This is a genomic window from Saccharopolyspora hirsuta, from assembly GCF_008630535.1.
In the GTDB taxonomy this organism is placed as follows: domain Bacteria; phylum Actinomycetota; class Actinomycetes; order Mycobacteriales; family Pseudonocardiaceae; genus Saccharopolyspora; species Saccharopolyspora hirsuta.
In genome coordinates this window covers 56,294-256,700 of sequence record NZ_VWPH01000012.1, presented here as the reverse complement: position 1 = coordinate 256,700, position 200,407 = coordinate 56,294, and the positions used below count along the sequence as shown (strand labels likewise).

Genomic DNA, 200,407 nt, shown 5'->3' with positions numbered 1-200,407 from the left:
TGCCCTTCGGGCGCCCCGTGGTGCCCGAGGTGTAGAGGATGAACAACGGATGCTCGGCATCGAAGGCCTCCGGCGCGTGGGTGTCGGGCTGGCCCTCCAGCACCGCATCCCACCACTTGTCCCGCTTCTCATCCCAGGCGACCTCACCACCGGTGCGCTTGACCACCACCACATGCTCAACACTCGGCGTCTCCGCCACCGCGGCATCCACGTTGGCCTTCAACGGCATCGCCTTACCACGCCGGTACTGCCCATCAGAGGTGATCACCACCTTCGCCCGGGCATCGTTGATGCGGGTCCGCAGCGCCTCCGAGGAAAACCCGCCGAACACCACACTGTGCATCGCACCCAACCGGGCGCACGCCAGCATCGCGAACACCGCCTCCGGCAGCATCGGCAGATAGATCGCCACCCGATCACCAGCACCGATCCCCAACGCCGCCAGCGCATTCGCGGTACGCGAGACCTCCCGCTGCAACTCCGCATACGTGATCGTGCGGGAATCCCCGGGCTCACCCTCCCAATGAATCGCGACCCGATCCCCGTTCCCGGCCTCCACATGCCGGTCCACGCAGTTGTAAGCCACGTTCAACCGACCGCCCACGAACCACTTCGCGAACGGCGCACCGGACCAGTCCAAAACCCGGTCCCACTTCCTCTCCCAATGCAGCTCACCAGCCTGCTCGGCCCAGAACGCCTCCCGATCGGCATCCGCCTGGTCGTACAGCGCGGCGGTGGCGTTCGCCTGCGCCGCGAACTCCGCCGAGGGCGGGAACGTCCTGCTCTCCGTCAGCAGGTTGCTGAGCTCGTTGTTCTGCCCGTCGGGCTGGCTCATCGCCGAGAACCTCCGTGGTCGTGGGGTAGCCAGTGCTAACCGCACCGTAATGCGATCGGGCTCACTGCAACAGAGGGTTCGCGCTAATGGTTCAGACCAATCAGGCATACGGTCCGAAATCGCTGCGCTACGCAGGGGTGCTGGCCGGGCCACTGTGGCACACCTCGCATCCTGCCTCGGCGGCGGGGGGACGGCTGGCCGGTAGCGTCTCCGGGCGTGAACGACAAGCCATCGCTGGCGCCGCTGGTCGAGCTGGACGGGGTGGAAGACGCCGTGGCCGCCGCCCGCGCGGCCATCGACGAGGTCCACCGGCACCCGGCCAACCGCCGCGGCTGGCCGACCACCGCCGCGGAGGCGTCGGTGCGCGCCGCCCGCGCGTCCGCGGCCATCGCCGGGGGCGCCGCGGAGATCCCGGAGTCCGGGGAGGTCACCGACCCGCTGCTGGCCGGTTCGCTGCGGATCGCGGAGGCGATGGGCGCGCTGCTGCCGACCTGGCAGCGCGCGCCGCGGCAGGCGCTGGCGCGGATGCACGTGCTCGCCGCCGCGGACCTGGTCGAGGACGAGGAGCAGCTCGGCCGCCCCAAGGCGGACCCGGTGATCGCCGAGCGGCTCGACCTGCTCGCCGAGATCATCACCGACCCGCAGGCGCAGGGCCCGGGGCCGGTGCTGGCCGCCGTCGTGCACGGCGAACTGCTCGCGCTGCAGCCGTTCGGCCTCGTCGACGGCGTGATCGCGCGCGCGGCCGCGCGGCTGAGCGTGATCGGCAGCGGGCTGGACCCGAAGGGCCTGGTCGTGCCGGAGGTGGCGTACTTCCGGCGGCAGGAGGAGTACGCGGAGCTGGCGCTGGGCTTCGCCACCGGCGACCCGGACCAGGTCGCGGCGTGGATCGTGCACTGCTGCAAGGCCCTGGAGGCGGGCGCCCGCGAGGCGAAGTCCATCGCCGACGCGGTGCAGGAGGGCTGACCGCTGCGGTCCGCAGGGGGAGCGCAGTTTCAACTGAAACTGCAGAGCGTCCCCAGGAGTGATCGCAGTTTCAGTTGAAACTGCGGGTGGAGCACGGCCGGAGGAAGAGGACGTGGCGAAGAAGATCCTGATCGACTGCGACCCGGGCATCGACGACGCGCTGGCGCTCGGGCTGGCGCACGGCAGCCCGGAGCTCGACGTGGTCGGCGTGACCACCGTCGGCGGCAACGTGGAGCTGGCGCACACCACCGACAACGCCCTGCGGCTGCGGGACTTCTACGGCATGGACGCGCCGGTGGCGCGCGGTGCCGGGCGCCCGCTGGTGCGCGAGCCGCGGACGGCCGGGGAGGTGCACGGCAACTCCGGGCTCGGCGGTGCGGTGCTGCCGGAGCCGAAGTCGGCGCTCAGCGAGCAGCACGCGGTCGACTTCATCATCGACACCCTGGCCGCCTCGCCCGGCGAGATCAGCCTGACCGCGGTCGGGCCGCTGACCAACATCGCGCTGGCGCTGCGCAAGGAACCGCGTCTCACCGAATGGGTGAAGGAATTCGTCATCATGGGTGGCTCCTACACCCGGGGGAACACGAATCCGGCCGCCGAGTTCAACATCGTCGCCGACCCGGAGGCCGCTGCGGTGGTCTTCAACGCGCCCTGGCGGACGGTCATGATCGGGCTCGACCTCACCCACCAGGCGCGCGCGACCGCCGACGTGCGGTCCGGGTTCGCCGATCTCGGTCGGCTGGACGCGGAGCTGCTCACCCCGTGCCTGGACTTCTACGGCAGCCACGTCAGCTACCAGGAGGAGGGCCCGGCGATCCACGACGCCTGCGCGGTGGCCTACGTGATCGACCCCGGCCTGTTCGAGGCGGTCCCGGCCCGCGTCGACGTGGAGACGCAGGGCCGCTTCACCTCCGGCATGACGGTCACCGACTTCGCGGCCCCGGCCGACCGCCACAACGCGATCGTCCCGACCGCGCTGGACACTGAGCGCTTCTGGAAGCTGGTCACCGACGCCTACCGCAACGTCGCCGCGGGTCTCCCGGACTGACCGGCGGGGCGGGTCCCCTGATCAGCACTGCCGCCGCCCGAGGCGAACGTGAGATCTTTTCAAGATGGTGGACCCGCGGTACATCCGGATGTTCCACGCCGTGGTCCGGGCCGGTTCGTACGCCGGAGCGGCGCGGGAGCTCGGTTACAGCCAGCCCGCGGTCAGCCAGCAGATGCGGGCCCTGGAGCGGGCCGTCGGCACGCCGCTGTTCGCCAGGGCCGGGCGGTCGCTGCGGTTGACCGCGGCTGGTGAGGTGCTGGCCCGGCACGCGGGTTCCGCGCTGCGCGACCTCGCCGCCGCGCAGAACCAGATCACGGCGATCCGGCAGCTGCGCGCCGGGCACATCCGGATCTGCGCGTTCCCCAGCGCCAGCGCCACGATCGTGCCCGCGGCGGCGGCGCGCATCGCCCGCCGCCACCCGGACCTGCGCATCCAGCTCACCGAGGCGGAGCCGCCCGATTCGGTGGAGACCCTGCGGCGCGGCGAGTGCGACGTCGCGCTGGCGTTCACCTACCCGGGAACGGCCGAGCAGCCGGACGACGACCTGATCGAGGTGGCGGTGCTGGACGATCCGGTGGTCGTCGTGCTGCCCAGCGGGCACCGGCTGGCCGAGCGCCGGTCGGTGGAGCTGGTCGATCTCGCCGGTGAGCGGTGGATCGCGGGGTGCAGCCGCTGCCGCGACCACTTCGTGCGGGAGTGCCGCGCGGTCGGTTTCGAGCCGGACATCGCGTTCACCACCGACGACAACCTCGCGGTGCAGGGCCTGGTCGCGGCGGGCACCGGGATCGCGCTGATGCCCGGCCTGGTGCTGTCGTTCCTGCGGCACCCGAAGGTGATCAGCCGCCGCGTGCGCAAGCTCGACGACCGCCGGGTGTCGGCGTACGTGCTGCGCGACCACCACCGCATCCCGGCCACCGCGCTGATGCTGGAGACGTTCCGCCAGGTGGGTGCCGCGACTCGTCCGTGAATCCCCAAGCAGGGCTTGGGGAGTGCCCAAGTTTTCTGCCGTCGACGCGCGGATTCCTTGCGGGGCAAGGTGATTCGCATGACTTCGCAGTTGGTCGAACTGGCCGGAACGATTCGCGAGCAGGTCCGCCGCGGGCTGCCCGCGGCGCAGACCGCGGAACTGGTCGAGGACGCGCTGCGGCCCTTCCTCACCGCGCCCGACCTGCTGAGCCCGGAGCAGCGCGTCGGCGACCCCGACAGCTACCGGCAGCACGTGCTGCACGTGGAGCCGGACGGCAGCTTCTCGATCGTCGCGCTGGTCTGGCTGCCGGGCCAGCGGACGCCGGTGCACGACCACGTCTCCTGGTGCGTCGCCGGAGTGCACGAGGGCGTGGAGCACGAGCAGCGCTACGTCCTGCGCGACGACCGCCTGGTCCCGGCGGAGCAGACCACCAACCACCCCGGCGAGGTGTGCGGTTTCGCGCCGCCGGGAGACATCCACCTGGTCCGCAACGCGGGCTCGGCCAAGGCGATCTCGATCCACGTCTACGGGGCGGACATCGCCGTCCTCGGCTCCAGCGTCCGCCGCTGCTACGAGCTCACTGCGTGAGGGCGCGGAGGGCTTCGCGGACATGGCCGTCGGCGACCGCCAGGGCTGCCGCCGAGCTCTCCACGTCGGCACCGGTCAGCAGGTGGACCAGGGCCGTCTTCAGGTCGCCGTCGGCGGCCGTCAGGGCTGCTTCGCAGATCTCCTCGGAGGCGCTGGTCGCCTCCTGCAGGATGCTGATCGTGCGGCCGCGCAGCTTCGCGTTGGTGGCGAGCATGCTGACCATCAGGTTCGAGTAGGTGCGGCCCATCCGGATCATCACCGCGGTGGAGAACGAGGTGAGCACCAGCTTCTGCGCGGTGCCCGCCTTCATCCGGGTGGAACCGCTGATCGGCTCCGGGCCGGTGTCCACCGCGATCACCACGTCCGCGGGCACCTTCCCGACGTCCGGGTTCGAGGTGACCAGCGCCGTCTTCGCCCCGAGCTGCTGCGCGGCCTCCAGCGCCCCCAGCACGTACGGGGTGCGCCCGGACGCGGCCAGGCCGACCACCAGGTCGTCGGGCGAGGCGCTCTCGCGGATCTCGGCGGCCCCGGAGGCCACGTCGTCCTCGGCGTTCTCCACCGCGCGCACGAACGCCTCGGAACCGCCTGCCTGGTGCGCGACGATCCAGTCCGGGGGGACGTTGAAGGTCGGGATCAGCTCTGCTGCGTCGAGCACCGCGAGCCGACCGGACGTCCCCGCGCCGACGTAGTGCACGCGGCCGCCCGCGCGCAGCGCGGCCACCGCCATGTCGACCGCGCGCGCCAGCTCGGGCAGCACCCGGCCGACCGCCACCGGGACGGTGCGGTCCTCGCCGTTGAGGACGTGGAGGATGTCCAGCGTCGGCAGCAGGTCTATGTCCCGCGTCCGCGGGTTGTTGCGCTCGGTCGGAGCATCCACCCGCACTGCGCGGTCCTGGCTCATCACGCCTCCTTCTGCCGCCGGCGGTCCGGTCGGCTTTCGAGGCGGTGGCCGCCCACCGCTTCGTAGGTGGCCTCCAGCGCTGCCCGGGCCTGGTCCAGGTGGCGCTGCGCGACGCCGATGAACAAGCAGTCGATCACGGTGAGCTGGCCGATCCGGCTGGCCATGGCCCCCGAGCGGTAGGTGGTCTCGCGGACCGCCGTGGTCAGCACGTGGTCGGCGACCTCGGTGATCGGGGAGCGGGCGAAGTTGGTCAGCGCCGCCGTCGTCGCCCCGCGCCGCCGCGCCTCGCGCAGCGCCTCGACGGTCTCGGCGGTCGCGCCGGTGTGCGAGATGCCGATGGCGACGTCGCCCTCGCGCAGCACCGCCGCCGAGGTCAGCGCGTTGTGCGTGTCGGACCAGGCGAAGCAGGTCAGGCCGATGCGGTGCAGCTTCTGCTGGAGGTCGAGCGCGACGAACGCGCTGGCGCCCACGCCGTAGACGTCGATGCGGCGGGCTTGGGCGACGTCCTCGACGAGCGGCTGCAGGACCGCGGCGTCCAGCTGCCCGGCGGTCTCCTCGACGGCTTTGGCGTCCGCGTAGCCGACCTTCTCGATGATCTGGCCGAGGTCGTCGTCCGGCGCGATGTCGCTGCCGAGCTCGCGGTCGCGGGTGGAGGTGCGCGCGGTGTCGGCGGCCAGCGCGATGCGCAGGTCGGGGTACCCGCCCACGCCGATGGCCTTGCAGAACCGGGTGACCGTGGTCTCGCTGGTGCCGGCGGCCTCGGCGACCTCGGTGATGCTGCGCCGCGAGATCGAGGCGGGGTCGGCCAGCACGATGTTGGCCACTCGCTGCTCCGCTCGGGCGAGTCCGGGCAGCAGCGAGCGAATCTTGACGAGGGGGCTCGCCTCGCCCGATTCGCGGGACGTGTCGTCAGTGACCATGTGGGAAACTTACTAACCGTTGCTTCTGGCGGTCAATGGCCCTCTTTCGGGTTTCCGACGGGAGGACGGGGCAACTTCATACCCAGGTTGCATCCCACCCCAACTACTCCGAAAGGGGTAATGGGTGAGTTTTCCCACTTCGGAACGTGATCCGCGCTGAACACCGGGCACACGTCGCCGAAACATCCGTGCCCAACACTCCCGTGCGCACATGCGTTCGGAGGGAGCAGCGGATGGTCGTCCAAACCAGGCGGAGGGATCCGCGGGACCAAGCGGCGCGGGAGACGCTGGAGGACTACACGCTGCGCTTCGCGCCGCGCAGCTACCGGCGCTGGAAGCCCTCGGTGGTGGCCACCACCGCGCTCGGCGGCATCGCCTACCTGGCGGACTTCTCCATCGGCGCCGGGATCGGGCTGGCCCACGGCACGCTGAACGCGCTGGTCGCGATCCTGGTCGCGGCGGTGATCATCTTCGTCACCGGGCTGCCGCTGGCCTACTACGGCGCCCGCTACAACCTCGACCTCGACCTGATCACCCGCGGCGCCGGGTTCGGCTACTACGGCTCGGTGCTGACCAGCGTCATCTTCGGCAGCTTCACGTTCATCTTCTTCGCCACCGAGGGCGCGATCATGGCGCAGGGCCTGCAGGTCGGGCTGGGCGTGCCGCTGTGGCTCGGTTACCTGATCACCACGCTGATCGTGATCCCGCTGGTCGTCTACGGCATGAAGGCGCTGAGCAAGCTTCAGGTGTGGACGACGCCGCTGTGGTTGCTGCTGATGGTCGGCCCGCTCGGCTACCTGGTGGTCGTCGACCCGGGATCGGTGAGCTCCTGGCTGGCGTTCACCGGTGAGAGCGGCGGCGGGCTCAACGCGGCGTCGGTGATGCTCGGCGCGGGCGTGGCGCTGTCGCTGATGGCGCAGATCGGGGAGCAGATCGACTACCTGCGCTTCATGCCGCCGCGCACCGAGCAGAACCGCCGGTCCTGGTGGGCCTCGGTGCTGGTGGCCGGTCCGGGCTGGGTGCTCTTCGGCGCGGTCAAGCAGGCGACCGGGGCGTTCCTGGCGTTCTTCATCATGGGGGTCGCGGGGGCGGCGGCGACCGAACCGGTGCAGCAGTTCACCGGCATCTACGAGCTGTTCCTGCCCGCTTGGCTGGCGATCCCGCTGGCGGTGGTGCTGGTGGTGCTCAGCCAGGTGAAGATCAACGTCACCAACGCCTACTCCGGCTCGCTGGCCTGGACGAACTCCTTCACCCGGATCACCCGGCGGTACCCGGGGCGGATCGTGTTCGTGCTGCTGAACCTGCTGGTGGCGCTGGTGCTGATGGAGGCGAACATGTTCGCCTTCCTCAACTCGGTGCTGAGCTTCTACGCCAACTGCGCGATCGCCTGGGTGGTCGTGGTGGCCACCGACATCGCGGTCAACAAGTACCTGCTGGGGCTGTCGCCGAAGGAACCGGAGTTCCGCCGCGGCATGCTGCACGCGGTGAACCCGGTCGGCGTGGTGGCGTTCCTGGCCTCGGCGGGGATCTCGATCGCGATGTACTTCGGCGCCTTCGGCGCGGTGGTCCAGCCGTACTCGCCGATCGCCGCCGTGCTGATCGCGGCGGTGCTGACGCCGCTGCTGGCGGCGGTCACCCGCGGCCGCTACTACCTGCGCCGCACCGACGACGGCATCGCCGAGCCGCGCTTCGACGCCGACGGCACCCCGGTCGCCACGACCTACCGCTGCGACGTCTGCGAGCAGGACTTCGAGCGCCCGGACGTGCTCGCCTCCGCGGTCCCGGACACGATCATCTGCTCCCTCTGCGTGACCACCGACCGCACCGGCACCCACGTCCTGCCCGCCACCTGACCGTCACCCGGGCTGGCGCCGAAACGCTCGCCCGGGTGACGGCCCCCGTCACTGCTTGGTGGTGTGCTCCGGTTCGACGTAGACGATCACGCGCTCGTCGCCGGGCTGGGGCCACGGGTACTCGTCCTCGTCGAGGTACTTCTTGGCCATCTTGTTGATGAACCGGTTGTCCGGGTCGTCCTCGATCTTGGCCACCCGGCCGCGCACCTCCACGTAGCGGTAGGGCTGGTCCGGGTCGTGCACCGAGACGGAGATGCGCGGTTCCCGCTTGAGGTTGCGGTACTTCTGCCGCGTCTTGGTCTGGCTGAACTTCAGGTACTGGCCGTCCCAGTCGATCCACACCGGGCTGGACTGCGGTTCGCCGTGCGGACCGATGGTGGCCACGTGCCCGAAGGCCCGCTTGCCCAGGATGTCCTCGCGGTCCTGCGGAATCCCCGACATCTCCGACTCCTCTCCGACGGTTGCGGCTGCGCTTCGACCCTGCCCGCCCGCCGCCGAGCTCGCGACTCGGAGGTCAGGGGCGCACGGCGACGGCGTCGACCTCGAAGAGCATCCCCGGCAGCGCCAGCGCGGCCACGCCGGTGAGGGTCTGGGTGGGCGGCTGGTCGCCCCAGATCTCGGCGATGTGCTCGCCGAGGACCGCGAGCTTGTCGGTGTCGTGGTCGACGACGTGGGTCCGCAGCTGCACGACGTGGCTGAGGTCCAGGCCGACCGCGGCGAGCGCGGTGCGCAGGTTTGGCCAGCGACTGCCGGACCTGCTCGGAGAAGTCCGCCGAGGTCACCTCGCCGTTGTCGTCGGAGGCGTACTGGCCGGCGATGAAGACCAGCCCGGTGGAGGTGTCGGCGACGTGGCTGTAGCCGAAGCGGGTCGGGTCGTGCAGCGTCGGCGGGTTGATGATCCGGTGGCCCACGGGAGTCCTTTCCTGGATGCGTTCTTCGATCTCGGGAACGCATCCGGGCCCGCGGCATTCCTCAGCGGGTGGACAGCGCCTGCTGCAGCAGCCGGTGCAGGGTCTGCTGCTCGTCCGCGGTGAGCCCGGACAGCGGGGTGTTCACCGAGAACCGCTCGATGATCTGCGTCCGCTGCCGCGCGCCCTCCTCGGTCAGCGCGATCTCCTTCGCGCGGCGGTCGGTGGGGTGCGGGCGGCGGGTGACCAGCCCCTGCTTCTCCAGGCGGTCGATCAGGAACGTGACGTTCGAGGTGGCGCAGTGCATCCGTGCGGCGAGCTCGCGCATGCTCAGCGGTTCGGCCAGTTCGCGCAGCGCGATGGCCTGCGACGCGGTCAGGTCGCTGTCCGCGACGCAGTGCCGCACGTGGTCCTCGATGGTGTGGGCGAGCTCGCTGACCAGGCTGCAGAGCTCGCGGGTTTCGGCAGACCGGTCCATGCGAACAGCATACCAAGTTAGAGATGTTGCAATTAGAAAAATTATAGTTGTAAGGTTGTCGGCATGATTGCGGAACACCGGTGGAGCGCGGTGGCCGGAGCCCGGTCGATCGAGCTCGGCGACCTGCGGATCAGCTACGTCCCGGACGGCGCGGTCGGCCTCAAGCCGCGCGGCTGGTTCCCGGAGACCTCGGCGGACGACTGGCGCGACCGCGCGCACCACCTCGACGGCGCGGGGCAGCTGGTGGCCAGCATCGGCGGGCTCCTCGTCGAGCGCGGCCCGCGCGCGATGCTGATCGACGCCGGGTTCGGCCCGGTCAGCCGCCCCGACGACCCCGGCAACCCGGCCGTCGGCGCCACCCGCGGCGGCGACCTGCTGGACAACCTGGCGGCGCTGGGGCGCGCTCCCGGAGAGATCGAGGCCGTGGCCATCACCCACCTGCACACCGACCACATCGGCTGGGCGCACCGGGGTGCCTTCCCCGCGGCGCGGATCCTGCTCGCGGAGCCGGAGTGGGAGAGTCGCGAGGAGCACGCCCCGGACGTCACCGACGAGATGCTGACCGCGCTGGGAGCGCAGGTCGAAACCGTCCACGATGGACAAGAGGTGTTCCCCGGCGTGCGGGTGCGGTACACCTCCGGCCACACGCCCGGCCATGCGTCCTACGTGATCACCTCGGGCGACCAGCGCCTCATCGTCATCGGCGACGCGCTGCACAGCGCGGTGCAGATCGCCGAGCCGACCTGGCCGGTCTGGGCCGACGTCGACCGAGCTGAGGCGATCCGAACCCGCCAGGACCTGGTGCGGGAGCTCCAGGAGCCGAGCACGATCGGCTTCGCGGTCCACTTCGCCGACGTCCAGTTCGGCCGCGCGATCACCGACTCCGGCACTCCCCGCTGGCAACCCCTCCCGTGACGGACGAACGCGATTTCAACGGAAATCGGACGTCCGATTTCCATTGAAATCGCGGGAGTCCCGTCAGCGGTCGGTGGAGGTCCAGTCCTCGGGGTGCAGGCGATCGGCCTGGAGCTCGCCGTCCAGGAGGGTCGCGTCGCGGTCGGCGACCAGGATGCCGTCCACGTTCACCCCGCGGCCGGTGTACTGGTCGTTCGGCGCGTACCGCCAGCGCAGGTGCACCTGCTGGCCCGGTTCCGCGGCGACGGAGCCGCGGACCTCCCACCAGCTGCGGTGGCCGGAGCCCGCCAGCTGCTGCTGGGCGTCCTTCGGCGCTCCGGGGCCCTTGGCCCGGACCGGTACCGGCTGCCAATTCGTTCCGTCCACACTGGATTCGAGCAGCAGCGGGTCGGAGCCGTCGGAGTCCCGCTGGGTGTCCACGAAGGCGCTGTAGGACACCTGCACCGGCCCGCTGACCGGGCCGAGCGGGTCGGTGGTCAACGTCCCCGCGCGGTCGGTGAACCACGAGGCCGAGCCGAACTCCGGTCGCACCGCCAGCGCCCGGGCCATGCCCTGCGCCAGCTCCTGCCGGGCCGGGTTGTTCGAGCCCCACTCGCGCGACGGGTGCACCCGGTTGGTGAGCAGGACCGCGACCGTCCGGGACAGCGGGTCGATGACCAGCGACGTTCCGGTGTAGCCGGTGTGACCTGCGGTGTGCGGGGCGCTGAGCCCGGCCATGTACCAGCGCTGGTCGAGCTCGAAGCCCAGGCCGTGCGCGTTGCCCGGGAAGGCGTCGTTGTAGTTGGTCAGCATCTTGGCCACGCCGTCCTCGGACAGGATGCGGCTGCCGTTGTAGACACCGCCGTTGAGCAGCGCCTGGCCCAGCGTCGCCAGGTCGTCGGCGGTGGAGAAGACCCCGGCCTGGCCCGCGACACCGCCCAGCGACCAGGCGTTCTCGTCGTGCACCTGGCCGCGCACCATGCCGCGCGGCGGGTCGGCCTGGAACTCCGTGGCCGCGATCCGGTGCAGCTCGGCGGCGGGCGGGTTGTAGCCGGTGTCGCGCATGCCCAGCGGGCCGGTGATCCGCTCGGCCACCACGCGGTCCAGCCGTTCGCCGGTGACGCGCTGGACCAGCACGCCGAGCGTGATCATGTTCGGGTCGGAGTAGGTGTAGTTGGTGCCGGGCGGGTGCTCCGGGGTCAGCTGCATGATCGACGGGATCCGCTGCTCCGGCGGCAGCTTCCACAGCTGCGCTTCGGCCTGCAGCCCCGAGGTGTGGGTGAGCAGCTGCTCGACGGTGATGCCCTGCTTGCCGTTGACGCCGAACTCCGGCAGGTACTGCGCGACCGGCGCGTCCAGCTCCACCGAGCCGTCGTCGACCAGCTGCAGCGCGGCGATCGAGGTGAACAGCTTGCTGATCGAGGCGACGTCGAAGATCGTGTCGACGCCCATCGGTTCCTGCTGGTCGGCGGGTAACTCGGTGCCCGCGCCGTCGGAGTAGCGCTGCTCTTTCCCGACGGCCTCGCGCCGCACCACCACCCCGTCGTGCACCAGCAGGCTCACCGCGCCCGCGTACATCGGGTGCTCGCGGCCCGGCGTCCGCTCCGTCCACGCCGCGATCTGCTGCAGCGCCGCGTCGATCGGGGTCGGGTCCAGCCCCACTTCCTCGGGGGTGCCGTCGCGCAGCACGGTCTCGCCGGGGGCGAACCCCCGCTGCGGGCGGTCGAAGTGACCGCCCGCGCTGCTGGGCGAGGCCGTCGCAGAACCGGCCAGCGCGGTGACCGACAGCAGCGCCACGGCCGCCAGGATCGTCCTGCCCATCGCGTCCCCCTCCGAGCTCGTCAGCGGTACAGCATGTGCGGTTCGCGTTGCCTTCGGAAGTCCTCGACCTCGTCCTGCCACGAGTCGACGATCTCGGCCGCGTCGGCGCCGCGGTCGACCATCGTGCGCAGCCGGTCGGAACCGGACAGCTTGTCGATCATGTTGTCCGGCCGCCAGCCGAACACCTGCGGGTACAGCCGCCGCGCGGTGACGAGCATGGTCACCGCGGTCCGGATCGCGTCGACCTCGCCGAGCAGGTGCACCTGCACGCCGCCGCAGGTGACGTCGGCGTGTTTGGAGAAGGTCGGCACGAAGTAGGTCTCGCGGAACCGCACCCCGGGCAGCCCGGCGTTGTTCAGCTCCTCCGCCCACCGCCAGTCGATGCCCGGCGCCCCGATGATCTCGAACGGCCGGGTGGTGCCGCGGCCCTCGGAGAGCACGGTGCCCTCGAACAACCCGGTCCCGGGGTACAGCGCGGCGGTGTCCGGGGTCGGCATGTTCGGGCTGGGCGGCACCCAGGGCAGGCCGGTGCTCGCGGTGCGCCCCTTCCACCCCTCCACCCGCACCACGTTGAGCTGCGGCAGCGGTTCCGGCAAGTACACGCGGTCGAACATCCGGGCCAGCTCGCCGACGGTCATCCCGTGCTGCTGCACGATCGGCAGCAGCCCGACGCCGGAGGCGAACCGCGGGTCCAGCCGCGGCCCGGCGACCTGGCTGCCGATCGGGTTCGGCCGGTCCAGCACCAGGAACGACGCCCCGACCTGCTGCGCGGCCTGCATCGCGGTGTACATCGTCCAGATGTAGGTGTAGAAGCGGGCGCCCACGTCGGCGATGTCGAAGACCACCTGCTCGACACCGGCCTTGCGGAGCATCCCGGCCAGCTTCGCGGCGTCGGCCCCGTACGCGTCGTACACCGGCAGCCCGGTGCGCGGGTCGCGGTAGTCGCCCTCCGAGCCGCCCGCCTGGGACGTGCCGCGGAAGCCGTGCTCGGGCCCGAAGACCGCCACGACGTTCACCGAGCCGCTGGCGTGCATGGCGTCGACGACGTGCGTCAACGACGAGAGCACGCCGGTCGGGTTGGTCACCACGCCGATCCGCCGACCCCTGACGTCCTCCCAGTTCCGCCCGGCGAGCACGTCCGCGCCGGTGCGGACCTCGAAGCCGAGGTCGGGGGACTGCGGAGGAGCGGCGCAGGCGGAGCTCGCCGCGACCCCGGCCGCGGGGACGGCCAGCGCGGCCGCGGTGAGAACGCCGCGCCGGGAGATCCGGAACTCAGCCACCGGCCGTCACCAGCCCAGGCCGTGGCCGAAGGGGTAGGCGTCGGTGCCGGGCTTGTTCGGGTCCGGCACCGGGACCGGCAGCTTGCCGACCGGGGCGAGCTCGCCGAAGAGCACCTTGGCCAGCGATTCCATCGCCACCGGCTTGTCCGAGTAGGTGGCGACCCAGGCGGGCAGGTCGACGTGCGCCGCGTCGTAGGGGTCGCGGGTGGCGACCGCGACGACCGGCTTCCCGGTCTGCTGCAGGGCGCGGACCAGGTCGAGCTGCCCGGCGTTGGCCTCGCTCCACGCGGCGCTGGTGAGCACGACCGTGACGTCGTTCTGCTTGGCCTGCTCGACGGCCTGGTCGATCTGCTCCTTCGTCGGCTTCAGGCCGGTGGCCAGCGCCGAGGTCTGCGGGCCGCGCGCACCGATCCGCTCGGCCAGCGCTGCCGTGGCGTCGTCCCCGGCGCCGGTCACGAACATCTTGGCCGGTGGCTTGAGCGGCAGCACGCCGTCGTTGCGCAGCAGCGTGGTGGTGCGATCGGTGATCGCCTGCGCCTCGCCGAGGTGCTCCGCGCCGCCGACGATCTGGTCCACTTTGGACACGTCGACGAACGGGTTGGCCAGCACGCCGCGACCGGACTTCAGCGCCAGGACGCGCTCCACGCTCTGGTCGATGCGCTGCTCGCTGAGCTCGCCGCTGCGCACCGCGTTGAGCACGCCGTCGATGGCGACCTGCAGGTCGTTCGGCATGAGGAGCATGTCGGCACCGGCCTTGAGCGCCAGCACCGGGATCTCGGCGTCCGGGTGCTTCTGCCGCACGCCCTCCATCTGCAGCGAGTCGGTGATGATCACGCCCTTGAAGCCGAGCTCCTCGCGGAGCATCCCGGTGAGCACCTTCGGCGACAGCGTCGAGGGCTCGCCGGAGTCGTCCAGCTTGGGCACCACGATGTGCGCGCTCATCACGGCGTCGGTGCCAGCGGCGATGGCGTCCTTGAACGGCGGGGCGTCCAGCTGCTCCCACTGCTGGCGGTCGTGCTCGATCACCGGCAGCGCGGTGTGGCTGTCCTGGTTGGTGTCGCCGTGCCCGGGGAAGTGCTTGACCGAGGCCGACACCGTCTCGCCGGGACCGGCGGAGTCCTCGTAGCCGCGGATCTGCGCGGCGGTGAGCTGCGCGGCCAGCGCCGGGTCGGAGGAGAAGGAGCGCACCCCGATCACCGGGTTCGCCGGGTTGACGTTGACGTCGCCGCTCGGCGCGAAGTTCTGGTTCAGCCCCATCGCGCGCAGCTCCTGACCGGTGATCGCGGCGGCGCGCTCGGCGTCCTCGGGGCTGCGACCGGCGCCGAGCGCCATGTTCCCGGGGAACTGGGTGGCGGGCTCGTGGATGCGGGTGACCTGGCCCTGCTCCTGGTCGGTGGAGATCAGCAGCGGCACCTTGGCCCCGGAGTTGACCGCGGCGTTCTGCAGCCCGTTGGACAGCTCGGCGATCTGCTTCGGGTCGTGGAGGCTGTCGGTCCACGCGAAGTGGATGACGCCGCCGAGGTGGTACTTCTGCACCACCTGGGCCGGGGTGTCGACGCCGAACTCCTCCTTGTTCTTGGGGTGCGGGGTGTCGGCGGTGCGCCCGTAGGCGTAGGTGACGAAGAGCTGCCCCACCTTCTCCTCGAGCGTCATCTCCTGGAGGAGGTCGGCGGGCTGCTGCGGCTCGGACGCACCGCCGGTGGCGGTGATCGCCACGGCGCCGACGGCGAGGGCGCTGAGCGCGATGGCGGCGCGGCGCGTTCGGGTCTTCGGGGACACGGTCGCCTCCCTGCGGGGCGGATCTTCGCCAGGCGGTAAGAGTTCACCACGAAATCGGACGATTTCGGAAGTTACTCACGCCACCACGGCCGGTCAACGCTGCCGATCGGCGTGGGCGAAAGATGCCACCGCTGGGAGTCCCGTCGCGGGAGGGGGCGGACGTACGGCGGCGCCCGCCGATCCGATCGGCGGGCGCCGCCCCACTGCGCGAGCACTCGGGTTACCAAGCGTGCACTTGTGTCGTAACTTCCGGGCTAGGCGTCCGGCGTCCCGGTACGCAACCCCGTGGAACGACCAGCCTTGTGTGCGGCAACGCGTGGGTGCTCCGGGCCTCGCGCGCGGAGTCTGATCGGGGTGGACGTTACTTCTCCTCCGTAACGTCCCTGGCCAATCAGGGTCCGCACCTCCATTTGTAGACGGTGACGCCCGTCACTGCAAGGGTTCCGGCCGGTGCGGTCGCGACGACTTCGCCAGCTGGCGATCATCGCGCGCTTTGCGCTAAGGGAGCGGGGAAATCGCCGGTCAGCGGCGGCGGCGCCAGGCGCGCAGCCCCCACCACGCGGCACCCGCCGCGGCGACCGCGCCCATCCCGACCCCGGCCGCGGTCACCGCGGCGCGCGACGGCGTGGGGATCCGGGCCCGCAGCGACACCGGGTGGTCGAAGGCCAGCGACGGCCACCCGCGCTGCACCGCTTCCTTGCGCAGAGCCCGGTCCGGGTTGATCACGGTGGGGTGCCCGACGGCTTCCAGCAGCGGCAGGTCGGTGATCGAGTCGGAGTAGGCGTGGCACTCGGACAGGTCGTAGCCCTGCGTCTCGGCCAGCTCGCGGGCGGCGATCGCCTTGTTCTCCGCGGAGCAGTAGAACTCGACCTCGCCGGTGTAGCGGCCGTCGGCGACCACCATCCGGGTGCCCGACCAGTGGTCGGCGCCGAGCAGCTTCGAGATCGGGGCGACGACCTCCTCGCCGGAGGCCGACAGCACCACGATGTCGTGGCCCTGCTCCTGGTGCTCGGCGATCAGCTGGGTGGCCTCCTTGTAGACCAGCGGGTCGACGATGTCGTGCAGGGTCTCCTCGACGATGGCGTTGACCTGCTCGACGTCCCACCCGCTGCACAGCGAGGTGATGTGCGCGCGCATCCGGTCCATCTGGTCGGCGTCGGCCCCGGCCAGCATGAACACGAACTGGGCGTAGGCGCTCTTCAGCACGGCCCGCCGGTTGATCAGCCCCTCCTGGAAGAACGGTCGGCTGAAGGCGAGCGTGCTCGACTTGGCGATGATCGTCTTGTCCAGGTCGAAGAACGCCGCCACCCGGCGTCCGGTGCGGGGCGATGGGTTCGCGGGCTCTGTCACGCCGCACAGCATACGAGCCGCCGCGGGCCGCCCGCGGGCGCGCACGCTCGGTGGCGCGGGCCGCTGATATTTCACGCTGCGTACATTCCAGCTCGGGGATTCCGACTAGTGGGATACATTTCTTGACTCGAATGATTGCTGGCCTCGGATAGGTGGGCACCGAGAGCAATAACGTTCCCTCAAATGGACGGGGGGCATTGCGGGTGATCTGCGGGATACAGTGTGTGGAGTCCGGTGCGACCGGACAGGTTCAGCTCGACCCCCCGGAGCTGAACTGACGACGGCCCCCGCCCCTCCCCCCTGGCGGGGGCCGTCCCATTTCCGGGGTGGGTTGCGCGGCGGAACTCCGGTCGCCCCGGAGCCCGATTCACGGGTGCGCGGCCCCGGTTCGGGATCCCGCGTTCGCCGCGGAGGCGATCCCGTCCCGCCGCAGCCGGGGTGCTGTTCGGCAATGCGCGTGGCGGAAAGCGAATTCGCGCAACGCTTTCGTGTGAGCTGAGTTGTCCACAGTGCCGGGGTTTGTCCACAGATTTCGAAAACCTCCTTGGCAGCGGCCGGAGTTCGGTCCACCTTGGATATCGAGCGGCCCGTTCGGGCTTTTCGCTCCTGGTTCCCGATTCGCCGGAAGGTTTTGCCATGACTGCTGCACGCCCGCTGCTCGTTGCGCGAGATGCCGAACTGGCCGAGGAAACCGCCCGCCTGGCCGCTGCGTCCTGCGGTGAGCTGGTGCGCGCGAGAGAGCTGTCCGCGCCCGCCTGGCGCGCGGCACCGCTGGTGCTGCTCGACGCCGCTGCGGCTGCTGCCGGAGTGGCCGGTGGGTTGCCGCGAAGACGCGGGGTCGTGGTGCTCTGCCGCGATCCGACCCCGGAGCTGTGGCGGGTCGCGTTCGAGATCGGCGCGGACCAGGTGATCGCCCTGCCCGCCGAGGAGACAGCGCTGATCGAGCTGCTGGCCGACACCGCCGACACCCCGGCGCAGGACGGCCGGATCCTCGCGGTGCTGGGCGGCTGCGGCGGCGCTGGAGCGTCCGTGCTGGCCACGGCTGCTGCGGTGCTGGCCGCGCGCGGTGGTTCGCGCGCGCTGCTGGTCGATTGCGACCCGCTGGGCGGTGGCGTCGACCTCGCGGTGGGCGCCGAGGCGGACGACGGTCTGCGCTGGTCGGGGCTGGCCGTCAACGCCGGTCGGCTCGGGGCGAGCGCGCTGCACGAGGCGCTGCCCGAGCGCCGGATCGGGTCCGGCGCGATCACGGTGCTGTCCTGCGACCGCGACGGCCCGTCCAGCGGGCTGACCCCGGAAGGCGTGCGGGCGGTGCTGGCGGCCGGTCGCCGGGCAGGCGACGTCGTGGTGTGCGACCTGCCGCGAGCGCTCCCGGAACCGGCCGTCGCAGCGCTGCGCGAGGCCGATCTCGCGGTGGTCGTCGTCCCCGCCGAGGTCCGCGCGGTGGCTGCGGCCGAGCGGGTGGTGGCGGCGGTCGGGGAGCACGCCGCCGGGCCGATCCGGCTGGTGGTGCGCGGTCCCGCGCCGGGCGGGCTGCGGATGGCCGACGTGGCGCGGGCGGTCGGCGCCGAGGTGCTGACCGGGATGCGCCCGGAGCCGCAGCTTCCGGCGCTCGTCGACTGCGGCGGGCTGGCGGCCCGGTTGCGCCGCCGCGGCCCGGTGGCCAGAGCGGCCCAGCACGTGCTGGCCGAGCTCGACCGGTGCGAAGCGGCTGCCCGCTGAGTCCTGTTTTCCGTTGCGTTGAAAGGAGAGTCATGAGTCGTGTTCTGGAGCCCGTCGACGGTGCGGTGGACGGCGAGCTGCTGGCCCGGGTCCGCAACCGCCTGGTCGGCAGCGGTGCCGCGCTGACCTCCAGCGCCGTCGCCTCGGCGGTCCGGGAGGAATCCGGTGCGCTGGTCGCCGATGCCGACGTGCTGGCCGCACTTCGCCTGGTGCAGCAGGAATTCCGCGGTGCCGGGGTGCTGGAACCGCTGCTGCGCGATCCGGAGGTCTGCGACGTGCTGGTGACCGCGCCGAACAAGGTCTGGGTGGATCGCGGCAACGGCCTCCAGCGGGCGGCGGTGCGCTTCGCCGACGAGGACGCGGTGCGCCGCTTGGCGCAGCGCCTGGCGATGTCCACCGGCCGTCGGCTCGACGACGCCCAGCCCTGGGTCGACGCCTGGTTGCCGCAGGAGAGCGCCTCCGGCGCGGTGCGGTTGCACGCGGTGCTGCCGCCGGTGGCGGGCGAGGGGACCTGCATCTCGCTGCGCATCCTCCGCCCGGCGGCGCACGACCTCGCCGCGCTGCAGGAGTCGGGCGCGTTCGACGGCCCGACGGCCGAGGTGCTGCGCGAGATCGTCGCCGCGCGGCTGGCGTTCCTGGTGGTCGGCGGCACGGCGAGCGGGAAGACCACGCTGCTGGCGGCGATGCTGGGCGAGGTCGCCGAGTCCGAGCGGATCGTCTGCGTCGAGGAGGCCGCGGAGCTGCACCCGAGGCACCCGCACGTGGTCCGGCTGCTCACCCGCCCGCCGAACGTCGAGGGCGCTGGCGAGATCCAGGTCCGCGACCTGGTGCGCCAAGCCCTGCGGATGCGGCCGGACCGGCTGATCGTCGGCGAGGTGCGCGGCGGGGAGGTCCGGGAGCTGCTCTCGGCGTTGAACACCGGCCACGACGGTGGTGGCGGAACCCTGCACGCCAACTCGCCGCAGGAAGTCCCGGCCCGGATGGAAGCCCTGGCGGCTCTGGGCGGCTTGTCGCGCTCAGCGCTGCACAGCCAGCTCGCCGCAGCGGTGCAAGTCGTGCTGCACGTTCGACGAAGCGCGCAGCGGGGCCGGTACTTGGCGGGCATAGGTGTGCTGCGGCGCGACGGCGAGCGGGTCCAGGTCGTTCCGGCGTGGCAGCGCGACGGCGGCTGGACGTCGGGCCGGGAAGACCTGGCGGCGCTGCTCGCCGCGCGAGGAGGTGCCTTGCCGTGCTGATCCTCGCGCTGCTGGCGGCCGCCGCCGCTGCCCTGTGCTGGCCGGAGGTCCACGCCCGCGACCGGCTCCGCCCGAGACCGGTGCGGCCGGCACTCGGACCGGTCCGCCACCTGCGGCTGCTGGTGGTCCTGGCATCGGCGGTCGTCGGGTTCTTCGTCGCTGGTCCGGCAGGCCTGCTCTCCGGAGCCGGGTTGGCGCTGCTCGGCGCGCACCACTGGCGCTCGCTGCGGGGACGGCGGGACAGGCTCGCCCGGGCCGACGAGCTGACGGCGGGTTTGCGGTTGCTGGTGGCTCAGCTGCGCGCGGGCGCGCATCCCGCTTCAGCCGCGGAAGGGGCTGCGGCCGAGGCCGGGGCGGTGATCGCCGGAGTCTTCCGGGACATGGCGACCACGGTCCGGCTCGGCGGTGACGTGGCGACGGTCCTGCGGAACCACGAGCTCGTCGAGCTGCGCGCGCCGCTGGGGCGGATCGCCAGGGCGTGGGCGCTGGCGGAGCGGCACGGTGTCGCGCTGGCCGACCTGCTCGACGCGGTCCGCCGCGATGTCGAGCGGCGCACGGCCTTTCGGCGCGGCGTCGACGCGAAGCTGGCCGGTCCGCGCTCGACGGCGGCCGTGCTCACCGGGCTGCCGGTCTGCGGCCTGCTGTTCGGCGAAGCCATCGGATCGGCTCCGCTCGCGGTGCTCAACGGCGGGCTGCTCGGACAGCTGATGTTGCTGGTCGGAACGGCCCTGCTGGCGGCAGGCGCGAGCTGGACGCTGCGGCTGACCGAGGCGGTGGCGTCGTGATCGAAGCGGTTCCGGCGCTTGTGGCAGCTGCGGTGCTGATCGACCCGACGCCTTCGGGGCGAGCGAGGCTGAGCTCGCTGCGCCCGCGGTCTCGGCCGCGGCAGCGGACGTCCGCCATCGCGTGGGTGCTCCCGCTGGCCGCGGGTTCGGTCGCCGCGCAGATGTTCGGCCTGGTCATTGGCGTGCTGATCGGCTCTGCAGCCGCGATCGCCGCACGCCGGTGGTCAGCGCTGGCGGCTCGAAGGCGCGAGCGGACCGATCCGCTGGTGCTGGCGGCTGGCTGGGACCTGCTGGCCGCGGGAATGCGGGCGGGCCTGCCGGTGCCGGTCGTGGTGCAGGCGGTGGCCGAGGAACTGGCCGGTGCCGCGCGCCGAACCCTGCGCGAGGTCGCCGATCACCTCGCGCTCGGATCGGACGCGGTGACCAGCTGGGAACCAGCGCTGTCCAATCCGGACACCGCCGAGCTCGCCCGCGCCGCGCGGCGGACCGCGCGCACCGGGCAGGGCTTGGCCGAGGTCGCCGCGGAACTGGCCGAGCACGCCCGCGCCACGGTCGCCGAGCAGGCCGAAGCCCGGGCGCAGCGGGTCGCGGTGTGGATCTCCGCGCCGCTCGGCCTGTGCTTCCTGCCCGCGTTCCTGTGCCTCGGCGTGGCACCCGTGGTCGTGGGCACCCTGCACCGGCTGACCTTCCCGGGATAGCGAAAGACCACTGTGGACGAATGGAGGAGAGATGACGAAGGTGGACCTGCCGGTTCGGCGGGCGGCGGGACGGCTCCGCGCGCTGCTGCACGGCGATGGCGGGATGACGACCGCGGAGTACGCGATGGGGACGGTGGCCGCGGTCGCGTTCGCCTCGCTGCTGTTCGAGATCGTCACCGGCGGCACGATCAAGGAGGCGCTCACCGGGCTCATCGAGCGCAGCCTGGAGGGTGGCGGCGTCTGATGGCGGCGCAGGTGGCTCCGGTGCCGCAGGGCGCCGGAGCACCCGACCGCGGCGCGGTGACGGTCGAGGCCGCGCTGGGCATCTGCTCGGTGGTCGCGGTGTTCGCGCTGGCCCTGGTCGGCGCGAACGCGCTGATCGGCCACCTCCGCTGCACTGACGCGGCGGTGGAGGCGGCCAGGCTGGTGGCGCGCGGTGACCGGTCGCGGGCCGACGAAGCCGTGCACCGGGTGGCTCCGGCCGGTGCGGCGCTGGCGGTGCAGGTGGACGGCGACGTCGTCCGCACGGAGGTGAGCATGCCGCTGCCCGCCCAGCTGCCCGGCCGCTGGCTGCACGCGCGCGCGGTCGCCGTGCTGGAACCGGGCGTGGAAGGGCAGGTGGTGCGATGAACGGCGATCGGGGAGCGGCGACGGCGTTGTCCGCGATCCTGGTGCTGGCGCTGCTCTCGCTGCTCGTGCTCGTCCTCCAGCTCGGCGCGGCGACCATCGCCCGGCACCGCGCGGAAGGGGCTGCCGACCTCGCGGCGCTGGCGGCCGCCGCGCACGCGCCGCGCGGGCCGGAAGTGGCCTGTGCGCGGGCCGCGCAGGTGGCCGACGGCATGCGGGCCGCGGTCGTCGAGTGCCGGTTGGCGGGGTGGAACGCCCGCGTGACGGTCGAAGCTGATCTTCCGCCGGTGGTGCCGCTGGCGGGAAAGGCCAGCGCACGGGCGCACGCGGGGCCGGACGGCGGCTGATCGGACCGCCGCGACGAACGGTCGACGAACGGTCGGAAAGGTCCGGGCCAACAGCAGTTCCGGAGCCGTTCACCCCGGTGATCTTTCGGTTGTGGTGTTCCGCCGGGACGCGTTCGTCGCGGCTGAACGACCGGTCGCCGACGCGGGGTGTACTCGACGGGGTGGCATGCCGTTGATTAGTGGTGTGAGCGGGAAGACTCAAGGTTCACGACAACGAGGTCGCGAACCAGGTGGTTCCCCGAGACCGCCGGTCCACCGCCCACTGTGGAGCAAGGAGGCGGAACAGATGCATTGGTCGGCGGAGAGGTGGCAAGGCGCCTTCCGCGGCGTCCCGGCCCACCCGGCCGGGTTGACCAGCAGCCGGATCGAACTGCGCGTGCAGGCAATCGGATTGGCCTCGCGCGGGTGGCCGATGCTTCCCGGAACCTACCCCGAAGGAGATCACTGGATCGGTCGGCACGGCCGTCAGGAGCACGGCCCGATGCCGGTGCACCGCGACTGGCAGACCCGGCTGGGCACCAACCCCGACGACGTCACCGCCTGGTGGGCCGAACGCCCCTACAGCCTGCTGATCGCCACCGGGAGCACGGTCGACGCGCTCGAGGTCGACGCGGAGCTCGGCCGGGCCGGTGCCTCGGTGCTGCGCGCCCTGGGCTTCCCGGTGCCGATCGTGGCGACCCCGCGCGGGCGCTGGTACTTCCTGACGGCCGGTGGCGGCAAACTCGCCGCGGACCTGGCCGACGTGCCCGGAATCCGCTTGCACGGCAAGGGGAGCTGGGTGGCCATGCCCCCGACCGCCTACCCGGGCGGCCAGGTGCACTGGCGGGTCAAGCCGGAGGTCTGCGCCTGGCGGCTGCCCACCCCGGACTTCGTGCAGGACGCCCTCCGCACGGGTCGCGAGCACCTTGACAACAACGCAGACGTGGCGGAACTCCTCGCGGCAGGCAGGTGACGCACCTGCCGACCGTGCCGGCCCCGACCGGATCGGCATCCGCGCCCGGGCTCCCCGACGCGACCGGACCCCGCACCTCCCCGAGCACGCACCAGTTCCCCTGTGCTCAGACCTGTTGCGGACGGTCGTGCAGCCCAGCCGATCCACCGGTGCCGCCTCCGAGCACGGTCGACACCGCATCGAGAACAGCCACCGCCCCCGCCTTGTCCAGCGGTTCGTTGCCGTTCCCGCACTTGGGCGACTGAACGCAGGACGGGCACCCAGCCGGGCAGTCGCAGGAAGCGATCGCTTCCCGCGTCGCGGCCAACCACGGGACCAATGCGGCAAAACCGCGATCGGCGAATCCGGCCCCTCCCGGATGCCCGTCGTGCACGAACACCGTTGCCTCCCCGGTGTCGGCGTGCATCGCGGTGGACACCCCGCCGATGTCCCAACGATCGCAGGTCGCGAACAGCGGTAGCAGGCCGATCGCCGCGTGCTCGGCGGCATGCAGCGCACCGGGGATGCGCGCCGGATCCAGCCCGGCGCCCCCCGGTGCGCTGCTCATCAGCAGCTCGTCGCTGACCGTGTACCAGACCGCGCGGGTCAGCAGGGTCTGCGCCGGGAGGTCCAGCGCGACCTGGTCCAGCACCTCGCCGGACGGTCGTTTCCGCAGGTAGCCGACGACCTGCGAGGTGACCTCTACCTCGCCGAGGCACACCGTCACCCCGCGGCCGGTGTCCCGGCGCTCGATGGTCCGCAGCACCGAGATGTCCACGACGTTGCGCGGCGAGGTCGTCCAGTCCGGGCTCTCCTCGTGCACCAGCGCGATGCCGTTCTCCAGGTCCAGGTCGTCCACCACGAAGGACTCGCCGCGGTGCAGGTACACGGCCCCCGGGTGCACGGTGGAGCAGGCGGAGTCCGGGTCCACGGTGCCCAGCATCCGGCCGGAGTCGCCCTCCACCACGGCGATCGGGTGACCACCGGCGCCGCGCAGCTCCACGTTCCGATGTGGACGTTCGCGGGAGGTCCAGAACCAGCCGTGCGGGCGCTTGCGCAGCACGCCGTCCGCGGTGAGGGCCTGCACCGCGCGTTCGGCGGCCTCGCCGCCGAAGATCTCGAACGAGTCCTCGTCGAGCGGCAGTTCCGCGGCGGCGCAGGCCAGGTGCGGCTCGAGCACGTACGGGTTGGTCGGGTCGAGCACCGTCGCCTCGACCGGCCGGTCGAGCATCGCGGGCGGGTGGTGCACCAGGTAGGTGTCCAGCGGGTCGTCCCGCGCCACGAACACCACCAGTGCGCCCTCGCCGTCCCGCCCGGCGCGACCGGCCTGCTGCCAGAACGAGGCCAGCGTGCCCGGGTACCCGGCGACCACCACGGCGTCGAGCCCGGAGATGTCGACGCCCAGCTCCAGCGCGTTGGTGGTGGCCACCGCGCGCAGCTGACCGGTGAGCAGCGAGCGCTCCAGCTCGCGCCGGTCCTCGGGCAGGTACCCGCCGCGGTAGGAGGCGACCTTGCCGGGCAGCGATTCGTCCACTTCGGACAGCGCGCGCTGCGCGGCGATCGCGGCCAGCTCGACGCCGCGCCGGGACCGGATGAACGCCAGCGTGCGGGCGTCCTCGATGACCAGCTCGGTCATGATCCTCGCGGCCTCGGTGCTCGCGGCCCGGCGCACCGGGGCGCCGTTCTCGCCGATGATCTCCTCCAGCAGCGGCGGTTCCCAGAGCGCGATGGTCCGCGCCCCGCGCGGCGAGCCGTCGTCGGTGATGGCGCGGCAGGGCACCCCGGTGAGCCGCTGGGCCAGCGCATCGGGGTCGGAGACGGTGGCGGAGGCGAGCACGAAGACCGGGTCCGCGCCGTAGTGCTGCGCGACCCGGCGCAGGCGGCGCAGCAGGAGCGCGACGTGCGACCCGAACACCCCGCGGTAGGTGTGGCACTCGTCCACCACGACGTGGGTGAGCTGCCGGAAGAACCGGGCCCACCGGCCGTGCCCGGGCAGGACGCCGTAGTGCAGCATGTCCGGGTTGGTGAAGATCCACCGGCCGTGCGCGCGGATCCAGTCCCGCTCCACCTGCGGGGTGTCCCCGTCGAAGGCGGCCGCGCGGACCTCCTTCAGCCCGAGCTCGTCGACGGTGCGCAGCTGGTCGGCGCCCAGCGCCTTGGTGGGCGCCAGGTAGAGCGCGGTCGCGCGGCGGTCCTCGAGCAGCCGGGACAGCACCGGCAGTTGGTAGACCAGCGACTTGCCCGACGCCGTGCCGGTGGCGACCACGACGTGCTCACCAGCCCGGACGGCCTCCGCGCCCTCGACCTGGTGCACCCACGGCTCGTCGGCGCCGCGCTCGCGGAGGGCGTCGACCAGCCGCGGCGGGACCCACTCCGGCCAGTCGGTGGTGCGGGCCGGGCGGTCCGGCAGCTGCGCGACGTGGCGGATCGGTGATTCGCCGGTCGGCACCCCGGCCAGCACGCGGTCGAGCAACCGCTTCCCTCTGTTCTGCTCCGCTGCGCGCACGTCAGCGAGCCTCGCACAGGGCGGTGCGGGCGCTGCGCACGAGTTCCCGATTCCCGCAGCTGTGTCGGTGTCGCTCGATCGGATGGTTCTGGGCGGACCGCCGGGCGGGCGGCTGACGGCGGCCGGGTCCCGGCGGATTCTGCGAAAGCACGCCCTATACCTCATGTCACCCGATCGGTCCAAATCAAGATCGGCCCGAACGGGTGATCAAGTAGAGCTCTGAATCGATCAATCGGTAACAGATTCCCACGTCGGAGAGAGGTGCGTATCACACCGTGAGGTAAGCCACTCGGGGCCTGAATAGACTCCCGAGCCACGACGTCGCCACGGACGGCCAGCGGACGATCACCGGCCGTACCGGGCGGGGCCGCCTACCGCGCACTGGAGCCGGTCGAGAGTCGGCGGGCCTCCGGTGCTGAACCGAGCACAACCCAGGAGGACGGATGTCCCTGCTCACCCCGGTCCAGCACGGCTGGGCCCAGGGCGCTGCACCACCGAGCTCGCAAACCCGGATGGACCTCGCCCAACAAGCCTCCGGAATCGAACTCGGCGGCGCCGACTACGCAGTGGTCGGAGTGGTGATGGTGATCGCCCTGGCCGCGTTGGCCTTCGGCTACGTCCTGATCAAGGAGGTGCTGTCCGCCGGCCAGGGCACGGCCAAGATGCAGGACATCGCCAAGGGCGTGCAGGAAGGCGCTTCGGCCTACCTGAACCGGCAGTTCCGCACCCTGGCGATCTTCGCGGTGGTCGTGTTCCTGCTGCTGTTCGCGCTGCCCGCGGAGACGGTCGGCGAGCAGATCGGCCGCTCGATCTTCTTCCTGTTCGGCGCCGCGTTCTCCGCCGTCATCGGCTACCTCGGCATGTGGCTGTCCACCCGCGCGAACGTGCGCGTCGCGGCTGCCGCCCGCGAAGCCGGTGAGGGGCGCGAGAAGGCGATGCGCGTCGCGTTCCGCACCGGCGGCGTGGTCGGCATGACCACGGTCGGCCTCGGCCTGTTCGGCGCCGCGCTCGTGGTGCTGGTCTACGCCGGTGGCGCGCCGCGCGTGCTGGAGGGCTTCGGCTTCGGCGCCGCCCTGCTGGCCATGTTCATGCGAGTCGGCGGCGGCATCTTCACCAAGGCCGCCGACGTGGGTGCCGACCTGGTCGGCAAGGTCGAGCAGAACATCCCCGAGGACGACCCGCGCAACGCCGCCACCATCGCCGACAACGTCGGTGACAACGTCGGCGACTGCGCCGGGATGGCGGCCGACCTGTTCGAGTCCTACGCGGTGACCCTGGTCGCCTCGCTGATCCTCGGCACCGCCGCGTTCGGCCTGCACGGCCTGCTGTTCCCGCTGATCGTGCCCGCCATCGGCGTGCTGACCGCGGTGATCGGCGTCTACATCACCAAGGCCCGCAGCGGGGAGAACGCGCTGGTCGCGATCAACCGGTCGTTCTACATCTCGGCGGCGATCTCGGCGGTGCTCTGCGCGGTCGCCGCGCTGCTGTACCTGCCCAGCTCCTTCGCCGACCTCAACGGCGTCTCGCCGGCCCTGCAGCAGGCCAGCGGCAACCCGGCGGTGATCGCGCTCGTCGCGGTGATCATCGGCATCCTGCTCGCGGTGGTCATCCTCAAGCTGACCGGCTACTTCACCGCGACCGAGCACCGCCCGGTGCGCGACGTCGGCAAGTCGTCGCTGACCGGCGCGGCGACGGTGATCCTCTCCGGGCTGTCGGTCGGCTTCGAATCCGCCGTGTACACCGCGCTGATCATCGGCGCGGCGGTGTTCGGCGCGTTCCTGCTGTCCGGTTCGCTGCCGGTGGCGCTGTTCGCCATCGCGCTGGCCGGGTGCGGTCTGCTGACCACCGTCGGCGTGATCGTCGCGATGGACACCTTCGGCCCGGTCAGCGACAACGCGCAGGGCATCGCGGAGATGTCCGGCGACGTCGAGGGTGAGGGCGCGAAGATCCTCACCGAGCTCGACGCGGTCGGCAACACCACCAAGGCGATCACCAAGGGCATCGCGATCGCCACCGCGGTGCTGGCCGCGACCGCGCTGTTCGGCTCCTACACCGATGCGATCGGTGCGGCGCTGGTGGACGTGGGCGGCCAGCTCGGCATCTCGGAGTTCTTCGTCTACGCGCCGAACGTGCTGGTGGGCGTGGTCATCGGTGCCGCCGTGGTGTTCCTGTTCTCCGGGCTGGCGATCAACGCCGTCTCGCGCGCCGCGGGCGCGGTGGTCTACGAGGTGCGCCGCCAGTTCAAGGACAAGCCGGGCATCATGGACGGCTCGGAGCGCCCGGAGTACGGACGGGTGGTCGACATCTGCACCCGCGACTCGCTGCGCGAGCTGGCCACGCCGGGTCTGCTCGCGGTGATGGCGCCGATCGCGGTCGGCTTCGGCCTCGGCGTCGGCCCGCTGGCCGGTTACCTCGCCGGTGCCATCGCCACCGGCACCCTGATGGCCATCTTCCTGGCCAACTCCGGTGGTGCCTGGGACAACTCGAAGAAGCTGGTCGAGGACGGCTACCACGGCGGCAAGGGCTCCGAGGCGCACGCCGCCACGGTCATCGGCGACACCGTCGGCGACCCGTTCAAGGACACCGCGGGCCCGGCGATCAACCCGCTGCTGAAGGTCATGAACCTGGTGTCCGTGCTGATCGCACCGGCCGTGGTGGCCTTCTCCGTCGGTGCTGGCGCGAACCACCCGGTGCGCATCGGCATCGCGGTGGTGGCGGTCGCGGTGATCGTCGTCGCGGTGGTGGTCTCCAAGCGGCGCTCGACGTCGATCGCGGAGTCATCCCCGTCCGACGACAAGGCGATCAACGGCGCACCCTCCTAAGCGCGCCGGTCGGTTCGAAGGGCGTCTTCCCCGCCGGGGGAGGCGCCCTTCGCCGTGCGCTGGGCCTTCGGCGGAGAGCGCACCCCGGGCTCCGGGGCGCGGTCGCGGGTGGGGGAGAGTCTGGGCCGCACGCCGAAGGCAACTGGCGATCTGTGCGAGGAGTGCGCATGAAGCTACGTTCGACGTCGATCGCGGCGCTGGCCGCAGCCCCGCTCGTGCTGGCGGGCTGCGCCGGAGGCCCGGCGGGCGCCCCGCCGCAGGCCCCGCAGCCGCCCGCGCCGAGCGCGGAGGCGGTCGCCTGGACCGGCAAGATGTGCGGCCTGGTCAGCGGCTTCAGCACGGCCCAGAAGAACCTGCCGGAGCTGGACCGGAGCAACACCGCCACGGTGAAGGACTCGGTGATCAAGCGCATCGACACCGCCGCGCAATCCGCTGATGACACGGTGCGCGGTCTGCAGGGCCTCGGCGCCCCGCCGGTCGAAGGCGCCGGGCAGGTCAGCGCCGGGTTCCAGGAGGGCTTCACGCAGGTCCGCGACCTGCTGCGCGGGGCGCGCGAGAAGGCCGAGCAGGCCGACCCGACCGACAAGCAGCGGTTCCAGCAGGGCATGACCGCGGTCCAGCAGGAGCTCGACAAGGGCAGCAAGCTCGACCTGAAGGACAAGTTCGTCCAGCTGGAGCAGAACCAGCAGCTCAACGCGGCGGCCCACCGGGCCCCCGAGTGCCAGCCCTTCTTCACCAAGCCCCAGCAGCAACAACCACCCCGCTGACCGCCGCAACTTCCATTGAAATCAGACCTCCGATTTCAATGGAAGTTGTGGTCTCCGCGCCCGGTGCCGCTGCAGTTTCCAGTGAAACTGCGGTGCCCGCTCGCTCAAATGGGTGGAAACCGTGGCGCAGCTCGAACTGCTGTTCTAGCATGCGGGCCGTGGACCAGCTGTCCTTCTACTCGGCCGAGGCGCGGCAGCCCGTCATCGCTGACCTGGCGGGCATGCTGTGCGGGCCCGGGCAGGCGGTCGGCTTCGGCCGCGGGACCGCAGCCCGGCTGTCGGTCGTGGTCGACGCCGAGTGGCGCGCCCGGTCCCTGGTCGAGGCGTGCGCGCAGCGCGGCGTGGAAGCCGAGCTCGGCCGCTCCGACGAAGGCCGTCCGCTGATCCGCACCGCGTTCCGCGCCGACCTGACCGGCCTCGCCGCGCAGTGGCTGCGCGGCGCGGTGAAGTCCGTCCCCGACGGCTACGTCCCGGACGGCGCCGCCCTGCGCATCTGGGCGCTGACCGCGGGCTCCGCCGAGCCCACCGGCTACCGCCTCGGGCTCGACCCGCACGCCCCCGACACGCACGCGCCGCTGGCCGCGGCGCTGCTCGGCTGCGGCCTCCCGGCCAAGCCGGTCGGTCCGCGCGCCGGTGGCCCGGCGCTGCGCGTCACCGGGCGCCGCCGCCTGGCGCGGCTGGCCGAGCTCGTCGGCCCGACGCCCGATGGTGCGATCGAGCGAACGTGGCCGCTCGTGTCGTGACCGATTTGACGCATATCACGCCAGGTCACGCAACGGAACACGTTCGTCACCCGATACGTTCGTAAGGCAAGACGCCGACGTGCATGGGCGTGTTATGTGCAACCCTGTGCCTTCCCGGGCGGCGTTCGGAACTGCGCACGGGGCACACTGAGGAACTTGTCGGGTAGCAAAGGATGCTTCCGGGAGAAGAGAGCGGGTAAGCGTGGCTGGGTCGACACGGACGAAGAAGGCTGGCGGGACCGGCCGGGCTTCCGGGTCCGCCAACGGGGCGGGCTCCGGTGGTCGGCGCCTGGTGATCGTCGAGTCGCCTGCGAAGGCCAAGAAGATCGCCTCCTACCTGGGCTCGAACTTCATCGTGGAGTCCTCCCGCGGCCACATCCGCGACCTGCCCAAGAACGCCAAGGACGTGCCGGAGAAGTACAAGGGCCAGGCGTGGGCCCGCCTCGGCGTGGACGTCGACAACGACTTCGAACCGCTCTACCTGGTCTCCGCCGACAAGAAGTCCACGGTCACCGAGCTGAAGGACGCGCTCAAGCAGGTCGACGAGCTCTACCTCGCCACTGACGGCGACCGCGAGGGCGAGGCGATCGCCTGGCACCTGCTGGAGACGCTGAAGCCGAAGGTGCCGGTGCGCCGGATGGTGTTCCACGAGATCACCGAGTCGGCGATCCAGGCGGCCGCGGCCAACCCGCGCGACCTGGACCACGACCTGGTGGACGCGCAGGAGACCCGCCGAATCCTGGACCGGCTGTACGGCTACGAGGTCAGCCCGGTGCTGTGGAAGAAGGTCATGCCGAAGCTGTCGGCGGGCCGCGTGCAGTCGGTGGCGACCCGGATCGTGGTGGAGCGCGAGCGCGAGCGGATCAAGTTCGTCCCGGCCGACTACTGGGACATCTCGGCGACGATGGACGCCGGTCCGGACGCCTCGCCGCGCCGCTTCGGTGCCCGCCTGGTCACGGTGGACGGCGCGAAGCTGGCCACCGGCCGCGACTTCGGCCCGGACGGGCAGCTGAAGAACTCCGACACCCGGGTGCTGACCGAGGCCGAGGCCCGCGCGCTGGCCGCGGCGCTGACCGACGTGCAGCTGCACGTCTCCAGCGTCGAGGAGAAGCCGTACACGCGGAAGCCGTACGCGCCGTTCATGACCTCCACGCTGCAGCAGGAGGCCAGCCGCAAGCTGCGCTTCTCGGCGGACCGCACGATGCGCACGGCGCAGCGGCTGTACGAGAACGGTTACATCACCTACATGCGTACCGACTCCACGACGCTGTCGGAGACGGCGATCGCGGCGGCGCGCAACCAGGCCCGCGACCTCTACGGCGAGCAGTACCTGTCGCCGCAGCCGCGCCAGTACACCCGCAAGGTGAAGAACGCGCAGGAGGCGCACGAGGCGATCCGCCCGGCGGGCGAGAGCTTCCGCACCCCCGGCGCGGTCGCCGCCGAGCTGGGCAACGACGTCGACGGCTTCAAGCTGTACGAGCTGATCTGGCAGCGCACCATCGCCTCCCAGATGGCCGACGCCAAGGGCACCACCCTGTCGGTGCGCATCACCGGCACCGCGACCAGCGGCGAGGAGTGCACCTTCGCCGCCTCGGGCCGCACCATCACCTTCGCGGGCTTCCTGAAGGCCTACGTCGAGGCGGTCGACTCGGAGGCCGGTGGGGTCGCCGACGACGCCGAGTCGCGGCTGCCGCAGCTGGTCAAGGACCAGCCGGTCACCGCGCCGGAGCTGTCGCCGGACGGGCACACCACCAACCCGCCGCCGCGCTTCACCGAGGCCAGCCTGGTCAAGACGATGGAAGAGCTGGGCATCGGCCGCCCGTCGACCTACGCCTCGATCATCAGCACCGTGCAGGAGCGCGGCTACGTGTGGAAGAAGGGCTCCGCCCTGGTCCCGTCGTGGATCGCCTTCGCCGTGGTCGGGCTGCTGGAGAAGCACTTCGAGCGCCTGGTGGACTACGACTTCACCGCGGCGCTGGAGGACGAGCTGGACCGCATCGCCGAGGGGCGCGAGCAGCGCACCAGCTGGCTGTCCGGCTTCTACTTCGGCGGCGACGTGGGCCCGGAGGGCTCGATCGGCCGCGCCGGTGGGCTGAAGAAGCTGGTCGGCTCGGGCGTCGAGGAGATCGACCCGCGGGAGATCAACTCGATCCCGATGTTCACCGACGACCACGACCGCACCGTCTACGTGCGCGTCGGCCGCTACGGGCCGTACCTGGAGCGGACCCTGGAGGACGAGTCGTCGCAGCGGGCGAACCTGCCCGACGACCTGCCGCCGGACGAGCTGACCGTGGAGATCGCGGAGAAGCTGTTCTCGACGCCGATGGAGGGCCGCAGCCTGGGCACCGACCCGGAGACGGGCCACGAGGTGGTGGCTAAGGAGGGCCGCTTCGGGCCGTACGTCACCGAGGTCCTGCCGGAGGGCAGCAAGGGCAAGCCGCGCACCGGCAGCCTGTTCAAGTCGATGTCGCTGGACACCGTCACCCTCGACGACGCGCTGAAGCTGCTGTCGCTGCCGCGCGTGGTGGGCAAGGACCCGGAGAGCGGCAACGAGATCACCGCGCAGAACGGCCGCTACGGCCCGTACCTGAAGAAGGGCACGGACTCGCGGTCCCTGGAGACCGAGGAGCAGATCTTCTCGATCACCCTGGAAGAGGCGCTGAAGATCTACGAGCAGCCCAAGCAGCGCGGTCGGCGGGCCGCCGCGGCGCCGCTGCGCGAGCTCGGCGAGGCCCCGGACACCGGGAAGCCGCTGGTGATCAAGGACGGCCGGTTCGGCCCGTACGTCACCGACGGCGAGACCAACGCGTCGCTGCGCAAGGGCGATGACGTGGAGTCGTTGACCATGGACCGCGCGGTGGAGCTGCTCGCGGAGCGGCGGGCCAAGGCCCCGGCCAAGAAGAAGGCCCCGGCGAAGAAGACCACCGCGGCGGCCAAGAAGACGACCACCAAGTCGACCAGCACGGCGAAGAAGACCACGAGCAAGACGACCAGCACGGCGACCAAGAAGCGGGCCAGCTCCTCGAAGTCGTCGTGACGTGCCGTCCGCCCGGACGGCACGCAAGCGTTGCCGCCGGTGCGCGTCTACCCGGATGCCTTGACCGCGCCACGAGCGCGGTGCTGCTGAGCTGAGGCCTCCGTTCGCGGTCGGGGTGGCACCGTAGAGTCGTGAGTGCGGAAGCCGCCTCCAGCCGGTTTTCGCACTCACGACCCACGGGAGGCGACGCGATGCGGACCGACGCTCCGGAGCAGCTGAACACCGGGGTGTGGGCGGAGGTCGTCGGGCAGCCCGACGCGGTGCGGACGCTGCACGCCGCGGTGTCCGCGGCCCGCCGCCAGGTCCGCGGCGAACCGGTCCCGCCCGGCGCCATGACGCACGCCTGGCTGTTCACCGGCCCGCCCGGCTCGGGCCGCTCGATCGCGGCGCGCGCCTTCGCCGCGGCCCTGCAGTGCACGGACTCCGATGTCGTGGGCTGCGGGAGCTGCACGGCGTGCCGGACGGTCATGCACGGCACCCACGCCGACGTGCGCCTGGTGGTGCCGGAGGGCCTGTCGATCTCGGTCGCGGAGATGCGCTCCCTGGTGCAGGCGGCGGCTCGCCGCCCGACCACCGGCCAGTGGCGCGTCGTGCTCATCGAGGACTCCGACCGCCTCACCGAAGGCGCGGCGAACGCGCTGCTCAAAGCGGTGGAAGAGCCGCCCCCGCGCACGGTGTTCCTGCTCTGCGCTCCGTCGGACCACCCGGAAGACGTGTCCGTGACGATCCGCTCCCGGTGCCGCGTGGTGCAGCTGCGCACGCCCCTGGCCAGCGCGATCGCCGAGGTGCTGCACGAGCGCGACGGCGTTGACGCCCAGCTGGCGCAGTGGGCGGCCTCGGTGTGCGGCGGTCACATCGGCCGCGCGCGGCGGCTGGCGACCGACGAGGAGGCGCGCGAGCGGCGCGAGTCGGTGCTGCGCATCCCGCTGGGGCTGCGCAGGTTCTCGGACGTCTTCACCGCCGCGACCGGCCTGGTGAAGCTGGCCGAGACCGAGGCGGTCACGGCCAACGAGGACCGCAACGAGGCGGAGAAGGAAGAGCTGAAGACGGCGATGGGCGCGGGCGGCACCGGCAAGGGCACCGCCGCGGCCACCCGCGGGGCCAACGCGGCGCTGAAGGAGCTGGAGAAGCGCCAGAAGTCCCGCGCCACCCGTTCCCAGCGCGACGCCCTGGACCTGGCCCTGGTGGACCTGGCGGGCTTCTACCGCGACGTCCTGGTGACCCGCGCGGGCTCGTCCGCCCCGCTGAACCACCCGGACTTCGAGCGCTCGATCGCCCAAGCGGCGGCCGAGTGGACGTCGGAGTCGGCCCTCCGCCGCTTGGACGCGGTCCTGGAGTGCCGGGTCGCCCTGACGCAGAACGTCAAGCCGATCATCGCGGTGGAAGCCATGCTCGCCACCCTCCACATGGGCTGATCGCTGCTCAGGCCCGCCTGCGGGGGAGGACGGCGATGATGATCGAGCCCAGGAGCAGCAGACCGGTGCCGGTCCAGAACAGCGGGATCGCGTAGTAGCCGCTGCTGGTGAGCGCCAGGGGCTGGACCGCCTGCGGGTTGGTGCCCGCCGGGTCCGGCGCCGGTGGCACCGGTGCGGTCGTGCAGTCCACGCCACCGGCCGGGGCACCGGCCCGGACGACCTGCTCGCCGAAGGAGACCTGCAGCAGCGAGGTCGGCAGCCCGACCGCGTGCCCCCGCAGGACCTGCAGGTCGAAAAGCCGCGCCGCGGCGCGAACTTCGGTGTCCACGACGTCCTGCTTCAGCTCGCCGACGCTCAGCCGCAGCACCCCGGCGTCGAGCACGCGCCGGTCGAGCCCGGGCGGCGGGACGTCCAGGGCCGGGTGCGCGGCGTCGAGCACGCCGAGCTGCTCACCACCCCGCGAAACCCGCAGCACCGGTGCCTCGTACTCCACAGTGGACGTCGCCGGGGCACCGGTGGCGGTGGCGGTCAGCCGCGGCGTCCCGACCACGTCGACCCGGATCTCCTGCGGGGTCCCGGCGAACAGCCGGACGCTGGCCAGCTGCAGGTTCGAGGTGGACTGGACGGCCTTGCCGACCTGCCCGGGCACGTCGACGAGCTGCACGTTGGAGTGCGCTTCGGCGGAGTTCGGCACGTGCAGAAGCGACCCGGCGCCGTCCTCGGCGGGCTTCCCGCCGTTGAGCAGCCCGCCCAGCGACAGCCCCTCCGGCAGCGCGTTCACGGCCGATGCGCTGCCCATCGAGTACCGGGCGTCGGCGATCGGCGACACGCACGGCCCGGCCTCCTTGTCCCACCGGGCGTGCACGCTGCCGTCCAAGCCGCTGAGCTTGACCAGCTGATCGGCCGGGGAGCTGGGCGGCTGCATGCTCGACCTGATCGGCTCGGCCCGGTCCGGCAGCGCGGCCTGCGCCAACCCGACCGGCAGCTGCGGCGACTTCCCGAACACCGCGACCCCGAACGGCGAGGCCTCGGCGACGGCCCGCTCGTGCGCGAAGTAGGCCGTGGAGTTGGCCTGCGCGACGGCCCGCCCCATGCCCGCCTCGGCGACCGCCTGCTTCGGCAGCTTCTCCTCGAACTCCGGGTCGTCGATGATCGACTCGGTCGGCACGGTGTTCGGCAGCACCCGGACGACCCCGATCAAGGTCCCGGCATCGGCCACGATCGGCCCGGGAGCCGGGGTCGGCACGGAAGCAGGGGGCTGACCGGGATCGACCGGCGACGGGATGGGAGTGGTCGGCGGAGAACTCTGCGCGAAGGCGGCGGGCAGCGAAAGCCCAGCTACGGCCAACGACACGGCGGTGCACACGCCGAACCGGCGAACAGCGCGCATCCGACCCCCTCCAGGTCGAGTGACAAGCATCACTGTGATCTCAACGACGCCCCGGGCCCCGGGTGACGCCCGACTTCGCGCAACCCGGGGCCCGCGCGTGAGCCCGCAGGGGAGCCCGCTACACTTGACCGCGCAATGCCGCCTTAGCTCAGTCGGCCAGAGCGACGCACTCGTAATGCGTAGGTCGAGGGTTCGATTCCCTCAGGCGGCTCCGCCGGGCTCAGCCCGCTGACCTGCGGCGGGAGCCGAGATCGATGATCTCGGCTCCCGCCGCAGAGTCGTTTTCGGGGTTCGTCCAGTTGGTCGTGGATGGTCGGAGTCCGCGCAGGGTTGGCGGTGGTGGTCGGCCCTCCGAACGAGTCCTGCTTGCTCTGCTTGAAACGCAGTAGCCTGAGCTGAGCGCTATCCGTCCGTTGGCTATGTCAAGGGGGTACGCCGTGACCGCTGAGATGATTGCGCCGGCGTGGATGCACGCGCAGGTCACTGCGGAGCAGTACGACTCCTGGTCGGAAGAGCAGTGCGCGGGTATCGAGATCGTGGACGGGATGGTCGTTGTGAGCCCCAGCGCCTCCAAGCGGCACAATCGCATGGCGCGGATTCTGGCGAACGCCCTGGAAGCAGCCGCTGGGCCGGAGTGGAACGCGGATACGGCCTTCGACGTCCGCCTGCAGGATGTCCCGCTGACCAACCGTCGCCCGGATGTGGTCGTTTATCGAGCCGACACCCTCGACATCACGCCGACCCGGCCCGAGCACGTGCTGCTCGTGGTCGAGATCGTCTCGCCCGGTTCGGAGACCACCGACCGGATTGTGAAGGTCGCCCAGTACGCCGAGGCAGGCATCCTCTTCTACTGGCGGGTGGAGCAGAGCGCCACGGGTGTTCCGCTGGTTTACACCTATCTCCTCGATCCGGCCAGCCGCGTCTATCGCGAAGGTGACGTGTTCGCCGGTGTGGTCAGGGCTGTCGCGCCGTTCACGGTCGAGATCGACCTCGGCGCGATCTGATCCTCCGCCGTTCGGTCGTTCGGCATGGAGCCTGAACCCTGCGCGTTCGAGGGGGCTTTCGCTCACTCGGCGGGAGAGGTCAGGTAGGACAGGGCGATTTCCGCTGTCTCGTCGGCCCATTCCGGCCAGGAGAGGTCGTCCGGCCACGACTGGCAGGTGGCTGCGCGGTGCACGCAGGAGCTGATGATGGTTCGGGTCGCCACGCGCAGGGCCAGTTCGGGGTCGGGGCGGCGGATGTCGTCCAGGTGGGGTTTCGCGGCCTCGGTCAGTAATTGCTGGATCGTCGCGAGTGCTTGCAGGCCGCGTTCGACCCCTTCGGCGCGTTGGCCGCTGAGGAGCTCCGGGAAGGTCCGGGTGTGGTGCGAGAACGTGTCCGCCATCGCTCGGGTGAAGGCGCCGATGAGGTCGGCCAGTTCGGGGCGGGCTGAGCCGAGCGCTTCCGCGACGGTGGTTTCCAGCTGCGCCATCAGCTGTTCCTTGACCGCTTGGAGCAGCTTCTCCTTGCCGGTGAACCGCCGGTAGATCGCGCCCACGGACACGCCCGCGTGCTCGGCCACCGCCGCCACGGTGAACTCGTCGATGCCCCCGGTGCTCAGCACGTGCTCGGCGGCGGCCAGCAGCTTGTTCAGCGACTCCGGAGCATGGTGAGCATCGAGGTGCGGGACGCCTGCGTCGACTTCCCGATCTTCGACGCCAAGACGCGGTCGCTGAAGAAGAAGGTGCTGGGCAAGGTCGGCGGCAAGATCGGCACCGGGGCGTGGGTGCCGATCGTCGAGGCGCTGCGGGACATCACCCTGTCGCTGTGCGACGGCGACCGGGTTGCTCTGGTCGGGCACAACGGGGCGGGCAAGTCCACGCTGCTGCGGCTGCTGTCCGGGATCTACGAGCCGACGCGCGGCAGCGCGCGGATCGTCGGGAAGGTCGCGCCGGTCTTCGACCTGGGGGTGGGGATGGACCCGGAGGTCTCCGGCTACGAGAACATCATCATCCGCGGCCTGTTCCTCGGGATGACCCGCAAGCAGATGCAGCGGCGGGTGGCCGACATCGCCGAGTTCACCGAGCTCGGCGACTACCTGGCGATGCCGCTGCGGACCTACTCCGCGGGCATGCGGGTGCGGCTGGCGCTCGGCGTGGTGACCACGATCGACCCGGAGATCTTGATCCTCGACGAGGGCTTGGGCGCGGTCGACGCGGCCTTCGTCGCCAAGGCCCGGCAGCGCCTGGTCGACCTGGTGAACCGCTCGGGCATCCTGATGTTCGCCTCGCACGCCGATGAACTCCTGCTGGAGCTGTGCACCTCGGCGATCTGGATGGACGAGGGCCGGATGCGGATGCAGGGCCCGCTGCGCGAGGTCCTCGCCGCTTACAAGGGGCACGCCCCCTGAGGAATTTCGGTTGCGGGCGGGCCGCGCGCTGGACGAAGGTGGCGTCCGGACCGGCAGGGAGGAAGTCAGCGTGCACGTACCGCCTTCGGCGCGACCGCTCAACGACGACGAGCGCGAACTGGTCGAGCTCGCCCGCCGAACGATCGACGAGAACACCGACGCCGAGCCGGGCGGTGACGGTGTCCACACGATGGGCGCCGCGGTGCGGGCCGATTCCCGCACGTTCACCGGCGTGAACCTCTACCACTTCACCGGTGGCCCGTGCGCCGAGCTGGTCGCGATCGGCTCGGCCCGGGCGCAGGGCGCGCGGCAGCTGGAGTGCATCGTCGCGGTCGGCAACGACGGACGCGGGGTCACCGGCCCGTGCGGGCGGGATCGGCAGGTGTTCGCGGACTACTACCCAGCGATGCGGGTCGTGGTGCCCACGCCGGACGGCTTGCGGTCCGTGGTGGCCGCCGAGCTGCTGCCGCTGTTCCAGCGGTGGACCTTGGAAGCCGGGACGACTCCCTTCGGAGGGGGCGAACCCGAGCGTTGAACCGGCGAGAGCCCCTAGCCTGCGTTGCATGATCAACGTTCTGGCCGGGATCATCGGTGCGTTGCTGGGGTTCTCGGGTGCGCTGCTCGGCGCTTGGATCAAGAGCCGGGCCGAGCACGGGAAGTGGCTCCGCGATCAGAAGCTCTCCGGGGCCGCTGAGATGGTCAGCGCGGGGACGAGCATCTTCGAATTCCGCAGCGGGAGCCATGCGTGGGTCGACTCGTTCGAGCCGAGCGAGCTGCGGGAGTGGCAGGCCCAGCTGCAGCGGGGCCGCGCCGTCGTCCACACGTTGTGCGCGGAGAAGACTCGCGATCACGCGAACGCCTTCGTCAAGGCGTGCTGGCGGGCCGAGGACGAGGACGCGGCGATCCAGGCCCTCCAGGCGTTCACCGCGTCGCTTCGCCGGGAGATCGGCAGCAGCTAGGTGACCCGCTCGGCGGTGGCGGGAACTTTCGCCCGGGTCCGTCGGGCCTGGACCACCGTCATCCTCCTGGCTGCGGTGGTCCGGCCCGCGACCGGACCACCAGCATCAACCCACGCGCTGCTGTTCGGAGCCGAGCTCGTCCGGGGCGACACCGCGCTCGTCACGGCCTTCGTGGAGACCCTCGTCCCCGGGCGACGACGTCAGCGGATCACTTCGTAGACGAGCTTCTGGATTCCGTTGGAGTAGGACTCGCTCTCGACCAGCTTCAGGTTCTGCTTGTCCTTGTCGGTGTCGCTGAACAGCTTCTTGCCCGCGCCGAGGAGGACCGGGAACAGCAGCAGGTGGTAGCGGTCGATCAGGCCTGCGTCGGAGAGGTTGCGGTTCAGCGTGGCGCTGCCGTTGATGATGATCGGGCCGCCTCCGGTCTCCTTCAGCGCGGCGACGTCGTCGAGCGAGCGGAGGATGGTCGTCTCGCCCCAGTTGGTCACCAGGTCCGCGTCCTCGAGCGTGGTCGACACGACGTACTTCGGCATCGCGTTGTAGCCCGCGAAGTCCTCGGTCATCTGCGGCCACACCGGGGCGAACGCCTCGTAGCTGACGCGGCCCATCATCAGCGCGGTGGCCTCCTCCTGCTCGCGCCCCTTGATCTCGAAGGCGGCCGGGTCGAACTCGATGTCGTTGAAGGTCCAGCCGGAGTTGCGGTAACCGGCCTCCCCGCCGGGGGCCTCGACGACGCCGTCGAGCGAGACGAACGCGGTGCTGATCAGGGTGCGCATGTGGTGCTCCTCAGTGGTTCCTGGCTTGCTCTCGTCAGTGCATCGAACGGGGGTAGCCGGGATCGACACCGCTGCCGAAGAAAATTCTGCTGAGCCGATCCTGCCAGGTCGCAGGCGGTTTTCCGGGCCGAACAGCTTCCGCACGGCTTCTTCGCGGGTTCTTGACGAGCGGCCGCGATCATCGGTTCGGGAGGTCGGTGATGAAGGTTTCCACGGCGGCAGCAGGTGCGGTGCTCGCCGCATCGGTGCTGGTCACGAATGCTGTTGCGGCACCGGACGACGTGCGGGTTTCGGCGTACGACCTCGGGGACCAGGCGTTCACGCCTCCGGCTCCGTACGAGGGGAAGTCCGAACTGGCCGCGGTGGTGCGCTATCCCGCGAAGCTCAGCGGGAAGCACCCGGTGATCGTGATGCAGCACGGTTCTTGGACGACCTGCGCGGACGCTCCGGCGCAGCGCAGGTTGGTCGAGGCCAAGGAGGCGCTGGCGGAGGCCGAGCAGACCGGTGACGAGGCCGAGCAGGCCCGGCAGCGGGCGATCATCGATGAGGCGAGCGGGCGGTTGTGGGCTTGGCCGTGCCCGGTGGGCGTGGCGCCGCTGCGCAGCAGCTCCGGCTACGACTACCTGGCCGAGGAGCTCGCGCGGCAGGGGTTCGTCGTGGTGTCCACCGGCGCGAACGGGCTCAACGCGACCGGGTTCGGGCAGGCCGAGACCGTCTACCGGGCGCGTGCCGCGCTCATGAACAAGCACCTGGAGATGCTGCGGCAGCTCGACACGGGCACCGGGCCGCTGGTCGGCGACCTCGCGCGCCTGCGGGGGCACTTGGACCTCCATCGGGTCGGCACCCTCGGCCACTCAATGGGCGGTGGCGGTGCGTTGCAGCAGGTTTCCGACCAGCGGCACGGCGAATGGCCCGCGGGTGTCGAGGTCAAGGCGACGGTGGCGTTCGCCCCGGCCGCGCCGCTGGACGCCGAGCCGGTCACCGAGGTCCCGTTCGCGGTCCTGCGGGGGACGTGCGACCAGGTCAACACCGGGGAGTACTTCAGGTGGAACCGGGACCGCAACCACGTCCCCATCTACAACTTCACGCTGACCGGCGGCAACCACAACTACTTCAACACCCAGTGGTCCCCGAGCAGCGGTCAGGTGGCCTCGGCGGACGACGCGATCCCCGGCGAGCAGCCCGGCCACTGCGTCAGCACGGACGGTGCGAACGAGGAGCACCGCCAGCTCGACGAGGCCACCGAGCGGCGCATCGCGACCGGCTACACCGTCGCGTTCTTCCGCCGCCACCTCCTGGACGACCGCTCCGCGATCCCGCTGCTGACCGGCGGCGAACGGCTGCCGGGTGTGCCGAACGTGGTGCAGGTGGAGTTCGCCGATTCGCACTGAGAGCCGGTCTGCGGGAGTGGTTCGCCACCGTTCAGGTCCACCACCTGCGGAAATGGTGCCCGCGGCGGTGGGCCCCGGTCTGTTCTCCGGGCAGGGCTCAGGCGGTGCGCTCGGCGGCGCTGCGCTCCACGCAGAACTCGTTGCCCTCCGGGTCCAGCAGGGTGACCCAGCCGAGTCCGTCCGGTTTCCGGTGGTCCTCGTGCAGGGTCGCGCCGAGGGCGAGGATGCGCTCCACCTCCTCGTCCCGGGTCCGCTCGGTGGGCATCCAGTCCAGGTGGATGCGGTTCTTGACCCGCTTGCTTTCGGGGACCCGGATGAACAGCAGCCCCGGCTGCGGCTCCGGGGCCACCACCAGGACTTCGGGGTCGCCGGGCTGGTCGCCGTCGAAGAGCGGCCAGCCGGTCACCCCGCTCCAGAACGAGGCCAGCCGGTACGGATCGGCGCAGTCGACGGTCACGTGGCGGAGGAGCATCGGTCCACCGTAGTCGGCGGAAAACCTGTTGTGCGGGCGATTCGAGCAGCACGATGATCGGCGGACGAGCAGAGGAGGAACGTCGTGGAGCGGAATGCACCGCCGGTCGTCGGTGCCGAGCGGGAGATGCTGCGGGGATACCTGGACTTCCACCGCGCAACGCTGGCGATGAAGTGCGAGGGCCTCGGCGACGACGAGCTCCGGCGCGCGGCGAGCCCGCCGTCGACGCTGTCGCTGCTCGGGCTGGTCCGGCACATGGCCGAGGTGGAGCGCACGTGGTTCCGCCGCACCATCAACGCCGAGCACGACCTCCCGCTGGTCTGGTCGGACGACGGCGACTACCAGGCGGCGTACGACCCGAGCGGTTCGACCCGCGAGCAGGCCTTCGCGGCCTGGCAGGAGGAGGTCGAGCACTCCCGGCGGATCGAGCGCGCGGCGGAATCGCTGGACGTGACGGCCTACAACGCCCGCTGGGACAAGGACGTGTCCCTGCGCATGGTGATGCTCCACCTGATCCACGAGTACGCCCGCCACAACGGCCACGCGGACCTCATCCGAGAAGCCATCGACGGCACCGTCGGAGCCTGAGCTTCAGCTGACGAGGCATCGACGTCCCACCACGTCGACCAGCCTCCGAGCGGTCGTGAGTGCGTAACAGTGTTCGAACACTGTTACGCACTCACGACCGAGCGCGAACCACCATTACCGCACGTGGACCGTTACTTCTGCAGGAGGTGACTGGTGAACGAGGCCCACTGCTCGGGGGTGAAGATGAGTGTGCCGCCGTTGCGGTTTTTGGTGTCGCGCACGCCGACCGCATCGGTCGTCACCGCGACCTCGACGCAGTGGGCGTTATCGGCACTGCGGCTCGACTTCCGCCAGCGTGCGTCGGATAAGCAGCTAGATGTGCGGAAAATGCTCATGTTCCAACAGTAGGCCGCGCTCACAGGTTGCTGGAAGCCTTCCTGATCAGCTCGAACGATTCTTCTCGGCTGAGTGAGGCCGACGTCGCGCCAGCGAGTGCGATGGAGTACTCGCGGATCGTGGTTGCGTCTGAGGTGAGCAGGGTGGACGTGATCGATTCTTGCCAGAGGACGCTCGGCAGTTCTTCGTCGGGGAACCCCAGCAGGAAGAAGGCTGAGCCGCCCAACGCGTCATATGCAGCAGCTTCGAACGGGACGATTCGCACCTCGATCGTTTCGGGGCGCTCATCGATGAGCGTCGCCAGGTGCTCGAGCTGCCCTTTCAGAACGTGGGTTCCGCCGATCTGCTGCCGGATCACTGCTTCGCTCATGATCGCGTAGAACCGCACGGGGTCGTCATCTGTCAGGCGGCGCTGCCTGAACAAGCGGCAGCGCAGTCGCCTGTCGGTCTCGGCAAGGCGCAGGTTGGGGCTGCCGGACTCGATGATCGCCCTCGCGTACTCCTCGGTCTGGAGCATTCCCGCGACGATGTTGCAGGCATAGGAGTGGATGCGCTCGGCGCCGTACTCCAGGCCAAAGAGCCGGATCAGGTCCGGGTTGGCGAAGAGTGTCGAGTACTTGGTCCACCAGCCGCGTTCTGTTGCTTGTTCGCGGAATCGGCGGAGTTCTTCTGCTTCTTCGTCGGTGAAGCCGTAGACCTTGATCAGGGCGTCGAGTCGGTCCGCTGCCAGGTTCTTCTTGCCGTGCTCGACCTCGGACAGGTAGGCGCCTGCGATGCCGATCTGCTTCGCGGCCTCACCACCGGTGAGGCCGACGTCCTCCCGCTTCTCGCGCAGCCGCAGGCCGAGTGCCCAGTTGGCGACGGTCGGGGAGCTTGGCGCCATGTCTGATCTCCCTGTGTCGATCACTCTTCAGATTGATTGCGCTAGATAAATATCCCAGGAGCTTCTAGCGTTGCTGCTGTCGGTGACGATAGCAGCACGGTCGGTCACCGTCTGGCGGTGGCTCCGGTGTTTGCCCCCTCCCCGACGGCCGGGGCCACCGCTTTCCCTTCGGCAGTCAGGAGATGCGATGCACGACATGTTCCAGCCAGCGGGTTTGGTCGCGTACTGGCGGCCGGTTGACGGTGTGCGGCACGGGTTGTTGCCGACGGAGCCGCCGTATCCCGGGCAGGAGCGGGAAACCCTGTGCGGCACGACGGTGACCGTCCTCAAGCCGACCGACCTCGACTGGCTCGCCCCGACCTGCGGGCCGTGCTGGGACGAGGCCCGACGCCGCCGCGACGCAGCGGAGGCCGCGAGCGAGGCAGGTGCGCAGTGATGACACCGGTTTTCGCCCTGGTGCAAGCGCCGACCAGTTCGCTGGTCGCGCTCATCGCGATCGCGGTCCTGGTCGCGATCGTCGCCTTGCTGCCGCTGCGCAGCGGAAACGGCCAGCACGCGCATGCCGGCCCGGGAGCGGTGATGGTGTGGCAACTCGTCGACGCGATAGCCGCTGAAGCCCGAAAACCCGAATCGCCACCCCACCAGCCGCCGGAACCCATCGCCTGGCCGCCGGAAGAAGAGGAGGAGTACACGGGTCGCCACCGGCTGCTTTCGGTGTAAGAGCTCCGGGGCGCGTTCTCCTGCGTCAGGCCCGTGAGTGGTTTGCGGGGTTATAGCAACAGAAACCACTCACGGGCCCTGACCTGACCACAACCTGCGGGAACGCGTGCTGGGGCGCTTACGCGATCTCCAGGACGTCACCGAGCGGTCGTGCCTGCCGAAGTCGCCGAACATCGCGCCGTACGGGAAGTGCTCGGCCTCGCCCGCCGAGTGCCCGATCGCGACCAGCGTGCCGCCCACGGCGAGGCGGTCGTGCGCCGCGACCAGCTGCGCGCCGCCGACCATGTCGAGCACGCCGTCCACCTCGTCCGATTCGGACGGATCCGAGACGACGCGGTGCGCACCGAGGGCGCGCAGGCCGTCGCCGTGCGCGGCCGGGTTCCCGGTGGAGGCGGTGACGTGCGCGCCGCCCATCCGGTCGCGATCGCCGCGTTCCACCGCGCGCTGGAGCTGTGGTTGCAGGCGGACCCGCACACCCGCGACGGCCTCGCCGACTGCGTTCGGCAGGTGTTCGACGCCGTTCCCGGGGTGCTGGAGGTCTCGGTACGCCCGGCCTGAGCGCCGATGCCCCGGCGCAAGGCGTCAAGGGCCTTGCTCACCAGGCAGAACGGGGTGCCGAGGTCAGACGGCGCGCAGGGCGCCGGGGTGGCGGCCGTTGAGCCGGTCGAGCGCGCGGGACGTGGATTCGTCGCCCGGTACGTAGACGATCAGGCGCTGGGAGTCGAGCCCGGCCACGTCCATGATCTCGAAGTCCAGCCGCAGCTCGCCGACCTCCGGGTGCACCCACCGCTCGGAACCCGAGCGCAGCGCCGGGGTGGGCGACCTGCGGAACCGGTCGGTGAACTCGGGGCCCACCGCGGACAGCTCCGCGACGAGCTGCGCGGAGTGCGGGTCCTGCTCGTGGGAGCCGAGCTTGAGGTGATTCGCCTGCGCGTCCGCGAGGAGCTCCCAATCCGGGTGCGCCTCGCGGGCGCGGGGGTCGGTGAACAGGTAGCGCGGCAGGTTCGGGGGATCCCCGTCCAGGACACCGAGCGGGCCCGCGAGCCGCAGGTAACCGGCGGTGTGGGCGAGCACGTCGCCGATCCGGTTGACCACCAGCGCCGGGGTCGGCTCGAGCCGGTCGAGGACCGCGCGCACCCCCGCCCGCACCTGCTGCACCGGGGGTTCGGCCACGCTCGGGCACAGCGCGGTCGGCTTGTTGTGGCCGAGGATCACCCACAGCTGCTCGCGGTCGGCCGATGACAGCCGCAGCGCCCCCACCAGGGCGGACACCACTTCCGCCGACGGGTGGCGGTCGCGGCCCTGCTCCAGCCGGGTCAGGTACTCGACGCTGATCCCGGCCAGGGTGGCGAGCTCGGAGCACCGCAGTCCGGGCGTGCGCCGCCGCGACCCGGTGGGCAGGCCCACATCCGCGGGCTGCAGGGCTTCGCGGCGGGCCCGCAGGAAGTCGCCGAACTCGTTCTCGCGCACGCCCCGAATCTAATCCCGGCCGCCGCGCTCAGGGTGGCCCTGGGAGGGCCAGTCTCCGCGCGGCCTCCCCACCGGCGGACGCGGCCAGCAGGGTTGTCGGCATGACCAGTCAGACCAATGCACTCCCGCTCATCGCAGGCCGCTGGGCGCTCGACCCGCTGCACTCCTCGGTCGGGTTCGCCATCCGGCACCTCGGGGTGTCGAAGGTGCGCGGCCGGTTCACCGCGTTCGACGCCGAGCTCGTGGTCGGCGAGACGCTGGCGGACAGCGCGATCACCGCGAAGGTCGAGCTCGCCTCCATCGACACCGGCAACGCCGACCGCGACGCGCACGTGCTCGCCCCCGACCTGCTCGACGTCGAGAAGCGCCCGACCCTGTCCTTCCGCTCCACCGAGATCAGCGGCGGGGGCGAGGACTGGAGCCTGGACGGCGAGCTCACCATCGGCGAGGTGACCCGGCCGATCAGCTTCGCCGTGGAGTTCGGCGGGGTCCAGGACGTCTTCGACGGCAGTCGGCACGCCGGGTTCGAGGCCACCGGGCAGATCCGGCGCAGCGACTTCGGCATCGGGTTCGGCCCCGCTGAGGCCCTGCTCGGCGACGTGGTCAAGATCCAGCTGGACGTGCAGTTCGTCGAGCCGTGACGGTTTCGCGCGGAACCGGCGGTCAGATTCGGGACAGCGCCCGGGTGAAGTCCGCGATCAGGTCCTCGGTGTGCTCGATGCCGACGCTGATGCGCACCAGGTCGTCGGTGATGCCGAGGGCCTCGCGTGCTTCGCGGCTCATGCCCGCGTGCGAGGTCGCGGCCGGGCGCGTGATGAGCGACTCCACGCCGCCGAGACTCGGTGCGTCGTAAGGGATTTCCAGTGCGTCGATCAGCGCTCGGGCCGCCGCCTCGCCGCCTGCGAGCCGCACGCTGAGCATGCCGCCGAAGCCGCTGAACAGCTCGGCGGCGTGCGCGTGGTCCGGGTGCGAGGCCAGGCCGGGGTAGTTCACCTCGCGGATTTCCGGTCGTGCGGCGAGGAATTCGGCCAGTGCCGAGGCGCTCGCGTTCTGCGCCCCGACGCGCAGCGCCAGCGTCTTCAGCCCGCGCGCCAGCAGGAATCCGGCGTGCGGGTCCAGGCTGCCGCCGAAGTGGTTCGCGGTGGTCCGGGCGCGCTCCACGTGCTCGGCGCGGCCGGTGATCGCGCCCGCGACGATGTCGGAGTGGCCGTTGAGGTACTTCGTCGCGCTGTGCAGGACCAGGTCGAAGCCGATCTCGGCCGGGCGGAAGTTCACCGGCGTGGCGAAGGTGTTGTCGATCAGGCTGACCAGCCCGTTGCGCCGCGCGAACTCGGCCACCTCGCGCAGCTTCCCGACCCGCATCAGCGGATTCGCGATGCTCTCCACCAGGATCGCCCGGGTGTTGGGCCGGGCCGCCCAGGTCTCCGGGCGCTGCGGGTCGATGAACGTGACGTCCCAACCGAAATCGGCCGCGTGCTCGGTCAGGAAGTCGTGCGTGCCGCCGTAGAGGCAGTTGCCGACCAGCAGGTGGTCACCGGTGCGCAGCACGCTGTGCAGCGCCGTCGTGATGGCCGCCATGCCCGACGCGGTGGCCAGCGCGGCTTCGGTGCCCTCCAGCGCGGCCAGCTTGTCGTGCAGGTAGGCCTGGGACGGGGTGGAGTTCAGCCGGATGTAGCTGAGGTCGTGGTAGGCGGTGCCGGGCGGTACCGAGTAGACCGTGCTCTGGTAGATCGGGAACACCACGGCGCCGTCCGGCCCCGGGCGCCGCTCGCCGCCGTGCACCGCCACCGTCTCGATCCGCGACTCGCCCACCGCAACCTCCATCCGCTCGGCTGCCGCCACCCTAGGTTCGCGATCACCCGCGCGGTACCCGCCGTGATCGCTCGCGGTAGCGGGAGCCTCCGGATATCGCCCGGTCGAGTGAAAACTGTCGGGTTGAGGGGGCGTGCCGGGGCTGCGGGCCTGTTCTAACTCGATCGGGTGAGATCCGTCGGAGCGGAGGGGTGAATCCGGGGCCGTCCGGCGGGTCGGCACCGTCCGTGAGGAGCGGAACGGTCTTCGGATTCCGCGCCGGTCCGGTTCACCGATAATCGCGACCACTGTGGACTCTCGGTGTTCGCCGCGGTTTCTTGTGGCGGACTTCCGGAGTCGTCCGGTCGAGGCGCGCGGAAATCGCCGCCGCTCATGCCATCGGGCCATTCCGGAATGCATTCCCGGAGCGCCTCGGCTGGAATCTCCCCGGGCCGCCCCGCGCCGAATCGAACGGAATTCGGCGCGCCTGCGCCAATTCAGCCCGGCCACCGCCCGGTGCGGCGGATGGCGGGAGGAGTGGAATCCGATGGCAATTCGAGAGAGGACCGCGCTCGGCGGTCTCGCCGTCCTGTTCGCGGCCAGCATCGCGTGCGCGGCCGCCGACCTGTCCGCCGCCGTCGCGCCACCCGGCGCCGCGGCCCACTTCGCCGCCGAGTTCGCTGCTCCGCGGCCTGCACCGGCCCCGGCACCGGACGAGGAGTGGGTTGCGCCGACCGACGGCGAGATCAGCAGCGGCTTCGGCGAGCGGTGGGGGGAGGTGCACCGCGGCGTCGACGTGGCCAACGACGTGGGCACCCCGATCCGGGCCGCTTCGGCGGGGGTCGTCATCGATTTCGGCCCGGCGAGCGGATACGGCCTGTGGATCAGGATCGCGCACCCGGACGACGTCATTTCCACCTACGGCCACATCGACGCCGGATTCGTGTCGGTCGGGCAATCGGTGCGGGCGGGGGAGGTCATCGCGACGATGGGCGACCGCGGCCAATCCACCGGACCCCACCTGCACTTCCAGATCGACGTCGCCGGGGAACCGGTCGACCCGGTGCAGTTCTACGCGGAGCGGTCCGCCGAACTGGTCGGCTGACCCGGGTGACCACCCCGCCGCGCGCGCTGTCACAGTGGCAGGTCCGGAGCCGGTCGCGCCGCCACCCGCTGTTATCACTGCGGAGTATCGCGCGGCGATCGACCGCCGAACCCAGCGGCGATCACCCGGCGCAGCCGGAAGTGGTCCGGAAGGCCGAGCAGACCATCACCCTCCTGGCCGATTGTCGTGGTGCTCCGGAAGCTACTTCGATCGCACTAACGCGCTGGAAGGATAGTGATGGAGCGAGTGGACACGGCTGGGATCGTCGGTGGCGGAGTGCTCCCCGGGGACCACCGCCCGGCGGACTGGGAACGCCGGATCGCCGAGCGCTCCGAGCAGCTCTACCGAGCCCGGATGGTCCAGCGGCTGCTGCTGCTCTGGGCGGTGCCGGGCAACCTGCTGCTGGTCGTCCTCGGAGCGGTCGCGCTGGCGTTATGGGGGATCGCGGTACCTGCTGCGGTGGTGTTCGTGCTGGCGATCGCCTCGATCGCGGTGGCGGCGAACTTCGTCTACCGGCAGCACTTTAAGGTTCGCGCGGTGGAGTCAGAACTGCGTGCGCTGGAGCACGGCTACCGCGAGCACCTGCTGGAAGAACTGGGGACCGGGGACCTGCTGGCGGCGCACAAGCGCTACCGGGCGCAGCTCCCGGAGCTGGTCGAGCGCTACCGCGGCGAGGCCCGGCGCGACCGGTGGAAGGACAACGCCCTGCAGACGGTGGTGGTGGGCGGCTCGATAGTGGCCGCAGTCGTCACCGCGACCGCGATGTCCGTTGTGGACGTTCGCTGGGTGGCCGCGGCGCTGAGCCTGCTGGTCGCGGTGTGCGCGGCCTTCGCCGGGTACGCGAAGTACCGGGACCGCGCGCAGGCGCTGCAGCAGACCGCGGACGCGCTGGAGCGGGAGTACGAGTCCGTGGAGCTGCGGGTCGGCCGGTACCGCCGGTTCGACGGCGAGCGCGAGGCGTACGCGGAGTTCGCCGATGCGGTGGACGCGCTGCGGGCCGAGCAGGCGCGGCGGTTGCCGTCGGCATCGATCGACGCGCCCGGTCAGTAGTCGCGGCCCCACGGCATCGCTCGAAAGTGGGGCGCAGGACCGGGAATTCAGTGACCGAGCGTGTGCATTTCCCACTTATGTGATCGCTGAATAGTGGAGGGTGATCCTTCCGTAATCTCCGCCGCGGCACAGGAAGTCGGCCTGTGCAGAGAGGAGCATTGCGATGAAGCGCACCCTTACGGCCGCGGCCGCTGTGCTGGTCAGCGGCGCCGGTGCCGTCGGCCTGGCCACCACCGCGAACGCCGCCGAAACCCCGCAGCTGCCCGCCGAACTGCCCACGGACAACGGCCTGGCGCAGACCGCGTACCACACCGCGGCCACCCTGCACTCCGCGCAGAAGACCGTCGGTGACGTGGTCCCGCTGGAGGAGCAGCTCACCGGCCGCAGCGCCGACCCGGTCGGCGACCTCGCGGGTGGCCTCACGGGCGGGCTGCCGACCGGCGACCTGCTCGGTGCGGTGACCGGTGCTGCGGGCGGCAAGTCCCTCGACCCGAGCGCGCTCGGCGGCCTCCCGGTCGACCAGGTCGGCCAGGTCCTCCCGGTCGGGCAGACCCTGCCCGCGGGCAAGAGCGGCACCAACGACCTGCTGCCCCCCGGTGTGGACTCGTCGCTGAACCAGATGCAGCCCAGCGTCCCGCAGACCAAGCCCGCGCCGCTGCCCGCGCAGGACGTCGACCTGGTCGGCGAGACCGTCAACGGCGTCGTGGACAGCACCCCGCTGGGCCGCACCGGCGACCTGCTGGGCGCCGCCGACGGTGCGACCGGCGTGGTCGGCGACCTGACCGGCGGCCTGCCGCAGACCCTCCCGGTCGGCAAGGCGACCCCGGCCGCCCAGGTCCTCCCGCCCGGCGTCGGCGACAAGGTCAACGACCTGGCCTCCCACGGCCTCCTCGGCGGCAACACCCAGCTGGGCGGCTGACCGGACGCCCCACCCGCACCGGAAAGCAGGAAGACCGAGGGAAACCCCGAAACCCGCGCAGTCCCAACAGATGAGCGCGGCGGTCGCACCGGTAGCGCCCCCGAACAAGGACACCCGATGGCCCTCGCGGAACCCGCGAGGGCCATCGGCATGCTTGCCCCCCGGCTCGAACTCCACTGTGGACCAGAACGGCGATTTGCCGGAAATCCCCGAACTCCCGGTGTCCGACTGGGCTGAACGCGTGAACCAGGACTGGGCTGAACGGGTGGAACCGCCTCGTCCGGCATCATGGAACCGGCGCTCGCGCATTCCCTCCGCGACGGGAGGAGGCGCGATGTTGTGGTCGATGGCGGTGGTGGTCGCGGCGGGGTTGGCGCTCGCCGTTCCCGGGGTGCGCAGGTACTTGCGCCGACGTCGGGCGGTGGCCCGCGCGCGGACCGAGCTGGCCTGGTTCTACCAGCAGCGCCCGCCGCGCGAGCGGTTCACGCCGGGCAGCGGCAAGCACGCTTCGACCGTGCCGGTCGTGGTGCTGCGGCGCGCCGACGGCACGACGCTGGGGCGGGTGCCGAGGTGTATTGACCACAAGCGTTGTTGACGGGACCGCGCTGCGCGTGTGCGCTCACCGGCTCCGGAGCTGAGGTGACGGCGCCGGACCTGCTCGGTCGTGGTGCGGTGAGGTTTCCCCTCGGTCTCGTCCCGCTGGGGATTGAGGGTGCGCTGCTGGCCAAGACCTCGCCTTTCGGCGCCCGGGGTGGTGTCCCGGGGGCTCGGGAGTTGTGTCGGTACGTCGGCTCAGCGTCCTGCTCGCCCGCCGTGGGGTGGTAGGCCGAGCAGGGGTAGCCAGACGGTGTCCACGATCTCGACGATCGCCTTGTCCGGCACTGCGCCCATGGTCATCAGCATGTCGTGGCGCACCAGGTCGAAGGGCAGGTTCACCACGCGTTCGGGCCGCGGCACGTCCGCGAGCTCGCCGCGCTCGATGGCGCGGTCGACGAGCGTCGCGAAGGGGGACGTCTGGTCCGCGGGGTGGAGGCGGCTGCGCAGGTCGCTGAAGTTGGTGCCGGTCTCGCGGAAGTAGTCCGCCAGCTGGATGCGCATGAGGATCATCGTGCGGGCCCGCTCGGCGTTCACCGTGCGCAGGAGGGTGAGGGCGTCCTGGCGCAGGTTGCCGGTGTCAGGGATGTCGAGTGGGCGCCAGTGCCGGGCGAGTGTGGCGATGAGGAGGTCCTCGCGCTGCGGCCAGCGCCGGTAGAGCACCGGTTTGCTGGTTCCGGCGCGCACTGCGATGGCCTCGTAGGTGAAGCCGTTGTAGCCCTGCTCGACGAGCACCTCCCAGGCGGCATCGGTGATCGCGTTCTCCAGGGCGGCACCCCTGCGCCGGGTGGGAGTGCCCTCCGCGCGCCGCTCGCTCACCACTGCCCCCAGGGTCCATCTCCGCAGCATTCAGCCGTGCGGTTAGATCCGCTTGCGTATCTTAACCTGCGGCCTTACCCTCGCCATCATAAGATACTAGACCGTTTCTAAAAGGTGTGCGACCAGGTAGGGAAATGCGCATGTCCATGATCAACGCCGCGCTTGTGGAGTCCTTCGACGAGCCGCCGCACTTCCGCTCCATCCCTGCCCCCGAGGCTGGTCCCGGCCAGGAGATGGTGGACGTCCTCGCCGTCGGAGTGCACCCCGCCACCCGCGGCATTGCCGCCGGCAAGCACTACACGAGTCCCGAGGTGCTGCCCGCCCTGGCGGGTGCGGACGCCGTCGTCCGCCGGGCGGACGGCCGCCTCGGCTACGTCATGGTCATGGGCGCCGGCACCCTGGCCGAGCGCATCGTCATCGACCCGGCCGCCGTCATCCCGGTCCCGGACGGAGCTGATCCCGCAACCCTGGCCGCCACCATGAACCCCGCCCTGTCCTCATGGGGTGCGTTGCGCACCCGCGTCCCGTTCCAGGCCGGGCAGTCGGTCCTGGTGCACGGCGCGACCGGCAACGCCGGCTCGATGGCCGTCAAGGTCGCCAAGCACCTCGGCGCGGGGCGAGTGATCGCCGCCGGGCGCAACCGCACCCGCCTCGACGAACTCGTGGACCAGGGCGCGGACGCCGTCGTTCAGCTCGTCCCCGACGAGGCCGCCACCGCGGCCGCGCTCGCCGAGGTCGCCGCAGAGGTCGACGTGGTCCTGGACTACGTGTGGGGGGCGCCCACCGAGCTCGCCATGCGTGCCGTCCTCGGAGCGCGCACCCAGCACACCCGCCTGCTCGACTGGGTGCAGATCGGTGGCATGGGCGGAGACGCGATCACCCTGTCCGGACACGCTCTGCGCTCCAACGCGTTCCGGATCCTGGGCAGCGGCTTCGGCTCGGTGGACATGCAGGTCATGCAGCGGGAGTTCACCGAGCTCGTCGCCGCGATCGCCGCGGGCGGCATGGCCGTGCGCCCGCATCCGTTCCCGCTCGACCAGGTCGAAACGGCCTGGGCCCACCAGGACGCACCCGGCGAGCGCACCGTCATCCTCCTGTGACGCGCGCGCCGGCAGCTGCCCGGCCCGATGCCCGGGCGCTGGCGGGCGTGCTCGACCGCCCACCTGCGGGCCGATGGCCGAGGCCGCGCTGAAGTGGCCCAGCGCACAGGGAACGAAGTTGCCTCGCCGATGTCCGCGGTGGATATTGGTCCCCGGGCACTAGTTGAGTGCTGCAAGCAAATTTCTGGGGATTCCGGGCGCCGCAGCGCCCCAGCCGGACGCGCGCACCGGCTTCGAACGAGGAGAACAGATGTCGGACACGGCTGCGCCGTCCACGCGGACGCCGGGATCCGCGCTCAGCCACCGCCAGATCCTGACCGTGCTCACCGGCCTCCTGCTGGGGATGTTCCTGGGGGCGCTCGACCAGACCATCGTCAGCTCCGCGATCCGGGTGATCGCCGACGAGCTGCACGGCCAGACCGCGCAGGCGTGGGTCACCACCGCGTACCTGATCGCCGCGACCATCACGACCCCGCTGTACGGCAAGCTCTCCGACATCTACGGCCGGAGACCGCTGTACCTGACCGCGATCTCGCTGTTCCTGGCCGGATCGCTGCTGTGCGGCATGGCGAACTCGATCTACGAGCTGGCCGCCTTCCGCGCGGTCCAGGGGCTCGGCGGCGGTGGCCTCATGTCGCTGGCGCTGACGATCATCTCGGACATGGTCCCGCCCCGGCAGCGCAGCCGCTACCAGGGCTACTTCATGGCGACCTTCGGCAGTGCGAGCGTGATCGGCCCGGTGGTCGGCGGGATGTTCGCCGGGATGGACAGCTTCCTGGGCGTCGACGGGTGGCGCTGGGTGTTCCTGGTGAACGTGCCGGTCGGGCTGGTCGCGCTGGCCGTGGTGACGAAGGTGCTCAAGGTCGCCACCGAGCGCGTCCAGCACCGCATCGACTTCCTGGGCGCGGCGGCGCTGGTGGTGCTGCTGGTGCCGCTGCTGACCGTCGCCGAGCAGGGGCGGGAGTGGGGCTGGCTGTCGCCGCTCGCGCTGACCATGTTCGGCATCGGGGCGCTGGGCCTGGTGCTGTTCGTGCTCGCCGAGCGCCGGATGGGGGCGGAGGCGCTGCTGCCGCTGCGGATGTTCCGGCTGCCGTCGTTCCGGATGGGCAACGTCCTGAACTTCCTGGTCGGCATCGGGATGTTCGGCGGGCTGAGCTCGGTGCCGCTGTACCTGCAGATCGTCAAGGGCCTGAACCCGACCGAGGCGGGCCTGATGCTGCTGCCGATGACCGCCGGGATCATGATCTCCAGCGGGCTGGTGGGCAAGCTGATCGCCCGCACCGGCCGGTTGAAGGTGTTCCCGATCGCCGGCTCGGCCCTGATGGCCGCCGCGCTGTTCCTGTTCAGCCTGATCGAGGTGGACACCTCGCTGGTCCAGGTGGGCGCGACGGCGCTGCTGATGGGCGGCGGGCTCGGCATGCTGATGCAGACCCTGACCCTGGTGGTGCAGACCGACGCGACCCCGCGCGACCTGGGGGTGGCGACGGCGTCGGTGAACCTCTTCCGCCAGACCGGCGGCACGGTGGGCGCGGCGGCCTTCCTGTCGATCCTGTTCAGCACGGTCGGCGGCCGCATCGCGGACGCGATGCGCGCGGCGGCGTCGACGCCGGACTTCGCCGCGGCGGCCCAGGACCCGGCGGTGCGGGCGGACCCGGCGAACCGGGCCTTCCTGGAGGCGGTGTCCAGCGGCCGACCGCTGGACCTGAACGACACGTCGTTCCTGCACCACCTGGACCCCCGGCTGGCGCACCCGGTCCTGGAGGGCTTCGCCAGCGCGATGAGCACGGTGTTCTTCACCGGCGGCTGCGTCGTGGTGGTGGCCTTCGCGCTGACCTGGTTCCTCCGCGACGTCCGCCTGGACTGACGGGCTCCACAGAGTTGTCCACAGAACCACCTGGTTGTCCCCAACCCTGTGGACAACTCCGGAGTCCCAGGTCACCAGGGCGTGAAAAAGCCCTCCGCGCGTGGTTGCGGGGAGGGCTCGTTCGGGGAGCGGAAGTTCAGTGACCCTGCTCCTTGGCCCGTTCGTACGAGCGCTTGATCTCCGCTTCGGCCTCCGTGCGGCCGACCCACGTCGCGCCCTCCACGCTCTTGCCCGGCTCCAGATCCTTGTACACCTCGAAGAAGTGCTGGATCTCCAGCTTGTAGAACTCGGCGAGGTGGTGGATGTCGCGGAGGTGCTCCTGCCGCGGGTCGTCGGACGGCACGCAGATGACCTTGTCGTCGCCGCCCTTCTCGTCCCGCATCCGGAACATGCCGATGGCGCGGGACTTGATCAGGCAGCCGGGGAAGGTCGGCTCCTGCACCAGCACCAGCGCGTCCAACGGGTCGCCGTCCTCGCCGAGGGTGTCCTCGATGAACCCGTAGTCGGCCGGGTACTGGGTGGCGGTGAACAGCGTGCGGTCGAGGCGGATCCGCCCCGTCTCGTGGTCCACCTCGTACTTGTTCCGGTTCCCCTTGGGGATCTCGATCGTGACGTCGAAGTCCACGCGGTTCCTCACTCGTCTTGCGTCGGATGCAGCCGCCCGCTCCGGCGCGCGGCCACGTCTAGTGTGGACCACGGCAGCGCACCGAGCCCCACCGCAGTGCGGGAGCTCGCAATCTGGCAGGCTGGCGTTCCGTCGAGGAGGAGCACGTGCCCGAACCCCAGAACAACCGGGGTGAGGTGGCCGAAACCGGCGCTCGGGCGTCGTCGCCGAACAGCGGGAGCTCAGGCCGCACCGTTGCGCCGCCGCCGGACCGACCTGCGGAAGCACCCGCCCCGGAGGCGTCGGACACCACCCCACCAGAGACCGACCGAACCGCGGATGCCGATGCCGTGACCTCGGAGAACGCCGAGCCGACCGCGGAGGCCGCGGACGCGGCCGAGACGAAGCGCACAACCGCGGCGTCGAAGCGCGTGTCGGGCGCGCTGGTCGACCCGAGCACCGACGCCGAGGAGGCGGAGACGGCCCGCCTGGGGACCGTCGAGCGGGAGCCGGAGGAGGCCGAGACCGCGCGGCTGGGGACCGTCGAGCGCGAGGAGCCGGGCAGCGGCACCGAGGCCAGCGCCTCGAAGCGCGTCGCGGGCAACCTCGAGGACGCGCCGGAGGAAGCGCCCGCCGAGCAGGACGGTGCCGATTCGGGCTCCGCTGCCGAGAACGACGACGCGGCCACTGCCGAGCAGGACGACGAGGACTCCACCGCCGAGTCCGAGACGGCCGACGACGCCGAGGCTGAAGCTGGTGAGGACGCATCCGCGACCGGCACCGATGATCCGGAGCAGCCCGCGGCCGACGCCGATCAGGAGGACGGGACCGGCAGCGCCGAGGAGTCCACCACCGTTGAACCGGCGGAGTCCGAGGCGAGCGCTGGCCGAGAAGCTTCTGACGCCGGGAGCAGCGCGGACGAGCCCGAAGCCGAGGTCAGCGCTCCTGCGGGAGGTGCGGCGACCGGGAACTCCGGGCGCGTGACCGGAACCGTCGACCTCGACGAGACCGCCGAGCAGGGCCCGTCCGACGAGCCGGAGGAGCCCGCCGAGCAGCCGGACGACGCGGGTTCCAGCGGCGAAGAGTCCTCGTCCGACGAGCAGGACAGCGCGAGCTCCGCCGAAAGCACCGAGTCCGGCGACGGGGCCTCGGCTGACGTAGACGCGGGCTCCACCGGGAGTTCCGAGGACAGCGAGAGCTCCGGCGCGGATGAGCCGGAGAGCAGCGACGAGCAGGCCGAGGCCAGCGCGGACGACCAGTCGGCAGCTGACGAGGGCGAGGCGGAGCAGCCCGCGGCTGAAGCTGCGGAGGCGTCGACGAAGCCCGAGGCGGACGAGGACCAGGAGGTGTCCTGGCCGTCGGCTGAGGACAAGTCGTCCGACGACGAGCCGGGAGACCCCGATGTCGGGTCGTCCGCGGTCGAGGCCGGTTCGAGCGAGCCGATCGCCACGGACCCGGCCGAGCAGGGGACTCCGGACAACGCGGCAGCACCGGTTGCTCCGGCGACGACTGATCAGGCGGCTTCCGAGGAGTCGACCGGGTCGGCCGAGGCGGCGCCGACGGAGGCTGATCAGGCGGTTGCGGAGGACTCGGCCGGGTCGGCCGGGGCCGCGCCGACGGAGGCTGATCAGGCGGTTGCGGAGGACTCGGCCGGATCGGCCGGGGCCGCGCCGACTGAGATTGAGCAGGCGGTTGCGGAGAAGTCGACCGGGGCTGCACCGACGGAGGCTGATCAGGCGGCTGCGGAGGACTCGGCCGAATCGGCCGGGGCCGCACCGGCCGCGACTGAGCAGGCGGCTTCCGAGGAGTCGACCGGGTCGGGCGAGGCTGCACCGGGTGAGGCTGATCAAGCGGTTGAGGAGGACTCGACCGCCACGGCACCAGCTGAGCCTGAGCAAGCCGTTGAGGATGATTCGACCGGACCTGTCGCTCTGCCGGAGACCGCGGCTGAGCAGGAGGCCGAGGAGGACTCCACCGGGCCGGTCACGCCGCCCGCTGCGGCCGAGCAGCCGGTCGCTCCGGCGCCGACCGCTGTCGAGCAGACCCAGCAGTTCCGGCCGATCACCGACGCGCCGCCGGTCGGCGGCGTCGAGCAGACGCAGCAGATCAGCCGGGTCGAGGCCGCCGAGCTCGGGCGGGGCGACACCGCGCCGGAGATCCCGCGGGTCGAGACCGGGCAGCAGCCGGTCGACGCCACCCAGCAGATCTCGAAGGTGCCCGCCGAGACGGAGGTGGAGCGGACCACCCGGATCGAGCTCTCCGACCTGGCGGACCTGCGCAAACCCGCCGACCAGGGACCGGCGACGCAGCGGATCCCGGTGGTCCCGCCGGTGGAACCGGCCGAGCGGACCCAGCAGTTCGCCCGCCCGGACTTCGACGGACCGCGCCCGGCCTCCGCCGCCGACTTCGCCGGGCTCACCGCCCCCGCGGCGTCCCCGGGGGACTTCGCCGGGCTCACCGCTCCGCACGCCAAGCCGTCGCAGGGGCTGACCCCGCCACCCACCGCCTCACCCGAGGACTTCGCCGGGCTCACCGGCCGGGCGCAGCCCCAGCGCATCGACCCGCCGCCCCCGGCGGACTTCGCCGGTCGGGCGCAGCCGCAGCAGATCCCGCCCACCGACCAGCCCCCGGTCGCCGCGCCCCCGAAGCGGAGCCGCAAGGGGCTCATCGCGGTCGCGGTGGTGGTCGTCGTGCTGCTCGGCGCGGGCATCGGCTTCGGCCCGCAGCTGGTCGACGCGGTGATGAAGGCGCAGATCGCCGACCCGCCGCCGCCCGTCCGGCTCGACCCGTCGATCAAGCCGCTCGCCCAGGACGCGCCGCGCCCCACCAGGTCGGGGCTCGACGCGGCGCTCGCCGGTCCGCTGAGCAACCCCGCGCTGGGCACCCTCGCCGGGCTCGTGACGGACGCGCGGACCGGTGAGGTGCTGTGGGAGCAGGACTCGGCGCACCCGCTGGTCCCGGCCTCGACCGGCAAGCTGCTCGCGATGAGCGCGGCGCTGCTCGTCCTCGACCACGACCAGCGGCTGACCACCAAGGTGGTGCGCGGCAGCGAGCCGGGCAGCGTGGTCCTGGTCGGCGGCGGGGACGTGACGCTGTCCACGCTGCCGCCCGGCGAGGAGTCGGTGTACCCGGGGGCCGCCCGGTTCGACGACCTGGTCCAGCAGGTGCGGGCCGCGACCGGCGGGAACGTGACCTCGGTGCAGGTCGACACCAGCCGGTACGCCGGACCCGACCTCGCGCCGGGCTGGCTGCCGGGGGACGTGCGCGCCGGGATGATGGCGCCGATGGAGCCGGTGATGCTCAACGGCGGCCGGGACGACCCGAAGGTGGACTACAGCCCGCGGACCGAGCAACCGGCGATGCAGGCCGCGCAGCGGCTGGCCGCCGGTCTCGGCGCGACGCAGGTCTCCGAGGGCAGGGCGCCGCAGAACGCGGAGGTCCTCGGCCAGGTGCAGTCGCCGACGGTGCAGGAGATGGTCGACACCGCGATGCTGCACTCGGACAACATGCTCGCCGAGGTCCTCGCGCACGAGGTGGCCGTCGCCACCGGCGGGGAGCCGTCGTTCGCGGGGTCGTGGAAGGCCGTGCACGACGTGCTCGTCAAGCACGGCTTCGACCTCAGCGGCACCTCGATGGCCGACGGCAGCGGGTTGTCGGTGGACGACAAGGCCACCCCCAAGCTGCTCGCCCAGCTGCTGTCCACCGCGACCACCCCGGCCAGCCCGGAGGGCGGGCTGCCCCCGGACTCGGCGAAGCTGCGGGGCCTGCTGTCCGGCCTGCCGGTGGCGGGCGGTTCCGGCAGCCTGCAGAACCGCTACGGCGACAACGACGGCCGCGGCTGGGTGCGGGCGAAGACCGGCACCCTCGACGGGGTGAACAGCCTGGCGGGCACGGTCGTCACGGAGGACGGCAGGCTGCTGGTGTTCGCCCTGATGTCCAACGGCCCGAGCACGCCGGACGAGGGGCGCAAGGCGCTGGACGCGGTGACCGAAGCGCTGCGCACCTGCGGCTGCCGCTGACGCACCGCGCGGGAAGAGGTCGCAGACAGGGCCCCGGGCAGCGGGTACGGTCGGTCGTGTGAACGCCCGACCTTCCACCCTGCCGACCCCGGGTTCGGGCGCGGCCGGGGGGCACCGGCCGCTGGACTGGAACGTCGCCGTCGCCACCGCCGTCCGGCTGATGAAGCCGGGCCCCGAGGTGCCGCGCGAGGACGCCGAGCAGGCGGTCCGCGCGCTGCGGCGGTTCAGCGTCGAAGCCGAGAGCCACGTCCGCGACCTGACCGGGCTCGGCCAGGACCTGCCGATCATCCCGGGCGACGTGGTGGACCGGCCGTCCTGGGTGCGCGGCGCCGCGAACGGCCTGGCCGCCCTGACCGACGCGGCGCTCACGTCGGCCGACGCCCGGATGCAGCGCGTCGACGACCTCTTCGGCGGGTTGAGCGCGCGCAGCGCCGGGGTGCAGGCCGGGCTCGTGCTCGCCTACCTCGGCGGCAAGGTGCTGGGGCAGTTCGACCCGTACGGCGAGTCCGGGGTGGCCGGGCAGCGGGGCCGGTTGCTGCTGGTGGCGCCGAACATCGTCGCTGCGCAGCGCTCCCTCGGCGTCCCGGCCGAGGACTTCTGGATGTGGGTGTGCCTGCACGAGTCCACGCACCGCCTGCAGTTCAACGCGGTGCCGTGGCTGCGCGAGCACTTCACCGAGAGCCTGGGCGTCCTGCTCGCGGAGATGGAGGGCACCACCGGTGAGCTGCTGAGCAGGCTGCCGACGGTCCTGCGGGAGGCCCGCGCGGCCCGCTCCGGCGACTCCAGCCCGGGCATGCTCGGCGTGATCGAGCTGCTGCAAACGCCCCAGCAGCGCCTCGCGCTGGACCGGATCATCGCGATCTCCACCCTGCTGGAGGGCCACGCGGACCACGTGATGGACGCGGTGGGCCCGCGCGTGGTGCCGAGCGTGGCGACGATCCGCCGCCGCTTCACCGAGCGCCGCAAGGGCGGCGGCCTGCTGGACCGCATCCTGCGCAGCCTGCTGGGCGTGGACGCGAAGATCCGCCAGTACGCCCAGGGCGCGGCCTTCACCCGCCACGTGGTCGACGAGGTGGGCATGACCGGCTTCAACGCCGTCTGGACCGCCCCGGACCACCTGCCCACCCGGGCCGAGATCTCCGACCCCGCCGCCTGGATCCGCCGCATCCACGGTTGACGCTGGTCAACGCCCGTGAGCGCTTTGTGGTGCACAAGCGCCGCAAAACGCTCACGCCCCCTGACGACTCACCCGGACGGGTGAAATCGGCTCCGCGCGGCTCCGCCGCACGCCCTCCCGCCGCCGGGCGGGAGAATGGCGGCGTGCCGCCGCCTCCCGCCGTCAGCGCCGTCCGCGGCGCCGTCCGGCGCTTGCTCGGCTCCGCCGAGGCCGCGCCGTTCCGGGGCGCTCCGCTGGTCGTCGCGTGCTCCGGGGGCGCGGACTCGCTGGCGCTCGCCGCTGCCGCCTCGCACGCCGCCCGCCGCGCGGGCGTCGCGCTGCACGGCCTCGTGGTGGACCACGGGCTCCAGGTCGGCTCCGCCGACGTCGCCGCGCGCGCCGCCCAGCAGCTCGCCGAGCTCGGGGCCGTCGCCGAGGTGGTCCGGGTCCAGGTCGGCAGCTCCGGCGGGCCGGAGGCCGCCGCCCGCCGCGCGCGCTACCGGGTGCTGCGCGAGCGCCGTCCGCCCGGTTCGCTGGTGCTGCTCGGGCACACCCTCGACGACCAGGCCGAATCCGTGCTGCTCGGGTTGGGGCGGGGTTCGGGCGCGCGGTCGATCGCGGGGATGCGGCCGCTGGATCCGCCGTGGGCGCGGCCGTTCCTGGGCGTGCGGCGGGAGACCACCGAGGCGGCTTGCCGGGAGCTCGGGCTCGATCCCTGGCGGGATCCGCACAACGCCGATGCCCGGTTCACCCGTGTGCGGTTGCGCACAGAAGTTCTTCCGCTGATGGAAGAAGTCCTGCAAGGTGGTGTTCACGAGGCGTTGGCCCGGACCGCGCAGCAGCTGCGGGAGGACGCCGACGCGCTGGACGCGGTGGCCGCCGCCGAACGCCGTCGGGTCGAGGTCGGGGAGGGGCTGGATGCCTTGGCGCTGAAGGAGATTCCCGCCGCAGTGCGGCGCCGGGTGCTCAAGGCGTGGCTGCTCGACCGCGGCGTGCCGGAGCTGTCCGACGCGCACCTGCGGGCGGCCGACGCGCTGCTCGCGGACTGGCGCGGGCAGGGCGGGCCGAGGTTGCCGGGCGACTTTGTGCTTCGTCGCGCGCATGGCACGCTTCAAGTCGAAGCGGCGGGTCGCAAGCCGCCGAATGGCTGATGGGCGACGCGTTGTCGAGACCGGGGCGTTGCTTGCGCCGGGGGAACTGTCGATCAGACGAAGAGGGGAAGCCGGGCCGTGTACGACGGCGACATTGCTTCTGTGCTCATCAGCGAGCAGCAGATCAAGGACAAGGTCACCGAGCTGGCCAAGCAGGTCGACGAGGACTACCACCAGGCCGGCGGGGACCTGCTGCTGGTGGGCGTGCTCAAGGGCGCGGTGATGTTCATGACCGACTTCGCGCGGGCCCTGCCGCAGCCCGCCCAGCTGGAGTTCATGGCGGTCAGCTCGTACGGCTCGTCGACCTCCTCGTCCGGCGTGGTGCGGATCCTGAAGGACCTGGACCGCGACATCGCCAACCGGCACGTGCTGATCGTCGAGGACATCATCGACTCCGGGCTGACGCTGTCCTGGCTGCTGAAGAACCTGAGCTCGCGCAACCCCGCCTCGCTGGAGGTGTGCACGCTGCTGCGCAAGCCGGACGCGGTCCAGGTCGACGTGCCGGTGAAGTACGTCGGCTTCGACATCCCGAACGAGTTCGTGGTCGGCTACGGCCTGGACTACGCCGAGCGCTACCGTGACCTGCCTTACATCGGCACGCTCGACCCGAAGGTCTACACGACGGGCGTCTGATTCGTTCGAGTTTTTAAGCGGCGTCAGCCGCTTAGCCCACCTGCGCAGCTTGCGCCGCCGCGGGTTCCCAGCGTTCGCCTGGCGAGGACGGCCCAGCCGCCGTGTATTGGGCATACATAAGGCTGGGCACCCACAGCCAGGCGGGCGCTGAGGTTCCGCCACCCGCGCCGCTGAGCAAGGTGAGTCCGGTGGTGTGTTGTTGCGTGTCCGGTTCGACCCTCTTGGCCCACGGCCCCGGGTCGACCGGATACGCTGTTCTACCTGTGTCGGGCGCGGCGTGGTCGGGCCCGCACATCGGCCGGTACGCTGGTCTGAAGGGGTTGACGGCGACGATGAACTGTGTCTGCCGAGCAGCCGTCGCCCGAAGTGACAGTCAGGGAGGGTCGAGGCCGCCCGTCGGCCGCAAGTGAATGGACCGAAAGCGCCTGCTCCGCAACCCGCTGCTGTGGATCCTCATCGCATTTCTGTTGATCTTGTCGTTCAACGTGCTCTTCGACGAGACCCGCGCCTACCGCGAGGTCTCCACGTCGCAGGCGCTCGAGCAGATCGCTCAGGGCAAGGTCAGGGAAGCGACCATCGAGGACAAGGAGCAGCGGGTCCGGCTGACCCTTAATGACGGCCAGAACTTCGATGGCAGCAACCAGCTGATCGCGCAGTACCCGGCGGGGGCCACCGACCAGGTGGTCAACGAGATCCGCAACGCGCACGTGCCCACGTGGAACACCAAGGTCTCCCAGGACTCGTTCTGGGTGCAGATGCTGTTCTACCTGGTGCCCATCGGCCTGCTCGTGCTGCTGCTGATGTGGATGATGAACAACGTCCAGGGCGGCGGCAACCGCGTCCTGAACTTCGGCAAGTCCAAGGCCAAGCAGCTGACCAAGGACATGCCCAAGACGTTGTTCTCCGACGTCGCGGGTGCCGACGAAGCCGTCGAGGAACTGCACGAGATCAAGGACTTCCTGCAGAACCCCGGCCGCTACCAGGCACTCGGCGCGAAGATCCCGAAGGGCGTCCTGCTCTACGGCCCGCCCGGCACCGGTAAGACGCTGCTCGCGCGCGCGGTCGCCGGTGAGGCCGGGGTGCCGTTCTACTCGATCTCCGGCTCCGACTTCGTGGAGATGTTCGTCGGCGTCGGCGCCTCCCGCGTGCGCGATCTGTTCGAGCAGGCCAAGCAGAACGCGCCGTGCATCATCTTCGTCGACGAGATCGACGCGGTCGGCCGCCAGCGGGGCGCCGGCCTCGGCGGTGGCCACGACGAGCGGGAGCAGACCCTCAACCAGCTGCTGGTCGAGATGGACGGCTTCGACTCGCGCGGCGGCATCATCCTGATCGCCGCCACCAACCGCCCGGACATCCTGGACCCGGCGCTGCTGCGCCCGGGCCGCTTCGACCGGCAGATCCCGGTGTCCGCGCCGGACCTGCGCGGTCGCCGCGCGATCCTCGGCGTGCACTCCAAGGGCAAGCCGCTGGCCCAGGACGTCGACATGGAGAGCCTGGCCAAGCGCACCGTCGGCTTCTCCGGTGCCGACCTGGAGAACGTGGTCAACGAGGCCGCGCTGCTCACCGCGCGGGAGAACGGCCAGCTGATCACCGCCGCGGCGATGGAGGAGGCGGTCGACCGGGTGGTCGGCGGTCCGCGCCGCAAGAGCAAGATCGTCTCCGAGCGGGACAAGAAGATCACCGCCTACCACGAGGGCGGCCACGCGCTCGCCGCGTGGGCGATGCCCGACCTGGAGCCGGTCTACAAGCTGACGATCCTGCCGCGCGGTCGCACCGGCGGGCACGCGCTCGTCGTCCCCGAGGACGACAAGGACATGATGACCCGCTCGGAGATGATCGCCCGGCTGGTGTTCGCGCTGGGCGGCCGCTCCGCCGAGGAGCTGGTCTTCCACGAGCCGACCACCGGTGCCTCCAGCGACATCGAGCAGGCCACCAAGATCGCCCGCGCGATGGTCACCGAGTACGGCATGACCGCCCGCCTGGGCGCGGTGAAGTACGGCAAGGAGGAGGGCGACCCGTTCCTCGGGCGCACCGCCGGCCAGCAGCCGAACTACTCGCTGGAGGTCGCGCACGAGATCGACGAGGAGGTGCGGCGCCTCATCGAGGCCGCGCACACCGAGGCGTGGGAGGTGCTCAACACCTACCGCGACGTGCTCGACGACCTCGTGCTGGAGCTGATCGAGAAGGAGACGCTGAACCGCAAGGACCTGGAGCGGATCTTCGCCCGCGTGGAGAAGCGGCCCCGGATCACCGCGTTCAACGACTTCGGCGGTCGCACCCCGTCGGACAAGCCGCCGGTCAAGACGCCCGGTGAGCTGGCCAAGGAGCGCGGCGAGCCGTGGCCCCCGGTCAAGGAGGAGCCGACCCCGGCCCCGACCCCGGCGGGCAACGGCGTCCCGTCCAACTACGGCCAGCCGCAGGAGCCGACCCCGGCCGGTGCCGGGGCGAACCAGGGCACGGTGCAGATCCAGCAGCCGCAGCCCCCGCAGCAGCAGCCCGGCCAGTACGGCCAGGCGCCGCAGGCGGTGCCGCCGAACTACGGCGCCCCGCCCGGCTGGACCCCGGCGACCACGCCGTCGGGCTCGTCCAACTACTCCGGCGGCCAGTACAACTGGACGCCGTCCTGGGAGCGCGGGCCGCAGCAGGCCGAGCACCCGGCGGCGCCGGAGCACGGCGAGCAGCAGCCGCAGGAGGCTCCGCGGCCGGAGGGCTCGGACTCGGCCCAGGACAACGGCAGCGGCAACCAGAGCCGCTGATACTGGCTCGCCGCGAGGCGACTCAGCCAGTGGAGGAACGAAGAATTGACCAGTTCGGTCGACGAGCCGATCGGGACGGGGGGCGACTCCCGTCCCGACGGCTCTTTCCACATGCCCCAGTTCGACCAGGCCCGCGCGGAGGCCGCTGTTCGGGAGCTGCTGCTCGCGACCGGTGAGGACCCGGACCGGGAGGGCCTGCGCGACACGCCCGCCCGCGTCGCCCGCGCCTACCGCGAGCTGTTCGCGGGGCTCTACACCAACCCGGACGAGGTCCTGGACAAGACCTTCGACGAGGCCCACGAGGAACTCGTCCTGGTTCGCGACATCCCGGTGTACTCCAGCTGCGAGCACCACCTGCTGCCGTTCCACGGGTACGCGCACGTGGGGTACATCCCGAACGAGCAGGGGCGGGTGACCGGGCTGTCCAAGCTGGCCCGGCTGGTCGACCTGTACGCCAAGCGGCCGCAGGTGCAGGAGCGGTTGACCTCGCAGATCGCCGACGCGCTGGTCCGCCGGTTGGAGCCGCGCGGGGTGATCGTGGTGATCGACGCCGAGCACCTGTGCATGGGCATGCGCGGGGTGCGCAAGGCCGGCTCCACCACCACGACGTCCGCGGTGCGCGGCCAGTTCCGCAGCTCGGCGTCCTCGCGCTCCGAGGCGCTGTCGCTGATCAGGGGACGCTGATGCACCCGCGGTTGCCGAACCCGCCGCGCTGCGCGGTGATGGGCGTGCTGAACGTGACGCCGGACTCGTTCTCCGACGGCGGGCGCTACCTGGACCGCGACGCGGCCATCGCGCACGGCGTGGAGATGCACCGGATGGGCGCCGACATCATCGACGTCGGCGGGGAGTCCACCCGGCCGGGCTCGGAGCGCGTCGACCCGGCCACCGAGATCGACCGGGTGCTGCCGGTGGTCCGCGAGCTGGTCGCGGCGGGCGTGCCGGTCAGCGTCGACACCACCCGGGCCAAGGTCGCCGCGGCCACCGCGGAGGCCGGGGCGGCGGTGATCAACGACGTGTCCGGCGGGTTGGCCGACCCGGACATGGCGCACGTGGCCGCGGACACCGGGCTGCCGTGGGTGCTGATGCACTGGCGCGGCCACAGCAAGGACATGAACAGCCTGGCGAACTACTCCGACGTGGTCGCCGAGGTCCGCGACGAGCTGCTGCGGCAGGTCGACGTGGCGTTGCGGGCCGGGGTGGCGGAGGAAGCCGTCGTGCTGGACCCGGGGCTGGGCTTCGCGAAGACCGGTCGCCACGACTGGCAGCTGCTGCAGCGGCTGGAGGTCTTCGTCGAGCTCGGCTTCCCGGTGCTGGTCGGGGCCTCGCGCAAGCGGTTCCTGGGGCGGCTGCTGGCCGACGCCGAGGGCACCCCGCGCCCGCCTTCCGGGCGCGAGACGGCGACCGCCGTGGTGTCGGCGCTGGCCGCCGACCGCGGTGCCTGGGGCGTCCGGGTGCACGACGTGCGGCAATCGTTGGACGCCGTCGCGGTGACCGCCGCGTGGCGCAGCGGAGGGGAGTTCGGTGGCTGACCGGATCACGTTGACCGGGCTGAAGGTGCGCGGCAACCACGGCGTCTTCGACCACGAGAAGCGCGACGGGCAGGACTTCTTCGTCGACATCACCGTCTGGATCGACCTCGGCGAGGCCGCGACCAGCGACGATCTGGCGAAGACGCTGCACTACGGGGAGCTGGCCGAGCGCGCGGCGGCGATCGTGGCCGGGCCGCCGAAGGACCTGATCGAGGCGGTGGCGGGCGAGATCGCCGACGACGTGATGACCGACGAGCGGGTGCACGCCGCGGAGGTCACCATCCACAAGCCGAGCGCGCCGATCCCGCTGACCTTCGCGGACGTGGCGGTGACCATCCGCCGCTCCCGCCGGGGCGGCCGCGGCCAAGCCGTCCCGGCCTGACCGGGGGAGGGTGGGATGAGCAGGGCGGTGCTTTCGCTGGGGTCGAACCTCGGGGATCGGCTCGGCTACCTCCGGCTCGCCGTCGAGGGGTTCTCCGACGTGCTGGTCGCGGCCTCCCCGGTGTACGAGACCGCGCCGTGGGGCGTCACCGACCAGCCCGACTTCCTCAACGCGGTGCTCATCGTCGAATCCCCGGAGCTGGACGAGTGGGGCTGGCTGCGGCGCGGCCAGCGGCTGGAGCAGGAGGCGGAGCGGCGGCGCGAGCAGCGCTGGGGGCCGCGCACCCTGGACGTCGACGTGGTCAGCGTGGACGACGTCCGCAGCGAGGACCCGGAACTGCTGCTCCCGCACCCGGGCACCCCGAGCCGGGCGACGGTGCTGATCCCCTGGCTGGCCGTCGCCCCGGACGCCGTGCTGCCCGGTCGCGGTCGGGTGGCCGAGCTCCTGGCGGCCCTGCCCGCCGACGAGATCGCCGACGTCCACCTCCGCTCGGACCTCAGCCTGACCTGACGATCATCCACAGTGGATTCCCTGTCGTCGCGGGAAGTCCTCCGCTGTCCACCGTGGACTGCTGATGCCCGGTCGAGGCGGCCGGTACCCCGGGGCACCGGCCGCCCCGATCACTCGGCGGAGGCGCGGAGGGCGGCGGCGAGCCAGCGGGTCGCCTCGTCGGTCACCGGGTGCCGCGGCCAGTCGTTGATGATCGCCAGCAGCTCCCAGTACCGGGACATCCGGGGGTCGTGCCCCTCGTAGGAGTCGGCCATCTCGCGGCGGAACTCCGGGGTGTCCGGCTTGCCCCAGTCGCCGGTGGCCAGCGCGATCAACCGGTCGGCCAAAGCCCTGCCCTCGGCGCTGTCCGGGGCCGCGCCCGACTCGACGGCGGCCTTGGCCTCGTCGGTGATGGCCCACCACTTGGGCGCCTGCTCCTGCTCGACCATCGGCTCTCCGGCGTCGCGGCGGTCGGAGTGCTCCTGGTAGAGCGCCCGCACCGCGCGCCGGAAGTCCTGGTCCTGCACCAGTTCGGCCAGCTCGATCCAGGCCTCCAGCTGCTCGGTGCTCGGGTCGTCGGGCAGGTTCGGCTTCGCCGAGCGCATCCACTCGGTGAAGCCCGGGGTCACGTTCAGCTCCTCGGCGTCCGCGCTGACCTCGTCCCAGAACTCGTCGATGAGCCGGTTGCGCTCCTCGTCGGGCATCTTGGCCAGTTCCTGCATGATCTTCGCCTCCTCGGTCGTTCGGTCGAGCTTCACGACCGCCCGCAGCACGGCCCGCCTGATCCGCAGCACCCGCATCTGCTCCTCCAGCAGCCCGAGGTGGGCGCTGGCCAGCTGCGCCAGCGTGGTCTCGCGGGCCAGCACCTGCTTGACCTCGTCCAGCCCGGCCCCCAGTTCGCGCAGCGTGCGCACCAGTTCCAGGCGGCTGACGGCGGTCACGTCGTACAGGCGGTAACCGGACGCGGTCCGGTCGGTGGCCGGCACCACGCCGGTGTCGGAGTAGAACCGGATCGTCTTCACGCTCAATCCGGTGCGACGGGCCAGTTCACCGATCGTGTAGCGGGCGGTGTCGTTCACGTCGACCACCTTCGGCCCTCCTGTCGGGGGAGACTCAAGACGATTTTCGCCCGGCCCGTCCCGCGGTCGGATCAGGTGCGATCCTGGAGCCGTGGCACCGCGACAAGCAGAGCACCTCTCGTTCACCAAACCGCACCAGCTGATCATCGGTGGCGTGGCGGCGGCGGTCGTGGTCTACCTGCTGACCCGGCTCGCCTACGGGGACCTGCCGCGGCTGCCGGTCCTGGCCGGGGCGACGCTGCTGCTGATCGCGCTGGTCGACCTGGTGCTGGCGCTGGTCATGCGACCGCGGGTCCAGCGCAAGCCGGGCACCGAGCCGGTCGACGGCCTGACGGCGGCGCGCGCGGTGGCGCTGGCCAAGGCGTCCTCGATGGCGGGCGCGATCATGGCCGGGGCGTGGATCGGCCTCGGCGCCTACCTGGTGCCGCTGGTCCGGACCGTGGAGGCGGCGCAGTCCGACATCGTCGCGGCGGTGATCGGTCTGGTGAGCGCGGGGGCGCTGATCGCGGCGGGCTTGTGGTTGGAGAACTGCCTGCGCAACCCCGACGAGCCGGAAGAGCCCTACGACGACGAGGAGTGAGCGACCTCGGCGGTCGTGATCGCTCCGTCCGCGATGTTCCCGTGAGCACTTTCTGGTGCCATAGCCCCACAAAGTGCTCACGGGCCGGGGACGGCTGAAGCGGCATCCGGGCGGAGCGGCCCAGAACGTTTCCGCCGCCGAGCGGGTGATCGTAGTCACGGCATCGGCCGTTCGGACGCCCGCGAGGTGCTCCACAACGACCAAAGTGGAGTCGCGTTGCTCGCCTTCAGGTCTCGAACTGATAACCGCCCGGTACCGTGGTGGGCATGTCCGACCGCGGCAGTACCGAGACCGAATCCCGCGCAGGCGGCTCGACCGCTCTGTGGGTCGGCGCGCTCGTGCTCGCCGCCGCGGCCACCGCCGTGCTGGTGATCAGCGACGACGCCCGCCTGCTGCGGTTGGGTCTGGTCGCGGCCCTGTGGTCGGCGCTGGTCGGGGCGTTCGCGGTCGCCCGGCTGCGCCACCGGGTCGCGCAGGACGAGAAGCTCGCCGAGGACCGGCAGCGGATCTACGAGCTGGAGCTGGAGCGGGAGATCGCGGCCCGCCGCGAGTTCGAGCTGGAGGCGGAGGTCGAGGCGCGCCGGAAGGCCGCCGAGGAGTCCGACGGCGAGCTGAAGGCGCTGCAGGCGGAGCTGCAGCGGCTGCGGACCAGCCTGGAGCAGGTGCTCGGCGGCGACGTGCTGTTCGAGCGGGTCGCGCTGCGCGCCGAGTCCACCCGGGTCCGCTCGCTGGGCGAGAACGGCAACAAGATCGAAGGTCAGCTCGTCCAGCCGCCGCCGGGCCGGGAGCTGCCCGCCGCCGCGACCCAGAACACCGAGCTGATCAGCAGGTTGTCCGGCGAGCAGCCGCGCGAGGAGCACCGCCCGAAGCCCCGCCCGCGCCTCAAACCGCAGGCGGCGCAGGCGCACCCGCCCCGCCCGGCGCCGGTCCGCCGCCCGGAGAAGGTGCAGCACCACGAACCGCCGAAGCGCGCGCCGGAACCCCCGAAGGCGCCGGTGGAGCAGACTCCCGCCCCCGCGCCGGACCCGGCCGGGGCGCACGCCGAGGGGACCTCGGTGAACGACCTGCTCGCGGCCTACGGCGCCGCCTCCGACACGCAGCGCCGACGGCGGCGACGCGCCTGAGAAGGTGACTGTCCGGGCGACCCCGGATGCCCTTCTCTAGGGTTTTGTCCGTGTCGAGTCCTGATCTCCGGGGGCCCGCCGCCGACCTCTCCGGCGCGCGGAAGCTCCAGACCCGAAAGCACCACGCCGTCGGTTGGCCGGTCGCCGGCCTGATCGTGCTCGGGATCTGCGGACTGGTGATGGCCGGGGTCACCACCTCGCGGGTCGGTCTGCTGCCCGCGCTGGTCGGTGCGCTCGCCGCGCTGCTGCCGGTCGGCGTGGTGTTCGCCGCGATCATCTGGATCGACCGCTGGGAGCCCGAGCCGCCGATGCTGCTGCTCGGCGCGTTCCTGTGGGGCGCGGGCGGGGCGACCGCCTGCTCGCTGCTGCTCAACGACACCGTCATCCAGCTGGCCGACGGACTGTTCGGCACCGGCGACCAGAAGTTCTTCCTGACCGCGGTGATGGGGCCGCTGGTGGAGGAGGCGGCGAAGGCGCTGTTCGTGGTCGCGCTGTGGTTCAAGCGCCGCTCGGAGTTCAACGGGATGGTGGACGGCATCGTCTACGCGGCGCTGACCGCGGCGGGCTTCGCCTTCACCGAGAACATCCTGTACTTCGGCAAGGCGTTCGCGATCGGCGGCGTCGGCGGCCCGGCGGGCGGCGTGGTCGCGGTGTTCATCATGCGCGGCGTGCTGGCGCCGTTCTCCCACCCGCTGTTCAGCTCGATGTTCGGCATCGGCATCGGTCTGGCCTCGCGCACCGACGACAAGCGGCTGCGCTGGGTCTACCTGCTGAGCGGGTTCGCGGCGGCGTTCCTGCTGCACGCGGTGTGGAACGCGGCGACGCTGCTGGGCGGCGCGGAGTTCCTCAACGTCTACTTCCTGATCATGGTGCCGATCTTCATGGGCACCTTCGGCCTGGTGGTGTGGCAGCGCAAGCGCGAGCAGAAGATCGTCATCCAGCAGCTGCCGGTGCTGGAGCGGGCCGGGCTGATCGTGCGCAGCGAGATGGAGATGCTGGCCACCCTGGCCGGTCGGAAGGGCTGGCTGCGCAAGGTGCGCCGCAGCGCGGGCCACGAGGCGGCCAAGGCGGTCCGGGACTACCAGATCGCGGTCACCGAGCTGGCGTTCCTGCAGCACCGGGCGGCCGAGGGCCGCACGACCAGCGCGGCCCGCCGCGCCCGCCGCGAGAAGCTGATCGAGGACCTCAAGCAGGCCCGGCGCTCGGCCGCGGGCACCCAGCAGGCCATCCAAACGGCCCGGATCAAGCTCAACGAACTGACCCAGCACAACATGAAGCGCCCGCTGCCCAAGCCCCCGACCCAGCGCCCCCGCGGCTGACCGCAGTATCGATGAGGTTTTTCCAGCCTCGTTCTGGGTGGCGGTGCGGGTGGCGGAACCTCAGCGCCCGCCTGGACTCCGGGTGCCCTGACTTGTGTATGACCCGATACACGGCGTCAGGGCCGTCCTCGCCGGAAGGAACCCCAGAAGGGTGGGCACCGTGAACCCGCGGCGGTGCGAGTTGCGAGGGTGGGTTATGCGCCTGGCGGCGCATGCGACACCTGCCGACCGGTGCAGTTCGCCCTTCGCAGCTGCGGTCCACGGACAGGATGAAAAAGGCTCAATTGAAACCGTGGTCCGGCGTGGGGGGTGCACAGTTTCAATTGAAACTGTGCACCTCGCGGGCCGGGCGCGGACGTCGGGTCCGGTGCGGAACTCCTGCGATTTCAATGGAAATCGGACCTCCGATTTCCATTGAAATCGCGTGGACCCGGGGTGGCCGCGGCGTGGTTCTCGCCACCTGGGAGGGTTACCGGGCGGTTGGCGGGCTACTCTCGCGCTGCTGTCCGGTACCCGGTGGTTGGGACTGGAACGGTATGGAGGACGACGTGGCGATGTCTGCTGGTCGCACGGGCCCTCGGCTGCGCGTTGGAGTGATCTCCGCGGGCCGGGTGGGCGCCGTGCTGGGCGCGGCGTTGCAGCGAGCGGGGCACCAGGTGGTCGCGGTTTCCGCGGTGTCCGAGGCGTCGCTGCGCCGCGCGGAGGAACTGCTCCCCGAGGTCGCGGTGCTGCCGCCGGACGAGGTCGCCAAGCAGGCCGACCTCGTGCTGCTGGCGGTCCCGGACGACGCGATCACCGGCCTGGTCCGGGGCCTGGTCGCCACCGAATCCCTGCGCTCCGGGCAGATCCTGGTGCACACCTCCGGGGCGCACGGCGTGTCCGCGCTCGCCGCGGCGGCCGAGATCGGCGTGCTCCCGCTGGCGCTGCACCCGGCGATGACCTTCACCGGTCGCGCCGAGGACGTCGAGCGGCTCGGCAACGCCTGCATGGCCGTCACCGCGTCCGCCGCGGACGAGGCGGGCTGGAGCGTGGCGGAGGCGCTGGCCCTGGAGCTGGGGATGGAGCCGGTGCGGGTGCCGGAGGAGTCCCGCCGCCTGTACCACGCGGCGCTCACCCACGGCGCGAACCACCTGATCACCCTGGTCAACGAGTGCGCGGAACTGCTGCGCGGCGCCGGGGTCGACAACGCCGACCGCGTCATGGCGCCGATCCTGTCCGCGTCGCTGGACAACGCGCTGCGCCTCGGCGACCGCGCGATCACCGGACCGGTGATGCGCGGCGACGCGGGCACCGTCCGCGCGCACCTCGCCGCCCTGCGCGAGGCGGACCCGGGCGTGGTCCCGGGCTACCGGGAACTGGCCAGGCGGACCGCCGAACGGGCCGAGCGCGCGGGCATCCTGCGCGCGGACGGCGCGGCCGAGGTCCGCGAAGCACTGGACGAAGAGCCGTCGTGATCACGGCGCGCGGAACACTGGAGTCGTGATGAGCGCAGCTTTCGAGCACGGTGCGCTGACCGTGCACCGCGAGCCCGCCGAGCTGGCGCGGGTCACCCGCGCGCTGCGGGCCACCGGGCGCAAGATCCACCTCGTGCCGACCATGGGCGCGCTGCACCGCGGCCACCTGGAGCTGATCGAGCGGGCCCGCCGCGACATCAACGCGGTGGTGGTCGTGTCGATCTTCGTGAACCCGCTGCAGTTCGGGCCGAACGAGGACTTCGACCGCTACCCGCGCAGCTTCGAGTCCGACCTGCAGCTGTGCCGGGAGGCCGGGGTCGAGCTGGTCTTCGCGCCGTCGGTCCAGCAGATGTACGGCGACGACCCGCAGCTGACCGTCCACTCCGGACCGCTCGGCGAGCAGCTGGAGGGCGCGGCCCGGCCGGGCCACTTCGACGGCGTGCTCACCGTCGTCCTGAAGCTGCTCAACGTCGTGCGCCCGGACCTGGCGTTCTTCGGCGAGAAGGACTACCAGCAGCTGGTGCTGATCCGGCGCATGGCGCGCGAGCTGAACCTGGACGCGCGCATCCAGGGCATCCCCACCGTGCGGGAACCGGACGGCCTGGCGCTGTCCTCCCGCAACGCCTACCTCAGCGACGAGCAGCGCCGCGCCGCGCTGGCGATCTCGGCGGCCCTGACCGCCGGGGCGCACGCCGGACCGGCGGGCGCGGACGCGGTGCTCAAAGCCGCGGGCGAGGTGCTGGCCACCGAGCCGTCGGTGGAGGTCGACTACCTGGAGCTGCGCGATCCGGAGCTCGGGCCGGTCCCGGCCGGGGGCGAGGCGCGGCTGCTGGTGGCGGCCCGCGTCGGCACCACCCGGCTGCTCGACAACGCCAAGGTGCTGCTCGGCGTTCCGGAGCAGCCCTGACCGGGCCGACGGCGCGGGTGCCGGTGGGGGCCACCGCGCACCGCGCGAAGATACGTCGGCGAGAGTTGCGGTATCGGCAGTAGGAGGTCTGCGATGTTCCGCACCATGTTGAAGTCCAAGATCCACCGCGCCACGGTGACCCAGGCCGACCTGCACTACGTCGGCTCGGTCACGGTGGACGCCGACCTGATGGACGCCGCGGACCTGCTCGAGGGCGAGCAGGTGACCATCGTGGACGTCACCAACGGCGCCCGCCTGGAGACCTACGTGATCACCGGCGAGCGCGGCTCCGGCGTGATCGGGATCAACGGGGCCGCCGCGCACCTGATCGAGCCCGGTGACCTCGTCATCCTGATCGCCTACGGCGTGATGGACGAGCTGGAGGCCCGCTCGATCCGGCCGAAGGTGATCTTCGTCGACGCGGACAACAAGATCCTGGAGACCGGCGACCAGCCCGGCGTCGCGCCGGAGGGCTCGGGGCTGACCAGCGCTGGCGTGGTCGTCGACGCACCGGCCGAGACCGACGACGCGGCCAAGCTCGACGCCCTCCTCCAGCAGCCCGAGCACTGATCGACCGGCACAACCCGGGAAGGGGCGGACACGTGCTGCTGGCCATCGACGTCGGAAACACCAACATCTCGCTGGGCCTCTACGACACCGGATCGGACAGCTCCGACCTCGCCGCGACGCTGGTCCACGACTGGCGGATGCGCACCGAGCCGCGGATGACCGCCGACGAGATGGCGCTGACCATGCGCGGTCTGCTCGGGGACCACGCCGAACGGGTCACCGGCATCGCGGCGCTGTCCACGGTGCCCGCCCTGCTGCGCGAACTGCGCGTCATGCTCGGCCGGTACTGGGACGACGTGCCGCGCGTGGTGGTCGAGCCGGGCGTGCGCACCGGGGTCCCGCTGCTGGTGGACAACCCGAAGGAGGTCGGCGCGGACCGGGTGATCAACACCCTCGCCGCCCACCACCTGCACGCCACGAACTGCGTGGTGGTCGACTTCGGCACCTCCACCAACATCGACGTGATCTCGGCCAAGGGCGAGTTCCTGGGCGGCGCGTTCGCGCCCGGCGTGGAGATCTCGCTGGACGCGCTGGCCGCCCGCGCCGCGCAGCTGCGCAAGGTGGAGCTGGTCCGGCCCCGCTCGGTGATCGGCAAGAACACCGTGGAGTGCCTGCAGTCCGGCATCCTCTACGGCTTCGCCGGGCAGGTGGACGGCCTGGTCCGCCGCATCGTGGCGGAGCTGGAGGCCACCCACGGCGGCCCCACCACGGTCCTGGCCACCGGCGGCCTGGCACCCCTGGTGGTGTCGGAGTCGACGACGATCACCCACCACGTCCCCGACCTCACCCTCCTCGGCCTCCGCCTGGTCTACGACCGCAACTTCAAGACCGCCTGAGCGGCGGACGGCCACCGCTGCTCGAACGGACGCCTGCTCGCAGGGCGCGAGGGGCGGAACCGTACCCTTGGTCCCCGTGACTGAGGACCGTTCCATTCCCCCGGCAACCAGCGATGACGGCGTTGACGACCTGCCGGAGCAGATGCGGGTCCGGCGGGAGAAGCGGGAACGCCTGCTCGCGGCCGGAGTCGACCCGTACCCGGTGACCCTGCCCATCACGCACGAGCTCGCCGAGGTCCGCGCCGCCCACCAGGGGCTCGAGCCGGACACCGCCACCGGTGAGCAGGTCGGCGTCGCCGGCCGCGTGATGTTCCTGCGCAACACCGGCAAGCTGTGCTTCGCCACGCTGCGCGCGGGCGACGGCACCGAGCTCCAGGCGATGCTCAGCCTCAAGCAGGTCGGCGAGGACTCGCTGGCCATGTGGAAGAGCGAGGTCGACCTCGGCGACCACGTCTTCGTGCGCGGCGAGGTGATCACCTCCCGCCGCGGCGAGCTGTCCGTGATGGCCGACGAATGGCGAATGGCGGCCAAGTCGCTGCGCCCGCTGCCGGTCATGCACAAGGAACTCGGCGAGGAAATGCGGGTCCGGCAGCGCTATGTCGACCTGATCGTCCGAAAGCAGGCCGCGGACACCGTGCGCACTCGGGCCGCGGTGCAGCGCTCGTTGCGGGAATCGTTCGAGCGGCGCGGTTTCGTCGAGGTGGAAACCCCGATGCTGCAGACGTTGCAGGGCGGTGCTGCGGCGCGGCCGTTCGTGACGCATTCGAACGCCTTCGACATCGATCTGTTCCTGCGGATCGCGCCGGAGTTGTACCTGAAGCGTTGCGTGGTCGGCGGGATCGAGAGGGTTTTCGAGATCAACCGGAACTTCCGCAACGAGGGGAGTGATTCTTCCCACTCGCCGGAGTTCGCCATGTTGGAGTTCTACCAGGCGTACGCCGATTACAACGACATGGCCGCGCTGACCAGGTCCCTGATCCAGGAGGCGGCGGAGAAGGTCGCCGGTTCGCAGGTGGTCACCTGGTACGACGGAACCGAGTACGACCTGTCCGGCGAGTGGACCTCGATCCGGATGTACGACTCGCTGTCCGAAGCGCTGGATTCGGAGATCACCCCGGAAACTCCGGTCGAGGTGCTCCGCAAGCACGCCGACTCGCGGGGATTGCAGACCGATCCGGCGCACGGCCACGGAAAGCTCGTCGAGGAGCTGTGGGAGCACCTGGTCGGCGACCATTTGACCGCTCCGACGTTCGTGCGCGACTTCCCGGTGGAGACCTCGCCGCTGACCCGGCAGCACCGGGAGCGGCCGGGCCTGGCCGAGAAGTGGGACCTGTACATCCGCGGGTTCGAGCTGGCCACCGGTTACTCGGAACTGGTCGACCCGGTGGTGGAGCGCGCCCGGCTGGAGGAGCAGGCCAAGCTCGCGGCGGCCGGGGACGACGAGGCGATGCCGGTCGACGAGGACTTTCTGCGCGCGCTCGAGTACGGAATGCCGCCCAGCGGCGGGGTCGGAATGGGTATCGACCGGTTGTTGATGGCGTTGACCGGTCTCGGTATCCGGGAGACGATCCTGTTCCCGCTGGTCCGCCCCGAATGACCCGATCAGGGACGTCGCGGTGAATTTTCGGGCAGAGGTGAGTGCATTATCGCAGTTACTGCGCTAACCTGAGCTCAGAATGCATCGGTGACGGCTATTGGAGTACTCGCGGGGGAGTTCCCGCTCCCAGCAGTTCGTGCTGTCCCGTTCTGGCACATTTTGCTCTTCCGGGGAGGACTTCGAAGATGGCGCAGAAGGTCACTGTCACCCTTGTCGACGATCTGGACGGCGGCCAGGCCGACGAAACCGTCGAGTTCGGATTGGACGGCGTGTCGTACCAGATCGACCTTTCCGCGGACAATGCGAGCGAGTTGCGGGACGCCCTGGCCAACTACGTCTCCAACGCGCGGCGGGCGGGCGGCCGGAAGAAGCCGGGGCCGCGTCCGGGGTCGGGCGGTGCCCGTTCCGGCGGCGGTTCCACGAGCGCGGACCGCGAGCAGAACCAGGCCATTCGGGAATGGGCGCGCAAGCGGGGCCTGAAGGTGTCGGACCGCGGTCGGATCCCGGCCGACATCGTGGAGCAGTACCACCAGGCGAACTGAACGAGGACTGCAGAGGGGCGTTCGGACGGCGAAGAGCCGGACGAACGCCCCTCGTCGCGTTCGGACGACGCCATTCGGCGGAAAATCGGGAAAAGCGGTGGTGATCGTTCCGCGGCGCGTTTTCGGGCGGGTTCGGCGCCGAGGTGTGACGGTGGACATCCCGCCCCGCTCTGGGCCACGCGCTTAGGTGGGCCTAACCTAAGCACGATCGGGTGATCCGGCAGAGGGAGTGGGACGTGAGTGGCAGCCTGGCCGTCGACGGTCCACGCACAGCCGAGCGGGCCGCGACCGGTGGTACCCGCCTGCGCGAACGCCGTCGCCGACGACTCGTCGGCATCGCCGTCCTGCTGGTGGCGCTGCTGGCCAGCTGCGTGCTCAGCGTCGTGGTCGGGGCCAAGACGATCCCGCTGGGCGAGGTGTGGAGCGGGCTGTTCGCGCCGACCGGCACCGAGAACGACCTGATCATCCGCGAGCTGCGGGTGCCGCGCACCATCGTCGGCGTGCTCGCCGGGGTCGGGCTCGGCCTGGCCGGGGCGCTGATGCAGGGCCACACCCGCAACCCCATCGCCGACCCCGGCATCCTCGGCATCACCCAGGGCGCGGCGCTGGCCGTGGTCCTGGCCATCTACACCTTCGGCGTCACCACGCTGATCGGGTTCATCTGGTTCGGCTTCGCCGGGGCGGTGCTCGGCGCGCTGGCGGTGTTCGCCATCGGCTCGATCGGCCGCGGCGGGCCGACCCCGGTGACCCTGGCGCTGGCGGGGACCGCGATCAGCTTCCTGCTGCAGGCGATCACCTCGGCGCTGGTGCTCACCGACCAGCAGACGATGGACACCTACCGGTTCTGGAAGGTCGGCTCGATCGCGGTCACCGACCCCTCGGTGATCCCGCAGGTGCTGCCGTTCGTGCTGGTCGGCATCGTGCTGGCGCTGACCAACGCCAGCGGGCTGAACGCGCTGTCGCTCGGCGAGGACGTCGCCCGCTCGCTGGGGCACCGGGTGGAGTGGTCGCGCCGGGCCGGGATCGCGGCGATCGCGATCCTGGTCGGCAGCGCGGTCGCGATCTGCGGGCCGATCGGCTTCGTGGGGCTGATCGTGCCGCACGTGGCCCGGTACTTCACCGGTGCCGACTACCGCTGGCTGCTGCCCTTCGCCGGGCTGCTCGGCGCCTCGCTGGTGCTGCTGGCCGACGTGCTCGGGCGCCTCGTGGCGCGCCCGTCCGAAGTCCAGGTCGGGGTGATGCTGGCGATGGTCGGCGCCCCGTTCTTCATCGCGCTCGTGCGCCGCAGGAAGTTGGTGCGGTTGTGACCCAGGTGCTGGAAGGCGGGGTCGCCGGGCGGCGACCGACGCGGCTCGGGCCGTTCTCCGGGGTGCTGCGCTGGCGGCCGCTGCTGGCGCTGCTCGGCGGGCTGGTGCTGCTGCTGGCGGTCTTCGTGCTCGACGTCGGCCTCGGCGAGTACCAGATCAGCCCGCTGGAGGTGCTGCAGACGCTGGTCGGCGGCGGCGACCGGGCTCAGCAGATCATCGTCCTGGAGCTGCGGCTGCCCAGAGCGCTGACCGCGCTGCTGGTCGGCGCCGCGCTCGGCCTGTCCGGCGCGCTCATGCAGACCCTCGCGCGCAACCCGCTGGCCAGCCCGGACATGCTCGGCATCACCTGGGGCGCGGGCACCGCGGCCACCACGGTGATCGTGCTCGGCGGCACCGCGGGCAGCCTGGCCGGGGCGCTGGCCGACTACGGCCTGCCGCTCGTCGCGCTGGTGGGCGGCCTGCTCACCGGGGTGGCCGTCTACGGGCTGGCCTACCGGCGCGGGGTGGACTCCTACCGGCTTGTGCTGGTCGGCGTCGGGGTCAGCGCCCTGGCGGGCAACGCCACCTACTGGCTGCTGACCGTCGGCGACGTCAACGAGGCGGGCCGCGCCCTGGTGTGGCTGACCGGCAGCCTCAACGCGCGCGGCTGGGAGCACGTGGTGCCGACGGCCGTCGCGCTGTGCGTGCTGGTCCCGCTGACCCTGATCGGCTCGCACGTGCTCGGCGCGCTGCAGTTCGACGACGACACCGTGCGCGGCCTGGGCGTCCGCATGGACCTGTCCCGCGGGATGCTGCTGCTGGCCGCGGTGGTGCTGGCGTCCATCGCCACCGCGGCGGCCGGGCCGATCCAGTTCGTCGCGCTGGCCACCCCGCAGATCGCGCTGCGCCTGGCGCGCAGCTCGCGCCCGCCGCTGCTGGCCTCGATGGTGTTCGGCGCCGCGCTGGTGGTCGGCGCGGACGTGATCTCGCGGACCGCGTTCGGCAACCTGGAGCTGCCGGTCGGCATCGTCACCGCCATCTTGGGTGCGCCGTACCTGATCTACCTGCTCGTCCGTCGCTACCGAGAGGTCCGCGCATGACACCCCTTATGCCAACCCCACCTCTGCCCAACAGCACCTCAGGGGACCGTGACGCAACCCAGCCACGAGAAACCCCCAAGACGCGAGTTCCCTCTCGAACGCGACCACCACTGAAAATCGCGGAGAGGCGGGCTGGGGAGAGGCGGGACAGGGCATGACCGCGTCCGCCACGTCCAGCGAGAAGACCGGCGCCGCCGGTGCTCCCCGGCAGCGGCTGCACGCCAGCGACCTGAAGCTGGCCTACGGCGACCGGGTCATCGCCGACGGCTTGGACTTCGACGTCGTGGACGGCACGATCACCGCGGTGATCGGCCCGAACGGCTGCGGCAAGTCGACCCTGCTGCGCGCCCTCGGGCGGCTGCTGCACCCGCAGCGCGGCAGCGTGCTGCTGGACGGCAAGCAGATCCACAAGATGCCGACCAGGGAGGTCGCGAAGGTGCTCGGCGTGCTGCCGCAGTCGCCGGTCGCGCCCGAGGGCCTGACCGTCGCCGACCTGGTCGCGCGCGGGCGGCACCCGCACCAGTCCTGGTACCGGCAGTGGTCCTCCGACGACGAGTCCGCGGTCGCCGAGGCGCTGGGCATGACCGGCATCTCCGACCTCGCCGACCGCACCCTGGACGAGCTCTCCGGCGGCCAGCGGCAGCGCGCCTGGCTGTCCATGGCGCTGGCCCAGGGCACCGACCTGCTGCTGCTCGACGAGCCGACCACCTACCTCGACCTGTCCCACCAGGTGGACGTGCTGGAGCTGGTCGGGCAGCTGCACGACGAGAGCGGCCGCACCGTGGTGATGGTGCTGCACGACCTCAACCTGGCCGCCCGCTACGCCGACCGGCTGGTGGCGATGAAGGACGGCGCCGTGGTCGCGGAGGGCGAGCCGTCCGAGGTGCTCACCGAGCCGCTGCTGGCCGAGGTCTTCGGGCTCAACGCGCGCGTGATTGCTGATCCGGTGGCGGGTACCCCGATGGTGGTGCCGATCGGCGGCCGCGGGGCGGGGAAACCCGATCAGCCCAGCTAGCGGGCCGTGTTCGCGCTCAGCGGACAGGGCCATCCGATCGGTGTAAATCCGGAATCCCGCAGGCCAGCGAGCCGTTGGTCAGGGTGCCGGACAAGAATGTGGGCAGCAGGCCGTAGCGGGCACGGACCGCGACCGGGTGGGGCTACTACAGTGGTCCTCAAGAGTGCTGAACCCGTCGTGGGCATCGGCGATGCAGGAGCCGTGTCCAGCCAACGAGACCGCCGGCGCAGCAGTCAGGGAGTGCGAATGTTCGAGAGGTTCACCGACCGCGCGAGGCGGGTGGTCGTCCTGGCCCAGGAAGAGGCCCGGATGCTCAACCACAACTACATCGGCACCGAGCACATTCTCCTGGGCTTGATCCACGAGGGTGAGGGTGTCGCCGCCAAGGCGCTCGAGTCGTTGGGTATCGCGCTTGAGGGCGTGCGCCAACAGGTCGAGGAGATCATCGGTCAGGGGCAGCAGGCCCCGAGCGGGCACATCCCGTTCACCCCGCGGGCGAAGAAGGTGCTGGAGCTGTCGCTGCGCGAGGCGCTGCAGCTCGGCCACAACTACATCGGCACCGAGCACATCCTGCTCGGGCTGATCCGCGAGGGCGAGGGCGTGGCCGCGCAGGTGCTGGTCAAGCTGGGCGCGGACCTGAACCGGGTGCGCCAGCAGGTCCTGCAGCTGCTCTCCGGCTACCAGGGCAAGGAGCCGGCGGAGGCCGGTGGCCGCGGCGAGGGCACCCCGTCGTCGTCGCTGGTGCTGGACCAGTTCGGCCGCAACCTGACGCAGAGCGCGCGCGAGGGCAAGCTCGACCCGGTGATCGGCCGGGAGAAGGAAATCGAGCGGATCATGCAGGTCCTCTCGCGGCGCACCAAGAACAACCCGGTGCTCATCGGCGAGGCGGGCGTCGGCAAGACGGCCGTGGTGGAGGGCCTGGCCCAGAAGGTCGTCAAGGGCGAGGTGCCCGAGACCCTGAAGGACAAGCAGCTCTACACCCTGGACCTGGGCTCGCTGGTCGCCGGTTCCCGGTACCGCGGTGACTTCGAGGAGCGCCTGAAGAAGGTGCTCAAGGAGATCAAGACCCGCGGCGACATCATCCTGTTCATCGACGAGATCCACACCCTGGTCGGCGCGGGCGCCGCCGAGGGCGCGATCGACGCGGCGAGCATCCTCAAGCCGATGCTGGCCCGCGGTGAGCTGCAGACCATCGGCGCCACCACGCTCGAGGAGTACCGCAAGTACGTCGAGAAGGACCCGGCCCTGGAGCGCCGGTTCCAGCCGATCCAGGTCGGCGAGCCGTCGCTGGAGCACACCGTCGAGATCCTGAAGGGTCTGCGGGACCGCTACGAGGCGCACCACCGGGTGTCGATCACCGACTCCGCGCTGGTGGCCGCGGCCAGCCTGGCCGACCGCTACATCAACGACCGCTTCCTGCCGGACAAGGCGATCGACCTGATCGACGAGGCCGGGGCCCGGATGCGCATCCGCCGGATGACCGCTCCGCCGGACCTGCGCGAGTTCGACGAGAAGATCGCCGACGTCCGCCGCGAGAAGGAGTCCGCGATCGACGCGCAGGACTTCGAGCGGGCCGCCCGCCTGCGGGACGAGGAGAAGCAGCTCCTCGGCCAGAAGGAGGAGCGGGAGAAGCAGTGGAAGGCCGGTGACCTGGACGTGGTCGCCGAGGTCGACGACGAGCAGATCGCCGAGGTGCTGGCGAACTGGACCGGCATCCCGGTCTTCAAGCTCACCGAGGAGGAGACCACCCGCCTGCTCCGCATGGAGGAGGAGCTGCACAAGCGGATCATCGGCCAGGACGACGCGGTGAAGGCCGTGTCCCAGGCGATCCGCCGCACGCGTGCGGGCCTGAAGGACCCGAAGCGCCCGTCCGGTTCGTTCATCTTCGCCGGTCCGTCCGGTGTGGGTAAGACCGAGCTGTCCAAGGCGCTGGCGGAGTTCCTGTTCGGCGACGACGACGCGCTCGTGCAGATCGACATGGGTGAGTTCCACGACCGCTACACCGCCTCGCGGCTGTTCGGCGCCCCGCCCGGGTACGTCGGCTACGAGGAGGGCGGCCAGCTCACCGAGAAGGTCCGCCGCAAGCCGTTCTCCGTGGTCCTGTTCGACGAGATCGAGAAGGCCCACCAGGAGATCTACAACACGCTGCTGCAGGTGTTGGAGGACGGCCGCCTCACCGACGGTCAGGGCCGCACGGTGGACTTCAAGAACACGGTGCTGATCTTCACCTCGAACCTCGGCACGCAGGACATCTCCAAGGCCGTCGGCCTGGGCTTCTCCAGTGGTCAGGGCGCTGAGTCCAACTACGAGCGGATGAAGTCCAAGGTCCACGAGGAGATGAAGAAGCACTTCCGGCCGGAGTTCCTCAACCGCATCGACGACGTGATCGTCTTCCACCAGCTCACCGAGGCCGAGATCATCCAGATGGTCGACCTGCTCTCGGGCCGGGTGGAGAAGGCGCTCAAGGGCAAGGACATGGCCCTGGAGCTGACCGAGAAGGCGAAGAAGCTGCTGGCCAAGCGCGGGTTCGACCCGGTGCTGGGCGCGCGGCCGCTGCGCCGGACGATCCAGCGGGAGATCGAGGACAAGCTGTCCGAGAAGATCCTGTTCGGCGAGATCCAGCCGGGCCAGATCGTGATCGTGGACGTCGAGGGCTGGGACGGCGAAGGCGCCGACGACAAGGCGCACTTCACCTTCCGCGGCGAGGCGAAGCCCTCGCTGGTCCCGGACACCCCGCCGGTCGCGGTCTCGGCGAGCTCCGACGACAAGCAGGAGGGCACGGACCCCGAGTCCGCCTGACCCACCGCAGCGGAAGGCCCCGCCCCCACCGGGAGCGGGGCCTTCCGCATGTCCGGGTCCGGTCGTCGTCCTCGGCCGGGAAGGTCCGGGGCCCGGTGGCCGCAGTTTCAGTTGAAACTGCAAGCCCTGGTCAGGGGCCCGGCGGAGGGGTCCGGTGTCAGCGGAGGCGGCGGAACTCCTCGGTGGGGGCTTCCGCGGAGACCCGGGCGAACTGGACCGTGGGCACGTCGTCGGGCTCGGTGTCGCTGCGGTTGTTGCGGATGCGGACCACCACGAAGGCCACCACGGCGAGGACCGCCACGACCAGCACCGCCTTGGAGAACACCCCGGCGTACTGCTCGACCAGGTACCAGCTCTCGCCCAGCAGGTAGCCCGCGAGCACGAAGACCGTGTTCCAGATCAGGCTGCCGAGGGTGGTGAACAGCGCGAAGGTGCTCACGCGCATGCGCTCGACGCCGGCGGGCAGCGAGATGAAGCTGCGGAACAGCGGGATCATGCGGCCGAAGAACACCGCCTTGACGCCGTGCTTGGCGAACCACGCCTCGGTCTTGTCGATGTCGGCGATCTTGACCAGCGGCAGCTTCGCCGCGATGGCGCGGGTGCGGTCGCGGCCCAGCGTGGCGCCGATGCCGTAGAGCGCGAGGGCGCCGACCAGCGAGCCGAGCGTGGTCCACAGGATCGCGCCGATGACGGTCATGCCGCCCTGGCTGGCGGTGAACCCGGCCAGCGGCAGGATCACCTCGGACGGGATCGGCGGGAACAGGTTCTCCAGGGCGACGATGGCCCCGGCGCCGGGGCCGCCGAGCGCTTCCATCACGGAGATCACCCAGGCGGTGAAGCCGGTCGGTTCGGCGGAGGTGGCGGCTAACGTCGTCAGATCCATTCGAGCGGCTCCGGGTAGGGGTGCTCCGCCGCGGCGGTCGCGGCACAAGCGGAACGTTGATCGGAATAAATGTCCGTTTGTTCCATGATTCCAGCCGTTCGGCGCACTCCAGCCGCACGGGCAGTGATCTATGCCACTGCTACGCCTGCTTTGAGGGTCGGATCACGCCTACGATCGGCCGAACGGATGGAGGTGGAACCGTGGCCAGCTACGCGGCGCGACGCGGCCCCAGGACCGGGGCGACGCTGTGGCGCGTGCTGTCGGACGGGCACAAGCACGTCGTCCCGGACGGCGTGCTGGACCTGATGTGGTTCCAGAACCACCTGGTCGTCGCGGGTGCCGACACCCGGGCCATGTCCTTCGAGAGCGTGCCGGGCGAGGTGGCCTGGGGTCTCCGGCTCGCCCCGGGCGTGGCCCACGCGCTGCTGGGCGTCCCCGCCGACGAGCTGACCGACCGGCGGGTCGCGCTGTCCGAGCTGGTCGCTCTCCCCGCGCGGTCGTTCGAGGTCGGCGCGGCCGATGCCCTCGAGCAGGTCTTCATCGACTTGTGGACCCGCGCCGACCCCGACCGCTCGGCCTTGCGCCTCGCGGCCTCCTTGGACCGCGCGGCCCGCGACGGGCTGAGCGTGCGGGAGACGGCGCAGCTCCACGACCTGTCGGAACGGTCGTTGCGCAGGCTCAGCAACCGGGTCTTCGGCTACGGCCCGAAGTCCCTCGCGCAGATCCACCGCTTCCAGCGCGCGCTCCACCTGGCGAGGTCGGGGTTGCCGCTGGCCGAGGCCGCCGCGACCGCGGGCTACGTCGACCAGGCCCACTTCACCCGCGAGGCCAAGCGGCTCGCGGGGCGGACCCCCGCCGCGCTCATCGGGTAGTGGCCGATTCGTCCAAGCCGGGCCGGGCTCGCGGATGCCAGGGTGCTGGTATGAGCATCGACCTGGGCCGTGCGAGGACGTTCCTGACCTCGCACGCGAGAATCCTCGACCGGCGGCGCTTCGAGGCCCTGACCAGCGGTGGCGAGGCCGCTCGCCAGGCGGTCGTCAGCGCGCTCGACGGCTACCGGAATCCCGACGGCGGCTACGGGTGGGGCCTGGAACCGGACCTCCGAGCGCCGGAGAGCCAGCCCGGTGGCGCGCTGCACGCCTTCGAAGCGCTCGTGGACGCCGAAGCCGCGAACTCCCCGCACACCGCAGCGCTCCTCGACTGGCTGAACACCGCGACGCTCCCCGACGGCGGCCTGCCCTTCGCGCTGCCGGTCAGCGACCCCGCGGCCTGCGCCCCGTTCTGGGTCCAGGCGAACCCCGAGGAGTCGTCGCTGCAGATCACCGCGGCCGTGGTGGCGCAGGCGCACCGCCTCGCGCGCTGGGACGGGTCGGTCCGCGACCACCCGTGGCTGGAGACGGCGACGCGGTACTGCTTCGACGCGATCCGCCGGATCGAGGAGGCCCCCTTCGCCTACGTCCTCTCCTTCGCCCTCCAGCTCGTCGACGCCGCCTCCGACACCCACCCGGAGGCGCGCGACCTGCTCGACCACCTCGGCCAGTTCGTCCCGCGCGACGGCGCGGTCGCCGTCGTCGGCGGAGCCGAGGGCGAAACCCTCCACCTCCTCGACTACGCGCCCGAACCCGACCGCCCGGTCCGCGTCCTGCTCGACCCCGGAGCCGTCTCCGCCGACCTGGACCGGCTGGAGCGCGGGCAGCTCCCGGACGGCGGCTGGGCGGTGGACTTCACCAGCTACTCGGACGCGGCGTCCCTGGAGTGGCGCGGCCACGCCACGGTCGCCGCTGTCTCGGTGCTGCGCCGGAACGGCCGCTGGGGGTCGTGAGTGCGTAACAGTGTTCGAACACTGTTACGCACTCACGACCGCATATTTGCGAGCATCCGGTCCGGGGTTTTTGAGAAGCTGGGCAGGTGCGTGTCGCGCTCCTGGGGCCATTCCGGCTGAACACCCCCGACGGCCGGACGGTCGACGTCGGCGGCCTCCGGGTCCGCACGCTCCTCGCGCGGCTCGCGCTCGAAGCCGGTCGCACCATCGCCACCGAGGTGCTCATCGCCGACCTCTGGGGCTCCGCCCAGCCGACCGGCGCGCTCAACGCGCTCCAGTCGCTCGTCTCCCGCGCGCGCCGCGCGCTCGACGGCGCCCTGGAGCTCCGCTCCGACCCGTCGGGCTACGCCCTCCTGGTCGATCCCGACGACGTCGACACCAACCGCTTCGCGCGGCTCGCGGCCGATGGCCGCCGCCTGCTCCGCGACGGCCAGGTCGACGCGGCTGCCGCCGCGCTCCGCGAGGCGCTGGCGCTGTGGCGCGGCGGCGCGCTCGCGGACTTCCCCGACGCGCCGTTCGCCGAGGCGCAGGTGGCGCGGTTGGACGAGCTGCGGCTCACGGCGCTCGAAGACCGGGTCGAGGCGGATCTGCGCGCTGGTCACCAGGTCGACCTGGTGCCCGAGCTGCAAGGCTTGTGCGCGCGTTATCCGCTGCGCGAGCGGCTCACGTCGTTGCGCATCCGCGCGCTCTACGCGTGCGGGAGGCAGCCGGACGCGCTAGCGGTGTTCGAGGCGTTGCGGCGTCGGCTGGACGACGAGTTCGGCGTGGAGCCGTCGCAGGAGTTGAAGGATCTGCAGCTCGCGATGCTGCGCGGTGATCCCGCGCTCGCGCCGCGCCCCGAACCGCGCCGGGCGTCGAGCCCGGCCGTGCTGCCGACGCGGTTGAGCAGTTTCGTCGGCCGGGAGCGCGAGATCGAGCGCACGCGGGCGGAACTGGCCGATGCTCGGCTGGTCACGCTGTTCGGGCCGGGTGGTGCCGGGAAGACGCGGCTGGCCACCGAGACCGCGGCTGGCATGTCGGACCGCCGGGTGTGGTTCGTGGAGCTCGCGCCGCTGCGCGACGAGCAGGACCTGACGTCGGCGGTGCTGACCGCGCTGGGCGTCCGCGAGAACCGGCTGCTGGAAGCGCCGAAGGCGCACGCCCTGAGCCGGGTGGGGGAGCTGCTCGCGGCGGAACCGACGTTGCTGGTGCTGGACAACTGCGAGCACGTGATCGGCGCAGTCGCCGAGTTCGCGCAGGAGGTCCTGGGCCGCTCGCCGCAGCTCCAGGTGCTCGCGACGAGCCGGGAGCCGCTGGCGGTCGCCGGGGAGCGGCTGCTGCCCGTCGGCCCGCTGGAGCTGCCGGAATCCACCGCCGAGGCAGGGGAATCCGCGGCGGTGCAGCTGTTCGCGGACCGGGCGGCGGCCGCGCGGCCCGGGTTCTCGCTGGACGAGGGCAACATCGGTGACGTCGTGGAGATCTGCCGCCGGTTGGACGGCATGCCGCTGGCCATCGAGCTCGCCGCGGCCCGGCTGCGGGCGATGAGCGCGCGGCAGATCGCCGACCGGCTGGACGACCGGTTCCGCCTGCTCACCAACGGCAACCGCACCTCGATGCCGCGCCACCGGACGCTGCGCGCGGTCGTGGAGTGGAGCTGGGACCTGCTCACCGAGCAGGAGCGGACGCTGGCCCGGCGGCTGTCGGTGTTCGCCGGGAGCGCCACCCCGGAGGCGATCTCCGGGGTCTGCGCCGACGCCGAGCTCACCAGCGGCGACGCGTTCTACGTGCTGCTGTCGCTGGTGGAGAAATCCCTGGTGGAGGCGGTGGATTCGGGCCAGGGCATGCGCTACCGGATGCTGGAGACGGTGCGCGCCTTCTGCGGCGAGCAGCTCGCCGCGGCGGGGGAGGAGGACGTCCTGCGCGCCTCGCACACCGCGTACTACGTCGACTTCGCCGAGCGCGCCGCGCCGCACCTGCACCTGGCCGAGCAGATCGACTGGATGGACCGGCTCGACGCCGACCACGACAACATCATCGCCGCGCTGCACCAGGCGACCTCGTCCGGGGACGCGGACCGCGGGATCCGGCTGGTGGCGGCGCTGTGCTGGTACTGGTCGATGGCCGCGCAGCACGAGGAGCTGACCGGTCGGCTGAGCGCGGTCGCCGCGCTGCCGGGCGCGGCCCCGCCGGAGAGCCGCGCGGTGGTCGAGCTGATGCTGCGGATGGTCGCCGACGAGCCGGACTGGTTCACCCGCCTGCGCGACGCGGTGACCGCGGTCCGCGACACCGGGGCGCGGTCCCGGTACCTGTACGCGGCGATGATGGAGCCGGTGGCCTGGATGCTCTCCGGTGCACCGTCCGAAATGGACAGATGTGTGGAGTCCGCGCTGCAGGACCCGCGCCCGTGGTCGCGCGCCGCCGGGCTGTACTGCCGCGCTTGGGGTTCCGAGCACTCCGGGAACCCCGGTGCGGCGGAGAAGGACCTGCTGGCCGCGCTCGCCGAGTTCCGCGCGATCGGCGACCGGTGGGGAACCGCGAGCACGATCCACATCCTGGCCGAACTGCGCTCCCAGCGCGGCGACCACGAGGGCGCGATCGAGGCGCTGCAGGAATCCGCCGCCACCCTGCGCGAACTGCGCTGCACCGACGACCTGGTGTCGGTGCTGGCCCGGATCGGTGTCGAACGCCTGCGCGCGGGCGACCTGGAGGGCGCGCAGGAACAGCTGCGGCGAGCCGAGGAAACCGGCCGGAACGTCTTCCCGCACCACCGCATTGGTGCCCTGAGCGGACTGGTCGAAGTGGCCCGCCTGACCGGGAACTACGCGGAAGCCCGAGAGCACCTGGCCCGCCTGCGCGAAATCCTCGGCGACGTGACGGTGACCCCGCAGCCCCTCCAGCAGCTCGTGAAGCTCTGCGAAGCCCGCCTGCACACCGCTGAAGGCCGCTTCGACGCCGCACGCGCGGAACTGTCCGAAGCGCTGGTCATCGGCCTGGACCTCCGAAACATGCCGATGACCGCGGCCATCGCGGAGCAGGCGGCGTGCGCGGAATTCGCCCAGAACCGCCCGGAATCAGCGGCACACCTGCTCGGCCTGGCAATAGCCCTGCGCGGCCAGCTCGACGAAGGTGACCCGGACGTCCGCAACCTGCTCCGAACCCTCGGCGAAACCCACGAAGCAGCAAAGGAGAGCGGAGCAACGCTCTCCCGCGAAGCGGCATTCGAAGAGCTCCGCGCAGCGCTGGAGGAGTGAAAGCCCCCCACAACCAGCCCGACCACCCGCAAGCCCCGAAACGACCACGACCGCCCGAGGGTCAGGCAGGACGATCGTCCGAGGGGACCGACTCACGACGGTCGTCCGAGAGACAACGCCCTACGACGGCCGTTGGAGGTGTGGTGACGACTGCAATTTCGATTGAAACTGCAGCACACCCAAGCCGACCACCCACCGCTTTGAGCCCAAACCCAGCCCCGCGCCCAACGGCACTTTCCCCACCAACCCCACCCCGGTACCACCACCGAACCCCAAAGCGGTGATACCCGCGCGCGAAAGGCGGTTCCCCCCACCCCCGACCAAGGGAGGAACCGCCCCACGACTCACACCCGGCGGCGATAAGCCCACATGGCCAGCGGGAAGAACACCGCCACGATGGCCACCATCCAGATCAGGGTTGCCGTCAGCGGCCCCAGGACCGGCCCGCCGATCATCAGCCCCCGGGCGGTGTCCGCGAGCTGGGTGACCGGGTTGATGCCCACCCAGGCCTGCAGCCAGCCCGGCATCGTCTCGGTCGGGACGAACACGTTGCTGCCCATGGTGAGCGGGAACATGAACGCCATCGCCACGCCGGGCACGGCCTGCTGGCTCTTGATCAGCATCCCGAGGAACACCGTGATCCAGCACATCGCCAGCGCGAAGGCGATCACCACCACGATCGCGAGCAGCGCGGACACCGGGTCGGTCTGGATCCGGAAGCCCATGATCCAGGCGAACACCAGCAGGACCGCCAGCGACACCAGGTAGCGCACGATGTCGCCGAGCACCGCCCCGATCAGCGGGGCCGAGCGCGCCACCGGCAGGCTGCGGAACCGGTCGAAGACGCCCTTGTTGATGTCGGTGTTGAGCGCCATCCCGGTGCCGAGGCTGCCGAAGACCATGTTCATCGCCATCACGCCGGGCAGCGTGACCTGCAGGTAGGAGGCGGTGTCCCCGGCGATCGCGCCGCCGAAGAGGTAGACGAACATGACCAGGAACAGGATCGGCTGGATGGTGACGTCGATCAGTCCCTCGGGGGACTTGCGGATCTTCAGCACGCTCCGGCCCGCCAACGTCAACCCGTGCCGCAACGCGCGGATCAGGCCGATGCGCGCAGGCGCAGTTCCGCCTCTCCGCGATTCGCAGTGGTGGTTGCGTTGGAGGGCTATCTCGGGCTTCGGGGTTTCTTGTGGCTGGGTTGCGCCACGTTCCCCTGAGGTGCGGTTCACGCTGCCTCCTCGGTGGGTTTGCCGGTGATGGCGAGGAAGACCTCGTCCAGGCTCGGCAGGCGCAGGGCGAGTTCGTCCGCGGTGATCCCCGCGTCGTCTAGGCGGCGCACCAGGGTGGACAGCAGGACCGGGTCGTCCACCGGGGTGGTGAGCAGCCCGCTCTCGTCGTGCGTGGAAGGTTCCGCGCCGGTCAGCTCGGCGAGGATCCGGCGCACCGCGGGCACGTTCGCCAGGTCGGTCGGGCGCACCTGCAAGGTCTGCCCGCCGGTGCGGCGCTTGAGCTCGTCGGCGCGGCCGTCCGCGACGACCCGGCCGCGGTCGATCACGCTGATCCGGTCGGCCAGCTGATCGGCCTCCTCCAGGTACTGGGTGGTCAGCAGCACCGTGACGCCCTCGCCGGTCAGGTCGCGGACCATGTCCCAGACCTGGTTGCGGCTGCGCGGGTCCAGCCCGGTGGTCGGCTCGTCCAGGTAGAGGATCTCGGGGCGGCCCACCAGGCTGGCCGCCAGGTCCAGGCGGCGGCGCATCCCGCCGGAGTAGGTCTTGATCGCGCGCCCGCCCGCATCGGTGAGCCCGAAGCGCTCCAGCAGCTCGGCGGCGCGCGCCTTCGCGTCGCGTCGCGGCATCTCCAGCAGGCGGCCGATCAGCACCAGGTTCTCCACCCCGGTCAGCTCCTCGTCCACCGAGGCGTACTGGCCGGTCAACCCGATGCGGCTGCGCACCGCGACCGGCTGGCGGAGCACGTCGCAGCCCGCGACGGTGGCGGTCCCGGCGTCCGGTCGCAGCAGGGTGGCCAGGATGCGCACCGCGGTGGTCTTGCCCGCGCCGTTGGGGCCGAGCACGCCGAGGATCGTCCCGGCGGGCACGGCGAGGTCGACCCCGGCCAGCGCGGTGGTGGAGCCGAAGCGTTTGACCAGACCTTCGGCCTGGATCGCGTATGACATGCAACCTCCTCAAGGGCTTGCGCATCCACTGTCCGGAGGGGCGCTGACAGCTCGCGCACAGCGCGCTGACAGGCTTGGTGCGCCGGATGACAGGGGGTCGCGGGTGACTCGGACGTTGGTCGACCAGCCGGAAGAGGAGCTGGAACCGCGCAAGCCGGGCGGGCGGGTGCTGACCGTCCTGCTGGTGCTGCTGAGCCTCGGCTTCCTCGCCTGGGCGGCGCTACCGCTGGGCGGGCTGGAGTTCGACCGCTACACCGTGGCGCTGGTGGCGCTGACGCCGTACGCCGCGCTGGTCGGCGCGGTGCTCGCGCTGCTCGGGCTCCTGCTGCGGCGCTGGCTGACGGCGCTGGTCGTCGGCCTGGTGACGGCGCTGCTGGCGTTCACCGTGGTGCCGCGGGCGATGTCGAGCACCGCGCCGGTGCAGGGCGTTCCGCTGCGCGTGCTGTCGGTCAACGCCTACTTCGGGCAGGCGGACGCGGAGAAGGTCGTGGAGCTGGTGCGGCGGAACCAGGTCGACGTGCTCAGCCTGCAGGAGCTCACCCCGGAGCTGGTCGACCGGCTGGACGCCGCGGGGTTGGCCGCGGAACTGCCGCACCGGGTGTTCGAGGCGGGGCCGAAGGCGGACGGCTCCGGGATCGCGGCGCGCTACCCGCTGCGCGAGCTGGACCTGGTGCCGGGCTCGACGCTCGCCCAGCCGTCGGCGCTGCTGGAGCGGCCGGGCAGCCCGCCGGTGGAGATCGTCGCGGTGCACACGCTGTACCCGATGGGGCGCGACACCTACGACGTGTGGCGGCGCGAGATGGTCGAGCTGGGCCAGCTGCCGCTGGACGGCACGCCCCGCGTGCTGGCGGGCGACTTCAACGCGACGCTCGACCACAGCCGCCTCGGCGACCTGATCGGCCGCGGCTACACCGACGCCGCAGCGGCCACCGGCGCGGGGCTGCGCGCCACCTGGCCGGAGGGCTGGTTCCCGCCGCCGGTGGCGATCGACCACGTCCTCACCACGCCGGAGATCACCCCGCAGTCCTTCGAGGTCTTCCCGATGCCGGGTGCCGACCACCGAGCGGTCCTCGCAACGCTGGCGGTGGGCCGCGGGGGCTCGTGAGTACTTTCCGGTGCTCTGGCACCGCAAAACGCTCACGTGCCGTGAGCAGCGGAAACGGTGGCCCGCACTTCGGGCCGCTCAGGCGACCCGAAGTGCTGACCAGCGGGTCACTTCTCCGGGTAGGACTCCTGGACCAGCTCGAACTCCAGCAGGCTGGAGCCGGAGGCGACCGGGTTCTTCGCCTCACCGGCGTGCGCGGCCTTCGCCGGGCCGGACGCCCAGGCCTGGAACGCCTCCTCGGACTCCCACTTCGTGTAGACGAAGTAGCGGTTGTCGCCCTTCACCGGGCGCAGCAGCTCGAACCCGAGGAAGCCCGGCGCGCTGTCCACCGAACCGTGCCGCGAGGCGAACCGCTTCTCCAGCTCCGGACCAGCGCCTTCGGGAACCTCGATCGCATTGATCTTCACAACAGCCATGTAGCCAGACTACGAGCCCATCGGTGTGATCGGCGACCTCGTCGTGAGCGGCGATGGTGGTCCTTGCGACCATCCCCGCTCACGACCAGCTACAGCTCGATCTGCGGGTGCAGGCGGGCCACCGACCAGGTGCGCTGGCGCTGCACGACCAGCGTGGTCAGCAGCAGGAAGACCACCAGGAACCCGGCCAGCACCACCACGTCCTGCAGCAGGTGCTGCACCTCGCCGCCGGAGATCGTCACCCGCAGCCCGTCCACCAGGTAGCTCATCGGCAGGAACGGGTGCACCGCCTGGAACGGCACCGGCGCGGTCTCCATCGGGTACAGCCCGCCGGAGGCGGTGAGCTGGATGATCAGCAGCACCAGCGACAGCAGGTCGCCGACCGCGCCCAGCGCGGTGCGCAGGAAGTGGTCGATCGCCACGAACGCGAGCGCGGCGAGCGCCACCAGCCCGAGCGTCCACCACAGGTGCACCGGGTCCAGCCCGAGCCCGAAGTCGACCACCGCGTACAGCACGAACCCGCCGAGCGCGCCCAGCGCGGCGGCGGGCAGGAACCCGGCCAGCGCGATCGTCCATGCGCTCACCCGGTCCGCCATCGCCCGCTGGTTCACCGGCTTGAGCAGCAGGTACGCGAACAGGCCGAACACCCACAGCGCGATGGCGAAGAAGAACGGCGCCAGCCCGCGCCCGTAGACGTGCGCCGGGTTGATGTTGTCCACGTGGATCTCGGTCGGCGAGCCCAGCACGTCGGCGGCCCGGGCGACCTCGGTCGGGTTCGTCGGCGGGATCTTGCCCAGCGTGTCGTCGACCAGCCCCTGCAGCGACTTCGCGCCGTCGTTGAGCTGCCCGGCCCCGGTGTGCAGCACGCCGCTGCTCGCGGCCAGCGTGTTCAGCCCGTTCGTGATGCCGTTGCTGCCACCGGCCAGCTCCGCGGTGCCCGCGCGCAGCGCGTCGGCCGGTGCGGTGATCGCGCGGACCTGGTTCTGCAGCGGGCCGAGGTTGTTCTGCAGCGCGAGCGCCTGCCGGTTGGCGTCCTGCGCGGTGGCCAGCGCCTTCTGCGCGTCGCCGTCGGCGGTGGCCGCGGAGTCGGCGATCTTGCGGGAGATGTCCAGCGCGCGCTGGTAGGCGGAGTCCTGCTCGATGTCGGGGTGCTTCTGGCCGAGCTCCTCGACGGCAGCACGCCCCTCGGCGGCCCGCTGGCTGAGGAACCCGGTGGTCGTCTTGATCGCGCTCAGGCTGTTGACCGCGATGTTGCTCGCGTTGACCAGCGCGTTCACCGCGCCGGGCAGCCGCTCCGCGGTGAAGTCGGTGATCGCGGTCAGCTGCTGGTCCAGCTGGGCGCTCGCGTCCGAGACGCTCCGCACGCCGCGGGCGATCTCGCCGGTGCCGTCCCGCACGCCGCCGAGCCCGGTGGTGAGCGCGGCCGTGCCCTGCTTGCTCAGCTCGGTGCCCTCGACCAGCTGCTTGGACGCCTCCGACGCCAGCTGCAGCTTCTCCCGCGCCTGGTCCAGCTCGCCGTAGAGCGCGCGGGCGTAGGTGGCGTGCGCGGCGGCGTTGATCTGGTTCTGCAGCTCGGTCTTCACCGTGTCGGCCATGATCCCGACGATGAAGCCGTTGGCGTCGTTCTTGACGATGTGCAGCGCCGCCCGCTCCGGGTTGCGGTCCGCCGCGGTGGCCAGCCGGGCGCTGAAGTCCGCGGGCACCTCGATGGTGAAGTAGTAGGTGCCCTCCTCCAGCCCGCGCCGGGCGTCGGCGGCGTCCACGAAGTGCCAGTCGAAGGTGTCGGTCGCCTTGATCTGCTGGACGAACTGCTCACCGGCGTTGATGTGCTCGCCGCGGGCGTCCACCGGCAGGTCGGAGTTCACCACCGCGACCGGCACCTGGCCCAACTTGCCGTAGGGGTCCCAGTTCGACCACAGGTACAGCGAGCCGTACAGCAGCGGGACCAGCACCAGCACCAGCGGCACGAGGCGGCGCAGCGGTCCGCGGAAGCGCCGCAGCTCCAGCCAGGCCAGGTTGAACGCTTTCACGGCGTGTCCTCCTCCAGCAGGTCGAACACATCGGTCGGCCAGTCCTGCTCGCGGGCCGGGAGGTGGATCACCTCGACGTCCCCGGAGGGCGCGTCCGCGGCGCTGGCCAGCACCGTCATCCCGGTCCGGGTCACCTCGTGCAGCGCCGCCCACACCCGGGCGCGGGAGGGCAGCGGCAGCCCGACGTCGACGTCGTCGACGAGGATCCCGGCGGGGGAGGGCGCGACCGCCAGCGCCACCGCGAGCAGCAGCTGGTCGGCCGGGTGCAGGTCGCCGACCAGCGCGGACCGGTCGGGCGCCAGGCCGACCAGGGAGAGCGCGGCGTCGATGTCGCGGTCGGAGGCGCCGCTGATCAGGCGGCGCTCCAGGATCGCCTCCTTGACCCGGTGCTTGTCCTCCAGCTCGTAGCCCGGCCGCAGCCGGGCCGGGCGGATCAGCTGCTGCACCGCCTTGGCCTGGGCGGGCAGCACGTGCCCGGAGACGTCCAGGTAGCCGGTGATCAGCGGGAGCCGCCCGGACAGCGCGAGCAGCAGCGAGGTCCGCCCGGTGCCGCCGGGACCGGCCACCACGGCGAGCGCCCCGGCGGAGACCTGCAGGTCGAGGTTGGCGAACACGACGCCTTCCGGCCCCTTGGCGGCGATCCCGCGGGCGAGGATGCTCACGCCGTCGACATCCATGCGTCCTCCTGCCGGGTGCGGGTGCCGATCCAAAAGTGGCGGCAACCCCAGCACTCGGCAACTCGTGATCGCCAACGGCGTCCACTATGGACCGGGAGTCCTGGCTAGGTCCCCGGCCCCTGGACCTCGTGCGCGCCGCGGCGCTGCGGTTCCGCCCGATTTCAATGGAAATCGGAGACCTGATTTCCATTGAACTCGCGGATGTTCTCCGCACTCCCCGGAGCGTCGTGCCCCGACACGCCAGTGGTGTCCCCGCAAAGGGTGAACGAACCGCCCCGCGACTCCGCGGACCGGCGGAACGAAGTCCCGCCCCGCCCCCAGCGGAACCACAGTTTCAATTGAAACCGTGTTCGAGCCTTCGGTGGGACTGCAGTTTCAATTGAAACTGTGCTCGACCCCTCGGAGGACCCACGGTTTCAACTGAAACTGTCGTCGAGCCCTCGGGGGATCTGCGGTTTCAACTGAAACTGTGGTTGGGGCTTCGGGGGGATCGCAGTTTCGATTGAAACTGTGGTGGTCAGCGGGTCAGGACGGTCTCGGTGTCTCCGGTGCGGGTGTCGAGGATGGATACCTCGCTGATCGCCGCGCGGACGGCTTCCGGCGGCTGGAGGGTGCGGAAGCCCGTTGCGAGCTGGTCGTCGGTGATGCCCTGGGCGAGGGTGCAGTGCGGGATCCACGCCCCGGGGAAGTAGTAGGCCGACGGGTTCTGCACCCGGCCCGCCAGCGCGTCGTGCACCGCCGAGTGCACCGCCAAGAGCTCGGCGTCCACCACCGCGCCGAGCAGCAGCGTCCGGTCCTCGCCGGGGAACGTGCCGAGCGTGTGCAGCCACAGGTCCGGGATGGACAGCAGCTCCAGCTCGGTGCGCACCGCCTTGCGCGCGGCGGCCGGGATGCTCCCCGCCGCGGCCAGGGTCACGTGCGGGCGGTGCTTGCCCGCCGGGCTCGGGACCCCTGCGCCGTCCAGCCGCCGCCACAGGCCGCGGATCTCCGACTCGGTGCGGTCGTCGAAGAAGAAGACCAGCGCGTGCGCCATCAGTGCTCCCCGGGCAGCGCGAAGCGGCCGTCGTCGGTCTGCTCGACCAGCCCGTCCACCAGCAGCGAGTCCAGGCAGCGGTCGCGCTGCCCGGCGTCGGACCACACCGCGTCCAGCTGCTCGCGCAGCACCGGGCCCGACGACCCGCGCAGCACGTCGAGCAGCTTGCCGCGCACCTGGCGGTCGGTGCCCGCGAACTTCTGCACCTTCTTCGGGGGGCCCGCGTAGGCCGGTCGCCCGGCGTGCTGCCAAGCGCAGTCGTGCGCGATCGGGCACGACTCGCACAGCGGCGAGCCCACCGTGCACACGACCTGCCCGAGCTCCATCAGCGCCGCGGAGAGCTTCGCCGCCGAGGCGTCGTCGGCCGGGAGCAGGGCGTCGACGTCGGCGAGGTCCCGCTTGGTCGACGGCGGCCCGGCGTCCCCGGCGCCGTGCACGGCGCGCGCCACCACGCGCCGCACGTTCGTGTCGACCACCGGAGCGCGCTTGCCGTAGGCGAAGGCGGCCACGGCGCGCGCGGTGTAGGCGCCCACGCCCGGCAGCGCGAGCAGGGTGTCCACGTCCGACGGGACGACGTCGCCGTGCTCGGCCGCGATGGTCGCGGCGGCCTCGTGCAGGCGCAGCGCGCGGCGCGGGTAGCCGAGCTTGCCCCAGGCGCGCACCACCTCGCCCTGCGGCTCGGCGGCCAGGTCGGAGGGCCGCGGCCACCGCCGCATCCACTCCTCCCAGATCGGCTGGACCCGGTTGACCGGCGTCTGCTGCAACATCGTCTCGCTGACCAGCACGCCCCACCCCGTGGTACCGGGCGCGCGCCACGGCAGCGGTCGAGCGGTGGCGGTGAACCAGTCGATCAGCTCAACCGGGTTCAACGGCGGGGCAACGGGGTTCGCAGCAGAGCTCTTCATGGCACGACCGATCCTGCCAGGCCCCGGATCCGGCGAAAAACCACGCCCGCCCAACCACGCACAGTCACCACCGAAACCAACCCCAGCACACCAAGCCCCACACGCCATCACCGCGATCCCGAACCTCCAACCCCAGGTCCCGCCCCGGAACGACCACGACCATCGGAGGGGTGGTGATGCCTGCAGCAATGAACCTGGCCGCCCGCGCGCTGCGGGGAGACCACGAGGACGGCCGTCGGAGGGGTGGTGACGACTGCAATTTCGATTGAAATTGCCCACCGCACCACTGCAGGTTTCGTCGAGAACGACGCAATTTCGATTGAAATTGCAGCCTCCCCAAGCCGACCCCCCACCGCTTCGAACCCAAACCCAGCCGCGTCCGAAACCGCACCCCTCCGCCCCAACCCGACCCGCTATCGCCACCGATCGCCTGGCGGCAACCCGCCTCCGGCCGTCCGCCCGCTCCGCCGGAGCGGTTCCGGCCCGGTGGGGCGAAATCGCCGAGTTGCACCCGATCAGGTGATCATCGATGGGTCTGTTCGGAGTAGTCGCCGGGTTACTGTCGATCCGTGCTTGATCCGAACGGGCCGTTGCCGCCTGCGGTGTACTGGCGTCGCCGCGTGGTGGCGATCGTCGCGGTCCTGCTCGCGGTCGTCCTGCTCGGCTGGGGAGCGGTGGTGCTCCTGAGCGGATCGGGACCGCAGCCGCAGGCCGCCCCGCCGCCGGGGCCGCCGGTCGCGATCGCCGCGGACGAACCGCCGCAGCAGTGCCCGGACGAGGTGATCCGGGTGGTCGCGGAGGTGCCCCGCCCCGAGTTCCGGGTCGGCGAGCGGGTTCCGATGAGCATCGTGATCACCAACGCGGGCGACCGCCCCTGCGTGCGCGACACCAACCGCACGCTGCGCGAGCTGACCGTGACGTCGCAGTCCGGCAAGCACGTGTGGTCCAGCAACGACTGCTACGCGGAGTCGACCAACGAGCAGCCGCTGCTGCAGCCCGGCCAGTCGGTCCGCAACGACGTCGAGTGGTCCGGCCTGACGTCCACCCCGGACTGCGGCCCCGACCAGACCAAGGCCGCCGAGGGCCAGTACCGGGTGGTGGCCAGGCTCGCGTCCCTGAACAGCTCCCCGGTCGAGTTCCGCCTGGTCCCCTGACCGATCCTCAGGCGAAGGGGTCCACGATGGAGGACTCGGCCAGCCGGGACAGTCCTTCGCGGACCAGGCGGGCCTGGGCCTCGCCGAGCGAGTCCACCTCGCGCAGTTCGTCCACCGTCGCGGCGAGCAGCCGCTGCAGCGAACCGAAGTGCTCCACGATCCGGCGTCGAACCGTCGCGGGCAGCCGCGGGACCCGGGCCAGCAGGCGGTAACCGCGCGGGCTCAGGTGCTGGTCCAGGGCCTCCGGGGTGTCCGGGTAGCCGAAGGCGGCGGCGATCGCGGTCAGGTCCAGCAGCTCGGTCGCGTCGAGCTTGCGCAGCGCCGCGCTCACCTGCTCCGACGTCGGCATCGCACCGCTGGTGGGCAGGTACTCCTGCACGATCAGCTCGCGGTCCAGGTCGATGCCGTCGCGGCCGCGCCGGGCGTCGCGCAGCGGGCCGACCAGCTCGTCGAGCTGCAGCTCGATCAGCCGACCGTCCCCGCCGAGCTCGACCACGTCGCCCTCGATCTCGTCGGCGATCCGCCGCACCATCTCCATCCGCTGCACGACGGTCATCGCGTCGCGCAGCGTCACGTAGTCCTCGATCTCCAGCGCCGACAGCGCCTGCGCGACCTCGGCCAGCCGCGCGGTGTAGCGCTCCAGCGTGGCCAGCGCCTGGTTGGCGCGGGACAGGATCTCGGGCGAGCCGATCAGCACGTGCCGGTGGCCCTGCGTGTAGACGCTGATGATGCTCATCGACTGGCTCACCGACACCACCGGGTAGCCGGTCTGGATCGCGGTGCGCTCCGCCGTGCGGTGCCGGGTGCCGGACTCCTCGGTGGGCGTGCTCGCGTCGGGCACCAGGTGGACGTTCGCCCGCATGATCCGCCGGGCGTCGGTGGACAGCACCACCGCGCCGTCCATCTTGGACAGCTCGCGCAGCCGGGTGGCGCTGAACTCGATGTCCAGGTGGAAACCGCCGTCGCAGAGCGCCTCCACGGCCGGGTCGTAGCCGAGCACGATCAGCCCGCCGGTGCGGCCGCGCAGGATGCGCTCCAGGCCGTCGCGCAGGGCGGTGCCGGGCGCCAGCCGGGCCAGCGTGGCGCGCAGCGCCTCGTGGCTCATGGTCACCTCACGATCTTGAGCGCGTCGCCGATGTTCGACACCACCGTGGCCCGCACGCCCTTCGGCAGCGGACCCGAGTCCGGGGGCACCAGCGCCCGATCGAAGCCCAGCCGCGCGGCCTCCGCCAGCCGGCGGCCGACCCCGTTGACCCGGCGGATCTCGCCCGCCAGGCCCACTTCGCCGACCACGACCAGGTTCGGCGGCAGCGGTTTGCTCTTGCGCGAGGACGCGATGGCCAGCGCGACGGCGAGGTCCGCGGCGGGCTCGCTGACGCGCTGACCGCCGACCGTCGCGGCGAACACGTCGTACTCGCTGGTGGGGATCTTGCCGTGCTTGCCCAGCACGGCCAGCGTCATCGACACGCGCGCCGAGTCCAGCCCGCTGACCGATCGGCGCGGCATCGCCATCTGGGTCTGCATCAGCAGCGCCTGGACCTCGACCAGCAGCGGCCGCTTGCCCTCGACCATGACGGTCACCGCGGTGCCGTCGACCACGGTCTCCTGCCGGTTGATGAACAGCCCGGAGGGGTCGGGGACCTCGGCGATGCCGTCGTCGCGCTGCTCGAAGCAGCCGACCTCGTCGGCGGGGCCGAACCGGTTCTTCACCCCGCGCAGCATCCGCAGCGCCGAGTGCCGGTCGCCCTCGAAGTGCAGCACCACGTCGACCAGGTGCTCCAGCACGCGCGGACCGGCCACCGCGCCGTCCTTCGTGACGTGCCCGACCAGCACCACCGGCAGCCCGCGCTCCTTGGCCAGCGCCACCAGCGCGGTGGTGACCGCCCGGACCTGGGTGACGCCGCCGGGGCTGCCCTCGGCGTCCGGGGACTGCACGGTCTGCACCGAGTCGACGATCAGCAGGCCGGGCCGCACCGCGTCGACGTGCCCCAGCACGGCGGACAGGTCGCTCTCCGCGCCCAGGTAGAGCTGCGGGTGCACCGAATCCGTCCGCTCCGCGCGCAATCGCACCTGACCTGCGGATTCCTCGCCGGTGACGTACAGCGACGGGCCGCGCGCGGAGTTGGTGGCCCAGCGGTGGGCGACCTCCAGCAGCAGTGTGGACTTGCCCACTCCGGGCTCACCGGCCAGCAGCACGACCGCGCCGGGCACGATGCCGCCGCCGAGCACCCGGTCCAGCTCGCCGATGCCGGTGGACACCGCGCGGGCCGAGTCCAGGTCGACCTCGGCGATCGGTCGCGCCGGGGTGGCCGGGGCACCGGCGCTGACCTTGGCCAGCGCGGGGCGGGCCGGAGCGGCCTCCTCGACGGTGCCCCACGCCTGGCAGCTCGGGCAGCGCCCGACCCACTTGGCGACCTCGTGGCCGCAGTCGGCGCAGCGGAAGGCGGGGCGGGCGGCTCGGGCGTTCTTGGGCGGCACTCGGCGAGGCTATCCGCCCGCGGCGACACCTCGCCCACGACGTCCGTCCGGGTGCTGTTTTCGCAGGTCAGGGGTCGTGAGCACATTGTGGTGCGATAGCCCCGGAAACTGCTCACGGGCTGCCACCCGCGGAAACGCAGATCGGGCCGCCCGCTGCTGCGGACGGCCCGATCCGGGAAAGCTGAGGTCAGTGACCGCTCTCGCTGTCGTGCTGCTCCGGGCGCGGCGAGTGGTCGATGCCGACCGGCACCTGGACGGTGACCGGGCCCGCCTTCTCGAACACGAAGGTCACCGGGATGGTCACGCCGGGGGTGATGTCCTGCTTGAACCCGTTCAGCGTGATCTGCACCTGGCGACCGCCGGCGGCCTCGACCTGCGCCTTCTGCTCGGCGGAGGCGCCGGTGGCGTGCAGCGCGGTGCGGCTGGGCAGGGTGGTGTCCCCGCCGATGGTGGCCGGCGCGGTGGTGTAGGTGCTGGTGACCTCGACGAGCTTGTCGTTCTCGCCCTCGTTGGCCAGCACCGCCTCCAGCGGGGCGGAGGAACCGGCCGGGTAGACCGTGCCGGTGGTCGGGAAGGTGAACATGGCGTTGCGGATGGCGATGTCCTGGACATCACCGTTACCGCCGTTCACGGCGGCGACCTGGGTGTCGGTCTCGGTCACCTGACCGGCACTGCACCCAGCGAGGGCGACGACGGCGCCGAGCCCGATTGCGGCCGGGATCAACCGCAGGCGGACGGCCTTGTGGTGCTGAGGGCGGCTCACGGTTGCAGCGTCCTTCCTGATTGCCGGACAACCAGGTGGAGCTTAATCCCCCGCTCGCGCGGGGGTGCTCCAGGGTCTTGCCGACCTACGCATCGGCGGGTGACCGGAGGCGGCGCGCGTTCGCCCGACATTGATGTCCATTGTGGACGATTTCAGTGGGCCGAAAGGTCCCGCCTTGCACGTTCGGGTGCCCTTTGTCAACCCCAGTCCACGGCCTGACCTGCGATTACGGATGGTGGGGCGTCGAGGGCGAGTTGCCCGGCGTGGTAAAGTGGGCATAGCGAAAGGGGCAGAGGACACATGGTTTTCAAGGTCGGAGAGACCGTCGTCTACCCGCATCACGGTGCCGCGCTCATCGAAGCAATCGAGACTCGTGTGATCAAGGGCGAGGAGAAGCAGTACCTCGTCCTCAAGGTCGCGCAGGGCGACCTGACCGTGCGCGTCCCCGCGGACAACGCCGAGATCGTCGGCGTCCGGGACGTGGTCGGCCAGGAGGGTCTCGATCGGGTCTTCGACGTGCTGCGGGCTCCGCACACCGAAGAGCCCACGAACTGGTCTCGACGGTACAAGGCCAACCTGGAGAAGCTCGCCTCCGGCGATGTGAACAAGGTGGCCGAAGTGGTGCGCGACCTCTGGCGACGCGAGAAGGATCGTGGCCTGTCCGCAGGCGAGAAGCGAATGCTGGCGAAAGCCCGTCAGATCCTGGTCAGCGAGTTGGCGCTGGCCGAGGGCACTGACGAGGGCAAAGCGGAAACCCTGCTGGACGAAGTCCTCGCCACCGCGGTTTGATCATCGGGAACGGACGGGCGTGAGCGTAGTCGCGCTGGTCCCCGCGGCTGGTCGCGGGGTGCGCTTGGGGTTGGGGATGCCCAAGGCGCTGGTTCCGGTGAACGGTGAGTCGTTGTTGTTGCGCGCGGTCCGCGGCCTGCTGGCCGCGGGCTGCGTGCAGCACGTCGTCGTGGCGGCCCCGCCCGACCAGGTCGAGCTGGTGGCCGCAGAGCTGGCCGAGCTCCCGGCCGCGCACGTGGTGCCCGGGGGATCGGAGCGGACCGATTCGGTGCGCCTCGCGCTCGACGTCGTCGAGCAGGTCGCGCCGGAGGCGCGGGTCGTGCTGGTGCACGACGCCGCGCGTGCTTTCACCCCGGCGTCGGTGATCCAGGACGTCGTGCGGGCGGTCGAGCAGGGCGCGCCCGCGGTGATCCCGGTGCTGCCGGTCTCGGACACCATCAAGCGGGTCGACGAGGCCGGTGACGTCGTCTCGACAGTGGACCGCGCCGAGCTCCGGGCCGTCCAGACCCCGCAGGGCTTCGCCATCGACGTGCTGCGCGAGGCCTACGCGGCGGCCGGTGACATCGCCACGGACGACGCGGGGCTCGTGGAGCGGATCGGCGGCAAGGTGCACACCGTGGCGGGGCACCCGAACGCCCTGAAGATCACCACCGCGTTCGACCTGGCCATCGCCGAGTCGGTGCTGGCCGCGGGAGCCCCGCAGAGCACTGGAGAACTCGCGTGACCGAACTGCTTCCCCGCGTCGGCCAGGGCGTCGACGTCCACCCGGTCGAACCCGGCCGCGACTGCTGGGTCGCCGGGCTGCACTGGCCGGGCGTGGACGGCTGCGCCGGGCACTCCGACGGCGACGTCGCCTCGCACGCGCTGTGCGACGCGCTGCTGTCGGCGGCCGGGCTGGGCGACCTCGGCGCGGTGTTCGGCACCGACGACGACCGCTGGGCGGGCGCGCACGGGGTGGACTTCCTGGCCGAAGTGCGAGACCGCGTCGCAGCGGCCGGTTTTCGCATCGGCAACGCGACGGTGCAGGTGATCGGCAACGCGCCGCGCATCGGCAAGCGCCGCGAGGAGGCGCAGCAGGCGCTCTCGGCGGCGATCGGGGCGCCGGTGTCGGTGGCCGGCACCACCTCCGACGGCCTCGGCCTCACCGGCCGCGGCGAGGGCATCGCCGCGATCGCCACGGCTCTGGTCCTCCCTGCGTCCTGACCGCTGTCACCCGGGTGAACGTCAGTTCCGCGCGAGATCGGCACCGCCCCGGATGACGGGAGGTCCGCCGAGTTCGGAACCCCGAGTAACGGGTGGGTAGCCGGGCGTGACGGGTTGGCGGAGTCGGGGAAAACTCAGGGGTCGCGATCTGGAATGCCGGGGTCGGTGCGCGCCATGCTCGATGCATGGTGATCGAGCGGAACCGGTGGGTGCGTCGGCTGCTCGTGGTGCAGCCGGTGGTGGTGTGGCCAGTGTCGTTCGTGCTGTGGTCCGGGGGCGGCGGGCTCGGGCTGGCGCTGGCGGTGTTCCTGCTGTGGGTGAGCGCGGCGGTCTGCGTCGCGGGCATCGTCGTCCCGATGCGCGGTCAGGAGACCCGGCGCTGCTGATCGTTGCCGGATTTCCCGTTCCGGCAGAACTGGTGGTGCAACGCGGGTGAGCTTGACCGCATGTCGGTGCTGAGGCGGTCCGGCGCGCTTACCTTGGGCCACGTGACTCTGCGCGCGGTGCTCTTCGACTTCTCCGGCACGCTTTTCCGCCTCGAGGAAGATCCGTCCTGGTACGCCGACCTCACCGACGCCGACGGCGCCCCGTTCGACCTGGCCGCCCAGGCCGAGATCATGCGCCGGATGACCGCGCCCACCGGGCAGGTCGTCCAGCTCGACGCCGAGTACCAGCACGCCTGGGACAACCGGGACCTCGACCCCGAGCTGCACCGCAAGGTCTACGTGGAGGTGCTGCGCAGCTCAGGGGTGCGCGACGGCCAGGCCGAGGGGCTGTACAAGCGGCTGATCGACCCGGACTACTGGACCGAGTACCCGGACGCGGCCGAGGTGCTGCGCCGCCTGCACGAGTCCGGCGTGAAGGTCGGCGTGATCAGCAACATCGCCTTCGACATCCGTCCCGCGTTCGAGCGGATCGGTGTCACCCGGTACGTCGACGAGTTCCTGCTGTCCTACCTCGAAGGCGTGATCAAGCCGGACGCGAAGATCTTCCTGCGCGCCTGCGAGCGGCTCGGCGTGGCGCCGGAGGAGGCGCTGATGGTCGGGGACAGCGAGGAGGCCGACGGCGGGGCCGCCGCGGTCGGCTGCCAGGTCGCGATCGTGGAACCGACGCCCACCAGCCAGCGCCGCGACGGTCTGCTGACCGCCGTGGGCGACCTGCTGCGCTGACCGTCACTGCGCTCTTGACGCGACCGCCCCTGTCGTGATTGGGCCCGGACCGGCCCCCGTACCATCGGGGTTGTGAGCCTGCACCTGCATGACACCGCGACCCGCACGACGCGCGAGTTCCACCCGCGCTGCGACGGAGTGGCGTCGATCTACGTCTGTGGTGCCACCGTGCAGGGCGTCCCCCACGTCGGCCACGTCCGCAGCGGCCTGAACTTCGACGTGCTCCGCCGCTGGTTGCAGCACCACGGCTACGACGCGCGCCTGGTCCGCAACGTGACCGACATCGACGACAAGATCCTCACCAAGGCCGCCGAGGCCGGCCGGCCCTGGTGGGAGTGGGCCGCCACGCACGAGCGCGCCTTCGAGCGCGCCTACGACCAGCTCGGCTGCCTGCCGCCGTCGGCGCTGCCCCGCGCGACCGGGCACGTCACGCAGATGATCGACCTGATCCAGCGCCTGATCGACAAGGGCCACGCCTACGCGGCGGGCGGCGACGTCTACTTCTCGGTCGCCTCCTACGCCGACCACTACGGCAAGCTGTCCGGGCAGCGCCTCGACGAGGTGCAGCAGGGCGAGACGCTGGCCAGCGGCAAGCAGGACCCGCGCGACTTCACGCTGTGGAAGGGCGCCAAGCCGGGCGAGCCGAGCTGGCCGACGCCGTGGGGCAACGGCCGACCGGGCTGGCACCTGGAGTGCTCGGCGATGGCCACCTTCTACCTGGGCGGCGAGTTCGACATCCACGGCGGCGGCCTCGACCTGGTCTTCCCGCACCACGAGAACGAGCTGGCGCAGTCCAACGCGGCCGGGGACGGCTTCGCCCAGTACTGGATGCACAACGCCTGGGTGACGATGAGCGGCGAGAAGATGTCGAAGTCGCTCGGCAACGTGCTGTCCATCCCGGAGGTGCTGAAGCGGGCCCGCGCGGCCGAGCTGCGGTACTACCTGGTCACCCCGCACTACCGGTCCACCATCGAGTTCTCCGAGGCGGGCCTGTCCGAGGCGGTGGCCACCTACCGCCGCATCGAGTCGTTCGTGCGGCGGGTCGGGCAGCGGGCCGGTGCCGTCGAGCACGGCGAGGTGACGGCGGAGTTCGCCGCGGCCATGGACGACGACCTGTCCACGCCGCAGGCGATCGCGGCGGTGCACAACGTGGTCCGCGAGGGCAACGCGGCGCTGGACCGGGGCGACGACGAGTCGGCCCGCAGCGCGGCGGCGTCCGTGCGGGCGATGACCGACGTGCTCGGGCTGGACCCGCTGTCCGAGCAGTGGGCCGAGGACTCCGGCGCGGACGACGCCGCGCAGCGCGCGCTCGGCGACCTGGTGGAGGCCATGCTGGAGCAGCGCAAGCAGGCCCGCGCGGAGCGCGACTTCGCCACCGCGGACCTGCTGCGCGACCGGCTGCAGGCCAGCGGGATTGCCGTCGAGGACACCCCCGACGGTCCGATGTGGACATTGAAAGACGGGTAACACGTGGCTGGCAACGACAAGCGCCGCGGCGGCATGCGCAAGTCCAACAAGAAGGGCATGGTCGTCGGTTCCGGCGGGCAGCGACGCAGGGGCCTGCGCGGCAAGGGCCCGACGCCGAAGGCGGAGGACCGCGTCAGCCACCCCGCGAAGCGGCGCGCGGACGCGCGCGCGAAGGCCGAGCAGCAGCGCGCGAAGCGCCAGGCGGCGGCGGAGTCGCAGCCGGAGCTGGTGTGCGGGCGGAACCCGGTGGTGGAGTGCATCCGAGCGGGTGTGCCCGCGAGCGGGCTGTTCGTCGCGCAGGGCATCGACATCGACGACCGGGTCACCGAAGCGGTCCGGGAGGCGAAGTCGCGCGGCATCTCGGTGGTCGACGTGCCGCGCGTCGAGCTGGACCGGATGACGAACAACGCGATGCACCAGGGCCTCGCGCTCCAGGTGCCGCAGTTCAAGTACGCGCACCCGGAGGACGTGCTGCAGGCGGCGCGGGACTCCGGCCTGCCGCCGCTGATCGTGGCGCTCGACGGGGTCACCGACCCGCGCAACCTCGGTGCGGTGATCCGCTCGGCGGCGGCCTTCGGCGCGCACGGCGTGATCGTGCCGCAGCGCCGCAGCGCCGGGATCACGGCCGTGGCCTGGCGCACCAGCGCGGGCACCGCGGCCAAGCTCCCGGTGGCCAAGGCGGTGAACCTGACCCGGACGCTGAAGGACCTCAAGAGCGAGGGCCTGATGGTGATCGGCCTCGACGCGGACTCCGACGTGACCTCGGACGAGCTGGAGCTGGCCACCGGCCCGCTGGTGGTCGTCGTGGGCTCCGAGGGGCGCGGCCTGTCCCGCCTGGTCCGCGAGACCTGCGACCAGACGGTCTCCATCCCGATGGCGGCGGGGGTCGAGTCCCTCAACGCCTCGGTCGCCGCGGGCGTGGTCCTCTCCGAGGTCGCCCGCCGCCGCCGGATCCGCTGAGCCTCCCGTGAGCACTTTGCGGGGCTATGGCACCGCAAAGTGCTCACGGGCGATGACCTGCCGAAACACTCCCCGGGCCGAAGCAGGGGCGGTGGTCGGCGTCCCTACTGGTGCTGGCTGAAGATGGTGTCGAAGGTCAGGGCCGAGGACAGGACCATGCTCAGCAGGGGGTCCTGGAGCGGGCGGTAGATCTGCAGGACGTAGTTGTCCGCCGTGGTGAAGGCCGCCTTGGCCAGGCCCTGCCAGGTCTTGGTGATCTTGCCGACCTCCTGGTCCGCGTGGTCGAGGACCTTGATGTCCCAGGCGCGCAGGTTCTCCGCCTGCAGGCCGCCGATGCGCTGGCCGCCGATCTCGAAGTCGAAGCGGGCCTTGCCCCAGAAGTTCGCCAGCCGGATGTCGCCGATCGGCGACTGGTCCGGGCGCTGCACGTGGACGGTGCCCTTCCACAGGGTCGCCGGGCGGGTCAGCAGCAGGACCGGGCGGCCGGTGACGTCCCGGATCTCCAGCTTGACCGTCATCAGCGAGTCGAGCTTGGTGAACGCCCGCAGCGCCTTCTGCGCACCGCTCTGGCCGATCTGCACGACCGAGCCGATCTGGCGCCCGTGCTGGTCGTAGATGGCGTACTCGTTCGACATCTCGATCAGCTTCGCCTGCTGGTTGATCACCAGCACCGGCTCGGTGAACAGGGTTCCGCCGCCACCGGCGACCGGGCCGCCGACCGCCGCGCGCTGCTGGACCTGCTGCTGGATCGACGCGGCGTTGCCGGTGCCGCCCACGGACAGCTCCGCGACGGAGGCGTCGCCCTGCGGCGGCGGGGCCGGTGCTTGGGCGGGCTGGACGTGCGGGGTCCACTGGCGGCCGTCCCACCAGCGGACGTAGCGCTGATCTGCCTGGTCCGGGTACCAGCCTGGCGGGGGTGCGTTCATGGGGCCCAGGCTAGGTGATCGGCGCGGCCGCCGTCCGCGGTTCCGCCCAGCGCGCGAACTTGTTTTGCCTGGTCAGGACAAAGAGGACGTTCTGACCCGGTCCGTTTCGGCTCGGTGACGTTCCGGGCTCGGCTAGAGTCCGAGCAGCAATGCTCCCAGGGGAGGCGAGGGCCTCCCGCACCCCGAGGCCCCGATGTCGTTCGCAAGTCCCCTGTTCCTCTGGTACTTCCTGCCGGCCGTGCTGGCGGCGGTGCTGATCGCCCCGCGCACCGGGCGCAACGCCGTGGTCGCGGTGGCCAGCCTGCTGTTCTACGCCAGCGGCGCGGGCGGCACGACGCTGCTGCTGCTGGCGTGCATCGTGGTGAACTACTTCGCCGGGCTGCGGCTGGAACCGGTCGAGTGGGGCTTCGAGCGGACCCGGCGGCGGTGGGTGCTGATCGGCACGGTGTCGTTCAACCTGGCGATCCTGGCGGTGTGGAAGTACGCCGGGTTCGCCACCGAGCAGCTGGCGGTGCTCAGCAGCTGGTTCGGCGGCGACTTCCCGGTGCTGGAGCTGGCGCTGCCGATCGGCATCTCCTTCTACACGTTCCACCACATCTCCTACGTGGTGGACATCTACCGCGGCGAGCGGCCCGCGCTGCGCAACCCGGTCTCGTTCGTCACCTACATCGCGATGTTCCCGCAGCTGGTGGCCGGTCCGATCGTGCGCTACCGGGAGATCGCCGACCAGCTGCCGCAGCAGCGCACGCACCGGCTCGACGACATCGCGGCGGGCTTCCCGCGCTTCGCGTGGGGGCTGACGAAGAAGGTCGTCATCGCCGACACGCTGGCGCCGATGGTGGACGCCTGCTTCGCGACCCCGGACGAGGACATGACGTTCGCGATCGCCTGGCTCGGCGCGATCGGCTACGCGATGCAGCTGTACTTCGACTTCTCCGGCTACTCGGACATGGCGATCGGGCTGGGCCGGATGCTGGGGTTCCGGCTGCCGGAGAACTTCGCCCGGCCGTACTCGTCGGTGACCGTCACGGAGTTCTGGCGCCGCTGGCACATGTCGCTGTCGCGCTGGTTCCGGGACTACGTCTACATCCCGCTCGGCGGCAACCGCGGCGGCCAGGCCCGCACCTACCGGAACCTGGCGATCATCTTCGTGCTGACCGGCTTCTGGCACGGCGCGGCCTGGACGTACCTGGTGTGGGGCCTGTTCCACGGCCTGCTGCTGGTGGTGGAGCGGGCGTTCGGCTGGGCGCACGCCCCGACCGACCGCCGCGCCCGCCTGGCCCGCCGCGCGCTGACGATGCTGCTGGTGGTGATCGGCTGGGTGTTCTTCCGCGCCCCGGACCTGAGCAGCGCGTTCGCGATGCTGGGGCACATGCTGGTCCCGGACCTCGACGGCCTGACCGACATCGTGGCGGCCTCGGTGACCAACCAGCGAGTGGTGTTCCTGCTGCTGGCCCTGGTGGTGGTCTTCCTCCCGGCGAACGCGGGCACCGGCCCCTTCCTGGAGTCGGTCCGCACCCGCCAGGCCTACGCGTTGCGCATCGCGGTCCTGACCGCGGGCCTCGGCTACTCCGGGCTGCTGGTCGCCACCGGCTCGTTCAGCCCCTTCCTGTACTACCAGTTCTGAGGTGTTTGACTTTCTACCCGTGGGAAGGGGCGACGCTCGGGTCGGTGTGATCTGTGCGCTGGGATCGCGGGGCGTGCGAACCCCAGCGGGTCGGTGGCCGTCTTCCGATGGAGCAGTTCAACCGGTCAACCCGACGGAGGGGGTCCGAAGTGACCAGCACGCTTGTCGCCGGCGCCGCAACGCACCAGGGCGGACGGGAGATCAACCAGGACGCCGTGGTCGTCGGCGACGGGTTGTTCGGGCTCGCGGACGGGGTGGGCGGGCTGTCGAGCGGGGAGGTCGCCAGCAAGCTCGCGCTCGACGCGCTGAAGGCGGACTTCGCCACCGACCGCAGCGCCGACGGCCTCGTGCACGCCTGCCAGCAGGCCAACCGGGCGGTGCTGAGACGCGCGGACCGGGAGGAGGTCACGATGGGGACCACGCTGGTCGCCGTGGCGGTGACCTCGGACGCCGGTGTCGTGGCCGCGCACGTGGGCGATTCGCGGCTGTACCGGCTCCGGAACGGGCGCCTGGACGGGCTGACCCGCGATCACACCGTCATCGCGGAGCTGCTGCGCGCGGGAGCGGTCAGCGAGGCGGCAGCCGACGAGCACCCGCACCGGAACGTGCTCACCCGGGCGATCGGGGTCGGTCCGGAGGTCGACGTCGACCGCATCGAGCTGTCCTGCCAGCCGGGGGACCGGCTGCTGCTCTGCTCGGACGGGTTGTTCAAGACGCTGGCCACCGAGGAGATCGAGGAGGTCCTGGGCTCGGAGCCGAATCCCCAGGAGGCCGCGGACCAGCTCGTCGCGGCTGCGGTGGAGCAGCACGCCGACGACAACGTCAGCGCCGTGGTGGTCAACGTCGAGTAGGTCGTGAGTGCGAAAACCGGTTGGAGCCGGTTTTCGCACTCACGACCGTGCAACCCGCTGCAACGGTTGCACCGGGCCTGCGACCGGCGTGTGCTGGGGCCATGCGTGCTGCGGTGTACCGGGGGCGGGAAGAGCTGGTCGTCGAGGACGTGCCGGAGCCGACCTGCGCGGCCGGGCAGATCAAGGTGAAGGTCGGGCACAACGGGATCTGCGGCACCGACCTGCACGAGTACTACGCGGGGCCGATCTTCGTCCCGACCGAGCCGCACCCGCTCACCGGGTACCGGCTGCCGCTCACCGTCGGCCACGAGTTCTCCGGGACCGTCGTGGAGGTGGGCGCGGACGTGTTCGACGTCGCGGTGGGCGAGCACGTCGCGATCGAGCCGGTCTACCGCTGCGGGACGTGCCCGCCGTGCCTGGCCGGGCACTACAACATCTGCCGCCAGATCGGGTTCCACGGGTTGATGGCGCCCGGCGGGATGGCCGAGTACTCGGTGGTGCCGTCGTGGATGGCGCACCGGCTGCCGGAGTCCGTCGGGCCCGAGCTCGGGGCGCTGGTCGAGCCGATGTCGGTGGCCTACCACGCGGTGCGGCTCGGCGAGGTCGGTCCGGGCGGCAGCGCGGTGATCTTCGGCGCGGGGCCGATCGGGATCGGCATCTGGTTCGCGCTGCGCGGCATCGGCGTCGAGGACATCACCGTGGTCGAGCCGTCGGAGACGCGGCGGGCGGCGATCGCCGGGCTCGGCGCGACCGACGTGGTGGATCCGGCGAGGGCGGACCCGGCCACCCACGTCATGCAGCGCACCGGCGGGCGCGGTGCCGACGCCGCTTTCGACGCCGCGGGGGTGGCGGGCAGCGTGGCGGCCGGGATGTCCTGCCTGGGGGCGCGCAAGCGGCTGATCGCGGTGGCGATCTACGAGCACCCGATCGACACCGAGCTGCTCAAGCTGGTGATGAACGAGACCGCGATCCAGGGCTCGCTCTGCTACACCGCGGAGGACTACCGGGCGGTGATCGACCTGATGGCGCGCGGCCACTACGACACCACCGGCTGGGTCGAGCACGTGCCGCTGGAGCAGGTCGTCGAGGAGGGGTTCGCCGCGCTGCGCGCCGGGCGGAAGATGAAGGTGCTGGTCGATCCTTGAGTTTTCGGCCGGTCGCGGTGCGTGGCCGGATAACGTTGGGGTGTGTCGCGGCAGAAGAACCTCCCCCCGGTCCACGAGGCGTGGTTGCCGCGGGAGCACCCGCTGCACCGGCCGCGGCACGGCAGGCGGCAGCTCGCGGCGCTGGTGTGCGCCGTGCTGTTCTTCACCGCGCCCCTGGTCAGCTGGGTCTTCGGGGCTCGTCCGGCGCAGCTGGAGAACCGGCCGCTGGCGGCGTTCCCGAGCGTCACCGACGGCTGGGGGTTCTTCACCGGCCTGAACGCCTGGGCCACCGACCACCTGCCGTTCCGGCGGCAGGCCGTGCAGTCGGTGGACGCGCTCAGCCGCGGGGTCTTCGGCGAGCCCGCGCGGTTGGACGGCGGATCGCACACCTCGCCGGTGGGCGCCGGGCAGGTCGACGAGAAGCCGCAGATCGACGAGAACGTGTTCCCCGCGGTCATCGAGGGCAAGGGCGGCTGGCTCTTCCTGGGGCACGACGTGTCCTACCGGTGCGTGCCGAAGCGCTCGCTGGACGAGGTGATCGCCGGGCTGCGCCGCTGGCGCTCGGTGGTCGAGGCGTCCGGGCGGAAGTTCCAGCTGGTCATCGCACCGGACAAGTCCACTGTGTACCCGGAGAACATGCCGGACGACTACGCGGGCGAGGACTGCTCGACGCGGGCCCGCGAGGAGTTCTGGAAGCGGGTTCCGCGCGAGACGGGCGCTTTGGACATGCGCACCCAGCTGCGCGACGTCGCGGCCCGCAACCAGCGGCCGATCTACCACGACATCGACACGCACTGGACGCACGAGGGCGGCATCACGATGGCCTACCAGCTCGCCGAACGGCTGGCGCCGGGGACGACGAGCACCTGGAAGGTCCGGCCGTCGCGGCAGTACCCGCACAGCGCGGACATCCCGGACCTGCTGGGGCAGGACCGCACCGTGCCGATCCAGGCGTACTCGCTGGCCCCGGACGGCAGCGACGTGGACAACACCCAGTTCAAGCCGAGCGACTTCCACGAGCCGCTGCACCTGGGATCGCCGCCGAAGCCGGGCATGATCACCAAGCCGATGCGGATGGTGGGCGACTCGTTCACCCAGTTCGCCAGCCCGTACCTGGCGGCGACGTTCACCGACCTGACGATCGTGCACCCGGACCAGGTCGCGGTGGACCCGGCGGCGACGGGCCAGCTCCTGGCCGAAGGCGAAGTGGTGACCTTCGAGCTCTCCGAGCGCTTCGTCGCCGGAGGCCGCTACCCGATGCTCGACCCCGCGGTCGCGGACCGGGTCGGCGCGATCCTCGCCGCCCACCCGGTCCGCTGACTAGTCAGGTGCACGCATCATTTCCGCAGGTGGCGGCCCGTGAGCACTTCGTGGCGCTATAGCACCACGAAGTGCGCACGGGACTTGACCAGCGGATCAGCGGGTGACCGGGGTGAAGTCGCGGGAGGCGATGAACTCCGGGCGGGGGCGACTCGCCGCGAACGGTTCGGTCAGGGCGTTCTCCACGCTGTTGAACACGATGAAGATGTTCGAGCGGGGGAACGGCGTGATGTTGTTGCCCGAGCCGTGCATGCAGTTCGAGTCGAACCACAGGGCCGAGCCCGCCGGGCCGGTGAACTGCTCCACACCGTGCTCGTAGGCCAGCCGCGTGATGTCGTCCTCGGCGGGCACCCCGATGCGCTGCTCCTTGAGGGACGACTTGTAGTTGTCCTCCGGCGTCTCGCCCACGCAGGACACGAACGTCCGGTGCGAGCCCGGCATGATCATCAGACCGCCGTTGAACGGGTAGTTGTCCGTCAGGGCGATCGAGACGCTGACCGCGCGCATCGCGGGCATGCCGTCCTCGGCGTGCCAGGTCTCGAAGTCGGAGTGCCAGTAGAAGCCGGTACCCCGGTAGCCGGGCATGTAGTTGATCCGGCTCTGGTGCACGTACACGTCGGAGCCGAGGATCTGCCGGGCCCGGTCGAGCACCCGCGGGTCGCGGGCCAGCTCGGCGATCAGGTCGCTGATCTTGTGCACTTCGAAGATCGAGCGGACCTCGTCCGACGACCGCTCCACGATGGTGCGCTCGTCCGCGCGGACCCGCGGGTCGCTGGTGAGCCGCTCCAGCTCCTGCCAGTAGGTCTGCACCTCAGCCGGGGACAGCAGCCCCTCCACCACGTGGAAACCCTTGGCCTCGTGCGCGCGGAGCTCCTCCGCGCTGGCCGGGCCCGCGTCCACCCCGGGCCACACGGTGGGGTCGGTCCGGTCGATCAGGGCCGACGAAGCGCCCACCCGCGTCGGGTAGCGGTCCTGGGTGCTGAGATCAGCGACGGTCATGGGTTGCGCCTCCTTCGCGAATTCCCGCCGGAGCGGCTGGTGCCAACGGCACCGCCGCCATTTCTCGGTTCCTCGGTTAGAAGCGGCGCACGCGCGGTGCGCCCGCAAGCCCCCGCGTCGCCAGGCGGGGGAGACCAGTGATGCGCGTGGCGGGTAACCATCCAGGGTTACCCGCCACGCGCGCAGAACAAGCCGTCAGACCATCAGTTGGTCGCGGCCGCCTCGTCCTCCTCGACGATCAGCGGGTACACGCCGTTCTCGTCGTGCACCTCACGACCGGTGACCGGGGGGTTGAACACGCAGACGGTCTTCATCTCGGTGCGCGGGCGGACCTGGTGCTTGTCGGCGTTGTTGAGCACGTAGATCGAACCCGGCCGGAGCTGGTGCACCTCACCGGTGGCCTTGTTCTCCACCTCGCCCTCGCCGGAGACGATGAACACGGCCTCGATGTGGTTGGCGTACCAGAAGTCGTTCACCGTGCCGGCGTAGAGCGTGGTCTCGTGCACCGAGAAGCCGAGCTTGTCCTTGGCCAGGATGATCCGCTTGCTGCGCCAGTTCTCCTGCTTGATGTCGGCATCGGTGTCCTCGATTTCCGACAGGTGCCGGACGATCACGTTTCCTCCAAAGAAGTTCTCAGTTCGAATGCGCGCCGGTCACGCCGACCGGCACCGCCGCAGGTTCTCAGAGGCGCCCTCGCCGGGACAGCCCCGGAACGGGTGGTGAGAGCGCCTCCGAGCTCCGCGGCTGGATCAGGCCAGCACCTCGCGGACCGAGTCGCGGATGATCTGCAGCCCCTTCTCGAGCTCGTCGTCCGAGATGGTCAGCGGCGGCATGATCTTCAGGACCTCGCTGGACGGACCGGAGGTCTCCACCAGCAGCTTGCGGTCGAAGGCGGCCTTGGAGACCTTGCCCGCCACGTTGAGGTCGTCGAAGCCGATGCCGCGCGCCAGGCCGCGGCCCTTGGCGATGGCCCAGCCGTGCTCGGCGGCGATCTCCTCCAGCACCGCGCCGACCCGCTCGCCCTTGGCGATGGTCGACTTCTGCAGCGAGTCGTCGGCCCAGTACTGCTTCAGCGCCTCGGTGGCGGTGATGAACGCCGGGCTGTTGCCGCGGAAGGTGCCGTTGTGCTCGCCCGGCTCCCACACGTCGTGCTCCGGCTTGATCAGCGTCAGCGCCATCGGCAGGCCGTAGCCGCCGATCGACTTCGACAGGCAGACGATGTCGGGCTGGATACCGGCCTCTTCGAAGCTGAAGAACGGGCCGGTGCGGCCGCAGCCCATCTGCACGTCGTCGACGATCATCAGCATGCCGTGCTTCTGGCACAGGTCGTAGAGCCCGCGCAGCCACTCCGGCCGGGACGAGTTGATGCCGCCCTCGCCCTGCAGCGTCTCGACGATGACCGCGGCCGGCTCGTTGAGGCCGCTGCCGCTGTCCTCGAGCATCTTCTCGAAGTACAGGAAGTCGGGGACCTGGCCGTCGAAGTAGTCGTCGTAGGGCATCGGCGTGGCGTGCACCAGCGGGATGCCCGCGCCGCCGCGCTTCATCGAGTTGCCGGTGACCGACAGCGAGCCCAGCGTCATGCCGTGGAAGGCGTTGGTGAAGCTGATGATCGACTCGCGGCCGGTGATCTTGCGGACCAGCTTCAGCGCCGACTCCACCGAGTTGGTGCCGGTCGGGCCGGGGAACTGGACCTTGTAGTTCAGCCCGCGCGGCTCGAGGACGTTCTGCTGGAAGGTCCGCAGGAACTCGCCCTTGGCGACGGTGGACTGGTCGAGGGCGTGGGTGACGCCGTCGCGCTCCAGGTAGTCGAGGAGCTTGCGTTTCAGCGCCGGGTTGTTGTGCCCGTAGTTGAGCGCCCCCGCGCCGGCGAAGAAGTCCAGGTAGGCGGTGCCGTCCTGGTCGTAGAGGTAGCTGCCGGAGGCGCGGTCGAACACCGTCGGCCACGTTCGGCAGTAGCTGCGGACTTCGGATTCCAGGGTTGCGAAGATGTCGTTCACGATCCTCCGTTCGTGCCGGGCAGCGCACTGCGGGCGCGCCTCGGCAGCAGGCAAGATTTCGTGCGTCAGCGGTCGGTTGCGGCCGCGACGGCGGGGGCCGCCGCGAACGGTCCGATGCGGTACAGGTCCTCCCCCAGGTGCGCATCCGGGAACAGGTCGGCGGTGAACAGCTCGCTGCGCCGCAGTTCCGCCGAGCGGGTGCGCGCCAGCGCGGTGAACAGCTTGATCGATGCTGCGTTGTCCGGGGTGATCGTCGTCTCCAGGTACCGGATGCCGCGCGGCTGCACGCGGTCCACCAGGTGCCCCAGGAGCCGACTGGCCACGCCACCACCGCGCTGGGAGGCATCGACGGCGATCTGCCACACCACCAGGGTGTCCGGGGCGTCCGGCCGGATGTACCCGGTCACGAAGCCCACGACCGCACCGTCGATGCGCGCCACCGCGGAGGTCTGCGCGAAGTCCCGGCACCACAACAGATATGCGTAGGACGAGTTCACATCGAGCACCCCCGAATCGCAGGTGATCCGGTAGAGCTCAGGGCCGTCCGCGACGACCGGAGCGTCGATCTCCAACCGCCCGGCTGAACCGCTTCCGCCATTCCGCTCGTCGATGTTATGGCTCGGTTTGTCGCCGGTCATGCTTTGTCAACTTAACAGAACATCCGTAACGCGTCAGGCTCGCGATGCGATAACCACTCGTCTACCAGGCGAGACGCGATTTTACACGTGATAAGCACTACAGAAACGTTGATTTCTTATCCGGCGTGGTGCTAATCGCGCGTCGCGCGCATTGTCGATCAATGCATTCGCGCGTGCTCTGACCTGCGGAAACGTTGAATTCCCGACCGTTCGGCGCGGGTCGGGAAGATGATTTTCGATAGCCGAAAAAACTGCTCGCGCGGGGGTGCGGAATCCAAACGCGAGCGGTCCGCCCGGGCGCTGTCGCGCACCCGGGCGGACCGTCGACCGCGCTACCGGATCTACACGCCCGCCACGGACTGGATCCAGTCGCGGTACTCGGTGATGTTGGTGTAGGCCGTGGTGCTCTGCCGGTCGCTGGTGGAGGCCACGCCGACCTGCACGTTCCCGGCGAACATCGGGCCGCCGGAGTCGCCGCCGGCCGGGATGCCGTCGCCGCGGCTCGCGCACACCGCGGTGCCGCCGCGGTAGTCGCTGCAGGCGATGTCGGTGACGTTCACGTCCGCGACCTTGAGGATCTGCGACTGGCACTGGATCTCCGGCCGGTCGGTGCAGGTCGCGCCCCAGCCGTAGGTCTGCACGGTCTGGCCGACCTGGACGTCGCCGACCGAGCCCAGCGGCGAGTACTCGGTCTGCACCGCGTGGTCGATGTTGACCAGGGCGAGGTCGGCGGTGTCGTGGATGACCACGCCGCCCGGCTTGGCGGTGGCCTTCTCGCCCTGCGTCTGGTCGACGTTGCCGATGTTGAAGCTCAGCGCACCGTCACCGGCGCCCTCCACGCAGTGCTGGGCGGTGAGGATCCACTCCGGGGCGATGATGGTGGCCGTGCAGGTCTCCTGGCCGTTGGTGAACAGCCGGGCGGCCCACGGCGCGCTGTCCACCTCCCGGCCGTCGATGATGTAGGGCTGGACGTCCGAGGCCTGGGTCTCGGCGGCCTGGGCCGGGGCGGTGAACGCCGCGGCGGCCAGCACGGCCCCGGCGACGCCTGCGAGGTTTCGAGCGAGCGACACGCTGATCTCCTTCGGTTCGCGAGGAACGCAGCTGATTCGAACCGAAAAGCACTCTTCACTCGTTCGAGTGATTTTGTCCATTTGTTGGACACAACTCGCCACATTAACGGCTACGCCGCGAAAATTGATCAAGGTGTTGACCCGGGAAAACCCCCGGATTCCCGGATTTCCCGCGGGCTGCCGATCGGGTGATCCGAGGATCGCCCGGACGCGCGAGATCGCAATCCCAGCGCAGTCCTAAGAGGACACTTAGGCTTCGCCTGTGATCAGAGCCACCCATTCGATCCTCGCCGCAGTCGCCGCGGCCGCTGCGATGGCCGTGGCCACCACGGGGCCGGTGGCGACCGCTCAGCAGGCCGCGGCCGAGAGCACGTTGCTGCAGCTGAACGTCACCGCCGTCCCGGAGGCGGGCGTCGGCGGCTTCAGCGGCGAGCTCGGTTCGGTGTCCGCGGATCCCGGTGACGAGCTCGGCTCGTGGAACCAGAGCGACCCCGAAGGCGTGCTGAGCCACGTCAACGGCTGGTACGGCGGCCCCACCCCGCCCGGCACCGACACCGCGCGGACTGCGGACAGCGCCGGATCGCGCGAGGCCAGCGCGTCCTGGAGCGGGTTCGGCATCTCCGCGACCGAAGGCGGCCCGAACCTGCTCAGCTTCGGCTCGCTGCACACCTGGGCCCGCTGCACCCAACCGCCGCTGACCAGCACCGAGGAGGCCTACGCGGCGACCGACTCGAACTCGATCTACCTCTTCGACGACGTGACCCGCCCGCTGCCCGCCGGTACCTCGACCGCGGAGACCACCGGCGCGCAGCTGGGGCTGTCCGGCATCGGCGAGGTGACGCTGACGACCGACGTGGCCCGGATCGAGGAGACGTGGGACCACGGCGCGCACGCGGCGATCCAGGTCCAGGTGCACGCGGTCATGCACGACGCGTCGGGCGCGGTCGTCTTCGACGGCGAGCTGATGGACGTGACGGCTGGCGACGTCCGCGTGGAGTGCGAGGCGGGCACCCCGCCGACGACCACGACGGAGCCGACTACGACGACGGAGCCGACCGCGACAACGGAACCGACCACGACAACCTCGGAGCCGCCGACCTCGTCGTCGGAGACCTCGGAGCCGCCGACGTCGACGAGCACCTCGGAGCCGACCTCCGGCGAGCCCACGACGTCCGGGCCGCCGACCTCCAGCACCGGTACCTGCCCGCCGCCGCCGACCTGCGACCAGCGGCCCTGTCCGGAGCCGCCGCCGAACTGCACCGAACCTCCGTGCGAGGAGCGGCCAGAATCGCCGGGTTGCGGCGAGCAGCCGGGGGGTGGGGGCTGGCCCGGCGGCGGTGGTGGCTGGTCCGGCGGTGAGCCGCCCGGCGGCTCCTGGCAGGACGTCGAGCACCTGGCCAAGACCGGTGTGCCGACCGGCGCGCTGAGCATCGCCGGTGCCGCGCTGCTCGCCGCGGGTGCTCTGCTCCTCGTGGTGCTGCGCAGGCGGGCCTAGCGCCCGCGCTCCCCGTCGCCCGACATGCCCCGGCGTGTCGGGCGACGGTCGTTTTTCGCGCCGCCTTCAGCTCCGCTGGCGGCGCAGTTCCAGGTACTCCTTGACGACCAGCACGATGATCGCCACGTCGAGCGCGGCGAGCAGCGGCAGCACGATCGAGCGGGTCTGCACCGCCCGGAGGATCTCGAAGAGCACGAACAGCCCCAGCGCTGCGGCGGCCACCGGGTACATCGGCAGGACCTTGCGCAGCAGCGCGATCACCAGCACGAGCTTGATCACGCCGTGCAGCAGCAGGTAGGCGATCACGAACGTGCGGTTGCCGTCGGCGAAGTGCCGCACCGCTTCCTCGAAGTGCCCGGCCAGCGGTCCGGTGGGCGGACCGACCAGGTCGCGGGTGACGACCGCGTGCGCGAGCCGCGTGACGGCCTCCGGCGGCACGAAGATCAGCAGGATCCCGCCGAGCAGCTGCACCGCTCCGTCGAGCCCCTTGAGCAGGACGGCGCCCAGGAAGAACTTGTCGGTCAGCGTGGTCGGCTCGCGCACCGATCCATCATGCGCGCGCTGATCCGGCTCGGCCGGGCTGCAGCTGCTTGGTCAGGAAGACGCTGTTGGGGTCGGGGCGGTAGTCCGCGAACGGCTCGCAGGGCGTGAACCCGTGCTTGGCGTAGAGGTGGCGGGCGGGGGCGAAGAAGTCGAACGAGCCGGTTTCCAGGCTCAGCCGGGAGAACCCGCGCTGCTGGGCCGCTTCCGTGATGTGCACCAGCAGGCGGGACGCCAGGCCGCGGTTCTGGTGCGCCGGGGCGATCCGCATCGACTTCAGCTCGGCGTGGTCGGCGTCCAGCTCCTTGAGCGCTCCGCAGCCGACCACGGTGCCGCCGTCGCGCATCGACCAGAAGGTGATCTCGGGGCGGCGCAGCGCGTCCAGGTCGAGCGCGTGGGTGCTCTCCGGCGGGGAGACGGACTGGAGCTCCGCGACGTGGGCGGCGAGGAACTCCGCGATCTCCGGGCCGGTCAGGTCGTCGACGATGATCTCCACCAGTGCTCCGTTCGGCTGCGCCTCGGGTGATCGTCCGGGAACCGCGTTTCGGCGGGGAAACCGCGGCGTGACGGTCCCGTTTCCGCTGATCAGGGGTCGCGAGCGCTTTGTGGTGCTATAGCAACGGAAAACACTCACGACGCACCACCTGCGAAAACGGTCCAAAAATTGGTAAATACCACTTCGGTGGAGGTCTTGTATCCGCCTGCGCTGCTTGGCATAAAGGTTCCGATTGGTTTTCGCCGAATTCAATTCGATCCAGGACCAATTCTGCGACTGGTCCGGTCGAGAGGGGAGCAGCGCATGGTTGCTCGGATGAAACGCCTGCTCGGAGCCGGTCTGGCGGTGGCCTTCACCGCCGTGCTGCCGGTGTTCCCGGCTGCCGCGGACACCTCGGGCCCGGCGCCCGAGGCGGCCGCCAGCTGTCCGGTGAAGTCGAAACCGGAGGGCAAGGTCCTGCAGGGCTACTGGGAAAACTGGGACGGCGCGGTGAACGGGGTGCACCCGCCGTTCGGCTGGACGCCGATCACCAACCCGGAGATCGGCCAGCACGGCTACAACGTGCTCAACGCGGCCTTCCCGGTCATCCGCTCCGACGGCACCGTGCTGTGGGAGGACGGCATGGACAGCACCGTCAAGGTGGCCACGCCGGAGGAGATGTGCCAGGCCAAGGCCAACGGGATGACCATCCTGATGTCGATCGGCGGCGCGACGGCGGGCATCGACCTGTCCTCCAGCGCGGTCGCCGACCGGTTCGTCGAGACCATCGTGCCGATCCTCCAGGAGTACAACTTCGACGGCATCGACATCGACATCGAGACCGGCCTGACCAGCAGCGGCAACATCAACGAGCTGTCGCCGTCGCAGGCCAACCTGATCCGCATCATCGACGGCGTGCTGGCCCGGATGCCGGACAACTTCGGCCTGACGATGGCCCCGGAGACGGCGTACGTGACCGGCGGCAGCGTCCAGTACGGCTCGATCTGGGGCGCCTACCTGCCGATCGTGAAGAAGTACGCGGACAACGGCCGCCTCTGGTGGCTGAACATGCAGTACTACAACGGCAGCATGTACGGCTGCTCCGGCGACTCGTACCAGGCGGGCACCGTGGAGGGCTTCACGGTCCAGACGGACTGCCTGAACAACGGCCTGGTCGTCCAGGGCACGACGATCAAGGTCCCGTACGACAAGCAGGTCCCGGGCCTCCCGGCCCAGCCGGGCGCCGGTGGCGGCCACATGCCGCCGAACCTGGTGGCCCAGGCCTGGAACAACTACAACGGCGGCCTGAAGGGCCTGATGACCTGGTCCCTCAACTGGGACGGCTCCAAGAACTGGACCTTCGGCGACAACGTCAAGGCGCTGCAGGGCCGCTGATCCGGCGGTTTCGCGCGAAACCGCCCCGACAGCTCACCGGTCCGCGGTCGGCGTCCCGACCGCGGACCGGTGAGCTGTTCTTCCCGAGGCCGGTGGCGATCGATGTCGGCTGGGCTCGACGTTGTTCGCAGGCCGCCTTCGCGGATCCGGGGACACACCTTCGAGGGGTTCGCCTGCAAGATCGATGCCGTCGCGCCCGACGGCGAGATCACGGTTGCCGTCGCGCACCGACGGGATTCGGCCCGCCGTCGCGGCGTTGGGTGTGCTGCAGCTGACAGGTTGTTGGGGATTCGCCAAAACGCCTGGTCAGGTACCTTTGGAGCCGCTGAGGGGACTCGAACCCCTGACCGTCCGCTTACAAGGTCTCCGGTTCCTAGTTCACGTGAGTGCCTCACCGTGTCTTTGTGCTGGTCAATGCCATCGCTGAAACAGTGGGGGCGGGTGGCACGGGCGCGAACTGAGCCGGAAACTGAGCCGATCACATCGGGCGGCTAGGAGCGCGCGACCGTGCTGCTGGGTCCCGTTGCATAGCCCAGGCCTTTTCGTGACGTCTACGGCGATCTCAGCGCCTCTTGAGCGGGCCTCTGACGCTCAAGCGTCCTGTCGGCCTGAGGAAGATGGGGAACCTGCCGATCGACCGCCTGCGGCCCCGCTGGACCGTACTTGGGCGGGTTCAGGGAGCCACCCCCCACTGTTTCAGCCCCGGATTGAGTCGCTCTGGTGAGGGCGAATACCCGTACTGCGGGGGACACCGACTCCCTCGATGTCCCCGGATCTGCCGGAATTTATGCAGGTCAAAGCCTATGCGGGGACTCCGGGGACAGAAGGGACAACCCCTGTTGGAGCGAGCGAGCAGAAAGGTAGCGTGCCTGTACATGGAGCTAGCGCAGCGAGCAGCCGAGATCGCCGAACACTTCGTTGCGCCGCTCGGGCGAAGGTGGCTGCACGTTCAAGCAGTCGCTGCCCGCGCGGCCGAGCTGAGCCCAGCTGTCCCGCCGCAGGATCGAGACGTTCTCGTCGCAGCCGCGTGGCTGCACGACATTGGCTACTCGCCGGAGATCGGGCACACGCACTTCCACCCGCTCGATGGCGCTCGGTGGCTCCAGAAGCAGGGCTGGTCGGCCGAGGTGGTGAACCTCGTCGCGCACCACTCGGGAGCCCGATTCGAGGCTGCGGAACGGGGCATGTCGCAGGAACTGGCCGAATTCCCGTTCGAGGATTCCCCACTGCTGGATGCGCTTGTCGCGGCAGATCTCACGACGGGGCCGGGAGGCGAGCGGTACAGCTACGCCGAGCGAATCGACGAAATCCTCAGCCGCTACGCCCCCGACGACCCGGTGCACCGGACATGGGTCAAGGCTCGGCCTGTTCTCGCGGAAGCGGTTGACCGAACCGCGAAGCGGCTAGCTGAAGTTCAGCCGAGGTAAGGCGCGCTCCGCGATTCGTCCAGGGCGTGGTCGATCCGGAGACGCATGGACGGGTGGATGTTGAGGCGATCGAGGTCCGTTGGCGAAACCCAGCGGACCTCCTTCGTTTCGTTCCCATCTTCCCGAGGTTGTCCGCCGATCCACCGGCAGGCGAAACAGAGCGAGAATTGCTGCCGCACTTCGCCATCGTCGTATGCCATGACGTGGTTCGGGTTCGTGTAAACGCCGGTGAGGCGGAGGACTTCGACGTCGAGGCCGGTTTCTTCCTTGACCTCGCGAACCACGGTTTCTGTGATGTACTCGCCAGCATCGTGTCCGCCTCCGGGAATTGCCCAGCGGTCGTTGTCAATCTTGTGGATCAGCAGGATTTCGCCAGCGTCGTTGCGGATTGCCGCCGTGACGGACGGGACGACGGAGTTGGCTGCTGGGGCGTTGGGGTCGTTGAAGTAGTCTACGCGGGCCATGAATACTCCTCAGATGGTGTCGGGCGTGGCTTTTTGCCAGACTCGCTCGAATGAATTCATGTAGTGGTCCCACATCTGTCCTTGTGGGACTCGACGCAGATGCATCACCGGATTTTCGCCAGCAAGAGCACCGTACGCGTGGCCGTTGACCAAGAGCTGGTCGTCGAATCGGTAGAGCGAGTTGTAAAGGATGGTGCTGTGTGTGCGGACTTCCACATTCGGCAGATCTGAGACCTTGCTGAGGTAGCGGCGCATCATCTGGATCCGCCCTTCAAGGCCGCCTGTCGTGCCTTCTTCGATCGCGCGTTGAATGACAGTGTCGGAAGTCTCGTCTCCGACGATGAACCGGAATGCGACTCCCTTCTCTGATTTTCTCCTGATGATGGGAAGGATGTTGTGCTGTTCGACGAGGAATTGCCCGCTGAAGACGAGTACCTCCATGTGCTCCTGGACGCCGGAAATCAACTCTTCCCACAGGGCGAATGGTACCGAGGATCGTGAAGGGTAGATGTGAACGATTTCGGTATCTTCGTTCGGTTTCGTGTACAGGTCATTTGCCAGCGAAGGCCAGAGCTGCACTTCGTCAGTCTTGACGAGTTCCGCGACTTTGCGACGTGTGCGACGGTGTGGCACGCGTTCGAGGCTGATCCAGCGCTCGACGGTCTTCGTGTCGACCTCGACTTGCTGTGCGAGCTCCTGGAGCGTGAAACCAGCGGCGCGTAGCGCGGCTCGCAGTCTCTCGTTGGCCATCCCCACCCCCAGGGACGTTTCAAGGACGATTTCGGGACGTTCTCAGGACGATATATAGCGGGAAGGACGTCTTCAAGCGACTCGGGAAGATCCGTTGGAACGTCCGCTGGCCTGCCGTGAACTGGAGTCACGCAGGACGGAGCCCCCGAACTCCGGTGAACGACGCGGAGTGTCGCGGGGCGAACCAACGGAGGGCAGCATGGCGAAGAACTCGTTGCCGATCATGCCGAAGGCTGGCGGCGGAACGTTGTCGAAGGCGCTCTGGACGCTGGTCGTCGTCGCGCTCGTGGTGTTGGTGGTCAAGTACCCGAGCGACGCGGCCACGTTCGTGCAGAACGCAGCCGACCTGATCGGAAGGGCCGTCGAGGGACTCGTGGCGTTCTTCCGGGGCGTAGCGCGGTAACCGGTCATCGAGCTGAGCGGGGTAGCCGCTCCTCGATGGCAGCCAGGCGGGTGTTCACTTCGTCGAGCCGATTCAGGATCTCGGAGAGAACGCCCTGGGTGTCGGACGGATCCATCGTGTCTGCCGCGGGCGCTTCGGGGAGGACCTGTCTGACCCAGGAGCCTTCGCCCTGGCGGCTCGCGATCAGCGATTCGTTTCGCAGCACTCCCAAGGCGCTTTTCACGGTGCCCACTGCCACCCCGTACTCCTCGGCGAGCTCCGCGTGCTTTGGAAGTCGGGCACCTGGGGGGAGAACGCCGTTCCTGATGGCGGCGCGCAAGTCGTCGGCAACTTGCTGGAACGGCGGACGAGGGTCATCTGGATCGACTTTTCCCATGTCAAAGAGGGTACTAGGGGACGCAAGCTAGGCCATATAGGTGACATAGCTTTGACTAGGTTGGCTAGGTTGTCTAACGTTGCCCATGTCCCACCGCTCCCAAGGGAGCCGGGAAGCAAGAAAGCCCCGACCGGTGCGGCAACACCAGCCGGGGCGCACATCGAGGTTGGAGATCCGATGCACATCGAGAGTAACGCGTTCTACCGCGTGAAGGCGGTGGCCGAGATGTTGGACGTCTCGGTGAACACGATCTACCGGGCGATCGACGCCGGGGAGATCAAGGCCCTGAAGTTCGGGAGCACCCTGCGCATCTCCGGCTCCGCGCTGAACGAGTACCTCAAGAGCGCGCAGGCCACCAACGAGATCGAGGGGGTGGCCTGACGATGCGCTCGAACATGTCGCTGGCGTCGGAGCTGGTCCTGGAGTCGGAGTTGTCCGACCTGGAGTTGTTGTCCCAGGCGCTGCAGGAGGCGCAGGACGCCCACGCCCGCGGTCTGATCGGCGGGCCGGGTCTGGACGAGCTGCAGCTGGAGCGGGCGGCCCGGCGGGCCCGCAAGGCCGACACGAAGCGGTTGCTGAACACCCGGATCCCGGCTGAGGGGGCGATCGCGTGAGCGCCCTGGAGCGGATCGAGCGGGGAGACGCGCTCTACCAGTTGCTGACCCAGCTGCCCGCCGGTGGGCACCCGGAGTGCGCCGAGACCGACCCGGAGACCTTCTTCCCGGAGCGCGGCGAGGTGCACAAGGTGGCCGTGGCCAGGGAGATCTGCGCCCGCTGCCCGATCCGGCCGTCGTGCCTGGCGGTGGCGCTCCGCTCTCGCGACAAGGGCATCTGGGGTGGCCTGACCGAGGAGGAGCGGCGGAAGGTCCGCCGTCGTCAGCACCTGGTCGTGGTGCCGGGCACCGACGACGAGGTGGGGCGGGCGGCCGAGCGGGCGCTCGCGGCGATCGAGGACGTGACCGGGGGCCCGGTGCCGGGGTTGCGTCGGCACGTGCAGGACGTCCTGCGGTGGGCCGGGGACAACGGCGACAGCGACGCCGAGAGGGCCCGTGCGGTGCTGGTGGTGCTGCGCCCGGAGCTGGAGCGCATCGGCCTCGACGAGCTCGTCGAGGAGGTGGCGGCGTGATCGCGCACTTCGAGACCGCGGTGACGTTCGCGGCGGTGCTGCCGTCGCTGCCCTGATCACCGCTCTCTGAGCTGCCGTTTCCTGGATTTGAAGGGACTTTTGCTGTGAGCAAGCGTGTTGAGCACCGCGAGCGGGGCATGGTGCAGTTCGAGCTGGACATGGCCGCGGGCGAGGTCACGGTCATCATCGAGGATCGGGAGCGCGCCGAGGTCGTGCTGGAGCCGCTGGTGCCCGGCGACGAGGTCGCCGAGGACCTGATCGCCCGCACCCAGGTCACCGCGCCCCGCTTCCCGGTGATGAACGTCCGCATCCCGCATCCCGCACCCGGATCGGGCACGTACCACGTCGACCAGATGTCGGTCCACGTCACGGCTGGCCTGGTGCAGTGCGTGGTCTCCAGCGGTGACGCGGTCATCGTCAACGGTCAGGTCCTCACTGGAACCCCGGTCATGTGCGGCGGGGTGAAGGTCACCGCCCGGCTGCCGCTGGGCTCGGAGGTGTGGGCGACGACGGTGTCGGCCGACGTGGACGTGCAGGGGTGGGCGGACTACGTCCGGTTCTCCTCGACCTCGGGTGACCTGCACGTCGACGGGGCCACCGATGTGCGGGTCCGCACCGTCTCCGGTGCTGTCGACGCCGAGGCCCTCACCACGTTGGACTTCAACACCACTTCCGGTTCCGTCACCGTCGGCCGGGCCTGGAGCGTCGAGGGCCGCACGATCTCCGGCGACATCGCCATCGACCGGCTCACCGGCGAGTTCGCCTTGCTGCGCTCCGAGTCCGGCACGTTGCGGCTGCACGCCGTCGGCGACTGCAGGGTCACCGCGGTCACGGTCTCCGGCGACATCGCCATCACCGCCCCCGAGGCGGCGCGGGTCGACGCCCGCACCCGCTCGGTGTCCGGCCGGGTCCGCACTCCGCGGAACTGAGGGTGGAGGGCTGCGATGGTTGTGCTGCGACCGGCTTCCGAGTGCTTCTGCGGGGACTGCAAGCACCGCATCCTGACCCACGGGTGGAGGCCTGACCAGAAGTTCCCGCCGGATAACGGCTGCCAGGCGTGCACGGAAACGGTCATGGGTGTTGTCGCGCGCTATCCCGAAGGGATCATCCCGGTCGCCTCGTTGCCGCACAGCGACTCGATCAGCCCCGCCCAGTACCGGGCGATGGTGATCCGTCACGAAGCCGCTCACGCCACCGTTGCGCACCTGCTGGGCATGGACGTCATGCGGATCTACGTCGGTGACACCAGCGTCGAAAACGCCGGGGAAGCCGGGCACGTGGAGTGGGATTACCCCGGCGACAACATCGAGGCCTACGCCGAGATCTCGATGGCGGGGTGGGTCTCCGACCGGAAGTGGTTGGCCGAGAACGGCGTGGACGACGAGGCCAACCTGTTCGCGGCTGCGTCCCACTCGCGCGGGGACATCGGCGCGGTGCTCGGGCAGGGCGCTGGCCGCGCCACGATCGACCTCGGTGTGCAGCGCGTGGAGCAGAACTGGTCGGACTACGCGCCCTATGTCGACGCCGTCGCTGAGGAACTGACCCGCTTCCCGGACCTGTCCCCGGCGGTCATGCGGGCCGCGATCCGCAACGCCGACCGGCCTCGCAGGACACCCGAGCCCTCGACCGATCAGTCCCCGAAGCCACCCACAACTCCGAGCACCAACACCACACCGATTTCAGGAGGAACGACCCCGATGGGTATCGAGGAGATCCGCCAGGCCGTGGCCGCCAGCAACCAGAAGGCCGACTTCGCCCGCGGCGCGTTGCGGGAGGCCCGGCAGCAGTTCGAGGAGATTGTCTCGCAGCTGGCCGCCATCGGCGTGGAGACCAGCAGCCAGGAGGGCCCGAAGCAGGCCCTGGCCACCTACAGCCAGCTCCGCGACCAGCTCGACGGGTTCCAGGAGCAGGTTGGCAATGCGATGGCCTCGCTGGAGCAGTACGCCTACCAGTTCTGACCGGCCGGTCACTGTGGAGGACTTGGCGATGAGCATTCGGCTGGACCAGGACATCACTGCCCCGACCACGGTCACCATGACCACTCCGACCGCTGATGGCCGCTTGTCGATTCACCTGAAGCCCGGTCAGATCAACGCTGATGCGCAGAGCCTGTACGGCTACCACTCCTGCCACTACCTGGCCAGCGCGATCTCGTCCATGACCGGCGGGTGGTTCCTGGTGACCATGACGGCCCGACCTTTTGGTGGCGACCGCGATGTGCACGCCCACACCGGCACGATCACCCCGGCCGGGCGGGTCATCGACGTCTGGCGGGAGTACCCCTCGGTCGACGCCTTCCGCGACTACTGGAAGCAGCGCATTGTCGGCGCGGACTTCCTGAAGGTGCACGCCCCGGTCACACCAGGTCAGGCGATCGAACTCGTTCGTCAGCCCGGCGACACCGGCACCTTCCGCGGCAACCAGTGGTGGACCGAAAACCCGAGCATGAACCCGATCCACCAGCACTTCGCCCGCCTCGTGCTCGAAGAACGCGGGCTGGCTCACCACTTGCTGCCCCAAGCGCGCCCCGCCAGGCAGCAGACCGCCCCGTCACCGGCCCGCGCGGCCTCGGCCACCAACGCCACACCGAGTTCAGGACGAACGAGCTTGATGGGGATCGGCGAGATCCGGCAGGCCGTGGCCATCAGCGGCAAGATGGCGAACTTCGCCCGCACCGCGTTGCGGGAGGCCCGGCAGCAGTTCGAGGAGATTGTCTCGCAGCTGGCCGCCATCGGCGTGGACACCAGCAGCCAGGAGGGCCCGAAGCAGGCCCTGGCCACCTACAGCCAGCTCCGCGACCAGCTCGACGGGTTCCAGGGCCAGATCGACACCGCGATGGACTGGCTGGAGCAGTACACCAACAAATTCTGACCACAGTGGAGGAACCCACGATGAGCAACAGCGACCGCGACGCCGGGTACTGCCTGCCCCGCCCGCGAATCTGCTGGAACTGCACCACCAACGACGCGGCGCAAGCCGCCTGAGGAGGAAGGACACCGAGATGGGTTGGAACAGCAAGAAGCAGGCTGCCGACGAGTACAAGACCGCGCAGGCCGAGCTGGAGAAGGTCAGCCGCCGCGACCGCACGGAGACCGACGAGTACCTGGCCGCCAACGACCGCGTCGCCCGGGCCGCCCAGAACGTCCCGTGGTGGCGGCGCTGAGCCGGAGGGAGACGTCATGAGCAGAGACCTCGTTCACGACGCCCGATCGAGCTGGTGGAACGGCGACATCACCACGCTGTGCGGGTTGGTGTTCAAGGGCGGTAAGGGCTGGAAGGACAAGTTCTTCGCGGTCTCGATCAACTGCCCCACCTGCATCCAGATCCGCAAGCAGCGCAAGTGACCCCGCCCCGGCCCAGCAGCCCATTCCGCCAAGAAGACCTGCTGGGCCGGGCCCGCACCAATCAGCTCTGAGAACTGTTGGAGGAGTTCCGATGCTAGAGCATCACGCGTGTGTGACGGCACGGTGCGACCAGTGCGGCCGGTTCTACGGCGACGACCTCGACACGGGTGCCGCGTACTTCCGCACCGCCGCTGACGCGCTGGAGGTCATCACCATGGCCTTCAGCCGCGACGAGGTGACGTGGGTGGTCAGCCAGGACGGGCGGCTGCGCTGCGCGCAGTGCGAGTCCCAGCGGCTGTGCACCGAGTCCGGGCACAACTGGTCGACCTGGCTGCCCTGCCTGCCCGATGGGGCCGACGAGGTGTGCAGCGACCAGTTCCGCTACTGCAGGCGCTACTGCGACGCCCACGAGGTCAAGCACGGGATCGCGCCGGGTTCTGGGGAGGCGGCATGACCACCGACATCGAGGTGCCCACCGACGCCGAGCTGGCGGAGGCGATGAACGAGGCGCGGTTGGGGCCGGTGAAGAAGGTCCGGACCTACGACAAGGACGGCGTGGTGGTCGTCGAGGTGTGGCTGGCGGACTCGCCGATCAAGGCCCGGGTGCTGCACCGGTGGGTCACCGAGCAGATCGCGCCGGTCGCTGCCGTGATCGGCAAGTACAGCTCCACCGACCCGGTCACGCGGCTGACCGTGCGCGGCACCGACGCCAACGGCCTGATGTTCATCCTGGTCACCCCGTTCCGCGACGCCACCGAGCGTCGTGCGGTGGCCCTGCTCGACGAGCAGATCAGCACCGCCAGCCCGGCCCGGCTGGTGGACCGGCTGGCGCGGCTGGAAGCGGGAGGCCCGGCATGAACTCGACGGACTACGTGCGGGACTACACCGCGCCGCGCGCGGTGCTGGTCGGGGCGATGTTCGTGGTGGCCGTGGTGCTGCGGATGCCCGCGGTGGTGCTGGCGATCGCGGTGCACGCCCTAGACCGGGGTTCGGACCGGCTCATGGCCTGGATCGACCGAATCCCGCCGGTCCCGGCCCGGATGGCCACGGTGGCAACGGATCGGAGGCAGCGGCGATGACGTTCTACGACCACAAGGCCGAGCGGATCGCCGCGGCGGCGCAGGCCGAGGCGGCGCGCGCGGCAGCGGAGATCCAGCGGGCGCAGGCGAAGGCCACGCTGCTGGCCGCCCAGACCCGCGCCAAGGAGGAACGGGCCGATGCGAGGGCCGCGCGGGTCAGCTCGGCGCTGCGGGCAGTGTCGGGGTGGCTGGCCGGGCACGTGGTAGAGCTGGCGCTGAGCGTGATCGTGGTCGTGCCCGCGATCATGGCGTGGTCGGCAATGGCCGCCTACGGCGCAAAAATCTACGGCCCGGTCGGCTGGGGCCTGCCGCTGTTCAGCGAGGCGGCGATGTGGGCGTTCGCGTTCGCCGCCCACGCCGCCCGCAAGAACGGCAATCCGACCGGCTGGCTGCAGGCCGGGGTGTGGACCTTCGCCGCGGTCGCGGCGGTGCTGAACTTCATCCACGGCGCGACCATGCGCGAGGGCGGGCTCGCCGACGGCGTGGTGATGGCGCTGGTGTCGGTCGGCGGGGTGGTCGCCCACCAGCTGATCACCGCCGCCCCCACCCGCTCGCGGCGCAGCCGTGCGGAGCGGCGGGCGGCCCGCACCGAGCGGATCGCGGCCCGGCGGGTGACCCGGATGCAGCGCGCGGCGGTGCGCCGGGCGGTCGGGCAGCTCGCCGCCGACGGCACCGTGCGGCTGCTGCACACCCCCGGGGTGGTGACCCTGCACCGCGGCTGGACCGGACGCCTCCAGCTCGCCCCGTACACGCTGCCGGGCGAGGGTGCCGACGGCCCCGCCAGCGAGCTGGACGGGCTCGACGCCGAGCTGCGCGCCCTGCTGGCCGACGCGGTCGAGTCCACCCCGGTCGAGGCTCGACCCGAGCCCACGTCGACCGCCCCGGATTCGCCGGTTGACCTGCAGGAGTCGAGGGCGCGTCGGGGTTCGATCCCCGAGCCCGCGCGGCGGTCGTTCGACCAGCTTCGCGCCGAGCTGCGCGCGGCGGTCGAGGCCGGGCAGGTCGACCCGACCTCGGCGGAGTCGATCCGCAAGAACCTGCGCTGCGCGGCCCGCACGGCCCGGCAGCTGCGCGACGACTGGACCAACGGCAGCGGTTCGCCGGTCGCCGCCTGACCTGAGAAAGGGATGCGGCCCCGCCTGCCGGGGCGGGGCCGCACACCCCTCAACACCAGTTTGCCCTCTTGGCCGAGAGGTGATCCACATGATGCCCGAGAAGGAGACCACGATGGGAGACCTGCTTCAGTTCCCTCGCGGCCACCAGCCCGACAACCACCCGACCGACGGCACCGCGGTGCGCGCCGTCGCCGAACGCATCGACACCACCGACGTCGACCCCCAGCCCACCGGCACCGAGCCCGAGCCGGAGCGCGCTGCGGGCGCGGAGCTGGAGGTGCGGCCGGACACCCTGCCGGTGCGGCGGGAGCGCGGCCCGCTGGTTCCCGCCGAGCTGCGGGAGAAGGCCCGGGATGTGGGGCAGAGTGCGGCGCGGAGTGCTCGGCGGCACGCGATCATCGTGGCCAAGGGCATCGAATCCGCACGTCAGCAGCGTAAGGCGGAGAAGACGCAGGCCGATCTGAAGGCCGCCCGGTCCGCCGCAGCGGCCGCGGGGGACTACGCGACGGTCAAGGAGATCTCGGCGCGGATGTCTGCCGATCGGCTCTCGGCCATCGAGACCGCCAAGGCCCGCCTGGACCTGTGCTGGGAGATGGTGAAGAAGGCTGCGGTGGCGATCTGCGTGATCACCGGTATCGCGCTGGTGGTCGGGCTGATCAACGGGTTCGGCGGCTGGCTGGGGCAGTGGAACGCCCTGGACGTGCTGTGGCTGTTCGGCATGGTCATCACCGGCCTGTTCCGGGCGGTGCAGTGGTCGGTGCTGAACTGGGCAACGCTGGGACCTGCGGCGATGCTGACCGTGACCGCGGTCTGGCTGTCCCGCCGCTGGCGCGACGGGCGGCGTCTCGGCGAGCAGGTGCTCCCGGCGAACCTGCGCCGCGGCGCGCACGCCTCGGAGGTCCCGTTCGACGAGAACGCGCTGGTCGCGGCGCTGGCGAACATCGGTGTCCCGGCGCTGAGCGCGGCAGCGAAGGAGGGCTGGCCGAATCGGGACAGCGACAACGCGTGGGTTCAGTTCCCGCACAAGGACGGCAACGGCATGGGCGCGAGCCTGCGCCTGCCGATGAACGCGCCGGTGGAGAAGGTGCAGAAGGCGAAGGTGTCGCTGGCGCACAACCTCGGGTGCCTGCCCGCCGAGCTGTGGCTGAGCAAGAACGACGACGACCCGCAGGTGCTGGACCTGTTCCGTCTCGACCGGGGTGAGCTGCGCAAACCGGCCCCGGAGTACCCGCTGCTGCACGGTGGGGAGGCCGACTACTTCAAGGGTTTCCCGGTCGGGATCAGCCCGCGCGGCACCGAGATCACCGGCCACACCTTCGAACGCAACTGGGTGGCCTCCGGGATCATGGGGTCGGGCAAGTCCACGCTGGTCATCGACCTGCTGGCCGGGGCCGCGCTGGACCCGCTGGTGGACATCGACGTGTTCGTCTTCGCCGAGAACGCCGACTACGACCCGCTGCGGCCGGTGCTCAACCGGTTCGTCATGGGCGACACCGAGGAGAACGTCGAGGCCTGCCAGGACCACATCGCCGACCTGCACGCCGATCTGACCAACCGCGGCAAGCTGCTGCAGAAGCACGGGGTGCGGAAGGTCAACCGCGAGGTGGCGGCCAAGGAGCCGGGGCTGCGGCCGCGGATCGTGGTGATCGATGAGTGCCAGTCCTACTTCCGGCAGGACAAGCCCGAGGACCGGCGCGCGGTGGTCAACCAGATGGTGCGGTTCTTCTCCGCCGCCCGGAAGTACGGCATCACCTGCGTGTTCATCACCCCGGTGCCCTCCGACCAGTCGCTGCCGCGCGACCTGGTGGCGGTGACCAGCAACCTGGCGTGCTTCGCCATCGGCGACAAGACCCGCAACAACGTCGTGCTCGGCGACAAGGCCCACGAGAACGGCATTTCCGCGCTCGGGCTCAAACCCGCCAACCCCGAAACCGGCGAGCTCAACGACGTCGGCACCGCCATCACCCGCGGTTTCACCACCGAGGACGGCACCCCGCTGCGCACCTACTACCTCGACAACCAGGCACTGAAGACCGTGGTCGACCGGGCGCTGGAGATCCGGGGCGGCCGGGTTGAACGCGACGAACCGGAGGACAAGCCCGACCTGCTGGCCGACGTGCTGGAGGTCATGGGCACCGCCGAGGAGTCCCGCGGCGCGGAGGTCGCCTCCGCTCTCGGGGCCCGCTGGGCCCGCTACCGCGGCTGGAAGCGCGCCGATCTGGTCGAGGCACTCGCCGATCGGGGCGTCATCGTCCCCTCCACCGGCAACACCTGGCCGGTCAAACGCGACCGCGTGGTGACTGCGCAGAGTGCCGTCCACGACGACGAGCCCAATGAGGACTAGTTAGACCCGCGCACCCGCGCGAACAACCCCAAATCGGCCCCCTGAGGACCGGTTCGCGCGGGCCCTAACTCCCGTAACTCGGCTAACTATCGCAGGTCAGAAGGGTTAACCCGCCGAGTTACAGATCTAACTGCCCTCCCGCGATCTAACCCCAGATCTAACCCGCAGCGCGCCCAACCGCCAGGGCGATGCCCGACCCGACACACCCACCGATGGCTACAGACAGTAGCCGGATTGGAGATGAGATGACCACGACACCCGGCCTCGCCGAGATCGCCAGCGACCTGGCGGCCTGGCTCGCCGACCAGCCGCTGGCCGAGCTGCCGCCCGTTTTCCGGGTCCGGCTGACCAACCCCGTGGGACTGGCCCCGCTGGACGTCGATCTCCAGCTGTGGGGCGACGGTGACGAGCTGGCCGGGCTGGCGGCCTGGGCCGAGCACCTGAACACGACCGTCACCGTCGCCCGCCGCAGCACCTACGTCGAGGCCGTGATCCGCACCCAGACCCTTGGCGGCCACGGCATCGCCCTGTGGGACCACCTCGGCCACGCGGCGCAGAACGCCCTCCTCGGCTGCGACCTCTACCTGCCCGCCGCCAAGGACGACACCCCGGCCGTGCTCACTGCCAGCCAGCTGCGGGACGTGATCGCCCGGAGGGACCGCCGGTGACCCTGCTGCACCTGACCGTGCTCACCGTCGCCGCCGTCGGCGGCTACCTCGGCACCTGCCTGATCTGGCCCTACAAGAACTGCCGGACCTGCCGCGGGCAGGGCAAGCTCCGCGCCTTCATGGGCGTCCGGTACTGCCCGCCCTGCGACGGCACCGGCCTCCGACTGCGAGCCGGACGCCGCTTCCTCGACTCGATCCGCCAGCACCGCCGCTGAAGTCCGCACCGGAGAAGGAGAACCACCATGCACGCGCTGACCACCGCACCGCCCCCGTTCGTCGAGGGCGCTGAGCCGGTGATGCTCACCATCGAGATCGGGCCGTGGCGGCCCCGGCAGCGGATCACCACCGTCGTCGAGACCACCCCGGTGGCCGGGCTGGTCATCGGCCCGGCGGCCCGGTTCGACGACGAGCTCGGGCAGTGGGGGTTCACCGGGACGTGGAACCTGCTGCACGCCGGGTCCGGGCTAGTGGTGCTGAGCCTGCCCGGTATCGGGTTGGCCCGCCTTCGCGAGGTTGCGGTGCTGCTGGGCCAGACCGGGATCGACTGGACCCGCAGCCAGCCGGAGCTGGCGACCGAGGACGTGCGGCTGGCCCGCCACCAGGTCGCGCGCCGAGCCCAGGCCGCGGCGGAGCAGGGCTGCCCGCTGCGGCTGGAGGAGACCAGCTGGCGGCAGGTCCCGCCCTCGTGGGCGGTCACCGTCCTCGACGGCCAGGGCCAGGTCGAGGACTCCTACACCACCGAGACCTCGGACGCGGCCGACGAGCTCGCGCTGCTGCTCGGTGACGAACTGGGGCTGGACGAGACCAGCACCGGGGACATCACGGTCGGGCGCCTGACCGAGCTGGAGTGGCAGCTGCACTGCGCCCGCACCGGCTGCGGCACGGCCCTCACCGGCGACGACTACCTGCTGAGCACCCCCGACCGCAGCTGGCTGATCGACCTCGCCCAGGACGAGCAGTGGCGGCAGCTCGACGACCGCCGCTGGCTCTGCTGGTCCTGCAACCCCCAGTTCCGCGCCACCCGCTGACGAGCACCAGCCGAGTTTCTGGAGGACTGATGTTGACCATCACCGATCTGTTCTGCGGCGCTGGGGGCTCCGCGCTGGGTGCCACTGCGGTGCCCGGTGTCGGGCTGCGGATCGCAGCGAACCACTGGCAGCTGGCCGTGGAGTCCCACGCGGCGAACTTCCCGGAGGCCGACCACGACTGCGCCGACGTTTCCCAGGTCAACGTTCGGCGCTACCCGAGCACGGATCTGCTGTGGGCCAGCCCGGAGTGCACCAACCACTCGATCGTCCAGGGCCGGAAGCGGTTCGAGCAGCCGGACCTGTTCGGCGAGACGCTGCCACCGGAGGCCGCCGAGCGCAGCCGGGCCACCATGTGGGACGTCCCGCGCTTCGCCGAGCACCACCACTACCGCGCGATCGTCGTGGAGAACGTCGTCGACGCGGCGAAGTGGAGCATGTGGCCAGCGTGGCTGCACGCCATGTCCTGCCTCGGCTACCGGCACCAGCTGGTGTTCCTCAACTCCATGCACGCCCCCGCGATCGTCGCGCCCCGCGCGCCGCAATCCCGCGACCGGCTATACATCGTGTTCACCAAGGAGGGCGACCCGACGCCGGACGTGCAGCCCCGGCCGCTGGCCTGGTGCCCGGACTGCGAATGCGACGTGCAGGCCGTGCAGTCCTGGAAGCGCCCCGACAAGCCGTGGGGACGGTACCGGGCGCAGTACGTCTACCGGTGCCCCCGGCAGGAGTGCCGCCACCAGGTCGTCGAGCCCTACGCCCTGCCTGCTGCCGCGGCGATCGACTGGAGCCTGAAGGGCCAGCGCATCGGGGACCGCAAGACCCCGCTCAAGCCCGCCACCGTGCGGCGGATCGAGGCCGGGCTGCGCAAGTTCGCGACCGTGCCGCAGCTCGTTCCGGCCGGGGGCGGGTGGAACGTGTCCACCAGCCCGATCGACCGGCCGATGCGGGCCCGCACCACCCGGGAGACCGAAGGGCTGCTGGTGCCCGTCGAGGGCCGGGACGGCCAGGCCGCCGCGCCGTCCTGGCAGCCGCCGCAGACCCAGAGCACCCGCAACGAGACCGCGCTGGTCGTCCCGTACTACCGCACCGGCACCGCCCGACCGTCCAGCGAGCCACTGCCGACGGTGACCACCCACGACCGGCACGGCCTGGCGCTCATCGCCGAAATCCGCGGCGGCAGCAGCACCGCTCGCTCGGTCCCCCAGCCCCTGGCAACGGTCACCGCCGCCGGACACCACCACGGCCTGGTCGAACCCCACCAGCCCGCCAACCGCTCAAGGGAGACCCCGAGAGTCGAGGACGCCGAGTTCCGGATGCTCACCGACGCCGAGATCCAGGCCGCCATGGCCTTCCGCCCCGACTACCAGGTCCTGGGCACCCGCCGCGAGAAGGTCCGCCAGCTCGGCAACGCCGTCACCCCGCCCGCCGCCGAGTTCCTCCTGACCGCCATCACCCGCGCGCTCGGCCACACCAGCGGCCAGCACGCCGCCTGACCCCAACCACGTAGCCACTCCAGGAAGGACACGTCATGGCTGGACTGCCCGAAATCACCATCGCCGGAACCGTGGTCGCTGACCCCGAGATCCGGTACACCAACTCCGGCGCGGCGGTCGCGAACTTCACCGTCGCGGCCAACGACCGCCGCTTCGACCGCGAGAAGGGCGAGTGGGTCGACGCCGGGGCCACGTTCCTGCGCTGCTCGATTTGGCGTCAGGCCGCCGAGAACGTCGCCGAGACCATCACCAAGGCCACCCGAACCTCCGGTGCGTCGGCGGCCCCGGCTGGGCAGCCGGACCCGTGGGGTTCGGCTGCGCCCACAGCCGCCCCGGCTGGCGGGGGCGGTGGGTTCGTCGAGGAGCCCCCGTTCTGACCCGATCCGGCTCGGCCCGGCGCTCTCCGGGCCGAGCCCCGCCCCCTTTTTGTCCTTGCTGGTGTTGGGAGGTTGTCGTGCCGACTGCGACGACGTTGCTGAAGGCCGCGCTCGACGTGGCCGGGCGCGGGTGGCCGGTGTTCCCGGTCGCGCCGGGTGGGAGGTTCCCCGCCCTGCATTCCGCGGACCGCTGCCCGCGTAGCGGGGTGTGCGCAGGTGGGCACCTGGGGTGGGAGCAGCGCGCCACCACCGACCCGGCCCGGATTCGGATGTGCTGGGGCCACGCCGACTACAACATCGGGCTGGCCACCGGCCCGGCTGGGCTGGTCGTGGTCGATCTCGACGTCGCCAAGCCGGACAAGCCCGTCCCGGCCCGGTGGCGGGAGCTGGGCGCGACCAACGGCATGGCGGTGTTCCTGCTGCTGTGCGCCGAGGCCGGGCAGGAACCGCCGCTGGCGACTTTCACCGTCACCACGCACTCCGGTGGCACGCACCTGTACTTCACTGCCCCGCCCGGCGTGCAGCTGCGCAACACCCAGGGCGAGACCGGCCGCGGGCTCGGGTGGGGCATCGACACCCGCGCGCACGGCGGCTACGTCATTGCCCCCGGCTCGATCCGCGGCGGTCACCGCTACGAGATCACCGACGACACCCCGCCCGCGCCGCTGCCCGGCTGGCTGGTCGAGCGGCTGCGCCCCGCCGAGCTGCCGCCCCGGCGGCCCACCCCGGTCGCCACCGGGCAGGGTCGCCGGGCCCGCTACCTCGACGCCGCCATCGCCGCCGAGGTTCAGCGCGTCGAGACCGCCGCCAGCGGGCAGCGCAACTTCTCCCTGTACTGCGCCGCCACCGCGCTCGGGCAGCTCGTGGCCGGGGGCGCGCTCGACGAGCAGGACGTCACCAACACCCTGCTGGCCGCCGCCCGCCAGCACATCGCCGACGGTGCCTACAGCTGGACCCAAGCCCACAAGACCATCGCCTCCGGATTCCGCGCCGGGGCGGCCCGCCCCCGAAAGGTCGCCGCGTGAGCACCCCGCAGCCCGCGGAGCCGGACAACGTCCACCCGCTCCAGCGCCACCCCTCCGAAGCGCTCGCAGCCCACGCCTGGACGGCTGACGCGCTCATGGCCGCCGAGTTTCCCGACCCCACGTGGGCGGTGCCCGGCGTGATCGCCGAAGGCGTCAACGTGCTCGCCGGGCCGCCGAAGGTCGGCAAGTCCTGGATGTCGCTCGGGCTCGCCCTCGCCGTCGCCGGGGGCGGGCGGGCGTTCGACATGATCGACGTCGAGCCCGGCCCGGTGCTCTACCTCGCCTTGGAGGACACCCCGCGCCGGTTGAAGACCCGCATGGGCAAGCTGCTGGGCAACCAGCCCGCGCCGCCCGACCTGACCCTGGCCACCACCTGCCCGACCCTCCCGGCTGGGGGCGACCAGGCCATCGCCGGGTGGCTGGACGCCCATCCCGGAGCGCGGATGGTCGTGCTCGACGTCTTCGCCAAGATCCGCGGCACCGCACCCCAGGGGATGTCGGCCTACGACGCCGACTACGCCGCGGTCTCCCGCGCGAAGCGCATCGCCGACGACTACGGCATCGCGATGGTCCTGGTCCACCACGTCCGCAAGATGGGCAGCGAGGACTTCCTCGCCGAGGTCTCCGGCACCAACGGCATCGCCGGTGCCGCCGATGCCGTGCTCGTGCTCAAACGCGGACGCAACCAGGCCGATGGCGTCCTCAACGTCACCGGCCGCGACGTCGATGAAGCCGAATACGCCCTGGCCTTCCATGCCGGATCCGGAGCCTGGCAGCTCCTCGACGGCCCCGCCAGCGACCACACCATGCACGACACCAGCGCCGTGATCCTGCGGCACGTGCGTGAAAACCCCGGCCAGGGACCGAAAGCCATCGCCGAGGCGACCGGGCTGCCGCACGAGAACGTCAAGAAGACCTGCCAGCGCCTCGCGAAGGAAGGCCACCTGCACAGCGCCGGTGGCCGATACCGCCTCCCGGCCACCGCTGAGGAACCCAGGGACGCGACCGGGCAGGACGTGTCCCCGCTGTCCCCGCTGTCCCCAGACCTCGCCTGAACAGGGAAAACACTGATTCAAATCGGGGACACCCGCTGCTGGCTGTGTCCCCGGCGTTGAAGGAGAACGCAATGCCCGATATGCAGCACGTCGATCAGCCGCGCCTGTTGCTCACCGTCGAGGAAGCCGGTCGTCGGCTTTCTCTCAGTCGAACCACGATCTTCCGGCTGCTCAGGGAAGGTGCAATTTCTTCCGTCCGGATCGGCAATGCCCGTCGTATTCCGGCAGAGTCCCTCCAATCCTACGTTCGTCGAATGTCTGAGCGGCAGGCTGCCTGACGAAGCCCCGAATTAAGGAGAACGAGAATGACGCGCAAACGCCGCCCAGAAGGCACCCGAGCGCCTAATCGAGCCAGCAGCATTTACTTCAGCAAGACCGACGGCTACTGGCATGGCCGTGTCACGATGGGAATCCGTGACGACGGCAAGCCCGACCGCCGCCACGTGCAGGCCAAGACCGAGGCCGAAGTCACCGAGAAGGTCCGCAAGCTCGAAAGAGATCGCGACAGCGGGAACGTTCGCAAGCCGGGGCGCGGCTGGAAAGTCGACGAATGGCTCACGCATTGGGTGGAGAAAATCGCGGCTCTGTCCGTTCGGTACAAGACGCTCCAGGGCTATCGCACCGCGATCTACCACCACGCGATTCCGCGTATTGGTGCTCACTGGATGGAGCGCATTCAACCGGAGCACTTCGAGAAGCTCTACGTCGGCATGCAGGAATCCGGGGCCAGTGCGGCCACTGCGCACCAAGTGCATCGCACCCTTCGTACGGCCTTCAATGAGTATTTCCGACGTCAGCGCCTCGACGGGAATCCGTTTCAGTTCGTGAAAGCGCCGAAGGTTGAAGAAGAGGAGATCGAGCCGTTTACCCGGGAGGAAGCTCAGCGGATCATCACGGCTGCGCTTAAGCGGCGGAACGGCGTCCGGTACGTGATTGCGCTCGCGCTGGGTTCCCGCCAGGGTGAAACGCTGGCATTCAAATGGGAACGACTCAACCGGGAGGACCAGTTCTATCGCGTTCGGAGGGCGCTTCAGCGGCAGGCCTGGCAGCACGGCTGCGACGACCCGCATGCCTGCGGCGCGCGATTCCACCGGACCGCATGTGCGGAGAACTGCAAGCGGCACCGAAACCGGAAGAATTGCGTGCGCAACGAGAAGGGCCACCCGCGGCCCTGCCCGCCGAACTGCACCAGGCACGCCAGCAGTTGCCCGCAACGGCACGGTGGGGGACTCCGTGAAGTCGAGGTGAAGTCGAAGGCCGGACGCCGGGGGTTCGTTTTCCCGGACGCGATCTTCGATCTGCTCATGCGGCACGAGCAGGTGCAGCAGCACGAGCGGGAGGTCGCCGGAACAGAGTGGGAGGAGGGTGGCTGGATCTTCACTCAGCCCAACGGCAGACCGCTCGACCCTCGGCGCGACTGGGCTGAGTGGAAGGAGATCCTCGCCGAAGCCGGTGTTCGGGACGCTCGTCTGCACGACGCACGCCACACCGCGGCGACGGTGCTCCTGCTGCTGGGTGTGGACCCCCGGCTCGTCATGGAGCTGATGGGCTGGTCGACGGAGGCCATGCGGAAGCGGTACATGCACGTCACCAAGGAGCTCCGCCGTGACGTCGCAGAGCAGCTGAACGGGTACTTCTGGAACGTCAACCGAGACGGAAAGTGAGACGGAACGCGCCTGGTCTACAGCGGGCCAGGCGCGTTTTCGCTGGTACCTTTGGAGCCGCTGAGGGGACTCGAACCCCTGACCGTCCGCTTACAAGGCGGGCGCTCTACCAACTGAGCTACAGCGGCGTGCACATCCGTCGTGCGGGGACATCGTAAGCGTCGATCCCCTCCGGTTGGGAAGCGGCTGGGCCACTGCGGGCGGGGGACGTCCTCCGGTGCTGGCGGGGCGGGCGGCGCGGTAGTGATGGACGCCACGGAATTCAGGTGCAACGGTCGGCTCATGACAGGCGATGCCCGAGGGGAAGATCAGGCACGGCGGACCGCCCGCAAGGTGGGGCGGCAGGAGGGAAGAGCAGCATTGGGAATCACGCAGCGCGCCCGGGGTGTGCTGCGGCGGCGCGACCCGGAGGCCACCATCCCGCCGGGGGCTCGCAACGTCGTCTTCGGGCCTGCCCTGCCCGACGAGTCCACCGTCCACCTCGTGCTCGACCTCGGCCTGCGCATCGGTGAGGTGCAGATGGCCAGCGGCGCCGGTGCCTCCGACGTCACCGCGACGATCATCGCCGTCGTCAACGCCTACGGTCTGCCGCACTGCGAGGTCGACGTGATCTACACGTCGATCACCGTCTCCTGCTACCGGGGGACCGAGCTCCCGCCGATCACCTCGCTGCGGGTGGTCCGCAACCGCTCCATCGACTACACCCGGCTCGCCGACGTCGAGGACCTGCTGCGCCGGATCACCGCCAACGAGCTCTCCGCCGCCGAGGCCTACGCCGAGCTCGACCGGATCACCACCGCGCCGCACCCGTTCCCGCGCTGGGTGGCCACCGTGGCCTGGGCGGGCATGGCCGCCTCGCTGGCCGTGCTGCTCGGCGGCGGTGGCGGCGGCGTCATGCTGCCGGTGACCGCTGCCGCCGCGACCGCGCTGGTGGACCGCATCGGGCGGCTGCTGAACAAGCGGGCCCTGCCGTTCTTCTTCCAGCAGGCCGTCGGCGGTGCCGTCGCCACCAGCATCGCGGTGACCTTCTACGCCCTCGGCTGGCTGGACAACCCGCAGCTCGCGGTGGCCGCGAGCATCATCGTGCTGCTGTCCGGGATGACCGTGGTCGGCTCGATGCAGGACGCCATCACCGGCTACAACGTCACCGCCGCCGGTCGGATGGCCGAGCTCGCGCTGATGTCGGCCGGGCTGATCGCCGGTGTCGTGCTGTCGCTCTACATCGGCGTGCGCATCGGCGGCGACACCATGGCCGGGCTCGACGCCACCGACATCGGGCGCGCGCAAGTCCTCGCCCCGGCGCTGTCGCTGTCCCTGCAGGTGCTCGCGGGCGCGTCCACCTCGGCGTGCTTCGCGCTGGCCAGCTACGCGCCGCCGCGGCCGCTGCTGGTGGCCGGGATCGGCGGTGCCGTCGCCGCCGGGATGCACGCGGTGCTGATGCTGGCCGACGTGCACACCGTGCTGGCCGGGGCGGTGGCGACCACCGTGGTCGGTTTCGTCGGCGGGATCATCGCCCGCCGCCTGCGGATCCCGTCGCTGGTGATCGCGGTGTCCGGCGTCGCGCCGCTGCTGCCCGGTCTGGCGACCTACCGCGGCCTGTACGAGCTGTCCGTGCTCGGCAGCCCGAGCGGGGCGACCACGCTGATGCTGGCCGCGGCCATCGGTCTCGCGCTCGGCGCGGGCGTCGTGCTCGGCGAGTACCTCGCCCAGCCGGTGCGCACCAGGCTCGGTAGGTTGGAGCGCCGCATCTCCGGGCCCCGGCTGTCCGGGCCGCTGCGGCCCACCAAGCGGCGGTTGGACTGATCTTCTCTGGTCCGGAAGGGGCGCGGGGCGTGCCGGGCGGGTTGACCCGCACGCAGCACGCCGCGCCCGGCGGGATTGGCTAGCCTCGCGACAGGTCGTTGAGACGGCGGGAGGAACACCGGTGAGCAAGGGCAGCACGCCCAACCGAGCGGATTTCGTCGTGGTCGCCAACCGGCTGCCGGTCGATCTGGAGCGCCTCGACGACGGCACCCAGCGCTGGAAGCACAGCCCGGGCGGGTTGGTCACCGCGCTGGAGCCGTTCCTGCGGGCCCGGCGCGGGGCGTGGGTCGGCTGGCCAGGGGTGGCCGACATCGAGGTCGAACCCTTCGACGACGACGGCCTGCAGCTGTACCCGGTGCCGCTGTCGGCCGCCGAGTTCGCCGAGTACTACGAGGGGTTCTCCAACGCCACGCTGTGGCCGCTCTACCACGACGTGGTGGTGCCGCCGGTGTTCGACCGCTCCTGGTGGCACGCCTACCAGCGGGTCAACCGGCGGTTCGCGGAGGCCGCCGCCGAGGTGAGCGCCCCGGGCGCGACGGTGTGGGTGCAGGACTACCAGCTGCAGCTGGTGCCCGCGATGCTGCGGGAGCTGCGCCCCGACCTGCGCATCGGGTTCTTCCTGCACATCCCGTTCCCGCCGGTCGAGCTGTTCATGCAGCTGCCGTGGCGGACCGAGATCGTGCGCGGCCTGCTGGGCGCCGACCTGGTCGGCTTCCACCGGCCCGGCGGGGCGCAGAACTTCCTGTGGCTGGCCCGCCGGCTGGCCGGGTTCGAACCCAGCCGCGGCCAGGTCGGGGTGCGCTCGCGGCCGGGCGTGGTGCAGGTCGGCGACCGGACGGTGCGGGTGGGCGCGTTCCCGATCTCCATCGCCTCCGCCGAGCTGGACCGGCTGGCGCGCACCAAGGAGATCCAGCAGCGGGTCAAGACGCTGCGCGCGGAGCTCGGCAACCCGCGCAAGATCATGCTCGGCGTGGACCGCCTCGACTACACCAAGGGCATCGACGTGCGGCTGCACGCGATGCACGAGCTGCTGGCCGAGGGGCAGATCAAGGCCGAGGACGTGACGATGATCCAGATCGCCACGCCCAGCCGGGAGCGCGTCGAGCACTACAAGCAGATGCGCGAGGACATCGAGCGCGAGGTCGGCCGGATCAACGGCGAGTTCGGCCGCGTCGGCCACCCCGCGGTGCACTACCTGCACACCTCGGTGGACCGCAAGGACCTGGTCGCCTTCTACTGCGCCGCCGACGTCATGGTGGTGACGCCGGTCCGCGACGGCATGAACCTGGTCTGCAAGGAGTACGTGGCCTGCCGCTACGACCTGGGCGGGGCGCTGGTGCTCAGCGAGTTCGCCGGGGCCGCGGCCGAGCTGACGAGCTCGTTCCTGGTCAACCCGCACAACCTCGACGGTGTCAAGGACGCGCTGCTCGCCGCCCTCGACATCGACGAGGCCGAAGGACGCCGTAGGATGCGCGCACTGCGTAGGCAAGTGCTCACGCACGATGTCGACCGCTGGGCGCGGTCGTTCCTCGAGGCTCTGGGCACGCCCCTCGCGGATTAGCTGCGAGCAACTGGTCCGCAACACGGATCGCGAAGCGTCAGCGATACTGATTGAACCCGGTCGGTCACCATCGATGACCGCAACCGGATCGATCAACCCCAGACTTGACCACGCCCCCCTGATGAGGAGTATGGCGTTGACCGCCGAAGCCCTGCCTGCGGAGCTGCGCCGCGAGATCGTGCAGCTCGCGCGGACACCCCGACTTCTGGTCGCCTGCGACTACGACGGCACCCTGGCGCCCATCGTGGCGGACCCAACCCAGGCGAAACCGCTGCCGGAGTCGGTGCACGCCCTGCGCTCGCTGGCCGCGCTGCCCGCGACCACGACCGCGGTGATCTCCGGGCGCGCCCTGCGCGACCTGGCCACCCTGTCCCGGCTGCCCGCCGAGGTCTACCTGGTCGGCAGCCACGGGTCGGAGTTCGACGTCGGGTTCGTGCACGAGCTGCAACCCGAGGCCACCCAGCTGCGTACCGAGCTGCAGATCGGCCTGCAGGACATCGTGCGCGGCAAGGACGGCGTGACGCTGGAGGCCAAACCGGCCAGCGTCGCGGTGCACGTGCGCCGCGCCGAGCCCGACGTCGCCGGGGAGGTGCTGGAGACCGTCCGCACCGGTCCCGCGCAGTGGGAAGGCGTGCAGGTGACCGAGGGCAAGGAGGTCATCGAGCTCGCGGTGGTGCAGACCGACAAGGGCAACGCGCTGGACACGCTGCGACACCAGGTCGGCGCGACCGCCGCGGTCTTCCTCGGCGACGACGTCACCGACGAGAAGGCCTTCGCCCGGCTGCACGGCCCCGACCTGGGCATCAAGGTCGGCGACGGGGACACCCTGGCCCGCTACCGGATCGGCGACGCCGCCGACGTCGCCACCGTGCTGGCGTTCCTGATGGAGGAGCGGCGGACCTGGCTCTACGGCGAGCAGGCGCCGCCGATCGAGCGGCTGACCATGCTCTCCAACGAGCGCACCGTCGCCCTGCTCACCCCGGACGCCCGGCTGACCTGGATGTGCCACCCCGGGCCGGACTCGGCGGCGGTGTTCGCCGACCTGCTCGGCGGCCCCGGCGCGGGCCACTTCAGCATCCGCCCGCACGGCGGCAACGGCACCCAGCGCAGCCCGCTGCCGCTGGGCCAGCGCTACGTGCCGAACACCATGACGGTGGAGACCCGCTGGTCGCGGCTGCTGGTCACCGACTACCTGGCGCACGGCACCGACAGCCACCGCACCGACCTGATCCGGGTGATCAGCGGCAGCACCACCGCGGACGTCGAGTTCGCGCCGCGCCCCGAGTTCGGGCAGGTGCCGGTGCGGCTGACCGCCGAGGCTGGCGGCCTGCGGGTGCAGGGCACCTCCGAGCCGATGGTGCTGTACTCGCCGGGCGTGCAGTGGGAGATCACCTCCGACGGCATGCACGAGTCGGCGCACGCGGTGCTGGAGCTGACCGACGGCGACCCGGTCGTCCTGGAGCTGCGCTGCGGCACCGACGACCTGTCCCCGGCGCGGCCGGAGCCGGAGCGCCGCGACGAGGCCGACCGGTACTGGTCGGACTGGATGAAGACGCTGTCGCTGCCCGAGGTGGAGCGCGACCTGGTCGCCCGCTCGGCGCTGACGCTGCGCGGCCTGTGCAACACCGACACCGGCGGCATCATGGCCGCGGCCACCACCTCGCTGCCCGAGGAGATCGGCGGCGTGCGCAACTGGGACTACCGGTACTGCTGGCTGCGCGACGGCGCGATGACCGCGCAGGCGCTGGTCACCCTCGGCTCCACCGAGGAGGCCGAGGCGTTCCTGGACTGGCTGCACCGGGTTCTGGAGACGCTGCCCGGCCCGGAGCGGCTGCACCCGCTGTACACGCTGCAGGGCACCGGGCTCGGCCCGGAGGCCGTGATCGACAGCCTGCCCGGGTACGCCGGTTCCCGGCCGGTCCGCGTCGGCAACCTCGCCGACCAGCAGGTGCAGCTGGACGTGTTCGGGCCCGTGGTGGAGCTGATCGCGCACCTCGCGCAGGCCACCGGCCGGATCCGCGACGTGGACTGGGAGCTGGTCACGGCGATGGCCACCGCGGTCTCGCAGCGCTGGTTCGAACCGGACCACGGCATCTGGGAAGAGCGCGACGTGCCGCGCCACCACGTGTACTCCAAGGTCATGTGCTGGGTGACGCTGGACCGCGCGGTCAAGCTGGCCGCCGCCTACGACCGCGAGGCGGACCCGTCCTGGGCACCGCTGCGCGACCAGATCGCCCAGGACGTGGTGAAGAACGGCTGGCACCCGGACGTGCAGGCGTTCACCACCGCCTACGAGGGCTCGGACCTGGACGCCGCGTCGCTGCACGTCGGGCTGTCCGGGCTGATCGACCCGGCCGACGAGCGGTTCCAGGCCACCGTCACCGCGATCGAGGCCGAGCTGCGCAGCGGGTCCACTGTGTACCGCTACCGCCGCGACGACGGCCTGCCCGGTGACGAGGGCGGCTTCCACCTCTGCGCGGCGTGGCTGATCGAGGCGTACCTGCTGATCGGCCGCCGCACCGAGGCGGAGGAGCTGTTCCAGCAGATCGTGGACACGGCGGGGCCGACGGGCCTGCTGTCCGAGGAGTACGACCCGATCGCGGAGCGCTCCCTGGGCAACCACCCGCAGGCCTACTCCCACCTGGGCCTGATCCGCTGCGCCCAGCTCCTGTCGGCCTGATCCGCAGCGAGGGGCACCCCGCGGCCTGACCGGTCGAGGGGTGCCCCTCGCTCGTGCGCGATTTCAGTGAGGCTTTTCCCACCTCGTTCTGCGTGGCGGTGCGGGTGGCGGAACCTCAGCGCCCGCCTGGACTCCGGAGGCCCTGACTGATGTATGTCCGATACACGGCGTCAGGGCCGTCCTCGCCAGGCGAACGCTGAGAACCCGCGGCGGTGCAAGCTGCGAGGGTGGGCTATGCGCCTGCGGCGCATGCGACACCTGCCGACCGGTGCCGGTCGCCCTTCGCGGCTGCGGTCCACGGGCAGGATGAAAAAGGCTCATTGAAATCGCGGACGGATCTCGGCCGTGCGAGAGCAGTTCCGGGGACGCTGGTCACGATTTGGGGGATTCGTGTCATCCGGTTGGGCCCTCGCTAATACCCTCTGTGCCGGACACTCGCGCTAGGGAAGGGCTGACGGGTGAACGGTCTGGTCACGGCGTTGATCGTCGTCGTCATCGTGCTGATCATCGTCGCGGTGGTCGCCGTGATCATGGGAGTGCGCGCCAAGCGGGCGGCATCGCAGCCGCCGGAGCCGCAGCGCCCCACCGATCCGTTCCACACCGGCGACCAGGACTCGCTGCGCGGCGACCCGCGCGCGCTGAAGGCCGGTGACATCGTGGAGGTGCGCGGCCGGTCGTTCACCGTGCGCGGCACCCTGCGCCTGTCCGAGGGCGGTTGGACCTGGTCGGAGCACCTGCTCGACGACGCCAAGGGCACCCAGGTGTGGCTGGCCGTCGAGGAGGACCCGGACCTGATCCTCTCGCTGTGGACGCCGGTGGCCGACGCCGGTGAGCCGGGCCCGAAGACCATCACCTTCGGCGGGCGGACCTACCACTCCGAGGAGTCCGGCAGCGCCGAGTTCCGCAGCGAGGCCACCACCGGGCTGGCCGAGCGCGGCAGCGTGCGCTACCACGACTACGAGTCGTCGGACGGCGCGCTGCTGGGCTTCGAGTCCTACGGCGACGCCGACTGGGAGGCCAGCACCGGCGAGGCGCTCAGCCGCTACGACGTGCTCATCTACCCGGCTGCGGGCTGACCCGTGAAGCCCAAGTTCTGGTTCGCGATCGCAGGCGCCGCTGCGGTCCTCGCGCTCATCGTCGGCATGGTGACGCTCTTCTCCACCGGCACCGGCCCGCGCGGCTACGTCGCGAACAACTACACCCGGGCGGCGCACCTGGACCTGCCCGGCGACTCCGACAACCGCGCCTACACCAGCCCGCTGCCGCCGACGACGGTCGCCTTCCAGATCAGCTCGAAGTGGCGGCCGCAGTCGCAGTACACCGACTCCTCCGGCATCTACCTGCGGTACTCCGGCGACGCCGTGGTGGTCAAGCCGCACCAGCAGGGATCGGTCATCCACGTGATGGACGCCCACCACGCCTACCGCCGCTACCACTCGCACGTCGGCGGGGTCTGGGGCTGGAGCAGCCCGCACGGCGAGAGCTTCCGCGGCAGAGGTCCGGGGGCGGGCAAATGAGCACCGTCGTGAAACCCGCGCGCCGGTGGGGGATCGTCGCGGTCGTCGTGCTGTTCTTCGCGGCGGTCGGCATCATCAGCACGATCGTCGGGGCGTTCAACGGCGGGGCGCAGACCGAGTTCACCTCCAGCGACACCGTCGTCTACTCCGACAGCGACGTCTACACCGGCACGTCGGTCCAGCGGTTCACCGCCGCCGATGCGCAGCAGCTCGCGCAGGGGCTGGCCGAGGCCGAGAAGCTGCACGGGGTGTGCTTCGGCTGGAAGCTCACCGACGGGTCGACCGAGGAGTCCGACCGGGGGTCCAGCCGGGGTGCGACCGTCCCGGCCGACACCTGTCCGCGCTGGGCCGAGGTCGAGGTGTTCGTGGCGGCGGGCTCCACCGACGACGACCCGGACGCCGCCGACGTCCGGGTGGCGGGCTCGCCGGACCTGCGCCCGCTGCCGGTCCGGGCCGACTTCGTCAAGCTGGGCGTCACCGCGGACTCGCTGGTCGAGGAGCCGGTGACGGTCACCGGGCAGGCGGCGCTGGCGCTTCCGCTGCTGCTGGTGGAGAGCGGTGCGCTGGACGCGCCGCGGATCCCGGACCAGGAGCCGGGCAGCGCCACGACGCCGCTGCCGCCGGGCGACGGCTCGGGGTCGAGCTGGGTGACCTGGGCGTGGCTCGGCGGGCTGGGCTTCGTCGTGGTGGTGGCGCTGGTGCTCGGCTTCGTCGCGCGGGCCAAGCAGAAGTCCACATCGGACGGTCCGGTGCCGGGTCCGCCGCAGGCCTGTCCGCCGCAGCCAGGTCCGGTGCAGGCCGGAACGCCGACGCCCGGCCCGCCGAACGCCGGGGCTGGTTCGCCTGGCCCGCCACCGCCCCCGCCCGGACCACCACCGGGCGGACCGCAACCACCTGGACCGCCGCCGCGCGGCCAGTTCCCCGGTGCTGGCCCGCAGATGCCGCCCGGTCCGCCGCCGTGGCCGCCGCGAGCTCCCGGCCGCTGACCCCGTTCACGACACGAGAAGGACACCACCTTGCTGCAGCAATTGCTCCACGGCTTGCTCGCCGCGGTCGCCTACGGGGTGATCGGCGTGGCGATGATGGCGCTCGGCTACGTGCTCGTCGACCTGGCCACCCCGGGCCGGTTGCGCGACCTGATCTGGGTGCAGCGCAACCCCAACGCGGCGCTGCTGCTGGTCTCCGGTCTGCTCGGCGTCGGGATCATCCTGACCACGGCGATCGCCGCCAGCTCGGACGACCTGGTCGCCGGGCTGGTCGGCACCCTCGCCTACGGCGTCCTCGGGCTGATCCTGATGAGCCTGTCGTTCCTGCTCATCGACCTGATGACCCCGGGCAAGCTCGGTGACGAGCTGTCCACGCCGGACCTGCACCCGGCCACCTGGGTGTCGGCGGGCGCGCACCTGGTGATCGCGGTGATCATCGCCGCGGCGATCTGGTGACGACCACCGCCGAACCGGAGACCGCCCCCGCCGCCAAGCCGCGCGGTCGGCTCGCCCGGACCGCCGTGCTGGTGGCGGTGTTCGTCTGCGCCGCCTGCGGTCTGGTCTACGAGCTCGCGCTGGTCGCGCTGGGCAGCTACCTGATCGGCGACACCGTCGGCCAGGCGTCGATCGTGCTGTCGCTGATGGTCTTCGCGATGGGCGTGGGCGCGCTGGCCGCGAAGCCCCTGCAGCGCTGGGCGGCCGAGGCGTTCGCCGCCATCGAGCTGCTGCTGGCGCTGCTCGGCGGGCTCAGCGTGCTGCTGCTCTACGCGGCCTTCGCGTGGCTGAGCCTCTACACCCCGGCGCTGATCGCGACCGCGCTGGTGCTCGGCGTGCTGATCGGCGCGGAGATCCCGCTGCTGATGGTGCTGCTGCAGCGGATCCGTCGGCAGGACGCGGGTTCGGCGGTCGCGGACCTGTTCGCCGCCGACTACGTCGGTGGTCTGGTCGGCGGCTTGGCGTTCCCGTTCCTGCTGCTGCCGCTGTTCGGCCAGGTGCAGGGCGCGCTGGTGGTCGGGCTGGTGAACGCGGCGGCCGGGATCGGGCTGGTGCTGACGGTGTTCCGCCGCGAGCTGTCCAAGCGCGCGGTGCTGCTGCTGACCGGCGTGTCGGTGCTGGTGGGAGGGCTGTTGGTGGGCGCGTACGTGTTCGCCGACGACTTCGAGGTCACCGCGCGGCAGGCCCTGTACGCCGATCCCGTGGTGCACGCGGAGCGCTCGCCCTACCAGGAGGTCGTGCTCACCGAGTCGGTGTCGTTCGCCGGAACTCCGGACACCCGCATGTACCTCAACGGCGATCTGCAGTTCAGCTCCGCCGACGAGTACCGGTACCACGAGGCGATGGTGCACCCGGCGATGGCGGGACCCCGCGGCCGCGTCCTGGTGCTCGGTGGCGGGGACGGCTTGGTGCTACGGGAGGTGCTGCGCTACCCGGACGTCCGCGAGGCCACGCTGGTCGAGCTGGACCCGGCCGTGCTGGAGCTGGCCCGCACCGACCCCCGGGTGTCCACTTTGAACGGACACGCCTTCGAGGACCCGCGGGTGCGCACGATCGCCTCGGACGCCTTCACCTGGCTGCGCGACAACCGCGACCGCTACGACGTGGTGCTGGTGGACATGCCCGACGCGGACTCCACGGCCACCGCGAAGCTGTACTCGACGGAGTTCTACGGCCTGGTCCGCCACGCGATGGCCGACGACGCGCGCGTGGTGGTGCAGGCGGGCTCGCCGTTCTTCGCGCCGAAGGCGTTCTGGAGCATCGAGGCGTCCATGCGCGCGGCGAACCTGAGCACGGTGCCGTACGCGGTCACGGTGCCCAGCTTCGGCGAGTGGGGCTTCCACCTCGCCGCCGCTGCTCCCGCGCCGCCGGGGGCCGCGAATTCAATGGAGATCGGACCTTCGAATTCAATGGAAATCGAAGCGGTCCGGAGTCCGCTCGCCTCGCCGGGAGCCCCGGAACTCCGCCTCCCGCGCGACGTCCCGCCCCTGCGCTCGCTGGACGAACCGACCCTGCGAGCCGCGGCGACGTTCCCACCGGACCGGACGCGCATCCCGAACATGGAACCGTCGACCCTGATGCACCCGACGATCCTCCAGTACGCCCAGGGCGAGTGGGAGAACTACTGACGGGGCGCCGTTTCCGCAGGCAGAAGCCCGTGAGCACTTTGTGGTGCTATAACGCCACAAAGTACTCACGGGGCCTGAGCAGGGACTACCCGCAGATCGTCACGGGCCGAACCAGCGCTCCTCGGCGGAGCGGGGCGGGGCCGAGGTGGTTCCGGTGATCAGCTGGGTCTCCAGCTGGATGTGGCGGGGGCGGCCCGGCTCGGCGGTCTCCAGCAGGAGCCGACCGGCCGCGCGGCCCTTCTCCAGCCACGGCTGGCGCACCGTGGTCAGGCCCGCCCGCTCCGCGTCCGGGATGCCGTCGAAACCGGTGATCGTCAGGTCCTCCGGCACCCGCAGGCCGCGGTTGCGGGCCTCGCTGAGCGCGCCCAGCGCCAGGATGTCCGAGGTGCACACGATCGCGGTGATGTCCGGGTCGATCTCCAGCAGCTGCGCCGCCGCCGACGCGCCGGACGCCGTGGTGTGGTCGAAGCGCTCCACCACCGGGACCGTCGTCCAGTCCACCCCGGCCTCGCTGAACGCCTCGGCCAGCGCGGTCAGCCGCGCCTTCTGCACGTGGAAGCTGGCGTTCGCCTGCCGCTGCACGGACGCGGGGCCGTCGTTGCGGCCGCGCGCCAGGCGCATGCACAGCACGCCGATGCGGCGGTGGCCGAGCCCGATCAGGTGGTCGGCGACGCTCTTGATGGCCTTGCGGTCGTCCGGGCCGACCCAGTCCACGTTGTCCAGCCGCGGCTGGTCGCAGACCACCACCGGCACCGGGCGCTCCAGCACGGCGGCCAGGTGCGGGTCGTCCTCGGGCACGGAGTAGACGACGAATCCGTCCACCCCGGCGCGGTGCACCGCGGCGACGTCCTCGCGCTCCGGGCTCGCCGGGATGAGGGTCAGGCCCTGCCCGGCGTCCTCGCAGGCGAGCGCCAGCCCTTCGAGGAAGCCGACGGCGCCCGGGTCGCGGAACGCGTAGGAGAGGTTCTCGGTGAGCAGCAGCCCGACCGCACCCGCCTTCCGGGTGCGCAGCGACCGCGCGACCGGGTCCGGACCGGGGTAGCCGAGCCGCCGAGCCGTCTCCAGAACCCGCTTGCGCAGCTCCGGGGAGAGCTGGTCAGGACGGTTGTACGCATTCGAGACCGTGGTCCTGGAGACCCCGAGTTCCGCAGCGAGCGAGGCGAGCGTCGCAGGCCGCCGGGCATTCGTTGACCGCGCCATGGAGGAACCGTAACGGTTCAGTACCCGACGGTGAAGTGAGCATGATGCATATCCCACTCATGTTCGAGCGGCGAACACGGAGCGACTCTGCGTGATTACTCAACGAGTTGGTTCATTCGAGGGGATGACCTTTGGTGGTGAAGCGGTTACCGTTTCGGGACCGGTTCAGTGAAAGGTGCGTCACACATGGCTGAGGTTGCATACGTCAACGCGTCGCGGGTGTACCAGGGGAATCCGCCGGTTCGCGCTGTTGACCAGCTGGAACTGGACATCGCCGATGGGGAGTTCCTGGTGCTGGTCGGCCCGTCCGGGTCGGGCAAGTCGACGGCGCTGCGGATGCTCGCCGGCCTGGAGGACGTCGACGAGGGCGGCATCACGATCGGCGGTACCGATGTCACCCACACGCCGCCGAAGAACCGGGACATCGCGATGGTGTTCCAGTCCTACGCGCTGTACCCGCACATGACGGTGGCCGAGAACATGGGCTTCGCGCTCAAGCTCCGCAAGACGCCCAAGGACGTGATCAAGGACAAGGTCACCGAGGCGGCGCGGATGCTGGACCTGGAGAAGTACCTGGACCGCAAGCCCAAGGCGCTCTCGGGTGGTCAGCGGCAGCGGGTGGCGATGGGGCGCGCGATCGTCCGCGAGCCCAGCGTGTTCCTGATGGACGAGCCGCTGTCGAACCTCGACGCCAAGCTGCGCGTGGAGACCCGCGCGAACATCGCGGCGCTGCAGAAGCGGTTGGGCACCACGACCATCTACGTCACCCACGACCAGGTCGAGGCGATGACGATGGGGCACCGGGTCGCGGTGCTCAAGGACGGTGTGCTGCAGCAGTGCGCCAGCCCGCGCGAGCTGTACGAGAACCCGGCGAACGCGTTCGTGGCGGGCTTCATCGGCTCGCCCGCGATGAACCTCAAGACGGTGCCGCTGAGCAGCGAGGGTGCGGTGCTGGACGGCACCACGATCCCGCTGGACCGCCAGGTGCTGGCCGCCGCCGACGGGTTGAAGGAGGTCACCTTCGGCGTGCGCCCGGAGGCGTTGTCGCTGGTCTCCAGCGCCGACGACGGCCTGGCCATGACCGTGGAGCTGGTCGAGGAGCTGGGTGCGGACGCGCTGATCCACGGCGCCATCGACATCAACGGCTCGCAGGAGCGCTTCGTGGTCCGCGCCGACGGCCGCACCCCGCCGGCCCTGGGGCAGCAGGTCAAGGTGGCGCTGCGCGACCACACCGAGGTGCACCTGTTCCACCCCGAGACCGGAGCTCGCCTGGCCGCCTGACGGCCGGTTCCGGAGGACGCCCCCGCAGGTCCTGGCGGGGGCGTCTTCGCGTTCGCGTGGGGAATAACCCACTCGGTGGAGTGTTGAGATCCGACGTGCTTAGACTGTAGATGACAACGGTTTCCGTTACCGTTCGCAGTAAGCCGTCAGCCTGCTGCGCACAAGTGATCACCTAGGAGTGCGCTCGATGACCTCTCGCAGTCGCTCTGCGTCCACCGCCCTGGCCGGGCTGGCCGCCGCCGCTCTCGCCCTGACCGCCTGCGGAACCGGTGACCAGGCCGCACCCGGAGCCGGGGACAAGATCAAGGTCGTCGCGTCCACCAGCGTCTGGGGCAGCGTCGCGCAGGCCGTCGGCGGGGACGCCGTCGAGGTCGAGTCGATCCTCAACGACCCCAACGCGGACCCGCACTCCCACGAGAGCACCCCGCAGGACGCCGCGAAGGTCACCGACGCCGACCTGGTGGTCTACAACGGCGGCGGCTACGACGAGTTCATCGAGCAGATCCTCGGCAGCGCGCAGAAGCCGACCGTCGCCGCCGTCGAGGACGAGCACGAGGGCGAGCAGGCCGGGCACGAGGAGCACGCCGGGCACGAGCACGGCCACGAGGGGCACGACCACTCGGTGAACGAGCACGTCTGGTACGACCTGCACGTGGTGCACGAGGTCGCCGACCGGATCGCCGACGAGCTCGGCAAGCTCCAGCCGGAGAAGGCCGAGCAGTTCAAGCAGGCCGCCGGGCAGTTCGAGACCGAGGTCGGCGCGCTGGAGACCAAGGTCGGCGAGATCGCCGCCGCGAACCAGGGCAAGCCGGTGATCGTCACCGAGCCGGTCGCGCACTACCTGGTCGAAGCCGCCAAGCTGCAGGACGTGACGCCGCAGTCCTTCGTCAACGCCGTCGAGGCCGAGACCGACCCGTCGGCGGCGGCCGTCGCCGAGATCCAGAACGCGATCAACGGCAAGCAGGCGGTCGCGGTCATCTACAACCCGCAGACCGAGTCCCCGGTCACCCGCAACGTCCGCGCCGCCGCCGAGCAGAACCAGATCCCGGTCGTGGAGATGACCGAGGTCCTCCCGGAGGGCAAGACCTACGTGCAGTGGATGGACGCCCAGATCGCCGCGTTGCAGAACGCCCTGAACCAGAATCGCTGAGGCATGACCGCCAAACCCGAGACCGAACCGACCGTCGCGCCGCCCACCGCACCCGCGGTGCGGCTGCGCGACGCCGCGCTCTCCTACGGCAGCCGAACCCTGTGGTCCGGGCTGGACCTGGAAGTCGCCCCCGGCGAGTTCCTGGCCGTGCTCGGGCCGAACGGCTCCGGCAAGACCAGCCTGCTCAAGGTGCTGCTCGGACTGCAGTCGCTGAGCGCGGGCAGCGTGGAGGTCGCCGGGGAACCGGCTCGCCGCGGCAGCAACCGGATCGGCTACATCCCGCAGCAGCGGGCGCTGGAGGCCACCGTGACCGTGCGCGGCAGCGACCTGGTCGGGTTCGGGTTGGACGGTCACCACTGGGGCGTCGGGTTCCGCAACCGCCGCGAGCGCAAGCGCCGGGTCGCCGCCGCGCTGCGCGCCGTGGAGGCGACCGAGTACGCGCGGATGCCGCTGGGGCTGCTCTCCGGCGGTGAGCAGCAGCGGCTGCGGGTGGCGCAGGCGCTGGTCAGCGACCCGTCGGTGCTGCTGTGCGACGAGCCGCTGCTGTCGCTGGACATCGCGCACCAGCGCAAGGTCAGCCGGTTGATCGCGAACCAGGCGCGGCAGACCGGGGCCGCGGTCCTGTTCGTCACGCACGAGATCAACCCGGTGCTGCCGCTGGTCGACCGGGTGCTCTACCTGGTCGACGGCCGGTTCCGGGTCGGCACCCCGGACGAGGTGATGAACTCGGCGACCCTGTCCGAGCTGTACCGCACCGACGTCGAGGTCGCCCGCGTCGGCGGTCGGCTGGTGGTCGCGGGCGCCGACGACCACGACCACCACGTGCAAGGGGCGGAAGAAGCGTGAACGCGATCACCGAGGCGCTGGGCAAGCTCTTCGACTTCACCACCACGGTGGACCTGCTCGGCTACCCGTTCGTCCAGCAAGCGCTGCTGGCCGCCGCGGCGCTCGGCCTGGTGTCCGGGTGCCTGGCGCCGCTCGTGGTGGCGCGCAAGATGTCCTTCGCGGTGCACGGCACGGCGGAGCTCGCCTTCACCGGTGCCGCCGCGGCGCTGCTGGTCGGCGTCAGCGTGGGCGCCGGTGCGCTGGCCGGTGCCGTGGTCGCGGCGCTGCTGCTGGGGCTGCTGGGCCAGCGCGGCACCGAGCGGGACTCGGTGATCGGCGCGATCCTGTCGTTCGGCCTGGGTGTCGGCGTGCTCCTGCTGTGGCTGAACCCGGAGCGCACCGCGAACAAGTTCAGCCTGCTGGTCGGCCAGATCGTCGGCGTGGACTCCGCCGACGTCCTGCTGCTCACCGCCTGCGCGGTGCTCGTCCTGCTGGTGTTCGCCTTCGTCTACCGGCCGCTGCTGTTCGCCAGCGTCGACCCCGACGTGGCGGCGGCGCGCGGGGTGCCCGCGCGCGTGCTGACCCCGCTGTTCGCGGTGCTGGTCGGCGTGGCGACGGCGCTCGGCGTGAAGACCGTCGGTGCGCTGCTGGTGCTTGCCCTGATGGTGACGCCGGGCGCGGCGGCGGCCCGGGTGACCGCGAGCCCGCTGAAGGCGACCGTGCTGGCCGTGGTGTTCGCCGAGGTGGCGGTCCTGGGCGGCATCGTCCTCTCGCTGGCCCCGGGAGCCCCGGTGAGCGCCTTCGTCACGATCATCTCGTTCGTGATCTACCTGGCCTGCCGGGTGATCGGCAAGCGCCGCCTGTCCCGCCTCACCCGCACCCCCGCCGCCTCCGCGTGAGCGGCGGCCGTCAGCGCTCACGAGAAGCCGGTCGAGTGGTGGTGGGGGCGTTGGTGGCACAACCTGACGGGCGTGGCTCGGCGGACGGTGCTGATCAACCTGGTCGCCACGGTGGGTGCCGTGGCGGTGTGCACCGGCGTCTACTACGCGCTGCCGATCGGCTCGTTCGGGCTCGTCGGCACCCTCGGCTCCGTCGTGGTCTTCGGCGCGGGGTTGGCCGCCGTGTCGGTGCTGATCACGGTCCAGATCCGGCGGTTCCGGTCCGGCGGCGGGCACCGCGGGAGTTCGGTGGCGGGCGTGGTGGCCGCGCTCTACCTGGCCGTGCTGTTCTTCGCCGCCGTCTACTTCGGGACGGAGCACCACGAGCCGGGCGCGATCGCCGAGCTGCGCACCAAGACCGACGCGCTGTACTTCTCCCTGGCGATCACCAGCACCGTCGGCTTCGGTGACGTGCACGCGGTCTCGCAGTTCGCCCGCGCGGTGGCGGCGGTGCACATGGCCTTCAACATCGGCTTCCTGGGCGGGGCGGTGGCAGTCCTGCGCACCAAGGCGACCCGCCCGAAAGCTTCCTGACCGTCAGGCGAGGCCGAGGTAGCGGCGTTCGTTGAACGGCTCGCCCGCGCAGGAGGCGCCCAGGTCGTGACCGATGCGCTCGATCACGTCCGCCAGCTCCAGGCGGGCCAGCCAGTGGCGGGGGAGGACCGCCGTGCCGTGGCGGGCGCCGAGGATGCTGCCGGTGACCGCTGCGGTGGAGTCGCTGTGCCCGGAGTGGTTCACCGCGAGCCGCAGCGCGTCCGCGAACTGGTCCGGCTTCGGCAGGGCCAGCGCGCAGTAGACGCCGATGGCCAGCGCTTCCGGGCCGATCCAGCCCTGCCCCAGCCGCTCGATGTGGCCGACGCTGGCACCGAGCCGGGCCAGCGTGGCGGCCTCCGCCAGCGCGTTCGCGGTCTCGGCGTCCTCGCGCAGCACGCGCCCGGCGGCCTGGTCCACGGCGGCGGGCAGCTTGCGCTCCTGGACCGCGACCAGGTGCACGATCAGCGCCAGCGCTCCGGCCGACGCCCAGCCGCCGACGCCGCCGTGGGTGAGCGCGGCGCACTGGCAGGCCAGCTGGTAGGCCATCTCGGCGGTCGGGGCCAGGCCGAGCGGCGCGCTGCGGTCGACGCCGCCGCAGCCCTTCGAGCTGTTGCGCGGCCGGTCCGGGGTGCCGAGCTCGGGCTCCTGGAGCGCGCGGAGGCTGGTCAGGCCGGGGGCCCGGCTCGCGTACAGCTCGGGCTCGGCGAGCAGCCCGGTGGCGCCGGGCTGCGGTTTGTCCTCCTGCTGGGTGATCAACCACCGTCGGTAAGCGGCTGCGGTCGACTCCACGGGCCGCCACGGGCCGCCGCTGTTGCCGGTCGTCCAGGCGTGCAGGTAGCCCTCGCCGGTGAACAGCGCCATCTGGGTGGCGTCCCCGAGCAGCGCCTGCGGCGGCGGTTCGGACACTCCTGCCTGGCCGAACTCGGCGCGGATGTCGTCCAGCTGCGCGTACTCGACCGGGCTGCCGAGGGCGTCGCCCAGAGCCCCGCCGAGCAGGCAGGCGACTGCGCGATCGACCACTGTGGATGGTTTGCGCACGGGTGGGGCTCTCCTTCCACAGTGTCCTCGTACGGGTGATCGACGGGTTCCGACTTTACTTGGCGTGTTCGCGGGCGGGGAGACGTTCACCGGCTACGGCGGGTCGTCGCGCGCTGCATCCGGGACGAACCGCTCATTCCTCCATTGGAGTGAGTGCGGCTCGGCATTCCGGCCGTGCGCGCCGACCGCTCGTTACGGTGTGTCGGCCCTCCGGCGGGGTTCGCCGGGGGTGTGGACTCGGTGTGGACCTTGGTCGAGACTGTCTGAAGGCTCAACAAAACATGAGCGAGAATCGGATTAGGGGATGATGGCGCCGCACGACAGATCGAGCGGAGCACCGGTCGCGGGCTTCGAGTTCCGCGTGCTCGGTCCGCTGGAAGTGCTCGTGGACGGCGTCGCGCGCCCGGTGGGCAGCAGCCAGGTCCGCGCCCTGCTCACCTGCCTGCTGCTGGAGCCGAACCAGGTCGTGTCCATGGACCGGCTGATCGACACCATCTGGGAGCACGACCCGCCGGCCAGCGCCCGCACCATCATCCAGGGCTACGTCTCCCGGCTGCGCAAGCTCTTCGCCGAGGGCGAGCCCGGCGGCCCCGAGATCGTCACCCGCCCGCCCGGCTACCTGCTGCGCGTCGACGCCGAGCGGATCGACGCGCACCGCGCCCGCGCCCTGATCAACCGCGCGCACGGCCTCGACCCGGCCGAGCGGTCGCGGGTGCTGGCCGAAGCCCTGACCCTCTGGCGCGGCCCGGTGCTCTCCGACATCTCCAGCAGCCGCCTGTACCAGATGGTCGCCCCGAACCTGGACGAGCTGCGGCTGCTCGCGCTGGAGGAGCGCATCGACGCCGACCTGGACCTGGGCCGCCACCACCAGCTGCTGCTGGAGCTGTCCACGCTGGTCGACCGGCACCCGCTGCGGGAGCGGCTGACCGGGCAGCTGATGCTCGCCAGCTACCGAGCCGGGCACCGGGCCGAGGCGCAGGCCCGGTTCCACGAGCTGCGCCGCCGCCTCTCCGACGAGCTCGGCCTCGACCCGGGCCCGGACCTGCGGGACCTCTACGAGCAGGTGCTCCGCGACGACCCGGCGCTGCGCAGCGCGCGCCGACCGGAACCGGCGCTCGGCATCAAGCGCCCCATCCCGGCCGAGCTGCCCCCGGCCCCGGCGGGCTTCGTCGGCCGCCGCCGCGAGCTCGGCGAGCTGGACCGGCTGCTCGCCGAGCGGGAGCGCGGCTCCACCCTGCTCGCGGTGCTCACCGGGATCGCCGGGGTCGGCAAGAGCGCCCTCGCGCTGACCTGGGCGCACCGCGTCGAGCAGGAGTTCCCCGACGGCCAGCTGTACGCCTCGCTGCGCGGCTACCACTCCGAGCGCGAACCGCTGAGCCCCGGCGAGGCGCTGACCAGCATGTTGAAGGCGCTCGGGGTGGCCGCCGACGCGATCCCGGTGGAGCTGGACGACCGCGCCGCGCTGTACCGGTCGCTGCTGGCCAAGCGCCGGGTGCTGGTGCTGCTGGACAACGCGCGCGACTCCGACCAGGTCCGCCCGCTGCTGCCCGGCAGCGCCGAGTCGATGGTGCTGGTGACCAGCCGGCGGCGGCTGGACGGGCTGGTGGTGCGCAGCGGGGCGACGGTGCTGCCGCTGGAGACGCTGCCCACCGAGTCCGCGATCGAGCTGCTGGACCGCGCGGGCGTGCCAGGCAAGTCGGCGTCCGAGCCGGTCGCCGCGGCCGAGCTGGCGGACCTGTGCGGGGGCCTGCCGCTGGCGCTGCGGATCGCCGCCGCGCGGCTGGCCGCGAACCCGGCGCGCGGGGTGTCGGACCTGGTGCACGAGCTCACCGACGAGCGGAACCGGCTGCACGCGCTGGACATCGACGACGACGCGGACACCAGCGTGCGCCGCGCCTTCGACATCTCCTACCGCAGCCTGCACCCGGTGCACGCGGAGACCTTCCGGCTGCTCGGCCTGGTGCCCGGCCACACCTTCACCGCCGACGCGGTCGCGGCGCTGTGCGACACCGATCCGGCCAGCGCGCAGCGCCGGTTGCGGGCGCTGGCGCTGGCGCACCTGGTGGTCGAGCCGGAGCCGGACCGCTTCGGCATGCACGACCTGCTGCGGGTGTACGCGCGGGACCTGCTGGCCGAGTCCGACGACCCCGGTGCGCTGCGGCGACTGCTGAACCACTACCTGGTCATCGCCGACCACGCGCGCCGCTTCCTCCGCCCGACGCGCGACGAGCTGAACTTCGCCGGGGACACCCCGCACCCCGAGATCAACGACCGCGCCCAGGCGCTGGACTGGTTCGACGCCGAGTGGCCGAACCTGGTCGCCGCGGTCCGGGCGGCCAACGCGCGGGGCATGCACGACCTGGCCTGGCAGCTGGCCCGGCTGCAGTTCAACTACCTGATGGTGCGCTGCCCGTGGGAGGACTGGATCCGCGTCTACACCGATGGGCTCGACTCGGCGCGCGCGATCGACGACCCCACCGGCAAGGTGCTGATGTCGGCCGGGCTGGGCGTGGCGCACTCCCGGTCCGGGCAGCTGGACGAGGCGCTGGCGCACTACGACGAGTCCTACCGGGTCGCGGTGGCCAACGACGACGCCTCGCGGCGGGCGATGACGCAGATCAACATGGCCAGCGTGCTGTTCCGGCTGAAGCGCTACGACGAGGCGAAGGCGCACTGCCAGGACGCGCTGCGGGTCTACCGGTCGCTCGGGGACAGGTACTTCGAGGCCGGGGCGCTGAACAACCTCGCCATGGTCGAGCAGGTCAACGGCGAGCGGGAGGAGGCGCTGGCCCACCTGCGCGAGGCCGAAGCGCTCTACCGGGCCGCCGACGACCTGGACACGCTGGCGATGGTGCTGAACAACTGCGGCGAGGTCTGCATCGAGCTCGGGCGGCTCGACGACGGCGAGCGCTACCACCACGAGGCCCTGGACGTCGCGCTGAAGTGCGGTTCGGCGATGCGGCAGGCCTCGGCCCACCTGGGGCTGGGCGATGCGGCCCGCTGCCGCGGCGACCTGGCGGTGACCCGGACCAGGTGGGAGACCGCGCTGGCGATCTTCGAGGCGGAGGGCTCGCCGCGGGCGTCCGAGGCCCGGGAGCGGCTGGAAGGTCTGGCCAAGCCCGCTTGACCGGTCGACCTTTCGCGATCTCCCGCCTAGTCTTGGCGGGAGATCGCGCCCAGGTCGGAGCAGCGTTTAGCGGGCATTTAGCGGCTGTGTAGCCCCCGCTGGGAATTTGTGCTCAGTGCGGATCAAGCCGTGCAAGATTCGCACTAAGGGCGGCTCTGGGGGGAGTCCAAGGGGGGATTGTCGCCCGGCCGCCCCGGTCGTTCCCGCGGGGTCGATCGGGGCGGCCGCTAGGGGGGCGAAAGCATTCGGGACGCCTCCCGGATGGACGATGGGGGTGAGTGCGGGCTTCCGGCCTGACGGGGTGAGCTGGCCGGAGGTCCGCACTTCGTCCTTTCCGCAGGTCACTTCGCGGCGATCAGCTTCTCCAGCTGCGGGCGCTTCGGCTCGCGGCCGTCCCCGCTGGACACCCCGCGCAACCGGCGCCCGATCCACGGCGCCAGGTACTCCCGCGCCCACCGGATGTCCTCGGCGCGCTGGTCCCGCCACGACGCTTCCGGCGCGGCGGGCCACGGTTCGCGCCAGTCCTCGTCCGTCGCCACGCCCAAAGCCTCGCAAGCGCGCAGCGCGACGCGGCGGTGCCCCTCGGCCGACAGGTGCAGCCGGTCGGCGCTCCAGGCCCGCGAGTCCCGCAGCACGTGCATCGACCACAGGTCCAGCACGTAGCAGCCGTGCCGGTCGGCGATGGCGCGCAGGTGCGAGTTGTAGGTGCCGACCTTGCCGCGGACGTGGCGCAGGACGGGCGTCTCGGCGGTGTCGAAGCCGGTGCCGATCAGCACGTCGATGCCCGCGGCGCGCAGCTGGGCGACGGCGCCCTCGAAGATCTGCGCCACCTCGTCCGGGTCGCTGCCGGGGCGGATGATGTTGTTGCCGCCCGCGGTGAACGAGACCAGCGCGGGGCGCAGCGCGATCGCCTTCGGCACCTGGTCGTCGACGATCTGGCGGACGAGCTTGCCGCGCACGGCCAGGTTGGCGTAGCGCAGGTCGGGGTCGTGCGCGGCGAGGTGTTCGGCCAACCGGTCCGCCCAGCCCCGGAACGCGCCGTCGGGCCCCGCGTCCGCCAGACCTTCGGTGAAGCTGTCCCCCAGTGCGACGAAGCTGTCCCAGCGCGCCGGGTCGGCGCTGCGCTGCGGTGCCATGCCAATTCCTTCCTGGTCAATCCCCCCGCTCCGACGCGGTCCGAGAACAACATTGGCGCTCGAATCCCTACCTACGCCACCGTCGGTTCCGCGTTCGTGATTAACGGCACTGACTAGTCTAGTTTTTCTGGGCGATTTGCGCGGTTCGATTTCCCGCAACCCGGGAGTTCGCGGCGGCGGTCCCGCCGGTGGTGTTCGCGCCGGTGCACGGGTGGGGCATTTCCCTTGTCGCGCGGGGCTTTTGGCTGTTCGCGGCAGCAACCGGGTGGCTGTTCCCGGAAACACCAGTACGGGTGAACGTCAGCTGCTACTGTCCTTCGGCGGTAACAGAAGCAACGAGGGGGCCCGCGATGTCGGCATCTACGCAGGTGACAGCCCGGTGTGCACTCGGGGATGCGCACCGCCGCCAGCCTGCGCGCCGCATCGCGGTCGGTTGAGCGGGGAACGACGGAATGCTGCACCGCGTCGGTTCCAGTGCGCCCGCGATCCGGAGTGATCCGCGGCGCTTCGACCGTCCCAAGCACCTGGGGGAATCGTGACGTCACCGCAGAATCCGGCGCCCGCGCCGGGGCCAGCGGGCTTCGACGCGCAACAGGCCGGCCCCGGCAGGCGCCGCTCGGAACCACCGATGCGCGGCTCGCTCGGCGAGGCACCACCGCCCGGCGGAGCCCGGCCCGCACCGCGCCCGATGCGCTTCGACCTGCGCGCCGAGTTCGCGGCCCTGACCGGCGAACCGCACCCGTTCGCGTTCTGGCAGCGGGCCGAACAGCTGCCGGAGCGCTTCGAGCACGACCAGCGCAGGCAGCTGCAGGCGGCCCGCCCGGCCCCGGACCGGCCGAAGCCCCCGGCGGCCGGGGTGTCCGCGCTGTCCGGCGACCTCGGCGGCGCGCCGGAACCGGAGTTCTCCGGCTCCCTGGACGGCGACCTGGCCGAACCGGCCCCGCGTCCCGGCGGCATGAGCGGCTCCCTGGCCGCGGAAGGCCAGCTCGCGGGCTCGCTGCCCCCCGAACCCCCGCTCGGCCCGCCGAGCGGTGCCTTCGCCCCGTTCGACGGCCCGCCGCCGCGCCCGGACGGCCCCGGCGCCGAGCCCGGCCCGCCGCGCCGCGAGGGGCCGCCGAGCGGACCGTTCGCCGCGCCGCCCCGGCCGGACGCCCCGCGCTTCGAGTCCGGGCTGATCGACGGCCCGCCACCGCGCCGCGAGGGCCCGATCGAACCGCTGCCGCAGGTCGGACCGGACGGGCTGGTGCCCCGCCCCGACGTCCCGCAGCCCGACGAACCGCCGCAGGCCGCCGGACCGATGGCCCACGACGGCCCGCCCAGCGGCGCCTTCACGCCGGACGGCCCACCGCCGCGCCCGGACGGCCCGCCGATGGGGCCGCCGAGCGGCGCTTTTGCCCAGGTGGGGCCGGATGGTCCGCCGCCGCGCCCGGACGGCCCGCCGCCGGTGGGTCCGCCCAGCGGTGCCTTTGCCCAGGTGGGGCCGGATGGCCCGCCGCCGCGCCCGGATGGTCCGCCGAGTGGCGCTTTTGCGCAGGTGGGGCCCGACGGTCCGCCGAGTGGTGCCTTTGGGGCGGACGGTCTGCCGCCGCGCCCGGATGGTCCGCCGAGCGGCGCTTTTGCCCAGGTGGGGCCGGATGGTCCGCCGCCGCGCCCCGACGGTCCGCCGAGCGGTGCTTTCGGGGCGGATGGTCCGTCCTCTGGTCCGATCGAGCCGTTGCCGGACGGTCCTGCGCCGGTGGGGCCGCCGAGCGGTGGCTTCGCCCAGGTCGGGCCGGACGGTCCGCCGCCTCGGCACGAGGCCGACCCGCACGCCCAGCCCGCCCCGCCGCCGCGGCGCGAGGCTCCGCTGGACGCTCCGCCGCAGGGCGCGCCCGACGGGCCGCCCCGCCACGACGCCGGGCCGCCGAGCGGCCCGCTCCCCGCGGCTCCGCCGCGGCCCGAAGCGGCTCCGCCGCCGGAGGCTCCGCACGACGGCCCTCCGGGCCGTCCGCTGCCGCCGGAGGCTCCGCCGTCGGCCGGTCCCCGCTTCGCGGGTCCGCCTCCGGCGGAACCGCCGCACGGCCCTGCTCCGCAGGGTCCGCCGTCGCCGCCCGCGGGCGCTCCCGCCCTCGGCGGCCCGCCGCCGCGTCCGCCGGTCGCGACCCCTCCGCCTCCGGCGCCGGAGGGGGCTCGGCAGGAGCCTCCTCGGCAGGAGCCGCCGCGTCCGGTGCCCGCACGGGCGCCGAAGTTCACGCAGCGCGCCGACGGCGGGTTCGGGCCGATGGGGTCGACGGGCGCGCTGGCGGGTTCGTCCGCGCGCGCCGGTTACGGCCGGAAGACCACGTGGTCGGCCGACGACTTCAAGGAGGAGCGCCGGACCGACGACGACCTGCAGGTCGGTTCCGGTTACAAGGCCGGTGAGGACGGGCGCAACGTCGTGCCGCAGTTCCTGATCGAGGCCGACGACCTCTTCGACGAGGACGACGGCGAGGGCCGCCTGGTGGCGCCGCCGGTGCTCGGCGAGTCGTCGTCGAGCTACCGGGACTTCTAGATGATCGGTTCCGTGCTCGGTGCGGGTGGCGGGACCTCGGCGGTTCCCGGTCGGCGGGCGCCCCGGGAGGGGGTGCCCGCGCCGGGGAGCTCCCGGGACCCCGCCGCATCGCGGCTGAAGGAATCAACCGTCCAGCACCGGCCGGTGCACCCGGACCCGAAATGAGCGTGCGATGGTCGAGACGATCAACCTGTCCGTTCCCGCGGTCGACCTGCTCGGCGAGCAGCTGAACCTCACCGTGCGGCAGTACCCGTTCGAGCTGCCCCGGCTCGGTGAGCTGGGGGAGGACCGCAACCGGCTGGTGCAGCAGGTCTGGCAGGAGCTGGAGTCCACCGGGCTGGCCCGCAACGGCCGCCCGGAGCCGGAGGTCGAGGACGCGCTCTACCTGCTGTGCAGCTCCGAGGTGTCGATCGCGGCGGCCGGGCTGCTCGACGTGCGCGCCGGGCACCGGCTGGCGGCGCGGGTGGTGGCGACCGGCGAGGTCGGCGTGGTCGGCGTGCTCGACGGCCGCGGCCTGCGGATGAGCTTCCTGGCCCCGGACGCCCTGCCGCGGGCGTGCGCCGACCTGCTGCCCGACGCCCCGCCGGGGGCGGGCGACGCGGTGCGCGCGGTGGCCGACCGCAGCAACGGGCACCCGGCGGACGCGGACATCGAGGGGCTGCCGGAGCTGCGCGCGATCACCTCGCGCCAGAAGTTCCGGCTCGGCCACTTCGTGGTCAGCGGCGACCGCCGCAGCGGCCCCCGGCTGCCGAACCTGATCTGGTTCGACAACGACCAGGGCCGCTACGCCCTGCAGGGCGAGCGGGCCGAGGGCCAGGACGTGGTCACCTGCCGTCCGGCGGACAAGCGAGCGATCGCGGGCCAGCTGGCCGCCCTCCTCGACCGCACCCGCCAGAGCCGCATCTGACCACTGCGGGGGATTGCCCCGGGACGTCCGACTCCCGGCCTCCGCGCCGCAGTTTCACTGAGGTTTTCCAGCCTCGTTCTGCGTGGCGGTGCAAGTGGTGGAACCTCAGCGCCCGCCTGGCTGTGGGGTCCCTGACCGATGTATGAGCCGATACACGGCGTCAGGGCCGTCCTCGCCGGAAGGAACCCCGGAGGGGTGGGCACCGTGAACCCGCGGCGGTGCCGGTTGCGAGGGTGGGTTATGCGCCTGCGGCACATGCGCCCCTCGCCGATCGGTGCAGTTCGCCCTTCGCGGCTGCGGTCCACGGGCAGGATGAAAAGGTTCAATGGAAACTGCGATCCCCACCCACGTCGTTCCGCAGTTTCAATTGAAACTGCGGTCCCCCGGTGTGTCGGGTGCCTGACGCGCCGGAGGGTGTGGACAGGTCGTCCGGGGTTGTGGGACTGTCCGCGATTTCAATGGAAATCGGAGGTCCGAGTTCCATTGAAATCGCGTCCACCGGGACCGTCGTCGCTGCGCAGGACGGGTTGGGGCGGTGAGTTCGGGAGGTTCGCGCCACGGCTGGGTGCGAGGAAGGCAACCCTTAGGGCAGGCTGGGGGACGTGACGCAGGACCGGCAGGCGGAGATCGTCGAGCACCCGGACGACCGCGATTCGTTCATGCGCTTGCTCGGCGGATGGGGCAGCGCGATCGACGCGATGCTGCCGCCCGTCGCCTTCGGCCTCGGGTGGTACCTCAGCGGCGAGTCGATCGCCGTCGGGGGATTCGTGGCCGTGGTCGTCGGAGCGGTGCTCGCGGGGTGGCGGCTGTCGCAGCGGGCGCGCCCGCTGGCGGTGCTGATCAGCCTGCTGGCCGTCGCGCTCGGCGCGCTCATCGCCCTGTACACCGGCGACGCGGTGGACTTCTTCCTGCCGCGGCTGGTGACCAACGCGCTCAGCGCGCTCGCCTGGATGACCAGCATCGCGATCCGGTGGCCGCTGCTGGGCGTCGTGGTCGGCGCGGCGCTCGGGCAGGCGCGGCGGTGGCGCCAGGACCCGGACCTGCTGCGCGCGTACAGCCGGGCGAGCTGGGTGTGGGTCGGCCAGTACGTGGTGCGGCTGGCGGTGTTCATCCCGCTCTGGCTGCTCGACGCCACCGGCCCGCTGACGGTCTCGCAGGTGGTCCTGACCTGGCCGCTGGTGGCGGTGTGCGTGGCGGGCAGCTGGTGGGTGGTGCGCCGATCGCTGCCCGCGCAGCACCCGGGCCTGCGGCATCCGCGCGTCGCGGTGGAGCAGGGCACCCCGGAGTGACAGCCGGGGGCGGCGCGCGCAGAATGCGCTCATGTCTCTCGGCAGTGTGATCACCGCGATCGTCACCCCGTTCGACGAGCAGCAGCGCGTCGACGAAGCAGCTTTCCTCGCCCTGTTCCGCCATCTCGTCGACCACGGGTCGGACGGGATCGTGGTCTGCGGGACGACCGGCGAGGCGCCCACGCTCACCGCTGACGAGCACCTGCGGCTGATCGAGCTCGCCTGCGCGGAGCGCCCGGCGGGGGTCTCGGTGATCGCCTCGACCGGCTCGAACGACACCGCGCACGCCTGCGCGATGAGCGCTCGGGCGGTCGAGTTCGGCGCCGACGCGGTGCTCTCGGTGACCCCGTACTACAACCGCCCGAACCGGCGGGGCCTCGTCCGCCACTTCACCGAGATCGCGAAGGCCACCGAGAAGCCGGTGGTGCTCTACAACGTGCCGTCGCGGATCGGGCTGGCGCTGGACAACGACCTGCTCGCCGAGCTCGGCCAGGTCGAGCACCTCGACTACGTCAAGCAGGCGGACAACGCCGCGCTCGCCCAGATCGACGGCCTCGGGCTGTACGCGGGCAACGACGACGGCTTCGCGCAGGCGCTCGACCTCGGTGCGTGCGGCGGCATCCTGGTGGCCAGCCACCTGGTCGGCGAGCAGATGCGCCGGATGGTCGACGAGCCGGAGAACCGCGCGGAGATCGACGCCGCGCTCAAGCCGCTGTACGCGGCCCTGTCGGTGACCACGAACCCGATCCCGATCAAGGCGGCGCTGAACCTGGTCGGCCACCGGGTGGGCGGGGTGCGCCTGCCCCTGGTCGAGGCCGACGAGTCGGAGCTGGAGGTCATCCGCAAGGCCCTCGCCGAGGTCGGCCTCCGCTGATCGCCGTCCGGGGGTCGTGAGTGCGTAACAGTGTTCGAACACTGTTACGCACTCACGACCTCAGGCGGGGAACAGGCGGCGGTGGAGCGCGGTCGGGTCCGGGGTGAGGTCGAGGGCCGCCAGCCAGGCCGCGCCCGCCGCGCCGGGGCCCGCGGTGTTCGGCGCGGGGAACCCCCGGGCCGCCAGCTCCGCGCGGAGCGCTTCGCCGACCGGGTTCTCCGGGGCGACCAGACCGCCCGCCAGGACGATCGGGGTCGCGTCGTCCGGGGCGCGGGTCTCCTCGGCGGTGTCGGCGAGCACGCGGGCGGCGCGCTCGACGATCGCCGTGGCCGTCGGGTCGGAGGCCTTGGTGACCAGCGGCGCGAGCTCGGCGAGCCGGATCGGGGGTGCCGCGTTGACCGCGGTGATCAGCTGTTTGCGCCCTGCGTCCGGGACGTCGGGCAGGAGCGCCTCGCGGACAGCCGCGGTGAGGCCGTGCAGCGGCTCGCCCCGGTCCAGCGCGTTGAGCGCGGCGCGGACGGCTTCGCGGCCGAGCCAGTACGCCGAGCCCTCGTCGCCGAGCAGCCAGCCGTAGCCGCCAGCGGTCCTGGCGAGCCGGTGCTGCTCGATGCGCGCCGCGATCGCCCCGGTGCCCGCGATCAGCACCGTGCCGCTCGGCTCCGGGCTCCCGGCCGCGAAGGCCACCTCGCAGTCGCTGATCGGCCGCACCGCGCAGGTCAGGCCCGACCCCGCCCACTCCCGCTCGAACAGCTCGCGGAACTGCGGATCGGCCATCTTGCTGACCCCGGCCATGCCGACCACCGCCGCGCGCACCCGCGCCGGGTCGACCTCGCGCAGGGCGGTCCGGGTGGCGGCGGCGATCTGCCGCACCGCCTCGTCGGCCGGGTGCGAGTTCGGGTTGCCGCCAGCGGCCTCGCCGCGGCCCAGCACGTGGCCGGACAGATCGCTGACCAGTGCGCGGCTGCTGGTGCCGCCGACGTCCAGACCGAGGACGACCGCTGTTGCGTCGGACATGCGCCATTTCTACGCCCCCGGCGGTGGTGCGCACGGCGGAAGACCCGAACATGACTGTTCTCGCCAACCGCTGGATTCCGCGTTCCCGAACGGCTATACATCGAGGCGTTTGCGCGATCAGTCGGGGAGAAGCACCATGGTCGACCTTGCCCAGCCGGAACCGTCCGAAGTGGACGAGGAGGGCCGTTGACGCTCTCGTGGCAACCGGAGTCCTGCTCAACCGCACCTCAGGGGACCGTGATGCAACCCAGCCGCAAGGAACCGCCGAACGTGAGATCGATCCCGGGCGCAACCACCACTGAAAATCGCGGAGAGGCGGAACAGGGAGAGGCGGAACAGTGACCGTCGACACCCACCACCACCTGTGGGATCTCGACGTCCGCGACCAGCCGTGGATCGCCGGGCCCGAGATGGAACCCCTGCGCCGCGACTTCCGGCCCACCGACCTGCAGGCCGCGCTGAAGGGCAGCGGCGTGGACGCCACGGTGCTCGTGCAGACCGTCCCCGACCCGGACGAGACGCCGGAGATGCTGGTGCTGGCCGACTCGGTCGACCGCATCGCGGCGGTCGTCGGCTGGGTCGACCTGACCGCCCGCGACGTGCGCGAGCGCATCGGCCGGTTGCAGACCCACCCGTCCGGCCGCTGGCTGAAGGGCATCCGCCACCAGGTCGAGGACGAACCCGACCCGGACTGGCTGGTCCGGCCCGACGTGCTCAACGGGCTGGCCGCGGTCGAGGACGCGGGCCTGGTCTACGAGCTGCTGGTCCGGGTGGACCAGCTGCCCGCCGCGATCAAGGCGGTCGGCCAGTTCCCGCAGCTGACCTTCGTCCTAGACCACTGCGCGAAGCCCCCGGTGGCCAGCGGCGAGCTGGAGCCCTGGGCGGAACGCGTCCGCGCGCTCGCGGCTCACCCGAACGTGGTGTGCAAGCTGTCCGGCCTGGTCACCGAGGACGACTGGTCGCGGCAACCTGATCCGGTGAGGCTGCGGCCTTATGCGGACGTGGTGCTGGAGGCGTTCGGGCCGCGCCGCCTGATGTTCGGCTCGGACTGGCCGGTGTGCCTGCTCGCCGCCGAGTACGGCCAGGTCATCGACCTGGCGAAACAGCTCACGGCGCACCTGGACGACCGGTCCCGTTCGGCGGTGTTCGACGGGAACGCCCGGGAGGTCTACGACATCTGAGGACTTTCGCCTCTGTCCGGACCCGCGCCCCAACGTGTGCACCCTGCTCCGTTCGGCGTAACCTGGCGATGCCCGCCTTACCCCGCCCCCTCGGTGAGGCGGGCTTCTACTGGTGATCGGCGCGTCCTGCGCGGCAGCACCGCCAGCTGTCACCACCGTCCGCGAAGCGGTGACGACCGCGATTTCGATGGGAATTGCGTCCCGCAAAGCGACCCCCTGCCGCTTTGCACCCGGCGCAACCCCGGCTCGTGAGCGGTTCTGGTCGCCATAGCCACCAAGACCACTCACGACCGCGAGCTCAGCGGGTTCGGGTGACCTTGTTCAGGCCTCGGGGGTTGTCCGGGTCGAAGCCGCGGGCCAGGGCCAGGCCGAGGGCCAGCTGCTGGACCGGGAGGATCTCCAGGACCGGGGCCAGCTCCTCCGCGCAGGCCGGGACCGGGATGCGGTGGGCCGCCGGGACGTCCGCGGCCGCCGATCCGATCGCGCAGATGTCCGCGCCGCGCTCGGCCACCGCTTCCAGCGGTTCGCGCATCGCCGCGCCGCCGCGGCCCTGGCTGGCCAGCGCGAGCACCGCGGTGTCCGCGTCGACCGCCGCGACCGGGCCGTGCAGCAGGTCCGCGCCGCTGTAGGAGCGGGCCGACAGGTAGCTGGTCTCGGCCAGCTTCAGCGCCGCTTCGTGCGCGGTGGCCAGCGAGTAGCCGCGCGCGGTGGTGACCATCCGCTCCAGGAACCGGTAGCGGCCGACCGCCTCGTCCACCGCCCGCTGGCCGGTGGTCAGGGTCGTCTCGGCCAGCTCGGGCAGCTTCGCCGCCTGCTCGCCGGTGCCGCCGCGCACCGCGTCGACCAGCAGGTAGAGCGCGAGCAGGGTGGCGCCGTAGGTCTTGGTCGCGGCGACCGCCCGCTCGCGGCCCGCGCGGACGTCCACCGACAGCTCGGCGGCCGAGTTCAGCGGGGAGTCGGCGGTGTTGGTGACCGCGACGGTCAGCGCGCCCTGCTTGCGGGCGGACTCGGTGACCTCCAGCAGGTCCGGCGATCCGCCGCTCTGGCTCACCGACACCAGCAGCACGTCGGTCAGGTCCGGCTGCGCGCCGAACAGCGTGGTGGTGGACGGCGAGGTCAGCCCGGCGGGCAGCTCCAGCAGGGTCTCGACCAGGTATTTCGCGTAGAGGGCGGCGTGGTCGCTGGAGCCGCGCGCGGCCAGCAGCGCGAAGCGCGGGCGGCGCTGCGCGACGGTGGCCGCGACCTCGGCGATCGCGTCCCTGGTGGCCAGCAGGTCGGCGAAGATCGCGGGCTGCTGGCGGATCTCGTCGGCCATGTGCTGGCCACGGGTGGCGGTCATCGGGTCCATCCCTTCGATTGAGGTCTAGACCAATCGTACTCGGGGATCGCCCCGCACCTCAATCGTCGCGCGGAACGACGACGGCCGCCCCGCCGAACCCGGCGGGGCGGCCGTCCGCGGGGTCAGCCCTTGACCGCGCCCGCGGTGATGCCGGAGACCATCCTCCGCTGCACGATCAGGAAGAACACCAGCACCGGCAGGGTGAACAGGGTGGCCGACGCCATCGTCGCCCCCCAGTCGGTGCCGAACGCCGTCTGGAACGTCTTCAGGAACACCGGCAGCGTCTGCAGGCTCTCGGAGCGCATCAGCACCAGCGCGTACAGGAACTCGTTCCACGCGGTGATGAAGGCGAACACCGAGGTGGCCACCAGCCCCGGGCCCAGCAGCGGCAGGGTGACCCGGCGGAACGCCTCGGCCCGGCTGCAGCCGTCCACCATGGCGGCCTCCTCCAGGTCGATCGGGATCCCGTCGATGAACCCGCGCAGCGACCAGATGGTGAACGGCAGCGTGGTGATCCAGTACACCAGGATCAGCGCGGGCAGCTTGTTCAGCAGCCCCAGGTCCCGCATGAACAGGAACATCGGCACCATCAGCGCCTCGAACGGCACCATCTGCGCGACCAGCACGAGCATCAGGAAGCCCTTGCGCCCGCGGAACCGGAACCGGCTCATCGCCAGCGCCGCCAGGGTGCCCGCGACCAGCGAGCACAACACCGCGGTGAGCGTCACCAGCAGGCTGTTGCCCAGGTAGCGCAGGAAGTCCGAGCCGAACAGCGCGGTCGCGTAGTTCTCCAGCGTGACCGAGCTGGGCACCAGGTCGTAGGAGGTGGACAGCACCTCGCCGCGCGGCTTGATCGAGCTGGTGAACATCCAGTACGTGGGGAAGGCGAACACCAGCGCGATGACCACCGCCAGCGCGGACAGCCCGATTCGGCGGATCGTCACAGCTCCCCCTCCTGAGATCGCAGCAGCAGCCGCAGGTACTGGGCGCAGACCACCACGAGCACGAGCACCATCAGCACGCTGACCGCGGCGGCCACGCCGAAGTGCTTGCCCGCGATGCCCTCCAGGTACTGCAGCACCGGCAGCGTGGTGCTCTCCCCGTTCGGGCCGCCCTCGCGGATCGCCCACACCTGCGAGAACACCTTGAAGTCCCACAGGATCGACAGGAACGTCACGATCATCAGCACCGGCTTCAGGTGCGGCCAGGTGATCGAGGAGAAGGTCTGCCAGCCGTTCGCGCCGTCGATCCCGGCCGACTCGTACAGGTCCTTCGGCACGCTCAGCAGCGCCGCGTAGAGCGTCATCGCCACGAACGGCACGGCCTGCCAGACGATCAGGACGCCGACCACGGTGAGCGTGCTGGTGCCGCTGGCGAACCAGGAGGCGCGCTCGAAGGAGTCGAAGCCCAGCAGCACCAGGGTCTTGTTCAGGATCCCGAACTGCTGGTCGAAGATCCACTGGAACACCGTCGTCGCGGCCAGCTGCGGCATCGCCCACGCCAGCAGCAGGCTGATCTGCAGCAGCACGCGCGGCACCACCGGGATGTGGTGCATCAGCAGCGCCAGCAGCAGCGCGATGACCACCGTGGCGCCGACCATGCAGGCGGTGAACACCACGGTCCGCAGCGCGATGACCCAGAAGTCCGGCCCGGTGAGGATCTGCGCGTAGTTGTCGAAGCCCGCCCAGACCACCTCGCCGCGGGTGAGCTCGCCGAGGTCGAGCTTGCGGAAGCTGGTCACGATCACGTTCACCGCGGGCCAGCCGAGCAGCACGACCAGCGCCAGCACCGCGGGCGCCATCAGCAGGTAGGGCAGCGACACCGATGTCCGGGGGCGGCGCCGAGCGCCGGGCACGGCGGGCGGACCCGCGGTGCCCGGCGCCGGGCGGGTGTGCGTGGCGGTCATGGTCAGTTCTTCGCCGCCAGCAGCTGGTCGATCTTGTCGTTGGCCTCCATCGTGGCGTCCACGATGGACTTCTGGCCGGTCAGCACGGCCGTCATCATGTCCTTCAGCGGGTTCTGCCCGGCCTCGACGGCGGCCCACTGCGGGACGGCGGGCGGCACCTTGCCGGACTTGGACGCGATCGCCATCGCGGCGCTGACCGGGTTGCCCTCCAGCGCGCTGGTGTCCTGCGAAGCACCCGGCACCACGCCGCTCTCGGCGATCTTGGTCTGGTACTTCTGGCTGGTCAGCAGCTTCAGGTAGTCCTTGGCGGCTTCGGCGTCGGCGCTGCCCGCCGGGATCGCCAGGTTGGAGCCGCCGAGGAACACCGGCGCGGTCCTGCCCGGGAACTTCGACGGGATCGGGAAGGCGCCGGAGATCTCGGCGATCCGCGGGTTCTGCTCCGCGGCGGTCTGCACCTCCCAGGGCAGCGCGATCATCATCGCGACCTTGCCCTTGGCGTAGACCTCGGCCTGCTGCGGCTCGGCCTCGTCGGTGTCCGCCGGTGCCAGGGTCCCGGACTCCTTCACCAGCTGCTGGTAGTAGGCGATGCCGTCGCGGGCCTGCTCGGTGTCCAGCGCGCCCTTGTAGTTCGGGCCCTCGGGCACCGCGAGCTCACCGCCGGAGTCCCAGATGAACGACAGCAGCGCGTACCAGGACTGGCCGGGCAGGTACAGCGACTGGAACTCGGGGTCCGCGCCGTGGGTCTGCTCCAGCTTGGCGATGGCGCCCAGCAGCTCCTCGCGGTTCGTCGGCAGCTGGGTGATGCCCGCCTTGTCGAACAGCTCCTTGTTGTAGACCACCACGCGGTTGGCGGCGTAGAACGGCACGCCGTACTGCTTGCCCTCCCAGGCGCCGGACTCGGCCAGCGCCGGGACCCACTGCGGCTTGTTCAGCGCTTCGGCGTCGGCGGTGAGGTCGAGCAGCGTGCCCTCGGCGGAGAACTGCGGGTTCTGGCTGTTCCCGAGCTCGATCACGTCCGGCGGGTCGTCGCTGGCCAGCGCGGTGGTCAGGCGGTCCTGGATGCCGTTCCACTGCTGGACCTGGTAGTCCACCTTCATCCCGGGGTGGCTCTGCTCGAACTCCGCGTTGAGCTCGGCGATCAGCGCGTCCTCCGCGGAGCCGTCCATCAGCCAGACCGTCAGGGTGTTGTCGCTGGCGCCGGGCCCCCCACCGCACCCGGCCAACGTCAACGACAGCGCGGCCGTGGCCGCGAGCGCTCTCCAGGCCTTCAATGTTCGCCCCTTCCTCCGCAGTGGCGCGGAGTTGCAAGCCTTTGGTGTAGACCAATGCGATGAGGATTGTGGTGTTGCACACCCGATGTCAAGAGCGCACGGGGTTACTGTTCACCCACGCATAAGGCTGGCTTGAGCTTCGGGAGTTGATCGCCGTCCGACCCGGATGCCCCGGTGGCGCTCACCGCGCCGTTCGGTTCGGGCATGCTGAAGGTCTGGACGACTTCGGCGAGGCGGCGACCACGGCGCTTCTGGGGTGGCAAGGTTGTGGCGGTAGGAGGAACGATGCTCGAAACGTCCGTGTCCGGCGGGGCGGACTCATCGGGGCGCGCGCAACGCGAACCGAAGTACTGGGGGCTCAAGCAGCACCTGCTGGACATGCTCCGCTCGCTGCCGCCGGGATCGCCGATCCCCACCGAGCGATCGCTGGCCGCCGAGTTCGACGTCTCCCGCACCACCGTGCGCCAGGCGCTCGCCGAGCTGACCGTGGAAGGTCGGCTGCTGCGGGTGCAGGGCAAGGGCACCTTCGCGGCCAAGCCGAAGGTCGCCCAGCGGCTGCAGCTGAGCAGCTACACCGAGGACATGCGGGCGCACGGCAGGCAGCCCACCTCGCGCCTGCTGGAGGTCGTCGAGGAACCGGCCGACCCGGAGCTGGCCACCCTGCTGGACACCAAGCCGAGCGCCACCGTGCTGCGGCTGCGCCGGTTGCGGCTGGCCGACGGCGAGCCGATGGCCATCGAGACCACCCACCTGCCGCTGACCCGGTTCCGCGGCCTGACCGGTCGGCTGGAGTCCGGCGGCTCGCTGTACCAGGTGCTGCGGGAGAACTTCGACGTCGAGCTGGGGCACGCCGAGGAGACCATAGAGACCGCGCTGGCCAGCCCGGAGGAGGCCGAGCTGCTCGGCTCCGAGGTGGGGCTGCCGATGCTGCTGCTGTCCCGGCACTCCTTCGACACCGAGGGCCGCCCGGTGGAGTGGGTGCGCTCGATCTACCGCGGCGACCGGTACAAGTTCGTCGCGCGCCTGAACCCGCCCGGCTGAGCCGCGTTACACGGAGTGGGAGTACTCACGAAACGCGCTGATCAGGAGAAAAGCCGTGCAGTCGGCCGTTTTCCGTTCTGGAGAGAGTGCGTTCGGAGTACGTGGGAGCCATGGTCAGGCAGGAAGAGGATCGGCAGGACGAGAAGGACTCGGACGAGGAGAAGAAGTCCAAGAAGATCGACATCAAACCGGCGCAGGTCGCGGGGGCGGCCACCGCGTCGGTGACGGCGGCCTTCCTGGGGTCCCGGCTCGGGGTCGCCGGCACCGTGATCGGGGCCGGCATGACCAGCGTGATCATCACCGTCGGCGGCGCGCTGTACCAGCGCTCCTTCGAGAACGCCAAGGAGAAGGCGCTGATCGCGGCGGTCAAGGCCAAGCGGGCCACTCGCGCCCACTCCCGCCAGCTGGTGGTGGACGCCGACGAGACCCGCAAGGCGTCGGAGTCGACGCGGCTGGTGTCGTCCGAGGTGACGCGCCAGGTGTCGGGCGACGCGACGCGGCGGATCCACCTCGAACCCGGCATGCACTGGCCGGGCGGTGAGCAGGTCGTCGACGCCGAGGGCACCAAGCGGATCGACAGGTCCGCCGCGGACGCGACCGCGAAGGTGGAATCCCCGGTCAGCCCGCCGGTCGACCGCCGCAAGCGCCGGATGCGCTGGGCGATGGCGGCGGCCAGCTGCGCGGTGGCGTTCGTGCTGAGCATGCTGGTCGTCACCGGCTTCGAGGGGATCACCGGGCGTCCGCTGTCCGGCGGGGAGGGCGGCACCACGCTCGGCCAGGTGCTGCACCGCGAGCCCCGGAAGGAGGTGGCCCCGCCGCAGCAGACGACGGAGGTCGAGAAGCCGACCGGGACGCCGACCCGCGAACCGGCGCCGACCACCGAGGTCCGGCCGACGCAGCAGCCGACCCAGCAGCCGACGCCGGAGAACCCGCAGCCCAGCGAGCAGCCGACGCAGTCGCCGTCGACGGAGCAGACCCCGACCCAGCAGCCGACCCGGACGCAGGAGTCGAACCAACCGGCACCGCCGACGGGTCAGCCCCAGCTGCTCGACTGATCCCCAGGACGTCACCCGGTGTGGGCGCCGATTTCGCGAGAATTCGGCGTTCACCCGGGTGACGTCCCATTTCGGGCGGAATCGGCAGGTTGGCGCGGCACGTTCGACGGGGCTCGTCCACCGCTGAAAGTGGCAGCGCGGACCGCTCGGCGGCGCAATCCGCGGGTGGTGCGAACGGCCGCCGCCCTACCTCGATCAGGCCGTTTTTGTGCGGGATGAGGCAAAAGGTGGATGTGAGTCCGGTGTAGTCCTCTGATACTGGATCGCGCGACGGGGGCCCTGAGATCCAGCTCACAAAGAGGGAGACATCAGATGAAGCGCAGACTCGCGGCCCGGGTGGCCGGGACCGTGCTCCTGGCAGCGGGGACTGTCGCCGCGCTCACGATGCCGGCGACCGCCACCGAGACCGCCCCGCCGGAGACCCCGGTGGTGACCCAGCTCGACGCGATGCAGCGCGACCTCGGCCTGACCAGGGAGCAGGCGTTGCAGCGGCTCGACCAGGAGGCGGAAGCCACCCGCGCCGAGCAGGCGCTGCGCCAGACGCTGGGCAGCTCGTACGGCGGCGCCTACTTCGACCCCCAGCTCGGCAAGCTCGTCGTCCTCGTCACCGACGAGGCGCGCTTCGACGAGGTGCGCGCGGCGGGCGCCGTGCCGAAGAAGGCGGACTTCACCCTCGAGCAGCTCAACGGGGTGATCGAGGGCCTCAACGCGCGCAGCGCGAGCGCCCCGAAGTCGATCTCGGGCTGGTACGCCAAGGCCAGCGAGAACTCGGTCGTCGTCACCACCCGCCCCGGCTCCGAGGCCCAGGCGGCCCAGTTCGTGCAGGCCGCCGGTGTCCTCACCGAGGCCGTGCGCGTCGTCGAATCCCTGGAGAACCCGCGGACCTACGCCGTGGTCGGCGGCAACGCCTACTACATCGGCAGCGGATCCCGCTGCTCGGTCGGGTTCTCCGTCCAGGGCGGGTTCGTGACCGCGGGCCACTGCGGTCAGACCGGCGCCACCACCTCCCAGCCCGCCGGGCGGTTCGAGGGCTCGACCTTCCCCGGCGACGACTACGCCTGGGTGAGCGTCAGCTCCGACACCCCGGAGCCGCTGGTGAACCGCTACGACGGCAGCACCGTCGGCGTCGGCGGCTCGACCGAGGCGAGCGAGGGCGCGTCCATCTGCCGCTCCGGTTCGACCACCGGCTGGCACTGCGGCTCGCTGGAGGCCAAGAACCAGACCGTCCAGTACCCGCAGGGCACCGTGACCGGCCTGACCCGCACCAACGTCTGCGCCGAGCCCGGTGACTCCGGCGGCTCGTTCATCTCCGACAACCAGGCCCAGGGCGTGACCTCGGGCGGCTCGGGCAACTGCAGCTCCGGCGGGACGACCTACTTCCAGCCGGTGAACGAGATCCTGCAGGCCTACGGCCTGACCCTGCTCACCCAGTGATCCGTCTCCCCGACGCGGCCCCCGGTGCTTCCGCCGGGGGCCGCGTCGTGCGTCAGGTGTCCCGCGATTTCATTGAGGTTTTTCCAGCCTCGTTCTGCGTGGCGGTGCAAGTGGCGGAACCTCAGCGCCCGCCTGGACTCCGGGTGCCCTGACTTGTGTATGTCCAATGCACGGCGTCAGGGCCGTCCTCGCCGGAAGGAACCCCGGAGGGGTGGGCACCGTGAACCTGCGGCGGTGCCGGTTGCGAGGGTGGGTTATGCGCCTGCGGCGCATGCGACCCTCGCCGGTCGGTGCCGGTCGCCCTTCGCGGCTGCGGTCCACGGGCAGGATGCGATTTCAATGGAAATCGGAGGTCTGATTTCCATTGAAATCGCGGAGGTCGCACGGACCTCCGGCGTGTCGTGCGTCCGACACGCCGGGGGACCGCAGTTTCAATTGAAACTGCGGATCAGGGGAGGCGGTTGCGGAGTTCGCGGGCCGCTGCGCGGGGGTCCTCGGCTTCGGTGATCGCTCGGACCACCACGATCCGCTCCGCGCCCGCCTTCAGCACGTCGTCGAGGTTGTCCGGGCCGATGCCGCCGATGGCGAACCACGGCCGCCCGTGCCCGCGGTGCTCCGCGGCGTGCTTGACCAGGTCGAGCCCGGCCGCCGGGCGGCCCGGCTTGGTCGGCGTCGTCCACACCGGGCCGGTGCAGAAGTAGTCCACGCCGGGTTCGGCCGCCGCCGCGTCCGCCTGCACCACGTCGTGCGTGGAGCGGCCGATCGCGATGTGCTCGCCGACGATGCGCCGCGCGACGTCCACCGGCAGGTCGTCCTGGCCCAGGTGCAGGATGTCCGCCTCGGCGGCGAGCGCGACGTCCGCGCGGTCGTTGACCGCCAGCAGGGCGCCGTGCCGGATGCACGCCTCGGCCAGCACCTCCAGGGCCGCCAGCTCGTGGCGGGCCTCCAGCGGTGCGCCGCCGGGCTGCTTGTCGCGCAGCTGCACGATGTCCACACCGCCCGCCAGCGCGGCGTCCACGAACTCGGCGAGATCACCTCGCTCGGTGCGCGCGTCGGTGCACAGGTACAGCCTCGCCTCGTTGAGGCGGGCGCGGATGCCGAAGCCGTCCATTCCAGGCATGCCCCACAGGGTAGCTCCAGACGTTCGGTCCCCTCTCGTCTCGCGGGTTCGAACACGGGCTCGGAGTCGGCGTTCTCGCCAGGTACGGTGTAAGCGGTGAGCACGGGAGCCCGGTCGCCGGGCTGAGAGGGGGCGTTGGCCCCGACCGTCGAACCTGATCCGGGTCATGCCGGCGCAGGGAGCGTGGAGTTGTCTGAATTGCGAACCGCACACGTTGTCGTGGTCGGCGGCGGGGTGATCGGGATGTCCGTCGCCTGGCGCGCAGCAGCTGCCGGGCACCGCGTGCAGCTGGTCGATCCGGCACCGGCGTCCGGGGCGTCGCACGTCGCGGGCGGCATGCTGGCGCCGATCGCCGAGGCCTGGCCCGGCGAGGAGGAGCTGCTGGAGCTGGGCAGCGCGTCGCTGGAGCGGTGGCCCGGTTTCGCCGAGGAGCTGAGCCGCGCGTCCGGCCTGCCGTCCGGGCTGCGCCGCGAGGGCACGCTGGTGGTCGGCGTGGACAGCGCGGACCGGGCCGAGCTGGACGACCTGGCCGACTACCTGTCCCGCCAGGGCCGCACCGTGACCAGGCTGTCCGGCCGGGAGGTGCGGCGGCTCGAACCGTCGTTGGGGCCCGCGGTGCGCGGCGGCCTCGAAGTACCGGGGGACCTCGCGGTCGACAACCGCTCGGCGCTGGCCGCGTTGCGCGCGGCGGCGACGGCGGCCGGGGTGGAGTTCGTCGAGGCGACGGCCAAGAACGTCCGCGGCGGGGCGGTGGAGCTCGAGGACTCCACTGTGGACTGCGAGGTGGCGGTGATCGCCGCGGGGGCGCACTCCGGTGCGCTGCACCCCGCGCTGCGCGGCCGGATCCGTCCGGTCAAGGGCGAGATCCTGCGGCTGCGCGCGCGGTCGACCGCGCTGCCACCGCCGAGCCGCACCGTCCGCGGACCGGTGCACGGCCGCCCGGTCTACCTGGTGCCGCGCGACGACGGGGGACTGGTGCTCGGCGCCACCCAGTACGAGGTCGGGTTCGACACCGAGGTCACCCTGGGCGGGGTGCGCGACCTGATCGCCGACGCCGAGCAGGTGATGCCGGGCATCTCGGAGTACGAGCTGGTCGAGGCCGAGGCCGGGCTGCGCCCCAGCACCGACGACAACCTGCCGGTGCTCGGCTGGCTGGAGCCGGGCGTGCTGGCCGCCACCGCGCACCACCGCGGCGGGTTCCTGCTCGCCCCGGTGACCGCCGACGCGGTGCTCGCGCTGCTGCGCGGCGACGAGCCCGACGCGCTGATCAAGGCCACCGATCCGAACCGATGGGGAGGACAGCAGTGAACGTCGTGATCAACGGCGAGCCGCAGCAGGTCGCCGACGGCGCCGATCTCGCCGCCGTGCTGGCCGATTTCGGCGTCCCGGAGCGGGGCGTGGCGGTGGCCGTGGACGGCGCGGTGGTGCCGCGTGCGAGCTGGCCCGGGACCGAACTGCAGCCCGGAGCCACGATCGAGGTCCTCACCGCAGTGCAAGGAGGGTGACATGGACGACCCGTTGGTGATCGCCGGTCGCGAGTTCGGCTCGCGGCTGATCACCGGGACCGGTGGGGCGACGAACCTCGCGGTCCTGGAGCGCGCGCTGATCGCTTCCGGCACCGAGCTGACCACCGTGGCGATGCGCCGCGCGGACGCCGGGGGCGGAACCGGCGTGCTCGACCTGCTGCGCAAGCTCGGCATCGAGGCGCTGCCGAACACGGCGGGCTGCCGCACGGCGGCCGAGGCGGTGCTGACCGCGCAGCTGGCCCGCGAGGCGCTGGGGACGAACTGGGTCAAGCTGGAGGTCGTCGCCGACGAGGACACCCTGCTGCCCGACCCGGTGGAACTGCTGGACGCCGCGGAGCAGCTGGTCGACCAGGGCTTCGTGGTGCTGGCCTACACCAACGACGACCCGGTCCTGGCGCTGAAGCTGGAGGAGGTCGGCTGCGCCGCGGTGATGCCCCTGGGCTCGCCGATCGGAACGGGCCTGGGCATCCGGAACCCGCACAACATCGAGATGATCGTCTCCCGGGCCTCGGTCCCGATCGTCCTCGACGCGGGCATCGGAACGGCCTCCGACGCGGCCCTGGCGATGGAACTGGGCTGCTCGGCGGTCCTGCTGGCCACGGCGGTGACCCGCGCCCAGGACCCGGAGCGGATGGCGGCGGCGATGCGATCGGCGGTCGAAGCGGGCCGCCTGGCGTCCCTGGCGGGCCGGATCCCCAAGCGCTTCTGGGCGGAGGCCTCCAGCCCCGGCCGCCCGATGGGCTGACCCGCGGCGCGTCCTCGCCCGACACGCCGACGGCGCTGGCGAGCTCCGTCGTCGGAGCCGGGGATCTCCCGCGATTTCCCTGGAAATCAGGGATCCGTTTTCCATTGAAGTTGCGGGTCTTCGGCGTGGCGCCCCACGACACGCCGACGGTTGTGGACAACTCACCGCGATTTCAATGGAAGTCGGACGTCCGACTTCCATTGAAATCGCGCTCCTCCGGCGCGTCGGCGACGGACGTGCCGGAGGTCGGGACGACCCACCACCCGGCGGTCAGCCGTGAAGGCCGCGCCACGTCGGCGCGCGGACGTCGAAGCGTCAGCGGATGTGGAGGCGCTCCGGGCGGACGAAGGAGATCGTGTAGCTCTTCCACGGGTTGTCGTAGCCGAAGGTCCGGTCGATCGCGTGGCGCGCGTGCAGCGCGTTCTCCAGCAGCGAGCTGGCCAGCAGTTCCGTCGCCGGGGCGCTGCTCTCCGGCACGTCCGGGATCTTCGCCGTCGGCTTGCCGCCCAGCAGGTCGTCCACCGCGCGCAGCGCCGGGACCGCCACCGCCTGCTCCGCCTCCGGGCGGAACGCCAGCGTCGCGACGTCCTGGCGGAGGGCGTCGAGCGCGACCGCCGCGTCCCGCGTCGCGCGGTCGTCGTCGGTCTCCTCGCCCGTGCCGTCCAGCAGCGCGGGCATGCCCAGCAGGTCCTGGGTCCGCCGCAGCGCCAGCACGTTCGCGGCCTGCAGCGCCGCGGGCAGGTCGACGCCCTGGCCCGCCGCCCGGACGCTGCGCAGCAGTTCGGACACCGCCCACACCGTCGAGCGGACCGCGCCCCGGACGTCCGGGAGGATGCTGCTCGGCAGCACCAGGTAGGCGACGTAGCCGACGATCAGCGCGATGGCCGCGCCGACCGCGGTGTTCGCGGCGAAGCTGATCCCGACGTTCACCAGCGGCCGGTCCAGCCGCATCGCCTGGTCCACGACGGTGATCACGATCAGGCAGCCCAGCAGCGTCTGGTACTCGCTGCGCAGCCGCGGCATGCTCAGCAGCATCCCGCCGATCACCAGCGGCACCAGCAGGAACGCGCCGGGCAGCAGGGTGATCAGCAGGGCCAGCGCGGTCACGCCCAGCACCGCGCCACCGGTGCGCTCCAGCGCGCCGGTCATGCTGTCGCGGGCCGCGGGCTGCAGCACCACGTACAGCGCGAGCAGCAGGCTCGACGCGGACGGATCGCGCAGCAGCAGCACGATCACCATGCCGAAGGCGACCGCGAGCGTGCAGCGGATCGCGTGCCGGAACAGCGACGACCGGAACGACAGGTGCGCGCGCACCGCGCCGATCACGCGCTCCCGGCGCGCGCCGGGAGCCTGCGGCGGCAGCGGGGTCTCGACGCGGCGCACCACGGTCGCCCGGATCCGGTCGAGGCCCTGGTTGATGCCCCGCACCGCCTCCGGCAGGTCCTGCCGCCCACCGCGGGCCAGGACCGCCTCCGCCGGGTCGCGGCGGGCCGCGTACGGGAGGCCGGTGCAGGCGCGGGAGCGCACCGCGCGGGCCAGTTCGGCGGCGACCTGATCGGCTTCGGCGACGATCCGCTGCAGCCGGTCGGCCTCGATCCGGTCGCTCTGCTGGGCCTGCGCGAGCAGCGTCTCGCGGGCGGCGCGGAAGCGCGCGGCACCGGCCAGCACCTCGCCGAGCCAGGTGCTGGAGCCGTCCGCCCGCCACGCGGCGGCAGCCGACTCCACCACGCCGGGGCCGGGTTCGAGCAGCGTCCGCGCGACCGCCACGCGGGTGGCCCGGCCGGGGTCGCTCAGCCCGATGATCACCCGCAGCACCAGCGCGAAGGCCGCGCCGGACGCGGAAGCGGCGAGCAGCATCCAGGCCGGTTGGTCGTTGCCGAGGCCGGTCGTGGTGGACACCAGGGTCGCCGCGGCGAAGGTCTGCCCGCCGATCCGGTAGTGCTCGCCGAGCGCGGGCAGCATGCCGGTGCCGAAGACGACGACCGCCACCACCAGCCCGGCCAGCACCGGGATGTTCGCCAGCAGCGGGCCGATCGTCATCACCAGCACCAGGGCCGGGGTGAACCAGACGAACCGGCGCAGGTCCGAGCGCAGCGACTGGCCGCCGGTGGCGACCAGCGTCAGCACCGCGGTCAGCCCGGCCAGCAGTGCGGGGGTCTGCAGGTCGAACAGCCACCCCACCGCGCTTCCCGCGACCACCGCGACCAGCACCAGCACGGCGTACTGGCGCTGCCGGGGGTCCGGTGCCCCCGCCTCGGTGGCCAGCAGCTGCCGGGCCCGGGAGGCCAACGCCGACTTAGCAGTCCTGACCGATTTAGCCACGCTGTCGAAAACCCCTGTCATCGTCGTTCGCGCAGCGCGCAGCGGACCGCGCGCAGCAGAGGCGTGCGGTCCTGGGAATTACGCGCTTCTCGACCAGTTTGTCGATGAGGCACACCATTCGGGTTACAGATCCGGGATGGAAATCACTCTATTAGGGGTCTGGTTGGGGAGTGTCGGCGGCTCAGAACGAGCGCGGGCTGACCCGCCAGAAGGTCGACACCGGCCCGACCCCGGCACCGAGCGGGTAGGCGTGCGCCACGCTGCGCGTGACGAACCGCTTGCCGCTGCGCACCGCGTCCGGCATCGACGCGCCCTTGGCGAGCGCCGCCGTGATCGCCGAGGCGAAGACGTCCCCGGCGCCGTGCGTGTGCACCGTGGCGTAGCGCGGACCGGCCAGCGGGATCGCCTCGGAGCCGTCGAAGAGCAGGTCGATGCACTCCGGGTCGTCGGGCAGGTGGCCGCTCTTGATCAGCACCCACTCCGGGCCGAAGTCGTAGATCGCCTTGGCCGCGTCCAGCAGGTCGGCGCGGGTGCGCGCGTCGATGCCGGTCAGCAGCCGCACCTCGTCGAGGTTCGGGGTCACCAGCGAGGCGCGCGGGAAGGCCTCGTTGCGCAGCGCGTCCAGGGCGTCGTTCCGGAGCAGCGGCTCACCGCTGCGGGAGGCGGCGACCGGGTCCACCACGAACGGCGTGCGCCCGCCGCGCCCGATGCCGTGCGCGTCGCAGACCTCCAGCACCGCTTCGATGGTCGCCGCGGAGGCGAGCACCCCGGTCTTGGCGGCGTCCACGCCGATGTCGGAGGCCACCGCGTCGACCTGCGCGGCGACGGTCTCCGGCGGGATCTCCACCAGCCCGGTGACGCCGACGGTGTTCTGCACGGTGACCGCGGTGACGGCGGTCATCCCGTGCACCCCGCAGGCGAAGAAGGCGCGCAGGTCGGCGTGCATCCCGGCGCTGCCCCCGGAATCCGATCCGGCGATGGTCAGCGCGGTCGGTGGGGCGGTGTCGTTCGCGGGCCGTGCTTCGTGCTCCGCCGAGATCTCGTGCATCCAGTCCATGCTACGGCCCCGCTCCTGCCGATCTTCCCGGGTGCGTGCGCGCATTTCCGCAGGTCAGGTTCCGCGAGTACTGTGCCGGGCGATAGCACCGCACAGTACTCGCGGTCGCTGACCAGGGGATTCAGTCCGCCAGCGGCAGGTAGACCTTGCCTCCGGCGCCCGCGAACTCCTCGGACTTCTCCCGCATCCCGGCCTCGATCGCCTCGACGCTGGTCAGCCCGCGCTCCTCGGCGAACTTGCGGACGTCCTGGGTGATCTTCATCGAGCAGAACTTCGGCCCGCACATGGAGCAGAAGTGCGCCGTCTTGGCCGGTTCGGCGGGCAGCGTCTCGTCGTGGAACGCCCGCGCGGTGTCCGGGTCCAGGGACAGGTTGAACTGGTCGGTCCAGCGGAACTCGAACCGCGCCTTGGACAGCGCGTCGTCCCGCTCCTGCGCCCGCGGGTGGCCCTTGGCCAGGTCGGCGGCGTGCGCGGCGATCTTGTAGGTGATCACGCCGGTCTTGACGTCGTCCCGGTTGGGCAGGCCCAGGTGCTCCTTGGGCGTGACGTAGCAGAGCATCGCGGTGCCCGCCTGGGCGATCATCGCCGCCCCGATGCCGGAGGTGATGTGGTCGTAGGCGGGCGCGATGTCGGTGGTCAGCGGGCCGAGCGTGTAGAACGGCGCCTCACCGCACAGCTCCTCCTCCAGCCGCACGTTCTCGGCGATCTTGTGCATCGGCACGTGGCCGGGGCCCTCGATCATCACCTGCACGTCGTGCTCGCGGGCGATGTGCGTGAGCTCGCCGAGGGTCTCCAGCTCGGCGAACTGCGCGCGGTCGTTGGCGTCGGCGATGGAGCCGGGGCGCAGGCCGTCGCCGAGCGAGAAGGTGACGTCGTAGTCGCGCAGGATCTCGCACAGCTCGCTGAAGTGCGTGTACAGGAAGCTCTCCCGGTGGTGCGCCAGGCACCAGGCGGCCATGATCGACCCGCCGCGGGAGACGATCCCGGTGACCCGCTGGGCGGTCAGCGGCACGTAGCGCAGCAGCACCCCGGCGTGCACGGTCATGTAGTCCACGCCCTGCTCGCACTGCTCGATCACGGTGTCCCGGTAGATCTCCCAGGTCAGCGCGGCCGGATCCCCGTTGACCTTCTCCAGCGCCTGGTAGATCGGCACGGTGCCGATCGGCACCGGCGAGTTGCGCAGGATCCGCTCGCGGGTCTCGTGGATGCGCTTGCCGGTGGACAGGTCCATGACGGTGTCGGCGCCCCAGCGGGTGGCCCACACCATCTTCTCCACCTCCTCCTCGACCGAGGAGGTCACCGCGGAGTTGCCGATGTTGGCGTTGACCTTCACCAGGAAGTTCTTCCCGATGATCATCGGTTCGCTCTCCGGGTGGCACCGGTTGGCCGGGATCACCGCCCGGCCGCTGGCCACCTCGTCCCGGACGAACTCGGGGGAGACGCCCTCGCGGGTCGCGATGAACTCCATCTCCCGCGTGACGACACCGGCCCTGGCCCAGCCCAGCTGGGTCCGGTGCTCCCGCCCGTCGGTCCACCCCGCTCGCATCCGGTGGAGTCCGCTGTGGACGTCCACGGTGGCGCTCTCGTCGGTGTACGGCCCGGAGGTGTCGTACACGTCGAGGTGCTCGCCGTTGGTCAGCTCGATGCGGCGGAATGGCACTTGCAGGCCGGATTCGGTGCTGCGGAACACCTTTCGCGAGCCGCTGATGGCCCCGGTGGTGATCTCGCCGCGGTTCTCGGACGCGTTCGGACGCACGTCGGCCACTGCCAATCCACTCCCTACGCCGGCATTACCCGGTCAGGTTCATGCGGTCGGCGGCCCCGGAGTTCTCCAGCCGCCCTCTCAGCCCGCTGTTGGTGCGAGCTCCCGCGGTCTTCGTTTGTCGCTGCCCGAGGCTAGCCGCACCCCCGCGCACTGCCAACCCCCGTTCACCCCGATGACGGCGAGGTGGTTTGCCGTTAGGCTCGTGACCAGGGCGATCACAACTTGTCAGGGGTGGTGAGCACGGTGGGTGACGGTATCGATACAGGAGGTGACCGCGCCATGACTGCTGCCCCGGTGTTCTCTCCTTCGACGTGGGATGAACTGGTTCAGGTCTGGCAGAACGTGGATTTGCCTAACAAGGCTTGGCGCGCGGAGATCATCGAGGGGAGCATCGTCATGACCCCGCCGCCGGGATATGGCCACAACGTGATCGCTGACCGGGTGCATCGCGTCCTCGCCCGGACGATTCCGCAGAGCTGGGGAATTTTTCAGACCGCTGCCGTTGAGGTCCCGCTGCGGAGCAACCTCTTCATTCCTGATCTGGTCGTCATCCCCTTGGAAGCACTACCGGCGGACGATGACCCCGTTCCGGTGCCTGCGGGGCAAGCACTGCTTGCCGTCGAGATCACATCAAAGTCCAATGCGAACAGGGATCGGAACGAGAAGCTCTGGGGCTACGCGCATGGCGGTGTTCCGCTGTACTTGCTGATCGACCGATTCGCGAAGGACGAACCTTCGGTGACGCTGTACTCCGGCCCGGCTGGTGGCAGATACAGGCGTCAGCGCAAGGTGCCGTTCGGGGAGCCCATCGAGATTCCCGAACCGTTCGGCTTCACCTTGGACACCAAGGACTTCTGATCAGTCCTCGTCGTCGGCGAAGGGGTCGCCGTGCTCGGCCGGGTCCCAGGTCAGCCCGGGCACGCCCCAGCCGTTGCGCTTGATCATCTTCTTCGAGGCGCGCTTGTGCCTGCCGACCAGGCGGTCCAGGTAGACGTAGCCGTCCAGGTGGTCGGTCTCGTGCTGCAGGCAGCGGGCGAAGAACCCGGTGCCCTCGACCTCGATCGGCTTGCCGTCCACATCGGACCCGGTGACCTTCGCCCAGCTCGCCCGGCCGGTCGGGTAGGACTCGCCGGGCACCGACAGGCAGCCCTCCCAGTCCTCGTCCGGGTCCGGCATCCCCTCCGGGATCTCCGAGGTGGTCAGCTCCGGGTTCACCACCACGCCGCGGTGCTGGACGCCCTCGTCGTCCGGGCAGTCGTAGACGAACAGCCGCAGGTCCACGCCGATCTGGTTGGCCGCCAGCCCGACGCCGTTCGCGGCGGCCATCGTCTCGAACATGTCCTCGACGAGGGTGCGCAGCTCCTCGTCGAAGTGCTCCACCGGGCGCGTGGGGTGGTGCAGCACCGGCTCGCCGTAGACGCAGATCGGGTGAACAGCCATGACGGCGACCTTATCGGCAACGCCGCAGGCCGGTCCGGGGGTGCTCTTTTCCGGTACCCGCCGGTGTGATCGCCGCCGCCGCGATCGGCGGGCATGGTGTAATCGGGAGCGGAATCACAGCCGTGTGATTCCGCGAACGCGCCGAAGGCCCGGATCGCGAGGCGAGGAGTCGGATGGACGCCGCCCAAATGCTGACCGCGCAGGAGATCGCTCGCCAGTGCGAGCAGCTCGCGCGCGTGCAGGAGCAGCAGCGATCGCCGGAGGGGCGGCGGTTGCGGCTCGCCGAGCCGGTGGCCGAACCCGTCGCCGAGCCGGTCGCGGAGCCCGAGCCCGAACCGGCGCCGCTGCCGTCCGGGGCGCTCACCGACCGGGAGCTCGGGGTGCTGGCGTTCGAGGCGCAGTGGTGGAAGCGGTCCGGCGCGAAGGAGCAGGCGATCCGCGAGCTGTTCGACATGTCGCCGTCGCGGTACTACCAGGTGCTGAACGCGCTGCTGGACAGTCCTGCAGCTTTTCGCGCGGACCCTATGCTGATCAAACGGCTGCGCAAGGCACGGGCGGCTCGGCAGCGCGCACGGGCCGCTCAACGACTGGGAATCGAGTTGCACTGATGACTTCAGGGGAATCCACCGGACCCGCCAAGGCCAAGCTCATCGGCTTCGGGCTGATCGGGGCCGGTGTGATCGCGGGCGCCATCGGCATCGCCACGCTGGTCTCCGGCGGCGACACGTCGAACTCCGCCCAACCGCTGCCCCCCGAACCGGGGAACTACCCGGCGAAGTCCTCGCTGGTGCAACCGCCCCCGCCGCCCGTCGCCTCCGAACCGGCGCAGCAGCCCGAGGCCCCGCCGCCGCCCGCGCCGCTGCCGCCCGCGGGGGACCAGGACGGCCAGCAGCAGCCGGTGCCCCCGCCGGGCCAGCACCAGCAGCGGCCCGACGCGCCGAACGGCTCCGGCGAGCAGGCCGAAGCGGTCACGGTGCGGGTCTACAACAACAGCACGATCAGCGGCCTGGCGCACCGCGCCGCGGAGGACTTCCGCCGTGCCGGTTACGACGTCCCGGAGGTGGGCAACTACTCGGCGGGGCTGATCCCGACGACGACGGTCTACTTCCGCCCGGGCACCCCGGAGGAGAGCCAGGCGAAGGACCTGGCGGCCCGCTTCGGCGCCCGCGTCGAGCCCCGCTTCGACGGCATCCAGGACGCCACGCCGGGCCTGATCGCCATCATCACCAACGACTACAAGGGCCCCTCCGCCGCCAAGTGACCCGGGCGGACGCCGCGTGTTGACCGCCATCCGGGCAACGTCGTCCTCGGGCTGTGCGCCAGTTCTGCCGCGCCCGGCCTCGCGTCACCCGGGTGGTGGTCAGGGGCGGTGGGACTGGGCGTAGGACTCCAGGGATGCGAGCTGGGCCGGGTCCAGGGAGGGGCGGACCGCCTTGCGGGCGGTGGCGAGGTGGGCGGCTGAGACCTCGGCCGCCGCGAGGGATTCGCGCATCGCGGTGAGGGCCGCCTCGCGGATCAGGGCCGCGCAGTCCGCCGCCGAGTAGCCGTCCAGCTCGGCCGCCAGCGCCGGGATGTCCACATCGGACGCCAGCGGGGTGTTCTTCGCCGCGGCGCGCAGGATCGCCTCGCGCGCGTCCGCGTCCGGCGGCGGCACGTAGACGAGGCGCTCCAGGCGGCCGGGGCGCAGCAAGGCCGGGTCGACCAGCTCCGGGCGGTTCGTCGCGCCGAGCACCACCACGTCGCGCATCGGTTCCACGCCGTCGAGCTCGGTCAGCAGCGCGGCCACCACGCGGTCGGCCACCCCGGAGTCCGAGGACTGGCCGCGGCGCGGCGCCAGGGCGTCCACCTCGTCCAGGAACACCAGCGCCGGGGCGGCGTTGGCGGCGCGCAGGAACAGCTCGCGGACCGCGCGCTCGGACTCGCCGACCCACTTGTCCATCAGCTCCGCGCCCTTGACCGCCAGCACGTTCAGCCGCCCGCTGCCCGCCAGCGCCCGGACCAGGAACGTCTTGCCGCAGCCAGGTGGCCCGTACAGCAGCACGCCGCGCGGCGGCTCCACGCCGAGCCGGGTGAACGAGTCCGGGTACTGCAGCGGCCAGAGGACCGTCTCGGTGAGGGACTGCTTCACCTCGGTCATGTCGCCCACGTCGTCCAGCGTCAGCCCGCCGGTCTGCAGGTTGTCCGATGTGGACATCGAGATCGGGCGGACCGAGGCCAGCGCGTCCAGCAGGTCCTGCTGGCGGATGCGCGGGTCGGCCGAGTCGTCCTGGTGGCGCAGGGCCGCGCCGACCGCGGCCTCCCGGCACAGCGCGACCAGGTCCGCGACGACGAAGCCCGGGGCGCGCTCGGCGACCTCGGACAGCTGCACGTCGTCGGCCAGCGGCGCGTTGCGCAGCAGCACCCGCAGCAGGTCCGTGCGGGTGGCGTCGTCCGGGAGCCCGAGCGTCAGCTCCCGGTCGACCAGGCCGGGTTCGCGCAGCCTGGGGTCGATGGACTGCGGCTGGGAGCTGGTGACGACCACGGCCAGCCCGTCGGTGCCGATCGCGCCGCGGATCGCGTCCAGCGCCACGGTGGCCAGCGGCGGCGGTTCGGTGCCCGGCAGCAGGCTCTCCACGTCGGTCAGCAGCAGCACGCGCTTGCCCGCGGCGCTGGTGGCGCGGTTGATCGCGTCCTGCAGGCGCTGCGCGGCGGCACCCGGTTCGAGCGCCGCGACGCTCGGAGCGGCCAGCTCGACCAGCTCGGCGCCGATGTCGGCGGTGACCGCGCGGGCCAGCGTCGCCTTGCCGACCCCGGACGGTCCGCTGAGCAGCACGCCGAGGTGCGGTTCGGCGCCGAGGCGGCGCAGCAGCTCGGGCTGCTCGAAGGCCAGGCGCAGCCACTCGCCGAGCCGCTTGGCGGTGTCGCGCGAGCCGACCAGGTCGGCGACCGGCACCGCCGGTTCTCGCTCCACGGGCGTGGGCGGGGCCGGTGCCGCGACCGGCGCGGCGGTCTGCGGGCTGCTCGCGTCGCGCCACTCGACCACTGTGGACGGCTGGACGGCGACCGCCCCGGCCGGTTCGGTGGCGGCGATGGTGATCAGCTCGTTGGTCCAGGTCAGGCCGATGGCGTTGGACAGCTTGCGGCGCACCTCGCCCGCGTTGGCGGTGGTGGCCGGGGCGACGTCCTGCGGCAGCAGCGAGACGGTGTCGCCGGTGCCGAAGACCTTTCCGGTCAGCGCCAGCCGCAACGTCTCCGGCGCGACGGTGGCCCGAGCGATCCGCGAACCGGCGATGACCACCCGCTTCGCCGCGCTGACCTGCACCGGGGCCACGCCGACCTCGGCGCCTTCGGCGAGCCCGAGGTTCATCAGCGCGACGTCGTCCAGCAGCACCACGCCGGTGGGGCTGCTGGCCTCGGCAGCGGCGGCGAGCGCCACGGTCACCCGCGCACCGGTGAGCTGCACGGCGTTCCACGCCCGCAGCCCCAGCGCATCGAGCACTTCGGGGTGCAACCGCACCACCCCGCGCCGAGCGTCCTTGGCGGAGGGTGAAACCCGAGCGGTCAGCGTTATCGACGACACGCCGCGAGCTTAACCGCGCCCCCGCCGCGGACCCCGAGTTCCCGCCGTCCGACCCGCAGTTTCAATTGAAACTGTGATCCCCACCCACGTCGTTCCGCAGTTTCAATTGAAACTGCGGTCCCCCGGTGTGTCGGGTGCCCGACGCGCCGGGGCAGGTCGTCCGGGTTGTGGCGGACTCTCCGCGATTTCAATGGAAATCGGAGGTCCGAGTTCCATTGAAATCGCGGTACCCCGGGGCGGTCAGCGGTTCGTGTCGTTGCGGTCGCGGCGGAGCTCCAGGCGGCGCCAGCTGCGGCGGGGGCCGTTCGGGTGGCTGTAGCGGCGGCGCACGCGGCGCGCCGCGCCCGCCACGCTGCGGCGCAGGGGCGGGCGGAGGCCCATGCGCTGGGTGCGGCGGCGGATCGCGCGGCGCTCGCGCGGCGGCGCCTCCCAGGCCTCCGGGTGCTTGGCCAGCCAGTTGTGCCGGTAGACCGCGTACGGGATGTGCAGCAGGTAGACCACCATCGCGATGGCCAGCGAGATCAGCGGGAACACGATGATCCCGGCCGCCAGCATCGCCACCAGCACCAGCAGCGGCGCGACCAGCCTCGGCGGCACCTTGACGGTCTTCAGCGACAGCGTGGGGACCCGGCTGACGGCGAGCGCGGCGATCAGCACCATCCAGACCATGACCACGCCCTGGTCCGCCCACCACCCGGCGTGGTCGAAGTGCGCGGTGAGGATCAGCGGCAGCAGCGCGAGCAGCCCGGCCGCCGGGGCGGGCACCCCGACGAAGAACTCCTTGGCGTACGGGGGCTGGTCGGCGTCCTCCAGCAGCGTGTTGAACCGCGCCAGGCGCAGCACCATGCACACCGCGAAGACCAGCGCCGCCACCCAGCCGACCCGGTTGTCCTGCAGCTGCCAGGCGTAGAGCGTCAGCGCCGGGGCGACGCCGAAGGACATCGCGTCGGACAGCGAATCCAGCTCGGCACCCATCTTCGAGGTGGCGTCGAGCAGGCGGGCGATCCGCCCGTCGAGGCCGTCGAGCACCGCCGCGACCGCGATGGACGCGATGGCGCCGTTGAGGTTGCCGTTGAGCGCGAACTGGACCGCGGACAGCCCGGCGCACATCGCCAACACGGTGATCGCGTTGGGCAGCAGCCGGACGCCGGGAGTGGTTCGCATGCTCATGAGTTGCCCTGGGGGAGTTCGGCGAGCACCGTCTCGCCGCCGATGGTGCGCTGGCCGGGCTCCACCAGGACCCGGCTGTCGGCGGGCACGTAGAGGTCCACCCGGGAGCCGAACCGGATCAGCCCGTAGGTGCTCCCCGCGGCCACCTCGTCGCCCTCGTTCACCGAGCAGACGATGCGCCGGGCCACCAGCCCGGCGATCTGCACCACGGCCACCCGGGTGCCGTCCGCGCCGCGGATGACCATCGAGTTGCGCTCGTTGTCCTCGCTGGCCTTGTCCAGGTCGGCGGAGAGGAACTTGCCCGGCCGGTAGGCGATGGTCTCGATCCGCCCGGCGAGCGGGATGCGCTGGACGTGCACGTCGAAGATGGTCAGGAACGCGCTGATCCGGACCATCGGCTCGTCGCCGAGACCGAGCTCGGCGGGCGGCACCGCGGGCTCGACGTGCGAGATCGTGCCGTCGGCGGGGGCCACCGCGAGGCCTGCGCGGCCGGGCGTGGTGCGCGCCGGTTCGCGGAAGAACCACGCGCACCAGGCGGTCAGCACGCCGCCGAGCACGCCGGCGGGGCGCCAGATGCGGCGCAGCAGGAGGGTTGCGGCGGCGGCGCCGAGGACGAACGGACGCCCGGCCGGGTGCATCGGCGGGATGGTGTCGCGGGCCAGCCCGGCGAGGTGGGCCAGCGGGTTCTTCTTCGGTTCTTTCGCGGTGCTCATCGAGGTGCTACGCCCCTGCGTCGGCGGGTCCTTGGTGCGGCCGCGCGGTCGCCGGTCCCGCAGGTGTTCGGGGCCGGTGGCCGGTGCCGTGGTCGGTACAGCATCTCGGACGCCCCGGGCCAACCGACGCCAGGGGGCGCAGTTGATCAAGAACAGCCTAGCTGACCTGCGCATACAGCGCGCTGAGATGGTACCGCTGAGGCGATTCGGGAGTCACCCGACGGGGTGAGAACGAGAAGCAGGGACCGTTCGGCGGCTCCCCGTAGCCGCCGAACGGCCCCTGATGTGCGGGTCCGTGCGCCCCCCGACGGCGCACGGCCCTCGAAGTGTCCGCTCCACCGGCAAGCAGTAGTGGATTTCGCGGACGTCTGTGAGATGCACCTGGACGACTGTTCGTTACGCGGGTTTCAGTGTAATTGAGGTCACACGAAGTCCGTAGCCGCTTTTGGAGGACAATTCCGGGCCGTTGCATGACGCGGAGTGATCAAGATGCCGCCTGAACTCACTCGATAGCGGCAAGTGGCTCCTCGACGTTCATTCGGGCGCCCATCAGCTCCCCGAGCCCCCGGTACGGGTCCCCGTGCTCCACGCCGTCGGCGCTGCTGCGCAGCACCAGCTCGGCCGCGCCGTCGGCGTCACCGCGCACCAGGCCGTCGTCCAGCTCGGACACCGCGTACTCGTCGAGGTAGAGCTCCAGCGACAGCGACCAGCCGGTGCGGTCCTGGTCGAGCCGGGCGCTGGCCACGTCGCGGCTGTCCACCCACTGCGCGCCGGTCCGCTCGCGCAGCTCGCCGACCGGCGTCGCGGCCAGCTCGCCGAGCTGCTCCAGCTCCGCCTCGCGGAACCGGGCCAGGGTGCCCGCCAGCAGCCGCTTGGTGGTGCTCGCCGAGCTGGGCAGCAGCACCAGGCCGCGGTCGGTGACCAGCAGGTCGTAGCTGCTGCCCGCGCACTGCACCGGGCTGACGATCCCGGCCAGCTCCGGCTCCGGCTCGGGCGCCGGGCGGCGCGCGTGGTTCAGCGGCACCCCGAGGTTGACCAGCGCCCGGTGCAGCCCGGGGATCAACCGGGGGTCGACCACCGCGGGGCGCACCAGCCGGTCGGCGTCCAGCGGTTGGCCGTTGCCGAGCCGGACCGGCGACGGGCCGCCCCAGTCCAGCTCGTGGTGCGCGCGGCGCGCGCAGACCAGCGCGTCCACCACGGTGCAGCCGAGCAGCTCGACCAGGGTGTCCTCGGCGGCCTGGTCGACGAGCTCCGGGTTCAGGCCGGGGTTGAGCACCGGGTTGATCAGGTCGCGGCCCTGGCCGCGGTGGATGGCGGCCAGCACCCCGGCGATGGACGGCTGCACCGGCAGCCCGCTCTGCTCGACCGCGGCGCTCAGCACCGCGGCCTGCTCGGCGACGTGCGCGGCACCGGCCCGCTGCGCCAGCTCCGGCCACGGCAACCGGGGGCCGAGGCCGTCGACCATCAGCCGGTCCTCCAGGTCCGGCACGCTCTTGCGCGGGTTGCGCAGCACCGCGAACGCGGGGCGCTCGTCGGGCTCGCGGTCGCCGGTCTTGATCCGCTTCATCGCGTCGATGCGGCGGCGGGTGCGGCCGTCCGGCTCCTCGGCGATGGTCTGCTTGGCGCGCTCGGCCAGCCGCGGCTTGCGCGCCGGGTGGGCCATGAAGTTGCGGAAGCCCAGCAGCACGTCCGGGGCGTGGCCGATCGAGGTGGCCATGCTCAGGTAGTCGTCGGCGTACTCCCGCCAGCCGATCTCCACGGCCACCGACTTGCGCAGGGCCAGCACCGCGGTGCGGGTGCCCGCCTCCCGGACGGCGACCGCGTCGGCGGCCTGCTCCAGGTCCTGCGCGGTGGTGGCGGCGACCGCCATGAACGCCCGCGCGTACCCGGCGAACAGCCACTTGGTCGGCCCGCCGGTGAGCCCGGCCGCGGTGCGCTCGACGCTGGCCGACGTGCGGTGGGCGAGCACGGTGAGCTTGTTGCGGCCGGTCAGGCGGCCGATCTCGCGGGCCATCGCGGCCCGCAGCTCGCCGACGTTGAGCGCTGCCAGCAGCGGCAGCCCGAGCTCCAGGTAGCGGGTCCGGGTGCGCAGCCCGAGCAGCGCGGTGTCCTCGCGGACCGCCACCACCGGCTCCGAGGTGATGCGGATCTCGTCGGGCTTCGGCGCCTCCGCGGTGGCGGCGATGGACTCGGCCATCCGCCACAGCTGGGGTTGCTCCGCTCGGTCCACCAGGACCCCGCGGGCTCGCACCCGCGAGCGCAGCACGGCGCGCAGGCCGACCGCGAACAAGGTGCCGACGACCAGCGCCGCGGCAGCGGCCTTGAGCCCGCTGGTCTGGTCGTAGCGGAAGGTGACGGCGGCGATCGAGAGCAGGCCGAGGACCAGCGCGATCGGCGCGACGAAGAAGGCGATGTGCAGCGCCAGTGCCAGGGCGGCGCGCCAGGGGCCACGCACGTGCAGAACTCCGGAGGGGTGGACGGGGACGGTGGTGCAGTCTTCGCGACCGGGCGGGATCCGTCAATCCAGCAACATCACGTCCACTGTGGACCCGGCGGCGAGTTCGGTGACGTCCTCGGGGATCTCCAGCAGGCAGTTCGCCTTCGCCAGCCCGGCGAGCAGGTGCGAACCGGGCGCGCCCTGCAGGCTCACGGTCCCGGTGGCCGGGTCGAACCGGCCGCGCCGGTACTGCCGCTTGCCGGCGGGCGCGGTGAGCGGTTCGGCCAGCGCCGCCCGGCGCACCGGCCGCTGCGTGGTCCGGTGCCCGGCCGCGGCGCGCAGCGCGGGGCGCACGAAGACCTCGAACGACACCATCGAGCTGACCGGGTTGCCGGGCAGCGTCACCACGGCCGGTCCGCCCCGGTAGCGGCCGCAGCCCTGCGGCATGCCGGGCTGCATCGCGACCTTGGTGAACTCGACGCCGTTGCCGGTGAGCGCGTCCTTGACCACCTCGTACGCGCCCGCGCTCACCCCGCCGGAGGTGATCAGCAGGTCGGTGCTCTCCAGGTGCGGGGCGAGCGCCCGGTGGAAGGCGTCGACGTCGTCCGGCACGAAGCGCAGCAGCGTCGCCTCGCCACCGGCCTCGCGCACCGCGGCGGACAGCATCAGGCCGTTGGACTCGTAGATCTGACCGGGCTGCAGCGGCGTGCCGGGCTCGATCAGCTCCGAGCCGGTGGACAGCACGAGCACCCGCACCGGGCGGTGCACCGGCAGCTGCGCCGCGCCGACCGCTGCGGCCACGCCGAGCTGCGAGGGGGCGAGCGTCGTGCCCGCGGTGAGCACCGTCGCGCCCGCCGCGACGTCCTCGCCCGCGCGGCGCACGTGCTGCCCCGGCTGCACCGAGCTGAACGCCTGCACGTGGTCGGTGCCGCGGTCGGTGCGCTCCACCGGGATCACCGCGTCGGCCCCCGGCGGCATCTGGGCGCCGGTCATGATCCGGTGCGCGGTGCCGGGCTGCAGCGGCGGCACGTCCACCCGACCGGCCGGGACGTCCTCGAGTACCGGCAGCTTCACCGGCTGGTCGGGACCGGCGTCGACCAGGTCCACCGAGCGCACCGCGTAGCCGTCCATCGCCGAGTTGTCGAACGGCGGCAGCGAGATCGGCGCGACCAGGTCCTCGGCCAGCGCGCGCCCCAGGCACTCCGCCAGCGGCTCGACCAGCACCGGGGTCGGCTGCAGCAGTGCCGCGACCGCCGCCTGGTGATCGGCGACCGCGGTCAGGTCAGGTGTTCCGGTTCCGTTCGACACGCCCCGATCATCGGCCATCGGCACCCCCGCTGTCGCCACCGGCGTGTGAATCGACACCGGATCTCGCCGTGGCACACTCGTTCGAGACCGTCCGGGCCGACCTCGCAGGTGGCCGCCGCGCGCTGAAACCGCTGGTCGGGCCGAGCGGTGCGGAGACAGGAGGTGCTCGTGCAGGTTCGGACCCGCCACACGCCGTCGTTCGGGGTGGCCAGGTTGATGCTGGCGCCGGGCGAGCCGGTGCAGGTCGAGAGCGGTGCGATGCTGGCCAGCAGCTACGGGGTGACCGTGGAGGCCCGCGCCCAGGGCGGTTTCCTGAAGTCGCTGGCGCGCGCCGCGCTGGGGGGCGAGTCGTTCTTCGTGTCCACCTACACCGCGCCGCAGCAGGGCGGCTGGGTGGACGTGGCGCCGAACCTGCCCGGCGACCTCAACGTGCTGGAGCTGGACGGCCGGGTCGGCTGGTGCGTCACCAGGGGCTGCTGGCTCGCCTCGGCGAGCACGGTCCAGCTGGAGATGCAGTGGGGCGGGTTCAAGAACCTCTTCGGCGGCGAGGGCGGTTTCATGACCCACGCCACCGGCCAGGGCCCGCTGGTGGTCTCCTGCTACGGCGCGCTGGACGTGGTGACGCTCCAGCCCGGCGAGTACGTGACGATCGACACCGGTCACGTGGTGGCATATGCCGACACGGTGCAGAGCCGTTTGCGCCAGATGAGCCAGGGCGCGGTGCAGTCGCTCAAGAGCGGTGAAGGCCTGGTCTTCGATTTCGCCGGTCCCGGTCAGATCCTGACCCAAACTCGCAATCCGCGAGGTCTCGTCACCTGGCTGCAGGCGAATGGGCTGGGCGCCCGGTCCTGATCGAACTCGAAGGGCGATCCGACGTTCGCCGCAAGCGGCTGTTCGAGTGACGACGAAAGTCAACGCGGAAAGCGGGATCCGGCTTCGCGATCTCTTTTGGCGGCTAAACGCGCTCGCGGCCCGGTCGGACGGTCCGCGCCGGTGCCGCTCAACGCGGCTTTCGCTCTGGGCGGAATGGATTGGTGCCGTTGGGGGAACATTCCGCTGCGATGACGGACGGTGGCCGGAAACGGCACCCGTTCGGCCCAGCGTTTAACGGGAAAGTTGCATTGCCGAACCCGCGACGGGGCCCGAATTCGGGGGTAGTGTGGCCGTTGCTCCAGCGGCGCTCGCGCCGTGCATCACTTTTCATGAGGAGGACGCCGTGGCGGTCGGCACGGTCAAATGGTTCAACTCGGAGAAGGGCTACGGATTCAT

At 71.3% G+C, this 200,407-nt stretch carries 193 protein-coding genes, 2 tRNA genes and 1 riboswitch (1 of these 196 only partly in view); of the genes, 131 read left to right on the top strand and 64 right to left on the bottom strand.

Features of this window, described 5'->3' with window-relative positions; genetic code table 11:
- Positions 1-835, bottom strand: an 835-nt coding sequence (locus F1721_RS25550; RefSeq protein ID WP_150069308.1) for an AMP-binding protein, incomplete at its 3' end; no start/stop codon positions are given.
- A gap of 216 nt (positions 836-1,051) precedes the next feature.
- Here F1721_RS25550 and F1721_RS25545 point away from each other — a divergent pair.
- The 4 genes from F1721_RS25545 (at position 1,052) to F1721_RS25530 (ending at position 4,401) form a co-directional block, all read left to right on the top strand.
- A complete protein-coding gene (locus F1721_RS25545; protein ID WP_150069307.1) occupies positions 1,052-1,798 on the top strand; it encodes a Fic family protein in 747 nt (248 codons plus the stop codon).
- A 112-nt stretch (positions 1,799-1,910) separates the two neighbouring features.
- The gene (locus F1721_RS25540; protein ID WP_150069306.1) at positions 1,911-2,846 is read left to right on the top strand and encodes a nucleoside hydrolase; all 936 of its coding nucleotides are present in this window, start codon (positions 1,911-1,913) and stop codon (positions 2,844-2,846) included.
- 64 nt (positions 2,847-2,910) lie between these two features.
- Complete coding sequence (locus F1721_RS25535) at positions 2,911-3,813, top strand: LysR family transcriptional regulator (protein WP_150069305.1); 903 nt, start codon at positions 2,911-2,913, stop codon at positions 3,811-3,813.
- Between the two features lie 78 nt (positions 3,814-3,891).
- Complete coding sequence (locus tag F1721_RS25530; RefSeq protein WP_150069304.1) at positions 3,892-4,401, top strand: cysteine dioxygenase family protein; 510 nt, start codon at positions 3,892-3,894, stop codon at positions 4,399-4,401.
- Here F1721_RS25530 and murQ read toward each other — a convergent pair.
- Together murQ and F1721_RS25520 are read right to left on the bottom strand one after the other, a co-directional pair.
- The gene (murQ, locus tag F1721_RS25525; RefSeq protein ID WP_195141817.1) at positions 4,391-5,302 is read right to left on the bottom strand and encodes an N-acetylmuramic acid 6-phosphate etherase; all 912 of its coding nucleotides are present in this window, start codon (positions 5,300-5,302) and stop codon (positions 4,391-4,393) included. The two genes, F1721_RS25530 and murQ, sit on opposite strands and share 11 nt — an antisense overlap.
- The gene (locus F1721_RS25520; protein ID WP_150069302.1) at positions 5,302-6,222 is read right to left on the bottom strand and encodes a MurR/RpiR family transcriptional regulator; all 921 of its coding nucleotides are present in this window, start codon (positions 6,220-6,222) and stop codon (positions 5,302-5,304) included. The genes murQ and F1721_RS25520 overlap by 1 nt, the downstream gene beginning before the upstream one ends.
- A gap of 233 nt (positions 6,223-6,455) precedes the next feature.
- Between F1721_RS25520 and F1721_RS25515 the strand changes: the two genes are divergently transcribed.
- The gene (locus F1721_RS25515; protein ID WP_150069301.1) at positions 6,456-8,075 is read left to right on the top strand and encodes a purine-cytosine permease family protein; all 1,620 of its coding nucleotides are present in this window, start codon (positions 6,456-6,458) and stop codon (positions 8,073-8,075) included.
- A 48-nt stretch (positions 8,076-8,123) separates the two neighbouring features.
- Here the strand turns inward: F1721_RS25515 and F1721_RS25510 are convergent, their stop codons facing one another.
- Positions 8,124-8,516, bottom strand: a complete 393-nt coding sequence (locus F1721_RS25510) for a PPOX class F420-dependent oxidoreductase (protein WP_150069300.1) — start codon at positions 8,514-8,516, stop codon at positions 8,124-8,126.
- Between the two features lie 73 nt (positions 8,517-8,589).
- Entirely contained in the window at positions 8,590-8,763 is a 174-nt protein-coding gene (locus F1721_RS35180) for a RidA family protein (protein ID WP_246155294.1), read from the bottom strand.
- Positions 8,764-8,810: 47 nt separating this feature from the next.
- On the opposite strand from F1721_RS35180, the gene F1721_RS35415 reads away from it, so the two are divergent.
- Positions 8,811-8,933, top strand: coding sequence for a hypothetical protein (locus tag F1721_RS35415; RefSeq protein WP_281288816.1), 123 nt, complete (start codon positions 8,811-8,813; stop codon positions 8,931-8,933).
- Between the two features lie 114 nt (positions 8,934-9,047).
- On the opposite strand, the gene F1721_RS25500 is transcribed toward F1721_RS35415, so the two are convergent.
- Positions 9,048-9,461, bottom strand: coding sequence for a MarR family winged helix-turn-helix transcriptional regulator (locus tag F1721_RS25500; RefSeq protein WP_150069299.1), 414 nt, complete (start codon positions 9,459-9,461; stop codon positions 9,048-9,050).
- Between the two features lie 63 nt (positions 9,462-9,524).
- On the opposite strand from F1721_RS25500, the gene F1721_RS25495 reads away from it, so the two are divergent.
- Positions 9,525-10,376 (top strand): MBL fold metallo-hydrolase, encoded by an 852-nt coding sequence (locus F1721_RS25495; protein ID WP_211840618.1) that lies wholly within the window; start codon positions 9,525-9,527, stop codon positions 10,374-10,376.
- 63 nt (positions 10,377-10,439) lie between these two features.
- Here the strand turns inward: F1721_RS25495 and F1721_RS25490 are convergent, their stop codons facing one another.
- The 4 genes from F1721_RS25490 to F1721_RS25475 all read right to left on the bottom strand — a co-directional run bounded on the left by F1721_RS25490 (position 10,440) and on the right by F1721_RS25475 (position 16,597).
- Positions 10,440-12,176: a serine hydrolase domain-containing protein gene (locus F1721_RS25490; RefSeq protein ID WP_150069298.1), complete on the bottom strand. Its 1,737-nt coding sequence runs from the start codon at positions 12,174-12,176 to the stop codon at positions 10,440-10,442.
- Positions 12,177-12,196: 20 nt separating this feature from the next.
- Positions 12,197-13,441, bottom strand: coding sequence for an exo-beta-N-acetylmuramidase NamZ family protein (locus tag F1721_RS25485; protein WP_150069337.1), 1,245 nt, complete (start codon positions 13,439-13,441; stop codon positions 12,197-12,199).
- A 21-nt stretch (positions 13,442-13,462) separates the two neighbouring features.
- Entirely contained in the window at positions 13,463-15,235 is a 1,773-nt protein-coding gene (locus tag F1721_RS25480) for a glycoside hydrolase family 3 protein (protein WP_150069297.1), read from the bottom strand.
- A 522-nt stretch (positions 15,236-15,757) separates the two neighbouring features.
- Positions 15,758-16,597: an HAD family hydrolase gene (locus tag F1721_RS25475; RefSeq protein ID WP_150069336.1), complete on the bottom strand. Its 840-nt coding sequence runs from the start codon at positions 16,595-16,597 to the stop codon at positions 15,758-15,760.
- A 624-nt stretch (positions 16,598-17,221) separates the two neighbouring features.
- On the opposite strand from F1721_RS25475, the gene ssd reads away from it, so the two are divergent.
- The 8 genes from ssd to F1721_RS25435 all read left to right on the top strand — a co-directional run bounded on the left by ssd (position 17,222) and on the right by F1721_RS25435 (position 22,948).
- Positions 17,222-18,304 carry a septum site-determining protein Ssd gene (gene ssd / locus F1721_RS25470; protein ID WP_150069296.1) on the top strand — a complete coding sequence of 361 codons (1,083 nt, stop codon included), beginning with the start codon at positions 17,222-17,224 and terminating at the stop codon, positions 18,302-18,304.
- Between the two features lie 32 nt (positions 18,305-18,336).
- Positions 18,337-19,539, top strand: coding sequence for a TadA family conjugal transfer-associated ATPase (locus tag F1721_RS25465; protein WP_150069295.1), 1,203 nt, complete (start codon positions 18,337-18,339; stop codon positions 19,537-19,539).
- The gene (locus tag F1721_RS25460; protein WP_150069294.1) at positions 19,533-20,324 is read left to right on the top strand and encodes a type II secretion system F family protein; all 792 of its coding nucleotides are present in this window, start codon (positions 19,533-19,535) and stop codon (positions 20,322-20,324) included. Before F1721_RS25465 ends, F1721_RS25460 begins: the two co-directional genes overlap by 7 nt.
- Positions 20,321-21,022 carry a type II secretion system F family protein gene (locus F1721_RS35175; protein ID WP_246155293.1) on the top strand — a complete coding sequence of 234 codons (702 nt, stop codon included), beginning with the start codon at positions 20,321-20,323 and terminating at the stop codon, positions 21,020-21,022. Before F1721_RS25460 ends, F1721_RS35175 begins: the two co-directional genes overlap by 4 nt.
- A gap of 31 nt (positions 21,023-21,053) precedes the next feature.
- Positions 21,054-21,266, top strand: coding sequence for a DUF4244 domain-containing protein (locus F1721_RS25450; protein ID WP_150069293.1), 213 nt, complete (start codon positions 21,054-21,056; stop codon positions 21,264-21,266).
- On the top strand, positions 21,266-21,652 hold the full coding sequence (locus F1721_RS25445) for a TadE family type IV pilus minor pilin (RefSeq protein ID WP_150069292.1): 387 nt from the start codon (positions 21,266-21,268) through the stop codon (positions 21,650-21,652). The genes F1721_RS25450 and F1721_RS25445 overlap by 1 nt, the downstream gene beginning before the upstream one ends.
- Complete coding sequence (locus F1721_RS25440) at positions 21,649-21,996, top strand: Rv3654c family TadE-like protein (RefSeq protein WP_150069291.1); 348 nt, start codon at positions 21,649-21,651, stop codon at positions 21,994-21,996. The genes F1721_RS25445 and F1721_RS25440 overlap by 4 nt, the downstream gene beginning before the upstream one ends.
- Before the next feature lie 412 nt (positions 21,997-22,408).
- Positions 22,409-22,948 (top strand): bifunctional DNA primase/polymerase, encoded by a 540-nt coding sequence (locus F1721_RS25435; protein WP_246155292.1) that lies wholly within the window; start codon positions 22,409-22,411, stop codon positions 22,946-22,948.
- Positions 22,949-23,054: 106 nt separating this feature from the next.
- On the opposite strand, the gene F1721_RS25430 is transcribed toward F1721_RS25435, so the two are convergent.
- Positions 23,055-25,433 carry a DEAD/DEAH box helicase gene (locus F1721_RS25430; RefSeq protein WP_150069289.1) on the bottom strand — a complete coding sequence of 793 codons (2,379 nt, stop codon included), beginning with the start codon at positions 25,431-25,433 and terminating at the stop codon, positions 23,055-23,057.
- 443 nt (positions 25,434-25,876) lie between these two features.
- Between F1721_RS25430 and F1721_RS25425 the strand changes: the two genes are divergently transcribed.
- The 5 genes from F1721_RS25425 to F1721_RS25405 all read left to right on the top strand — a co-directional run bounded on the left by F1721_RS25425 (position 25,877) and on the right by F1721_RS25405 (position 34,217).
- A complete protein-coding gene (locus tag F1721_RS25425) occupies positions 25,877-28,255 on the top strand; it encodes a sodium-translocating pyrophosphatase (protein ID WP_150069288.1) in 2,379 nt (792 codons plus the stop codon).
- A gap of 167 nt (positions 28,256-28,422) precedes the next feature.
- On the top strand, positions 28,423-29,022 hold the full coding sequence (locus F1721_RS25420; protein WP_150069287.1) for a hypothetical protein: 600 nt from the start codon (positions 28,423-28,425) through the stop codon (positions 29,020-29,022).
- 149 nt (positions 29,023-29,171) lie between these two features.
- Entirely contained in the window at positions 29,172-29,765 is a 594-nt protein-coding gene (locus F1721_RS25415; protein ID WP_211840617.1) for a hypothetical protein, read from the top strand.
- A 202-nt stretch (positions 29,766-29,967) separates the two neighbouring features.
- On the top strand, positions 29,968-32,802 hold the full coding sequence (topA, locus tag F1721_RS25410) for a type I DNA topoisomerase (protein WP_387513184.1): 2,835 nt from the start codon (positions 29,968-29,970) through the stop codon (positions 32,800-32,802).
- Positions 32,803-32,993: 191 nt separating this feature from the next.
- Positions 32,994-34,217: a DNA polymerase III subunit delta' gene (locus F1721_RS25405; RefSeq protein WP_150069285.1), complete on the top strand. Its 1,224-nt coding sequence runs from the start codon at positions 32,994-32,996 to the stop codon at positions 34,215-34,217.
- Between the two features lie 7 nt (positions 34,218-34,224).
- Here F1721_RS25405 and F1721_RS25400 read toward each other — a convergent pair whose 3' ends face one another.
- A complete protein-coding gene (locus F1721_RS25400; RefSeq protein ID WP_246155291.1) occupies positions 34,225-35,463 on the bottom strand; it encodes a hypothetical protein in 1,239 nt (412 codons plus the stop codon).
- Positions 35,464-35,744: 281 nt separating this feature from the next.
- On the opposite strand from F1721_RS25400, the gene F1721_RS25395 reads away from it, so the two are divergent.
- Both F1721_RS25395 and F1721_RS25390 read left to right on the top strand, forming a co-directional pair.
- Positions 35,745-35,818 (top strand) — tRNA-Thr (locus F1721_RS25395).
- Positions 35,819-36,044: 226 nt separating this feature from the next.
- Positions 36,045-36,611 carry a Uma2 family endonuclease gene (locus F1721_RS25390; protein ID WP_150069283.1) on the top strand — a complete coding sequence of 189 codons (567 nt, stop codon included), beginning with the start codon at positions 36,045-36,047 and terminating at the stop codon, positions 36,609-36,611.
- A gap of 62 nt (positions 36,612-36,673) precedes the next feature.
- Here F1721_RS25390 and F1721_RS25385 read toward each other — a convergent pair whose 3' ends face one another.
- Positions 36,674-37,210: a TetR/AcrR family transcriptional regulator gene (locus tag F1721_RS25385; protein WP_246155290.1), complete on the bottom strand. Its 537-nt coding sequence runs from the start codon at positions 37,208-37,210 to the stop codon at positions 36,674-36,676.
- Between the two features lie 42 nt (positions 37,211-37,252).
- Here F1721_RS25385 and wzt point away from each other — a divergent pair, with 42 nt between their 5' ends.
- The 3 genes from wzt (at position 37,253) to F1721_RS25370 (ending at position 38,955) form a co-directional block, all read left to right on the top strand.
- The gene (gene wzt / locus F1721_RS25380) at positions 37,253-37,996 is read left to right on the top strand and encodes a galactan export ABC transporter ATP-binding subunit Wzt/RfbE (protein ID WP_150069282.1); all 744 of its coding nucleotides are present in this window, start codon (positions 37,253-37,255) and stop codon (positions 37,994-37,996) included.
- 70 nt (positions 37,997-38,066) lie between these two features.
- On the top strand, positions 38,067-38,531 hold the full coding sequence (locus F1721_RS25375) for a cytidine deaminase family protein (protein WP_211840616.1): 465 nt from the start codon (positions 38,067-38,069) through the stop codon (positions 38,529-38,531).
- A gap of 28 nt (positions 38,532-38,559) precedes the next feature.
- A complete protein-coding gene (locus F1721_RS25370; RefSeq protein ID WP_150069281.1) occupies positions 38,560-38,955 on the top strand; it encodes a hypothetical protein in 396 nt (131 codons plus the stop codon).
- Positions 38,956-39,155: 200 nt separating this feature from the next.
- Here F1721_RS25370 and F1721_RS25360 read toward each other — a convergent pair whose 3' ends face one another.
- Positions 39,156-39,731 (bottom strand): dihydrofolate reductase family protein, encoded by a 576-nt coding sequence (locus F1721_RS25360; RefSeq protein WP_150069279.1) that lies wholly within the window; start codon positions 39,729-39,731, stop codon positions 39,156-39,158.
- 200 nt (positions 39,732-39,931) lie between these two features.
- On the opposite strand from F1721_RS25360, the gene F1721_RS25355 reads away from it, so the two are divergent.
- Complete coding sequence (locus F1721_RS25355) at positions 39,932-41,122, top strand: alpha/beta hydrolase family protein (RefSeq protein WP_150069278.1); 1,191 nt, start codon at positions 39,932-39,934, stop codon at positions 41,120-41,122.
- A 97-nt stretch (positions 41,123-41,219) separates the two neighbouring features.
- Here the strand turns inward: F1721_RS25355 and F1721_RS25350 are convergent, their stop codons facing one another.
- Positions 41,220-41,594 carry a VOC family protein gene (locus F1721_RS25350; RefSeq protein WP_150069277.1) on the bottom strand — a complete coding sequence of 125 codons (375 nt, stop codon included), beginning with the start codon at positions 41,592-41,594 and terminating at the stop codon, positions 41,220-41,222.
- Between the two features lie 126 nt (positions 41,595-41,720).
- Between F1721_RS25350 and F1721_RS25345 the strand changes: the two genes are divergently transcribed.
- The gene (locus F1721_RS25345; protein WP_150069332.1) at positions 41,721-42,182 is read left to right on the top strand and encodes a DinB family protein; all 462 of its coding nucleotides are present in this window, start codon (positions 41,721-41,723) and stop codon (positions 42,180-42,182) included.
- A 131-nt stretch (positions 42,183-42,313) separates the two neighbouring features.
- Here F1721_RS25345 and F1721_RS25340 read toward each other — a convergent pair whose 3' ends face one another.
- Together F1721_RS25340 and F1721_RS25335 are read right to left on the bottom strand one after the other, a co-directional pair.
- Entirely contained in the window at positions 42,314-42,517 is a 204-nt protein-coding gene (locus tag F1721_RS25340) for a DUF397 domain-containing protein (protein WP_150069276.1), read from the bottom strand.
- A gap of 20 nt (positions 42,518-42,537) precedes the next feature.
- Entirely contained in the window at positions 42,538-43,401 is an 864-nt protein-coding gene (locus F1721_RS25335; protein ID WP_150069275.1) for a helix-turn-helix domain-containing protein, read from the bottom strand.
- Positions 43,402-43,588: 187 nt separating this feature from the next.
- Between F1721_RS25335 and F1721_RS25330 the strand changes: the two genes are divergently transcribed.
- Positions 43,589-43,837, top strand: coding sequence for an HC3 family zinc finger protein (locus F1721_RS25330; RefSeq protein WP_211840615.1), 249 nt, complete (start codon positions 43,589-43,591; stop codon positions 43,835-43,837).
- Positions 43,837-44,121 carry a hypothetical protein gene (locus F1721_RS25325; protein ID WP_150069274.1) on the top strand — a complete coding sequence of 95 codons (285 nt, stop codon included), beginning with the start codon at positions 43,837-43,839 and terminating at the stop codon, positions 44,119-44,121. The genes F1721_RS25330 and F1721_RS25325 overlap by 1 nt, the downstream gene beginning before the upstream one ends.
- 69 nt (positions 44,122-44,190) lie before the next feature.
- Here the strand turns inward: F1721_RS25325 and F1721_RS25320 are convergent, their stop codons facing one another.
- A complete protein-coding gene (locus tag F1721_RS25320) occupies positions 44,191-44,535 on the bottom strand; it encodes an MDR/zinc-dependent alcohol dehydrogenase-like family protein (protein WP_150069273.1) in 345 nt (114 codons plus the stop codon).
- On the opposite strand from F1721_RS25320, the gene F1721_RS34545 reads away from it, so the two are divergent.
- On the top strand, positions 44,521-44,679 hold the full coding sequence (locus tag F1721_RS34545; RefSeq protein WP_170301597.1) for a hypothetical protein: 159 nt from the start codon (positions 44,521-44,523) through the stop codon (positions 44,677-44,679). The two genes, F1721_RS25320 and F1721_RS34545, sit on opposite strands and share 15 nt — an antisense overlap.
- 63 nt (positions 44,680-44,742) lie before the next feature.
- On the opposite strand, the gene F1721_RS25315 is transcribed toward F1721_RS34545, so the two are convergent.
- A complete protein-coding gene (locus F1721_RS25315; RefSeq protein WP_150069272.1) occupies positions 44,743-45,591 on the bottom strand; it encodes a helix-turn-helix transcriptional regulator in 849 nt (282 codons plus the stop codon).
- 101 nt (positions 45,592-45,692) lie between these two features.
- Between F1721_RS25315 and F1721_RS25310 the strand changes: the two genes are divergently transcribed.
- Positions 45,693-46,232: a YceI family protein gene (locus F1721_RS25310; RefSeq protein WP_150069271.1), complete on the top strand. Its 540-nt coding sequence runs from the start codon at positions 45,693-45,695 to the stop codon at positions 46,230-46,232.
- Positions 46,233-46,254: 22 nt separating this feature from the next.
- On the opposite strand, the gene F1721_RS25305 is transcribed toward F1721_RS25310, so the two are convergent.
- The gene (locus F1721_RS25305) at positions 46,255-47,403 is read right to left on the bottom strand and encodes a trans-sulfuration enzyme family protein (protein WP_211840614.1); all 1,149 of its coding nucleotides are present in this window, start codon (positions 47,401-47,403) and stop codon (positions 46,255-46,257) included.
- Between the two features lie 526 nt (positions 47,404-47,929).
- Between F1721_RS25305 and F1721_RS25300 the strand changes: the two genes are divergently transcribed.
- From F1721_RS25300 to F1721_RS25285, 4 genes are all read left to right on the top strand, one after another.
- Positions 47,930-48,487 carry a M23 family metallopeptidase gene (locus F1721_RS25300; RefSeq protein WP_150069269.1) on the top strand — a complete coding sequence of 186 codons (558 nt, stop codon included), beginning with the start codon at positions 47,930-47,932 and terminating at the stop codon, positions 48,485-48,487.
- Positions 48,488-48,724: 237 nt separating this feature from the next.
- The gene (locus F1721_RS25295; RefSeq protein WP_150069268.1) at positions 48,725-49,537 is read left to right on the top strand and encodes a DUF4231 domain-containing protein; all 813 of its coding nucleotides are present in this window, start codon (positions 48,725-48,727) and stop codon (positions 49,535-49,537) included.
- A gap of 163 nt (positions 49,538-49,700) precedes the next feature.
- Positions 49,701-50,456, top strand: coding sequence for a hypothetical protein (locus tag F1721_RS34850; RefSeq protein ID WP_195141848.1), 756 nt, complete (start codon positions 49,701-49,703; stop codon positions 50,454-50,456).
- A 334-nt stretch (positions 50,457-50,790) separates the two neighbouring features.
- The gene (locus tag F1721_RS25285) at positions 50,791-51,051 is read left to right on the top strand and encodes a hypothetical protein (protein WP_150069267.1); all 261 of its coding nucleotides are present in this window, start codon (positions 50,791-50,793) and stop codon (positions 51,049-51,051) included.
- A 197-nt stretch (positions 51,052-51,248) separates the two neighbouring features.
- Here the strand turns inward: F1721_RS25285 and F1721_RS25280 are convergent, their stop codons facing one another.
- Entirely contained in the window at positions 51,249-51,869 is a 621-nt protein-coding gene (locus tag F1721_RS25280; RefSeq protein WP_246155299.1) for a TetR/AcrR family transcriptional regulator, read from the bottom strand.
- A gap of 140 nt (positions 51,870-52,009) precedes the next feature.
- Between F1721_RS25280 and F1721_RS25275 the strand changes: the two genes are divergently transcribed.
- Together F1721_RS25275 and F1721_RS25270 are read left to right on the top strand one after the other, a co-directional pair.
- Positions 52,010-52,969, top strand: coding sequence for a quinone oxidoreductase family protein (locus F1721_RS25275; protein ID WP_150069265.1), 960 nt, complete (start codon positions 52,010-52,012; stop codon positions 52,967-52,969).
- A 250-nt stretch (positions 52,970-53,219) separates the two neighbouring features.
- Complete coding sequence (locus F1721_RS25270; protein WP_150069264.1) at positions 53,220-54,833, top strand: MDR family MFS transporter; 1,614 nt, start codon at positions 53,220-53,222, stop codon at positions 54,831-54,833.
- Positions 54,834-54,969: 136 nt separating this feature from the next.
- Here F1721_RS25270 and F1721_RS25265 read toward each other — a convergent pair whose 3' ends face one another.
- Positions 54,970-55,458 (bottom strand): inorganic diphosphatase, encoded by a 489-nt coding sequence (locus F1721_RS25265; RefSeq protein ID WP_150069263.1) that lies wholly within the window; start codon positions 55,456-55,458, stop codon positions 54,970-54,972.
- 329 nt (positions 55,459-55,787) lie between these two features.
- On the opposite strand from F1721_RS25265, the gene dacB reads away from it, so the two are divergent.
- From dacB to folK, 9 genes are all read left to right on the top strand, one after another.
- On the top strand, positions 55,788-59,456 hold the full coding sequence (gene dacB / locus F1721_RS25260; protein ID WP_150069262.1) for a D-alanyl-D-alanine carboxypeptidase/D-alanyl-D-alanine endopeptidase: 3,669 nt from the start codon (positions 55,788-55,790) through the stop codon (positions 59,454-59,456).
- A 58-nt stretch (positions 59,457-59,514) separates the two neighbouring features.
- The gene (locus F1721_RS25255; protein ID WP_150069261.1) at positions 59,515-60,633 is read left to right on the top strand and encodes a zinc-dependent metalloprotease; all 1,119 of its coding nucleotides are present in this window, start codon (positions 59,515-59,517) and stop codon (positions 60,631-60,633) included.
- Positions 60,634-60,776: 143 nt separating this feature from the next.
- Positions 60,777-61,763: a tRNA lysidine(34) synthetase TilS gene (gene tilS, locus F1721_RS25250; protein WP_150069260.1), complete on the top strand. Its 987-nt coding sequence runs from the start codon at positions 60,777-60,779 to the stop codon at positions 61,761-61,763.
- Between the two features lie 78 nt (positions 61,764-61,841).
- On the top strand, positions 61,842-62,396 hold the full coding sequence (gene hpt / locus F1721_RS25245; protein WP_150069259.1) for a hypoxanthine phosphoribosyltransferase: 555 nt from the start codon (positions 61,842-61,844) through the stop codon (positions 62,394-62,396).
- A gap of 410 nt (positions 62,397-62,806) precedes the next feature.
- Positions 62,807-65,152 carry an ATP-dependent zinc metalloprotease FtsH gene (gene ftsH / locus F1721_RS25240; protein ID WP_150069258.1) on the top strand — a complete coding sequence of 782 codons (2,346 nt, stop codon included), beginning with the start codon at positions 62,807-62,809 and terminating at the stop codon, positions 65,150-65,152.
- Positions 65,153-65,263: 111 nt separating this feature from the next.
- Positions 65,264-65,836 (top strand): GTP cyclohydrolase I FolE, encoded by a 573-nt coding sequence (gene folE, locus F1721_RS25235; protein ID WP_150069330.1) that lies wholly within the window; start codon positions 65,264-65,266, stop codon positions 65,834-65,836.
- Positions 65,836-66,684 (top strand): dihydropteroate synthase, encoded by an 849-nt coding sequence (gene folP / locus F1721_RS25230; RefSeq protein WP_150069257.1) that lies wholly within the window; start codon positions 65,836-65,838, stop codon positions 66,682-66,684. The genes folE and folP overlap by 1 nt, the downstream gene beginning before the upstream one ends.
- Positions 66,677-67,066 (top strand): dihydroneopterin aldolase, encoded by a 390-nt coding sequence (folB, locus tag F1721_RS25225; protein ID WP_150069256.1) that lies wholly within the window; start codon positions 66,677-66,679, stop codon positions 67,064-67,066. Before folP ends, folB begins: the two co-directional genes overlap by 8 nt.
- A gap of 15 nt (positions 67,067-67,081) precedes the next feature.
- Positions 67,082-67,576 (top strand): 2-amino-4-hydroxy-6-hydroxymethyldihydropteridine diphosphokinase, encoded by a 495-nt coding sequence (gene folK / locus F1721_RS25220; RefSeq protein WP_150069255.1) that lies wholly within the window; start codon positions 67,082-67,084, stop codon positions 67,574-67,576.
- Between the two features lie 110 nt (positions 67,577-67,686).
- Here the strand turns inward: folK and F1721_RS25215 are convergent, their stop codons facing one another.
- Positions 67,687-68,634 carry a MerR family transcriptional regulator gene (locus F1721_RS25215; RefSeq protein ID WP_150069329.1) on the bottom strand — a complete coding sequence of 316 codons (948 nt, stop codon included), beginning with the start codon at positions 68,632-68,634 and terminating at the stop codon, positions 67,687-67,689.
- A gap of 91 nt (positions 68,635-68,725) precedes the next feature.
- Between F1721_RS25215 and F1721_RS25210 the strand changes: the two genes are divergently transcribed.
- From F1721_RS25210 to F1721_RS25150, 13 genes are all read left to right on the top strand, one after another.
- The gene (locus F1721_RS25210) at positions 68,726-69,214 is read left to right on the top strand and encodes a DUF3180 domain-containing protein (protein WP_150069254.1); all 489 of its coding nucleotides are present in this window, start codon (positions 68,726-68,728) and stop codon (positions 69,212-69,214) included.
- A gap of 266 nt (positions 69,215-69,480) precedes the next feature.
- On the top strand, positions 69,481-70,338 hold the full coding sequence (locus F1721_RS25205) for a DUF6779 domain-containing protein (RefSeq protein WP_246155289.1): 858 nt from the start codon (positions 69,481-69,483) through the stop codon (positions 70,336-70,338).
- Between the two features lie 50 nt (positions 70,339-70,388).
- Complete coding sequence (locus tag F1721_RS25200; RefSeq protein WP_246155288.1) at positions 70,389-71,657, top strand: PrsW family glutamic-type intramembrane protease; 1,269 nt, start codon at positions 70,389-70,391, stop codon at positions 71,655-71,657.
- A 554-nt stretch (positions 71,658-72,211) separates the two neighbouring features.
- Positions 72,212-73,111, top strand: coding sequence for a Rossmann-like and DUF2520 domain-containing protein (locus F1721_RS25195; protein WP_150069251.1), 900 nt, complete (start codon positions 72,212-72,214; stop codon positions 73,109-73,111).
- A 28-nt stretch (positions 73,112-73,139) separates the two neighbouring features.
- Complete coding sequence (panC, locus tag F1721_RS25190; RefSeq protein ID WP_150069250.1) at positions 73,140-74,018, top strand: pantoate--beta-alanine ligase; 879 nt, start codon at positions 73,140-73,142, stop codon at positions 74,016-74,018.
- A gap of 93 nt (positions 74,019-74,111) precedes the next feature.
- Positions 74,112-74,588, top strand: coding sequence for an aspartate 1-decarboxylase (panD, locus tag F1721_RS25185; RefSeq protein WP_150069249.1), 477 nt, complete (start codon positions 74,112-74,114; stop codon positions 74,586-74,588).
- Between the two features lie 32 nt (positions 74,589-74,620).
- Complete coding sequence (locus F1721_RS25180) at positions 74,621-75,424, top strand: type III pantothenate kinase (RefSeq protein ID WP_150069248.1); 804 nt, start codon at positions 74,621-74,623, stop codon at positions 75,422-75,424.
- 142 nt (positions 75,425-75,566) lie between these two features.
- Positions 75,567-77,021 (top strand): lysine--tRNA ligase, encoded by a 1,455-nt coding sequence (gene lysS / locus F1721_RS25175; RefSeq protein WP_387512669.1) that lies wholly within the window; start codon positions 75,567-75,569, stop codon positions 77,019-77,021.
- A gap of 185 nt (positions 77,022-77,206) precedes the next feature.
- Positions 77,207-77,563 (top strand): histone-like nucleoid-structuring protein Lsr2, encoded by a 357-nt coding sequence (locus tag F1721_RS25170; protein WP_150069246.1) that lies wholly within the window; start codon positions 77,207-77,209, stop codon positions 77,561-77,563.
- A gap of 236 nt (positions 77,564-77,799) precedes the next feature.
- Complete coding sequence (locus tag F1721_RS25165) at positions 77,800-78,870, top strand: FecCD family ABC transporter permease (RefSeq protein WP_150069245.1); 1,071 nt, start codon at positions 77,800-77,802, stop codon at positions 78,868-78,870.
- The gene (locus tag F1721_RS25160) at positions 78,867-79,949 is read left to right on the top strand and encodes a FecCD family ABC transporter permease (protein ID WP_150069244.1); all 1,083 of its coding nucleotides are present in this window, start codon (positions 78,867-78,869) and stop codon (positions 79,947-79,949) included. Before F1721_RS25165 ends, F1721_RS25160 begins: the two co-directional genes overlap by 4 nt.
- A 154-nt stretch (positions 79,950-80,103) precedes the next feature.
- On the top strand, positions 80,104-80,964 hold the full coding sequence (locus F1721_RS25155; RefSeq protein ID WP_150069243.1) for an ABC transporter ATP-binding protein: 861 nt from the start codon (positions 80,104-80,106) through the stop codon (positions 80,962-80,964).
- A 246-nt stretch (positions 80,965-81,210) separates the two neighbouring features.
- On the top strand, positions 81,211-83,763 hold the full coding sequence (locus F1721_RS25150; RefSeq protein ID WP_150069242.1) for an ATP-dependent Clp protease ATP-binding subunit: 2,553 nt from the start codon (positions 81,211-81,213) through the stop codon (positions 83,761-83,763).
- A 157-nt stretch (positions 83,764-83,920) separates the two neighbouring features.
- Here the strand turns inward: F1721_RS25150 and F1721_RS25145 are convergent, their stop codons facing one another.
- Positions 83,921-84,646, bottom strand: coding sequence for a DedA family protein (locus F1721_RS25145; RefSeq protein WP_150069241.1), 726 nt, complete (start codon positions 84,644-84,646; stop codon positions 83,921-83,923).
- A 200-nt stretch (positions 84,647-84,846) separates the two neighbouring features.
- On the opposite strand from F1721_RS25145, the gene F1721_RS25140 reads away from it, so the two are divergent.
- From F1721_RS25140 to F1721_RS25130, 3 genes are all read left to right on the top strand, one after another.
- Positions 84,847-85,518 (top strand): helix-turn-helix domain-containing protein, encoded by a 672-nt coding sequence (locus tag F1721_RS25140; RefSeq protein WP_150069240.1) that lies wholly within the window; start codon positions 84,847-84,849, stop codon positions 85,516-85,518.
- Between the two features lie 50 nt (positions 85,519-85,568).
- The gene (locus F1721_RS25135; protein WP_150069239.1) at positions 85,569-86,468 is read left to right on the top strand and encodes a hypothetical protein; all 900 of its coding nucleotides are present in this window, start codon (positions 85,569-85,571) and stop codon (positions 86,466-86,468) included.
- A gap of 86 nt (positions 86,469-86,554) precedes the next feature.
- Positions 86,555-89,698: an ATP-binding protein gene (locus tag F1721_RS25130; protein ID WP_150069238.1), complete on the top strand. Its 3,144-nt coding sequence runs from the start codon at positions 86,555-86,557 to the stop codon at positions 89,696-89,698.
- 344 nt (positions 89,699-90,042) lie between these two features.
- Here the strand turns inward: F1721_RS25130 and F1721_RS25125 are convergent, their stop codons facing one another.
- Both F1721_RS25125 and F1721_RS25120 read right to left on the bottom strand, forming a co-directional pair.
- The gene (locus F1721_RS25125) at positions 90,043-90,807 is read right to left on the bottom strand and encodes an ABC transporter permease (protein WP_246155298.1); all 765 of its coding nucleotides are present in this window, start codon (positions 90,805-90,807) and stop codon (positions 90,043-90,045) included.
- Positions 90,808-90,923: 116 nt separating this feature from the next.
- Positions 90,924-91,871, bottom strand: coding sequence for an ATP-binding cassette domain-containing protein (locus F1721_RS25120; protein ID WP_150069237.1), 948 nt, complete (start codon positions 91,869-91,871; stop codon positions 90,924-90,926).
- A gap of 103 nt (positions 91,872-91,974) precedes the next feature.
- Here F1721_RS25120 and F1721_RS25115 point away from each other — a divergent pair, with 103 nt between their 5' ends.
- Complete coding sequence (locus F1721_RS25115; RefSeq protein ID WP_150069236.1) at positions 91,975-92,976, top strand: endonuclease/exonuclease/phosphatase family protein; 1,002 nt, start codon at positions 91,975-91,977, stop codon at positions 92,974-92,976.
- 107 nt (positions 92,977-93,083) lie between these two features.
- Here F1721_RS25115 and F1721_RS25110 read toward each other — a convergent pair whose 3' ends face one another.
- From F1721_RS25110 to F1721_RS25090, 5 genes are all read right to left on the bottom strand, one after another.
- Complete coding sequence (locus F1721_RS25110) at positions 93,084-93,392, bottom strand: antibiotic biosynthesis monooxygenase family protein (RefSeq protein WP_093156509.1); 309 nt, start codon at positions 93,390-93,392, stop codon at positions 93,084-93,086.
- 89 nt (positions 93,393-93,481) lie between these two features.
- The gene (locus F1721_RS25105; protein ID WP_150069235.1) at positions 93,482-95,422 is read right to left on the bottom strand and encodes a YhgE/Pip domain-containing protein; all 1,941 of its coding nucleotides are present in this window, start codon (positions 95,420-95,422) and stop codon (positions 93,482-93,484) included.
- Entirely contained in the window at positions 95,419-96,099 is a 681-nt protein-coding gene (locus F1721_RS25100) for an ATP-binding cassette domain-containing protein (protein ID WP_150069234.1), read from the bottom strand. The genes F1721_RS25105 and F1721_RS25100 overlap by 4 nt, the downstream gene beginning before the upstream one ends.
- Positions 96,100-96,616: 517 nt before the next feature.
- Complete coding sequence (locus F1721_RS25095; protein ID WP_150069233.1) at positions 96,617-97,132, bottom strand: 2'-5' RNA ligase family protein; 516 nt, start codon at positions 97,130-97,132, stop codon at positions 96,617-96,619.
- Entirely contained in the window at positions 97,132-98,037 is a 906-nt protein-coding gene (locus tag F1721_RS25090) for an HhH-GPD family protein (RefSeq protein WP_150069232.1), read from the bottom strand. Before F1721_RS25090 ends, F1721_RS25095 begins: the two co-directional genes overlap by 1 nt.
- A gap of 569 nt (positions 98,038-98,606) precedes the next feature.
- Here F1721_RS25090 and F1721_RS25085 point away from each other — a divergent pair.
- On the top strand, positions 98,607-99,191 hold the full coding sequence (locus F1721_RS25085) for a hypothetical protein (protein WP_150069231.1): 585 nt from the start codon (positions 98,607-98,609) through the stop codon (positions 99,189-99,191).
- A gap of 7 nt (positions 99,192-99,198) precedes the next feature.
- Here F1721_RS25085 and disA read toward each other — a convergent pair whose 3' ends face one another.
- The 3 genes from disA to F1721_RS25070 all read right to left on the bottom strand — a co-directional run bounded on the left by disA (position 99,199) and on the right by F1721_RS25070 (position 102,432).
- Positions 99,199-100,296 (bottom strand): DNA integrity scanning diadenylate cyclase DisA, encoded by a 1,098-nt coding sequence (disA, locus tag F1721_RS25080; protein ID WP_150069327.1) that lies wholly within the window; start codon positions 100,294-100,296, stop codon positions 99,199-99,201.
- Between the two features lie 2 nt (positions 100,297-100,298).
- Positions 100,299-101,669 carry a DNA repair protein RadA gene (gene radA / locus F1721_RS25075; RefSeq protein WP_150069230.1) on the bottom strand — a complete coding sequence of 457 codons (1,371 nt, stop codon included), beginning with the start codon at positions 101,667-101,669 and terminating at the stop codon, positions 100,299-100,301.
- 187 nt (positions 101,670-101,856) lie between these two features.
- Positions 101,857-102,432 (bottom strand): copper chaperone PCu(A)C domain-containing protein, encoded by a 576-nt coding sequence (locus F1721_RS25070; protein ID WP_246155287.1) that lies wholly within the window; start codon positions 102,430-102,432, stop codon positions 101,857-101,859.
- A gap of 300 nt (positions 102,433-102,732) precedes the next feature.
- Between F1721_RS25070 and F1721_RS25065 the strand changes: the two genes are divergently transcribed.
- The 7 genes from F1721_RS25065 to rlmB all read left to right on the top strand — a co-directional run bounded on the left by F1721_RS25065 (position 102,733) and on the right by rlmB (position 108,020).
- On the top strand, positions 102,733-103,221 hold the full coding sequence (locus F1721_RS25065) for a CarD family transcriptional regulator (protein WP_009947449.1): 489 nt from the start codon (positions 102,733-102,735) through the stop codon (positions 103,219-103,221).
- Between the two features lie 19 nt (positions 103,222-103,240).
- Positions 103,241-103,945 carry a 2-C-methyl-D-erythritol 4-phosphate cytidylyltransferase gene (gene ispD / locus F1721_RS25060; RefSeq protein ID WP_150069229.1) on the top strand — a complete coding sequence of 235 codons (705 nt, stop codon included), beginning with the start codon at positions 103,241-103,243 and terminating at the stop codon, positions 103,943-103,945.
- Complete coding sequence (gene ispF, locus F1721_RS25055) at positions 103,942-104,424, top strand: 2-C-methyl-D-erythritol 2,4-cyclodiphosphate synthase (protein ID WP_211840613.1); 483 nt, start codon at positions 103,942-103,944, stop codon at positions 104,422-104,424. The genes ispD and ispF overlap by 4 nt, the downstream gene beginning before the upstream one ends.
- Before the next feature lie 185 nt (positions 104,425-104,609).
- A complete protein-coding gene (locus F1721_RS25050) occupies positions 104,610-104,810 on the top strand; it encodes a hypothetical protein (RefSeq protein ID WP_150069228.1) in 201 nt (66 codons plus the stop codon).
- Between the two features lie 102 nt (positions 104,811-104,912).
- Entirely contained in the window at positions 104,913-105,593 is a 681-nt protein-coding gene (locus F1721_RS25045) for an HAD family hydrolase (RefSeq protein WP_150069227.1), read from the top strand.
- Between the two features lie 72 nt (positions 105,594-105,665).
- Positions 105,666-107,060 carry a cysteine--tRNA ligase gene (gene cysS, locus F1721_RS25040; RefSeq protein ID WP_150069226.1) on the top strand — a complete coding sequence of 465 codons (1,395 nt, stop codon included), beginning with the start codon at positions 105,666-105,668 and terminating at the stop codon, positions 107,058-107,060.
- Between the two features lie 3 nt (positions 107,061-107,063).
- The gene (gene rlmB / locus F1721_RS25035; protein ID WP_150069225.1) at positions 107,064-108,020 is read left to right on the top strand and encodes a 23S rRNA (guanosine(2251)-2'-O)-methyltransferase RlmB; all 957 of its coding nucleotides are present in this window, start codon (positions 107,064-107,066) and stop codon (positions 108,018-108,020) included.
- A 104-nt stretch (positions 108,021-108,124) separates the two neighbouring features.
- On the opposite strand, the gene F1721_RS25030 is transcribed toward rlmB, so the two are convergent.
- Positions 108,125-108,946 (bottom strand): phospholipid scramblase-related protein, encoded by an 822-nt coding sequence (locus tag F1721_RS25030; protein WP_150069224.1) that lies wholly within the window; start codon positions 108,944-108,946, stop codon positions 108,125-108,127.
- A 193-nt stretch (positions 108,947-109,139) separates the two neighbouring features.
- Between F1721_RS25030 and F1721_RS25025 the strand changes: the two genes are divergently transcribed.
- The 4 genes from F1721_RS25025 (at position 109,140) to F1721_RS25010 (ending at position 113,889) form a co-directional block, all read left to right on the top strand.
- Positions 109,140-110,573: an MBOAT family O-acyltransferase gene (locus tag F1721_RS25025; RefSeq protein ID WP_150069223.1), complete on the top strand. Its 1,434-nt coding sequence runs from the start codon at positions 109,140-109,142 to the stop codon at positions 110,571-110,573.
- Positions 110,574-110,722: 149 nt separating this feature from the next.
- Positions 110,723-111,424 carry a PP2C family protein-serine/threonine phosphatase gene (locus F1721_RS25020; RefSeq protein WP_170301596.1) on the top strand — a complete coding sequence of 234 codons (702 nt, stop codon included), beginning with the start codon at positions 110,723-110,725 and terminating at the stop codon, positions 111,422-111,424.
- 101 nt (positions 111,425-111,525) lie between these two features.
- Positions 111,526-112,569, top strand: coding sequence for a 2,3-butanediol dehydrogenase (locus F1721_RS25015; RefSeq protein ID WP_150069221.1), 1,044 nt, complete (start codon positions 111,526-111,528; stop codon positions 112,567-112,569).
- Between the two features lie 42 nt (positions 112,570-112,611).
- Entirely contained in the window at positions 112,612-113,889 is a 1,278-nt protein-coding gene (locus F1721_RS25010; RefSeq protein WP_150069220.1) for an alginate O-acetyltransferase AlgX-related protein, read from the top strand.
- Between the two features lie 96 nt (positions 113,890-113,985).
- Here the strand turns inward: F1721_RS25010 and thpD are convergent, their stop codons facing one another.
- From thpD to F1721_RS24985, 5 genes are all read right to left on the bottom strand, one after another.
- Complete coding sequence (thpD, locus tag F1721_RS25005; RefSeq protein ID WP_150069219.1) at positions 113,986-114,888, bottom strand: ectoine hydroxylase; 903 nt, start codon at positions 114,886-114,888, stop codon at positions 113,986-113,988.
- A gap of 203 nt (positions 114,889-115,091) precedes the next feature.
- Entirely contained in the window at positions 115,092-115,502 is a 411-nt protein-coding gene (locus F1721_RS25000; RefSeq protein WP_150069218.1) for an ectoine synthase, read from the bottom strand.
- A gap of 135 nt (positions 115,503-115,637) precedes the next feature.
- Positions 115,638-116,885 (bottom strand): diaminobutyrate--2-oxoglutarate transaminase, encoded by a 1,248-nt coding sequence (gene ectB, locus F1721_RS24995; RefSeq protein ID WP_150069217.1) that lies wholly within the window; start codon positions 116,883-116,885, stop codon positions 115,638-115,640.
- 65 nt (positions 116,886-116,950) lie between these two features.
- Positions 116,951-117,457, bottom strand: coding sequence for a diaminobutyrate acetyltransferase (gene ectA, locus F1721_RS24990; RefSeq protein ID WP_387512673.1), 507 nt, complete (start codon positions 117,455-117,457; stop codon positions 116,951-116,953).
- A 407-nt stretch (positions 117,458-117,864) separates the two neighbouring features.
- Positions 117,865-118,593: a S1 family peptidase gene (locus F1721_RS24985; RefSeq protein ID WP_150069215.1), complete on the bottom strand. Its 729-nt coding sequence runs from the start codon at positions 118,591-118,593 to the stop codon at positions 117,865-117,867.
- 262 nt (positions 118,594-118,855) lie between these two features.
- On the opposite strand from F1721_RS24985, the gene F1721_RS24980 reads away from it, so the two are divergent.
- Positions 118,856-120,088 (top strand): LPXTG cell wall anchor domain-containing protein, encoded by a 1,233-nt coding sequence (locus F1721_RS24980; protein ID WP_150069214.1) that lies wholly within the window; start codon positions 118,856-118,858, stop codon positions 120,086-120,088.
- A 66-nt stretch (positions 120,089-120,154) separates the two neighbouring features.
- On the opposite strand, the gene F1721_RS24975 is transcribed toward F1721_RS24980, so the two are convergent.
- Both F1721_RS24975 and F1721_RS24970 read right to left on the bottom strand, forming a co-directional pair.
- On the bottom strand, positions 120,155-120,631 hold the full coding sequence (locus tag F1721_RS24975) for a DUF2127 domain-containing protein (RefSeq protein ID WP_150069213.1): 477 nt from the start codon (positions 120,629-120,631) through the stop codon (positions 120,155-120,157).
- A gap of 7 nt (positions 120,632-120,638) precedes the next feature.
- Positions 120,639-121,124, bottom strand: a complete 486-nt coding sequence (locus F1721_RS24970) for a GNAT family N-acetyltransferase (protein WP_150069212.1) — start codon at positions 121,122-121,124, stop codon at positions 120,639-120,641.
- Between the two features lie 303 nt (positions 121,125-121,427).
- Here F1721_RS24970 and F1721_RS24965 point away from each other — a divergent pair, with 303 nt between their 5' ends.
- Together F1721_RS24965 and F1721_RS24960 are read left to right on the top strand one after the other, a co-directional pair.
- Positions 121,428-122,498, top strand: coding sequence for a chitinase (locus F1721_RS24965; protein WP_150069211.1), 1,071 nt, complete (start codon positions 121,428-121,430; stop codon positions 122,496-122,498).
- 617 nt (positions 122,499-123,115) lie between these two features.
- A complete protein-coding gene (locus F1721_RS24960) occupies positions 123,116-123,925 on the top strand; it encodes an HD domain-containing protein (protein WP_342782944.1) in 810 nt (269 codons plus the stop codon).
- On the opposite strand, the gene F1721_RS24955 is transcribed toward F1721_RS24960, so the two are convergent.
- Both F1721_RS24955 and F1721_RS24950 read right to left on the bottom strand, forming a co-directional pair.
- Entirely contained in the window at positions 123,913-124,389 is a 477-nt protein-coding gene (locus tag F1721_RS24955) for an NUDIX domain-containing protein (RefSeq protein WP_150069209.1), read from the bottom strand. The two genes, F1721_RS24960 and F1721_RS24955, sit on opposite strands and share 13 nt — an antisense overlap.
- A 9-nt stretch (positions 124,390-124,398) precedes the next feature.
- A complete protein-coding gene (locus tag F1721_RS24950; RefSeq protein WP_150069208.1) occupies positions 124,399-125,139 on the bottom strand; it encodes a helix-turn-helix domain-containing protein in 741 nt (246 codons plus the stop codon).
- A gap of 199 nt (positions 125,140-125,338) precedes the next feature.
- Between F1721_RS24950 and F1721_RS24945 the strand changes: the two genes are divergently transcribed.
- Positions 125,339-125,542 (top strand): hypothetical protein, encoded by a 204-nt coding sequence (locus F1721_RS24945; RefSeq protein ID WP_246155286.1) that lies wholly within the window; start codon positions 125,339-125,341, stop codon positions 125,540-125,542.
- A 4-nt stretch (positions 125,543-125,546) separates the two neighbouring features.
- Here the strand turns inward: F1721_RS24945 and F1721_RS24940 are convergent, their stop codons facing one another.
- On the bottom strand, positions 125,547-125,918 hold the full coding sequence (locus F1721_RS24940; protein WP_150069207.1) for a GntR family transcriptional regulator: 372 nt from the start codon (positions 125,916-125,918) through the stop codon (positions 125,547-125,549).
- A 177-nt stretch (positions 125,919-126,095) separates the two neighbouring features.
- On the opposite strand from F1721_RS24940, the gene F1721_RS24935 reads away from it, so the two are divergent.
- The 22 genes from F1721_RS24935 (at position 126,096) to F1721_RS24840 (ending at position 142,236) form a co-directional block, all read left to right on the top strand.
- Positions 126,096-126,299, top strand: coding sequence for a helix-turn-helix domain-containing protein (locus F1721_RS24935; RefSeq protein WP_150069206.1), 204 nt, complete (start codon positions 126,096-126,098; stop codon positions 126,297-126,299).
- 2 nt (positions 126,300-126,301) lie between these two features.
- Complete coding sequence (locus tag F1721_RS24930) at positions 126,302-126,532, top strand: hypothetical protein (RefSeq protein WP_150069205.1); 231 nt, start codon at positions 126,302-126,304, stop codon at positions 126,530-126,532.
- A complete protein-coding gene (locus F1721_RS34845; protein ID WP_211840611.1) occupies positions 126,529-127,044 on the top strand; it encodes a WhiB family transcriptional regulator in 516 nt (171 codons plus the stop codon). The genes F1721_RS24930 and F1721_RS34845 overlap by 4 nt, the downstream gene beginning before the upstream one ends.
- Positions 127,045-127,148: 104 nt before the next feature.
- Positions 127,149-127,973, top strand: a complete 825-nt coding sequence (locus F1721_RS24920) for a DUF4097 family beta strand repeat-containing protein (protein WP_150069204.1) — start codon at positions 127,149-127,151, stop codon at positions 127,971-127,973.
- Between the two features lie 144 nt (positions 127,974-128,117).
- Complete coding sequence (locus F1721_RS24915; protein ID WP_150069203.1) at positions 128,118-129,002, top strand: hypothetical protein; 885 nt, start codon at positions 128,118-128,120, stop codon at positions 129,000-129,002.
- 28 nt (positions 129,003-129,030) lie between these two features.
- Complete coding sequence (locus F1721_RS24910; RefSeq protein ID WP_150069202.1) at positions 129,031-129,915, top strand: hypothetical protein; 885 nt, start codon at positions 129,031-129,033, stop codon at positions 129,913-129,915.
- Positions 129,916-130,045: 130 nt separating this feature from the next.
- Positions 130,046-130,207 (top strand): hypothetical protein, encoded by a 162-nt coding sequence (locus F1721_RS34540; RefSeq protein ID WP_170301595.1) that lies wholly within the window; start codon positions 130,046-130,048, stop codon positions 130,205-130,207.
- Positions 130,208-130,223: 16 nt separating this feature from the next.
- Positions 130,224-130,388 carry a hypothetical protein gene (locus F1721_RS34535; RefSeq protein ID WP_170301594.1) on the top strand — a complete coding sequence of 55 codons (165 nt, stop codon included), beginning with the start codon at positions 130,224-130,226 and terminating at the stop codon, positions 130,386-130,388.
- 112 nt (positions 130,389-130,500) lie between these two features.
- A complete protein-coding gene (locus tag F1721_RS24905) occupies positions 130,501-130,842 on the top strand; it encodes a hypothetical protein (RefSeq protein ID WP_150069201.1) in 342 nt (113 codons plus the stop codon).
- Positions 130,839-131,246, top strand: coding sequence for a hypothetical protein (locus F1721_RS24900; protein WP_150069200.1), 408 nt, complete (start codon positions 130,839-130,841; stop codon positions 131,244-131,246). Before F1721_RS24905 ends, F1721_RS24900 begins: the two co-directional genes overlap by 4 nt.
- Positions 131,243-131,467, top strand: a complete 225-nt coding sequence (locus tag F1721_RS24895) for a hypothetical protein (protein ID WP_150069199.1) — start codon at positions 131,243-131,245, stop codon at positions 131,465-131,467. Before F1721_RS24900 ends, F1721_RS24895 begins: the two co-directional genes overlap by 4 nt.
- Positions 131,464-132,582, top strand: a complete 1,119-nt coding sequence (locus F1721_RS24890; RefSeq protein WP_150069198.1) for a DUF2637 domain-containing protein — start codon at positions 131,464-131,466, stop codon at positions 132,580-132,582. The genes F1721_RS24895 and F1721_RS24890 overlap by 4 nt, the downstream gene beginning before the upstream one ends.
- Positions 132,583-132,694: 112 nt before the next feature.
- Complete coding sequence (locus F1721_RS24885) at positions 132,695-134,926, top strand: zonular occludens toxin domain-containing protein (protein WP_150069197.1); 2,232 nt, start codon at positions 132,695-132,697, stop codon at positions 134,924-134,926.
- Between the two features lie 245 nt (positions 134,927-135,171).
- Positions 135,172-135,594: a hypothetical protein gene (locus F1721_RS24880; protein ID WP_150069196.1), complete on the top strand. Its 423-nt coding sequence runs from the start codon at positions 135,172-135,174 to the stop codon at positions 135,592-135,594.
- Entirely contained in the window at positions 135,591-135,809 is a 219-nt protein-coding gene (locus tag F1721_RS24875; RefSeq protein ID WP_150069195.1) for a hypothetical protein, read from the top strand. Before F1721_RS24880 ends, F1721_RS24875 begins: the two co-directional genes overlap by 4 nt.
- Positions 135,810-135,836: 27 nt before the next feature.
- Positions 135,837-136,622: a hypothetical protein gene (locus F1721_RS24870; RefSeq protein WP_150069194.1), complete on the top strand. Its 786-nt coding sequence runs from the start codon at positions 135,837-135,839 to the stop codon at positions 136,620-136,622.
- A gap of 29 nt (positions 136,623-136,651) precedes the next feature.
- Positions 136,652-138,115, top strand: coding sequence for a DNA cytosine methyltransferase (locus F1721_RS24865; RefSeq protein ID WP_150069193.1), 1,464 nt, complete (start codon positions 136,652-136,654; stop codon positions 138,113-138,115).
- A gap of 35 nt (positions 138,116-138,150) precedes the next feature.
- Positions 138,151-138,492: a single-stranded DNA-binding protein gene (gene ssb / locus F1721_RS24860; protein WP_150069192.1), complete on the top strand. Its 342-nt coding sequence runs from the start codon at positions 138,151-138,153 to the stop codon at positions 138,490-138,492.
- A 77-nt stretch (positions 138,493-138,569) separates the two neighbouring features.
- Positions 138,570-139,517, top strand: coding sequence for a bifunctional DNA primase/polymerase (locus F1721_RS24855; protein WP_150069191.1), 948 nt, complete (start codon positions 138,570-138,572; stop codon positions 139,515-139,517).
- Entirely contained in the window at positions 139,514-140,572 is a 1,059-nt protein-coding gene (locus F1721_RS24850; protein WP_150069190.1) for an AAA family ATPase, read from the top strand. Before F1721_RS24855 ends, F1721_RS24850 begins: the two co-directional genes overlap by 4 nt.
- A gap of 71 nt (positions 140,573-140,643) precedes the next feature.
- Positions 140,644-140,850: an excisionase family DNA-binding protein gene (locus tag F1721_RS24845; RefSeq protein WP_211840610.1), complete on the top strand. Its 207-nt coding sequence runs from the start codon at positions 140,644-140,646 to the stop codon at positions 140,848-140,850.
- 27 nt (positions 140,851-140,877) lie between these two features.
- Positions 140,878-142,236, top strand: coding sequence for a tyrosine-type recombinase/integrase (locus F1721_RS24840; protein WP_150069189.1), 1,359 nt, complete (start codon positions 140,878-140,880; stop codon positions 142,234-142,236).
- A gap of 52 nt (positions 142,237-142,288) precedes the next feature.
- On the opposite strand, the gene F1721_RS24835 is transcribed toward F1721_RS24840, so the two are convergent.
- Positions 142,289-142,364: transfer RNA gene (locus F1721_RS24835), tRNA-Thr, on the bottom strand.
- A gap of 232 nt (positions 142,365-142,596) precedes the next feature.
- Between F1721_RS24835 and F1721_RS24830 the strand changes: the two genes are divergently transcribed.
- From F1721_RS24830 to F1721_RS24795, 8 genes are all read left to right on the top strand, one after another.
- Positions 142,597-144,039: a threonine/serine exporter family protein gene (locus F1721_RS24830; RefSeq protein ID WP_150069188.1), complete on the top strand. Its 1,443-nt coding sequence runs from the start codon at positions 142,597-142,599 to the stop codon at positions 144,037-144,039.
- Between the two features lie 121 nt (positions 144,040-144,160).
- Positions 144,161-145,600 carry an alpha,alpha-trehalose-phosphate synthase (UDP-forming) gene (locus tag F1721_RS24825; RefSeq protein WP_150069187.1) on the top strand — a complete coding sequence of 480 codons (1,440 nt, stop codon included), beginning with the start codon at positions 144,161-144,163 and terminating at the stop codon, positions 145,598-145,600.
- Positions 145,601-145,730: 130 nt separating this feature from the next.
- Positions 145,731-148,280: a trehalose-phosphatase gene (gene otsB, locus F1721_RS24820; protein ID WP_246155285.1), complete on the top strand. Its 2,550-nt coding sequence runs from the start codon at positions 145,731-145,733 to the stop codon at positions 148,278-148,280.
- A 458-nt stretch (positions 148,281-148,738) separates the two neighbouring features.
- Entirely contained in the window at positions 148,739-149,356 is a 618-nt protein-coding gene (locus F1721_RS24815; RefSeq protein ID WP_150069185.1) for a DUF4178 domain-containing protein, read from the top strand.
- A gap of 3 nt (positions 149,357-149,359) precedes the next feature.
- The gene (locus F1721_RS24810) at positions 149,360-149,797 is read left to right on the top strand and encodes a DUF4247 domain-containing protein (RefSeq protein ID WP_150069184.1); all 438 of its coding nucleotides are present in this window, start codon (positions 149,360-149,362) and stop codon (positions 149,795-149,797) included.
- Positions 149,794-150,783 (top strand): hypothetical protein, encoded by a 990-nt coding sequence (locus F1721_RS24805; RefSeq protein ID WP_150069183.1) that lies wholly within the window; start codon positions 149,794-149,796, stop codon positions 150,781-150,783. Before F1721_RS24810 ends, F1721_RS24805 begins: the two co-directional genes overlap by 4 nt.
- Before the next feature lie 30 nt (positions 150,784-150,813).
- Positions 150,814-151,239, top strand: coding sequence for a DUF350 domain-containing protein (locus tag F1721_RS24800; RefSeq protein WP_150069182.1), 426 nt, complete (start codon positions 150,814-150,816; stop codon positions 151,237-151,239).
- Positions 151,236-152,906: a polyamine aminopropyltransferase gene (locus F1721_RS24795; RefSeq protein WP_150069181.1), complete on the top strand. Its 1,671-nt coding sequence runs from the start codon at positions 151,236-151,238 to the stop codon at positions 152,904-152,906. Before F1721_RS24800 ends, F1721_RS24795 begins: the two co-directional genes overlap by 4 nt.
- A gap of 99 nt (positions 152,907-153,005) precedes the next feature.
- Here F1721_RS24795 and F1721_RS24790 read toward each other — a convergent pair whose 3' ends face one another.
- On the bottom strand, positions 153,006-154,106 hold the full coding sequence (locus tag F1721_RS24790) for a LacI family DNA-binding transcriptional regulator (protein ID WP_150069180.1): 1,101 nt from the start codon (positions 154,104-154,106) through the stop codon (positions 153,006-153,008).
- Positions 154,107-154,292: 186 nt separating this feature from the next.
- Here F1721_RS24790 and F1721_RS24785 point away from each other — a divergent pair, with 186 nt between their 5' ends.
- From F1721_RS24785 to F1721_RS24765, 5 genes are all read left to right on the top strand, one after another.
- Positions 154,293-155,387: an ABC transporter ATP-binding protein gene (locus F1721_RS24785; protein ID WP_150069179.1), complete on the top strand. Its 1,095-nt coding sequence runs from the start codon at positions 154,293-154,295 to the stop codon at positions 155,385-155,387.
- A 187-nt stretch (positions 155,388-155,574) separates the two neighbouring features.
- Positions 155,575-156,537 (top strand): metal ABC transporter solute-binding protein, Zn/Mn family, encoded by a 963-nt coding sequence (locus tag F1721_RS24780; RefSeq protein WP_150069178.1) that lies wholly within the window; start codon positions 155,575-155,577, stop codon positions 156,535-156,537.
- A gap of 3 nt (positions 156,538-156,540) precedes the next feature.
- The gene (locus F1721_RS24775; RefSeq protein ID WP_150069177.1) at positions 156,541-157,383 is read left to right on the top strand and encodes a metal ABC transporter ATP-binding protein; all 843 of its coding nucleotides are present in this window, start codon (positions 156,541-156,543) and stop codon (positions 157,381-157,383) included.
- Positions 157,384-157,400: 17 nt separating this feature from the next.
- Positions 157,401-158,261 carry a metal ABC transporter permease gene (locus F1721_RS24770; protein WP_211840622.1) on the top strand — a complete coding sequence of 287 codons (861 nt, stop codon included), beginning with the start codon at positions 157,401-157,403 and terminating at the stop codon, positions 158,259-158,261.
- Positions 158,262-158,333: 72 nt separating this feature from the next.
- On the top strand, positions 158,334-158,834 hold the full coding sequence (locus tag F1721_RS24765; RefSeq protein ID WP_170301593.1) for an ion channel: 501 nt from the start codon (positions 158,334-158,336) through the stop codon (positions 158,832-158,834).
- A gap of 3 nt (positions 158,835-158,837) precedes the next feature.
- Here F1721_RS24765 and F1721_RS24760 read toward each other — a convergent pair whose 3' ends face one another.
- Positions 158,838-159,872, bottom strand: coding sequence for an ADP-ribosylglycohydrolase family protein (locus tag F1721_RS24760; RefSeq protein WP_211840609.1), 1,035 nt, complete (start codon positions 159,870-159,872; stop codon positions 158,838-158,840).
- Positions 159,873-160,176: 304 nt separating this feature from the next.
- On the opposite strand from F1721_RS24760, the gene F1721_RS24755 reads away from it, so the two are divergent.
- A complete protein-coding gene (locus tag F1721_RS24755; protein ID WP_246155284.1) occupies positions 160,177-162,999 on the top strand; it encodes an AfsR/SARP family transcriptional regulator in 2,823 nt (940 codons plus the stop codon).
- A 341-nt stretch (positions 163,000-163,340) separates the two neighbouring features.
- Here F1721_RS24755 and F1721_RS24750 read toward each other — a convergent pair whose 3' ends face one another.
- Positions 163,341-164,135, bottom strand: a complete 795-nt coding sequence (locus F1721_RS24750; RefSeq protein ID WP_150069174.1) for an SGNH/GDSL hydrolase family protein — start codon at positions 164,133-164,135, stop codon at positions 163,341-163,343.
- Between the two features lie 628 nt (positions 164,136-164,763).
- On the opposite strand from F1721_RS24750, the gene F1721_RS24745 reads away from it, so the two are divergent.
- The 4 genes from F1721_RS24745 (at position 164,764) to dapA (ending at position 169,735) form a co-directional block, all read left to right on the top strand.
- Positions 164,764-166,665, top strand: coding sequence for a hypothetical protein (locus F1721_RS24745; RefSeq protein ID WP_150069173.1), 1,902 nt, complete (start codon positions 164,764-164,766; stop codon positions 166,663-166,665).
- 172 nt (positions 166,666-166,837) lie between these two features.
- Positions 166,838-167,572 carry an ESX secretion-associated protein EspG gene (locus F1721_RS24740; protein WP_150069172.1) on the top strand — a complete coding sequence of 245 codons (735 nt, stop codon included), beginning with the start codon at positions 166,838-166,840 and terminating at the stop codon, positions 167,570-167,572.
- A 602-nt stretch (positions 167,573-168,174) separates the two neighbouring features.
- A complete protein-coding gene (locus F1721_RS24735; protein ID WP_246155283.1) occupies positions 168,175-168,861 on the top strand; it encodes a DUF3159 domain-containing protein in 687 nt (228 codons plus the stop codon).
- Between the two features lie 31 nt (positions 168,862-168,892).
- Positions 168,893-169,735, top strand: coding sequence for a 4-hydroxy-tetrahydrodipicolinate synthase (dapA, locus tag F1721_RS24730; RefSeq protein ID WP_150069171.1), 843 nt, complete (start codon positions 168,893-168,895; stop codon positions 169,733-169,735).
- Positions 169,736-169,795: 60 nt separating this feature from the next.
- On the opposite strand, the gene F1721_RS24725 is transcribed toward dapA, so the two are convergent.
- On the bottom strand, positions 169,796-170,749 hold the full coding sequence (locus tag F1721_RS24725; RefSeq protein ID WP_150069170.1) for an N-acetylglucosamine kinase: 954 nt from the start codon (positions 170,747-170,749) through the stop codon (positions 169,796-169,798).
- Positions 170,750-171,087: 338 nt separating this feature from the next.
- Here F1721_RS24725 and F1721_RS24720 point away from each other — a divergent pair, with 338 nt between their 5' ends.
- Entirely contained in the window at positions 171,088-171,930 is an 843-nt protein-coding gene (locus F1721_RS24720; protein WP_150069169.1) for an amidohydrolase family protein, read from the top strand.
- A gap of 298 nt (positions 171,931-172,228) precedes the next feature.
- Here F1721_RS24720 and F1721_RS24715 read toward each other — a convergent pair whose 3' ends face one another.
- From F1721_RS24715 to F1721_RS24700, 4 genes are all read right to left on the bottom strand, one after another.
- A complete protein-coding gene (locus F1721_RS24715) occupies positions 172,229-173,269 on the bottom strand; it encodes an SIS domain-containing protein (protein WP_211840608.1) in 1,041 nt (346 codons plus the stop codon).
- Between the two features lie 122 nt (positions 173,270-173,391).
- A complete protein-coding gene (locus F1721_RS24710; RefSeq protein WP_150069168.1) occupies positions 173,392-174,213 on the bottom strand; it encodes a carbohydrate ABC transporter permease in 822 nt (273 codons plus the stop codon).
- Positions 174,210-175,175: a carbohydrate ABC transporter permease gene (locus F1721_RS24705; RefSeq protein WP_150069167.1), complete on the bottom strand. Its 966-nt coding sequence runs from the start codon at positions 175,173-175,175 to the stop codon at positions 174,210-174,212. Before F1721_RS24705 ends, F1721_RS24710 begins: the two co-directional genes overlap by 4 nt.
- Positions 175,176-175,177: 2 nt before the next feature.
- Positions 175,178-176,446 carry an extracellular solute-binding protein gene (locus tag F1721_RS24700; RefSeq protein WP_150069166.1) on the bottom strand — a complete coding sequence of 423 codons (1,269 nt, stop codon included), beginning with the start codon at positions 176,444-176,446 and terminating at the stop codon, positions 175,178-175,180.
- 285 nt (positions 176,447-176,731) lie between these two features.
- Between F1721_RS24700 and F1721_RS24695 the strand changes: the two genes are divergently transcribed.
- The 3 genes from F1721_RS24695 (at position 176,732) to F1721_RS24685 (ending at position 179,976) form a co-directional block, all read left to right on the top strand.
- Positions 176,732-177,487, top strand: coding sequence for a GntR family transcriptional regulator (locus tag F1721_RS24695; protein WP_150069165.1), 756 nt, complete (start codon positions 176,732-176,734; stop codon positions 177,485-177,487).
- Between the two features lie 110 nt (positions 177,488-177,597).
- Positions 177,598-178,542, top strand: a complete 945-nt coding sequence (locus F1721_RS24690; protein ID WP_150069164.1) for a hypothetical protein — start codon at positions 177,598-177,600, stop codon at positions 178,540-178,542.
- A gap of 312 nt (positions 178,543-178,854) precedes the next feature.
- Positions 178,855-179,976 (top strand): S1 family peptidase, encoded by a 1,122-nt coding sequence (locus F1721_RS24685; protein ID WP_150069163.1) that lies wholly within the window; start codon positions 178,855-178,857, stop codon positions 179,974-179,976.
- Between the two features lie 448 nt (positions 179,977-180,424).
- Here F1721_RS24685 and thiE read toward each other — a convergent pair whose 3' ends face one another.
- Positions 180,425-181,096 (bottom strand): thiamine phosphate synthase, encoded by a 672-nt coding sequence (gene thiE, locus F1721_RS24680; protein WP_150069162.1) that lies wholly within the window; start codon positions 181,094-181,096, stop codon positions 180,425-180,427.
- 92 nt (positions 181,097-181,188) lie between these two features.
- A riboswitch (TPP riboswitch) is annotated at positions 181,189-181,294 on the top strand.
- Between thiE and thiO the strand changes: the two genes are divergently transcribed.
- Genes thiO through thiG form a run of 3 tightly spaced genes read left to right on the top strand, consistent with a single transcriptional unit; the run spans position 181,295 to position 183,367 of the window.
- Complete coding sequence (gene thiO / locus F1721_RS24675) at positions 181,295-182,404, top strand: glycine oxidase ThiO (RefSeq protein WP_150069318.1); 1,110 nt, start codon at positions 181,295-181,297, stop codon at positions 182,402-182,404. It abuts the riboswitch before it with no gap.
- Positions 182,401-182,601, top strand: coding sequence for a sulfur carrier protein ThiS (gene thiS / locus F1721_RS24670; RefSeq protein ID WP_150069161.1), 201 nt, complete (start codon positions 182,401-182,403; stop codon positions 182,599-182,601). Before thiO ends, thiS begins: the two co-directional genes overlap by 4 nt.
- A 1-nt stretch (position 182,602) precedes the next feature.
- On the top strand, positions 182,603-183,367 hold the full coding sequence (gene thiG, locus F1721_RS24665; protein ID WP_150069160.1) for a thiazole synthase: 765 nt from the start codon (positions 182,603-182,605) through the stop codon (positions 183,365-183,367).
- A 315-nt stretch (positions 183,368-183,682) separates the two neighbouring features.
- Here the strand turns inward: thiG and F1721_RS24660 are convergent, their stop codons facing one another.
- The 3 genes from F1721_RS24660 to thiC form a co-directional block, all read right to left on the bottom strand.
- Positions 183,683-185,656, bottom strand: a complete 1,974-nt coding sequence (locus tag F1721_RS24660; RefSeq protein ID WP_150069159.1) for an FUSC family protein — start codon at positions 185,654-185,656, stop codon at positions 183,683-183,685.
- A gap of 214 nt (positions 185,657-185,870) precedes the next feature.
- A complete protein-coding gene (thiD, locus tag F1721_RS24655) occupies positions 185,871-186,737 on the bottom strand; it encodes a bifunctional hydroxymethylpyrimidine kinase/phosphomethylpyrimidine kinase (RefSeq protein ID WP_150069158.1) in 867 nt (288 codons plus the stop codon).
- 130 nt (positions 186,738-186,867) lie between these two features.
- Positions 186,868-188,511, bottom strand: a complete 1,644-nt coding sequence (thiC, locus tag F1721_RS24650; RefSeq protein ID WP_281288814.1) for a phosphomethylpyrimidine synthase ThiC — start codon at positions 188,509-188,511, stop codon at positions 186,868-186,870.
- Between the two features lie 279 nt (positions 188,512-188,790).
- On the opposite strand from thiC, the gene F1721_RS24645 reads away from it, so the two are divergent.
- Complete coding sequence (locus tag F1721_RS24645) at positions 188,791-189,369, top strand: Uma2 family endonuclease (RefSeq protein WP_150069157.1); 579 nt, start codon at positions 188,791-188,793, stop codon at positions 189,367-189,369.
- Here F1721_RS24645 and F1721_RS24640 read toward each other — a convergent pair whose 3' ends face one another.
- Positions 189,370-189,951 carry a peptide deformylase gene (locus F1721_RS24640; protein WP_150069156.1) on the bottom strand — a complete coding sequence of 194 codons (582 nt, stop codon included), beginning with the start codon at positions 189,949-189,951 and terminating at the stop codon, positions 189,370-189,372. It abuts the gene before it with no gap.
- Positions 189,952-190,241: 290 nt separating this feature from the next.
- Between F1721_RS24640 and F1721_RS35170 the strand changes: the two genes are divergently transcribed.
- Together F1721_RS35170 and F1721_RS24630 are read left to right on the top strand one after the other, a co-directional pair.
- Positions 190,242-190,559 carry a DUF3263 domain-containing protein gene (locus F1721_RS35170; protein WP_387512845.1) on the top strand — a complete coding sequence of 106 codons (318 nt, stop codon included), beginning with the start codon at positions 190,242-190,244 and terminating at the stop codon, positions 190,557-190,559.
- Positions 190,559-191,212, top strand: a complete 654-nt coding sequence (locus F1721_RS24630) for a LytR C-terminal domain-containing protein (RefSeq protein ID WP_150069154.1) — start codon at positions 190,559-190,561, stop codon at positions 191,210-191,212. Before F1721_RS35170 ends, F1721_RS24630 begins: the two co-directional genes overlap by 1 nt.
- 99 nt (positions 191,213-191,311) lie before the next feature.
- Here the strand turns inward: F1721_RS24630 and F1721_RS24625 are convergent, their stop codons facing one another.
- The 5 genes from F1721_RS24625 to moeA all read right to left on the bottom strand — a co-directional run bounded on the left by F1721_RS24625 (position 191,312) and on the right by moeA (position 199,156).
- Complete coding sequence (locus F1721_RS24625; protein WP_150069153.1) at positions 191,312-193,510, bottom strand: AAA family ATPase; 2,199 nt, start codon at positions 193,508-193,510, stop codon at positions 191,312-191,314.
- 240 nt (positions 193,511-193,750) lie between these two features.
- Entirely contained in the window at positions 193,751-194,680 is a 930-nt protein-coding gene (pssA, locus tag F1721_RS24620; RefSeq protein WP_150069152.1) for a CDP-diacylglycerol--serine O-phosphatidyltransferase, read from the bottom strand.
- The gene (locus F1721_RS24615; RefSeq protein ID WP_150069151.1) at positions 194,677-195,393 is read right to left on the bottom strand and encodes a phosphatidylserine decarboxylase; all 717 of its coding nucleotides are present in this window, start codon (positions 195,391-195,393) and stop codon (positions 194,677-194,679) included. The genes pssA and F1721_RS24615 overlap by 4 nt, the downstream gene beginning before the upstream one ends.
- Before the next feature lie 502 nt (positions 195,394-195,895).
- Entirely contained in the window at positions 195,896-197,848 is a 1,953-nt protein-coding gene (locus F1721_RS24610; RefSeq protein WP_150069150.1) for a M48 family metallopeptidase, read from the bottom strand.
- Positions 197,849-197,911: 63 nt separating this feature from the next.
- Positions 197,912-199,156: a molybdopterin molybdotransferase MoeA gene (gene moeA / locus F1721_RS24605; RefSeq protein WP_150069149.1), complete on the bottom strand. Its 1,245-nt coding sequence runs from the start codon at positions 199,154-199,156 to the stop codon at positions 197,912-197,914.
- A 150-nt stretch (positions 199,157-199,306) separates the two neighbouring features.
- On the opposite strand from moeA, the gene F1721_RS24600 reads away from it, so the two are divergent.
- Complete coding sequence (locus F1721_RS24600; protein ID WP_150069148.1) at positions 199,307-199,990, top strand: TIGR00266 family protein; 684 nt, start codon at positions 199,307-199,309, stop codon at positions 199,988-199,990.
- A 364-nt stretch (positions 199,991-200,354) separates the two neighbouring features.
- Positions 200,355-200,407: the beginning of a cold-shock protein gene (locus F1721_RS24595; protein ID WP_093268692.1), read on the top strand. It continues 151 nt past the right edge of the window; only the first 53 of its 204 coding nucleotides appear in the window; its start codon is at positions 200,355-200,357; its stop codon lies off the right edge, out of view.

What these genes read in the sequence shown, in the direction of transcription:
- F1721_RS25535 (WP_150069305.1), top strand. Translation starts at nt 2,911, where the DNA reads ATGGTGGACCCGCGGTACATCCGGATGTTCCACGCCGTGGTCCGGGCC.
- F1721_RS25530 (WP_150069304.1), top strand. Translation starts at nt 3,892, where the DNA reads ATGACTTCGCAGTTGGTCGAACTGGCCGGAACGATTCGCGAGCAGGTC.
- murQ (WP_195141817.1), bottom strand. Translation starts at nt 5,302, where the DNA reads ATGAGCCAGGACCGCGCAGTGCGGGTGGATGCTCCGACCGAGCGCAAC.
- F1721_RS25520 (WP_150069302.1), bottom strand. Translation starts at nt 6,222, where the DNA reads ATGGTCACTGACGACACGTCCCGCGAATCGGGCGAGGCGAGCCCCCTC.
- F1721_RS25515 (WP_150069301.1), top strand. Translation starts at nt 6,456, where the DNA reads ATGGTCGTCCAAACCAGGCGGAGGGATCCGCGGGACCAAGCGGCGCGG.
- F1721_RS25510 (WP_150069300.1), bottom strand. Translation starts at nt 8,516, where the DNA reads ATGTCGGGGATTCCGCAGGACCGCGAGGACATCCTGGGCAAGCGGGCC.
- F1721_RS25500 (WP_150069299.1), bottom strand. Translation starts at nt 9,461, where the DNA reads ATGGACCGGTCTGCCGAAACCCGCGAGCTCTGCAGCCTGGTCAGCGAG.
- F1721_RS25495 (WP_211840618.1), top strand. Translation starts at nt 9,525, where the DNA reads ATGATTGCGGAACACCGGTGGAGCGCGGTGGCCGGAGCCCGGTCGATC.
- F1721_RS25490 (WP_150069298.1), bottom strand. Translation starts at nt 12,176, where the DNA reads ATGGGCAGGACGATCCTGGCGGCCGTGGCGCTGCTGTCGGTCACCGCG.
- F1721_RS25475 (WP_150069336.1), bottom strand. Translation starts at nt 16,597, where the DNA reads ATGCTGTGCGGCGTGACAGAGCCCGCGAACCCATCGCCCCGCACCGGA.
- ssd (WP_150069296.1), top strand. Translation starts at nt 17,222, where the DNA reads ATGACTGCTGCACGCCCGCTGCTCGTTGCGCGAGATGCCGAACTGGCC.
- F1721_RS25465 (WP_150069295.1), top strand. Translation starts at nt 18,337, where the DNA reads ATGAGTCGTGTTCTGGAGCCCGTCGACGGTGCGGTGGACGGCGAGCTG.
- F1721_RS25450 (WP_150069293.1), top strand. Translation starts at nt 21,054, where the DNA reads ATGACGAAGGTGGACCTGCCGGTTCGGCGGGCGGCGGGACGGCTCCGC.
- F1721_RS25445 (WP_150069292.1), top strand. Translation starts at nt 21,266, where the DNA reads ATGGCGGCGCAGGTGGCTCCGGTGCCGCAGGGCGCCGGAGCACCCGAC.
- F1721_RS25440 (WP_150069291.1), top strand. Translation starts at nt 21,649, where the DNA reads ATGAACGGCGATCGGGGAGCGGCGACGGCGTTGTCCGCGATCCTGGTG.
- F1721_RS25435 (WP_246155292.1), top strand. Translation starts at nt 22,409, where the DNA reads ATGCTTCCCGGAACCTACCCCGAAGGAGATCACTGGATCGGTCGGCAC.
- F1721_RS25425 (WP_150069288.1), top strand. Translation starts at nt 25,877, where the DNA reads ATGTCCCTGCTCACCCCGGTCCAGCACGGCTGGGCCCAGGGCGCTGCA.
- F1721_RS25420 (WP_150069287.1), top strand. Translation starts at nt 28,423, where the DNA reads ATGAAGCTACGTTCGACGTCGATCGCGGCGCTGGCCGCAGCCCCGCTC.
- F1721_RS25415 (WP_211840617.1), top strand. Translation starts at nt 29,172, where the DNA reads ATGCGGGCCGTGGACCAGCTGTCCTTCTACTCGGCCGAGGCGCGGCAG.
- F1721_RS25405 (WP_150069285.1), top strand. Translation starts at nt 32,994, where the DNA reads ATGCGGACCGACGCTCCGGAGCAGCTGAACACCGGGGTGTGGGCGGAG.
- wzt (WP_150069282.1), top strand. Translation starts at nt 37,253, where the DNA reads ATGGTGAGCATCGAGGTGCGGGACGCCTGCGTCGACTTCCCGATCTTC.
- F1721_RS25370 (WP_150069281.1), top strand. Translation starts at nt 38,560, where the DNA reads ATGATCAACGTTCTGGCCGGGATCATCGGTGCGTTGCTGGGGTTCTCG.
- F1721_RS25360 (WP_150069279.1), bottom strand. Translation starts at nt 39,731, where the DNA reads ATGCGCACCCTGATCAGCACCGCGTTCGTCTCGCTCGACGGCGTCGTC.
- F1721_RS25355 (WP_150069278.1), top strand. Translation starts at nt 39,932, where the DNA reads ATGAAGGTTTCCACGGCGGCAGCAGGTGCGGTGCTCGCCGCATCGGTG.
- F1721_RS25350 (WP_150069277.1), bottom strand. Translation starts at nt 41,594, where the DNA reads ATGCTCCTCCGCCACGTGACCGTCGACTGCGCCGATCCGTACCGGCTG.
- F1721_RS25345 (WP_150069332.1), top strand. Translation starts at nt 41,721, where the DNA reads ATGCTGCGGGGATACCTGGACTTCCACCGCGCAACGCTGGCGATGAAG.
- F1721_RS25340 (WP_150069276.1), bottom strand. Translation starts at nt 42,517, where the DNA reads ATGAGCATTTTCCGCACATCTAGCTGCTTATCCGACGCACGCTGGCGG.
- F1721_RS25335 (WP_150069275.1), bottom strand. Translation starts at nt 43,401, where the DNA reads ATGGCGCCAAGCTCCCCGACCGTCGCCAACTGGGCACTCGGCCTGCGG.
- F1721_RS25330 (WP_211840615.1), top strand. Translation starts at nt 43,589, where the DNA reads ATGCACGACATGTTCCAGCCAGCGGGTTTGGTCGCGTACTGGCGGCCG.
- F1721_RS25325 (WP_150069274.1), top strand. Translation starts at nt 43,837, where the DNA reads ATGACACCGGTTTTCGCCCTGGTGCAAGCGCCGACCAGTTCGCTGGTC.
- F1721_RS25320 (WP_150069273.1), bottom strand. Translation starts at nt 44,535, where the DNA reads ATGGGCGGCGCGCACGTCACCGCCTCCACCGGGAACCCGGCCGCGCAC.
- F1721_RS25310 (WP_150069271.1), top strand. Translation starts at nt 45,693, where the DNA reads ATGACCAGTCAGACCAATGCACTCCCGCTCATCGCAGGCCGCTGGGCG.
- F1721_RS25300 (WP_150069269.1), top strand. Translation starts at nt 47,930, where the DNA reads ATGGCAATTCGAGAGAGGACCGCGCTCGGCGGTCTCGCCGTCCTGTTC.
- F1721_RS25295 (WP_150069268.1), top strand. Translation starts at nt 48,725, where the DNA reads ATGGAGCGAGTGGACACGGCTGGGATCGTCGGTGGCGGAGTGCTCCCC.
- F1721_RS34850 (WP_195141848.1), top strand. Translation starts at nt 49,701, where the DNA reads ATGAAGCGCACCCTTACGGCCGCGGCCGCTGTGCTGGTCAGCGGCGCC.
- F1721_RS25285 (WP_150069267.1), top strand. Translation starts at nt 50,791, where the DNA reads ATGTTGTGGTCGATGGCGGTGGTGGTCGCGGCGGGGTTGGCGCTCGCC.
- F1721_RS25275 (WP_150069265.1), top strand. Translation starts at nt 52,010, where the DNA reads ATGTCCATGATCAACGCCGCGCTTGTGGAGTCCTTCGACGAGCCGCCG.
- F1721_RS25270 (WP_150069264.1), top strand. Translation starts at nt 53,220, where the DNA reads ATGTCGGACACGGCTGCGCCGTCCACGCGGACGCCGGGATCCGCGCTC.
- ftsH (WP_150069258.1), top strand. Translation starts at nt 62,807, where the DNA reads ATGGACCGAAAGCGCCTGCTCCGCAACCCGCTGCTGTGGATCCTCATC.
- folE (WP_150069330.1), top strand. Translation starts at nt 65,264, where the DNA reads ATGCCCCAGTTCGACCAGGCCCGCGCGGAGGCCGCTGTTCGGGAGCTG.
- folP (WP_150069257.1), top strand. Translation starts at nt 65,836, where the DNA reads ATGCACCCGCGGTTGCCGAACCCGCCGCGCTGCGCGGTGATGGGCGTG.
- folK (WP_150069255.1), top strand. Translation starts at nt 67,082, where the DNA reads ATGAGCAGGGCGGTGCTTTCGCTGGGGTCGAACCTCGGGGATCGGCTC.
- F1721_RS25205 (WP_246155289.1), top strand. Translation starts at nt 69,481, where the DNA reads ATGTCCGACCGCGGCAGTACCGAGACCGAATCCCGCGCAGGCGGCTCG.
- F1721_RS25195 (WP_150069251.1), top strand. Translation starts at nt 72,212, where the DNA reads ATGTCTGCTGGTCGCACGGGCCCTCGGCTGCGCGTTGGAGTGATCTCC.
- panC (WP_150069250.1), top strand. Translation starts at nt 73,140, where the DNA reads ATGAGCGCAGCTTTCGAGCACGGTGCGCTGACCGTGCACCGCGAGCCC.
- panD (WP_150069249.1), top strand. Translation starts at nt 74,112, where the DNA reads ATGTTCCGCACCATGTTGAAGTCCAAGATCCACCGCGCCACGGTGACC.
- lysS (WP_387512669.1), top strand. Translation starts at nt 75,567, where the DNA reads ATGCGGGTCCGGCGGGAGAAGCGGGAACGCCTGCTCGCGGCCGGAGTC.
- F1721_RS25170 (WP_150069246.1), top strand. Translation starts at nt 77,207, where the DNA reads ATGGCGCAGAAGGTCACTGTCACCCTTGTCGACGATCTGGACGGCGGC.
- F1721_RS25155 (WP_150069243.1), top strand. Translation starts at nt 80,104, where the DNA reads ATGACCGCGTCCGCCACGTCCAGCGAGAAGACCGGCGCCGCCGGTGCT.
- F1721_RS25150 (WP_150069242.1), top strand. Translation starts at nt 81,211, where the DNA reads ATGTTCGAGAGGTTCACCGACCGCGCGAGGCGGGTGGTCGTCCTGGCC.
- F1721_RS25145 (WP_150069241.1), bottom strand. Translation starts at nt 84,646, where the DNA reads ATGGATCTGACGACGTTAGCCGCCACCTCCGCCGAACCGACCGGCTTC.
- F1721_RS25135 (WP_150069239.1), top strand. Translation starts at nt 85,569, where the DNA reads ATGAGCATCGACCTGGGCCGTGCGAGGACGTTCCTGACCTCGCACGCG.
- F1721_RS25120 (WP_150069237.1), bottom strand. Translation starts at nt 91,871, where the DNA reads ATGTCATACGCGATCCAGGCCGAAGGTCTGGTCAAACGCTTCGGCTCC.
- F1721_RS25110 (WP_093156509.1), bottom strand. Translation starts at nt 93,392, where the DNA reads ATGGCTGTTGTGAAGATCAATGCGATCGAGGTTCCCGAAGGCGCTGGT.
- F1721_RS25100 (WP_150069234.1), bottom strand. Translation starts at nt 96,099, where the DNA reads ATGGATGTCGACGGCGTGAGCATCCTCGCCCGCGGGATCGCCGCCAAG.
- F1721_RS25095 (WP_150069233.1), bottom strand. Translation starts at nt 97,132, where the DNA reads ATGGCGCACGCGCTGGTCTTCTTCTTCGACGACCGCACCGAGTCGGAG.
- F1721_RS25090 (WP_150069232.1), bottom strand. Translation starts at nt 98,037, where the DNA reads ATGAAGAGCTCTGCTGCGAACCCCGTTGCCCCGCCGTTGAACCCGGTT.
- disA (WP_150069327.1), bottom strand. Translation starts at nt 100,296, where the DNA reads ATGAGCCACGAGGCGCTGCGCGCCACGCTGGCCCGGCTGGCGCCCGGC.
- F1721_RS25065 (WP_009947449.1), top strand. Translation starts at nt 102,733, where the DNA reads ATGGTTTTCAAGGTCGGAGAGACCGTCGTCTACCCGCATCACGGTGCC.
- F1721_RS25050 (WP_150069228.1), top strand. Translation starts at nt 104,610, where the DNA reads ATGGTGATCGAGCGGAACCGGTGGGTGCGTCGGCTGCTCGTGGTGCAG.
- F1721_RS25030 (WP_150069224.1), bottom strand. Translation starts at nt 108,946, where the DNA reads ATGAACGCACCCCCGCCAGGCTGGTACCCGGACCAGGCAGATCAGCGC.
- F1721_RS25025 (WP_150069223.1), top strand. Translation starts at nt 109,140, where the DNA reads ATGTCGTTCGCAAGTCCCCTGTTCCTCTGGTACTTCCTGCCGGCCGTG.
- F1721_RS25015 (WP_150069221.1), top strand. Translation starts at nt 111,526, where the DNA reads ATGCGTGCTGCGGTGTACCGGGGGCGGGAAGAGCTGGTCGTCGAGGAC.
- thpD (WP_150069219.1), bottom strand. Translation starts at nt 114,888, where the DNA reads ATGACCGTCGCTGATCTCAGCACCCAGGACCGCTACCCGACGCGGGTG.
- F1721_RS24965 (WP_150069211.1), top strand. Translation starts at nt 121,428, where the DNA reads ATGGTTGCTCGGATGAAACGCCTGCTCGGAGCCGGTCTGGCGGTGGCC.
- F1721_RS24960 (WP_342782944.1), top strand. Translation starts at nt 123,116, where the DNA reads ATGGGGAACCTGCCGATCGACCGCCTGCGGCCCCGCTGGACCGTACTT.
- F1721_RS24955 (WP_150069209.1), bottom strand. Translation starts at nt 124,389, where the DNA reads ATGGCCCGCGTAGACTACTTCAACGACCCCAACGCCCCAGCAGCCAAC.
- F1721_RS24950 (WP_150069208.1), bottom strand. Translation starts at nt 125,139, where the DNA reads ATGGCCAACGAGAGACTGCGAGCCGCGCTACGCGCCGCTGGTTTCACG.
- F1721_RS24945 (WP_246155286.1), top strand. Translation starts at nt 125,339, where the DNA reads ATGGCGAAGAACTCGTTGCCGATCATGCCGAAGGCTGGCGGCGGAACG.
- F1721_RS24940 (WP_150069207.1), bottom strand. Translation starts at nt 125,918, where the DNA reads ATGGGAAAAGTCGATCCAGATGACCCTCGTCCGCCGTTCCAGCAAGTT.
- F1721_RS24935 (WP_150069206.1), top strand. Translation starts at nt 126,096, where the DNA reads ATGCACATCGAGAGTAACGCGTTCTACCGCGTGAAGGCGGTGGCCGAG.
- F1721_RS24930 (WP_150069205.1), top strand. Translation starts at nt 126,302, where the DNA reads ATGCGCTCGAACATGTCGCTGGCGTCGGAGCTGGTCCTGGAGTCGGAG.
- F1721_RS24915 (WP_150069203.1), top strand. Translation starts at nt 128,118, where the DNA reads ATGGGTGTTGTCGCGCGCTATCCCGAAGGGATCATCCCGGTCGCCTCG.
- F1721_RS24910 (WP_150069202.1), top strand. Translation starts at nt 129,031, where the DNA reads ATGAGCATTCGGCTGGACCAGGACATCACTGCCCCGACCACGGTCACC.
- F1721_RS34540 (WP_170301595.1), top strand. Translation starts at nt 130,046, where the DNA reads ATGGGTTGGAACAGCAAGAAGCAGGCTGCCGACGAGTACAAGACCGCG.
- F1721_RS34535 (WP_170301594.1), top strand. Translation starts at nt 130,224, where the DNA reads ATGAGCAGAGACCTCGTTCACGACGCCCGATCGAGCTGGTGGAACGGC.
- F1721_RS24900 (WP_150069200.1), top strand. Translation starts at nt 130,839, where the DNA reads ATGACCACCGACATCGAGGTGCCCACCGACGCCGAGCTGGCGGAGGCG.
- F1721_RS24895 (WP_150069199.1), top strand. Translation starts at nt 131,243, where the DNA reads ATGAACTCGACGGACTACGTGCGGGACTACACCGCGCCGCGCGCGGTG.
- F1721_RS24890 (WP_150069198.1), top strand. Translation starts at nt 131,464, where the DNA reads ATGACGTTCTACGACCACAAGGCCGAGCGGATCGCCGCGGCGGCGCAG.
- F1721_RS24885 (WP_150069197.1), top strand. Translation starts at nt 132,695, where the DNA reads ATGGGAGACCTGCTTCAGTTCCCTCGCGGCCACCAGCCCGACAACCAC.
- F1721_RS24880 (WP_150069196.1), top strand. Translation starts at nt 135,172, where the DNA reads ATGACCACGACACCCGGCCTCGCCGAGATCGCCAGCGACCTGGCGGCC.
- F1721_RS24870 (WP_150069194.1), top strand. Translation starts at nt 135,837, where the DNA reads ATGCACGCGCTGACCACCGCACCGCCCCCGTTCGTCGAGGGCGCTGAG.
- F1721_RS24865 (WP_150069193.1), top strand. Translation starts at nt 136,652, where the DNA reads ATGTTGACCATCACCGATCTGTTCTGCGGCGCTGGGGGCTCCGCGCTG.
- ssb (WP_150069192.1), top strand. Translation starts at nt 138,151, where the DNA reads ATGGCTGGACTGCCCGAAATCACCATCGCCGGAACCGTGGTCGCTGAC.
- F1721_RS24845 (WP_211840610.1), top strand. Translation starts at nt 140,644, where the DNA reads ATGCCCGATATGCAGCACGTCGATCAGCCGCGCCTGTTGCTCACCGTC.
- F1721_RS24840 (WP_150069189.1), top strand. Translation starts at nt 140,878, where the DNA reads ATGACGCGCAAACGCCGCCCAGAAGGCACCCGAGCGCCTAATCGAGCC.
- otsB (WP_246155285.1), top strand. Translation starts at nt 145,731, where the DNA reads ATGGCGTTGACCGCCGAAGCCCTGCCTGCGGAGCTGCGCCGCGAGATC.
- F1721_RS24805 (WP_150069183.1), top strand. Translation starts at nt 149,794, where the DNA reads ATGAGCACCGTCGTGAAACCCGCGCGCCGGTGGGGGATCGTCGCGGTC.
- F1721_RS24790 (WP_150069180.1), bottom strand. Translation starts at nt 154,106, where the DNA reads ATGGCGCGGTCAACGAATGCCCGGCGGCCTGCGACGCTCGCCTCGCTC.
- F1721_RS24785 (WP_150069179.1), top strand. Translation starts at nt 154,293, where the DNA reads ATGGCTGAGGTTGCATACGTCAACGCGTCGCGGGTGTACCAGGGGAAT.
- F1721_RS24780 (WP_150069178.1), top strand. Translation starts at nt 155,575, where the DNA reads ATGACCTCTCGCAGTCGCTCTGCGTCCACCGCCCTGGCCGGGCTGGCC.
- F1721_RS24775 (WP_150069177.1), top strand. Translation starts at nt 156,541, where the DNA reads ATGACCGCCAAACCCGAGACCGAACCGACCGTCGCGCCGCCCACCGCA.
- F1721_RS24755 (WP_246155284.1), top strand. Translation starts at nt 160,177, where the DNA reads ATGATGGCGCCGCACGACAGATCGAGCGGAGCACCGGTCGCGGGCTTC.
- F1721_RS24750 (WP_150069174.1), bottom strand. Translation starts at nt 164,135, where the DNA reads ATGGCACCGCAGCGCAGCGCCGACCCGGCGCGCTGGGACAGCTTCGTC.
- F1721_RS24745 (WP_150069173.1), top strand. Translation starts at nt 164,764, where the DNA reads ATGCGCGGCTCGCTCGGCGAGGCACCACCGCCCGGCGGAGCCCGGCCC.
- F1721_RS24740 (WP_150069172.1), top strand. Translation starts at nt 166,838, where the DNA reads ATGGTCGAGACGATCAACCTGTCCGTTCCCGCGGTCGACCTGCTCGGC.
- dapA (WP_150069171.1), top strand. Translation starts at nt 168,893, where the DNA reads ATGTCTCTCGGCAGTGTGATCACCGCGATCGTCACCCCGTTCGACGAG.
- F1721_RS24725 (WP_150069170.1), bottom strand. Translation starts at nt 170,749, where the DNA reads ATGTCCGACGCAACAGCGGTCGTCCTCGGTCTGGACGTCGGCGGCACC.
- F1721_RS24715 (WP_211840608.1), bottom strand. Translation starts at nt 173,269, where the DNA reads ATGACCGCCACCCGTGGCCAGCACATGGCCGACGAGATCCGCCAGCAG.
- F1721_RS24705 (WP_150069167.1), bottom strand. Translation starts at nt 175,175, where the DNA reads ATGACCGCCACGCACACCCGCCCGGCGCCGGGCACCGCGGGTCCGCCC.
- F1721_RS24695 (WP_150069165.1), top strand. Translation starts at nt 176,732, where the DNA reads ATGCTCGAAACGTCCGTGTCCGGCGGGGCGGACTCATCGGGGCGCGCG.
- F1721_RS24690 (WP_150069164.1), top strand. Translation starts at nt 177,598, where the DNA reads ATGGTCAGGCAGGAAGAGGATCGGCAGGACGAGAAGGACTCGGACGAG.
- F1721_RS24685 (WP_150069163.1), top strand. Translation starts at nt 178,855, where the DNA reads ATGAAGCGCAGACTCGCGGCCCGGGTGGCCGGGACCGTGCTCCTGGCA.
- thiE (WP_150069162.1), bottom strand. Translation starts at nt 181,096, where the DNA reads ATGCCTGGAATGGACGGCTTCGGCATCCGCGCCCGCCTCAACGAGGCG.
- thiG (WP_150069160.1), top strand. Translation starts at nt 182,603, where the DNA reads ATGGACGACCCGTTGGTGATCGCCGGTCGCGAGTTCGGCTCGCGGCTG.
- thiD (WP_150069158.1), bottom strand. Translation starts at nt 186,737, where the DNA reads ATGCACGAGATCTCGGCGGAGCACGAAGCACGGCCCGCGAACGACACC.
- F1721_RS24645 (WP_150069157.1), top strand. Translation starts at nt 188,791, where the DNA reads ATGACTGCTGCCCCGGTGTTCTCTCCTTCGACGTGGGATGAACTGGTT.
- F1721_RS24640 (WP_150069156.1), bottom strand. Translation starts at nt 189,951, where the DNA reads ATGGCTGTTCACCCGATCTGCGTCTACGGCGAGCCGGTGCTGCACCAC.
- F1721_RS24630 (WP_150069154.1), top strand. Translation starts at nt 190,559, where the DNA reads ATGACTTCAGGGGAATCCACCGGACCCGCCAAGGCCAAGCTCATCGGC.
- pssA (WP_150069152.1), bottom strand. Translation starts at nt 194,680, where the DNA reads ATGAGCATGCGAACCACTCCCGGCGTCCGGCTGCTGCCCAACGCGATC.
- F1721_RS24615 (WP_150069151.1), bottom strand. Translation starts at nt 195,393, where the DNA reads ATGAGCACCGCGAAAGAACCGAAGAAGAACCCGCTGGCCCACCTCGCC.
- moeA (WP_150069149.1), bottom strand. Translation starts at nt 199,156, where the DNA reads ATGGCCGATGATCGGGGCGTGTCGAACGGAACCGGAACACCTGACCTG.